The organism is Anaerococcus sp. Marseille-Q7828 (assembly GCF_949769285.1).
In the GTDB taxonomy this organism is placed as follows: Bacteria; Bacillota; Clostridia; order Tissierellales; family Peptoniphilaceae; genus Anaerococcus.
On sequence record NZ_OX458331.1, the window covers coordinates 1,672,473 to 1,903,158 of the forward strand.

The 230,686-nt window shown below is 34.3% G+C and carries 200 protein-coding genes, 15 tRNA genes, 3 rRNA genes, 1 other RNA gene and 1 other annotated feature (2 of these 220 only partly in view); of the genes, 34 read left to right on the forward strand and 185 right to left on the reverse strand.

Annotated elements, in window-relative coordinates; translation table 11 throughout:
• Positions 1 to 289: the 3' portion of a thiol peroxidase gene (gene tpx, locus QNH69_RS08025; RefSeq protein ID WP_282929963.1), read on the forward strand. The gene continues 212 nt to the left of window position 1, outside the view; the window shows 289 of its 501 coding nt (coding positions 213-501); the start codon falls outside the window, past its left edge; it ends in the stop codon at positions 287 to 289.
• 80 nt (positions 290 to 369) lie between these two features.
• Here the strand turns inward: tpx and QNH69_RS08030 are convergent, their stop codons facing one another.
• The 8 genes from QNH69_RS08030 to dnaG all read right to left on the reverse strand — a co-directional run bounded on the left by QNH69_RS08030 (position 370) and on the right by dnaG (position 9,411).
• Complete coding sequence (locus tag QNH69_RS08030; protein ID WP_282929964.1) at positions 370 to 1,359, reverse strand: peptidoglycan bridge formation glycyltransferase FemA/FemB family protein; 990 nt, start codon at positions 1,357 to 1,359, stop codon at positions 370 to 372.
• Positions 1,360 to 1,367: 8 nt separating this feature from the next.
• A complete protein-coding gene (locus QNH69_RS08035) occupies positions 1,368 to 2,153 on the reverse strand; it encodes a bifunctional 5,10-methylenetetrahydrofolate dehydrogenase/5,10-methenyltetrahydrofolate cyclohydrolase (protein ID WP_282929965.1) in 786 nt (261 codons plus the stop codon).
• A gap of 50 nt (positions 2,154 to 2,203) precedes the next feature.
• Complete coding sequence (locus QNH69_RS08040) at positions 2,204 to 3,892, reverse strand: NlpC/P60 family protein (protein WP_282929966.1); 1,689 nt, start codon at positions 3,890 to 3,892, stop codon at positions 2,204 to 2,206.
• Positions 3,893 to 4,123: 231 nt separating this feature from the next.
• Positions 4,124 to 4,459, reverse strand: an RNA gene (gene rnpB, locus QNH69_RS08045) — RNase P RNA component class A.
• Between the two features lie 42 nt (positions 4,460 to 4,501).
• Positions 4,502 to 5,272 (reverse strand): Nif3-like dinuclear metal center hexameric protein, encoded by a 771-nt coding sequence (locus QNH69_RS08050; protein WP_282929967.1) that lies wholly within the window; start codon positions 5,270 to 5,272, stop codon positions 4,502 to 4,504.
• On the reverse strand, positions 5,254 to 5,946 hold the full coding sequence (locus tag QNH69_RS08055) for a class I SAM-dependent methyltransferase (RefSeq protein WP_282929968.1): 693 nt from the start codon (positions 5,944 to 5,946) through the stop codon (positions 5,254 to 5,256). Before QNH69_RS08055 ends, QNH69_RS08050 begins: the two co-directional genes overlap by 19 nt.
• Positions 5,946 to 7,763 carry an RNA polymerase sigma factor RpoD gene (gene rpoD, locus QNH69_RS08060; RefSeq protein WP_282929969.1) on the reverse strand — a complete coding sequence of 606 codons (1,818 nt, stop codon included), beginning with the start codon at positions 7,761 to 7,763 and terminating at the stop codon, positions 5,946 to 5,948. The genes QNH69_RS08055 and rpoD overlap by 1 nt, the downstream gene beginning before the upstream one ends.
• Entirely contained in the window at positions 7,756 to 9,411 is a 1,656-nt protein-coding gene (gene dnaG, locus QNH69_RS08065; RefSeq protein WP_282929970.1) for a DNA primase, read from the reverse strand. Before dnaG ends, rpoD begins: the two co-directional genes overlap by 8 nt.
• 236 nt (positions 9,412 to 9,647) lie before the next feature.
• Between dnaG and QNH69_RS08070 the strand changes: the two genes are divergently transcribed.
• A complete protein-coding gene (locus QNH69_RS08070) occupies positions 9,648 to 10,499 on the forward strand; it encodes an AraC family transcriptional regulator (protein ID WP_282929971.1) in 852 nt (283 codons plus the stop codon).
• Between the two features lie 53 nt (positions 10,500 to 10,552).
• On the opposite strand, the gene QNH69_RS08075 is transcribed toward QNH69_RS08070, so the two are convergent.
• The 3 genes from QNH69_RS08075 to tuf form a co-directional block, all read right to left on the reverse strand.
• Complete coding sequence (locus QNH69_RS08075) at positions 10,553 to 11,890, reverse strand: DUF438 domain-containing protein (RefSeq protein WP_282929972.1); 1,338 nt, start codon at positions 11,888 to 11,890, stop codon at positions 10,553 to 10,555.
• 107 nt (positions 11,891 to 11,997) lie between these two features.
• Positions 11,998 to 13,329 carry a putative glycoside hydrolase gene (locus tag QNH69_RS08080; RefSeq protein ID WP_282929973.1) on the reverse strand — a complete coding sequence of 444 codons (1,332 nt, stop codon included), beginning with the start codon at positions 13,327 to 13,329 and terminating at the stop codon, positions 11,998 to 12,000.
• Positions 13,330 to 13,720: 391 nt separating this feature from the next.
• Entirely contained in the window at positions 13,721 to 14,917 is a 1,197-nt protein-coding gene (tuf, locus tag QNH69_RS08085; RefSeq protein WP_282929974.1) for an elongation factor Tu, read from the reverse strand.
• 121 nt (positions 14,918 to 15,038) lie between these two features.
• Here tuf and QNH69_RS08090 point away from each other — a divergent pair.
• Positions 15,039 to 15,114: transfer RNA gene (locus tag QNH69_RS08090), tRNA-Thr, on the forward strand.
• Between the two features lie 166 nt (positions 15,115 to 15,280).
• On the opposite strand, the gene QNH69_RS08095 is transcribed toward QNH69_RS08090, so the two are convergent.
• The gene (locus QNH69_RS08095; RefSeq protein ID WP_282929975.1) at positions 15,281 to 17,695 is read right to left on the reverse strand and encodes a glycoside hydrolase family 3 protein; all 2,415 of its coding nucleotides are present in this window, start codon (positions 17,693 to 17,695) and stop codon (positions 15,281 to 15,283) included.
• Between the two features lie 158 nt (positions 17,696 to 17,853).
• Between QNH69_RS08095 and QNH69_RS08100 the strand changes: the two genes are divergently transcribed.
• Positions 17,854 to 18,768, forward strand: coding sequence for a neutral zinc metallopeptidase (locus QNH69_RS08100; RefSeq protein ID WP_282929976.1), 915 nt, complete (start codon positions 17,854 to 17,856; stop codon positions 18,766 to 18,768).
• A 302-nt stretch (positions 18,769 to 19,070) separates the two neighbouring features.
• Here QNH69_RS08100 and QNH69_RS08105 read toward each other — a convergent pair whose 3' ends face one another.
• A complete protein-coding gene (locus QNH69_RS08105) occupies positions 19,071 to 19,595 on the reverse strand; it encodes a thermonuclease family protein (RefSeq protein ID WP_282929977.1) in 525 nt (174 codons plus the stop codon).
• 120 nt (positions 19,596 to 19,715) lie between these two features.
• Between QNH69_RS08105 and selD the strand changes: the two genes are divergently transcribed.
• The 4 genes from selD to QNH69_RS08125 are packed head-to-tail and all read left to right on the forward strand — an operon-like array spanning position 19,716 to position 22,726.
• Positions 19,716 to 20,729, forward strand: coding sequence for a selenide, water dikinase SelD (selD, locus tag QNH69_RS08110; protein ID WP_282929978.1), 1,014 nt, complete (start codon positions 19,716 to 19,718; stop codon positions 20,727 to 20,729).
• 11 nt (positions 20,730 to 20,740) lie between these two features.
• Positions 20,741 to 21,343, forward strand: coding sequence for a sulfurtransferase-like selenium metabolism protein YedF (gene yedF, locus QNH69_RS08115; protein WP_282929979.1), 603 nt, complete (start codon positions 20,741 to 20,743; stop codon positions 21,341 to 21,343).
• Positions 21,337 to 21,600, forward strand: coding sequence for a DUF3343 domain-containing protein (locus tag QNH69_RS08120; RefSeq protein ID WP_282929980.1), 264 nt, complete (start codon positions 21,337 to 21,339; stop codon positions 21,598 to 21,600). Before yedF ends, QNH69_RS08120 begins: the two co-directional genes overlap by 7 nt.
• Positions 21,590 to 22,726 carry an aminotransferase class V-fold PLP-dependent enzyme gene (locus QNH69_RS08125; protein ID WP_282929981.1) on the forward strand — a complete coding sequence of 379 codons (1,137 nt, stop codon included), beginning with the start codon at positions 21,590 to 21,592 and terminating at the stop codon, positions 22,724 to 22,726. The genes QNH69_RS08120 and QNH69_RS08125 overlap by 11 nt, the downstream gene beginning before the upstream one ends.
• A 38-nt stretch (positions 22,727 to 22,764) precedes the next feature.
• On the opposite strand, the gene QNH69_RS08130 is transcribed toward QNH69_RS08125, so the two are convergent.
• From QNH69_RS08130 to dpaL, 16 genes are all read right to left on the reverse strand, one after another.
• Positions 22,765 to 23,562: an XdhC/CoxI family protein gene (locus QNH69_RS08130; protein WP_282929982.1), complete on the reverse strand. Its 798-nt coding sequence runs from the start codon at positions 23,560 to 23,562 to the stop codon at positions 22,765 to 22,767.
• A complete protein-coding gene (yqeB, locus tag QNH69_RS08135) occupies positions 23,559 to 24,362 on the reverse strand; it encodes a selenium-dependent molybdenum cofactor biosynthesis protein YqeB (protein WP_282929983.1) in 804 nt (267 codons plus the stop codon). Before yqeB ends, QNH69_RS08130 begins: the two co-directional genes overlap by 4 nt.
• Positions 24,355 to 24,924, reverse strand: a complete 570-nt coding sequence (locus QNH69_RS08140; RefSeq protein ID WP_282929984.1) for a nucleotidyltransferase family protein — start codon at positions 24,922 to 24,924, stop codon at positions 24,355 to 24,357. Before QNH69_RS08140 ends, yqeB begins: the two co-directional genes overlap by 8 nt.
• Positions 24,914 to 25,612 carry a selenium cofactor biosynthesis protein YqeC gene (gene yqeC / locus QNH69_RS08145; RefSeq protein ID WP_282929985.1) on the reverse strand — a complete coding sequence of 233 codons (699 nt, stop codon included), beginning with the start codon at positions 25,610 to 25,612 and terminating at the stop codon, positions 24,914 to 24,916. Before yqeC ends, QNH69_RS08140 begins: the two co-directional genes overlap by 11 nt.
• Positions 25,596 to 28,235: a selenium-dependent xanthine dehydrogenase gene (xdh, locus tag QNH69_RS08150; protein WP_282929986.1), complete on the reverse strand. Its 2,640-nt coding sequence runs from the start codon at positions 28,233 to 28,235 to the stop codon at positions 25,596 to 25,598. The genes yqeC and xdh overlap by 17 nt, the downstream gene beginning before the upstream one ends.
• Before the next feature lie 8 nt (positions 28,236 to 28,243).
• Entirely contained in the window at positions 28,244 to 29,611 is a 1,368-nt protein-coding gene (gene hydA / locus QNH69_RS08155; RefSeq protein WP_282929987.1) for a dihydropyrimidinase, read from the reverse strand.
• Between the two features lie 67 nt (positions 29,612 to 29,678).
• On the reverse strand, positions 29,679 to 30,290 hold the full coding sequence (xdhC, locus tag QNH69_RS08160) for a xanthine dehydrogenase subunit XdhC (RefSeq protein ID WP_282929988.1): 612 nt from the start codon (positions 30,288 to 30,290) through the stop codon (positions 29,679 to 29,681).
• On the reverse strand, positions 30,283 to 31,167 hold the full coding sequence (gene xdhB / locus QNH69_RS08165) for a xanthine dehydrogenase subunit XdhB (RefSeq protein WP_282929989.1): 885 nt from the start codon (positions 31,165 to 31,167) through the stop codon (positions 30,283 to 30,285). Before xdhB ends, xdhC begins: the two co-directional genes overlap by 8 nt.
• An 11-nt stretch (positions 31,168 to 31,178) precedes the next feature.
• The gene (xdhA, locus tag QNH69_RS08170) at positions 31,179 to 33,473 is read right to left on the reverse strand and encodes a xanthine dehydrogenase subunit XdhA (RefSeq protein WP_282929990.1); all 2,295 of its coding nucleotides are present in this window, start codon (positions 33,471 to 33,473) and stop codon (positions 31,179 to 31,181) included.
• A 63-nt stretch (positions 33,474 to 33,536) separates the two neighbouring features.
• Positions 33,537 to 34,910, reverse strand: coding sequence for a solute carrier family 23 protein (locus tag QNH69_RS08175; RefSeq protein ID WP_282929991.1), 1,374 nt, complete (start codon positions 34,908 to 34,910; stop codon positions 33,537 to 33,539).
• 62 nt (positions 34,911 to 34,972) lie between these two features.
• Complete coding sequence (locus tag QNH69_RS08180; RefSeq protein ID WP_282929992.1) at positions 34,973 to 36,352, reverse strand: solute carrier family 23 protein; 1,380 nt, start codon at positions 36,350 to 36,352, stop codon at positions 34,973 to 34,975.
• Between the two features lie 99 nt (positions 36,353 to 36,451).
• Positions 36,452 to 37,771 (reverse strand): putative aminohydrolase SsnA, encoded by a 1,320-nt coding sequence (gene ssnA, locus QNH69_RS08185; protein WP_282929993.1) that lies wholly within the window; start codon positions 37,769 to 37,771, stop codon positions 36,452 to 36,454.
• Positions 37,772 to 37,780: 9 nt separating this feature from the next.
• Positions 37,781 to 40,354 (reverse strand): FAD-dependent oxidoreductase, encoded by a 2,574-nt coding sequence (locus tag QNH69_RS08190; protein WP_282929994.1) that lies wholly within the window; start codon positions 40,352 to 40,354, stop codon positions 37,781 to 37,783.
• A 387-nt stretch (positions 40,355 to 40,741) separates the two neighbouring features.
• Positions 40,742 to 42,082 (reverse strand): YgeY family selenium metabolism-linked hydrolase, encoded by a 1,341-nt coding sequence (locus QNH69_RS08195; RefSeq protein ID WP_282929995.1) that lies wholly within the window; start codon positions 42,080 to 42,082, stop codon positions 40,742 to 40,744.
• Between the two features lie 9 nt (positions 42,083 to 42,091).
• The gene (gene ygeW, locus QNH69_RS08200) at positions 42,092 to 43,288 is read right to left on the reverse strand and encodes a knotted carbamoyltransferase YgeW (protein ID WP_282929996.1); all 1,197 of its coding nucleotides are present in this window, start codon (positions 43,286 to 43,288) and stop codon (positions 42,092 to 42,094) included.
• Between the two features lie 13 nt (positions 43,289 to 43,301).
• Entirely contained in the window at positions 43,302 to 44,543 is a 1,242-nt protein-coding gene (dpaL, locus tag QNH69_RS08205; protein ID WP_282929997.1) for a diaminopropionate ammonia-lyase, read from the reverse strand.
• Positions 44,544 to 44,742: 199 nt separating this feature from the next.
• Between dpaL and QNH69_RS08210 the strand changes: the two genes are divergently transcribed.
• Positions 44,743 to 45,435 (forward strand): GntR family transcriptional regulator, encoded by a 693-nt coding sequence (locus QNH69_RS08210; RefSeq protein ID WP_282929998.1) that lies wholly within the window; start codon positions 44,743 to 44,745, stop codon positions 45,433 to 45,435.
• Here the strand turns inward: QNH69_RS08210 and QNH69_RS08215 are convergent.
• From QNH69_RS08215 to nth, 19 genes are all read right to left on the reverse strand, one after another.
• Entirely contained in the window at positions 45,432 to 45,911 is a 480-nt protein-coding gene (locus QNH69_RS08215) for a MogA/MoaB family molybdenum cofactor biosynthesis protein (protein WP_282929999.1), read from the reverse strand. The two genes, QNH69_RS08210 and QNH69_RS08215, sit on opposite strands and share 4 nt — an antisense overlap.
• Positions 45,908 to 46,885, reverse strand: a complete 978-nt coding sequence (locus QNH69_RS08220) for a molybdopterin-binding protein (RefSeq protein ID WP_282930000.1) — start codon at positions 46,883 to 46,885, stop codon at positions 45,908 to 45,910. The genes QNH69_RS08215 and QNH69_RS08220 overlap by 4 nt, the downstream gene beginning before the upstream one ends.
• Positions 46,878 to 47,312 (reverse strand): MOSC domain-containing protein, encoded by a 435-nt coding sequence (locus QNH69_RS08225; RefSeq protein ID WP_282930001.1) that lies wholly within the window; start codon positions 47,310 to 47,312, stop codon positions 46,878 to 46,880. The genes QNH69_RS08220 and QNH69_RS08225 overlap by 8 nt, the downstream gene beginning before the upstream one ends.
• Positions 47,293 to 47,781, reverse strand: coding sequence for a cyclic pyranopterin monophosphate synthase MoaC (gene moaC, locus QNH69_RS08230; protein WP_282930002.1), 489 nt, complete (start codon positions 47,779 to 47,781; stop codon positions 47,293 to 47,295). Before moaC ends, QNH69_RS08225 begins: the two co-directional genes overlap by 20 nt.
• Entirely contained in the window at positions 47,782 to 48,720 is a 939-nt protein-coding gene (moaA, locus tag QNH69_RS08235) for a GTP 3',8-cyclase MoaA (RefSeq protein WP_282930003.1), read from the reverse strand.
• Between the two features lie 4 nt (positions 48,721 to 48,724).
• Complete coding sequence (locus QNH69_RS08240; protein WP_282930004.1) at positions 48,725 to 49,759, reverse strand: ATP-binding cassette domain-containing protein; 1,035 nt, start codon at positions 49,757 to 49,759, stop codon at positions 48,725 to 48,727.
• Positions 49,756 to 50,406: a molybdate ABC transporter permease subunit gene (gene modB, locus QNH69_RS08245; RefSeq protein WP_282930005.1), complete on the reverse strand. Its 651-nt coding sequence runs from the start codon at positions 50,404 to 50,406 to the stop codon at positions 49,756 to 49,758. Before modB ends, QNH69_RS08240 begins: the two co-directional genes overlap by 4 nt.
• Positions 50,407 to 50,413: 7 nt before the next feature.
• Positions 50,414 to 51,244, reverse strand: a complete 831-nt coding sequence (gene modA / locus QNH69_RS08250) for a molybdate ABC transporter substrate-binding protein (RefSeq protein WP_282930006.1) — start codon at positions 51,242 to 51,244, stop codon at positions 50,414 to 50,416.
• Positions 51,245 to 51,361: 117 nt separating this feature from the next.
• Positions 51,362 to 51,805 (reverse strand): SsrA-binding protein SmpB, encoded by a 444-nt coding sequence (gene smpB, locus QNH69_RS08255; protein WP_282930007.1) that lies wholly within the window; start codon positions 51,803 to 51,805, stop codon positions 51,362 to 51,364.
• Complete coding sequence (rnr, locus tag QNH69_RS08260) at positions 51,783 to 53,909, reverse strand: ribonuclease R (protein WP_282930008.1); 2,127 nt, start codon at positions 53,907 to 53,909, stop codon at positions 51,783 to 51,785. Before rnr ends, smpB begins: the two co-directional genes overlap by 23 nt.
• Before the next feature lie 64 nt (positions 53,910 to 53,973).
• Positions 53,974 to 54,201, reverse strand: coding sequence for a preprotein translocase subunit SecG (secG, locus tag QNH69_RS08265; RefSeq protein ID WP_044566061.1), 228 nt, complete (start codon positions 54,199 to 54,201; stop codon positions 53,974 to 53,976).
• A gap of 143 nt (positions 54,202 to 54,344) precedes the next feature.
• A complete protein-coding gene (gene eno, locus QNH69_RS08270; protein WP_282930009.1) occupies positions 54,345 to 55,652 on the reverse strand; it encodes a phosphopyruvate hydratase in 1,308 nt (435 codons plus the stop codon).
• 25 nt (positions 55,653 to 55,677) lie between these two features.
• Positions 55,678 to 56,430, reverse strand: a complete 753-nt coding sequence (tpiA, locus tag QNH69_RS08275; RefSeq protein WP_282930010.1) for a triose-phosphate isomerase — start codon at positions 56,428 to 56,430, stop codon at positions 55,678 to 55,680.
• Between the two features lie 9 nt (positions 56,431 to 56,439).
• Positions 56,440 to 57,636: a phosphoglycerate kinase gene (locus tag QNH69_RS08280; RefSeq protein WP_282930011.1), complete on the reverse strand. Its 1,197-nt coding sequence runs from the start codon at positions 57,634 to 57,636 to the stop codon at positions 56,440 to 56,442.
• A gap of 57 nt (positions 57,637 to 57,693) precedes the next feature.
• On the reverse strand, positions 57,694 to 58,698 hold the full coding sequence (gene gap, locus QNH69_RS08285; protein WP_282930012.1) for a type I glyceraldehyde-3-phosphate dehydrogenase: 1,005 nt from the start codon (positions 58,696 to 58,698) through the stop codon (positions 57,694 to 57,696).
• 101 nt (positions 58,699 to 58,799) lie between these two features.
• A complete protein-coding gene (trxB, locus tag QNH69_RS08290; protein WP_282930013.1) occupies positions 58,800 to 59,729 on the reverse strand; it encodes a thioredoxin-disulfide reductase in 930 nt (309 codons plus the stop codon).
• Between the two features lie 11 nt (positions 59,730 to 59,740).
• Positions 59,741 to 60,199, reverse strand: coding sequence for a tRNA (cytidine(34)-2'-O)-methyltransferase (locus QNH69_RS08295; RefSeq protein WP_282930014.1), 459 nt, complete (start codon positions 60,197 to 60,199; stop codon positions 59,741 to 59,743).
• Positions 60,192 to 61,043 carry an HAD family hydrolase gene (locus tag QNH69_RS08300; RefSeq protein WP_282930015.1) on the reverse strand — a complete coding sequence of 284 codons (852 nt, stop codon included), beginning with the start codon at positions 61,041 to 61,043 and terminating at the stop codon, positions 60,192 to 60,194. The genes QNH69_RS08295 and QNH69_RS08300 overlap by 8 nt, the downstream gene beginning before the upstream one ends.
• On the reverse strand, positions 61,036 to 61,659 hold the full coding sequence (gene nth, locus QNH69_RS08305; protein WP_282930198.1) for an endonuclease III: 624 nt from the start codon (positions 61,657 to 61,659) through the stop codon (positions 61,036 to 61,038). The genes QNH69_RS08300 and nth overlap by 8 nt, the downstream gene beginning before the upstream one ends.
• 125 nt (positions 61,660 to 61,784) lie before the next feature.
• Here nth and rodA point away from each other — a divergent pair, with 125 nt between their 5' ends.
• Complete coding sequence (rodA, locus tag QNH69_RS08310) at positions 61,785 to 62,966, forward strand: rod shape-determining protein RodA (RefSeq protein ID WP_282930016.1); 1,182 nt, start codon at positions 61,785 to 61,787, stop codon at positions 62,964 to 62,966.
• A gap of 5 nt (positions 62,967 to 62,971) precedes the next feature.
• On the opposite strand, the gene QNH69_RS08315 is transcribed toward rodA, so the two are convergent.
• The 26 genes from QNH69_RS08315 to efp form a co-directional block, all read right to left on the reverse strand.
• Complete coding sequence (locus QNH69_RS08315; RefSeq protein ID WP_282930017.1) at positions 62,972 to 63,607, reverse strand: V-type ATP synthase subunit D; 636 nt, start codon at positions 63,605 to 63,607, stop codon at positions 62,972 to 62,974.
• Between the two features lies 1 nt (position 63,608).
• Positions 63,609 to 64,973 (reverse strand): V-type ATP synthase subunit B, encoded by a 1,365-nt coding sequence (locus tag QNH69_RS08320; protein ID WP_282930018.1) that lies wholly within the window; start codon positions 64,971 to 64,973, stop codon positions 63,609 to 63,611.
• On the reverse strand, positions 64,966 to 66,720 hold the full coding sequence (locus QNH69_RS08325; protein WP_282930019.1) for a V-type ATP synthase subunit A: 1,755 nt from the start codon (positions 66,718 to 66,720) through the stop codon (positions 64,966 to 64,968). Before QNH69_RS08325 ends, QNH69_RS08320 begins: the two co-directional genes overlap by 8 nt.
• A complete protein-coding gene (locus QNH69_RS08330) occupies positions 66,704 to 67,309 on the reverse strand; it encodes an ATPase (protein ID WP_282930020.1) in 606 nt (201 codons plus the stop codon). Before QNH69_RS08330 ends, QNH69_RS08325 begins: the two co-directional genes overlap by 17 nt.
• Before the next feature lie 11 nt (positions 67,310 to 67,320).
• Positions 67,321 to 67,560: a V-type ATP synthase subunit F gene (locus tag QNH69_RS08335; RefSeq protein WP_282930021.1), complete on the reverse strand. Its 240-nt coding sequence runs from the start codon at positions 67,558 to 67,560 to the stop codon at positions 67,321 to 67,323.
• 1 nt (position 67,561) lies between these two features.
• On the reverse strand, positions 67,562 to 67,996 hold the full coding sequence (locus QNH69_RS08340) for an ATP synthase subunit C (protein ID WP_282930022.1): 435 nt from the start codon (positions 67,994 to 67,996) through the stop codon (positions 67,562 to 67,564).
• A gap of 23 nt (positions 67,997 to 68,019) precedes the next feature.
• Positions 68,020 to 69,846: a V-type ATPase 116kDa subunit family protein gene (locus tag QNH69_RS08345; RefSeq protein WP_282930023.1), complete on the reverse strand. Its 1,827-nt coding sequence runs from the start codon at positions 69,844 to 69,846 to the stop codon at positions 68,020 to 68,022.
• A 5-nt stretch (positions 69,847 to 69,851) separates the two neighbouring features.
• The gene (locus tag QNH69_RS08350) at positions 69,852 to 70,736 is read right to left on the reverse strand and encodes a hypothetical protein (protein ID WP_282930024.1); all 885 of its coding nucleotides are present in this window, start codon (positions 70,734 to 70,736) and stop codon (positions 69,852 to 69,854) included.
• A 2-nt stretch (positions 70,737 to 70,738) separates the two neighbouring features.
• Positions 70,739 to 71,713: a V-type ATPase subunit gene (locus QNH69_RS08355; RefSeq protein WP_282930025.1), complete on the reverse strand. Its 975-nt coding sequence runs from the start codon at positions 71,711 to 71,713 to the stop codon at positions 70,739 to 70,741.
• A gap of 95 nt (positions 71,714 to 71,808) precedes the next feature.
• Positions 71,809 to 73,158 (reverse strand): tRNA (N6-isopentenyl adenosine(37)-C2)-methylthiotransferase MiaB, encoded by a 1,350-nt coding sequence (gene miaB, locus QNH69_RS08360; RefSeq protein ID WP_282930026.1) that lies wholly within the window; start codon positions 73,156 to 73,158, stop codon positions 71,809 to 71,811.
• A gap of 67 nt (positions 73,159 to 73,225) precedes the next feature.
• Positions 73,226 to 75,439 (reverse strand): bifunctional 4-hydroxy-3-methylbut-2-enyl diphosphate reductase/30S ribosomal protein S1, encoded by a 2,214-nt coding sequence (locus tag QNH69_RS08365; protein ID WP_282930027.1) that lies wholly within the window; start codon positions 75,437 to 75,439, stop codon positions 73,226 to 73,228.
• Positions 75,420 to 76,031: a lysophospholipid acyltransferase family protein gene (locus QNH69_RS08370; RefSeq protein ID WP_282930028.1), complete on the reverse strand. Its 612-nt coding sequence runs from the start codon at positions 76,029 to 76,031 to the stop codon at positions 75,420 to 75,422. Before QNH69_RS08370 ends, QNH69_RS08365 begins: the two co-directional genes overlap by 20 nt.
• Complete coding sequence (cmk, locus tag QNH69_RS08375; protein WP_282930029.1) at positions 76,021 to 76,674, reverse strand: (d)CMP kinase; 654 nt, start codon at positions 76,672 to 76,674, stop codon at positions 76,021 to 76,023. The genes QNH69_RS08370 and cmk overlap by 11 nt, the downstream gene beginning before the upstream one ends.
• Complete coding sequence (locus QNH69_RS08380) at positions 76,671 to 77,885, reverse strand: NAD(P)/FAD-dependent oxidoreductase (protein ID WP_282930030.1); 1,215 nt, start codon at positions 77,883 to 77,885, stop codon at positions 76,671 to 76,673. Before QNH69_RS08380 ends, cmk begins: the two co-directional genes overlap by 4 nt.
• Before the next feature lie 40 nt (positions 77,886 to 77,925).
• Complete coding sequence (locus QNH69_RS08385) at positions 77,926 to 78,621, reverse strand: pseudouridine synthase (protein WP_282930031.1); 696 nt, start codon at positions 78,619 to 78,621, stop codon at positions 77,926 to 77,928.
• Complete coding sequence (gene scpB / locus QNH69_RS08390; RefSeq protein ID WP_282930032.1) at positions 78,608 to 79,144, reverse strand: SMC-Scp complex subunit ScpB; 537 nt, start codon at positions 79,142 to 79,144, stop codon at positions 78,608 to 78,610. The genes QNH69_RS08385 and scpB overlap by 14 nt, the downstream gene beginning before the upstream one ends.
• A gap of 5 nt (positions 79,145 to 79,149) precedes the next feature.
• Complete coding sequence (locus tag QNH69_RS08395; RefSeq protein WP_282930033.1) at positions 79,150 to 79,842, reverse strand: segregation/condensation protein A; 693 nt, start codon at positions 79,840 to 79,842, stop codon at positions 79,150 to 79,152.
• The gene (locus QNH69_RS08400) at positions 79,839 to 80,384 is read right to left on the reverse strand and encodes an NUDIX hydrolase (protein ID WP_282930034.1); all 546 of its coding nucleotides are present in this window, start codon (positions 80,382 to 80,384) and stop codon (positions 79,839 to 79,841) included. The genes QNH69_RS08395 and QNH69_RS08400 overlap by 4 nt, the downstream gene beginning before the upstream one ends.
• Positions 80,371 to 82,071: a DNA repair protein RecN gene (gene recN / locus QNH69_RS08405; protein WP_282930035.1), complete on the reverse strand. Its 1,701-nt coding sequence runs from the start codon at positions 82,069 to 82,071 to the stop codon at positions 80,371 to 80,373. Before recN ends, QNH69_RS08400 begins: the two co-directional genes overlap by 14 nt.
• Positions 82,071 to 82,523, reverse strand: a complete 453-nt coding sequence (gene argR, locus QNH69_RS08410; protein ID WP_044566032.1) for an arginine repressor — start codon at positions 82,521 to 82,523, stop codon at positions 82,071 to 82,073. Before argR ends, recN begins: the two co-directional genes overlap by 1 nt.
• A 9-nt stretch (positions 82,524 to 82,532) precedes the next feature.
• Positions 82,533 to 83,375 carry a polyprenyl synthetase family protein gene (locus QNH69_RS08415; RefSeq protein ID WP_282930036.1) on the reverse strand — a complete coding sequence of 281 codons (843 nt, stop codon included), beginning with the start codon at positions 83,373 to 83,375 and terminating at the stop codon, positions 82,533 to 82,535.
• Positions 83,368 to 83,553, reverse strand: a complete 186-nt coding sequence (xseB, locus tag QNH69_RS08420) for an exodeoxyribonuclease VII small subunit (protein WP_282930037.1) — start codon at positions 83,551 to 83,553, stop codon at positions 83,368 to 83,370. The genes QNH69_RS08415 and xseB overlap by 8 nt, the downstream gene beginning before the upstream one ends.
• Positions 83,546 to 84,733 carry an exodeoxyribonuclease VII large subunit gene (xseA, locus tag QNH69_RS08425; RefSeq protein ID WP_282930038.1) on the reverse strand — a complete coding sequence of 396 codons (1,188 nt, stop codon included), beginning with the start codon at positions 84,731 to 84,733 and terminating at the stop codon, positions 83,546 to 83,548. Before xseA ends, xseB begins: the two co-directional genes overlap by 8 nt.
• Complete coding sequence (gene nusB / locus QNH69_RS08430) at positions 84,726 to 85,106, reverse strand: transcription antitermination factor NusB (RefSeq protein ID WP_282930039.1); 381 nt, start codon at positions 85,104 to 85,106, stop codon at positions 84,726 to 84,728. Before nusB ends, xseA begins: the two co-directional genes overlap by 8 nt.
• On the reverse strand, positions 85,106 to 85,432 hold the full coding sequence (locus QNH69_RS08435; RefSeq protein ID WP_282930040.1) for an Asp23/Gls24 family envelope stress response protein: 327 nt from the start codon (positions 85,430 to 85,432) through the stop codon (positions 85,106 to 85,108). The genes nusB and QNH69_RS08435 overlap by 1 nt, the downstream gene beginning before the upstream one ends.
• A 10-nt stretch (positions 85,433 to 85,442) precedes the next feature.
• Entirely contained in the window at positions 85,443 to 86,000 is a 558-nt protein-coding gene (efp, locus tag QNH69_RS08440) for an elongation factor P (RefSeq protein WP_044566026.1), read from the reverse strand.
• Positions 86,001 to 86,129: 129 nt separating this feature from the next.
• On the opposite strand from efp, the gene QNH69_RS08445 reads away from it, so the two are divergent.
• Positions 86,130 to 87,287 (forward strand): nucleotidyltransferase family protein, encoded by a 1,158-nt coding sequence (locus tag QNH69_RS08445; protein ID WP_282930041.1) that lies wholly within the window; start codon positions 86,130 to 86,132, stop codon positions 87,285 to 87,287.
• 25 nt (positions 87,288 to 87,312) lie between these two features.
• Here QNH69_RS08445 and QNH69_RS08450 read toward each other — a convergent pair whose 3' ends face one another.
• From QNH69_RS08450 to QNH69_RS08500, 11 genes are all read right to left on the reverse strand, one after another.
• Positions 87,313 to 87,798, reverse strand: coding sequence for an ATPase (locus tag QNH69_RS08450; protein WP_044566024.1), 486 nt, complete (start codon positions 87,796 to 87,798; stop codon positions 87,313 to 87,315).
• A gap of 12 nt (positions 87,799 to 87,810) precedes the next feature.
• Positions 87,811 to 88,293, reverse strand: a complete 483-nt coding sequence (coaD, locus tag QNH69_RS08455) for a pantetheine-phosphate adenylyltransferase (RefSeq protein WP_282930042.1) — start codon at positions 88,291 to 88,293, stop codon at positions 87,811 to 87,813.
• Entirely contained in the window at positions 88,290 to 88,832 is a 543-nt protein-coding gene (rsmD, locus tag QNH69_RS08460; protein ID WP_282930043.1) for a 16S rRNA (guanine(966)-N(2))-methyltransferase RsmD, read from the reverse strand. Before rsmD ends, coaD begins: the two co-directional genes overlap by 4 nt.
• On the reverse strand, positions 88,832 to 90,820 hold the full coding sequence (locus QNH69_RS08465) for an ATP-dependent DNA helicase RecG (RefSeq protein WP_282930044.1): 1,989 nt from the start codon (positions 90,818 to 90,820) through the stop codon (positions 88,832 to 88,834). The genes rsmD and QNH69_RS08465 overlap by 1 nt, the downstream gene beginning before the upstream one ends.
• The gene (locus tag QNH69_RS08470) at positions 90,820 to 92,391 is read right to left on the reverse strand and encodes a DAK2 domain-containing protein (RefSeq protein ID WP_282930045.1); all 1,572 of its coding nucleotides are present in this window, start codon (positions 92,389 to 92,391) and stop codon (positions 90,820 to 90,822) included. The genes QNH69_RS08465 and QNH69_RS08470 overlap by 1 nt, the downstream gene beginning before the upstream one ends.
• Before the next feature lie 5 nt (positions 92,392 to 92,396).
• A complete protein-coding gene (locus QNH69_RS08475) occupies positions 92,397 to 92,750 on the reverse strand; it encodes an Asp23/Gls24 family envelope stress response protein (protein ID WP_044566019.1) in 354 nt (117 codons plus the stop codon).
• Between the two features lie 204 nt (positions 92,751 to 92,954).
• On the reverse strand, positions 92,955 to 93,428 hold the full coding sequence (gene tnpA / locus QNH69_RS08480; protein ID WP_282930046.1) for an IS200/IS605 family transposase: 474 nt from the start codon (positions 93,426 to 93,428) through the stop codon (positions 92,955 to 92,957).
• Between the two features lie 206 nt (positions 93,429 to 93,634).
• Complete coding sequence (nifJ, locus tag QNH69_RS08485) at positions 93,635 to 97,171, reverse strand: pyruvate:ferredoxin (flavodoxin) oxidoreductase (protein WP_282930047.1); 3,537 nt, start codon at positions 97,169 to 97,171, stop codon at positions 93,635 to 93,637.
• 136 nt (positions 97,172 to 97,307) lie between these two features.
• Positions 97,308 to 98,261, reverse strand: coding sequence for an HPr(Ser) kinase/phosphatase (gene hprK, locus QNH69_RS08490; RefSeq protein ID WP_282930199.1), 954 nt, complete (start codon positions 98,259 to 98,261; stop codon positions 97,308 to 97,310).
• 107 nt (positions 98,262 to 98,368) lie between these two features.
• Entirely contained in the window at positions 98,369 to 100,219 is a 1,851-nt protein-coding gene (gene uvrC, locus QNH69_RS08495) for an excinuclease ABC subunit UvrC (RefSeq protein WP_282930048.1), read from the reverse strand.
• Positions 100,216 to 101,985 carry an aminopeptidase P family protein gene (locus QNH69_RS08500; RefSeq protein ID WP_282930049.1) on the reverse strand — a complete coding sequence of 590 codons (1,770 nt, stop codon included), beginning with the start codon at positions 101,983 to 101,985 and terminating at the stop codon, positions 100,216 to 100,218. Before QNH69_RS08500 ends, uvrC begins: the two co-directional genes overlap by 4 nt.
• A 176-nt stretch (positions 101,986 to 102,161) precedes the next feature.
• Between QNH69_RS08500 and ychF the strand changes: the two genes are divergently transcribed.
• Both ychF and QNH69_RS08510 read left to right on the forward strand, forming a co-directional pair.
• Positions 102,162 to 103,259: a redox-regulated ATPase YchF gene (gene ychF / locus QNH69_RS08505; RefSeq protein WP_282930050.1), complete on the forward strand. Its 1,098-nt coding sequence runs from the start codon at positions 102,162 to 102,164 to the stop codon at positions 103,257 to 103,259.
• 8 nt (positions 103,260 to 103,267) lie between these two features.
• Positions 103,268 to 103,879 carry a thymidine kinase gene (locus QNH69_RS08510; protein WP_044566014.1) on the forward strand — a complete coding sequence of 204 codons (612 nt, stop codon included), beginning with the start codon at positions 103,268 to 103,270 and terminating at the stop codon, positions 103,877 to 103,879.
• 119 nt (positions 103,880 to 103,998) lie between these two features.
• Here QNH69_RS08510 and QNH69_RS08515 read toward each other — a convergent pair whose 3' ends face one another.
• The 3 genes from QNH69_RS08515 to QNH69_RS08525 are packed head-to-tail and all read right to left on the reverse strand — an operon-like array spanning position 103,999 to position 106,194.
• Positions 103,999 to 104,535, reverse strand: a complete 537-nt coding sequence (locus QNH69_RS08515) for a GNAT family N-acetyltransferase (protein ID WP_282930051.1) — start codon at positions 104,533 to 104,535, stop codon at positions 103,999 to 104,001.
• A gap of 12 nt (positions 104,536 to 104,547) precedes the next feature.
• Entirely contained in the window at positions 104,548 to 105,354 is an 807-nt protein-coding gene (gene map, locus QNH69_RS08520; RefSeq protein WP_282930052.1) for a type I methionyl aminopeptidase, read from the reverse strand.
• A 42-nt stretch (positions 105,355 to 105,396) separates the two neighbouring features.
• Positions 105,397 to 106,194, reverse strand: a complete 798-nt coding sequence (locus QNH69_RS08525; RefSeq protein ID WP_282930053.1) for a nitroreductase family protein — start codon at positions 106,192 to 106,194, stop codon at positions 105,397 to 105,399.
• A 72-nt stretch (positions 106,195 to 106,266) separates the two neighbouring features.
• Between QNH69_RS08525 and QNH69_RS08530 the strand changes: the two genes are divergently transcribed.
• The 3 genes from QNH69_RS08530 to QNH69_RS08540 all read left to right on the forward strand — a co-directional run bounded on the left by QNH69_RS08530 (position 106,267) and on the right by QNH69_RS08540 (position 109,475).
• Positions 106,267 to 108,072 carry an ATP-dependent helicase gene (locus QNH69_RS08530; protein ID WP_282930054.1) on the forward strand — a complete coding sequence of 602 codons (1,806 nt, stop codon included), beginning with the start codon at positions 106,267 to 106,269 and terminating at the stop codon, positions 108,070 to 108,072.
• A 48-nt stretch (positions 108,073 to 108,120) separates the two neighbouring features.
• Positions 108,121 to 108,630, forward strand: coding sequence for a type 1 glutamine amidotransferase domain-containing protein (locus tag QNH69_RS08535; RefSeq protein WP_282930055.1), 510 nt, complete (start codon positions 108,121 to 108,123; stop codon positions 108,628 to 108,630).
• A 137-nt stretch (positions 108,631 to 108,767) separates the two neighbouring features.
• Positions 108,768 to 109,475, forward strand: coding sequence for a heparan-alpha-glucosaminide N-acetyltransferase domain-containing protein (locus tag QNH69_RS08540; protein WP_282930056.1), 708 nt, complete (start codon positions 108,768 to 108,770; stop codon positions 109,473 to 109,475).
• 22 nt (positions 109,476 to 109,497) lie between these two features.
• On the opposite strand, the gene QNH69_RS08545 is transcribed toward QNH69_RS08540, so the two are convergent.
• The 5 genes from QNH69_RS08545 to QNH69_RS08565 form a co-directional block, all read right to left on the reverse strand.
• A complete protein-coding gene (locus QNH69_RS08545; RefSeq protein ID WP_282930057.1) occupies positions 109,498 to 110,112 on the reverse strand; it encodes a DUF4230 domain-containing protein in 615 nt (204 codons plus the stop codon).
• A gap of 71 nt (positions 110,113 to 110,183) precedes the next feature.
• Positions 110,184 to 110,813, reverse strand: coding sequence for a tRNA (guanosine(46)-N7)-methyltransferase TrmB (trmB, locus tag QNH69_RS08550; protein WP_282930058.1), 630 nt, complete (start codon positions 110,811 to 110,813; stop codon positions 110,184 to 110,186).
• Between the two features lie 28 nt (positions 110,814 to 110,841).
• On the reverse strand, positions 110,842 to 112,200 hold the full coding sequence (brnQ, locus tag QNH69_RS08555; protein ID WP_282930059.1) for a branched-chain amino acid transport system II carrier protein: 1,359 nt from the start codon (positions 112,198 to 112,200) through the stop codon (positions 110,842 to 110,844).
• Positions 112,201 to 112,261: 61 nt separating this feature from the next.
• Entirely contained in the window at positions 112,262 to 112,747 is a 486-nt protein-coding gene (locus QNH69_RS08560) for a GAF domain-containing protein (protein ID WP_282930060.1), read from the reverse strand.
• Positions 112,748 to 112,755: 8 nt separating this feature from the next.
• Positions 112,756 to 113,106 carry a Spx/MgsR family RNA polymerase-binding regulatory protein gene (locus QNH69_RS08565; protein ID WP_282930061.1) on the reverse strand — a complete coding sequence of 117 codons (351 nt, stop codon included), beginning with the start codon at positions 113,104 to 113,106 and terminating at the stop codon, positions 112,756 to 112,758.
• A gap of 107 nt (positions 113,107 to 113,213) precedes the next feature.
• On the opposite strand from QNH69_RS08565, the gene QNH69_RS08570 reads away from it, so the two are divergent.
• Entirely contained in the window at positions 113,214 to 114,587 is a 1,374-nt protein-coding gene (locus tag QNH69_RS08570; protein ID WP_282930062.1) for a leucyl aminopeptidase, read from the forward strand.
• A 131-nt stretch (positions 114,588 to 114,718) separates the two neighbouring features.
• Here QNH69_RS08570 and QNH69_RS08575 read toward each other — a convergent pair whose 3' ends face one another.
• From QNH69_RS08575 to raiA, 9 genes are all read right to left on the reverse strand, one after another.
• Positions 114,719 to 122,233: a G5 domain-containing protein gene (locus QNH69_RS08575; RefSeq protein WP_282930063.1), complete on the reverse strand. Its 7,515-nt coding sequence runs from the start codon at positions 122,231 to 122,233 to the stop codon at positions 114,719 to 114,721.
• A gap of 183 nt (positions 122,234 to 122,416) precedes the next feature.
• Positions 122,417 to 123,118 carry a YjjG family noncanonical pyrimidine nucleotidase gene (locus QNH69_RS08580; protein WP_282930064.1) on the reverse strand — a complete coding sequence of 234 codons (702 nt, stop codon included), beginning with the start codon at positions 123,116 to 123,118 and terminating at the stop codon, positions 122,417 to 122,419.
• 13 nt (positions 123,119 to 123,131) lie between these two features.
• On the reverse strand, positions 123,132 to 124,433 hold the full coding sequence (locus tag QNH69_RS08585) for a sodium-dependent transporter (protein WP_282930065.1): 1,302 nt from the start codon (positions 124,431 to 124,433) through the stop codon (positions 123,132 to 123,134).
• Positions 124,434 to 124,497: 64 nt separating this feature from the next.
• A complete protein-coding gene (locus QNH69_RS08590) occupies positions 124,498 to 125,805 on the reverse strand; it encodes a sodium-dependent transporter (RefSeq protein ID WP_282930066.1) in 1,308 nt (435 codons plus the stop codon).
• A 95-nt stretch (positions 125,806 to 125,900) separates the two neighbouring features.
• Complete coding sequence (locus tag QNH69_RS08595) at positions 125,901 to 126,839, reverse strand: L-lactate dehydrogenase (RefSeq protein WP_282930067.1); 939 nt, start codon at positions 126,837 to 126,839, stop codon at positions 125,901 to 125,903.
• Between the two features lie 149 nt (positions 126,840 to 126,988).
• Positions 126,989 to 128,080, reverse strand: coding sequence for a tryptophan--tRNA ligase (trpS, locus tag QNH69_RS08600; protein ID WP_044565982.1), 1,092 nt, complete (start codon positions 128,078 to 128,080; stop codon positions 126,989 to 126,991).
• 37 nt (positions 128,081 to 128,117) lie between these two features.
• A protein-coding gene (gene prfB, locus QNH69_RS08605) for a peptide chain release factor 2 (RefSeq protein ID WP_282930068.1) occupies positions 128,118 to 129,237 on the reverse strand; the annotation gives its coding sequence in 2 pieces (ribosomal slippage) (positions 128,118 to 129,161 and positions 129,163 to 129,237; 1,119 coding nt in all).
• A gap of 2 nt (positions 129,238 to 129,239) precedes the next feature.
• A complete protein-coding gene (secA, locus tag QNH69_RS08610; RefSeq protein WP_282930069.1) occupies positions 129,240 to 132,002 on the reverse strand; it encodes a preprotein translocase subunit SecA in 2,763 nt (920 codons plus the stop codon).
• A 294-nt stretch (positions 132,003 to 132,296) separates the two neighbouring features.
• Positions 132,297 to 132,854 (reverse strand): ribosome-associated translation inhibitor RaiA, encoded by a 558-nt coding sequence (gene raiA, locus QNH69_RS08615; RefSeq protein ID WP_282930070.1) that lies wholly within the window; start codon positions 132,852 to 132,854, stop codon positions 132,297 to 132,299.
• A gap of 113 nt (positions 132,855 to 132,967) precedes the next feature.
• Here raiA and QNH69_RS08620 point away from each other — a divergent pair, with 113 nt between their 5' ends.
• The 3 genes from QNH69_RS08620 to QNH69_RS08630 are packed head-to-tail and all read left to right on the forward strand — an operon-like array spanning position 132,968 to position 137,306.
• A complete protein-coding gene (locus QNH69_RS08620) occupies positions 132,968 to 134,881 on the forward strand; it encodes a S9 family peptidase (RefSeq protein WP_282930071.1) in 1,914 nt (637 codons plus the stop codon).
• Positions 134,881 to 136,425, forward strand: coding sequence for a 5-formyltetrahydrofolate cyclo-ligase (locus QNH69_RS08625; protein WP_282930072.1), 1,545 nt, complete (start codon positions 134,881 to 134,883; stop codon positions 136,423 to 136,425). Before QNH69_RS08620 ends, QNH69_RS08625 begins: the two co-directional genes overlap by 1 nt.
• A gap of 14 nt (positions 136,426 to 136,439) precedes the next feature.
• On the forward strand, positions 136,440 to 137,306 hold the full coding sequence (locus QNH69_RS08630) for a DUF4300 family protein (RefSeq protein ID WP_282930073.1): 867 nt from the start codon (positions 136,440 to 136,442) through the stop codon (positions 137,304 to 137,306).
• Positions 137,307 to 137,333: 27 nt separating this feature from the next.
• On the opposite strand, the gene QNH69_RS08635 is transcribed toward QNH69_RS08630, so the two are convergent.
• Positions 137,334 to 138,527 carry an ATP-grasp domain-containing protein gene (locus QNH69_RS08635; RefSeq protein ID WP_282930074.1) on the reverse strand — a complete coding sequence of 398 codons (1,194 nt, stop codon included), beginning with the start codon at positions 138,525 to 138,527 and terminating at the stop codon, positions 137,334 to 137,336.
• 185 nt (positions 138,528 to 138,712) lie between these two features.
• Here QNH69_RS08635 and QNH69_RS08640 point away from each other — a divergent pair, with 185 nt between their 5' ends.
• Both QNH69_RS08640 and QNH69_RS08645 read left to right on the forward strand, forming a co-directional pair.
• Positions 138,713 to 140,575 carry an acyltransferase family protein gene (locus QNH69_RS08640; RefSeq protein WP_282930075.1) on the forward strand — a complete coding sequence of 621 codons (1,863 nt, stop codon included), beginning with the start codon at positions 138,713 to 138,715 and terminating at the stop codon, positions 140,573 to 140,575.
• Positions 140,576 to 140,593: 18 nt separating this feature from the next.
• A complete protein-coding gene (locus QNH69_RS08645) occupies positions 140,594 to 140,824 on the forward strand; it encodes a hypothetical protein (protein ID WP_282930076.1) in 231 nt (76 codons plus the stop codon).
• A 60-nt stretch (positions 140,825 to 140,884) separates the two neighbouring features.
• Here the strand turns inward: QNH69_RS08645 and serS are convergent, their stop codons facing one another.
• From serS to QNH69_RS08715, 14 genes are all read right to left on the reverse strand, one after another.
• A complete protein-coding gene (gene serS / locus QNH69_RS08650) occupies positions 140,885 to 142,174 on the reverse strand; it encodes a serine--tRNA ligase (protein WP_282930077.1) in 1,290 nt (429 codons plus the stop codon).
• A 234-nt stretch (positions 142,175 to 142,408) separates the two neighbouring features.
• Positions 142,409 to 143,365, reverse strand: a complete 957-nt coding sequence (locus QNH69_RS08655) for a DUF4349 domain-containing protein (protein WP_282930078.1) — start codon at positions 143,363 to 143,365, stop codon at positions 142,409 to 142,411.
• Between the two features lie 134 nt (positions 143,366 to 143,499).
• Positions 143,500 to 144,165, reverse strand: coding sequence for an NAD(P)H-hydrate epimerase (locus tag QNH69_RS08660; RefSeq protein WP_282930079.1), 666 nt, complete (start codon positions 144,163 to 144,165; stop codon positions 143,500 to 143,502).
• A gap of 9 nt (positions 144,166 to 144,174) precedes the next feature.
• On the reverse strand, positions 144,175 to 145,137 hold the full coding sequence (locus tag QNH69_RS08665) for an ATP-binding protein (protein WP_282930080.1): 963 nt from the start codon (positions 145,135 to 145,137) through the stop codon (positions 144,175 to 144,177).
• Positions 145,124 to 145,873: a DnaD domain protein gene (locus QNH69_RS08670; RefSeq protein ID WP_282930081.1), complete on the reverse strand. Its 750-nt coding sequence runs from the start codon at positions 145,871 to 145,873 to the stop codon at positions 145,124 to 145,126. The genes QNH69_RS08665 and QNH69_RS08670 overlap by 14 nt, the downstream gene beginning before the upstream one ends.
• Positions 145,857 to 146,435 carry a GNAT family N-acetyltransferase gene (locus QNH69_RS08675; protein WP_282930082.1) on the reverse strand — a complete coding sequence of 193 codons (579 nt, stop codon included), beginning with the start codon at positions 146,433 to 146,435 and terminating at the stop codon, positions 145,857 to 145,859. Before QNH69_RS08675 ends, QNH69_RS08670 begins: the two co-directional genes overlap by 17 nt.
• Positions 146,425 to 147,759, reverse strand: a complete 1,335-nt coding sequence (dnaB, locus tag QNH69_RS08680) for a replicative DNA helicase (protein WP_282930083.1) — start codon at positions 147,757 to 147,759, stop codon at positions 146,425 to 146,427. The genes QNH69_RS08675 and dnaB overlap by 11 nt, the downstream gene beginning before the upstream one ends.
• Positions 147,759 to 148,208, reverse strand: coding sequence for a 50S ribosomal protein L9 (gene rplI, locus QNH69_RS08685; RefSeq protein WP_044565964.1), 450 nt, complete (start codon positions 148,206 to 148,208; stop codon positions 147,759 to 147,761). The genes dnaB and rplI overlap by 1 nt, the downstream gene beginning before the upstream one ends.
• A complete protein-coding gene (locus QNH69_RS08690) occupies positions 148,186 to 150,192 on the reverse strand; it encodes a DHH family phosphoesterase (protein WP_282930084.1) in 2,007 nt (668 codons plus the stop codon). Before QNH69_RS08690 ends, rplI begins: the two co-directional genes overlap by 23 nt.
• Positions 150,179 to 151,084, reverse strand: coding sequence for a DUF2232 domain-containing protein (locus QNH69_RS08695; RefSeq protein WP_282930085.1), 906 nt, complete (start codon positions 151,082 to 151,084; stop codon positions 150,179 to 150,181). The genes QNH69_RS08690 and QNH69_RS08695 overlap by 14 nt, the downstream gene beginning before the upstream one ends.
• 158 nt (positions 151,085 to 151,242) lie before the next feature.
• The gene (locus QNH69_RS08700) at positions 151,243 to 151,989 is read right to left on the reverse strand and encodes an ABC transporter ATP-binding protein (protein WP_282930086.1); all 747 of its coding nucleotides are present in this window, start codon (positions 151,987 to 151,989) and stop codon (positions 151,243 to 151,245) included.
• Positions 151,986 to 153,038: an ABC transporter permease subunit gene (locus QNH69_RS08705; protein ID WP_282930087.1), complete on the reverse strand. Its 1,053-nt coding sequence runs from the start codon at positions 153,036 to 153,038 to the stop codon at positions 151,986 to 151,988. The genes QNH69_RS08700 and QNH69_RS08705 overlap by 4 nt, the downstream gene beginning before the upstream one ends.
• Positions 153,039 to 153,047: 9 nt before the next feature.
• The gene (locus tag QNH69_RS08710; protein ID WP_282930088.1) at positions 153,048 to 154,112 is read right to left on the reverse strand and encodes an ABC transporter substrate-binding protein; all 1,065 of its coding nucleotides are present in this window, start codon (positions 154,110 to 154,112) and stop codon (positions 153,048 to 153,050) included.
• A 17-nt stretch (positions 154,113 to 154,129) separates the two neighbouring features.
• Positions 154,130 to 154,333: a hypothetical protein gene (locus tag QNH69_RS08715; RefSeq protein ID WP_044565960.1), complete on the reverse strand. Its 204-nt coding sequence runs from the start codon at positions 154,331 to 154,333 to the stop codon at positions 154,130 to 154,132.
• Positions 154,334 to 154,382: 49 nt separating this feature from the next.
• Positions 154,383 to 154,597: a binding site (T-box leader), on the reverse strand.
• Positions 154,598 to 154,760: 163 nt separating this feature from the next.
• Between QNH69_RS08715 and QNH69_RS08720 the strand changes: the two genes are divergently transcribed.
• Complete coding sequence (locus QNH69_RS08720; RefSeq protein WP_282930089.1) at positions 154,761 to 156,881, forward strand: metallophosphoesterase; 2,121 nt, start codon at positions 154,761 to 154,763, stop codon at positions 156,879 to 156,881.
• A gap of 38 nt (positions 156,882 to 156,919) precedes the next feature.
• Here QNH69_RS08720 and QNH69_RS08725 read toward each other — a convergent pair whose 3' ends face one another.
• The 13 genes from QNH69_RS08725 to QNH69_RS08785 form a co-directional block, all read right to left on the reverse strand.
• On the reverse strand, positions 156,920 to 158,395 hold the full coding sequence (locus QNH69_RS08725) for a DUF1846 domain-containing protein (RefSeq protein WP_282930090.1): 1,476 nt from the start codon (positions 158,393 to 158,395) through the stop codon (positions 156,920 to 156,922).
• 72 nt (positions 158,396 to 158,467) lie between these two features.
• A complete protein-coding gene (locus tag QNH69_RS08730; RefSeq protein WP_282930091.1) occupies positions 158,468 to 159,580 on the reverse strand; it encodes an FAD:protein FMN transferase in 1,113 nt (370 codons plus the stop codon).
• Positions 159,577 to 160,035 (reverse strand): hypothetical protein, encoded by a 459-nt coding sequence (locus QNH69_RS08735; protein WP_044565958.1) that lies wholly within the window; start codon positions 160,033 to 160,035, stop codon positions 159,577 to 159,579. Before QNH69_RS08735 ends, QNH69_RS08730 begins: the two co-directional genes overlap by 4 nt.
• Positions 160,019 to 161,833, reverse strand: a complete 1,815-nt coding sequence (gene glgB / locus QNH69_RS08740) for a 1,4-alpha-glucan branching protein GlgB (protein ID WP_282930092.1) — start codon at positions 161,831 to 161,833, stop codon at positions 160,019 to 160,021. Before glgB ends, QNH69_RS08735 begins: the two co-directional genes overlap by 17 nt.
• Before the next feature lie 2 nt (positions 161,834 to 161,835).
• Positions 161,836 to 162,453: a uridine kinase gene (gene udk, locus QNH69_RS08745; protein WP_044565956.1), complete on the reverse strand. Its 618-nt coding sequence runs from the start codon at positions 162,451 to 162,453 to the stop codon at positions 161,836 to 161,838.
• On the reverse strand, positions 162,450 to 163,400 hold the full coding sequence (locus QNH69_RS08750) for an NAD(P)-dependent oxidoreductase (protein ID WP_282930093.1): 951 nt from the start codon (positions 163,398 to 163,400) through the stop codon (positions 162,450 to 162,452). Before QNH69_RS08750 ends, udk begins: the two co-directional genes overlap by 4 nt.
• A 77-nt stretch (positions 163,401 to 163,477) precedes the next feature.
• Positions 163,478 to 163,984: a nucleoside deaminase gene (locus QNH69_RS08755; RefSeq protein ID WP_282930094.1), complete on the reverse strand. Its 507-nt coding sequence runs from the start codon at positions 163,982 to 163,984 to the stop codon at positions 163,478 to 163,480.
• 269 nt (positions 163,985 to 164,253) lie between these two features.
• Positions 164,254 to 164,520 (reverse strand): type II toxin-antitoxin system RelE/ParE family toxin, encoded by a 267-nt coding sequence (locus QNH69_RS08760; protein ID WP_282930095.1) that lies wholly within the window; start codon positions 164,518 to 164,520, stop codon positions 164,254 to 164,256.
• Positions 164,510 to 164,737, reverse strand: coding sequence for a type II toxin-antitoxin system RelB family antitoxin (locus tag QNH69_RS08765; RefSeq protein WP_282930096.1), 228 nt, complete (start codon positions 164,735 to 164,737; stop codon positions 164,510 to 164,512). The genes QNH69_RS08760 and QNH69_RS08765 overlap by 11 nt, the downstream gene beginning before the upstream one ends.
• Before the next feature lie 173 nt (positions 164,738 to 164,910).
• Positions 164,911 to 164,987, reverse strand: a tRNA-Arg gene (locus QNH69_RS08770).
• A gap of 404 nt (positions 164,988 to 165,391) precedes the next feature.
• The gene (locus QNH69_RS08775; protein WP_282930097.1) at positions 165,392 to 166,600 is read right to left on the reverse strand and encodes a D-alanyl-D-alanine carboxypeptidase family protein; all 1,209 of its coding nucleotides are present in this window, start codon (positions 166,598 to 166,600) and stop codon (positions 165,392 to 165,394) included.
• 9 nt (positions 166,601 to 166,609) lie between these two features.
• On the reverse strand, positions 166,610 to 167,440 hold the full coding sequence (locus tag QNH69_RS08780; RefSeq protein ID WP_282930098.1) for an aminoglycoside 6-adenylyltransferase: 831 nt from the start codon (positions 167,438 to 167,440) through the stop codon (positions 166,610 to 166,612).
• Complete coding sequence (locus tag QNH69_RS08785) at positions 167,433 to 168,020, reverse strand: CoA pyrophosphatase (protein WP_282930099.1); 588 nt, start codon at positions 168,018 to 168,020, stop codon at positions 167,433 to 167,435. The genes QNH69_RS08780 and QNH69_RS08785 overlap by 8 nt, the downstream gene beginning before the upstream one ends.
• A gap of 102 nt (positions 168,021 to 168,122) precedes the next feature.
• Here QNH69_RS08785 and mscL point away from each other — a divergent pair, with 102 nt between their 5' ends.
• From mscL to QNH69_RS08805, 4 genes are all read left to right on the forward strand, one after another.
• The gene (gene mscL / locus QNH69_RS08790) at positions 168,123 to 168,536 is read left to right on the forward strand and encodes a large conductance mechanosensitive channel protein MscL (protein WP_282930100.1); all 414 of its coding nucleotides are present in this window, start codon (positions 168,123 to 168,125) and stop codon (positions 168,534 to 168,536) included.
• Positions 168,537 to 168,660: 124 nt separating this feature from the next.
• Positions 168,661 to 169,032 (forward strand): GntR family transcriptional regulator, encoded by a 372-nt coding sequence (locus QNH69_RS08795; protein WP_282930101.1) that lies wholly within the window; start codon positions 168,661 to 168,663, stop codon positions 169,030 to 169,032.
• Positions 169,025 to 169,885, forward strand: coding sequence for an ABC transporter ATP-binding protein (locus QNH69_RS08800; protein WP_282930102.1), 861 nt, complete (start codon positions 169,025 to 169,027; stop codon positions 169,883 to 169,885). Before QNH69_RS08795 ends, QNH69_RS08800 begins: the two co-directional genes overlap by 8 nt.
• The gene (locus QNH69_RS08805) at positions 169,886 to 170,554 is read left to right on the forward strand and encodes a hypothetical protein (RefSeq protein ID WP_282930103.1); all 669 of its coding nucleotides are present in this window, start codon (positions 169,886 to 169,888) and stop codon (positions 170,552 to 170,554) included. It abuts the gene before it with no gap.
• A gap of 22 nt (positions 170,555 to 170,576) precedes the next feature.
• On the opposite strand, the gene topA is transcribed toward QNH69_RS08805, so the two are convergent.
• The 13 genes from topA to QNH69_RS08870 all read right to left on the reverse strand — a co-directional run bounded on the left by topA (position 170,577) and on the right by QNH69_RS08870 (position 180,780).
• Positions 170,577 to 172,631, reverse strand: a complete 2,055-nt coding sequence (topA, locus tag QNH69_RS08810; RefSeq protein ID WP_282930104.1) for a type I DNA topoisomerase — start codon at positions 172,629 to 172,631, stop codon at positions 170,577 to 170,579.
• Positions 172,632 to 172,635: 4 nt separating this feature from the next.
• A complete protein-coding gene (gene dprA, locus QNH69_RS08815) occupies positions 172,636 to 173,727 on the reverse strand; it encodes a DNA-processing protein DprA (protein ID WP_282930105.1) in 1,092 nt (363 codons plus the stop codon).
• A complete protein-coding gene (locus tag QNH69_RS08820; protein ID WP_282930106.1) occupies positions 173,717 to 174,064 on the reverse strand; it encodes a YraN family protein in 348 nt (115 codons plus the stop codon). The genes dprA and QNH69_RS08820 overlap by 11 nt, the downstream gene beginning before the upstream one ends.
• Complete coding sequence (locus QNH69_RS08825) at positions 174,061 to 174,684, reverse strand: ribonuclease HII (RefSeq protein ID WP_282930107.1); 624 nt, start codon at positions 174,682 to 174,684, stop codon at positions 174,061 to 174,063. The genes QNH69_RS08820 and QNH69_RS08825 overlap by 4 nt, the downstream gene beginning before the upstream one ends.
• Positions 174,681 to 175,517 (reverse strand): ribosome biogenesis GTPase YlqF, encoded by an 837-nt coding sequence (gene ylqF, locus QNH69_RS08830; protein ID WP_282930200.1) that lies wholly within the window; start codon positions 175,515 to 175,517, stop codon positions 174,681 to 174,683. The genes QNH69_RS08825 and ylqF overlap by 4 nt, the downstream gene beginning before the upstream one ends.
• A gap of 87 nt (positions 175,518 to 175,604) precedes the next feature.
• Entirely contained in the window at positions 175,605 to 175,952 is a 348-nt protein-coding gene (rplS, locus tag QNH69_RS08835) for a 50S ribosomal protein L19 (protein WP_282930108.1), read from the reverse strand.
• Positions 175,939 to 176,646 (reverse strand): tRNA (guanosine(37)-N1)-methyltransferase TrmD, encoded by a 708-nt coding sequence (trmD, locus tag QNH69_RS08840; protein ID WP_282930109.1) that lies wholly within the window; start codon positions 176,644 to 176,646, stop codon positions 175,939 to 175,941. The genes rplS and trmD overlap by 14 nt, the downstream gene beginning before the upstream one ends.
• The gene (gene rimM / locus QNH69_RS08845; protein WP_282930110.1) at positions 176,639 to 177,124 is read right to left on the reverse strand and encodes a ribosome maturation factor RimM; all 486 of its coding nucleotides are present in this window, start codon (positions 177,122 to 177,124) and stop codon (positions 176,639 to 176,641) included. The genes trmD and rimM overlap by 8 nt, the downstream gene beginning before the upstream one ends.
• Complete coding sequence (locus QNH69_RS08850) at positions 177,121 to 177,345, reverse strand: KH domain-containing protein (RefSeq protein WP_282930111.1); 225 nt, start codon at positions 177,343 to 177,345, stop codon at positions 177,121 to 177,123. The genes rimM and QNH69_RS08850 overlap by 4 nt, the downstream gene beginning before the upstream one ends.
• A gap of 4 nt (positions 177,346 to 177,349) precedes the next feature.
• Positions 177,350 to 177,595 (reverse strand): 30S ribosomal protein S16, encoded by a 246-nt coding sequence (gene rpsP, locus QNH69_RS08855; protein ID WP_044565934.1) that lies wholly within the window; start codon positions 177,593 to 177,595, stop codon positions 177,350 to 177,352.
• Positions 177,596 to 177,644: 49 nt separating this feature from the next.
• Entirely contained in the window at positions 177,645 to 178,991 is a 1,347-nt protein-coding gene (gene ffh / locus QNH69_RS08860; RefSeq protein ID WP_044565933.1) for a signal recognition particle protein, read from the reverse strand.
• Positions 178,992 to 179,002: 11 nt separating this feature from the next.
• On the reverse strand, positions 179,003 to 179,326 hold the full coding sequence (gene ylxM / locus QNH69_RS08865) for a YlxM family DNA-binding protein (protein WP_044565932.1): 324 nt from the start codon (positions 179,324 to 179,326) through the stop codon (positions 179,003 to 179,005).
• 209 nt (positions 179,327 to 179,535) lie between these two features.
• The gene (locus QNH69_RS08870; RefSeq protein ID WP_282930112.1) at positions 179,536 to 180,780 is read right to left on the reverse strand and encodes a trypsin-like peptidase domain-containing protein; all 1,245 of its coding nucleotides are present in this window, start codon (positions 180,778 to 180,780) and stop codon (positions 179,536 to 179,538) included.
• Positions 180,781 to 180,937: 157 nt separating this feature from the next.
• On the opposite strand from QNH69_RS08870, the gene QNH69_RS08875 reads away from it, so the two are divergent.
• A complete protein-coding gene (locus QNH69_RS08875; RefSeq protein WP_282930113.1) occupies positions 180,938 to 181,645 on the forward strand; it encodes a B3/4 domain-containing protein in 708 nt (235 codons plus the stop codon).
• Between the two features lie 55 nt (positions 181,646 to 181,700).
• Here the strand turns inward: QNH69_RS08875 and QNH69_RS08880 are convergent, their stop codons facing one another.
• From QNH69_RS08880 to arcA, 6 genes are all read right to left on the reverse strand, one after another.
• A complete protein-coding gene (locus QNH69_RS08880; protein WP_282930114.1) occupies positions 181,701 to 182,666 on the reverse strand; it encodes an amidohydrolase in 966 nt (321 codons plus the stop codon).
• Positions 182,648 to 182,896: a hypothetical protein gene (locus QNH69_RS08885; RefSeq protein ID WP_282930115.1), complete on the reverse strand. Its 249-nt coding sequence runs from the start codon at positions 182,894 to 182,896 to the stop codon at positions 182,648 to 182,650. Before QNH69_RS08885 ends, QNH69_RS08880 begins: the two co-directional genes overlap by 19 nt.
• Before the next feature lie 134 nt (positions 182,897 to 183,030).
• A complete protein-coding gene (locus tag QNH69_RS08890; protein WP_282930116.1) occupies positions 183,031 to 184,548 on the reverse strand; it encodes a YfcC family protein in 1,518 nt (505 codons plus the stop codon).
• A 29-nt stretch (positions 184,549 to 184,577) separates the two neighbouring features.
• Positions 184,578 to 185,513 (reverse strand): carbamate kinase, encoded by a 936-nt coding sequence (gene arcC, locus QNH69_RS08895; RefSeq protein ID WP_282930117.1) that lies wholly within the window; start codon positions 185,511 to 185,513, stop codon positions 184,578 to 184,580.
• Between the two features lie 9 nt (positions 185,514 to 185,522).
• The gene (gene argF / locus QNH69_RS08900; RefSeq protein ID WP_282930118.1) at positions 185,523 to 186,527 is read right to left on the reverse strand and encodes an ornithine carbamoyltransferase; all 1,005 of its coding nucleotides are present in this window, start codon (positions 186,525 to 186,527) and stop codon (positions 185,523 to 185,525) included.
• Positions 186,528 to 186,596: 69 nt separating this feature from the next.
• Positions 186,597 to 187,823, reverse strand: a complete 1,227-nt coding sequence (gene arcA, locus QNH69_RS08905; RefSeq protein WP_044565926.1) for an arginine deiminase — start codon at positions 187,821 to 187,823, stop codon at positions 186,597 to 186,599.
• A gap of 175 nt (positions 187,824 to 187,998) precedes the next feature.
• Here arcA and QNH69_RS08910 point away from each other — a divergent pair, with 175 nt between their 5' ends.
• Positions 187,999 to 189,255 carry an AraC family transcriptional regulator gene (locus tag QNH69_RS08910; RefSeq protein ID WP_282930119.1) on the forward strand — a complete coding sequence of 419 codons (1,257 nt, stop codon included), beginning with the start codon at positions 187,999 to 188,001 and terminating at the stop codon, positions 189,253 to 189,255.
• Between the two features lie 396 nt (positions 189,256 to 189,651).
• On the opposite strand, the gene QNH69_RS08915 is transcribed toward QNH69_RS08910, so the two are convergent.
• The 20 genes from QNH69_RS08915 to QNH69_RS09010 all read right to left on the reverse strand — a co-directional run bounded on the left by QNH69_RS08915 (position 189,652) and on the right by QNH69_RS09010 (position 202,200).
• Positions 189,652 to 189,728: transfer RNA gene (locus tag QNH69_RS08915), tRNA-Arg, on the reverse strand.
• A 26-nt stretch (positions 189,729 to 189,754) separates the two neighbouring features.
• Positions 189,755 to 189,831, reverse strand: a tRNA-Arg gene (locus tag QNH69_RS08920).
• Between the two features lie 78 nt (positions 189,832 to 189,909).
• Positions 189,910 to 189,984 (reverse strand) — tRNA-Gly (locus QNH69_RS08925).
• Positions 189,985 to 190,095: 111 nt separating this feature from the next.
• Positions 190,096 to 190,171 (reverse strand) — tRNA-Thr (locus QNH69_RS08930).
• Between the two features lie 506 nt (positions 190,172 to 190,677).
• Positions 190,678 to 190,754, reverse strand: a tRNA-Asp gene (locus tag QNH69_RS08935).
• Positions 190,755 to 190,933: 179 nt separating this feature from the next.
• Positions 190,934 to 191,009 (reverse strand) — tRNA-Val (locus QNH69_RS08940).
• A 137-nt stretch (positions 191,010 to 191,146) separates the two neighbouring features.
• A tRNA-Glu gene (locus tag QNH69_RS08945) sits at positions 191,147 to 191,221 on the reverse strand.
• Between the two features lie 121 nt (positions 191,222 to 191,342).
• Positions 191,343 to 191,417, reverse strand: a tRNA-Glu gene (locus tag QNH69_RS08950).
• 221 nt (positions 191,418 to 191,638) lie between these two features.
• Positions 191,639 to 191,715: transfer RNA gene (locus QNH69_RS08955), tRNA-Met, on the reverse strand.
• 59 nt (positions 191,716 to 191,774) lie between these two features.
• Positions 191,775 to 191,851, reverse strand: a tRNA-Met gene (locus tag QNH69_RS08960).
• A gap of 69 nt (positions 191,852 to 191,920) precedes the next feature.
• Positions 191,921 to 191,995 (reverse strand) — tRNA-Asn (locus QNH69_RS08965).
• Between the two features lie 66 nt (positions 191,996 to 192,061).
• Positions 192,062 to 192,178, reverse strand: a 5S ribosomal RNA gene (gene rrf / locus QNH69_RS08970).
• A 199-nt stretch (positions 192,179 to 192,377) separates the two neighbouring features.
• A 23S ribosomal RNA gene (locus tag QNH69_RS08975) occupies positions 192,378 to 195,509 on the reverse strand.
• 303 nt (positions 195,510 to 195,812) lie between these two features.
• Positions 195,813 to 195,889 (reverse strand) — tRNA-Ile (locus QNH69_RS08980).
• A 100-nt stretch (positions 195,890 to 195,989) separates the two neighbouring features.
• Positions 195,990 to 197,519, reverse strand: a 16S ribosomal RNA gene (locus tag QNH69_RS08985).
• Together the 16S, 23S and 5S rRNA genes with 8 tRNA genes alongside form the textbook arrangement of a ribosomal RNA operon.
• A gap of 323 nt (positions 197,520 to 197,842) precedes the next feature.
• Complete coding sequence (gene msrA / locus QNH69_RS08990; RefSeq protein WP_282930120.1) at positions 197,843 to 198,331, reverse strand: peptide-methionine (S)-S-oxide reductase MsrA; 489 nt, start codon at positions 198,329 to 198,331, stop codon at positions 197,843 to 197,845.
• Entirely contained in the window at positions 198,331 to 198,798 is a 468-nt protein-coding gene (locus QNH69_RS08995; RefSeq protein WP_282930121.1) for a threonine/serine exporter family protein, read from the reverse strand. Before QNH69_RS08995 ends, msrA begins: the two co-directional genes overlap by 1 nt.
• Positions 198,799 to 199,581 carry a threonine/serine exporter family protein gene (locus QNH69_RS09000; protein WP_282930122.1) on the reverse strand — a complete coding sequence of 261 codons (783 nt, stop codon included), beginning with the start codon at positions 199,579 to 199,581 and terminating at the stop codon, positions 198,799 to 198,801. It abuts the gene before it with no gap.
• Positions 199,582 to 199,591: 10 nt separating this feature from the next.
• On the reverse strand, positions 199,592 to 200,362 hold the full coding sequence (locus tag QNH69_RS09005; RefSeq protein WP_282930123.1) for a DnaJ domain-containing protein: 771 nt from the start codon (positions 200,360 to 200,362) through the stop codon (positions 199,592 to 199,594).
• Between the two features lie 68 nt (positions 200,363 to 200,430).
• Entirely contained in the window at positions 200,431 to 202,200 is a 1,770-nt protein-coding gene (locus QNH69_RS09010; RefSeq protein WP_282930124.1) for an ABC transporter ATP-binding protein, read from the reverse strand.
• 111 nt (positions 202,201 to 202,311) lie between these two features.
• On the opposite strand from QNH69_RS09010, the gene QNH69_RS09015 reads away from it, so the two are divergent.
• From QNH69_RS09015 to QNH69_RS09025, 3 genes are all read left to right on the forward strand, one after another.
• Positions 202,312 to 203,148, forward strand: a complete 837-nt coding sequence (locus QNH69_RS09015) for a sulfide/dihydroorotate dehydrogenase-like FAD/NAD-binding protein (RefSeq protein ID WP_282930125.1) — start codon at positions 202,312 to 202,314, stop codon at positions 203,146 to 203,148.
• A complete protein-coding gene (gene gltA / locus QNH69_RS09020) occupies positions 203,141 to 204,547 on the forward strand; it encodes an NADPH-dependent glutamate synthase (protein ID WP_282930126.1) in 1,407 nt (468 codons plus the stop codon). Before QNH69_RS09015 ends, gltA begins: the two co-directional genes overlap by 8 nt.
• A 162-nt stretch (positions 204,548 to 204,709) precedes the next feature.
• Positions 204,710 to 206,926, forward strand: a complete 2,217-nt coding sequence (locus QNH69_RS09025) for a metallophosphoesterase (protein ID WP_282930127.1) — start codon at positions 204,710 to 204,712, stop codon at positions 206,924 to 206,926.
• A 188-nt stretch (positions 206,927 to 207,114) separates the two neighbouring features.
• On the opposite strand, the gene QNH69_RS09030 is transcribed toward QNH69_RS09025, so the two are convergent.
• Together QNH69_RS09030 and QNH69_RS09035 are read right to left on the reverse strand one after the other, a co-directional pair.
• Positions 207,115 to 208,413, reverse strand: coding sequence for an albumin-binding GA domain-containing protein (locus tag QNH69_RS09030; RefSeq protein ID WP_282930128.1), 1,299 nt, complete (start codon positions 208,411 to 208,413; stop codon positions 207,115 to 207,117).
• 313 nt (positions 208,414 to 208,726) lie between these two features.
• Positions 208,727 to 209,563, reverse strand: a complete 837-nt coding sequence (locus QNH69_RS09035) for an aldo/keto reductase (RefSeq protein ID WP_282930129.1) — start codon at positions 209,561 to 209,563, stop codon at positions 208,727 to 208,729.
• Between the two features lie 45 nt (positions 209,564 to 209,608).
• Between QNH69_RS09035 and fabG the strand changes: the two genes are divergently transcribed.
• Complete coding sequence (gene fabG / locus QNH69_RS09040) at positions 209,609 to 210,337, forward strand: 3-oxoacyl-ACP reductase FabG (protein WP_282930130.1); 729 nt, start codon at positions 209,609 to 209,611, stop codon at positions 210,335 to 210,337.
• A gap of 109 nt (positions 210,338 to 210,446) precedes the next feature.
• Here the strand turns inward: fabG and addA are convergent, their stop codons facing one another.
• The 8 genes from addA to QNH69_RS09080 form a co-directional block, all read right to left on the reverse strand.
• Positions 210,447 to 213,815, reverse strand: a complete 3,369-nt coding sequence (addA, locus tag QNH69_RS09045) for a helicase-exonuclease AddAB subunit AddA (RefSeq protein WP_282930131.1) — start codon at positions 213,813 to 213,815, stop codon at positions 210,447 to 210,449.
• Positions 213,815 to 217,165 (reverse strand): PD-(D/E)XK nuclease family protein, encoded by a 3,351-nt coding sequence (locus tag QNH69_RS09050; protein ID WP_282930132.1) that lies wholly within the window; start codon positions 217,163 to 217,165, stop codon positions 213,815 to 213,817. Before QNH69_RS09050 ends, addA begins: the two co-directional genes overlap by 1 nt.
• Positions 217,162 to 220,218, reverse strand: a complete 3,057-nt coding sequence (locus QNH69_RS09055) for an AAA family ATPase (RefSeq protein WP_282930133.1) — start codon at positions 220,216 to 220,218, stop codon at positions 217,162 to 217,164. The genes QNH69_RS09050 and QNH69_RS09055 overlap by 4 nt, the downstream gene beginning before the upstream one ends.
• Positions 220,215 to 221,315 (reverse strand): exonuclease SbcCD subunit D, encoded by a 1,101-nt coding sequence (locus tag QNH69_RS09060; protein ID WP_282930134.1) that lies wholly within the window; start codon positions 221,313 to 221,315, stop codon positions 220,215 to 220,217. The genes QNH69_RS09055 and QNH69_RS09060 overlap by 4 nt, the downstream gene beginning before the upstream one ends.
• On the reverse strand, positions 221,312 to 222,034 hold the full coding sequence (locus tag QNH69_RS09065; RefSeq protein ID WP_282930135.1) for a YaaA family protein: 723 nt from the start codon (positions 222,032 to 222,034) through the stop codon (positions 221,312 to 221,314). Before QNH69_RS09065 ends, QNH69_RS09060 begins: the two co-directional genes overlap by 4 nt.
• A gap of 72 nt (positions 222,035 to 222,106) precedes the next feature.
• Entirely contained in the window at positions 222,107 to 222,898 is a 792-nt protein-coding gene (locus QNH69_RS09070) for a metal ABC transporter permease (RefSeq protein WP_282930136.1), read from the reverse strand.
• Positions 222,891 to 223,556 (reverse strand): metal ABC transporter ATP-binding protein, encoded by a 666-nt coding sequence (locus QNH69_RS09075; protein WP_282930137.1) that lies wholly within the window; start codon positions 223,554 to 223,556, stop codon positions 222,891 to 222,893. Before QNH69_RS09075 ends, QNH69_RS09070 begins: the two co-directional genes overlap by 8 nt.
• Before the next feature lie 3 nt (positions 223,557 to 223,559).
• Positions 223,560 to 224,867 carry a zinc ABC transporter substrate-binding protein gene (locus QNH69_RS09080; protein WP_282930138.1) on the reverse strand — a complete coding sequence of 436 codons (1,308 nt, stop codon included), beginning with the start codon at positions 224,865 to 224,867 and terminating at the stop codon, positions 223,560 to 223,562.
• A gap of 99 nt (positions 224,868 to 224,966) precedes the next feature.
• Here QNH69_RS09080 and QNH69_RS09085 point away from each other — a divergent pair, with 99 nt between their 5' ends.
• Positions 224,967 to 225,377 (forward strand): Fur family transcriptional regulator, encoded by a 411-nt coding sequence (locus QNH69_RS09085; protein WP_282930139.1) that lies wholly within the window; start codon positions 224,967 to 224,969, stop codon positions 225,375 to 225,377.
• Between the two features lie 37 nt (positions 225,378 to 225,414).
• Here the strand turns inward: QNH69_RS09085 and QNH69_RS09090 are convergent, their stop codons facing one another.
• The 6 genes from QNH69_RS09090 to nadE form a co-directional block, all read right to left on the reverse strand.
• Positions 225,415 to 226,674 carry a dicarboxylate/amino acid:cation symporter gene (locus QNH69_RS09090; protein ID WP_282930140.1) on the reverse strand — a complete coding sequence of 420 codons (1,260 nt, stop codon included), beginning with the start codon at positions 226,672 to 226,674 and terminating at the stop codon, positions 225,415 to 225,417.
• Positions 226,661 to 227,521, reverse strand: a complete 861-nt coding sequence (locus QNH69_RS09095) for an NAD(P)-dependent oxidoreductase (protein ID WP_282930141.1) — start codon at positions 227,519 to 227,521, stop codon at positions 226,661 to 226,663. The genes QNH69_RS09090 and QNH69_RS09095 overlap by 14 nt, the downstream gene beginning before the upstream one ends.
• A gap of 244 nt (positions 227,522 to 227,765) precedes the next feature.
• The gene (locus QNH69_RS09100) at positions 227,766 to 228,224 is read right to left on the reverse strand and encodes a hypothetical protein (protein WP_282930142.1); all 459 of its coding nucleotides are present in this window, start codon (positions 228,222 to 228,224) and stop codon (positions 227,766 to 227,768) included.
• Positions 228,225 to 228,556: 332 nt separating this feature from the next.
• Positions 228,557 to 228,630 (reverse strand) — tRNA-Arg (locus QNH69_RS09105).
• The gene (locus tag QNH69_RS09110) at positions 228,616 to 229,416 is read right to left on the reverse strand and encodes a metallophosphoesterase (protein WP_282930143.1); all 801 of its coding nucleotides are present in this window, start codon (positions 229,414 to 229,416) and stop codon (positions 228,616 to 228,618) included. The genes QNH69_RS09105 and QNH69_RS09110 overlap by 15 nt, the downstream gene beginning before the upstream one ends.
• Positions 229,400 to 230,686 carry the 3' portion of an NAD(+) synthase gene (gene nadE, locus QNH69_RS09115; protein ID WP_282930144.1) on the reverse strand. It continues 534 nt past the right edge of the window, so the window shows 1,287 of its 1,821 coding nt (coding positions 535-1,821); its start codon lies beyond the right edge, outside the window; the stop codon is at positions 229,400 to 229,402. Before nadE ends, QNH69_RS09110 begins: the two co-directional genes overlap by 17 nt.

Sequence of the window (230,686 nt, forward strand, 5' to 3'; positions counted from 1 at the left end):
AGCTAGCCAAGAAGATATGTTCAATATTATATCAATTTCTAACGATTTACCCTTTGCTGAGCAAAGATTTGTTAGAGAAAAGGGCTCAGAAAATATAGTATTTTTGTCTGACTATTTATATAATGATTTTGCAAAATCATATGGAGTTTTGATAGAAGAATATAATTTATTAAATAGAGCTATATTTGTCATTGATGAAAACAAAATAATTCGCCATCTAGAATACCTAGATCAAAATACAAACTTGCCTGACATAACAAAGGCAGTAGAAGTCGCAAAAAGTCTATAAAAAATCCTAAGGATTAGATTGCATCCTAAAGTCGGATTTATAAATCCAACCTTAGGGAATATGCTCTCTAAGCCTTAGGATTATTTTTTTATAAACTCATTGTACTTATCTCTATCATAAACTACATCTAGTTCGCCTATAAAGGCAGTATACTTATCTGGATAGCAGAAGCCTTCTTTAAATCTATAGAGTCCATCTTTGCTATCGACAGAAAATACTCCGCCAAAGTCAAAGTATTTGTATCCATTTTCCTTTGACCATTTTATTTCTTCCCAAATCATATTGAAATTTGGCATTTTATTTCTATGATCATTAGAACTAGCTGCATAAAGATAATAAACTTTATCGTTATAAGCAACTAATAGTGAAGATGAAAGTGGCTCTCCCTTGTAGTAAGATGTGAAGATTTCACCACCCATATAATCACACAGTCTCTGGAAGTAATCTTTTGGTCTGTGTCCTATTCCTTGCCTATCTGCCATAATTTTTGTAAGTTCATAGAAGGTATCAATTGTCTTTTCATTAGTTTCTCTGATAGTTTCAATCTCATTTCTGTATGATTTTCTTATATTCCTTCTTGTTGCTGAAGAAAAGTTTTCAAAAAGAGTATCCTCGTCATTGCTTGCAATCTCTAAAATCATATTGTATCTAGGTTGAGTAAAGGCATGGTTGTCTAGACCATAGGTCCTAAAGTCATAGCCTCTTTTTTCATATTCATAAATTATTTTCTCATTAAAATCTACTTCTGGATCCATTCTCAAAAGAAAGGCATCGTATTTATCAACTAATACTTCCGCTTCCTTAATCAACTCTTCGACAAGATCATAATCTTTGAAATCACAAACTGGACCTCTTGGTGCATATAAGAAATGCTTACCATTGTCATTTTTTATGCCTATAACACTCATTGCTCCTGCAATGTGACCATTCTTTTCAACATATACATAATCATTTGTCCAATTAGCCTTAATCTTAGCCCAATTTGGATCTTGCATTGCTTTTCCATATTGAGAATTTCTGACAAAGTCTTTGTATGCTTCCATCTGTTTATCTGTTTCAACTAGTGGCATTATATCTCCTAATCTATCAAGCCTTCAATAAGGGTTAGGGTAGTCAAAGCTCCTATGCCCTTTTTGCTTGTTAACACTTTTATATCTAAATCTTTTAAATCTTGGTAATCAATATCACCTACTATCATACCATTAACATAAGATGTTCCAACATCTATGAGGATTTGTCCATCTCTGAAATAAGTATTGTCATAATGATTAGCCCTACCAATTGCTGAAATGAAAATATCAGAACTATGGATAAGTTCTTTTTGATTCTTGGTAATACTATTTATAAGGCTTATGGTAGCCCTAGATTTCGACAAATAAGTTGCTAGGGGCAAGCCTATTAAGTTATTACTATTAGCTATAGTAATGTTTTTTCCTTTTATATCAGTAATAGATTGCAAGTACTTGGCTATAGCCTTGGGTGTGGCTGGCAGATAGTCAAGTTGCCCATTCAAAGCTTTGCCTTGAGAAGTGTAGGTAAAGCCGTCCAAGTCTTTTATTTTGATTTCTGTACGTACTCTATCTAAATATTGGTAATTATCAAAAGGTAACAATAATATAAATCCATCCTCTTTGTCAAAACCATTGGCAAAATTGATTATATCATCCGGGTCAGCATTAGAATCAAATTTTTTGTCAACAAAATCAATACCAAATTGTTGGCATTTTTTTATGATAAACTTCTTATATGATATTTCCTCACTGTTAGGATTCATTGACAGTATAAGTAGTTTATTATTAGTTTGTGACTTTTCTAAATGATCAATTATCTGCTTTTTTAATTTGTCAGTGTTTAATATTTCCATAATATCTCCATTAAAAAAACGCCCACACGGACGTTTTAAATGTTGTTTTCTTAGAAAATTCTTCTAGCACCTCTGAATGTATTTTGATAATAACTATTATAAACATTATCGTATCTTACACCAGATCTTGGTGTTGAAGCATGAATAAATGTACCATCTGAGCTTGTTATAATACCAACGTGGTCAATTCCACCGCCCTTGATGGCAAAGAATATTAAGTCTCCTGGTTGTAAGCTATTGTAGTCTACAGCATATCCAGTATTAAACTGTGCTGCTGAAGAGTGTGGTAGGCTTACTCCAAGTTGCCTATAAGTATTAACTACTAGACCTGAACAGTCAAAACCAACAGATGGATTAGATGATCCCCAAACATATGGATATCCAACAAATTGTCCAGCAATATTTGCAGCTGAAACACCATTGTTATTTACTGCAGGTTTTTGTGCTTGTTCTACAGCAACTTCTTGTTGATCTTTTACTTCTTCTACAGGTGCTTTTGCTTCTTCCTTTACTTCTTCAGTTGTTAGATAGCTTGAAGAAACATATGAAGTTTTGCCATTAAAATCAAATTTAACCCAGCCGTCTGCTATTTCACCAGTAACTTTTGTACCCTTATTTAGTGTACCTACTATATTTCCGCTAACAGCTTTGTCACGTACGTTAAGTACGTTTGTATTGTAAACCCAACCAGTGAATGCTTGGCCTTTTACTTCTGGAATCACTTCTTCTTGCACTTGTTCACTAGCCTCGTTAGTTTCTACTACTTCTTCTACTTGAGCTTCTGTATTAGCTGCCTTTTCTTCTACAACTTCTTCAGTTTGAATTTCTGTATTTGCTTCTTGAACTTCAGGAGCCTCTTCTTGTTTATTTTTATTATTTAATGAATCTATTAGATCTTGTGGGTATGAATCACTTAAATAAGCTAGTTTAACATAACCATCATTGGTCTTAAACCATTCACCGTCAACTGTTCCACTGATTTTCTCACCAGCTGCCAATGTTTTTACTATATTTGAAGAATCTTCAAAAGATTTGCTGCTTCTAACATTTAAAGCTTGAGTATTGATGTATTTTACAAGCTCATTAATAATTTCTGCTGGAGTCTCTTCGATAACTTCTGCATTACTCTCATCAGCTTGATTTTCACTTTCGTTAATTACAGGATCATTGCTCTCAGCTTCAGTGCTTACAGCCTCGTTGCTATCTAGATATTCTACTTGTGAGTCGATATCACTTTGTTCATTTTCAACCAAGTCTTCTTCATTGATATTTTCGATAGCACTATCAAGATTTACGTCTTCATAAACTACTAGTTGATTATCATCAACTTCGTCATTTACTGCGACTTCTTCTTCAGAAACTTCTTCTTCTGCAGATACTATGTCTTCATCTTCTACATCTGCAGTTTCTTCATCTTCATATGTAGTTTCTTCAATTGAAATAAGTTTCTCTGCAACAATTTTATTAGCCGCTTCTTCTATTTTAGCAATTTTTTCTTCATCATCTTTTGTAGTCTTATGAATTCTTTTTTCTTTTGCTATTGCTGTATTTTTAAGATCTTTTGTATAATCAGCTTGTATAAAGCTCACGTAATCGTTATTTTCTGTGTAAGATGGACTAATCATAGAATTAGTATTTTTATCAGAACCTAAATTATTTACTGTAGAAGCATATGCTGTTGCTCCTGCAGTTACAGCTGCTATAAGAGATAAAGCAGCTCCTATATTTTTTTTATTCATTAGTGTAAAATCCTCTCCTTAAATAGTTTGGTATTCCTTTATGAATTAAAATCTTACTATATTCTATACTAAATTAACAAAATAGTCAACAATTAGTTACAAAAAAATTACACTTATAGAAAAAACCTACAATTTCAACCTTTATTCCTTAGTTTAATTTGTAAATTATTTGCCAAAAGTGTAAATAAAAAATACTTTGAATTTTTTTTGGTTACATTTTGTAACTATTATGTAGAGAGCAAATCTATAAGCCGTGTTCTGTATTAGACAATCATCTATCTAGACTTACTGTTGCCAATAAGCTCAAGCGAACAACCATTCTGGATCAAAGCCGAGCAAGCTTTGTTTGTCATCCCTTCGTTCTTGCACCGGATGGGGTTTACATAGCCTATATGTCACCATATAGCTGGTGAGCTCTTACCTCGCCATTCCAACCTTACCAAAAATTTGGCGGTATACTTTCTGTTGCACTTGCCTGAAGATCACTCCTACTTGACGTTATCAAGCATCCTGCTCTGTGGTGCACGGACTTTCCTCGTACTATGCCGCGATTGTCTGATTTACTCCAAACTTTATTTTACTCTTTATAATATATTTGTAAAATTTATATTAAATAAAAGTCCTAAAATCATCCTCTTTAGAATAAATATAAACCTTATTATAAGTCATTTCACTTAATATATTTTCTAGCTTATAAATAACATGGTTTTCGCTTGCAAAATGACCAGGATCGATTATTACAAGACCTCTATTTGCATAGTCCATACCCATATGGTAGGAAACATCTCCTGTAATCATCAGATCACAACCTTGGTTAATAGCATCATCAAAAAGTGAAGAACCAGCCCCTCCACAAACAGCTACTATGCTAATTTCTTTGTCCATATCGCCATAGCAAACTAATTCATTAGCCTTAAGTATTTCTTTTACTTTTTTAGCAAAATCTTTTGCCTCTGTCTTTTCTATATCTCCAAATCTACCTAAGCCAGGATCCTTATCTAGTTCTAAAACTTGCGGCTTTTGGATCTCTAGTATTTGACAAAGATTGTCATTAAGACCATCGGCTGCGATATCTAGGTTTGTATGCATAGCAAATACACTTATATCGTTTTTTATAACTTTTTCTAGACGATTGTAAAAAGTATCAGTAAAATCAATAGACTTTGTGCCATTAAATAAATATGGATGGTGGGTAATAATTAGGTTACAGTCATTTTCTATAGCCTTATCTATACCCTCTTCTTCCAGATCCAGACTAATTAGTACATTTTTTAGTTCCTTGTCCAAATTTCCAATCTGTAGTCCAGAGTTATCCCAGTCTTCCTGCAAATCTAGTGGATATTTTTCGCATAATTTGTCTATTAGTTCTCTAATTTCCATCTTTCATAAACCTCATCTATAGCTTCTAATCTTTCATTAATCTTATCTAATCCATCATAATTTTTAGAATTTTTAATGATATTTTCTCTAAATATCTGATTTTTCTTACGATCTATAAGTAATTTTTCTTCTAGTAACTGATTTTTATTTTCTATATTCTCAAATCCATAATATATATCAGAAATTTTCATCTCCTTCTTATTACCATATTTTACCTTTAAAATGTCATAATATTTACCATTTTCAAAGGATAAAAAATCTCTCATAATCTCAAAATTATTATTGTAAAGAAATAATCTTAATTTCTCCGTTGCTATATTTGATTCTAAAATCATATATTCAAGATTTTGAGCAAACTCCATACTAGCATCTATAATATCAACAATAGTATTACCACCCATACCTGCAATGATGGCGATTTGATTATCTTCTTTTTCTATACCCTTAAAACCATCTGCCACCTTAGTTTTAATTATTTTTGATAAATCATCATCAAGTTGGTCTTCAAGCTTTTTTAAGGATGGTGCGGATATATCAGTAGCCAAAATATTTGAGCTGATATTATTTTTTGCCAAATATAAAGGAACCAATCCATGATCGGTTCCTACATCTATGACATTTTTGCCATAATCTATCAAATTTATGATATCCATTAATCTTTTCTTATCATTCATCATAAAAAGTCTTTCAATGATTCGCTCTTATTTGGGCTTTTAAGCTTTCTAAGAGCTTTTGCTTCGATTTGACGTATCCTTTCACGGGTTACATCAAATTCCTTGCCAACTTCTTCAAGTGTTCTCGGGGTTCCGTCTATAAGTCCAAATCTTAGTTGTAATACTCGTTTTTCACGAGCACCAAGGCAGGATAAAACTTCGTTTAAGTTTTCCCTAAGCATAGTGTAGTTTGCAGCTTCATCTGGATTTACAGCTGATTCATCTTCTATGAAATCTCCCAAGTGTGAATCTTCTTCTTCACCTATTGGTGTTTCAAGTGATACTGGTTCTTGGGCAATTTTTCTAATTTCTTGAACTTTTGAAACTTCTATGCCCATTTGTTCAGCTATTTCTTCGTTAGATGGATCTCTGCCTAGTTCTTGGACCAATTGTCTTTGAGTTCTTACTAATTTATTTATAGTTTCAACCATGTGAACTGGAATTCTTATAGTTCTGGCTTGGTCAGCTATAGCACGGGTTATAGCTTGGCGTATCCACCATGTTGCATAGGTAGAGAATTTGAATCCACGATTGTAATCGTACTTATCTACTGCCTTCATTAGGCCCATATTTCCTTCTTGAATAAGATCCAAGAAGCTCATACCACGGCCTACATATTTTTTAGCAATAGATACAACAAGCCTTAAGTTTGTTTCAGCCAATTTTTGCTTTGCCCTTTTTGATAATAGAACAGCTTTTTTTAGTTTTAATATATCATCTTGGCTAAGATCGTCATTATCAAAAATTATATGGGCTACATTGCTCATTTCTACCAATTCATTTAAATCTTTAATCTCATCTGCACTTAAACCATTATCTTTAGATAATTCTTTGGACCTATTTGCAGCTTCAATTAATGAATCAATGGTCATCTTATCAAAAGTTTTAAGATATTCTTCATTCAAAGCCTTTGACAATAGATTTGTAAATGATTCATATACAAAAGTAAGTACATTTTCATTTACATTGACATTTAGAATGTGGTCAAAGGAATCAAACAAATCACATAAAGAATTTGCATCATTTTCGCTAAGCTCTTTGTCATTTACAGATTTTTGGGCTATATTGCAAATTAATACCTTGTTTTTTAGCTCCTCTATCTTTTCTAAGTCAGGTTCTTCAACCATAATCTCTTCGAAAAGTTTGCCCATTGCAATGATTCCATTTAGATTGTATCCAGATTCTTCACTTAATTTTCCATCATTCTGGTATTCGTCATTAGCAATCAATATGGCTTTTGCCAAATTCCCAAAAAATATGGTATTGGATAATTCAATTTTATTTTGCTTATTTAAATTTATACCTTCTAATTTTTTGTAGGCTATCTCACCCATTTCCATTTTTCTAGATAGGTCAATTTCTTCCTTAGCGGTTAATAATGAAACTTTTCCTATTTCCTTAAGATACATCTTTACAGGGTCATCAAGCTTAATGCCAGAAATATTTTCGACATCATCATCTATTTCTTCATCTATATCTTCTTCGTTAATATCTTCATCATCTAGTGGCTCATCGTCATCTAAATCATCATCCAAATCACTATCATCCAAATCTTCGTCCAATTGTGCTTCAGATTTTTCTACAATTTCTATTCCACTACTTAAAATTTGAGATATGACGTACTTTTTGCTATCTTCTTCTATTTCTTTAAATGATTCAAAAGTATAGATTTGAGTATAAGTTATAAGTCCATCTTGATTTTCACTAATGGACTGAAATTCTTCTATTATCTCTTTTAAAACATCTTCATCAAGCAACTTATCGCTCTCGCTACTCATTCGTACTCCTCTTGGCTTTTTTTCTATGGGCTTTTAGCTCAAATAACTTCTGTCTTTTTTCAAAAAGCCTTATTTTATCAATCAATTCACTTATTTGTATTGGATTGGTATCATCACTTATATAGTCAAAAATGTAATTATAATCATCATCATTTTGGTCAAACTTACTTACATCTTTATTTAAAATAAAATCTTTAACGTTTAATACTTTTTCATCTTTTAGATATTGATCAAAAAACTCTTTCTTAGATAAATAATCATCTTTTTGATTAAAAATTAATCTAAGTATTTCTAATTCGATAGTATTAAAGGATTTTTTCTTTTCTGGAATAATAATTTTATTCTTTTTATTTGAATAATTAACTTTATTCCCAGTATCAGTACTATACTTGTTTATGGCCTCATTTAAAGTACTTTTGTCAATGTTAAATAGAGTAGATACGTTGTTTATAAATATTTCTCTAGTTAGGTCTTTGTCTATACTTGCAAGAAATTCTATAAACAAATCCAACTTCTCAAACTTTTCATTTTCATTTGCCTTGCTATATAAATCCAAGATTTTATTATATTTGTAATTATAGACATCCAAAGATTGGTTCTTTTTTCCTAAGAACTTTTCTTGTCCGTATTTTTTAATAAAATCATCTGGGTCAAGCCCTTCTTCTAGAACAATTACCTTTGCTACTACTCCATTATTTAGGAAAATATCACAAGCTTTGTCAGTAGCCTTCATTCCTGCCCCATCTCTGTCGTAGCAAATATAGATGTTGTCTGCATATCTTTTAATAAGTTTGGCTTGATCATCTGTTAAGGCAGTACCAAGGCTTGCAACAGCATAATCTATACCATGATTATTTAAAGCTATGACATCCATATAGCCTTCCACAAGGATGATATCTTTCTTTTTTTGTCTCTTATAGACATTTAAGCCATAGAGATTGTATCTTTTCTTAAATATACTAGATTCAGGAGAGTTAAGATATTTTGGCATTTGATCATCTATACTTCTACCACCAAAACCTATAACATTACCATAGTGGTTTATTATTGGGAAAATTATCCTATTTCTGTACTTATCATAATATTTGCCCTTAGAAGACTTTTTGATAAGTCCTATATCTTCCAAATCGTTTTTATCATAGCCCTTGTATTCACAGTAATTTAGCAAGTCATCCCAGGAATTTTTAGCAAATCCTAGCATAAATTTATTAACAATTGAAGATGATAGGCCTCTTTTTTTTAGATAGTTTATTGCATCCTTATTTGTTAGCAAATTCTTGTAATAAAACATCATCACATCTTTGTTTATTTCATAAAGCTCCTTGTTCTTGGGATTTTGTGACGAGCTATCATTATAAGTAATAGTAACTCCTGTTTTATTAGCCAAATATTCTAGGCTTTCCTTGTATGACAGGCCCTCTTTTTGCATAATAAAAGAAACAACATCTCCACCTGCTCCACAACCGAAGCAGTGAAATAATTGTTTCCTATCATCAACAGTAAATGATGGTGTTTTTTCATTATGAAATGGACATAAACCCTTAAAAGAAGATCCAGACCTCTTTAAATCAGTATATTCGCTGATAATATCAACTATATTGGCCCTTGACCTTATTAGCTCTATTGTCGTATCTGAAATCATAGCCATAATATCACCCCTATTAATCAAACTATACTAAGGCAAAAAAACTTTTCAATTTTTCGTTTTTTAGTGAATTGTGAAGAAATTTTATAGTTAAAATGATATAATAATTATAATAAGTAGAATACGATATTAAAATTATATTATAGTTATTACTTTAAATTAATTCTAAAATGTATTATAATATAATATATTATCTTATATATTATCGTAATAGCGGATAGAAGTTCAGGAGAAAAATTATGGATACATTCAATACAAATGATATTGATCGAGAAAATGACATATCAGATCTTGGAATAAAAGTATTAGATAGCCAAAAATTTATTTTTAATAAGAATTATTCTTCAAGAATTCAATTCCATCCATTTACTTATTTTTATTTTCTAATAAATGACGAGGGCAAACTTTCTATTGAAAACGAATCAATAGATGTCAGGCAAAATGACCTAATTATTATTAACTCAAATATTGGTCATACTATGTATATAGATGGAAATTTTGAAAATTGTGAAGTTATTGGTTTTGGTGTGGAATCTATTTCAATCTCTAGTGTGGATAAGAAAAAAAATAGCGTCAATCCAACTAACTTTTTTCATGCAAGTTTAGCTGATGAAGAAAAAGCTTTGTCAACTTTTGAAAGTATATTTGATGAATATAACAGCAAGGATCTATATTCTAGATCTATGGCAAATTCTTTGGCATCTATTTTCATTATCAATATCTTAAGGGCTAACGAGGATAAACTTGCAATCCAACACGATAGGAAAATCAACCATCAAATTGATTATGTGAAGTCATACATAGACAATAACTATGCTGAAGATATTAAGTTAGAACAATTATCTACCATGGCTTACATGAATAAGTTTCATTTGATATCAGAATTTAAACAAGCTTATAGGGTAACCCCTATCGAGTACCTAATACTTAAGAGAATTGAAATATCAAAGAACTTATTGATTTCTACAAATCATTCCATGGAAGAAATATCAACCATAGTTGGTTTTAATTCTCAATCATATTTTAACCAAGTTTTCAAGAAAAAAACTATGCAAACACCTTCACAATTTAGAAAAAAACATAGGCTATAAGCAAAAATCGTTTCATTTAACTTCAACAAAGATTAAATGAAACGATTTTTTATTTACAGTTTATTCCATTTTTTTAGATAATTCTTGTAGAAATCCATATTCTGAACAGTTTCTAGAATCCCCTTGTAATTACCTTCTTTATCCCAAACTCCATAATAGCTTACTGTATAATCACTTCCACCTATGTCTCTAATTACAACAACTTTATCCCTAGCACCAGATTTTAAGTCTCCAATAATCTTTTTAACTTTGGGTAGTGCTTGAGGTGGATGGCAAGAATATACTTCCCTTCCTAGGGAAGATTGTGGTCTTTTAAAGATTTTGTTTTCTCTAGGATTATTGTAATAAGAGTTAATATCTTTTTCGTCTACATAAGTTATCTCAATTTCTAATGTATCAAGCATTGCTTCAAGTTGATCAACTCTCATTTTCCCTTTTGAAAAGTATATATACTTATCATCTTTATCGGCAGTTTCTTTGACAAATTCATCATCACTGTTTTTGCTATCTTGATCATATTCTTTCAAATCGCTATATATATTTGAGTAATCTTCATCAGATAAATTCTCTTCTAGCAGAGGATATAGTATATTTTCTTCCTTATATGTCATTTCTTCTGCCCTTATTATAGTTTCCTCTAATAAACCTTTGTCATTTCTTTTGAGGGCCTTTTTTATATTTCTTAAAATCTCATAATCAACACCCCACATCACTTCTGATGGACCAGATTTATTATATTTTGACTCTAATAGAGGATATATTAAATCGCCTTTTTTCCTATAGTGACTATTTAGAAGCTTTTGCAATTCTTCCAAGGGATTTTCACAAATTTCTCCATCAAAATATGCTTTTGTTTTTAAAATTAAATCTTTAATCTCATTATTTTCATCTTGGAAAAGATTAAGTACTGGGTTGTCATACACTATTTTTTTCTCTTCTGCAATAGTCATGCCATGAAATAAAGCAGAGTGGACGTCACATAATTTTCTTACCTCTTCCTTATCCATTCCTTCATCTAATAGTGATTCTTCTGCATCCATTATTTCTGAGGAAGATACACCATCAAAGTTATCTTTAAAATCTTTCCTTACTGATTCAAGTTCTTCACCAGCTGACAATCTTTTAATATAAGATTTAATTTTTCCTTTTCTATCTATTATTTCTTTATCAAAAGATGAATCTTCAAGTTCATAACCAAGTGCTTGTAATTTTGATTCTATCTCCTTTATTCCTAATAACTTAGCGCCTCTTTTAATGGACATTTTAGATGCCATTTTTTTTATCATCAAAGGATTATCTAGACCAACAAAACCAAGTTCCAATAATTCGTCTTTTAACTTAGGATTTTTATTTATTAAACTTTCCAAATTTTCATTAATATCTAATTTCATATTATCACCTTCCACAATAAATATACCATAAATGATTATCATTATCAGTAACATATGTTACAAATACAAAAAACTGTAGCAAAACATAAGTTTCACTACAGTTTATATTAGTAATCTACTCCATCGGAATACTCACTAGAAGCATTCCAAATGAGATATTCATTTTGTCCTTTGTCATATATAGCATCGATTTGAGCTTGAACTGCTTCTCCATCGTATTCCATCCAATTACCTTCACCAATCCAGCTGGCTGTGAAGTCTTGGATCCATGGACGAGATACAGGTGGGTGCTCAAGCGCTCCCAAAACCTCTTGTTCTTCTTCTAGATATCTATAAACAAGATTATATGGCTCTAGGTCAGGCTTTTCTATGTCAAATGACCATTTACCCCAGTGTGATGGATAAATCATTGATGAGATAGCATCTGTTTGATTTGCCATCTGATCAAAATCTTGGCCTATACCCTCAGCTCTTCTTACTTGTAGAGCATAGCCAAATACATCTATTGACATCGGTGTGCCATAAGATTGTAGTTCTTCACGAGCTCTTTGTACAAATCCTGTTATAGCTGCAACTCTTTTCTCGCCTTCTTCCATGTCATCCGTATCTTCATATTCACCTCTGGAATAAGAAAGAGTGTCTCCAAAGGTTTCAAATCCTTCGGCAAACCTCACGTAGTCAAACTGAATTTCATCAAATCCAGCTTCTGCAGCAAGCTTTGCAATTTTGATATCATAATCTTGAACTTCCTTTAAGAAAGGATTCATAAAAGCTTCCCCATGACCATTCTTCCAAAGACTTCCATCATCTAAGGTGAATCCCCAGTCTGGGTGTCTTTCTGTTATGATACTATCTTTAAAAGTGGTAACTCTGCCTATTACATATATGCCTCTAGAATGCATTTCTTCTAAGAAGGTCTTAGGATCAATTATATCAATCTTTGAGTACTTCATATCCTCATCATCTGTATCAAAATTCATGGTGACATTGCCCCAGTCATCCTTGATGTCAACAACAACTGAATTTAATTTTGTACTTTCAAGTTTTTCTATAATCTTATTATATACTTCTGGATTGTTTACACTGTAAGAGTTCAAGTATAAGCCCTTAACTCCATCTTCTGGATAATATTTTGATTTCTTGGCTTTTAGATCGTGCAAGCGTGAAGTATCATAGTCCATATTGTAATCATCTGGTGTGACACCCACTTCATAAGGTTTACCTACTTCTCTTTCTATGGCTTCATTGATTAATCCATCAGATTTAGTAGTTTCTTCATCACTTTTTGCTTGATCTGTCTTACTTTCGCCAGTCTTTTCTAGACTATCACTAATCTCTTTATTCTCAGTAATATTTTCTTTATCACTACTATTGGTACAAGATGATAGACCTAGGATAATGGCAAAAACAAGGGATAAAATCCACTTATTTTTTTTCATAAGCACTCCTTAATAAATAAAGAGCGAGCGAAATGCCCACTCTTTGCTATTTCTTTGATATGAGGAAATTATCCTCTCGATACACCCATTGGGTGATTCACGAAAATCGCAACTATAGTTGCTTTCCGTGCTTTCGCACTACTTTTCGGCATAAATGACCAAATTCAATGGTTATTTATGTGCTTAGTTCTGCGGATTTGCTTGCTACTTCGTAGCTAAAGCTTATCTCGCAGATGTAAAATCCTTTGGATTTTCCACCCAAGATGATGAATCCTCTCGATGACCACTACGTGGACATCTCGCTTAGTTCTCTGGGCTTACTTGAAGCTTCGCTTCTGCGTTCGCCTCAGAGATGTAAAATCCTTCGGATTTTCCACCCAAGATGATGGGACTATTTAATTACCTTTGTTACTACGCCTGATGCTACTGTTCTTCCGCCTTCACGTACTGCGAATCTTAGTCCTTCTTCTAGGGCTATTGGTTTTTGTAGGCTGATTTTGAATGTTGCGTTGTCTCCTGGCATTACCATTTCTACGCCTTCTTCTAGTTGGATGTCGCCTGTTACGTCTGTTGTTCTGAAGAAGAATTGTGGTCTGTATCCACTGAAGAATGGTGTGTGACGTCCACCTTCATCTTTGGTTAGTACGTATACTTGACCTTCGAATTCTGTGTGTGGGTGTACGCTGTCTGGTTTTGCTAGTACTTGTCCTCTTGAGATTTCGTCTCTTTGTACGCCTCTTAGTAGGATTCCTACGTTGTCACCTGATTCTGCTTGTTCTAGTGATTTGTGGAACATTTCTACGCCTGTTACTACTGCGCTTGATGTTTTTTCTGTTAGGCCTACGATTTCTACTGTGTCGCCTACTTTTAATGTTCCTCTTTCTACTCTTCCTGTTGCTACTGTTCCACGGCCTGAGATTGTCATTACGTCTTCTACTGGCATTAGGAATGGTTGGTCGTTGTCTCTTTCTGGGATGTCAAAGTAGTTGTCTACTTCGTCCATTAGTTGTAGGATTTTGTCTGACCATTCGCCTTCTCCACCTTCTTGTAGGGATTTTAGGGCTGATCCTACTACTACTGGGCAGTTGTCGCCGTCGAATTCGTATTCGTTTAGTAGGTCTCTTACTTCCATTTCTACTAGTTCGATTAGTTCGTCATCGTCTACTTGGTCTTGTTTGTTTAGGAATACTGCGATTTTTGGTACGCCTACTTGTCTTGCTAGTAGGATGTGTTCTCTTGTTTGTGGCATTGGACCGTCTGCTGCAGATACTACGATGATTGCACCGTCCATTTGTGCTGCTCCTGTGATCATGTTTTTAACGTAGTCAGCGTGGCCTGGTGCGTCGATGTGTGCGTAGTGTCTGTTTTCTGTTTCGTATTCTACTACTGATGTGTTGATTGTGATTCCACGTTCTCTTTCTTCTGGAGCTTTGTCGATGTGTTCGTAGTCTACGTATTCACCTGTACCGTATTTTTTGTTTAGGGCTTGAGTGATTGCTGCTGTTGTTGTTGTTTTACCGTGGTCTACGTGACCGATTGTTCCGATATTAATATGTGGTTTGCTTCTTTCAAATTGTTGTTTAGACATTTTATCCTCCTAATGAATCATATATCAGTATTCTACCATACATTGACAAAAAATACTAGATATTATTTATGATAGCTATCCTTGCTTAAAGTCAAAAGATATGGTACACTAATTAAGTAATGCCACTTTAGCTCAGTAGGTAGAGCGCATCCATGGTAAGGATGAGGTCCTCGGTTCGATCCCGGGAAGTGGCTCCATTTTTTTGCCCAAATTGCTTAATTACAAGGTTTTTAATTCTTTTATGCCACCTTACTGATTGACATTTTAGTCTCAGTTACTAGCAATTTTCTAATACATTTAAATAGGTAAATGAGCGAAAAAAATCAAAGTCACCAAAAAATCGATGACTTTGATTTATTTTACTTAACTATTCTTTTTCTTACTTAAAACAAGACTTGATGCTGACGCAAATAAAGTTAATATAACTTCATTTAATCCACTTATACCTGTTTTTGGGTTTGAATGCTCGTTTGATTTTCTAGGTGCTTTGATTTTATTGCCTTGTTTTTCTTTGATAATTGGTTTTTCAATTGGATTCTTTTCTCCTATGTTATTTGGATCAGTCTTATCATCATCTCTTAACTTTGTTTCTAATCCATAACCTATTTCGTAGGCAATTTTATCTGTATATTCGAAATTTTTATCAAGTTCTGGAACGTCTACTGGTAATTTACCTTTTGAACTTACTTTTCCGAAAACAACGTCTAGAGAATATGGTATATTTGGTCCAAATGTCTTCACTGGACCTTTACCTTTTTCTGTTGGATCCATTCCTTTTGAACCATAGGCTAGAATATGAGCATCAGAATTTTTGTATCTATCCAAATCATATGGTTTGCCTATGCTGATAATTGCAGATTTTTTATTATTTTCTTTAGCAAAAGTAGTTAACATATCTGGTATTTCTGCTAGCCAGTCATTTTTGCTAAGTTGATTTGCTCTACCAATTTCACTTACTGCAATTATATAATCGTATTCTTTAGCATAATTTTTCAATATTTCTTCTGCTTCCTTAGACTTATCTTTATAATTTTGGAAGGTAAATACGTCAAGTTTTGCGTCCTTATCGATTACTCCTTCTTCTTGTAGTTTTTCAAAACCATAATTAAATCCAGGAACTTCATTTTCATATGGTGTATAAATTAGTACTTTCTCACCTTTTTTTGGATACATTGGCAATGCATTGTTGATATTTTTTGTTACTGTTATTGCCTTATCGGTAATTTCTCTTTGTTTTTCAAAATGTTCTTTATTTCCAACAACTTTTAATGCATTTTCTATTTTTTCTTCAATAGGCTTATTATACTGATCTAAATCTAAAATTCCTCTCCTATATTTTAAATCTAGAATCCTATACACAGAATTATTTAATTGGTTTTCGCTTATATTTCCTAATTCTATCTCACTTTTTATTCTATTTATTATGCTGTCTAATTTTAATAAGTCTTCATTTTTTTGCAATAGTGCTGGCATTAGTGGAATATCCACACCTGCTCTAATAGCCATTATAACAGCCTCTTCTTCTCCAAAGTGGTCTGCTATTGCTTGCATTTTCATAGCATCTGTTATAACAATGCCGTCATAGTTCATTTTCTTTCTAATTATTCCTGTTATTATGTCATCAGAAAGAGTTGCTGGTATTCCTATCACTGAACCATCTTTTTGGGAAATCACAGTATCTTTCTCAAGTTGAGGATAGGATATATGGGCTGTCATAATCATATCGACGCCTTCTTTTGCAGCTTTATCAAAAGGTATTAACTCTAAGTTTTTAACTTCTTCATAAGACTTATCTACTACAGGCAATCCTAGGTGACTATCTGTAGCTGTATCTCCATGACCAGGGAAGTGTTTTATAGCAGCAGATACTCCGTTATCTTGTAAGCCTTTGACAACTTCAGAGCCTAGTTCTCCTACTAATTTTGGGTCAGATGAGATAGATCTCAAGCCAATAACAGGGTTATTTGGATTGTTGTTTGTATCCATAACTGGAGCAAGATTGACATTGATTCCTAAAGCTTTTATCTCTTCTGCTATAATTTTTCCGTACTCATAGGCTAATTTCTTATCTCTACTTGCACCCAATGCCATATTTCCTGGTAAAGAAGTTCCAGTACCAAGTCTAACAACTATACCACCTTCTTGATCTATGGAAATTAAAAGTGGATCAAGTCCGCTTTCTATAGCAGCTTTTTGAATATTATGAGTAAGTTTGGTAGTTTGTTCAGTATCTCTTACATTTTCTGCAAAGAGTATGACTCCGCCAATCTTATACTTACTTATAGCATTTTTGATATCATCATTTAATTCTGTTACTTCTTTTAGCTCACCATTTTCATCTTCCCAATTTCTGAATTCTAGCATTAGCATTTGACCTATTTTTTCATCTAGGGTCATATTAGATATTTTCTCTTCTATCTTTTTATTTCTAGGTTTATTAGGATTTTCATTATTCTCTTCAACATTATAATTTGAATCATTTTCCGATTCATCTTTTTGTTCAAGATCTTCTTCCGAACTCTCGCTATTATCAATCTGTTCGTTTTCTACAATTAAATCATCACCTTCATCCAAATATTTATCGTTTTCGATGGCAAAATTGCTAACCTTGAGATCTTCATTGCTATCATCATCTAATAGAAGTTGATCTAAATTAGGTGATTCATAAGTAACAAGTTCATTTCCTTCTGTAGCTTCTGCCTTAGAAACATTAAAGGGTATTACGCTAATTGACAAAGCTAACATTAGCGAAATTCCAAACTTGAAATTTTTGTTCATTTTATCCTCCTTTTATATTATTATAATTAATATAAAATAATTTCACGGATAATTCAAGAAAACACTTACATTTATATATTATGAATCATTATTAAATTATTCATTAATTTTACTAGTAATTGGGTAATAATTTAATATTAAGAATTATGGAGGAATGTATGAAATGGGAAGATAGAGAGCGTAGCTCCAATGTTAGGAGAGGCCCTAGCGCAAATAGAGGCGGTGGTTTTGGGGGTAACCGAGGCTACAGAGGACCGATTTTTATACCACGTGGTGGTAAAGGAGGACTTGGTGGCATAATATTTTTCCTTATACTGATGTTTATATTTAGAGGTATAAGTGGAATGGGAACAGGTTCTAACAATACTAATCAAAATCAACCACAACAAAAAGGACAATACCAAACAGAGATGAGCAGCGAGAGTACCGGTCGCGCGAGGCTAGAAGATTTCCTTGCAGTTGTTCTAAAAGATACTGAAGATGTATGGCACCAAATATTTAACGAAATGGATGCAGAATATGTTGAACCAACAATGGTTCCTTATGAGGGATCAACAAGGTCAGCCTGTGGCATAGCTCAATCAAATATGGGGCCATTTTATTGTCCACTTGATGAAAGTATATATATAGACGTAGACTTTTACAATCAACTTCAAAATCAGTTTGGAACTGGTGGAGACTTTGCTCTAGCTTATGTATTGGCTCATGAAGTCGGTCACCACGTACAAAAACAGCTAGGAATATTAGACCAAACAAATAAATTGAGAAAAACTCTGTCAAAAAAAGAATACAACAAGTATTCAGTAGCCCAAGAGCTACAGGCAGATTATTTTGGCGGACTATTTGCCTACTATGTAGAAGAACGTGGATACCTTGACCCAGGCGATATAGAAGAAGCAATGGATGCAGCAGCAGCCATTGGAGACGATAGAATCCAAGAAATGTCAGGAAGAAATGTTAATGTAGACACATTCACCCACGGTTCATCAGCTCAAAGAAAAGAAGCCTTTGACTTAGGCTATCAATACCACGACATAAAACACTCTATGACATTTTTTGACAATATACAGTAATAGAATTAATAAATGAATGCTAGTTAAGTTTATGCTAGCATTCTTTTTTATCGAAAATAATCCGATTATATAAGCAGAAATTTATTCAAAACTTCAACATATTTTCTTAAATAACTCAAAATTATTTAGAACCTCAATTTAATGAGACCATAGTGTTTTGGAACCCATTATAAAAAATTTGGGTAAGATTGCCCCAGCGATTGTGTGAGAAACTATCTATAATATAAGATGAATATATAAATACAACCAATCAAATAATCCATTATCATCCTGTTTTTTTGCCCAAAAGTTCTTGTTAATTGTCATTTCCACATTCCCTTATTATTTTCTTTGGCATAATTTTCAAATTCATCAAATACTTCTTTGTATTTAACATCTGGTTTATAGTTTCCAGCAAAGGCATAGCCTTCTTTTACCAATTTGCCATTTAGATTTATTTTTCCTAGTTCTTCTTTTGTGGGATTTGTAGGATCTCCTGGTTTTTCTAGCCATATATATCTTAGGAGTCTGCCGTGTTTGTCAGTATTTGATATGTCCTTTTCTAGGTAAACCGTTTTGTTTTTAATCATATCTTTTGTGTAGTGGAAGGCTTCTTTTCCGTAGTGTTCTCTGATTCCCTTTTGGGGATTATATTCAGGAGTATTTATTCCTGTAAAACGTACTTTTTGTTTTTCTCCATCGATTATAATATGAGCTGTATCCCCATCAACTATCCATTCCACTTCCCCTGTTTGATAATATGAGTCTTCGTTTTGATCTTCTATTTGACAGGCTGATAGTATAAATAGCATGATAATTATCATCAATTTACTTATATATTTTCTCATTTCGCACTCCTTTGCTCTTTTTATTTATTATATCAAAGTTATAGAGAGTTTATCGATATACTTTGATTAAAACTCTTAAATAATTAAACTTTTAACGTATAATGTTTATAAGGAGGCTTTATGAATTCTTTGGAAGTTTGTGGAGGTTGTAATGCAAAAATCGCTGCAGGAAATCTCGATAAATTGTTAAATGATATAAAACCTTATAAGCGCGACGATATCCTGGTCGGTTTTGATAAAAAAGATGATGCAGCTGTCATTGATATAGACGGAGAAAATTGTGTAATTCAAACTCTTGATTTCTTCCCAACTATGGTCGAAGACCCATATACTTTCGGTCAGATTGCTGCTGCTAATGCCCTAAGTGACGTTTATGCTATGGGTGGTGAAGTTATTTCTGCCCTAAACATAGTAACTTTTCCCTTAGAGGGAGATTATGATGTCCTAAAACAAATACTAAAAGGCGGCAACGACAAGGTTTCTGAGGCTAAGGCTTCTCTTACTGGTGGGCATTCTATCCACGACAAAACTATCAAATATGGCCTTTCGGTGACTGGCAAAGTTAAGAAAAAATACATTTGGAAAAATAATACTCCAAAAGATCAAGATGTGATTTTGCTTAGCAAAAAAATTGGAACTTCTCTTGTAACATCAAATTATGCACAAGGATTGGTGAGTAAGGCTGATTTTGATAAGTGTATAGAGCAAATGACAACTTTAAATAAGTATGCCAGAGATATATTTGTTAAATACGATATACATGCAGCTACTGATATTACTGGATTTGGTCTTTTAGGACATTTATCTGAGATGGCTGGAGATGATTTTTCTATAATAATCGATTCTAAGAGTCTACCTATACTAGAACCCGCGCTAAAGCTAGCTGGTGAATTTTTGTATTCTGCTGGTGGGCAAAATAATAGAAATTATCTAGATGGCAAAGTTGAATTTATAAATGACAATTTTGCCATGGAAGAAGTATTGTTCGATCCTCAAACATCAGGTGGTCTATGTGTAGCAGTAAGTAGTGATGAAGCTAAAAAAATAATAGATGAATTTAAGGAAAATGGTCTTGATATTTGGCAAATAGGCCAAGTAAAGAAGAAAAGATCTTATTCTATAATTGTAAAATAAAGGAGAAATTGATGAAAAATTTAGATTGTATCGGTAAAGTTTGTCCAATTCCTGTAATTGAAACAAAAAAAATGATGGCTGAAAATCCAGATGAAAAAGACTTTGAAATCTTAGTAGATAATGAAGTGGCAACACAAAATATTTCAAAGATGGCCAAGGAATTAAAAATCGAATCAAGTGTAGAAAAAGTAAGTGATGGATTTTACAAAGTAAGTTTACACAAAACTAAGGAAAGCTTAGAACAAGTTAGTTCAGAAAACCAATCTATTGAAACTAATAGCTCATATGTTGTGGCAATATCTGATGATAAGATGGGAAATGGAGACGAAGAATTTTCAAAAAGTCTGCTTGAAGGCTTCATCTACGCTCTAACAGAACAAGATCAACTACCAAGCAAGGTAATTTTCTACAACAAAGGAGTGTACTTAACTACACTTAACGAAAAAACTGTTGAAGATTTAAAAACTTTAAAAGAAAGAGGAGTTGAAATTCTATCATGCGGTCTTTGCCTGGGAAACTATGAAGTCAAAGAAAAACTTCAGGTTGGTGAGATAACAAATATGTACAAGATTGTTGAAATAATGAGATCTAACCACCTAGTAAATCCATGCTAGAAGAAACTTTTGTCCTATTTTCTTTTGAAAATTTCAATGACCCAGCAAAGGCCTTGGACAAGGTAAAAGACTTTGAAAAAGCAAGACTAATTCCCCTCCCACCTGAGATTGATGCAGGCTGTGGCTATGCACTTAGGATAAGAGAAGATGATTTAAAAAAAGCATTAGATATCTTAGTTGAAGGTGATTTCGATAAGATTTTTAGTCTAAAAAAAGATTCCAATAAGAAAAGGATTATAGAAGAATATGTATTTTGACAATGCAGCTACAACAATTCATAAACCAAAAGAAGTAGGTGAGAAATTATCTTGCGCAATAACTAGCGGTAAATATGGCAATCCTTCTAGGTCGGGCCATGCTTTGTCTCAAAATACAATGTTGGCAATATTTGAAAGTAAAAAAGAACTAGCAAAATTGGTCCATATAAACAATCCATCTGATATAGTATTTACAGAAAATGCAAGCTTTGCCCTAAATTTTATTATCAAATCTCTAATAAAGGAAAATGATCATTTAATAACGACAACTACTGAGCATAATTCTGTTCTTAGGCCCCTTTACCAAACTGGAGCAGACCTTTCCTTTTTAGACTTTGATGATAACTTTGACTTGGAATATGAAAAGCTCCCATCTTTACTAAAAGAAAACACTAGCTTTATAGTCACTAATTCTGCTTCAAATCTCTTGGCCAATGTAAACGATTTGGATAGACTCCACAGTTTTGCCAAAGCAAATAATCTTATCATGATAGTTGATCTAGCCCAATCTCTTGGTCTTATCGATATAGATATTTCTAGATACGATAATGCACTCTTTGCCTTTACTGGCCATAAGTCTCTCTATGGACCTAGTGGGACTGGCGGAATTATTAAAAATGGAGATTTTGAATTTGAAAATGTATTTTCCGGTGGTTCTGGGATAAAATCATTTGCAAAAGACCATCCTAGTGATTTCCCAACAGTATTTGAAGTAGGAACAGCAAATTTTATAAGCCAAATTGCCTTAAAAGATGGAATACAGTTTGTAAATGAAATAGGCGTTTACAATATCTATAAGCATTTGGAAAATCTAACAAGGAGATTTTATAAGGGTGTTGAAGAAATACCAGAAATTAAATTATATTCCAAGAAGCCTGATGGAAGGTTAATAAGTCCAATAGTATCTCTAAATTTGCCTAATTTCTCCTCAGATGAGCTTGCCTTGGTACTTGATGAAGAATATGACATACAGACAAGGCCAGCTTCTCATTGCGCACCTCTGATTCACAAACATTTTGGAACTGAAAAATGTGGTATAGTAAGATTTTCATTTTCATATTTTAATACAATTGATGAAATTGATCAGTCTATAAAGATATTATGGGGAATTGCAGAAAAATATTAAAATAGCAAGGCTCTAAAAATTTAAAAGAGCCTTGCTTTTTACTTTAGTTTTTGGATTTTTCCATCCTTATTATTTTTTACCATAAGAATTTCAGCCATGATTGATATAGCAATCTCTTCTACAGATCCATTATCAATGTCTAGACCTATAGGAGTATAGATTCTATTTAAAAATTTTTCATCAATTCCCTCAGCTTTTAGCTGGTCAAATAAGCCAATAACTTTTGCTTTTGAACCAATCATACCTAGATAAGCAAAGTCCTTATCAACTAGACATTCCAAAGTTTCCTTATCATAGGAATGACCCCTGTTGCATAGGACTATATAGGTTTTCTTATCATCAAAATCTATTTTATCAGTTGCTGATTTTAAATCTTCTGCAATATATTCTTTTATATCAGCAAAATCTGGAGAATTTTTGAATTCTGATCTATCATCAACAACACTTACATCAAATCCTGTTTTGCTTGCAATCCTGGCAAGTTTTTGAGAAACGTGACCTGCACCAAATATTAAAAGTCTATTACTTGACTTAAAATATTTAACATAACCTCTGGAATTACCACCACAAGACATTTTAAGTTCACCATTTTTGGAAAGATTGTAATCAAATTCAAAGGAATTTCCCTCTTTCATGCCTTCCATTGTTCTTCTTATAAGATCTTTTTCTATAGCTCCACCACCGACTGTTCCAAGAATTGATCCATCAGAAAATACTGCCATTACTGAATTATCTTCACCTGGAGTAGAGCCCTTATTTTCAATCAAAAAGCATAGGGCAGCATCTCTTCCCAATTGATTTTCTTTATAAATTGCTTGTAAAATCTCTGCCTTCATAGATTCTTCCTTTTTTTCATGATGAGAATTACTTCAAGAGAACCCCCACCAATAAGTCTTGCCTTATCGGATATAGTATTGGCATTTCTTGGTATAACCCTAGGATCCACATCTCCTATTTTCATTCCCTTAAAAACTTCAGTTCCTTCATTAATCATGCCACGAACCATGCCATCAAGACCAGAAAGTATTTCATTTCCATTGACACTAGCTACAGCTTGTCCCTTTTTTACAACGGATCCTAGGTCTTTAATAATATGAAGTTTACCATCGTCTGATGCTCTGAGGATTCTTTCTCTTGTGTATCCATTGATATTACCTGGATTTCCTGTATTTGCTTGAGCAAAGCCTTCAAAAATCAATCTACCGAGATCATGTCCCCTATTAGTTTCTATAACAACATCAACATCGATGCCTGCTTCAAAACCTGGCCCTAGGCCTATTGTAATTGGAGCCATATCCTTACTTGTACCTAGATTTTTCTTTGCTAGTATCCCATCTACTACAGCTAGGGGTTGAAGTTCTTTGATATACTTCCCTTCTGGGTCGACTGTTACTGCAACATTTGAGTTTTCAAAGGCTGTTTCTATATCATCTATATTGTCACATCTTACTGCCTTGATATCTTCAATTTGAATTTCGCCATCATAAATAGCTTGCCCTACAGCAACATTTCTTCTAATACAAGTTGGTTTATCTATCTCTAAAACTAAAACATCAAATCCAACTCTATTTAGCTTTTGGATAGTTCCTGTTGCAACATCTCCTCCACCTCTTACAATTATTAGATTTTTATTCATACTTTTCCTTCATATCTTCGTAAGCCTTAACAGTGTCAATATCAAGAAGCTCGCTTTCGTCTCTTATCTCAACCTTATTTACTTCTTGCTTGTAAGCTAAAATCATACCTCCCTGGTCTCCTTCAAGATTATATAGTCCATCTTTGTAGGAATTTGGGAAAATTACTGGTGCCCCACGCCTATCATTTACAACAGGATAGGTGATAAGTTCTTTTTCTTTATAGGCATCTATTAGTTTGTTGCAAGTTTCAATAGTCAATAGAGGTTGGTCAGCTACAAAAAACATCATGGCTTCATCATCACATTCTCTCACACCAAGTTTTATAGAAGATGATTTGCCAACTTCATTATCTTCATTAAGTATGGAAACAAATCCCATTTCTTCTGCTTCTTTTAGGATTTTATCATAACTTGATACTACTATTACCTTGTTTAAATCAAGCTCTTTTAATAAGTCCAAGGTATGTTGGTATATTTTTTTGTCTTTAAAGTCTAAAAATAACTTATTTTCACCCATCCTTGTAGAGAGACCAGATGCCATAAGTATTGCATTAATTTTCATAAAATTTCTCCTTTTTTACTGATCCATATACTATTTTAATACCCGACTTATCGTGCTTTATGATAGTACGTGCTTGATTTATTTCAGCTTTACTTTCCACTTGGTTAATAAAAACAAACTTATCTTTAGTAAACCCTTTAAATAAGCCTTTTTCATATGATATGAGATTGTTAAATGTTTTGTAATCTATGACATCATTTCCAATATATTTTACATAGTTTTCATAGTTATAAATAAAGTCAGAGCTTGGAATTTTATCGTAAACTTTGATCGAAAAAACTCCTATTACTTTGGTGGAAAAATCGTAAATTACTGGCTCATAATCGTGCCAAAATTTAAGTGGAAGATTGCGAGAACCATCTGCTTCTATAAGTACATAGGCAAAGTCCTTTATTATATTTTTAAGATTATCATAGCCCACTGATTTAAGCTTGTTTTTCTCACTTATAAAGTCTCCTAGAACGATTATTTCATTACTATCTGGCTTTTTATAGTCTTCAAATGATTTATAAAGCTTATCAAAACCATTATCAGGAACTCTTATCTTGGTTGACGTTGTTAAAAGTACTGGTCCATTTTTCGATAAAGCTTGGGCAAGACTAAACATCAAAGTAGTCTTACCCCCTGTGCCTGTAATAGAAATTACATCATTTTCTTTTATTTGAAAAATGTCACTTAGTTTTTCCATTGAATTCCTTTTTTGGCTTGCTGTAGAAAGTATCTCTCATTGGGAAATCACGTCTTAAATCACCATCAAGTACATAATAGGCTCCTTGGGTGGCCGCTGCTATTGGTATTGTTGCTATCTCGCCAACACCTTTGGCACCAAATGCCCTATCAAGTAGTTCATCGTCTGGCTTGCTTACTAAGATTGGATTGATTTCTGGAACCATAGGTGCTCTCCATAGGCCAAGAGTACCGTATTTAGCCTTTACTACTGACCTATCAAGTTTGAAATCTTCGGTAAGGGCATAACCAAGTCCCATCACAACTCCACCTTCGATTTGTCCTTCGATAGCAAGTGGGTTAATTACCTTACCAGCATCAAAGGCTGCATCAATTGATCTGATGGATCCATCATCATTTAATATTACCAGGTTTGTTGAAAAACCATAGGCAATATGGGATTTTGGATTTTCTTTGTCAGAATTTAATGGGTCTGTTGGATCAAAATATTCGTGGAAATATTCATTGCCATCTAGGTTTTCAAGGCCGTCTTTATCCATATCAGCCTTTAATTTTTCTGAAACTTTTTTAATAGCTTCTCCAGATATCAGGGTTTGACGAGATCCTGAAGATGTACCAGAATCTGGTGAGTTTTCAGAATTAGGTTGCATTATATCAATCTTATTTAATGGCAAATCTAGCACATCTGCTACCATTTGTGCAAATACTGTTTGTGCACCTTGGCCAAGGTCACTTGCAGCACAGTAAAGTTCTACTCTATCTCCATTTACAACAAGTTTTGCCCTGCCTTTATCAGGAAGACCTACACCAACACCAGCATTTTTCATAGCACAAGCTATACCAGCACGATCCTTGTTAGCATAATATTTATCTTTTATTGCATCAAGAGTTTCAATTAGGGCTGTCGATGAATCTGCTATTTGACCATTTGGTAAGACTTCACCAGGTCTGATGGCGTTCTTATATCTAATCTCAAATGGGTCAAGACCTGCTTTTTCAGCTAATAGGTTAATGTTACTTTCTAACGCAAAGTTTGATTGGCAAACACCAAATCCTCTAAAGGCTCCTGCAGGTGGGTTGTTTGTGTAGTATCCATATCCATCAATTTTTGTATTTTCATAGTGATATGGTCCTACAGAGTGAGTACAAGCACGTTCTAATACCGGTCCACAAAGTGATGCATAGGCTCCTGTGTCCATTTTGATTGTTGCTTGCATGGCAAGGAAATTTCCTTCTTCGTCACACCCAAGTTTAAATTTAGCCTTCATAGCATGACGTTTTGGATGGAATTTAAGAGAATCATCCCTTGATAATTTAATCTTAATTTTTCTTTGATATTTGTAGGCTGCAAGAGCTGCAAGGTGTTGGACAGATACGTCTTCTTTACCTCCAAAACCACCGCCAATAAGTTTGTTTTCTACAACAACTCTATCAGGTTCATCTTGCCAGCCAAACATTATTAGTGTTTCTTTCCTAGTATCGTAGACTGATTGGTCAGTTGTATATAGTTTTACACCATTTTTGTATGGTTCGCCTATAGCACATTCTGGCTCTAAAAATGCATGTTCAGTAAATGGTGTGGAGTATTCTTCTTCTACTACATAAGCACATTTTTCAAAGGCAGCATCCGCATCACCGCGAGATACGTGTCTTTCTTGACATAAGTTTCCTGTTGAGTGGATAAGTGGTGCATCTGGAGCTTCTGCTTCTTCTATTGAAGAAACTGTAGGTAGCTCTTCGTATTCGATTTCAACAAGTTTCTTTCCTTCAGCTAAAGCTTTTTCGTTTTCTGCAACTACTAAGCAAATTGCATCACCTTGGCTTCTTGTAATATCACCCTCAGCTATGAAAACATCCCAGTCTTGTTGGATATGTCCAACCTTGTTGTTTGGAACATCTTCTGCTGTTAAAACACCTATAACTCCTGGAACTTCAAGTGCTTTTGTGTAATCGATTTTTAGTATTTTAGCACGAGGATACTTACTTCTAATAGCAGATGCATAGTTTAGGTCATCAACTTGCATATCGTCTACGTATTCACCGATACCTAGGACTTTATCGTGAGCATCGATCCTAATCATCTTATCTCCGACTTTATATAAATCCTTATCTTCCTTTTCAATTGAGATTTTGCCACTTAATATTTCAGAAGCAAGCTTTATGCCTTCGATGATCTTTACATAACCTGTACACCTACAAATATTTGATTTGATTCCATTTGCAATTTCTTCACGACTAGGATTTGGATTGTTTTTGATAATAGCCATCCCACTCATAACCATACCTGGTGTACAGAAACCACATTGGACAGCTCCAACTTTGCCAAAGGCATAGACAAAGGCATTTTTTTCTTTATCACTTAAACCCTCTATGGTTAAAACTTCTTTATCCTTAAGTTTGGATAGTTTTTGTGTACAAGCTGGATATCTTTTATCATCAACTATAACAGTGCAAGTACCACAAGCTCCCTGGGAACAACCATCTTTGACACTTGTTATATGTAAATCGTCCCTAAGAAATCTTAAGAGAGTCTTGTCTTCATAGGTTTCGTATGTCTTGTTATTTATATTTACAATAAATGGTGATTGATTTTCTATTTTTTTTCCAATTAAAATATTCGCCATCATTTCTCCTAAACAAATTTTCTTTCAATAAATTCTCCCATACCTTCTTTGCAATAGTATCCATCCGGATCTAAAAGGACATCTCCTTTAAAGATTAGGGTGTTTAATTTATAAGCAGTCTCAAATCCTTCATAAGTTGTATAATCACAAGCTGAGTGTCTATTTTCTTGGCTAATTGTATATGATTTTTTATCAAATATAGCTATATCTGCATCTTTTCCAATTTCAATTGATCCTTTTTTGTAAGCAAGGCCAAATATTCTAGCAGGATTTTTACAAAGTAGATCAATGAGTCTATCTAGGCCAATGCCCCTTTTGAGACCTTGGGTCAATACCACTTCCATCCTCTCCTCAACACCTGGAATTCCACCAGGAGCATCAAAGAAATTATCCTTATATGGCAGTTTCTCCGATTCGTAGAAAAATGGGCAATGGTCAGTTGCTATTACATCTACTATCCCATCTTCTATAGCTTCCCATAGACCTTCCACGTCTTCTTTTTTCCTAAGTGGTGGAGCGCATATGTATTTGACTCCTTCTGCATTGCCCCCTTCTAGATACTTTTCTTCACTGTAGGTCAAGTATTGGGTACAGGTCTCGCAATATAAGTTTTCAACTCCCCTTGATCTGGCCCTTCTAATCTCATCTACTCCAAGCTTTGTTGAAGTATGAACAATATAAAGTTTTGGATATCCTGCAACTTCACTAAGGTAAATCAGACGGTTTATTGCTTCTGCTTCTGACTCAGCAGGTCTTGTCTTTGCATGATAGATTGGATCAAGATTTCCTTTTATCTTTTCTTCATCGCGAAGTTCTTTTATCATCCCATCATTTTCACAATGAACACAAACAACCGTTCCTGTTTCTTTGGCCTTTTTTAGGATTTTTAATATACTATCGTCATCCAGCTTACCGCCATAGGTTGTATAGATTTTGGTTGATACAATACCTTTTTTGTAAAGCTCATACATTTCTTCTAAAATCTTTTCACTTGCATTTTGGATGGCACCGTGAAAAGAGTAGTCAATTACAGCATGTCCATGAGCCATCTTGTGATATTTATCAATCATATCAGATACCAAGGAATCCTTTTCCCCAAAGGCAATGTGATCAACTATTGAAGTTGTTCCCCCAAAGCTTGCTGCCCTAGTTCCTGTATAAAAATCGTCAATTGATATAAACTTACCTAAGTCAAGAGAAAAGTGAGTATGAACATCAACTCCTCCTGGTGTTATGACCTTATCTTTTGCATCTATTATCTTATCAGCTTCACAAGATAAATTTTTACCAATTTGACTAATCTTGCCATCTTTTATAAAAATATCTGATAAATTTTCATTTGAATTAAGTTTTGCGTTTTTAATCAGTAGTGACATAATTCCTCCTGATATGTAATATATTACCCATTTTCAAGATTAAGCACTCAACTAAGAGTGCTAATTATTAATCTTTAATTTGTGGATCGTGGTATCTGTTGTCTTCTTCAATAGCCTTATCGGTTTCAAGGTCTAGGTTTCTGCTTGCTATTTCAACTTCAATAGCATCTTCAACAGCCCTAAAAATATTTTCATAGCCTGTACAACGACACATATTTCCAGCAAGTAATACCTTTAGTTCATCTCTCGAGTATCTTTTGCCTCTTTGAACTATTTCTGTTGCTGTAATAATAAAGCCTGGTGTACAAAATCCACATTGTACTGCTGCATGGTCTATAAAAGCTTGTTGGATTATAGAAATCGATCCATCACTTGCCATAAGACCCTCAGTTGTCCATAGGTCTTTGCCATCAGCCCATATTGCTAAGTATAAGCAAGAATCAACGCTTTTACCATCTATAAGGACTGAGCAAGCTCCACACTCTCCAACTTCACACCCTTTTTTTACAGATGTAAGACCCATATCTTTTCTCAAAAAGTCTGTAAGAGACGCTCTTTTGTCTACCATTTTTTCTACTGGTATGCCATTGATGGTGCAAGATATTTTTTTAAACTCTGGTTTTTGATAAGTTAATTCAACTTCTTTAGGTGCAAATGGACCATATTCTCTACTATGCATTGATTAGTCCTTTCTTTTTTTCTAAGCACTCTTTTAAACTTCTGACACAAATTTCATATAAGACTTGGATTCTCATCTCTTTTGAGGCCCTCCAAGAATCTCTTGGACATAGCTCTTCTAGGGCCAGTTTTGCAAAACCTTTTATGTTTTCGTCGTTTAATTCCTTGCCTTTATATGCTTTTTCTGCTCCATATACTCTTACTGGAGTAGATGCTGCTACACCATAGCAAGCCTTTATTTCTTCAATTGTTAAATCATCATTTAGCTTAACATTTACTGCACATGAGCTTGTTGCAATGTCCATAGCATTTCTCATGGCATATTTGTAGTAGTAACCAAGGTATGAGTCATAATTTTCTTTAGTTATTCTAAATCCTGTTACAAATTCACCCTCTTTTAGGTCAACTTGGCCAAAAGATATATAGAATTCTGTTATAGGCACTTCTCTTTGCCCCTCTGGACCTGCTATCATAACTATTGCATCAAGGGTGAATAAGCAAGGAGCGCTATCAGCTGATGGTGCTGCATTACATACATTTCCACCAATGGTTGCTGCATTTCTAAGCTGTGGTCCACCTGCAGTAAGAACTGCCTTTGCTAATTGTGGGACTCTTTCTTTTATGATTGGATCTTCAGCAATTTTTGTAAATGTATTTAAGGCTCCAATCTTGATAGATTCATCTTCTAAAAGTTCAATTTTTCTTAGCTCATCAATGTAGTGAATGGATAAGAGTTTGCTATCGGACATCTTTCCATCTCTTATCTTTACTAAAACATCGGTTCCACCTGCAATAATCCTAAGCTCAGGGTCTTCTTTTAGTTTATCTATGGCTTCTTTTACTGTATAAGCTTCATCTATACTTTTTATATCATACATAAATGTCCCTCCTATAAGTCGTTATCTATCAATCCCTCTTCTTTGAAAGTTGGAATTAATAAATGAGGAGTTAATGGTAATTTGTTAAAAGAAATTCCAGTCGCATTTAAGACTGCATTTCTTATAGCTGGAGCTGGTGAACAAGTTGGTGGCTCTCCCAAAGATTTAGTTTGGAAAGGACTTGCTGGTTCATGATTTTCTATGAAATATACTTCCATATCAGGTGTATCAGTTGTTGTAGAAAGTTTATAATCTAATAGGTTATCATTTAGGGTTGCTCCGCCTTCAGAGTATTTTAATTCTTCTGTCAAAGCATAACCTAAAGCCATAGACATACCACCATGGGCTTGAGCTTCAGCTAGTTGTGGGTTTATAATTCTACCAGCATCATGGATATTAATAAGTTTTATGACTTTCACTTTGCCAAGAGGAATGTCAACTTCAACTTCAGCAAAGCTAGCACCAAAAGAATATGCATTGGTTCTAACTGTATGAGTTGTCTCAGCTGTAAGGTGTTGGGCATTTTCCTTAAGAGTATATAAAGATTCTGTGGCAAGCTCTTCCATTGTGAGGAGGACTCTACCATCTGTTGTTCTAATAATCTTACTATCTACAAGATCTAAGTTTGCTGGGGTAATCCTTGTTTGTAGGTAGGCTTGGTTTAGTATTTTTTCTTTTAATTCATGGGCAGTTTTTGTGATAGCAAAACTTGCCATATATGTTTGACGAGATGCGTATGCACCTTGCCCAAATGGAGCAACATCAGTATCCTGAGTACTTATGATATGGATATCTTTTATATTCATTCCTAGGGCATCTGCAGCCATTTGAGTAAATACTGTATCAGCACCTTGGCCAATTTCTGTTTCTGCTAATTGAAGACTTACAGAACCATCTTCAGCAACTATCATCCTACAAGAAGATGTCTCAAGGGATATAGGATAAACTCCCGTGTTATACCAGTAGACTGCACATCCTACTCCACGTCTTACATCTCCACTTTGGTCCTTGTATGCTTCCTTCTTCTTCCAATAATCCATTTTTTCAGCACCTAAGTCTAGGCATTGTCTGAATGAATCGTAATAGTTTTCGTTGTGTGAGAAAGGATCCACATAACCTTGTGGCATAACATTATTATATTTTAATTCTAGTGGGTCTACTCCAAGAGCCTTTGCTATATCGTCATGGTGGGCCTCGTAGGCAAACATAGCTTGAGGTATACCATAACCTCGCATAGCTCCTGCAGCTGGTAGGTTTGTATAAACAGTATAAGCTTCAGCTTTTATATTATCACAAGGATATAATTGGTGGAAGCAATTTAGACCTTTGGATGCTATAGAGTGTCCATGTGAAGCGTATCCACCATTATTTGAGTACATTTGCATCTCTCTTGCTGCAAATGTTCCATCTTTCCTTACATAGGAAACTATATGAAATTTGATAGAGTGTCTAGTTCTTGTTGATACGAAAGTTTCTTCACGACTTGGGAGTATTTTTACCGGATGACCCCCTACTTGTGTTGTCAAAAATGCACAAAGTGGTTCGTAAAGTGCGTCTTGTTTGTTGCCAAAACCTCCGCCTATGTATGGTTTAACTAGTTTTATCTTTCCCCAACCTATACCAAGGGCTTGACCAATTACTCTCCTTACAATATGAGGTAACTGAGTAGATGCTACTACCACGATTTTTCCTGCCTCTTCGTATGCATAGACATCTGGATTTTCTAGGTGGGCGTGTTGAACTACAGGAGTATCATACCAGCCCTCTACTTTGATAAGACCCTCTTCTTTGATAGCCTCATCAAAATCACCTCTTATATTTGTAGTATGTTTTAATATATTATTCGGGTTCTCATCATGGATAAGGACTTTGGAATTTTCCATTGAGTCAAAGACATCAAAGTGAGCATCATACTCTTCATAGCTTACTTTGATACGCTTACTAGCTTCTAAGCAAGCTACTTCATCAAGGCCTATAACAACAGCAATTTCATCGCCAATATATCTTACGTGTTCATTTAAAAGTTTCCTATCCGCTATATCTTGGTGTTCTTTTTCAGTTGACCACGGGTGGCCAGCTGTTGGAAATGTATGTTTTGGCACATCAAAACAAGTGACAATTTTCACTACACCAGGAACTTTCATAGCCTCACTTGTATCTATCTCTTTAACTCTACCGTGAGCAATTTTCGAATGGATAATTTTGCTTGCATATGCTTCTTTTGGGATAAGATCTTCGGTAAATTTTGCCCTACCTGTTACCTTATCAAAAGCATCAACTCTTTTAACGCTTTCTCCTACGTACATCAGTTTTCCTTTCCTAAAATCCTTTGTAAGCGATTTATGTATTTTTATTATAACATAAAATCTTTATCCAATTAAGCTTTCACCAGTTTGTTTATCTTCTTCTTTTTCTGGGATTATTATGTTCATAAGTACTGCAGAAATAGCAGCTAGAACTACTGGAGAAGCACCTATTGCAACTTCGAGGCTATTTGGCATAAATGATACGCCTGCTGCATTAGCAGCTGTAACTACGGTTGTAAAACCAAAGCCTATAGCTACAGATACTCCAACTATAGAAGTGTTTCTAAGTGTAAGTGGTTGGTTAGCAATCATGCGGATACCATTCATAGTAATTGCAGCAAAAATAGAAAGGGTTGCTCCGCCAATTACCGGCGCTGGTATTGATGTTAAAAACGCTGAAAGTTTTGGGAAGAGTCCTGCTACTAGAATTATTATAGCAGCCTGTGTAAATACTTTTTTATTTATCACTTTGTTAATTGAAACAATGCCTGCGTTTTGAGAAAATGTAGCTGTTGGTAGTGTTCCAATTAGTGTTCCTATTATGTTTGCAACACCAAAACCTATGATGCCACCTCGAAGTTCTTTCTCAGTTGGAACCCTATCCATGCCACCAATGGTTGTAGAGCTCATATCTCCTATGCCTTCTATGGCTGTTACTATAAAGATAATTACAAATGAAGCTATTGCTGATCCATTAAACTTTATACCAAAGTGCATTGGCTTAATTAGTGAAAACATTGGTGCTGTGCTTACTGATGATAAATCAACCATCTTAAAGAAAAATGAAACTATGTAACCTACAATCATTGCAAGCAAGACTGAGGCTAGTTTGGAAAATCCTTTACCAAAATGTGTAAAACCAATATTTGCTATGAGTGTAATAACTGCTACTAACCAATATTGCCAAGATCCCCAGCCTGCCATGGTTAGGTCTCCTCCGCCACCCATATTTTGGATAGCAACAGGATATAAGGATAGACCTATGCACAAAACTACTGTCCCTGATACTAGTGGTGGGAAATATGGAAGTATGTATTTTAGTCCATAACCAAATACTATAGAAGCGATAGCCCCTATTAATTGGGACCCTAGTATTATAGCTATAATGTTTTTAGGACCTAAATCTTGGTATTGGCCGCCTAAGGCTAGCATTGTTGGAATATAAGCAAAACTAACACCATAAATCATAGGGAGACGAGAGCCTATTTTACCTATTGGATATAGCATCAAGAGTGTTGTTAAAGCAGAGCTTATTAGTGCCATTTGCACCAATATAGTAGAATCTTCAGCTGATAGGCCTATGGCAGTGGCAAGAATTATTGGAGGTGCTATACAACCTGCAATCATTGCTATTACGTGTTGTAGGGCCAATGGAAAAGATTCCTTATTAGAAACTGCGGCTTCGTATTTAAATAAGTTATTATATGTATCTGACATCTCTGACTCCCTTTTATTAAAGATAATGTGGCCACCTTAAATCAGGTGGCCTATGTTAAGTTTTATTTATCCATTTCTCGTCTTTCTTGTTCTTCTTCAGCTATTGTTTTCTTTGGCAATATTATATTTAGTAAAAATACAATAAGCGTAGCAAGTACTACTGGTGAAGAAGTAAAGACCATTCTAAACCATTCTGGGAATTTTTCTAAAGCTGTTGGATTTAATTGAGTAATACCCATACCAAGAGCTATAGCAAGTCCTGTAATTGTAACGTTTCTAGAGCTCATTTCATCAGAAGTGATAAGTCTCATACCACTCATGGTTATTTGAGCAAATACTGTAACTGTAGCTCCACCTATTACAGCTTGTGGAACTGAGAGCATCAATGCTCCAAATTTTGGTATAAATCCAGCTATAAGGATCATTATAGCAGTTATTTTTAAAACTGCTCTTGAAACAACTTTTGTCAAACTAACAATACCAACATTTTGGCTGTAAGAAGCTGTTGGAAGACCACCTATAAAGGAAGAAATCATATTTACTAGACCATAAGCCTTAATACCGCCCTCAAGCTCTTCTTCTGTTGGTTGTCTGTTCATACCACCTGCTGTTGTAGAAGAGAAGTCACCAACTGCTTGGATGGAGTTTACTGTGAACATCACAGCCATTGTAAGACAAGCATCCCAATGGAATTCTAATGAGAATGGCATTATTTGTGGTACTGTGAACCATGCTGCGTTTGCTAGAGGTTCAAAATTTACAATATCAAAAAATAATGAAGCTATATAACCACCAATAATACCTATTAAAATTGCAGATAATTTTATAATTCCCTTACCAAACATATTACAAATCAAAACTATAGCAAGAGTGATTACAGCTACAATCCAGTATTCCATATTTCCTTGATTAGGGTTACCATTTCCCCCTGCCATGTAGTTTAGTGCTACCGAATATAAGGATAGACCAATAGTCAAAACTACTGTACCCGATACCATAGGCGGAAAATACTTATAGAGTCGTTTGATATTCATTCCGACTAAAAACGCAACAATACCACCAATAATTTGTGCTGCAAAAACTGCACCGATACCGTATTTAACGGCAACAGATACAATTACAGGTATGTAAGCAAAGGATGTTCCCATTATCATTGGAAGTCTTGAACCAAGTCCAAGCTTAACAATTGGATATAATTGCAAGAAAGTTGCCAGGGCTGCCACAAACATACCTGCTTGGATAAGATATATCGATTGTTCAGGTGTTAGGGCGTAAGGTGTGTCCTTTAATGTGTTAGTCAGTACTATTGATGGAAGTGTGTTTCCAACTATCATTGCAAGCAAATGTTGCAAGGCTATTGGAAAAGCTTTTTTAAACTCTGGCTTGCCATCAACATCAAACAGCGATGTGTTAACTGACACTTGTTTGTTATCATTTTCCATAATTCTTCCTTTCTATTTTTTAATTATAAACTATATTGAAAACTTTTTCTATAGTATTATTTATTTATTGGAATAGAGGGCGAATACTGACGCCCCTATTTATAAATTTTTCCAAATTTCTTTTGCTCTTTCTCTTGACTTAGCGTGGATTAAAGCTCTATCTACTCCCAAGATTTCTCTATCTTTCATTACGAACTTCCCGTTGATTACGGTGTCAGATACGCACTTACCACTTAGACCAAATAGTACATGGCCTCCCCAGTTGTTGGCATTTAGTGGAGTTACAGGGTCATAGTCAAGTAAGATAATATCTGCATATGCACCGATTTCTATGCGACCAACTGGTCTTTTGAGGTACCTTTCCATAATTAGTGGGTTGTTTTTAAATTGTAAGTGTAGGGTTTCTGAAAAACCTTTAGTTGGATCAGCACTTTCATGGCTCATTAGTATGTTTGAAACTTTCATAGATTCAAACATATCATTAGTATAAGCATCTGTTCCTATACCAACTAAGAGTCCCTTGTCTAAGAAGTCCAAAACTGGAGGAGCACCAACAGCATTGTTCATGTTACTTTCTGGGTTGAAGATTGCCATGGTGTCATGATGTTTTAAAATACTTATCTCAATTGGATTGATATGAACGTTGTGAACAGCAAGAGTATTTCTAGAAAAGATACCAAATCCTTCCAAGCGTTCCACAACTCTTTTTCCATATTTTTCTAAAGTAATCCATTGATCATCAAGGCCCTCAGCAATATGAACGTGATAACCGTCATATAGTCCCTCCATAGCTTGGCTAGATTTTTCTAGAGTTTCATCTGAAACTGTAAATGATGCATGTATACCAAATAGTCCACTTGCCATATCATCTCGTCTTTGTGCTTCTTTGATCCAATTGATATTTTCTGCTATGCCTAGATCTCTTTTTTCAAGTCCGTCCCTATCTGATACTTCATAGCAAAGGGAAGTTCTTATTCCAACATCTTTTGCTGCATCTGCAAGGGTAAATAGAGAACCTTCGATGGCATTTGGCCCTGCATGGTGGTCGATTAGAGTGGTCACACCGTTTGAGACCGATTCCATATAGGTCACAAGTCCATTTAGTCTCACATCTTCTAAAGTCAAACTCTTATCCAATGCCCACCATTGATTTTCTAAAACGTGGATGAAGTTATCAGTTGGTTTTGATACACTCATTCCCCTAGCATAGGTTGAGTAAATATGAGAGTGAGCACATATCAAACCTGGCATGATAAGTTTGCCCTTAGCATCAACTACTTCTTTATCCGGATATTTTTTTATAATATCATCATATGGACCAACTTCTTTAATAACATTATCTTCAATAACAACAGCTCCATTTTCGTAGAAATTGTTATCTTTATCATTGGTTATTAGTTTACCACCTGCTATTATCATTACTTACTCCTATTTTAGGTAAAATTTATAGTTATTTTCAATTGTTTCTATAAATTTTCTTGTAGTGTCATCAATTTTTTCATCGTCAAGGCTAGCTTCTATTATGTTTTTATTAGCAAGTCTTATCCTATACTTGCCATCATCTAGCTTCAAGAATCCTGTATTTGTAGACTCTTCAAAGTCAAAGTCAGTCCAAAATACTGTAAATTTGTCTTTATAAGGTTTTCCTATATGTGGACAGAAGGAATCACAGTTGCCGCATTCGTTGCACATTCCGTCTAAGTGGATTATTTGATTACCAAGATCAGCTACAGATATAGCTACGTTTGCTCTGTTTGGGCAAACTTCGGTACAAATCTCACAAATCATATCACATGATAGGCATCTTGAACTTTCTTCTTTGCTATCTCTGAAATAGTTTACTAAGTTTCCTCTTTTTGAAATCACATCTTTTCTGTCTACTTGGTAGTCAACTTCTATGAAATCGTGATCAATTTTTTCTTTTCTTAGTATATCTTTTGTAATTGTCTTGGCTGATCCAATAGCGTGAACAATAGATTTTTTGCCCTTTAGGATATCTCCAGCAAAATATACATTTTCTTTGCTTGATTCTAAGCTATCAAGAAGAGCAACTTTGTTCTTTTCATCTATATTTATGCCTTGATTTTTGTATACTTCAAAGTTTGTTTCTTTACCAGATGCTATTATTACATATTTGTATTTACTATAATCATCAAAATTTCCAGTAAATTCAGTATTAAATTCGATTTCAATTCCATAGGCATTTAAAAGATCAAGGTCTTTTTGAATTATATCTTCACTAACTAAATTATTTGCATAACCATAAGCCTTATCAGATTTTTCAATGACCTTTACATCAATGCCATTTCTCTTTAAAAATATAGCCGACGCTAGACCTGCAGGACCTGCACCTACTATTAGAACTTTATTGTCAGTTTTAGCTTCACAAATCTTTATATTTTTTACATAATCTTCTTGAGCCTTGCTAGTAACTAATTTTTTAATTTCTCTTATCTCTAGACCCTCTTCATAGTCGACTCTAGTACAAGATTTTTTACAGAACTGATAGCAAGTTTCAGATAAGATAGCTGGAGCCGTGTTATCTATAGCTATTACTTCCATAGCTTTTTTATAGTCACCGTTCTTAGCGTAGTGGATGTAAGCTGCTACTTGTTGGTTAATAGGACAACCGTCAGTCTGGCAAGGAGCTTGGAAACAATCTATAAGTGGTAAGTCTGTTAGCCATTTTCTATCCCTTACTTTTTTCTTAGGATTTTTCTTGTAAGTATCAGAGTTTGTTAGTTTTCCGTAGAAATCATCAAGTTTTTCCTTGTCTACTCCCTCATATTTGCGACCTAATAGGGGCTCAGTAATTTCAGCTAGTTGTTTGATTCTATAGTACCCACCTGGCTTTAGTAGAGTTGTTGATACTGTGATAGGTTGGTTAAATATTTCAAATAATTCGTATACATTAGAAGCGTCCGCTCCCCCACAGTAACTCATAGGAAGTTTATCTCCAAACTCATCTACTAGCTTTTTAGCAACTGTAATAGTTAGTGGAAGTAAGCTTCTGCCAGACATATACATTTCTTCTGATGGGAGTTCATTTTTCTTTTGTAATACTGGCATAGTGTTTGATAATTTAACACCGAATGTTAGATTTTCTTTTTGGCCAATTTCTAATAGATTGTTTAAAATTTTAATTGCATCTTCAAATTGTAGGTCATTTTTGAAATGGTGGTCACTAAAGTTTACATAAGCAAAACCAAGTTCATCCATTATATTTCTGGCATAATCATAACCTACAAGGGTTGGATTACATTTGACATATGTATGTAAGTGTTTTTCTTCTAGCAGATATTTTGCTATGGATTCTATTTCATCTGCAGGACATCCGTGCATAGTTGAAAGTGTGATTGAGTTACAAACCATAGGTTCTATTTTATCAATATCTTCAGTTGTCACATTATTAAACAAATTGATATTTTCTTTTAAAAATCTGATAGAATCTTTATATACATCTAGATTTGATGCATCTTTTAATCCTTCTAAGAAGTCATCAATTTTTTTGTTCTTTATTCCCTCTAGATTGTAACCAGCAGACATATTTAAGCTAAAATCTTTTTTGTCAGCCAAGGCAAATTCTTTGGCCAATACTTGGATTGCTATGTGACTTTTTACATATTCTTCTAGGGCTCTCTTTACTGTAAGTTCAGTTGACCATTCGCAATTATAGGCTTCATCTTCGCTTATAATACATGGCTTTGGTATGGCTGCCATGATTTCTTCTCCATCCATAACTTGGACAGTTTTAAGTTCTATATATCTAGATCCTGTTAGGTATAATGCTATTATATTTTGTGCTAGCTGGCTGTGTGGGCCTGCCGCTGGTCCTACAGGAGATGTAACCTCTTCGTTAAAAACAGTCTTTAGAACTTTGCCAGAATTATTCTTGTAAAATTTTTCCTTTGCAATGGAAAAACATGTTCCATAAGTATTGTATTCGTCTATAGCCCATTTGATGAGCTTATCAAATTCTATGGGTCTCATATAATCACTCATAGTAACCTCCCTTTGTCATCTACATTTTATTATGAATGTCCGTCCTTAATAATATGTAGTAAAAAAACACTCTTATTCTTAATCAGAATTAAAAGTGTTTGTTTTTTTAATTAACCCTAATTAAATCTATTATTTAATTATAGTCTGCCTCACGATTTTATGAAGTTAGTATAGCCTATTTTGCTTATCTAGTATCTATGAAGCTTAATGCAATTCAATATTTTCTATCTTTCAAAAATAGAAATTCTAGCAAAATCATTTAAATAAAACGTTTACATTTCTTGTAGCAATTATTTGATAAATCTTATCATTATGTTAGTCAGTTTATTGATTAATATACTGGTAGATTGCCAGGGCCTTTAAGCCCTAGGCTACCAGTTTTTCTTCTTAATTATCTTTATTTTGTGTGTAAACAAGTGGTAGAGCAGCATATACTGCAGCGCATGTTACAAGGTCTTGTTTAAATGTAACTTCGTTTGGTGCGTGAGCTTGGTCTTCTGCTCCTGGTCCAAATCCTATGGTTGGGATATTGTGACGACCCATTATTGCAACACCATTTGTTGAGAATGTCCATTTGTCTGTTAGTGGACGAGCAGCTCTCTTTTCTTCTTCTTTAGCGATTGGTGGAGCGATTCTCTTATCTCCGTATAGGTTCTTATATGCATCTTCAAGAGCTTTTGTAACTACGTGGTCTTCTGGGATTACCCATGTTGGGAAGTAAGCTTCTTGTTCATATTCAAGTCCTGTCCAGCTAGCTCTTTTGTAGTCATACATAGATACTTTTGCACCATGTTTTTTAACTGATGGCAAGTCTTCTATTTCTTTTATACAAGATTCCCAAGTTTCACCAGCTGTCATTCTTCTATCTAGTGATATAGAACATGAGTCAGCTACTGCACATCTTGATGGAGATGTGAAGAAGATTTGGCTTGTTGTAACTGTTCCACGACCCAAAAAGTTTGCTTCTTTGTATTCTGGGTTATATTTTTCATCAAGCATTTTTACAAGACCCTTGATTTCAACAGTATCATCAGCTGGGTTCTCGTTTAAAGCTTCGATTTCTTTTAGGATGTCGGCCATCTTATAGATAGCGTTATCTCCTCTTTCTGGAGCTGAACCGTGGCATGAAATACCTTGTACGTCAACTCTCATTTCCATTCTTCCTCTTTGTCCTCTGTAGATACCACCATCTGTTGGCTCTGTTGATACTACAAATTCTGGTTTTATACCTTCTTGTTCTATCATGTATAACCAGCAGTTTCCATCACAGTCTTCTTCTTGAACTGTTCCTGTAACAAGAACTCTGTAATCATCGTTTAGATATCCAAGGTCTTTAAGGATTTTTGCACCGTATACTGCAGAAACTGGGCCACCAAGTTGGTCTGATCCACCACGTCCACCGATTAAGTTTTCGTCTTCAAATCCTTCGTATGGGTCAAATTCCCAGTTCTCGATATTTCCTATACCAACTGTATCAATGTGACCATCAAAAGCGATTTGTGTTTTACCTGTTCCCATTTCTCCAAGAACATTGCCTTGGCCGTCAATCCAAGCTTTGTCAAAGCCTAGTTTTTCCATTTCTTCTTTGATTCTTTTTGCTTTGTCGCCTTCCTCGCAAGATTCTCCCTTAAGTTTGATTAAATCTCTTAGGAAAGCCACCATATCTTCCTTGTATTCTCCTGCTTTTGCCTTTATAGCATCAAAGTCAATATTTTGAAATTCTGTCATTTTAACTCCTTATTTATCTAATCTTTTGTTTGCTTTTTCTAGTAATTCTGCTAGTTTTTCTTCTGGATTTTCAATCTTTTGTAAGAAAATCATAGCTGCAATAATGTATGGTTTGAAGCTTGCTTCTTTGTATAGTGGAACTCTGTATCTATCAAATACTGATTCAGCTACTTCACCATGTTCTGCAGATACGCCTGTGATGTCTGCTGGAAGACAGTGCATGTATAGAGCCTTACCATCTTTTGTTAGCTCCATCATTTCTTCTGTACATTCCCAATCCATGTGGTCTTTGTTTTGTTCAAGTAGTCTTTGTTCTAGTTCGTCGATACCAGCTTGGTCACCCTCACCATAAAGCTTTGTTCTTTCTTCCATTGCTGCAAATGGTGCCCATGATTTTGGATAAACAATATCAGCATCTTCGAAAGCTTCTTTCATATCGTTAGTAACTGTGAAAGATCCACCATATTCTTCAGCATTCTTACGAGCTATCTCTTCTACTTCTGGCATTATTTCGTATCCTTCTGGGTGAGCTAGGACTACATCCATGCCTAGTCTTGTAAATAATCCTGAGATTCCTTGTGGAACAGAAAGTGGTTTACCATATGATGGTGAGTAAGCCCATGTCATAGCAACTTTTTTGCCTTTAAGATTTTCCATACCGCCAAACTCGTGGATAACATGAAGCATATCTGCCATAGCTTGTGTTGGGTGGTCAATGTCACATTGTAAGTTTACAAGTGTTGGTCTTTGTTCAAGAACTCCATCATTGTGGCCTTCTTGTACATATTCTGAGAAGTCTTTCATGTATTGGTAGCCTTTACCGATGTACATATCATCACGGATACCTACAACGTCAGCCATGAAAGAAATCATATTTGCTGTTTCTTTTACTGTTTCCCCGTGAGCAACTTGACTTTTGCCTTCTTCGAAATCTTGAACTTCTAGGCCTAGTAAGTTACAAGCTGATGCAAATGAAAATCTTGTTCTTGTTGAGTTATCTCTAAATAGTGAAATGCCTAGTCCTGAGTCAAATATTTTTGGTGATATGTTTTTTTCTCTCATAGCTCTTAATATGTCAGCTACTTTCCAAATGGCTTGTAGTTCTTCTTGTGATTTATCCCATGTGTGGAAGAAGTCATCACCGTATAAGTTTTTGTGGTCTAGTTCTTTTAGTTCGTCAATTAGTTTTTTGATATCTTGGCTCATTTATTTCTCCTTTTTATCTTTGAATTTCGTATTTGTATTCTTCTTCGTTTGGATATATACCATCCCAAACAACGCGTCTGTAGTGTTCATAGTCTGTATCACCCTCTGTTGATACAAGAAGAATCACTGAGTTTTCGTCAAGTTGTAATTGTTCTTTGATCTCTTTCAAATCTTCTCTTTGTAAGATTTCAGAAAGAGGTCCCATTGTTGCTGCTCCACTTTCTCCTGAAATAATTTTCTTATCATCTTTTAGTGGATTTCCAAGTATTCTCATTCCCCTTGCAGCTGCTTTATCAGGTACTGATAAAAAGGCATTTGCATAAGAATGAAGAACTGGCCAACCTATAGTTACTGGTTCTCCACAAGCAAGTCCTGCCATGATTGTGTCCATCTTTCCAGTAACATTGTGAATCTTACCGTCATCTGCTTTTGCAGTAATGAAATTACAATTTGCCTTTTCTGGTTCAACAATTGTAATAAATGGCTTTTCATCACCCTCATAAACTGATGAGAAGTAACCTGTCAAGCCTGTTGCAAAAGAACCTACACCAGCTTGAGCAAAGATATGGCTTGGCTTGATACCAAGTTCTTGTAATTGATCATTTGCTTCTTTTGCTAGTGTTGCATAACCTTGGATTATCCATGTTGGGATTTCTTCATATCCATCCCATGCTGTGTCTTGGACCATAATCCAACCTTTTTTTTCGGCATTCTTATTAGCAAGGGCAACACATGCATCGTAGTTTAAGCCTTCCATGATTTCACATTCAGCACCAAGAGCTCTAATATTATCACGTCTTTCAAGTGCAGATCCATCTGGCATCAATACTACACATTTTTGTTTAAGCTGATTTGCTGTCCAAGCCACACCTCTACCGTGGTTACCATCTGTAGCTGTAACAAAAGTAACATCATCTAGTTGATCTCTAATCTCTTGTGAAATCATTTTCTCAAAAGGTAAATCTTCTATGTCTATTCCAAGCTTATTAGCTATGTACTTACCTATCGCAAAAGATCCTCCCAATACTTTGAAGGCGTTTAGGCCAAATCTATAGGATTCGTCTTTAACGAATATATCCTTAACACCAAATTGCTTAGCTAAATTACTAAGTCTGACTAAAGGCGTCACTTCATAGTCAGGAAAACTTTCATGAAATTTTTGTGCTGTATTTACAACTTCTTCGTTTATAAAATCTAACGAAGCCTTATCTCTTTTAGAGATATCATTTAATACTATGTTATATGTCTCTACCAAAATTACATCCTTTCTAACTACTATTGATATATCCATCAAAACTTATATTATAAATTGAAATCTATAGATTTTAAGTCATAATGAATAGGTAGTATGTGATATATCACTTATATTATAATTGCAATAAACTAGATTGTCAAATATAAAATTTAAACGCTTTCATAATTGTGAAAATTAAGTAGAAAGGTATACTAGCCCTATGGAAAATAAAGTAAACAACAAGATAAAAAGAACATTTGTAAAAGACCAGGCATATAATATCTTACATGAGCAAATAATAAATGGGACACTAAAACCCTACACTCAGCTAAAGATTTCTGATTTATCAAAAGAGTTGGGTATTTCTAGGACTCCTGTAAGAGAAGCAATACTAAGGTTGGAAAATGAGGGATTGGTTGTAACAAAGGCCAACCAATGGACTATGGTTGCTCCTATAAGAGTCGATAGATTGAAAGATATTTACGAGCTTGTAGCAGGCTTAGAAAAATATGCTTTAAAGAATAACTTTGATAAAATTGATGATGCTTTTATAAATGATCTGACTAAAATCAATGAAAAAATAAAAACTGAACACATGAATGGTAATATACTAAAAGTAATTGACCTCGACAATGAATTTCACGATAAAATCATAGGACTATCAGATAATAAAGAGATAAAACCAATAGTCGATAAGCTAAAAAATAGGCTTAAAAGATTTGAAATATGTTTCTATATGGCAAAGGATAGCCACAAAGAACCATCAACATACAATGAACACTTGGTGATGATAGAAGCTATAAAAGAAAGGAATCTAGAAAAATCTCTCGAAGCCTTACAACAAAATTGGACGACTACCATCACCGAAGAATCTATAGAAAAGATAAATAAACTAATAAACCAAGAAAACTAATGATTGCTTATGCCATTAATAGTTTCAAGAGCGTGGATTAAAAATGGTCTTATTATTTCAAAGTTTTCCTCACAAGCTTTACTAGATCCAGGAAAATTTATAATAAGACTATTTTTTCTTATGCCAGAAACTGATCTTGATAAATAAGCAAAGGGAGTTATTTTGCTGCCCTCTACCCTCATAGCTTCGCTAAAACCAGGTACTTGTTTTTCGATTACCGCAAGAGTAGCATCAACTGTAACATCTCTTTTTGCAAGTCCTGTACCTCCTGTGGTTAGGATAAGATTTATATTATGATCGGAGTATTCTAGCAATTTTTCTTTAATCAAATCAAAACCATCTGCTATGACTTCATAAATTTTAACTTCAAAATCCATTTCTTCTAGAAGTTTTATAAGGACTTTGCCACTCTTATCTTCATATATACCAGCACTTGCCCTATCTGATGTAGTTAATACTCCTGCTGTAAACTTCATAAAAGTCCCCCCTCAGCCATTTCTATGAAGTTTTCTTTTTTAAGGTCTAGACCAGCAAAGACCCTTGGCAAGAAGTAATCAAAGCTTGTAACCTTGCTGTGGATGCTAGCTCCTGGTACACCCATAAGATAAGTATTATCATCTCTTGCAACCATTAACATATTGCCCGGTTGCATTGGTATGCCTTGGACTATAATTTCTGCTCCAGTTTTTCTAATTGCTCTTGGTGTTATATCATCAGGATCGACGCTCATACCGCCAGTGAAAATTACAAGATCTGCACCAGCATTTTTAAATTTCTTGTAAGTTTCTACTAACTTATCTTCATCGTCAGGAAGAAATACAAAATCAATTACTTGGCTTTCAAAATGTCCAAGTTTTTCTCTAAGAACCGGCTTAAAAGCATCCTTGATTCTACCATAGTAGACTTCATCTCCCGTGATAATACATCCTACTTTTAAATTTTTAAATTCCTTTACTTCAAATATCGGCCCTTCATTTTCTAATATTGCTTTAGCTTGATCTAGCTGAATTTTTTCGGTCCAAAGTGGCACTATACGCACACCTGCAAGCTTATCACCTGCATTAACTTTAATGTATGATTTCTTGCAGGCTATGGTATAGTCACCGATTGTATTGATCTTTCTAAGCAATTCGCGATTAATTACAAAAAGTCCATCAACCTTACTAGTTAGGTTAATTTTACCCTCACTTACATCTGAGACATCAATATTTTCATTAGCTAGAAGATTTTTAATTTCAAGGACCGCATCTTCTTCGTGGACCTGGTCTGCTTCAAGCTCACCAACATAAATATGGTCCTTGCCTATATTTTTTAATGCCTCTATGTCAGAATCTTCAATTATATGACCACGTTTAAATTTGACACCCTTAAAACCATCTTCCATTATGGCTGTTATATCGTGTAGTAGTGGTTGACCAATAGCATCTTCTACTTTAATTTTCTTAATCATTGTTTGCCACCTCAATTTCATCTCCAGGATGGATAAAGCCTTCTTTTTTGACAATGGCAAAAATCCCCTCTGTTGGCATTATGCACTCTCCTGTAATATTTCTAATCTCACAGCCCTTATGGCATTCTTTTCCAATTTGAGTTACTTCAAGCTCACATTCTCCTATTTTTAAAATTGTTCCTATGGGAAGATGGTGAAGGTTAATGCCCTCTGTCATAATATTTTCCGCAAAATCTCCTGGCTTTAGGCTAGGTATTTTAGCCTGCATTTTTTCTAAAGACTCTTCTGCCAAAAGAGAAACCTGCCTATGCCAGTTTCCAGCGTGAGCATCACCAACTATGCCATGGTTAATCTTTAGCTCTATTCTTTCTACTGGCGTCTTGATAGTACCCTTCTCCTCACTTATATTAACTGAAATAACTCTCATATGTGTATGCTCCACTCTTCCCGCCTGTTTTCCTAAGTAATCTTATGTCTGTAATAGTAATATCTTTCTGGACAGCCTTGCACATATCATAAATTGTTAATGCTGCGACAGATACTGCATGGAGAGCTTCCATTTCAACTCCTGTTTTGGCATTTAATTTACAAGTTGCAAATATTTCTATGTCACAATTTTCATCATCCATATTAAATTCTATATCTATTGACGTAAGGTTTATGGGATGGCACATTGGGATAGTATTTGCTGTATTTTTTGCCGCCATAATTCCTGCAACCTTTGCAACTGTTAGTACATCTCCCTTTTCTATCTCAGAGTTTTTTACCATATCATAGGTCTTTTTATTCAATAACACTTTGCCATAGGCAGTGGCCAGTCTATCTGTAGGTCTCTTCTCTGAGACATCTACCATCTTTACTTTGCCCTTATCATCTAAATGTGAAAATTTGTCCATTTATCCTCCAATAGAATTCATAGATCTCTTTGAATCTGAACCAGTTTCATTGAGCTTGTGGCTCTTTGGTTTATTATATATTGAATCTATAATAGTCTTTCTTTTTTCTTCAATTGATAGGCCTTTGAGTTTAATTTCCTCTGCAGAGTGCAGGCAGGCCTTGAGTTTGCCATCTGAAGTAAGTCTAATTTTATTGCAATCAGCACAAAATTCCCTGCTCAAAGCTGAGATAAGTCCAACTTTACCCTTATGACCCTCTATTTTATAAATCCTTGCAACACCAGAGTATCCCAGATCTTCATATGAATATCCTTCTAAAATATCAAGATTGTCTTTAAAGTTGACCCTATCAAATTGACTAGCCTTGCCTATTGGCATAAGTTCTATAAATCTAACTTCAATGTCATTATTTTTAGTCAAATTTATAAAATCATCTATCTCATCATCATTAAATCCCTTTATCAAGACTGTATTAATTTTTATATTAAATCCTAAATCTATAGCCTTTTTTATGGATTTAATAGTTTGATCAAACTCATCACGTCTGGTAATTTCTCTAAATTTATCATGATTTAGAGTATCTAGACTTATATTTAGTCTATTTACCCCTATTTCTTTTAGCCTATCTAGTTTATCATAAATAAGAGAAGCATTCGTTGTAATTCCAATATCTTCTATGGCATCAATTCTAGCTATTTTTTCTATCAAATTCATGACACCACGCCTTGCAAAAGGCTCTCCACCTGTGATTCTAACCTTTTTTATGCCAAGGTCAGTCATTATATCAACGATTTCTAGGATTTCTTCAAATGACAATATATCTTCATGAGATAAAAGATCTATACCATCTTCACCCATGCAATACTTGCAGCGAAAATTGCACCTATCTGTCACAGATATTCTCAGATATGAAATTTCTCTGTTGAATTGATCTTTCATAATATCACCTATCTTCTACAAATATTAAATCTTTTTGATCAATATTTGCATAGATTTTATTCTTATCTAATTTATAATAATCATCTTTTGCTAGTTTAATTCTTAAATCAGTAAACTTTTCTCTATCTTTATTAAAAACTATAGTCAAAGAATCGATATTTTCTAAAATACTGTAATTATCCAAAATAAATGAATTACTATCTGTAGGGTAATTTGAAATAGTAAATGCATTATCTGAAATAGCTAGAATCTTCTTATCAAAATCTCCTCTTTTATTGAAGTCTATGCCCCAATTTGTAGCATGAAAATTTCCATTAGTCGTAGGCTCAATACTAGAGAAATTTCTTATACCAATTAGTTTAGCTTCGGTAAGAGTTTTTGGATTCTTAAAAAAGTCATTCTTTTCTTTTTTAATATAAGTTTTGCCATTAGCTATGCTAATAATACTATCGCACATCCTGTAAACTTCATCCTTGTTGTGGCTAACTAGGATTGTCCTTAATTTGCTTTTGTCAATAATTCTCATTACCTCTTCTTCTACAGAATGTTTTATATAGGCATCCAGAGCTGAAAAAGGCTCATCTAATAACAAAATATCTGGTTTGTTGAGAAGAATCCTACAAAGGGCTGTCCTTTGTTTTTCTCCACCAGATATTTCGTTTGGATACTTATTTTTTATATGGTAAATGTGCATTTCTTTTAGTCTGTCAGATACATCTAGATTTTTATCAAACCTAAGTCCCAATCTAACATTTTCTTCCACGGTAAAATTTGGAAATAGAGCGTAATCCTGGAAAAGATATCCAATTTTCCTATCCTGTGGTCTTATATTTATATTCTTACTCGAATCAAATAGAATTTTATCATCCAATATAATTTGTCCCGAATCCGGATTTATAAGACCTGCAATACACTTTAGTGTCACTGATTTACCAGAACCAGAAGGACCCAAGAATCCAAGATGATTTTCATCCATTGAAAAATCCACATCTAAACTAAAATTTTTAAATTCTTTTTTTATCTTACAGATTAACATCATTTGACCCTATTCTTTTCAAACATATTAAGTGCAAACAGAACAATAAATGAAATTATGATATTAATTATTGCCCATCTATAAGCTAAGCTATCATTGCCTATTCTCCAAAATTGGTAAATCGTCGTAGAAATAGTTGCTGTTTTGTTGGGTATGTAGCCTGCTATCATGCTTGTTGCTCCATATTCGCCCAAGGATCTGGAAAAGGATAAAATTAGTCCTGCTAAAATTTCGTTTTTTGAATTTGGAATAATTAGCCTCCAAAAAATCCATGTATTTGACTTTCCGAGAGTTTTCCCAGCAAAGATAATATTTTCATCAAAGTTTTCAAAAGCTGCACGGCTAGTCCTATACATTAGCGGAAAAGATACAATAACACATGCAAATATAGCCGAATACCATCTCATTACCAAGGGAACGCTTTCAAATATTTGGCCAATAAAGCTATTTGGTCCCAGAACTTTTAATAGAAAAAATCCTATAACTGTCGGTGGCAAAACAAGGGGTAAAGTCAGTATGACATCCAAGACCCCTTTTGCTTCATTTGGTAGTTTCTTAATCTGATAAGCTAAGAAAATCCCTATAAAAAATATTAGAATTGTCGAAATTATTGCAATTCTTATCGAATTGTATAAGGGAAATAAATCCACATCATACCTACATTACTTTCTTAAATCCATATTTCTCAAAAACTTTTTGAGCCTGATCACTTTTTAAAAATTCTAGGAATTTTTCTCCAACTTCTTTATTCTTGCTATTTATTGTAAGGGCTGCTGGATATATAATCCTATTTTCAAATTTTGAAGAATCAGCTTTATCTACTATCTTTAGCCCTGCTGTGTTTGCATCAGTAGAATAAATTATTCCACAATCAACAGCACCTTCGCTTACCCATGTAGTGACTTCTTTTACATTTGATCCAAAAGTTACCTTATCTTGTATAGCTTCCCATATACCTAGGTTATTTAGCAATTCTTCAGAATATTGGCCAACAGGTACATCAGAGTTTCCAAGGGCAATGCTTGTTACTTTGTCGGTGTTCAAGTCTTCAAAAGATGAAATATCTTTATCTGAGTCTTCTTTAACTGCAAGGGTCACTTCATTTTCTAAAAGATCAAACCTCGATTCGCTATCAATTAGTGATTCTTTTCCCTCATCAAGGCCTTCAAGTTCATCCATTTGTTTTTTGGCAGCTGAAATAAATACATCACAATCTGCACCTTCTTCTATCTGAGTCTTTAAAGTTCCTGATGAATCAAAGTTATAGGAAAGCTTAATATCTGGATTATCTTTTTCAAATTCATCCTTAAGTTCGTTTAGAGATTCTGTCATTGATGCCGCAGCAAAAACTATCAAATCACTTTCACTTTGCTCAGCTTTAGTCTGTTCTTTAACTTCTTTTTCTTCACTTTCATTGGAATTTGCACAAGATGCAAATAATAAAACTCCACAAAGGCATATTGCTAATGCTAAAATATTTTTTTTCATAACATCCTCCTGTTAATATTTTTGCACAGTCACTAATTTTGTCAACTATTAGTGTGCAAAAGCATTATAGATATTAGAAATTTTCATTAATAATTAGTTATATTTCAGCCATACTATTTAATAGTTTTTCAAAGCCCTTTCAATTCTTCTTTTATCGTCTTTTTTCTTTAAACTTTCACGTTTGTCATATAATTTTTTACCCTTGGCTAGGGCGATTTCTATTTTTACAAGGCCATTATTCTCATAGATTGATAGTGGAACTATGGTAAAACCAGCCTGACTTTTCTTACCAATCAGGGTGCTTATTTCTTTTCTATGAAGCAAAAGTTTTCTAGTCCTAGTTGGATCTATTTTCTTATCATAGGCCTCGGTAAATGGGGTTACGTGCATGCCGTAGATATAAATCTCCCCGTTTTTATCTCCAATAAAGCTTTCCTTGATACTAACCTTTCCTTGTTTGATGCTTTTTACTTCATCACCCTTAAGTTCAATACCTGCTTCATACTTTTTTTCAATAAAATAATCGTGAAAGGCCTTTTTATTGTTCGCTAACTGTTTCATCTTCCTCCAATATATCAAAGTCGATATTTTTTTGATAAATATCTACATCTCTTACTTCTATCTTAACTCTATCCCCTATGGAATAGAATTTCTTATTTGCTGTATTAAATGCTTTTAAACTATCTTCAATGTATTCAAAGTGGTCATCCGAGAACTTATACATAAACAAGCCCTCTACCGTATTATCAAGCTCTACAAAAATCCCAAAATCGGTGATTGAACTAATATTACCCTCAAACTCATCACCTATAAATCTTCTCATATACTTGCACTTCATCAAATCTTCCACCTCACGCTCGGCGTCTTCGCTTCTGCGTTCAGTCATAGATAAATGCTCGCTAGAGTTATTTAGGCTATTTTCTAAGCTTGCTTGGTTGAATTTGTTTAATTTATTTTTTATATAAGTTTTTAAAAGTCTATGGACAATCAGATCTGGGTATCTACGGATTGGGCTTGTGAAGTGAGTATAAAACTCAGTAGATAGACCAAAGTGTATATCTCTTTTCTTGCTGTATTTGGCCTTTTGCATGGTCCTTAGCATCAATAGGTTTATAATGCTCTCCTCATCTTCACCCTTAACATCTTCTAGTATTTTTTGAAAATCTTTTGGGTGAAGTTCGCTTCCTCTGATATTGTAGCCCATAGTGTTTAAGGCACGTTTGAAATCATCAAGTTTTTCCTGGGATGGCTTTTCGTGAACCCTATATATAAATGGAAAATCCATATAACCAAATAGAGTAGCAACTGTTTCGTTGGCAACTAGCATGAATTCTTCTATCATTTTGTTGCCAGTGCCACGCTCATGGACAGAGATATTTAAAACTTTACCATCATCTGTTGTATCGATTTGACTTTCCCTAAAGTTAAAGTCTATTGCTCCCCTATCTTCTCTTTTTTGCCTTAAAATTTTATGAAGTTCATCGAATAGAGATAACTTTTCCTTAATATAATCATCATTGTAAACTCCATCATCTCCATCATCCAAAAATGCATTGACGTCATCATAAACTAGCCTGTAATCAGAATTTATTACAGACTCGTAAAAGTCATTTGCAATTACATTTCCCTTACGATCTATAGTCATCTTAAGACTTATGCTAAGCCTATCTACATTTGGATTTAGTGAACATATACCATTTGATAGTTCAAGAGGAAGCATTGGTATTACAACATTATATAGGTAAGTAGAGTTACCCCTATCATAGGCATCTTTATCTATGGCGTTTCCCCTTTTTACATAGTGAGCTACATCAGCTATATGAACATATAGGTCGTAATTTTCTCCATTTTTATCTATGGAAATCGCATCATCGAAGTCTTTAGAATCTCTACCATCTATGGTAACTGTAAAAAGATCTCTAAAGTCTTGTCTAGCTCTAGTATCTTCATCCTTAACTTCTGTATCTAAGTATAAAACTTCCTTCTTCGTATCTTTAGAAAATTGATATGGGATTCCATGTTGGGCAACTATGGAATAAATATCGACATTTTTGTCATTTTTGTGGCCTATGATATCGACAATTCTTCCTTCAGGATTGCCTTTTTTGGGGAAATTTATAATTTCAGCTATAACCTTATCTTTATTTTTGGCCTTTTTAGTATATTTCTTTTCTACATATATATCTTTGCCTATAGCTTTGTTATCAGCTACTACAAAGCCAAATCCCTTGGATTCCTGAAATGTACCAACAATCTTAGTTTTGCCTCGTTCTATAATTTCAATAACTCGTCCCTCGGCATTTTTACCCTTCGATGCTTCTTTTGTTATCTCAATTTTGACTTTATCACCATCAAAGGCATCTCCTAAATTGTCTTTTGATATAAACACATCATTCATATCTTTATTTTCTGATATGAAAAATCCATAGCCTCCTTGAGCAAGGGAAATTGTTCCTATCAATGATAGTTCTTCATCACTTATAGGCATTATTCTCTTTTTGTGGCTGATATGAATTTTATTGTCTTTTTCAAGTTTTTTCACTTCATCATAAATCACGTCTTTGGTGTACTTGTCAGCCTTCATATAAGCAGCTAATTCTTTTCTTGTAATTGGATTGTAATCTTCATCATAAACTATGTTTAAAATAAGGTCTCTTAAATTCATTATTAACTCGTTTCTTTTTATAACTATAAAAAAAGAGGCTAGATAGCTTTCCTATCCTTAGCCCCTACATTACTATTAGAAATATTATACTTGCTAGGAAAAGTAAAACTCCGCCAGCAACAACTACTTTATCTAACATTTCGTTTTTTGTTTTGTGAGCACTTCTACCAAATACGTTAGTTTCTTGGCCAGCTAGTGTTCCCAAACCATCAGTTTTTGGATCTTGCATTGTTACAGCTACTATAACTATTAGCGATGCAATCATCAAAACAACTGCTAAAAAGTTTTCCATTAAGACACCTCCGATTTCATCTTTTCATAGTATACCACTATTAGGCATCTCACGCAATTTATATGGACTAAGTTATTAATATAATACCCGAAATATATTATTATAAATAAAAAACGGGGTCGCCCCCGCTCTAAAAATTTTAATTAGTCATTGAATCTATCTTTTAGATTATAGAATGCTTTTAGACCTTTAAATTCTGCATTTGTCCAAAGTTCATCTTCAATTCTTAATAGTTGATTGTATTTTGCAACACGATCTGTTCTTGAAGGTGCACCTGTTTTAATTTGTCCAGCATTTACAGCTACTACAAGATCAGAAATTGTAACGTCTTCAGTTTCACCAGATCTGTGAGAAACTACTGCAGTGTATCCAGCTTGTTTTGCCATTTCGATAGCATTTAGTGTTTCTGTTAGAGATCCGATTTGGTTAACTTTGATTAGAATTGAGTTTGCAACATTTTCTTTGATACCTTTTTCAAGTTTTTCAGTATTTGTTACAAATAGGTCATCACCTACTAGTTGAACTTTGTTGCCAAGTCTTTCTGTAAGTTTTGCCCAACCTTCCCAGTCATTTTCATCTAGACCGTCTTCGATAGATACGATTGGATATTTTTCTACTAGACTTTCTAGCCAGTCAATCATTTCATCTTCTGAGTAAACTGTTCCTTCACCTTCTAGGTGGTATTTACCATCTTCTTTGTTGTAGAATTCACTTGAAGCGCAGTCCATAGCTATAAATACATCTTTACCTGGAACATAGCCTGCTGTTTCTATAGCTTCTACGATAATTTGTAGAGCTTCTTCGTTTGATTTAAGGTTTGGAGCAAATCCACCCTCATCACCAACTGCTGTATTATATCCCTTATCTTTTAGTACTTTTTTAAGGTTGTGGAATACTTCTGCACCCATTTGTAGAGCATGTGAGAATGTATCAGCTCCTAGTGGGAAAATCATAAATTCTTGGATATCTACTGAGTTATCAGCGTGTTCCCCACCATTTAGGATGTTCATCATTGGTGTTGGAAGAAGTTTTGCATTTGGTCCACCAAGGTATGCATATAGTGGAAGACCAGATTCATCTGCTGCTGCTTTTGCTACTGCAAGAGATACACCAAGGATAGCATTTGCCCCAAGATTTCCCTTGTTTTTTGTTCCATCTAGTTCAATCATAGCTTGGTCAATACCAACTTGATCTGTTACGTCATAAACAAATACTAGTTCATCAGCAATTTTTTCATTTACATTTTCTACAGCTTGTTGAACAGATTTGCCTAGATAGTAGCTATCATCTCCATCACGAAGTTCTACAGCTTCCCATTCACCTGTTGATGCACCACTTGGTACTGCAGCACGGCCAAAACCGCCAAGTTCTGTTTCTACTTCAACTTCTACTGTTGGATTTCCTCTTGAGTCTAAGATTTGTCTTGCATATACACTTGTAATTAAGCTCATTTATATATCTCCTTTTATTAATAAATTATTTTCTATGATTTACTAGAGCAGCAAAATCTTCTGCTTTAAGGCTTGCTCCACCTACTAGAGCACCGTCAATATTTTCTTTTGCCATTAGTTCCTTAACATTTGCTGGTTTTACAGATCCACCGTATTGGATACGTACTGCTTCTGCTGCTTCTTTAGAATATAAATCAGCAACTAAGTTTCTAATGTAAGCACACATTGCTTCTGCATCTTCAGCTGAAGCTGTTTTTCCAGTTCCTATTGCCCAAATTGGTTCATAAGCTATGATTAATTTCTTAACATCATCTTCGCTTACATCTTTAAGGTCAGCTTCAATTTGTGATTTAACTTTTTCTTCTTGCTTGTTAGCTTCTCTTTCTTCTAGAGATTCACCACAGCAAAGAATTGGTGTAAGGCCATGTTCAAATGCAGATAAAACTTTTTTATTGATTAGTTCATCGCATTCACCAAAGATGTCACGACGTTCAGAATGGCCCAATATTACATAGTCAGCCTTAATATCATTTAGCATTAGTGGAGAAATCTCTCCTGTAAATGCTCCTGACTCTTCAAAGTACATATTTTGGCCACCGAATTTAATGTCAGTTCCTTCTAAAACCTTGGATGCTGCACATAAATCTATTGCTGGTACACAAACTCCTGCTTCTACTTCGCTATCAAGCTCTGTATTTTTAATAGCCTCTAGTAGGTCTTTAGCTTCTGTAACAGTTTTGTTCATCTTCCAATTTCCAACGATTACTGGTTTACGCATTATATCTCCTTATTTATCTTCTATTGCAGAAATACCTGGTAGGTCTTTTCCTTCTAGGAATTCTAAGCTTGCTCCACCACCTGTAGAAACGTGGGTAATTTTATCCTTTAGGCCTGCCATTTCAATAGCAAGAGCAGAGTCTCCACCACCAACTATTGTTGTAGCATCAGCTTCAGCTAGTGCCTTAGCAACTTCATTGGTACCATTTGAGAATTCTTTGATTTCAAATACTCCCATTGGTCCATTCCAAACAACTGTTTTTGCTGCTTTGATTTTTTCAGCAAATAATTCTGCAGTCTTTGGTCCGATGTCTAAAGCTTCTTTGTCAGCAGGAATACTATCTATGTCAACTATTTGAGTATCTACTCCAGGAGCGATCTCATCTGCAATTACTACGTCAACTGGAAGTAGGATTTCTACTCCATTTTCCTTAGCTCTTTCTAGTAGTTCAAGAGAAAGATCCATCTTGTCTTCTTCTAGAAGAGATTTGCCGATTTCCTTGCCTTGTGCTTTTAGGAAAGTATAAGCCATACCACCACCGATTAGGATAGTATCAACTTTTGTAAGTAGGTTTTCAATTACACCAATCTTATCAGATACCTTTGCACCACCAAGGATTGATACAAATGGTTTTTCTGGATCTTCCAAAGCCTTGCCCATAACATCAATTTCTTTTTCAATCAAGAATCCTACTGCTGATGGGAGAATACTTGCAACTCCTACATTTGATGAGTGTGCTCTATGGCTAGTACCAAAGGCATCATTTACATAAAGATCAGCAAGAGAAGCTAATTTCTTTGAGAACTCTTCATCATTCTTTGTTTCTCCACCTACATATCTGGTATTTTCTAGTAGGGCAAGTTCACCTTCTTTAAGATTTGCAACTTCTTCTTTAACCTTATCATCCACTACTTCAGGGCTTGGTAAAAAGTGGAATTTGTCACCGTAGTGGTTTTCTAACCATTCAGCAACTGGCTTTAGGGCAAATTCAGGGTTTGCTTCTCCCTTTGGTCTACCTAAGTGGCTCATCAAGATAACCTTAGCATCATTTTCTATTAGGTAGTCTATAGTAGGAAGAGCCGCCTTAATTCTTGTATCATCAGCAATTTCGCCCTTGTTTTCTTTTGAAAGAGGAACGTTAAAATCAACTCTAACTAGTACTTTTTTTCCTTTAACATCTAAATCTTTTACAGTCTTTTTGTTCATAATTCACCTCATAAATAAAGGGGCAAGAGATAAATATCTCCGCCCCTAGACTATCTCTTAAAGTTTAGCTAAATAATCAAGTGTTCTTACAAGGTTAGATACGTAACCTGCTTCGTTATCATACCAAGCTACTGTTTTAACGATTTGTGTATCGCCATTTTCAACAACTTTTGTAAGTTGTGAATCGAAAACAGATCCTGCTGGGTATCCGATTATATCGCTAGATACAACATCTTCAGTTTCATAAGCAAATGCATCAGATGAGTATTTTTTCATAGCTTCATTAACTTCTTCTACAGTAACTTTTTTCTCAAGAATTGAGTAAAGTTCTGTAACAGATCCTGTAATTGTTGGAACTCTTAGAGCTGTACCATCAATTTTACCTTCAACTTCTGGTAATACTTTACCTACTGCTTTTGCAGCACCTGTTGAAGCTGGGATTGTGTTTTGTGCAGCTGCACGTCCACCTCTAAGGTCTTTTTTAGAAGCTGGAGTATCTTGGATAGCTTGTGTTGCTGTGTATGCGTGGATTGTTGACATTTGTCCTGTAACAAATCCAAATTCTTTTACTAGTACATTTACCATTGGTGCAAGACAGTTTGTTGTACAGCTTGCTGCTGAAACAACTGTTTCTGAACCATCAAGTATTTCGTGATTTACACCATAAACGATAGTTTTCATGTCACCTTTACCAGGAGCTGAGATAAGAACTTTTTTAGCACCAGCTTTGATGTGAGCTTCTGCTTTTTCTTTTTCTGTAAAGAATCCTGTACATTCAAGAACAACGTCTACTCCTAGTTCACCCCATGGTAGATCTTCTGGGTTTCTTTCAGCAAAGATTTTGATTTCTTTACCATTTACTTTGAAACCATCTTCTGTTTCTTCAAAATCACCGTCAAATCTTCCTTGTGCTGTATCGTATTTGAAAGCATAAGCAAGACCATGTTTATCAATAAGGTCGTTGATAGCTACTACTTCGATATCATCTTCTACTTTTGCTATTCTTCTTAGTGTTAAACGTCCGATTCTACCAAATCCATTAATTGCTACTTTAGTTGTCATTATTCCTCCTATAAGTTTTCTGTTTCTATAATAATACTTAACTATGTGTTAGGATTTTGTCAAGGTCATATAACTAGGTAATAGTTTTCCTAAATAAACTATTACCAAACTTGACCTTCCAAATACCTATTTGCCACTACTGCCGCTATACATCCATCACCTGCTGCTGTAACCATCTGGCGTACACTCTTTACTCTTGTATCACCGATTGCAAAAACACCTTCGATTTCTGTTTTCATATCGTCATCAGTTTTTATATAGCCATGATCCAAATCAATAATACCTTCGAATATATCTGTTTGTGGAATGTACCCTACAAATATAAATACCCCAATTGGACCATTATCCTCACTTTTTAATTCAGAAGTTTCATGAGTTTTAACATTTTCAACAATAATAGATGTGGCATCCTTTTCACCCTTAATTTCATTTACAACAGAGTCTAGGACAAGTTTAATTTTATCATTTGCTTTTACCTTATCTACTACTACTTGACTTGCTCTAAATTCGTCACGTCTATGGATAATGCTTACAGATTTGGCAAATTTGGTTAAGTATAAAGCTTCTTCTAGGGCGCTATCTCCACCACCTACTACAAATATATCAAGTCCTGTAAAAAATGGTCCGTCGCAAGTCGCACAATAAGATACACCCCTATTAGCAAATTCATCTTCTCCCTTGGCTCCAAGTTTCCTATGGCTTGCACCAGTAGAAATTATTACAACCTTTGCTTCTATAACTTCCCCATCTTCTGTGTAGATTTTTTTAACCTTGCCTTCAAGCTCTACTTTTGTGACATTTGCAGTTTTAAATTCACAAAATTCCTTTGCTTGCTCATACATCCTATCAGAAAGACCCATTCCTGAAGCTTCTTCTATAGAACCAGGATAGTTTTCTACAAAGGCTGTGGTAGCAATTTGTCCACCTGGTATTGCTTTTTCTATTATCAAAGTATTAAGCTTAGATCTACCAGCATAAAGTCCTGCAGTAAGCCCTGCTGGACCTGCTCCCAATATTATTACATCATACATATTATCATCTCCTAAAAATTAAATTTATTTTGTCTTAGCGCCTCATATAGGACAATTGAGACCGAATTTGCTAGATTAAGTGACCTATCTATTTCTTTGGTCATAGGTATTGTGATTATCCTTTCGTAATATCTATCTAAAATATCTTTGTCAATTCCTTCTCTTTCTCTACCAAATATTAGATAATCGTCGTCTTTAAATTTTACATCAGAATAAACTTTATCAGTTCCTGTTTCCACTAGGTAGAAATCTTTATCCTTTATAAATTCCAAAAATTCTTCTATAGAATCGTGTATGGTCAAATCTACTTTGTCCCAGTAGTCGATCCCAGCTTTTTTAAGGGACTTATCAGATAGGTCAAATTTGAAGGGTCTTACCAAATGTAACCTTGATTTAGTAAGGACACAAGTTCTACCAATGTTTCCGACATTTCCAGGGTATTCTGGAGCTAAAAGTACTATATTAAACACTTGGATTTTCCTTATTATATGCTAAGATTCTATCAACCGCATCAGCAATTCCTGAACTATTATTGTCAGATACAGTATATTTAGCTAAATCTTTCAAGGCTTGGTTAGCATTTCCCATAGCAAATGAAAGTTCTGCACCTTGAATCATTGGAATATCATTGTGGGAATCACCGATTGCAGCAATTTCTTCCTTACTTATACCCAAAAAGTCTGCCAACTCTAAGATCCCGGTCCATTTATTTACACCCATTTCCATAATCTCTATACTACTCATTCCAGATGATGTAATATAAAGATCATTGCCAAATCTATCATTAAAGATATCTACAATCTTATCTTCTCCATAAGGATGGTCTTTGAGGTTGCCGACAAGGATTTTATAGGCATTTTTATTTCTCTCCTTTAGCCTTTGGTATGGGGCCTCAGAAATGTTCAAATAGCATTGGACATTCATACCATAATCATTATCTATTAATAGGTGATTAATACCCTTTTGGTTTAAGCGATTTGAATAAAATGTGTCCTCATCATAGAAATGATAGATGCACTTATGTTCTGAACAAAAATCAATCAGATCCTTTAAATGTTGGTCTTCTAGTGGGTGGGATAACAAAACCTTATCTTTATTTATCTTTATTATGGCTCCATTGTTAGCTATAACTGGGTTGTCAAGTTCAAGTAGCCCATTAAAATACTCGATTGATGTTGCTACCCTACCCGAACAAAGCACTGACTTTACTCCGCTCTCATTTAGCTTTTGTAGGGCATCTTTTGTAGCTGAGCTAAGCTTGCCATCACTATTTAAGAGCGTACCATCCATATCTATAGCAAATAATTTAATCATTCAAACTCCTATAATATAAGCAAAGTTTATTAAGATCACAAGTTTGGCAAAGAGGTTTCCTAGCCTTACACACTTTTCTCCCATGTAAAATTAACTTTTTGTGGGTTATATTCCACTTTTCTCTTGGAACATTTCTTTCTAGATCTTTCTCTGTTTTCTCTACATTATTGGCATCAGCCATTCCTATCCTATTTGAAAGTCTAAAAACATGAGTATCTACAGGAAAAGCTGGTATATCAAAGGCATTGGCCAAAACTACATTGGCAGTCTTGTTACCTACGCCTGGTAATTTTATAAGTTCATTTTTTTTATTTGGAACTTGGCTATTGTAATCTTTTACCAATATTTCACTTGTTTTTTTAATATTTTTTGCCTTATTTTTATATATTCCAACAGTTTTAATCCAATCTTCAATCTCTTTTATATCCATTTTACAAAAATCTTCTGGCCTATTTGCAACTTTAAAAAGTTCACTTGTTACACTATTTACTCTGATATCAGTAGTTTGTGCTGAAAGCATTGTAGCAATGAGAGCTTCGAAGGGTGTTGTAAAGTTCAAAAATTGATTAGAAGTATCTGGATAAAGCCTATCTAGAATATCTAAAACTTCTTTTATTTCTTTTTTCTCTAAAATAATATCACCTTAACCTTTATATTGATTATACTTTTCTTTAATTATCTGGCATATTTCTAAAAACCTATAAGCGTGGTATAATGTTTACTTAGATATGGAGTGATTTAATGTTTAATTTGAAAAAGAAGAATCTAAAAGATTTAGATATATTATTATTACTGGCAACCTTAGCTCTTTGTGTCTATGGCTTGGTTGTCTTATATTCTGCTTATGGTGGTGACCTTTCAGCTATAAAGACACAAATAGGATCGACTGTAATTGGTTTTTTGGCCATAGCCTTAATATGTACCATGGATTTAGATGTTATTAAAAAATCCTTGTGGGCGGTCTATGGACTTTCCATCTTTTTGCTAATTATTACTTTAATATTTGGTAGAGGACTTGATGAATGGGGTGCTAAATCTTGGGTCTATATCGGCTCATTTTCTATCCAACCATCTGAGATAGTAAAAATACTCTTGATATTTTCCTTTGCAGCCTATCTTGATAAATATAAACTTACTATCAACGAAGTAAAAAGATTAGTAATAACCTTAGCTTTTGTAGGACTACCTATTACTTTGATACTCTTACAGCCAGACTTTGGTACAGCTATGGTTTATATATTCTTCATTGCAGCTATGCTGTTTGTAGCAGGTATTTCTTGGAAATGGATACTGATTTTTGCCGCTATTGGCCTTACAACGGGTTTCATAGTTTTGACAAATCTTTCTGGTTACAGGGCTGATAGGATAGAAAACTTCCTAAACCCCTCTAGAGATACATCAGGTTCAAACTGGCAACAACAACAAGGAATGATAGCCATAGGATCTGGTATGTTCAATGGAAGAGGCTACATGAAGGGAACTCAGTCCCAGTATGGTTATATACCAGAAAAAGAAACAGACTTTATATTTTCAGTACTTGCTGAAGAAATGGGTTTTCTAGGTGCAATTATACTGATTATTCTCTTTGCTATTGTAATCTTAAGACTAGTAGCTATAGCTAAAAATTCTCAAAATACTTTCATAAGTATTTTAGTAACTGGAATAGCAGCCATGTTATTTATCCACATTTTTGAAAATATAGGAATGACTATAGGTTTGATGCCAGTTACAGGTATTCCCCTACCTTTCTTATCATCTGGCGGTACCTTCCAATTGATTTGCTTGGCAGAAATTGGCCTTGCCCTATCTGCGTCTATGCAAAAAACAATGAAAGATCCAGATGCCCTAGATGAAGAAGTTATTTCGATAATCGATCCAGCAAAAATTGCAATTTCTAAAAAAAGACAAATTAAAACACCGTAAGTTTTCTAAACTTCGGTGTTTTCTTTTAATTTCCTATCTTTAACCATCTTTGTCTTAGAGAATTCTTCTCTTTCCTTTTCTTCGATTAATGATGAAATTTCCTTTATTCTATCCTCTAGTTTTGGTATTTGAACTTTCTCTAGAGAATTTACTTTTTTACTTGTTTTTTTAATCTGCCTATCAAGGTTATTTATTGTCGTATCAAGTTCTGCTAATTTTAAAATTTTGCTTTTAAGCTCATTAAACGATAGCACAGCTTGGTCAAATGTCTCGTTTGTTTCATAAAATGAATATGATAAACTTAATTTTTGCGGAGTGAAATCTATGTCATAGACCTTTGTCTGCATAAATTCACTTTCCTTAAGGCTTATACTATTATCAACTGGAAGAAGGCTTGCTATGTCATTTAGCTTTGCCTCTCCCATGGTAACCATAGCTTTTTTAAAGTTTTTGCTTACTCTAGCTATAGTTTCATTTACCTGATCATTTAGCTCATCTCTTTGTTTAATCTTTGAATCATGGGCTCCGATTAGAGCTTTTCTAGACTTATCTAGGATATCAAGACCTGTGTTTAGTAAGGATAATTGGTCTTTGGCTGCAATCAAATTGGCCTTGGTAGGGGCTGTTGATTTTATTTCCATATTAATTACCTATAAACTTATCCAAGTTTTCAGGACTTACCCTGTGAAGCTCTGTTCTTGGTAATATTTTTAGGATTTCCCAACCTAAATCTAAACTTTGGTCAAGCTCTCTATTTTCAGTTGGATCTTGGGATAGGAATCTTTTTTCAAACTCATCGCCAAATTCCAAGTACTTCTTGTCTATATCTGATAGGTCATCTTCACCAACGATTTGGGCTATATTTCTAACCTCACCGACATGGGAATATGATTCATAAATTTGGTTCATCAAGTCTTCATGGTCTGCTCTCGTATAACCCTCACCAATACCATCTTTCATAAGACGGGATAGAGATGGGAGAACATTGATTGGTGGATAGATACCCTTATTAAATAGACCTCTATCAATTACAATCTGTCCTTCTGTAATATAACCTGTAAGGTCAGGTACTGGGTGGGTAATGTCATCATTTGGCATGGTTAGTATTGGAATAAGTGTTACTGATCCCTTTGTACCACGAATCATACCAGCTCTTTCGTATAGGGTTGCAAGGTCAGAATAAAGATAACCTGGGTAACCCTTACGAGATGGAACCTCTTGTCTGATTGATGAAACCTCACGCAAGGCTTCTGAATATGAAGTCATATCTGTAATTATTACCAAAACATGGTAGCCTTTTTCATAGGCTAAATATTCTGCTGCAGTTAGGGCACACTTAGGAGCTATAAGACGTTCCATTATTGGGCTATCTGCAAGGTTTTGGTACATTACTACCTTATCACGGACACCTGCCTTATTGAAGGCATCTTCAAAAAACATAGCTTCATCTTTTTTAATTCCCATTGCAGCAAATACAAAGGCAAAGTCTTCGTCAGTTTTTAGCTTTGCTTGTCTAACAATTTGTGCTGCTATTTGGTTGTGGGAAAGACCATAACCTGAAAATATAGGAAGTTTTTGTCCACGGATTAGAGTTGTCAGAGTATCTATAGCTGATATACCTGTTTGAATAAAATCTCTTGGATACTCACGAGCAACTGGGTTTAGTGGTTCGCCTTCAACTGGATAAGTTTTTTCTGCATAAACTTCCCCACCATTATCAATAGGACGTGCTAGTCCATCAAAGGTTCTTCCCAAAATATTTTCATTTAGTGGAATTGCTAATGGTTTTTCCTCAAATTTGATTACTATATCATCTAGGGAGAAGTCTTGGGTATTACCAAAAACCTCTATAGATATAGTATCATCGTCTATTTTTACGACTTGACCTACAAAATCCATACCAAGGGCATGAACTGATACTACAGCATTGTAGGCAACGTTAGCAACTTTTTCTATTTCTATGATGGAGGATTCAATTCTTTTTACTTTTGTGTATTCCTTACGCATTAATTCCTCCTTTTAAATTTAAAAAATGAGATTCAATCTCATTATTAAGATCTACAAATTTGTCTAAATCATCATTTTTGATTGTATATTTCATCTGTGTAATATCATTGATCAAATCTGCACTGAACATATTCTTGTATTGGATACCAGCTTTGATGGCATTTTGTGAGTAATTGTAATAATTTCTTATTACTTCAAGCATTTTTATTTGCTTTTCTAATGGTACATACTTATCTGTATCATTGTAGGCATTTTGTTGCAAGAATCCTACTCTTACAAGTTCTGCAACATCAAGGATGTTTTTTTGGCTATCAGATAGGGCATCTTGACCTACAAGCATAAGGATTGACCTTACTTCATCTTCTTGCAAAAGAACATTCATTAGTTCATTTCTTATAGCAATGATGTCAGTGCCCGTATTTTCTTGATAGTAGGCTCTCATTGTATCTAGGTAGTTTGAGTATGAAGTCATCCAGTTAATAGCTGGGTAGTGACGTGAATAAGCAAGTTTTCTATCTAGTCCTAGAAATACATTTACTGATCTACGTGTGTTTTCTGTTACTGGTTCAGAGAAGTCACCACCAGATGGAGAAACAGCACCTATTAGGGTAACTGAACCTTCGGATCCATTTAGATTTGTAAAATAACCAGCTCTTTCATAAAACTGAGAAAGGCGGCTTCCTAGATATGCTGGATATCCTTCTTCGGCAGGTATTTCTTCCAAACGTCCAGATATTTCACGAAGGGCTTCAGCCCATCTAGATGTAGAATCGGCCATAAGAGCAACGTGGTAGCCCATATCTCTAAAGTATTCTGCTATAGTAATACCTGTATAGATAGAAGCTTCACGAGCTGCTACTGGCATATTTGACGTGTTTGCAATAAGAATTGTTCTCTCCATTAGACCATAACCTGTATTTGGGTCTATTAGCTCAGGGAATTCTTCAAGTACTTGGGTCATCTCGTTACCACGTTCACCACAACCGATGTAGATAATTATATCAGCATCTGCATATTGGGCAAATTGGTGTTGGAGCATAGTTTTACCTGTACCAAATCCTCCAGGAATAGCTACAGTACCACCCTTGGCAACTGGAAAGAATACATCAAGTACTCTTTGGCCTGTATTTAAAAGTAATTCTAGTGGACGAACTTTTTTGACTGGTCTAGGATTTCTTACTGGCCAATATTGGTAAAGTTTTAATTCCTTTTCGCCATCATTAGTATCTAGGACTACTATAGTATCTTCAATCTTATATGTTCCTGATGGCTTTACTTCTTTGACTGTTCCATCAAAACTACTCATTAGCCTGTGTTCAATAGTTTTTGTTTCCATTATTGTAGCGTAGATATCACCAACATGAACTTGGTCTCCTACAGCTACTTTCATTTCAACTTCCCATTCTTTGTCTTCATCAAGGTTTTCAAAACCAATACCTGAAGGTATAAAGGCCCCATTTTTATCTTGTATTTTTTCTAGAGGTCTTTCTATACCGTCAAACATATTTTTCAAAAGACCAGGTCCAAGTCTTACAGATAGGGGTCTACCTGTTGAAATTACTTCTTCTCCTGCTTTTAGCCCTGAAGTATCTTCATAAACTTCTATAGTTGCAAAGTCACCTTCAACTGATATTACCTCACCAATAAGTTTTAGATTTCCAACTGATACCATCTCACGAATCTTAAGGCTGCTGGCATCTTTAGCTACAACTACTGGTCCATTTATTGTTTTAATTTTTGGATTCATTAAAACTCTCTCTTTCAAACAGCTTATACAAGGTTCTTCCTATTTCATACTTATTGTCTTCTATTCTAGCCAAATAAGTCCTATTATATTGGTAAGAACCATCATTAGCCTTTAGGATAAAGCCACCGATGTACTTATCATCCATGCTTCCAAGATTTGGATAAGACAATAAATCTTTGTCAGCTTCTTTTACAAGTATTGTAAAGTCACTTGGATCTTCATCAAGATCATCTAGTTCTTTATCAATATTTTCTTTTAGGCTTTTTTTGTAATCTTCTGTTTTTGTATATTCTTTAAGCTTATTTTTAATCTCACTTACCATATCATTTAAAAGGTATTCTTTGTGGGAATAAAAATTAGTTTTTTGCTCTTCTTCTAATTTTGAAATTTTTTCATTGCCACGAATTTGTGCAAAAGATCTTCTAGATTCTAAAGTTTTTTTCAAATCTTTCTCTAGATTTTCTTTTTTTTCATCAATTTGTGAACTATTTACATGTGTAGAATTATATAATTCTTTTTCACTTTTTGCTTTTTCCTCATCCCAAACCATTTTTCTAAATGTTGAGAGTTTAGCATTTAAATCGAGCATATTACCTCCAATTAACCATCTATTACAACAATTAAAGGAATACTTTCACTTTCTTTGTGCTCTTTTACTTCTTTTATCAGCCAGCCTTCGACAGTTTTTGTAAGAATCAAGACTGCAAGGTCATCTTCTTTTATTGACTCATAAAACTTATCTTTTGCTTCGTCATAGTTAGAAGTTTGTATTCCTTCAATAGACCCAAGCCTAAACATTACTATAAGACTTGGATCGTCAGTTAATATTCTAGCTTTCATTTTAAGCGTTAAGAATCATAATTGAGATGATAACACCAAAGATAGCGATACCTTCTGCTAGACCTACGAAGATAATTGTACGACCTAAGATAGATTGGTCTTCAGAAATTGCTCCAAGTGCTGCAGAACCTACATTACCTACTGCAAAGCCTGTACCAATAGTAGCAAGACCTGTTGATAATGCTGCACCAATGTATTTTAGTCCATCAGCACTACTTGCTGCAGTACCTGCTGCTTCAGCTGCTGCTGATGAGTTAGCTGGCAATAGTAATACTACTATCATTGCCATGATTGGAACAAAAGTGAATAAATTAATTTTGAGTGCTTTTTTTATTTTATCTTTTGAAGTATCTTCGTTATTTTTTAATAAATATAAACCTGAGTAAATTGTAATTACTACAACAGCTAGTGCTAAAAATCCAATATTTTTAATCATAATTTTTCCTTATCTTTCCTTTTCTACTTGTTAAAATTTCTTTGATTAATTGGTCTAAATAAATGACCATTTCCTTCGTAATACTTGCTAAACATTTCGTAAAATTCTAGTCTTAGTCCTTGGATACCTACAATCATACCCTCTAGGCCGATTATAAAAATATTTCCAATGACTAATATTATAAAGCCTTTGATACCACCACCAGCAAGTTTTGCCATAACTTCAAAAGCCATATACAAACCAACGTGGTTTATAGCAAAGGCTCCAACTCTTGTAAATGATACAAGATTTGAAAATACTGAAAGCAAAGCTTCTATCACTGAAAATGAACCTTCAAGATAGTAATCTCCCTTTGCTTGGTCGTATAGTTTCTTATTTCCTTCTAACTTTCTTGCTATAGGTTGCTTAAATACCATCATCACTATTGAAATTATAAGCAAAATCACACCAATATTTTTTGGAACTGGACCTACATTTACAATTGCAAGAACTATTATGATAAATGAAGCCATCATCATAAGTCCGGCAAAACCTTCTTTACCAAAGATTCCTTCTTCAATATTTTTTTGAAGATGGACTTTGTTATAAATACCAATTATATATGAAATCACCATTAAACTTACACCAAATACAACTGATGCAATTAGAACTGTCATGATGTTATCAAATGGTTTTATGAGCAAGGCAGGAATCAAATCTTCTCTACCAAAGAAAGATCCATACATAAGTCCAAAGATGGACGCTGATATTCCAATTCTTTTGAGTATTGCTCCAAAAGTCTCATTTTTCTTTGATAACCAGAATCCAAGTCCTAAGAAAACTAAACCTTGACCAAGGTCACCAAACATTAGTCCGTATAGTAACATATATGTTATTGCAAAAAATGGTGTCGGGTCAATCTCATCATAGTTTGGAGCGCCATACATATTGACCATATATTCAAATGGTCTTACAAACTTGTTGTTTTTAAGCTTAGTAGGAGGCTGCTCATTTACACTATCAACATCTTTGGTTGTGATAATAGTATTTTTGTACTTATCTTCCAAGCTTTCGAATTTATTTAGTTCGCTTTCTGGTACCCATCCGGATAAGTAAAAATACTCATCACCATGGGCCATATTGTTCTTCAATTCGTCAGACTTTTTCTCATATTCAATAGAGTAAGAAATATTGCCAAGTATATCTTGGTAGTCTCTATTGATTTCTTCTATTTGACTATTTATTTCATTTAGTCTTTTTTTGGTCTGACTTTGTTTTTCATCTATATCTTTAATCAGCAAATCTTTAGGCAGGTCTTTATCGACAAAACCCAAAGTATTTACAGATCTAGATACATCCTTTTTTACCTTATTAGGATAAATTAATAGATAATCTTCTTCATTTGAAAGTTTTTTATTATCCTTATTAGGGTTGACTTTAAAATCAGAATTATCATCATTACTTATCCTAGTATCAGGATATTTGTCTGCCATATCTTCTAATTCCTTTAACTTTTTTTCAGGAACCTGGGCTGAGAAGTAGAAATATTTTTCACCGTAGGCCATAGACTCTTCAAAGTGCTCGGCCTTTTTTTGATAATTAATATTATAAGGAATATTGTCAACTATATCTTTATAAGAATCTTTCAAATCATCAATTTTGTGATCAATATTTTCTAGGTCCCTTCTTGTAACATCTAATTCATTTGCTATATCATAGTCAGATTTTTCATTAGATAGGTCCTTATCTACAAAACCCAATGAATTTATAGATCTGGAAATATCTTCCAATACTTTCTTTGGATAAAGTAATAAATAATCATCCTCCAATGCCTGACTATTGACTTTCGGCGTATTTAATCTATTTGCCATATAGCTTACATCTCAAAATCTTTATCTTCTATGAGGAAGTCGACAATTTTATCAATAACCTCACCCTTATATTCTTTGTAGATACTATCCATAAAGTTTATTTTGGATTGGTAGTCAGCATTAATACTATTAATTTTATTATTAGCATCATCCATTATTTCATTATAAATCTTATCTGACTCTTCTTTTGTCTTCTTGTTATATTCTTGATCAAGAGAAAGAGATACATTTCTAGTATTTATTCTCTCATTAGCAAGAACTTTTTCAGTTTGATCGTTAAGATTATATGTTGCTTCATCTAGAGCATATATTTCTTCTATAGCTTTTAGGCTGGCCCTATCTACGTCATTATCCAAGTGGATTATTAGAGATGGGATATTTTCATAGTTGTTTTTTAATATGAAACGACCATCTTCAGAAACTGAACCATACCTATAATCAAAGAATTTGAGATTTTGGATTTTCTCTATATCAATATTATAATCTCTTAATTTGTCTACATTTTCTTTGTAAATGTTTAGTTGCCTAGATTTTTCTTCTAACTCTTCTTTTTCTTTTATTAATGACTTTAACCTATCATAGAACTCGTTAACTCTTTGGGGATCGACAAGATTCCCATTTTGACTATCGGCTAGATTTAGCGAATTTTTAAGTTCCACTAATTTTTCATTGTAGCCATCATCTTCTTTTTGAAAACCTGATAGTTTATTGATATCTTCAGTAATATCAACATTTTCAGCGCTTGCGCGTATATTAAACGTCCTATTAGTAACTTGGTTAAAGGCATCAACTGGTTCTATTTCACCAATCTTAATAACATCTTCTAGGAAGTTATCCAAATTATCCAAGTTAGATATCATATTTACCAGATACATTTTTTCAACTGCCATTGTTACCTCACTATTAAATATTCTAAACGTTCATCTTTATTGAAACTATCATCTAATTCCATGAGGGCTTCTATATTTTCTCCACTAATAAAAATAATATTCATCGCAGAAATCACATATAATATGTCTGATTCTTCCTTAGTTATTTCACTTTTATAAAGTTTCAGCTCATATTTTCTAATCTCTTTGTGAATATTATCAGTATTTGCAAAGACTTTCTTATACTTGCCCAATCTCATCTTTTCTAAAAACTCATCTTTTGATAATAGGGAAAGTTCTTTTAATCTTTCTCCATTAAAACTATTACCACCTTCAATCAGATAATTGAAAATATCACCATCGTTGAGGTCATAATAGTTCTTGAGCCTATAAAGCATTTCAAAATTTAGTAGATTTATCTCTTCACCCAAAAATTTTCTAATAAGTTTATGCTCTTTTAGTTTCTTAGACAATTTTAACAAGGATCTATAATAGAACTTCATTAGAGCATTACTTGTTAGAAATATTAAGTTCTCAGCCTGCATATTTTTATTTAAAAATGGTAGCAGGGTTCTATAATATCTACTATTTTGATTTGCTTTTATAAAAGATTCCAAATCCATCTTGCTATCTAGAATAAAGTTTTCAGATAGAGGATTTGATTTGAAAGTCAGATAATTTCTAGAAAAATTGTCGTTTACAAGAGATTCAATTATCTCCTGCAAAAACAAAATCTCATATTTAGAAAAATATAGGTTAAAGAAGTCACTTTCAAGACCTGTTAGAAAATAATCTATACTTTTGATTTCTGCAAACATCCTCTTAAAGTTGTTAGCTTCAAGATTAACTTTCTCCCTACTATAATCAATATCGGGATAAGCTTTTGAAAGTATGTCAACTTTTTTATCAAAATCGCCATAGCTTGCAAGATTTAAGTAAAGATCATCATCGGGAATTCTTCCCATTTTAGCTTTTGCTTTTACTACTACATCTCTCATTTAAGTCATCTCCTTTAACGGATAAATAATAACACTTTTATAATAGTTATAAAAGCATAATAAATATTTGATATCATTTATAATTTAATTGATTATTAGTTAACCAATTCACCACTTATGGTAAATGAAGTATTATCTGTAATCTTGACTTTGACGATTTGACCAATCAAATCCTTTGGAGCCTTTACATGAACTAATTTGAAAGTATCGGTTCTACCTGTTAGAATTTCAGGATTATTCTTTGATTCTCCCTCTATGAGAACTTCTACAGTACGGCCAATATATTCCTTGTTCTTTTGATTGAATATTGGATATAGCTCATCTAGAAGCCTTTGGAACCTATCTTGAACTATATCTTCATCTATTGTAGGCATCTTAGCTGCCACTGTCTTTGGCCTAGGGCTATACTTAAAAGTAAAGGCTGAATCAAATTCTATTTCCTTACAAGCATCTATTGTGGCCTGGAAATCTTCTTCTGTTTCTGTAGGAAAACCTACTATAATATCAGTAGAAAGTGCTATACCTGGTATTTCTTCTTTTAATTTATTTGCTCTTTCAATATATTTTTCTATTGTGTAGTGACGGTTCATTTTTTTAAGTACTTCATTTGATCCTGATTGCATAGGAAGGTGGAAGTAATTGCAAATGTTGTCATTATCGCGCATTACATAGATTAACTCATCTGATAAGTCTTTTGGGTGGCTTGATGTAAATCTTAATCTTTCTACACCAGGTATTTTTGCAACCCTATTTAACAGTTCTGGGAAAGTAAAGCCATCATTAGTCTTGTTGCCGTATGAGTTTACATTTTGTCCTAATAATGTGAATTCTTTGAAACCTTTACTGGCTAAATATTCAACTTCTTCTATGATTGAGTAAGGCCTTCTGGATTCTTCTCTACCCCTTGATTCTGGAACTATGCAATATGAACAGAAATTATCACAGCCACGCATTATATTTACATAGGCTTGGAAGTTGTTGGTAGAGTTGTATTTTTCAAAATCATCTTTTGCATTATCAGTTGATACGTCAACTACTCTTTCCCCAGTTTCAAGATACCTATATATCAAATCAGCAAGTGAATTGATGTTTTTTGTACCAAATACTATATCAACTTCTTTATGTTTTGTTACTATCACCTCTCTTGCTGTTGACGTTTGCATCATACAACCAGATACTGCTATAATTTTTTCTGGATGAGCTTTCTTAAGTTTTTTAAGTGATGATACCTGACCATATAGTTTTAGTTCTGCATTCTCACGAACCAAACATGTGTTAAATAGGATAAAGTCAGCTTCTTCTCTAATTTCTGTATAAGTATATCCTAAATCTTCTAATATATAGGATATTCTCTCAGAATCATGCTCATTCATTTGGCAACCAAAAGTTGTTATATTGTATTTCTTACCTTTAAAATAATCTTTATATTTTTCTTTAATTTCCATTTACTCCTCATTGAAAAAAGAAGATGACTTTAATCACCTTCTTTTATTGTTAATTTTATAGATTTTCTTATTCTATTTCTTCGTCAGCTTCACTTGCTTCTTCTTCAGCTATTGATTCAGCAGCTTCTTCAGTGTTGATTTCTGTTTCGCTAACTTCTTCATGTTCTTCAACATTTTCGCTAGCTTCGATATCATCTATAACTCCATCAACTTCGCTTTCTTCGCCGATAAGATCTGTTTCACCAGCACCAAGTAGAGCTTGTTCTAGAAGATTACCTAGGTTGTTGTTTAGGTCAGCATCTGAAGAGAAGTTTTGGCTTTGACTTCTTTCTGCTTTTCTTCTTGGTCTATTTTGGTTATTGTTAGCTCTGTTTTCTCTTCTAGGTTTTCTTTCTGGTCTTTCTGGAGCTTCTTCTAGTTGTTTGATTGATAAACCAACTTTTTCTTCTTCTTTGTCAATTGAGATAATCTTAACTTCGATTTCATCACCAACATTAAGTTCATCAGATGGTTTTTCAACGTGATCCCAAGAAATTTCTGAAACGTGAACTAAACCTTCAACTCCGTCAGCTACTTCTACAAATGCGCCAAAGTCAAGTAGGTTAACAACTTTACCTTTTACTACATCTCCAACTTCGTGGCTGTTTACAAAGGAATCAAATGGTTTGTCAAGTAATTGTTTGCGTCCAAGAGAAATTCTGTTCTTTTCTTTATTTAGTTTTAAGATTTTAACTTCGATTTTATCTCCAACATTAAGTACATCAGATGGAACTTCAACTCTACTCCAAGCAATGTCAGAAACGTGAAGTAATCCGTCAAGTCCATTTACTTCAACAAAAGCACCGAAGTCTGTAAGTCTAGCTACTTCACCTTCTACAACTTGACCTTCCTCAAGTTCTTCCCATCTTTCTTCAAGTTCTCCTTCAAGAACGTCTTTACGAGATAAAACTAATCTATTTTTTCTTTCGTCAATAGAAACAATCTTTAAATCCCATGTTTCACCAACGAATTTTTTGAAGTTTTTAACAAAATATGTTGCAACTTGGCTTGCAGGAATGAATCCTTGGATTCCGTTAACTTCAGCAGTTAGACCGCCTTTGTTAAATCCTGTTACATGGCCTTCAACTATTTCGTCGTTTTCATATTTTTCTAATAGTTCTTTCCAGCTCTTCATTCCTAGAACTCTTCTTGTTGATAATGATACGTTTCCTTCACCATCATCAAGTTTAATAACATAAACATCAAGTACTGATCCTACTTCAAAATGTTCTTTAGGATTTTCTCTTTCTTCTTCTGTCATTTCATCAAGTTTTATGATACCATCTGCACGGTATTGAATGTCAACAAAAACCTCATCTTCTTTAACATCGATAACTGTTCCTGTTACAATATCTTTTGGATAGATTTTTTTCATACTATCTTCAAGACTATTCATAAAATCTTCTTTTGTAAATTCATCCATTTTACTTACTACCTCCTCAATAATCTCATCAGGTGTGGACGCACCCGCGATTATTCCAATTTTTTTAAATTCTGAGAGCTTTTGCAAAGGTAGATCTTTAACAGTTTCAATCCTAAAAACATTATTATTATACAAACTTGCCACGTCATATAGCTTGTTTGTATTAGAACTATTAAAACCACCAACTACAATCATACAATCTACATCCTTAGCAAGGTCTTTTGCAGAATCTTGCCTTAGTTTTGTAGCATTACAAATTGTGTTATCTATTACTACACTATCATTATTATCTTTTAAGATGTTCGCAACATTGTAGTAAAAATCCGATCTGTTTGTAGTTTGACTTACTACATAGATTGGCTTCTTACATCTAATATTTTTTGCTTCAGTCTCATTCGTAATTATTATACCATCTTTTAAATAAGAGTCCATAGCTTTTATCTCAGGATGATTCCTATCTCCGATGATAATTACTTGGTATCCTTCTTCTTCTTTTTCCATTATTTTTTTATATATATTTGTAAGAACTGGACAGGTTGCATCTAAAATTTCGTTACCATTTTCAATTAGAGCTTTTTTGAAATCTGCACTTTCTCCATGGGCTCTAATAAGTATCAAAGAATCCTTGATATTTAGGGCTTCTTCTTTTGTAATTACCTTAAGTCCTTCTTCTTCCAGTTTCCCTACAAGTTGTGGATTATGGATTAATGGTCCTACTGTATACTTTTCTTTTGTGCTATCTAGGGCTTGGTTGGCCAAGTCTACCGATCTTTTTACACCAAAGCAAAATCCAGAATTATCAGCTATAATTATTTGCATTTCTACCTTCTATTTCTCCCAATTTACTAGTATAAATCTTTGTAAATACTTCATCTGTCATCTCTTCCATAGCAACTTTTGTTTTCATATCCAGATACTTATCAAGTCTTACAGGCTCGTGAATATTTACAAAAGTTTTTCTAAATGGCTTAAATGTTGATATAATTTCAACAGGAATGATATCTACCTTTGCTTTTAAAGCCATAAAGCTTACCCCATCTTTCATATTGGCCCTATCAATATTCTTAGTCCTTGTTCCCTCTGGCATAATCCCTATAGTCTTGTCTTCTTTAAGCAATTTAATACAATGTTTAAGACTTGCCAGGTCTCTACCATCTCTTTCCACTGGGATTACTCCAAGTTTTTTTACAAGCCAACCTACAATTGGCCAAGTAGTGATTTCTTTTTTGGCCACAAAATATATTTGATTTGGAATAGAAATGGCCAAAAATATTGGATCCCAATTGGACTTATGATTGGCACATAGGATATAGTCATTATTTTCCGGCAAATTTTCAAGTCCATCCACATGGACTCTCATAATAGGCTTGATAAAAAATATCAAGATAGCCCTTAAAACTTTATAAAACATCTTCTTTATCCATATGGCTTAAAATAGCATCTATTGTTTGGTCTATGCTTTGCATAGAACTATCAATTTCTATTGCATCGTCTGCCTTTCTAAGAGGCGAATTTTCCCTTGATGAGTCATATAGGTCCCTATCTATTATAGATTTTTCTATTTCTTCTATAGTTAACTCTGACTCATTTTGCAAAAATCTCCTCCTAGCCCTTTCTTTGCTTGAGGCTGTCAGATAGAATTTATATTTTGCATCAGGAAATACAACTGTACCAATATCCCTACCGTCAAGGACAAAGGATTTTTCATTGGCTATTTCTCTTTGCATTGATACTAGCTTTTCTCTTACTAGGGCATTTGCTGAAACCCAAGATACATTTTTGGTAACTTGGTCAGTCCTTATTTCTTTTTCAATATTTTTGCCATTTAAATAAATCTCGTTGTCTATAAAATTTATTTTTATCTTACCAAGCATTGAAAGTATTTGCTCATCACTTGCATCTTCATTTATACTATTTTCTAAGAAAAAATGAGTAACAGCCCTATACATTGCCCCTGTATTTAAGTATTGTATCTTTAAAATCTCTGCCAATTCATTTGATATTGTTGATTTGCCTGAACCACTTGGTCCATCTATTGCAATAATATATGTCATAGTTTCTCCTTTATAGCATTAGCTGCTGCATAGGCACTAGTGAAAGCTAGCTGTAGGTTGTATCCACCTGTTAATCCATCTATATCAAGAACTTCTCCTATAAAATATAGGTCAGGAACTTTTTTTGATTCCATGGTTTTGGGGTTTATTTCATCTACATTAACCCCACCTTTTGTTATTACAGCAGTATTAAATCCACCAAATCTATCAAAGGTCAATTTAAAATTAATAATATTTTCTATTATATTATGGCGGTCATTTCTTGTAAGCTCTGATGCTTTCCTAGACAAATCCACATTTGACCTGCTTAGGATAATAGGACAAAGTGCTTCAGCCATATATTCTTTAAGAATATTTACCACATCTTTCTTTGGATTTTTATTTAATAGTTCTATAAAATCCCTATCAAGCTCATCGAAATCTTTGCCCGTAAAGTTAAGTCTTATTTCCGTTATATTTTCATTGATAGCCATAGATGATATTTTCAAAACACAAGGACCTGTTATAAAGTTTTTTGTTATTAGAACTGGTCCATAATCTTCTTTAGATCCCCTATCACTTATAAGCCTTATCCCTATACTATCAAAGGATAAAGCTTTTATGGTTTTCAAATCCTTATCCTTAAAAAATATGGGAACTAAGGACGGCCTTAATTTTGTTATACTATGGCCAAAGTCTCTGGCAAAATTGTAGCCATCACCAGACGAGCCTGTATTGGGATATGAAAGTCCGCCTGTCGCAATGATCAAATAGTCAAATTGATAATCTTTTTTTGCTGTTGTTACAAGAAAATTGTCATTCTTTTTGATTTTTAGGACCTCAGCATTTGTAACAAGCTTGATGTTTTTCTCTACTATCAACTTTTCAAAAAAGCTAATAACATCTTTTGCTTTTTGTGACTTAGGGAAAATCCTGTCATCGTCTTCTCTCACAAGTTCTAGGCCATTATTTTCAAAAAATTCAATACTAGCATAATTATCGTGAAGATTAAAGGCAGAGTATATAAACTTTTTGTTGGTAACAATATTTTCTAAAAATTCATCATAGTATTTGCCATTAGTAATATTGCACCTACCATTGCCTGTCATAAGAATCTTCTTGCCTATTTCAGAATTTTTCTCTAATATGGTAACTTCGTTATTTTCATTTTTTAAGTTTACGGCAGCATAGAGTCCACTTGCCCCAGCTCCGATAATTCCGATTTTTTTCATATACTATAAAAATTTTACCATAAAAAAAAGAAATAGATAACTATTCCTTAATCAATCTTACAAAATCCATTTCTTTTTGGTTAAATCTTTGATAGCACCCTTCTTTCAAATCATCAAGGTAAATGCCACCAATTCTTTCTCTCTTTAGGTCGACCACCCTAGACCCTAGGACATCAAACATTCTCCTGATTTGGCGGTTATAACCTTGTCTTATTAGGACCCTATAAGTATTTGCTCCTATATATTTTATCTTCGCATCTGAAGTAAACTCATTGTTGCCTATATCAAGGCCAGTTTCAAACTCTCTTATTTGGTCTTGATCTAAAAGTCTATTAACTTTTACCACGTATTCTTTGCTAATTCCAGAGGATGGATGAGTTAGGGAACTAGTAAAATCACCATCGTTGGTAATTATTAAAAGTCCGTGGCTATCCTTATCAAGCCTACCTGCAGCAAAAAACCTTTGGTCAATATCTATCAAATTATTCAAATCTTTGTCATTGTGGGGATCAAAGTTGCTGGTAATGTAGCCAACTGGTTTGTTTAGCTTATAGTATACATATTCTTCTACTTTTAATATTTCTCCACCAATAGAAACCACATCAGAAGAACTTACTTGGTAACCAAGCTCAGTTAAGACTTTGCCATTAACCTTAACTTTGCCTGCTTTAATCAATTCATCTGCTTTCCTACGTGAACTATAGCCAGACTTGGCTATAAATTTATTTATCCTCATATATATCCTCACTTATATCCTTTATCTCTGGCAATTCTGACAAATCTTTTATATCAAAATATTGCAAAAATAAGTTTGTAGTAACATATATAATTGGTTTGCCAATTTTATCAAGTCTACCATTTTCTCTAATAAGCCCCCTATCAAGCAGATTGTCTATAGTTGTTTGTGAACTTACGCCCCTAATCTTATCTACTTCTGCCCTTGTGATGGGCTGTTTGTAGGCAACAATTGATAGGGTTTCAAGGGCTGATGAAGTAAGCTTTTTGGGACTTTGCTTTACTAGGGATTCAAAATATTTGTCATGTTTTGCTCTTGTTACAAATTGGTAAGAAGAATCAAACTCTTTTATTATAAGTCCACTATCCATAGAATTCCTCTCATCAATCATTTCCCCTAAGGCTATTTTTATTTGATTTTTATCACTATTTTTAATAATCTTGCTTAAATCATCTATATCAATGGGCTGGCCCCATACATATAAGATTTCTTCTATTAAGCCTTTTAGATAATCATTTTCCATATTTCCTACATTCTTTTTTTGATGTGAAATTTGTTCCCATCTTTTTGAAACAAATATATTTCCTTTAGTTTAAAAAGTTCTAATAGAGCCAAAAAACTTGCTATGCATTCTGCCTTGGAGTGGATATTATTAATTATAAGATCAAGTCTTAAGTCTCCTCTTATTTCCAAAGCTTTCCTATAGTTGCCTATATAATCATTGATATCTGGCAAGCTTACTATTTCAACTTTCTTATTATTCTCTGGCTCTTCATTTAGCCTATTTAACAACTTTTCAAATTGTTTGGCAAGTATTCTTACATCCTTTGCTATTATTTGATCAGAAGTTTCAAACTGTGATAAGTCTTCTTGGTATTTGGAATGAATTTTGGAAGCTTCCTCTTCCAAGTATTTCAAATCATCCTGGACAGATTTGATTTTCTTGTATTCTATAAGATAGGATATAAAATCTTCTTCCAGGTCATCTTCGTCATCTTTTGGCAAAAGTTTGTTTGACTTTATGCTAAGAAGTACTGAAGCAATGTAAATAAATGAACTTATGTCATCAATTTCTCTATCAAGCTTTTCTATCCCAAGAAGATACTTATTTGTAATATCACCTAAGTTTATATCATATATATCTATCTTTTCTTTTTCTATTAATTTTAATAGCAAATCAAAAGGGCCTTCAAAGCCCTCAAATTCAACATTTAAATTCATTTGTTTCTGTGATTTACTGCATGTAGTACTGCAATAATTGTCTTGGCATCAGTGATTTCACCATTTAAAACCATCTCATATAAGTCATCTATTGGAAAAGATTCTGCATGCAAAAATTCATCTTCATCCAAGTCCAATTTTGACTCTACAAGTTCATGAGCTTCGAAAAATGACAGTTTATCATTGGTAAATCCTGGAGATGCGTACATGGTAAATAAGAAGTCAATCTTTTCTGGGTAATAGCCTATTTCTTCTTGAAGTTCCCTTTTTGCTGTCTCTATTGGTGCTTCATTGCTTTCTACTAGACCTGCAGGTATTTCTAGCATTACCTTATCGACTGCTATCCTATATTGACTAACCATCCAAAGTCTATCATCTCCATCATAAGCTATGATTCCAACACCTTTTTGGTGGTCAACTATCTCTCTTTTGGAATATTTTTTGTTTTGAAGTTCTACAGTATCAACTCTAAGCTTTAATATTTTACCATCATATATGGTATCTGATTTGATTGATTTCTCGTAAAATTTATCTTCGGTCATTTCTTAACTCCTCTGCCATTGTTAGCATTTCCCTTGCCGAATGTAAGGTAATATCAGTAATATTTACTCCACCTATTAATCTTGAGATTTCTTCTACTCTCTTTTCGTCTTCAATTTTTTCCGTTTTTGATATTGTAAAATCACCTTCATCATTTTTTGTAATCAAAATGTGATTTTGTGCCAAAGCCGCTATTTGAGGCAAGTGGCTGATAGATATTACCTGTCTTTTCTTTGATAGATCTAGGATTTTCTCTCCTACCACTTGAGCCGTCCTACCAGAAATCCCAGTATCTATCTCATCAAATATCATTGTATCAACATTATCAAAGTCTGCAAATATTTCCTTAAAAGCAAGCATAATCCTTGATATTTCACCACCAGAAGCTGTGGCAGAAAGTGATTTTAGCTTCTCTCCCTTGTTTGTTCTGATTAGGAAATCTACATCATCATAACCTGTCATATCAATATGGTCTTTTTTTGAAAATTCTATCTTAAAAAGTCCATTTTTGATATTTAATTCTCTAATAGAAGTATTAATTGCTTTTTCTAAGATCTTGCTTTTTTTAAGACGAATTTCATGTAGTTTACTTGCATATATGTCAAGCTTCTGGTCTATTTCTTTTATTTTTTGGTCTTTACTTAAGCGTAGGCTTTCTATCTCATCTAGTTCTTTTAATCTACTTGAGATTTCATCATAATACTTTATTATCTCTTCTATACTTTGCCCATATTTACGCTTTAGATTAAACAATACTTGCATCAGCTCTTCAAGTTCTTTTTCTCTTTCTGGATCACCTATTAGGCTTTCTTCGTAGAGATCCATATCAGAATATAGGTCATTGATTTCATCATTTATAGCAGAAAGTCTATCATAAAAATCACTAATTTTCTTATCAATATTAGTGAAATTTGATATCTCAGAAAGAGAAGCTCCTAGCATACTTGTAAGTGACTGTTGGTCATAATCAGTAGAATCAAGTATAGATTTAGCCGCTCCAATGGCAGTTCTTAAATCGTTTATGTTGTTTAGTTTCTTATACTCTTCATCGATTTCTTCTTCATTTATAGAAAAAAGATCAATGGCCTCAATTTCTTCAATTTGATACTTAATCAAATCTCGCTCTCTTTGGATTTCCTCGTCAGTTAGATTGAGATTTGCAAATTTTACTAAATAATCATTTTTTTGATTATTTAAAGCCTTTATCATTTTTCTTAAATCGGAAGTTTCTTTGTCATTAGAGTAGTTATCTATGAGGTAAATATAATTTGCCTTGTTCATAAAGGCATTTGAATCACCCTGGTTATATATATCGATTAATATAGGTGAGATTTCTCTTAGAATGGTTAAATTCGCCACTCTACCGTTAATCCTAAGAGTGGACGATTTTGGAGTAATGGTCCTATTTACTATAAGTTTGTTGTCATTTTCATCAAATAAAACAGTATTATTTTCTAGTATTTTCTTAGTTTCTTCATCAACTATAAAAATACCTTCAATAGTTGTTGAGTCAGCAAAACGACCAACAATATCCTTGTTAGCCTTTTTTCCCAATAACAAATTGATGGCTTCAAGTATGAGGGATTTACCAGATCCGGTCTCTCCAGTTAGTACATTAAAGCCATCTTCAAAAAATATGTGATTTCTTTTTATAATTACAAAATTATCTATAAAAAGCTCAGCTAACATTATCTAACCATGTCCCTCAAATCTTCTATTAATTCATCTAAGCGATCGAAATCTTTTGGCGTTATAAATATAGTATCAATTCCTGTAACCATACCCGCTACATTTTCAAGCTTAGAATTTGTAATATACTGGCCGCATACTGTAGCACAATATGATATAGTTTTTATGACACATAATTGAGCTGATTTTTCAACTGAAAGTACTGATTCCTTGAAAATTTTTTCCATTCTCTCATTTAAGGTATCGTATACGGTGTCGACAACTGTATATTTGTACTCATAATCGTCAGTTTGAACTTTGGATATCCTGAGTTCCTTTATATCTCTTGAAATTGTAGCCTGAGTGGCATCAACTCCATGGTCTTTTAGCATATCCGATAATTGTGATTGTGTTTTGACCTCATTATTTTGTATAATATCAAGAATAAGTCTTTGTCTAGTGTATTTTTTCATATGTAATCCTTAATTGTTACGATTTGTAAGGTAATCAACAAGGTATAAGAGAAATTCATTATCATCAAAGTGACTAATATTCTCCTTGGCCTTTTTATTAATATCATAAAGCAAATCTAAAGCTTCATTTCTACTAATAAGATTTAAAATATTTAATTCATCTTGGTAATTTTCTTCTAGTAAATCATCTTGAATTTGGAAAGCTAAACCTAAATTACTTGCATATTGATCCAGATTTCTAAAGTCTTTTGCCCTATTTTCTTTGAAATTATTGTCGCTTGCCAAGGCTGCACCGATGATTGCTGCCCTAAATAAATCGCTAGTCTTTTTTTCATAGACAAGGAGCAAATAATCCAAATCTACAATCTCATGGCTTCTTATGTCTAATACTTGGCCATAAATCATATTTTTGTAGCCAGCCATCTCCATAAGTAAGGATGCAGGATATATGTAAGTAGAATCCTCCTTGCAAATTTCAAATAAAGTGTGGCTTGCCTCTGTGATTAGAGCATCTCCTGTCAAAATAGCTATGTCTTCACCAAATTTTTTATGGCAAGAGTATTCTCCTCTTCTGTAATCATCATTATCCATAGCTGGTAAATCATCGTGGACTAGGGAATAAGAATGAATCATCTCTAGGCATAGGGCAAATTTTATGTCCTTATCGTTAATATCCTTGCCAAGCATCTTAAGCGTTTCAAAGAAAAGGTTTGGTCTAATCCTTTTGCCAGATCTAACAGCGTAGGTTAAAGGCTCAGATAGATTATATGAATCATCAAAAAAGTCCTTAAACTTTTCATCTATAATTTTTTTGTTGGATAAAAGTGTACTTTCAAAACCTTTCTTATTCATCACTAGCTATAACCTCTATTTTCGCCTTGTAGTCCTTAAGTTGTTCTTGCATTTCCTTGTACAAGCTGTTAGCCTTTTCATAAATTTTGATAGACTCGTCCAGATTATCCTTGTTTTCTTCAAGACTAGTTAAGTATTCTTCCATTTTTTTGAAATTTTTATCTAAAGATTTATCCATCTATCACTACCGCCTTTATAGATCCATCAGAAAATCTAACATCAATCTTATCACCTTCATTTAATGAGTATTTTGAATAAATAGGCACATTATTATCATCGAAAATTCCTATATTTTTCTTTCTGATATGTAATATTCTATCAGCTGATTTTAGTCTGCTTTCGACCATACTTAGCCTCTGCTCATTATAAGTTAAGTTATTTATAATAGCTTTATCTAAAGATTTTTTGATATTAGTAATCTCTTTTTCTTTAACTTTGATATCATTTTGTGGATTGAAAGATTTAAGTTTACTTTCTAGAGCCATCAACTTTAGCGACCTTATCTCTACTATCCTATCTACCATATCTTTCATCTGAGTCAAAAGACTTTTACTGTCCTTAGCTATATTCGCATAATTTGCAATAATATATGACCCAGCTTCTGTTGGGGTTTGCAAAGATAAGTCTGCGACTAAATCCAAAAGAGTGCTATCAATCTTATGCCCTATGGCAGATATAATTGGAGTTTTGGCTTTGAAAACTTCCTCTATGATATCCTTGTCGTTAAAAACTGATAAATCCAAAGAAGAACCACCGCCACGGGTGATTACAATCACATCTAAATCCATCATATCAAGTTTTACTATAGCATTTACTATGGCTTGGTATGAGCTTTGTCCTTGGACTTTTACTGGAGCAAGCTTGATATCTATATCATTTGCCTTTTGGTTTATTACTGACAGAAAGTCTACAACAGCAGCCCCATCAGCCGATGTTATTAAACCAACGTTTTTTGGATACTTTGCTATTTCTTTCTTTTTATCTAAATCAAAAAAACCCCTTTTCTTGAAGTCTTCTTTCATTTTTAAAAACTTTAGATATTCTTCAGAAAGGCCTTTTTCCTCTATGGTGCTGACAGCAATATTGATTCTCGATGAATAGTTATTTAAGTTGAGATTACCCTTAACCAAAACGTCTATACCATCAGTAAAAGTAAAATCTATGTCCTTATCTTCATAGTAAAATATAACACAGTCAATGACATCATATCCTTCCTTTAGGGAAAAATATATGTGGTTGCCGTTATATTTTATATTTGATAGGGTCCCTGTGATATAGACTTTGGTGAAAAATGGATCGTGCTTTATGCTTGTTTTAAAATACTCATTAAATTGTCTAACTGTAAGGGCTTTAAGCATCAGTTCTTACAATCTTTCCTAAAATAGAATTTATCATTTGATAATCCATCTGGTTGCTATAGGTCTTTGCTAGTTCTACTGCCTCATTTATAGAAACTTGATGAGGAATATCCATAAAATAAATTTCATTTACAGATAAAAAAAGAATAGCTTTTTCCACCTTGGACAAACGATTGTAGCGTTTCTTACTAGCATTTTTAATAATTTCTTCAATTTTTTCATAATTTTCATTATAAGATTTCAAAGAATTGATGATGAATTCTTCCCCATCCAAGTCGTGGTTATTTAGGGATTGTTCAACATCTTCTATTTTATTAATGCTATCTTCAAAAATTAGCTTAAAAACCCAATCTCTTTGCTCTGTTCTATTCATTAGATTTCTAGTTTCGCTATATTAACATTGACACGTCCAACAGATATTCCAGTCATAGTTTCAATAATTCTAATCACATTTTCTTGGATATCTTTTACAGTTTTTCTCACATTTACATTCTTATTAAGAAAAACTGTAAGGTCAATATTAAGCTTATCTTCAATAAATCCTATACTTGCCTTAGGATCTTGGTTTTGAAGGTTAATCTTATTGGTAGAGTCATCGCTGTTATGTACTCCATTGATTTCTTTACAAGCTCTAATAGCCAATTGATCTAATATTTCATTGGCAATTTTAACTTGTCCATGTCTAAATGTATTAGCCATTATTTTCTCCTTAAACTCTGGATAAATAATCTCCAGTTCTTGTGTCTATTTTGATTGTGTCGCCTTCATTTACAAACACTGGTACGTTAACAACTGCTCCTGTTTCAACTGTTGCTGGTTTTGTAACGTTCGTTGCAGTATCACCCTTGATACCTGGTTCAGTTTCAATTACTGCTAGCTCAACAAAGTTTGGTGCAACAACATCAAATGGTTTACCTTGGTAAATTCTCATAGTAACTGTATCATTTTCACGAACGTATTTAATAGCTTCTTCAACTGTTTCATAGTCTAGACCAATTTGTTCAAAGCTTTCTGGGTCCATGAAATAATATAATTGACCGTCATTGTATAAATATTGCATTTCTTTTGTTGTAATAACAGCATTTTCAAATTTTTCATTTGGGTTAAATGTTACATCCTTAGCGCCGCCGTTCATTACTGATCTAATCTTTGCACGAACAAAAGCTGCTCCCTTGCCTGGTTTTACGTGTTGGAAATCAACCACTTGGTAAACATCATTATCATAAACAAAGGTTACACCTTTTCTTAAATCATTTGCAGAAATCATAAATCCTCCTAATATTTTCTTACATTATTATACCATATGACCTATGGCTTTGAAAACTTTGTTAACTTAATTTACCCAATTTTATATAAATCATTGAAAATATATACATTATTAGGGTATATATCAAGTATGAAAACACTAGCAATTATTTCTGAATTCAATCCATTTCATAACGGACACGAATATCTATTAAAAAAATCAAAAGAGCTAACAAAAGCAGACTTAGCCATAAGCCTAATGAGTGGAGATTTCGTCCAGAGAGGAGAGCCTGCTATCGTTGATAAATTCTCCAGGGCTGATATGGCTATGATGGCTGGCTTTGATATGGTCGTTGAGATGCCTATCCACATATCTTTACAGTCAGCCGAATATTTTGCTCTTGGATCTGTTAAAATCCTCGATAAATTAAATGTAGACTACCTCTGCTTTGGTATAGAAAATATGGAGCCTAATGATTTTTTAGAAAAAGCTAACCTGCTATTGGAAAAAGAACATCTCTTAGAAGAGCTTACAAAAAAACATTTAGAAAATTCTTCCTTTACAAAGGCAAGATATGACGCAACTGTTGAGGTTTTAGGAGATGATGGCTTTATAACTTCTAATAATATCCTCGCCTTAGAATATATGAGAGCTATAAGAAAGATTGCTTCTTCTATGACTCCTATGCCTATCAAGAGAATCTCATCAGCTAATTCTGATACTGATTTACTTGATAGCAAAATTTCTTCATCAACTGCTATCCGCAATAACATACTTACCAATTACAAAGACCATGTCCCAACCTATGTCTATGAACTAATAGAAGAAAGCAAAAAATCTTTTGGCCTTCCAAATATGGATATCATTTATGACATATTTAGATTTTTGCTATTATTAGAAAGACGTCCAATGGAAGGGGTATTGGCATATGAAGAGGGATTAGAAAACTATCTGACTAAAGTTTGTGAAAATAACCATAGTTTTTCTAGCTTTATTATAGATGCTACAAACAAAAGATACACCTCATCTAGGATAAAAAGGTTGTTGATAAATTATATTTTGGAGAATCGATCTACATTTAATGCCTATGACATCAATTTCTACAAGGTCCTATCCTTTAATAAAAACGCAGAGCTTATCTTTAAGAATTCATCAAGCAAGCCTGTAATAAGAAAAAAAGATTATGATAATCTTTCCATCACAGACCAAATGATTTTATCACAAATGGTTGACGGATCAAATCTATACAGCTTATGTCAAAAAAGAGATTTTAACTTAGATTACAAGACAAAAATAAGACGCTATTAGGAATTTCCTAAATGCGTCTTTGTTTTTATCTAGATTCTAAAATACTTCTTCTGTTTTTCTCTAATTGTTGAGCTAGAGTGCTGAAGTTTTCAGCTGATGAAGAGAATAGTTTGTCGATGTATTCGTATGATTGTTGACGAAGTTTGTTTGCTTCTGTAGCTGCTTCTTGTAAGATTCTATCAGCTTCAGCCCTTGCTTGTTGAGTGATTTCGTGGTCAGAAATCATCTTTTGATATTGATTTTTAGCTTGATCTTTGAATTGAGAAATTTCTTTGTCAGTTTGTTCAAGTCTTCTCTTTGCTTCTGCTTCTGCTTCACCGATTATTCTATCTTTTTCTTGATAGGTCCACTCAGCTTGTTTGATTTCTTGTGGTAAGGAATCTTTCATCTCAGCAAGAATTTCGTAAATTTCATCTGGATCTACTGATACTTTTCTAGAAAAAGGTACAGCAGATGCCTCATCCATTACATCTTCCATTTCGTTGATCAATTGTGTTAAAGTACTAGCCATTTTGCCCCCCTCTTAGTAATTATATTTTTCTTTCAATCTTTTTTCTACATTTTTTGTTACAAATGGTGATATATTGCCTTTAAAACTTGCTACTTCCTTGACTCCGCTTGAACTAATGAATGAGTAATTTGTATTAGCAAGCAAGAATATAGTTTCTAGGCCCTCATACAAGGATGAATTTATCCTAGCTATATTTTTCTCATATTCGTAGTCAGCAACAAGTCTTAGACCCCTAGCAATAATTTTGCAATTTTCTTCTTTTGCAAAGTTTACCAAAAGTCCATCAAAGGATTTGATAGTCACATTTGTAATATCGTTGGCTATTAATTCTTCTTTAATCATTTCTTCTCTTTCACTAAGAGTAAAAAGTGATTTTTTATCTTCATTTATTAGAATTGCAACAATCACTTCATCAAACATATTGTCTAGTCTTTTTATGACATCTATATGTCCAAGTGTAAGTGGATCGAAGCTTCCTGGGTATATTACTTTCATTTTGTGTAAAAGTTTACTATCTTCCTTCCGTATTTTTTCTCTTTTAAAAGGTTAATATCATATTTATCATCAAGCTTTAATTCTTTATCTGATTCTGTTATTATTATACCATCCTCGCTTAACAATTCATAACTAATGATAAGATTTATGGCCTCATCATAAAATTCTGTATAGTAAGGAGGGTCCAAGTATATATAGTCAAAATATAAACCCTTGGATTTGTAAGCTTCCAAGGCTTTTTTAAAATCTAGTTTTGTAAGTTCAAATTTATCTGTCTTAAGTTTCCCCAGGTTTTCTTCTATGATTTTATAAGAATTGCGATCTTTCTCATTAAAATAAACCTTACTTAGGCCCCTTGATATGAATTCTATACCCATTTGTCCACTTCCTGCAAACAAATCTAGAGCAAGACCATCTGTTTTCATTGGAAAAAGCATATCAAAAATAGCTTCTTTTACCTTACTCTCTGTTGGTCTTGTGGTATTTGATTTTGGTGCCTTTAGGTTAAAACCCTTGTATATACCTGAAACAACTCTCATTAATTTAATATTATCCTTTTATCTTCTTTAAAAAACTTTTCAATGTAAGAAAAATTTACATCTTTATAATCATTAGCTTTTATATATTCTAAAATTTCAAAACTCTTATCAACTTCAGCCTGATTCATTGATAGATATTCAATCTGGTTGAGATTTCTACCGTGTTGGATGGCGGATAAAATTTTACCACCTCCACGCAAATCGTAGTCTTTTTTAGCTATATCAAACCCATTTTCATTGCCTACTAAGATATTGAGCTTAGAATTATTATCCACATTCTTGCTTATTAGATAACAATAAGAATCATATGGTCCACGACCTACCCTACCCCTTAGCTGGTGGAGGGATGATAGACCAAAATGATTTGCATTGTATATGACCATAGTGTTGGCATTTGCTACATCTATCCCTACTTCTATAACCGTTGTTGATATTAGTATATCAATTTTACCATCAGCAAAATCTTTTAAAGTCTTGTCCTTATCACTTGCCTTCATATCTCCATGAAGTTTCTTGATGATTTTAGATTTAAAAACTTTTTTATATCTCTTATATAAATTTTCGACGCTATTTTTATCATCAGAATCGATATTATTTGATACTACATATACTTGTCTACCTTGGGATAGGTTAGCATCTATCTCTTCAAACAAAATCTTTTCCATAGACTGGGCTATTACTTTGGTTGTGATTGGTTTTCTTCCTTTAGGAAGTTCAGTAATCATTGATAAATCCAAGATTTTGGCAAGCCTAAGGCTTATGGTCCTTGGTATTGGTGTCGCTGTCATAGAAAGGTAGTTGACACCATCTGCTTTTAGGCCAAGTTCTTGCCTTTGATTGACCCCAAATCTATGTTGCTCATCATTTATTACAAGTTTTAGATTTTTAAAAATAACATCATCTTGGATAAGGGCATGGGTACCTATAATTATATCAACCTTTCCATCTGCCAAATCCTTTTTGATCTTCTCTTTATTTCTGCTAGATCCCGTCAAAACTTGGGCTTTTAGTCCTAAACTTTCAATCAAGCCCAAATTTTTTTCAAATTGTTGGATGGCTAAGACCTCAGTTGGAACCATCATTGCTGATTGGTAGCCATTTAGACCAAAGACTATCATGGCAATAATTGCAATTATAGTTTTGCCTGATCCTACATCGCCAATCAAAAGCCTATTCATAACTAAATTGCTTGAACAATCGAATAGAATTTCTTTTAGGGCTATCAATTGAGACCTAGTTAAATCAAATCCTATATGACTTAATATATCATCTAAATTATATGAAAGTCCCAAATCTTGGCTTTTCTCAAATCTCTTGCTAATGTAGTCTATATAGACAAGGTCTTTGGCAAAATCCAATACCTTTAGCTCTGATTTTGCTTTCATAAGCTTATCTATATCGCTAGGCTTGTGGATTTCTAATAAGTTATTATATTTAGAAGAAAATTTAAAATTATCCAGTATGGTTTTTCCAAAAATCTCTTCATCTTCCTCATAATTTTTTAGGGATTCGCCTATAAAACTCGAAATGTTTTTTTGGCTTAAACCCTTTGTAAGAGGATAAATTGGAATTATTGCCCCAATATTATCATCATTAAGATCACAAGTTATTGGATTGATAGCTTCAAAAGTGCCATTTTCAAATTTTATTTTGGTAAAAAACTTATAAGTCTCGCCATTTTTAAATTTAGTCGGTGTAAATCTATCATTAAAATAAATGATCTTTATCTTATCATTTGTATCTGGCTCAATGGCATAAATATATGATATAAAGCCGTTTTTTGTCCTGTTTTGATATAGCCTACTTGCTATTTGCCAGATGAAATAATACTTAACATCTTCCCTAACATTTGGAATAACGCCCCTATTTCTCCTATCTTCAAAAGAAGTTGGATAGTAATTATATAAGTCACTGATATTATGAATATCAATTTTAGCTAATAAGTCTTTTTTCTTTGGACCAATTCCCTTTAAATCAGTAAGTTCCATTATTCAATTGTGATTGTGTAATAATAGACTGGTTGACCACCGTAAACTAATTCTATATCAACTTCTTTAAACTTTTTGCCTAGTTTCTTGCACAAGTCTTTTGCGTTTCTTTTTTCTATTTCTTCACCATAATATATTGTCACAAGTGAAGAGTCTTGATAATCTTCTAAGGCTTTTTGTAAAGTTTTTTCTACTGATTTTTCCAAGTCTTTTTCACTTGCCAAAATTTTGCCGTCTAGAATTCCTAGATAATCGTCTTTTTTGATTTCAACTCCTGATACAGAAGTATCTCTAATTGATATAGAAAATTCTGCCACATGAACATCTTCAATGGCTTCTTGCATATTAAGAGCATTTTCTTCTATGCTACTATCTTCGTCAAATTCAAGCATAGCAGTAAAGGTCTCAGGTATTGACCTAGTTTCTATAACAATTGCATTTTTATCTGTTATGTCGCAAGCTTGTTTAGCGCTCATTATTATGTTCTTGTTATTTGGGAAGATAATAATATTTTCAGCATTAATCCTATCCAAAGAATTATATATATCCTCTGTGGAAGGATTCATAGTTTGGCCACCAGAAATGATTTCATCTATCCCCATGCTTTCTAAAATCGCATCGTATCCCTCACCACGGCTAACTGCTATGAAACCATATTTCTTTTGAGGAGCTGATTTTAATTTTTCTTTTCTTTCTTGGTCAGCTTTAAGGTTAAGAAGCTCAGCTTTTATCACTACACCATCAACTGTAAGCATTTGTAATAAGCCAAAAACATTATCAGTTGTAAGTTTTATTTTTAATATATCATCTTCATAAGAAGAATCGCTAACATTTGCCAAAGATTCTACAGATTCCATACAATGTTGGTAAGAATTTTCGTCTATCGCTATTTCAATATTTAATTGATATTGTAAATCTTCTTTATCAGCTTTGCTATCCTTAATTTCGTTAATATCAATATCGCTATTTAGGGCAGAAAATGCACCCTTAAGAAGTATTATTAATCCTTGACCACCAGAATCCACTACTCCAGCTTCTTTTAGTACTGGAAGTTGATTTGGTGTATTATCTAGGGCCTTTTGTCCTTCTGCTATAATCTCATATAGGTATTGGTCAAAGGATATGTCATCGCTATAAATTTCAGCTGCCTTATCAGTCATTTTTTGGCTAACTGTCAATATAGTACCTTCAGTAGGTTTCATTACTGCCTTGTATGCAGTTTGATTAGCTATATCAAAGATTTCCTTGATATCTGCTGTTGTAATCTTATCCTTACCTTTAGTTGCTTTTGATAGACCGCGAACCAATTGGGATAAAATTACTCCTGAGTTGCCACGAGCTCCCATAAGAGTTCCTTGAGATAGAGCCTTTGTAATATCTCCTACACTTGCATTTGATAGGCCGTTTACCTTATCAACACCTGATCTCATTGTCATGGTCATATTTGTTCCTGTGTCCCCATCTGGTACTGGGAATACATTCAGGTCATTTACTAATTGTTTATTCTCATCTAACAATTCATAAGCTCCAATTATCATCTGTTGGAGTTTATTTGCATCAATTTCTCTCATATTTACTACTCACCAATTCCTTGAACTAATATATTCACTTCCTTAACTCTAACATTAAGTGATTTTTCCACCTTGTATTTTACATTATCAATTATGTTTTGGCTAACTACTGCTATTCTAACTCCATATAAGATAAATATGGATATATAAATACTTATAGTTCCATCATCATTTTTTTGTATTTGAACACCCTTGCTCATATTATCTAATCTCAAAAGTTCATAGATATCATCTTTAGCTGAACGGCGTGCAAGGCCAACTACTCCATAAGATTCCATAACTGTTGCTGCAACTATATTTGCAAGCACAGAATCATCTATTGTAACCTTACCATAATTATTGACATATTTGATAGCCATGCTACCTCCTTATTTGAACTTATACATTTATTTAATATTATACCATAATTTTATTTATAAATTTTAAAGCTAATATGAATCAGAACTACCAGCTTAGCTGGTAGTTTCCACAGCGCCTATAAGGCGCGAATACCGGCACGCCCCTACTGGGGCTCCGAGTATTATCTCCACATGCACCACTTTCGCAGCTTCTGCTTAAGCAGTTTATTTATTGCTTCTTTTTACTGACTCTCCCGTAAACGGGTCATAGTATTCCTTGATACTTATTTGATCCGCATAATAGTCTTCTTTTAGTTGATTTTGTATATATTCTTTTATCATTTTTTCATTGCGACCTACTGTATCAACATAGTAACCTCTACACCAGAAATGTCTATTACCATATTTATATTTTAAATTTGCATGGCGATCAAATATTATTAGCGAACTTTTTCCTTTTAGATAGCCCATTATTTCTGATATGCTATATTTGGGTGGTACTTCTATCAGCATATGTACATGGTCTATGCATAGTTCTGCTTCTATTATATTTATGCCTTTTCTTTGACACAGTTCTCGTAATATTTGCCCTATGTCTTTTTTTAGTTTCCCGTATATTTCTTGTCTTCTAAATTTCGGTGCAAATACTATGTGATATTTACATCTCCATTTTGTATGTGATAAACTATTCTTGTCCATTAAATTCTCCTTGTTTTTATTGTGCATGTGGTTATCACAATTATATATCAAGCGAGAATTTTTTGGCTTGAAGCTAAAGCTAAATTCCTCCACCTGCAGAGCAGGTGGTTTTTTGTTTCGCTCACATTCGTTCGCTCAACTCACTTAAGTGAACAACAACAAAAAAAATCGCCAAATGAATGGCGACTTTTTCTTAATATTTATTCTTATTTTCCAGCAAGTCTTTTGTATGTCTCGTATCTTTCTTTAGCAGCTTTTTCTGCTTCAGCATACAATTCATCAGCGCTTTCTGGGAATGATCTCTTAAGTGATGAGTATCTTACTTCACCTTGAATAAATTCTTGGAAGGACTCAGATGGTTCTTTAGAATCTAATTGGAATGGATTCTTACCTTCGTCAGCTAGACGTGGGTCGAATCTCCATAAGTGCCAGTAACCAGCTTCTACAGCTTGTTTTTCTCTGTATTGTGATTTGCCCATACCCATTCTGATACCGTGGTTGATACATGGAGCATAGCAAATGATTAGAGATGGTCCATCATAGCTTTCAGCTTCTTTGATAGCCTTTAATGTTTGGTTTTGGTTAGCACCCATAGCAACTTGAGCTACATAGATATAACCATAAGTTGTCATCATTAGACCAAGGTCTTTTTTACGTACTTTCTTACCAGAAGCGGCAAATTGTGCTACTGCTGATAATGGTGTTGATTTAGATGATTGTCCACCTGTATTTGAGTAAACTTCTGTATCAAATACTAGGATGTTGATGTTTTCACCACTTGCTAATACGTGGTCAACTCCACCAAATCCGATATCGTAGCTCCATCCGTCACCACCAAAGATCCACATAGATTTTTTAATCATGTAGTCTTTTAGGTTTAGAATCTTATTAACTAGGTCAGATGCTTCTTCACCTTCAACTTTTTCATCTTGAAGTGTTAATATCTTAGCTGTTGCTTCTTTAGATTTTGCAACATCATCTTTTCCTTCAACCCACATCTTGAATGCTTCGTTAAATGGAGATTCAATACCTAGGTCTAGGAATTTGTTCATGTAGCTTTCTAGTAGGTGAGCATTTGATTCTGCTGCAAGTTTCATACCATAACCGTATTCAGCTGCATCTTCAAATAGTGAGTTACCCCAAGCTGGACCCTTACCTGTTTCAAGGTTTTTGGTGTAAGACATAGCTGGTGCACTTGCTCCCCAGATTGATGAACATCCTGTAGCATTTGCAATGTACATTCTATCACCAAATAGTTGAGTAACTAGTTTAGCATATGGTGTTTCACCACAACCTGCACATGCGCCAGAGAATTCTAGTAATGGTTGTTTGAATTGGCTACCTTTAAGTGTCATATCATCCATTACATCTTCTTTATATCCAACTTCTTCGTGAGCGTATGTCCAGTTGTCTTTTTGGTTTTCTACTTGTTCTTCGAATGGTTTCATTAGAAGAGCTTTTTGTGGAGCTGGACAGATATCAGCACAGTTACCACAACCTGTACAGTCTAGTGGAGATACTTGAATTCTAAATTCATATTCATCCATGCCCTTACCAATAGCTTTCTTTGTTTCAAAGCCTTCTGGTGCATTTGCTTTTTCGTCAGCTGTTACTAAGAATGGTCTGATTACAGCGTGTGGACAAACAAATGAACATTGGTTACATTGGATACAGTTATCTATTTGCCATTCTGGTACATTTAGAGCTATACCACGTTTTTCGTGTGCTGTTGTACCTGATGGGAATTCACCATTTTCAAGGTCTAGGTCTGTAAATGCAGAAACTGGGATTTGATCTTCTTTTTGTTCAATCATTGGTCTTAAAATGTTTTTAACAAATTCAGACATTTCTACTTCTTCTTTTTCAGGATCTACTGCATTTGCCCAGCTTTCTGGAACTTCTACTTTGTGAGCTGCATTTAGTCCTGCATCAACAGCTGCATAGTTCATGTTAACTATGTCATCACCCTTGTGACCATAAGATTTAACTATAGAGTCTTTTAGGTATCCAACTGCTTCTTCAATTGGAAGAACTTTTGATAGGTTGAAGAATGCTGATTGCATGATCATGTTTGTTCTTGAACCTAGTCCAATTTCTTGAGCAATGTGGCTTGCGTCGATGATGTAGAAATCAATGTTGTGTTCTACAATATATTTTTTGATTGATGCTGGTAAGTGTTGGTCAAGTTCTTCTTCACTCCATACGCAGTTAAGTAGGAATGTACCACCATCTTTAAGTCCAGCTAAAAGATCATATTGGTGAACATATGCTTGTTTTGAACAAGAAATGAAATCAGCTTCATCAAGTAGGTATGTTGATCTGATTGGATCTTTACCAAATCTTAAGTGAGATACTGTTAGACCACCTGATTTTTTAGAGTCATAGTCAAAGTATCCTTGTGCATACATTGGTGTGTTATCGCCGATGATTTTGATAGCTTGTTTGTTAGCACCAACAGTACCGTCTGAACCGAATCCCCAGAATTTACATCTTGTTGTTCCTTCTTGACGTACTTTGAAATCATCTCTTTCTAGAGATGTGTTTGTAACATCATCTGTGATTGCCAATGTGAAATGATCTTTAGTATTTTCGCTTCTTAGGTTATCAAATACTGCTTTAACATCAGCAGGAATTGTATCTTTACCAGCAAGACCATAAACACCACCATAAACTTCTGGAGCGTCTTCCACACCGTAGAATACTGATTTAACATCTAGGTATAGTGGTTGGCCTTCTGCACCTTTTTCTTTTGTTCTATCAAGAACAGCGATTTTCTTAACTGTATTTGGAATAGCTTTTAGTAAGTGTTCTTTTGAGAATGGTCTGTATAGGTGAACTTCTACTAAACCTACTTTGTATCCGTCTTCTAGTAATACATCGATTGTTTCTCTAGCTGCTTGGTTGAATGAACCCATTGCTACGATTACTTGTTCTGCATCATCAGCACCATAGTAGTTGAATAGTCCATAGTTTGTTCCAAGTAAGTCGTTTACTTGATTCATGTATTCTTCTACAATGCCAATAATTTCTTCGTATGCATGGTTAGAAGCAACTGTTCTTTGGAAGAATGTATTCTTTTCAGCTGTACCCATGTGTTTTGGTCTTTCTGGGTTAAGTGAATTGTTTTTGAATGCATCAACAGCATCAAAGTCTACAAATTCTTTTAATGTATCGTAGTCCCAAACTTCGATTTTTGATACTTCATGGCTTGTTCTAAATCCATCAAAGAAGTTAATAAATGGTAATCTACCTTTGATAGCAGCTGCATGAGCTACTGGAGATAAGTCCATTACTTCTTGAACAGAGTTTGAGCAAAGCATTGCACAGCCTGTTTGTCTAGCTGCCATAACGTCAGAGTGGTCACCATATATAGAAAGAGCGTGTGTTGCTATAGTTCTAGCTGCAACGTGGAATACACCTGGTAATCTTTCTCCAGCAATTTTGTACATATTTGGGATCATTAGTAATAATCCTTGGCTGGCTGTATATGTAGTAGTTAGTGCTCCAGCTGCAAGTGAACCGTGTACTGCTGCAGCAGCGCCTGCTTCAGATTGCATCTCTTTTACGATTACTTCTCTATCGAAAACATTCTTACGGCCATTAGCAGACCATACGTCTACTGATTCTGGCATTGGTGAAGATGGAGTGATTGGGTAAATTGTTGCAACATCAGTAAATGCATATGATACGTGAGCTGCAGCGGTGTTACCATCCATAGTCTTCATCGCTCTATTAATTGTCATTAAGACCTCCTAAAAATAATATAAGCTATTATCGTTAACACTACTTTAAGTATAATGATATTTATCTCAAATGTCAACAGTTTATCAAAAACAAGAATTTACATTTCTTAGAAATAAGCTTCAAAAAAGCGACAATTTAGACCAAATCGTCGCTCTCATCAACTAATTCTTTGTGAAATATATTATTTGTCATAGCCCTTGCTGCATTGTATCCAAAATTTTTCTCTCTTTGGTTCATACAAGCAACCTCTACAATCATGGCAAGGTTCCTACCTGCTCTAACAGGAACAACTAGGTGTGGAATTTTGACATCTAACATTTTTATATAATTTTCGTCAAGACCCAACCTATCATACTCATAGTCTTCTTTCCACTGTTCTAGTTCTATGACTAGTTCAATTTGGGTAACTTTTTTTACAGAACCTGTACCATACAAGCGCCTCACATTTACAATGCCAAGTCCACGAATTTCCATATAATGGCGGATATTATCAGGTGCTGAACCCATAAGCTTATTATCTGTCGCTACTATATCAACCATATCATCAGCAACAAGCCTGTGGCCCCTATTTATCAAATCAAGGGCTGTTTCTGACTTACCAACTGACGATTTGCCCATTATAAGTACTCCAATACCAAATACTTCCAGAAGCTCCCCATGGACATTGCTTCTTGGAGATAATTGGTACTCTAGCTCATCTGACAAATCAGAAATCAATTTGGTAGTTTTAGCTGGAGATCTTAAGACTGTCTTGTCATAATAATCAGCCAAATCCAAGATGTCTGGATGAATGTCTGCATTATAGGAAAAAATGCAAGCAGGTATTTTATAAGATAAAATCCCCCTAAATCTCTCATATTGGAGCTTGCTATCAAGACTGGTTAGGTAGGTATATTCTACAGAACCAATTATTTGAAGCCTCTTATATGGAAACTCTACAAGATATCCTGTTAATTGCAGACCAGGTCTATTTACATCAGCACTTGATAGGGATATATCATAGTAATCAGAAGACTGGTGGACAATTTCAAGGCCCAAGCTTTCTACAATGCTGTGAAGTTTGACACTTCGCTCTTCGTTGGCATTTATAAGTTCTTTTACTATGACTTTGCTATCATCGAACTCTTCTGCCACTTTGTCAAAACTACTGTTGGTGTATTCATTTAAATTATTATCTGTCAAAACATCTCCTATTACTAACCTTTTAGCCTAAAATATTTGTAAATTTCCAAGGCTTGAGTCTTTCCAACTAAAGGAACTTCCATAAGTTCTTCTACACTAGCTTTTTTGATATTGGATATGGATTTGAAGTGCTTATATAAATTTGCTCGAGTCTTTTCTCCAACACCTTTTATATTATCAAGCTCGCTTTTTTTCATAGTGTTTTGCATAAGTTTCCTATGGTAGTTTATAGCAAAACGGTGAGCTTCTTCTTGGATTTCATAAATCAACTTATAAACAGGATCACACCTATTTATATAAATCTCCTTACCCTCATAGATTATAGCACGAGTTGTATGCTTGTCGTCTTTTACAAGACCTGCAATGTTAATACTAAGTCCATACTTTTCTAATATTTCCTTTGCAGCAGAAACTTGACCCTTGCCCCCATCCATCAAAATCAGATCTGGCATCTTTCCAAATCCTGTGTTGGTGTTGTCATTTTCAATTTCTTTTAGGCCGTTTTTGAGGCGTCTATCAATTACTTCCCTAAGTGAACCATAGTCATCTGGGCCTTCTATAGTTTTTATCTTAAACTTCCTGTATTCTTTCGGATTGGCTATGCCATCTTCAAAAACAACCATAGATCCTACAGATTGGACTCCAGAAGTATTTGATATATCATAAGCTTCTATCCTATAGATATCATCTATAGCAAGGATTTCTTTAAGCTGCTTTAGGCCAGCAGATTTCTTTCTTTCCTTTTTTTCTATGCGCTTTTCATATTTGATACGCATATCGTTAGCATTATTCAAAGCCATATTTAGCAAATCTTTTTTCTTACCAAGTTTTGGCTTGTGTATATATACTTTTCTTCCCTTTTTTTGATTCAAAAATTCATTGATAGTTGGCAAATCATTTGGTTCTACTTCTATAAGGATTTCTTTTGGTACATACATTATATCAAGGTAAAATTGTTTCAAAAATGATGAATAAATTTCATCATCATTTTCCTTGTAATCATTTTTGATTATAAAGTGTTGCCTATCGACAATTTTTCCCTTTCTCATCAAGAACACTTGCATTACTATGGCTGCAGTACCCTTGCTCATAGCAATTATATCCATATCTTCGGCTGACTGGTCTGTTACATTTTGCCTTTCAGATATTACAGATAAGGCTCTGTAATAGTCCCTGTACATACTTGCCATTTCAAAATTTAGCTTTGAACTTTCTTCATTCATCCTAGCTAAAACCCAATCAGCAATCTTAGATGATTTATTTTCCAAAAATGACCTAACATCAGTAATTGCATCCATGTATCTAGTTTCATCTTCATTTTTGATACAGGGAGCATTACACTTTTTGATAAAGTAATTTAAGCATGGTCTTGGCAAGGTCTGACCCTTATCAAAGTCTAGGTTGCATGTCCTAAATGGGTAATACAAGTGAAATAAGTCTATGGCATCATTTACTGCATAGGCGTCTGGATATGGTCCGAAATATAGGGCCTTGTCATTGTATATCTGCCTTACCTTTTGTATCCTCGGGAATTTCTCATTGGTAATTTTGATATATGGATATTGCTTATCATCCCTAAGGACAATGTTGTATTTTGGCCTATTTTTCTTTATTAAGTTTGACTCTAAAACAAGAGCCTCCACTTCATTTTCCACTATGATATATTCAAAATGGTCAATATGGGAGACCATGGCAAGGACCTTGGCCCCCTTGTTTTTATTATTATCAAAGTATTGGCGAACTCTTTTTTTAAGCGATATGGCTTTACCTACATAGATGATTTCATCATCCTTATCCCTCATTATATAGACGCCAGGTAGGTCTGGAAGTTCTTTTAACTTGTCCTTAACTTGTTTGTTTGTCAAATTTCTTTGCAACTTTCTTTCAAGTATTCTAGGTCAGATCCTTCTAGGTGTGGGCTTAAAACTTCTTGGCATTTCTTGTTGTAGTCATTGATCCAATCAATTTCTTCATTTGTTAACATTTCTGTTTTGATTGGTCTGGTATCTATAGGTACATAGGTTAGGTTTTCAAATTCTAAGAATTTGCCAAATTCATTTTCGAATGCTTTTTTAACTACTGCTTGGTTTTCGATTCTGATACCGTGGCTGTTTGCAATATATAGGCCTGGTTCAACAGAAGTGAACATATTTTCTTTAAACTCAATGTCAGAGCCTTGGGCAATTCTTTGTGGTCCCTCATGTACAGTTAGTAGGTATCCTACACCGTGTCCAGTTCCGTGGAAGAAGTCCTTGCCAGCCTTCCAAAGAGGATATTTTGCAATAGCATCAAGCCTTTGACCAGTGGTTTTATTTTTAAATTTAGTTAAAAATACTGCTATATGAGATTTTAATACCAAGGTATAGTCAATTTTTTCATCTTCTTTTAAGTTACCTAAGGCTATAGTTCTTGTAATATCAGTAGTTCCCTCAAGATAATGAGCACCTGAGTCTATTAATATTAGTCCTTCTTTTGTGATTGTCTTTGACCCAATATTTGATGGTTCATAGTGGACAATTGCAGCATTATCCTTAAATCCAACTATAGCTTCAAAAGAATCCTCGATGAAAGTTTCATTTTCACTTCTTAATTCATGAAGTTTCTTGCTAGCCACATATTCATTTAATGTGCCAGTGCTTGCTCCAACTTCTAACCAGTTAAAGAATTTAACCAAAGTAACTCCATCGATAATGTAAGCTTCTTTTGTATTTTTTATCTCTGTTTCGTTTTTAATGGCCTTCATATTTTCAGTAATATTTGTGCCAGTAGAAATCTTTACATTAGAATTAATAGCATCGTATATAGCTACATTACATCTTTCCGGATCTAGGAAAATTCTATTTTTACCTGGAATATTTTTTAGTAATGTGAAAATATAATCGTATGAATGGATTTTTATATTATTTTCATCAAGATAAGCCTTAACTTCATCATCAAGCTTGTTTTCATCTATGCATAGGTAAACCCTGTCTTTGCTAATCAAACAATATGATAAAACAACAGGATTGTAGTCTATATCATTGCCCCTGATGTTTAATAGCCAGCAAATATCCTCAACGGCACCAATAAAGTAGTAGTCATAGCCATTTGCATCCATGACATCACGAATTCTAGATATCTTTGACTCTGCACTTTCACCAGCGTACTTTTCATCTAGTAACCAAACTTTATCTTCTGGCAAAGCAGGCCTATCATTCCATAGTTTTGATATGTAGTCCACATCAGAAACCAAGGTCCTAGAGCCCATTGATTCGCTTAGCTTTTTGTATTCTTTGACAGAAAACACATTTCCATTAAAGGCTATTTTGCCAAATTCACTAACTACTTCGTCCAAATATTCTTCAATAGTTGGATAGTTGTCATCAGCAATTTTCATAAGTTCAAATTCACTATTGGCTAATTCTTTGTCAGCTTGCAAGAAATATCTAGAGTCTGTCCAAAGTTTTGCCTCATCGGTTGTAACTACTGCAGTTCCAGCAGATCCGGTAAATCCGGATATAAATTCCCTATCCTTGTATGAATCGCCCAAATATTCTGATTGGTGAGGGTCAGAAGTTGGTATAATGTAAGCTTCTATTTTTCTATCATTCATCAATTTTCTTAAAGATTCTATGCGTTGGTTGATATCCATAAATACTCCTTTAAACTCCTTATCTTAAAGTTTATATATCTCTCATATAAACTTGTTTATAGGATAACTATACTTAATATGACCACCATTTCCTAGCTTACAAGTGATTGATTTTTGCCACAAATCAATTATAATATTAACATCGTGTAAATAAGAAAATTGAGGTGATTTAGTATATGAAACTTGGAATCGTAGGTTTGCCAAACGTTGGAAAATCAACTTTATTTAATGCTATTACCAAGGCGGGAGCTTTGGTTGCAAACTATCCTTTTGCAACTATAGATCCAAATGTTGGCCTTGTAAATGTCCCAGACCCAAGACTTGAAGTTTTGTCCGATATGAGCAATTCAAAAAAAATCGTGCCAGCTGTCATAGAATTTTATGATATAGCAGGACTTGTAAGAGGTGCTAGCAAGGGAGAAGGACTTGGCAATCAATTCTTGTCAAATATCAGAGAAACAGATGCTATTGTAGAAGTATTAAGATGTTTTGATGATCCAAATGTGACCCACGTTGATGGATCTGTTGACCCAATCCGTGATATAGAAACCATAAATCTAGAGCTTATCTATGCTGACTTTGAAATGGTAGATAAGGTCCTAGAAAAACGTAGAAAAGTAGCCAGAAATGACAAAGAAGTTGCTAGAGAAGTTGAAGTCTTAGAAAAAGTTCATAGGGTCCTAGAAGAAGGAAAGTCAGCTAGAACATTGAGCTTAACTGATGATGAGAAAAAACTTCTCAAGGCCTACCAACTTTTGTCAAATAAGCCAATAATATATGTTTGCAATGTCAACGAAGAAGACGCTGCAGATGACGGCAAGTCCAACCCTTATGTAGAGAAGGTTCGCGACCTTGCCAAGGGAGAAAATGCAGAAGTAACCATAGTATCTGCCAAAATCGAGTATGAAATTTCTGAGCTAGAATCAGAAGAAGAAAAAAAAGACTTCCTAGAAATGATTGGTCTTGAAGAATCTGGTCTTGATAAGGTAATACGTGATTCTTATAGAACTCTAAACCTTATATCATTTTTGACAACAGGTGAAATGGAAACTAGGGCTTGGACTATAAAAAATGGTACAAAGGCAGTTGATGCAGCAGGTAAAATCCACTCGGATATTTCTAGAGGTTTTATTAAAGCAGAAATCGTATCATATGATGAATTAGTAGACTCTGGTTCCCTGCTAAACGCCAAGGAAAAAGGTCTATTGAGGATGGAAGGCAAGGATTACATCATGAAAGACGGCGATGTAGTAAACTTCCGATTTAATGTTTAGGATATGAAATGAAGAAACAAGGAAAACTAATAGTTCATACCGGTTCAATGTTCTCAGGCAAAACCACTTCACTATGGCGCGAGCTTTATAGGATGAAGATTGCAAATTACAAAATAGCTGCCTTTAAACCAGCAGTTGATGACAGGGATGATGAAAGAAAGATAGTTAGTCATGATAATCTAGAACTAGATGCAATAAAAGTCGAAGACTTAAATGATATTTTAGACTATGCAACCAACCATGAACTTGATGCAATTGGCATAGATGAAGTTCAATTTTTTCCAAATGATCCAACAGAAGTCATAGATATTTTTAATAAGCTAATGGAGAAAAATATAACCATAGTTGTATCAGGACTTGATATGGACTTTAAGACTAGGCCATTTGAAATCATAAAAGAAATCATGCCTATAGCAGATGAGCTAACCAAACACCACGCCATCTGTGCATCATGCGGTGAAGATGCCTGGGCTTCTTATAGGAAATCTGCTGATGAATCTAGGATTCAAATAGGATCTAAAGATAAGTATGAACCTCTTTGCAGAGAATGTTACAACCAAAAAATGAGCGAAAGAGAAAAAACCAAAAACCAAATTTCACTAGAAGAATTGGACAATTAAGTTCATTCTTCTTTTTTTGTGTATAATAAGTCTATCTTATATTATTATATAAGTATGAGGTAAATATCCTTTTAAAAAGACAAAGAAAAAAAGCCTTAAAGTTTTTAACTTTAGGGCTTTTACATATTCAAAAGTTTTATATTGTCATTGACAAAATCATCATCAAAGATATTTAAATAAGTTTCCATATACTCGTCTATACCAGCATCTTTTGTAGTAGCCATAAGTTCCATCTCTATGCCAAAATAGTCTACTTCAGCATCAAGAATTTTGAAGCCATTTCTGATATAAAAGGCCTTTCTCCTATTTCTCAAACTATAGTCATCTGCATCCTTAAACTTAGTTGACTCGATTTCAATCATCAAATCATCATATTTTTCCTTTAGTAACTTTAAGGACTTACTTCCATAGCCCATACCTCTTAATCTAGGGTCAATGGCAAAGTACGAAAGCAAGTGAATATTTTCATTTAGGTAAATTACTGCAAAACCAATATTTTTATCATTATGATTGATAAGGTCTATTTCTATCAAACCCTTATTATATAGGTCATAGAGATCAGAAGTATCAATGCGTTCATCTCCTGGGAAAGCAGAAAAATATAAATTTTCAAAAAATTCTTTATTCTTCTGACTGGGTGTATTTATTAAGTCCATAGACCACACCTATTAAAATTTATAAGATTTTATAAAGTCTTTATCTTCTTCAGTCAATGAATATTTGCTCTGGTCGGTGATTACCTCAGGACCATCTTCGTGAATTATTAGTTGGTGTTCAAATTGGCAAACATTTGATCCATCACGAGTCTTGGCAACCCATCCATTGTCTTCTAGTTCCATTGGCCAATTGCCGCTAGCTATCATAGGTTCTATAGTAAAGACCATGCCAGTTTGTATACGTGGACCCCTATGAGCTTTGCCATAATGAGGCACTTGTGGGTCTTCGTGCATTTCTTTGCCTATACCGTGGCCTATAAAATCACGTATAACTGAAAAATCATTTTCTACTTCGCAGTATTCTTGGATAGCATGGCCAATATCACCAATCCTATTGCCAACAACTGCTGCCTTTACCCCACGATTTAGGGCTTCTAGTGTCACATCCATTAGCTTTTGATCCCTGTCAGCCAATTCACCAACTTTGTAAGACCAGCAAGAATCAGCTAGTCCCCCATCAAGGTCAATTACGTTGTCAATTGAAACTATATCCCCCTCTTTGAGAACATAATCGCTTGGAAAACCGTGACATATCTCATCATTTACTGATATGCAAAGTGTATATGGAAAACCACTATAACCAAGTTGAGCTGGTACTGCTTTTTTGTGATCAACTATAAATTTGTGGGCAAAGTCATCTAAGGACTTTGTAGTCATTCCTGGCCTTATAACTTCTCTAAGTGCTAGATGAGTTTGGCATAATATTTCTGCTGCCTTTCTCATCTTTTCAAAATCTTTTTCTGTATATAATCTTATCATTCTAACCTCTCAATAAAATAAAGCGACCGAGGCCGCTTAATCTTACATTTTCTTTGTTGCAATATAAGTGTATTTCTCGGATTCAATCTTTGGATTTATATCCCAGCCACTTGTCATTGCTAAAGATTTACCAAGTTCATCAATATAATACATTATTATACCTGCATCTATTAAATTTACATCTCCTTGGTAGTCTTCTATATATAGATTTATCTCATCATCTACTATTACAAATCTCCACTCTTGCTTGTTTTGAGCTGATGGAGCAAATTTGGCATAGTCAAATATATCATTTAGGCCTCTTTGTTCTAAGTCTTCATCTGTAGCTGGTGTGTCAAAATCACCTAAGAAAACTAAATCTTCTGTAGCAATTCTGTCATCGTATTTGTGAGTACGAACTTCATCGCTAAGTGGATAACCGATAGCTAGTAATATGTTAATCTTTCCTTCTGAATAATTGAAGGCTGATTGTTTTACTGTATCTTCTACTCCATCAAGTGTTATCCAGCAATTTCCTAGGCCAATTTCATTTAGTTTAGTAATTATTTCTTCAAGTCCATAAGCACCCTTAACAAGTGTTGATGGATCATTGTTTTTTGCATCAAGAGCTATATAAGCAGGTGCTTTGATCATTACTCCGCTATAACCTGCCACTCCATTAAGAGCATTGTAAACTGAATCACCATCAGTATTTAGTAAGAAGCTTAGACTTTCTTTGCCTAGTTTTTCTGCTTCTTCATCTACTATGGCATATACTTTCTTTAATGTTCCTTCATCTAATTTTGTATCTTTATAATCTCTAGTTGAAGTTCTAGATTTTAGAAAATTTGTTGTTAGCATTTTATCCCCCATATATGTATTTAATATTATTTTACCATATTTCTATAAATTTTTATATGGTATGATAATTCTATGAAACTAACAGACAAACAAATACTAGCAAAAAATCATAAAATTGGCCCTTGTATGGTCCTAGCAGTACCTGGAGCAGGAAAGACAACCATGCTATTAGAGCGAATTGATGAGCTTTCAAAGGAAATTAATCCTGAAAAAATCCTATCTCTAACTTTTTCGAGGACTCAGGCTATGGATATGAAAAAAAGATTTGAAAGAAAAGAAGCCATAGACTACAAAACGAATTTTATGACAATCCATGCTTTTTGCTACCTAGTGATTAGAAATTATTACAAAAGGCAAAATCGCAAGCTTAAAATCTTGGAAAGTGATGATTCCTACAACAAGTACAATCTCATACAAAAAATATATTTTGACATAAATAATCGCACTATGAGCAATGAAGACCTAAAAAACTTTTTTTCCTACGTGGGTTACATGAGAAATTCCCTATCTGACATATCCTATCTTAAAAAATCTGATATCAAAAATATAGAAAAGATTTATAGGATATATGAAAACTTCAAAAAAGAAAATTTTTATATTGACTTTGACGATATGCAGACTTTAGCTTACAAGCTCCTATCCGAAGATTCACACTTATTAAAATCTGTTAAGAACAAATACAAGTACATACAACTAGACGAGGGGCAAGATACTTCTCTATTGCAATTTAAAATCCTTGAAAAAATAGTCTACCCAGAAAATAATCTCATGGTAGTAGCTGATGATGACCAGTCCATTTACGGTTTTAGGGCTGCCAATCCAGAGTACCTATTAAACTTTACAAATGTTTTTAAAGATGCAAAGATTATTACAATGAATGAAAATCACAGGTCCTCTACTCAAATTGTCAATGTGAGCGATAGCTTTATAAAGCAAAATAAAAATAGGTACGAAAAAGAAATATTTACCAATAATCCTCCAAGAAACAAGGTAAATCTAGTCTGCAGAAAAGATTCATATGATGCCTACAAATACATAATAAATCACATAGAAGATGGTAAAACAAATGCGATTTTATATAGGAACAACATCTCCTCCCTAAATCTAGTGAGTTTTCTCATGGAAGATAAGATCAAATTTGCTATAAATAGTGGATCCTATGATTTCTTTGACTCTATAGTCATCAAAGATATGGAAAAAATAATTTATTTCTCAGAAAATCCAGACGATGTAGAAGTTTTTTCTGATATTTATTACAAGATAAAAACTTACCTAAGTAAAGAAGAGGTCGCACAACTCGAATATAAACCAATTAACTCCAGCATATTTGACTATCTCTATGAAACTATAGATGATGAGAAAGCCTACAATCTCATGGATAAGGAAAAACAGATAAAGCACATAAAAAAGTTTACTATAGATCGCAAGATCTCCTATATTTATTCCTATATGGGTTACAAAGACTACATCAAAATGTTCTCATCAAAATACAATGAAGTAATTTTCAACAAGGACTTATACCTTGAAAGTATTATTAATTTTACTAAGGGGCTAAAAACTATAGATGAATTTTACGAAAGAATTGAGACCTACAAGAATTATGTCAACAGAAATAAAAATTCTAATCTAATCCTTTCAACCATCCACAAGTCCAAGGGGCTGGAGTACGACAATGTTTTTGTCGTAGACCTAGTCAAAAATGAGTTTCCAATGATAGTTGACCAAGATGATAAGGAAAACGAACTAGAAGAAGAACGTAGAGTTTTTTATGTAGCTATGACCAGGGCTAGGGAAAATCTCCACCTAATAAGCCTCAAAAAACGCTTTGGAATCAAGGTCGAGCCGTCTCCTTTCTACCTAGATATTAAAAATCAATAATTAGGGTAAATATATAAGGACTCGATGTAAGATACAAAGGAGATATTAATGAAAAAAATAGCAGTGCTAATTGAAAATAATTTTGAAGAAAGTGAATTACTTTATCCTTACCATAGATTTAGAGAAGATTTTGAAGTGGACCTAGTAGGTACAGAAAAAGATACGGAATATGTCGGCAAATCTGGTGGATTAAAAGTAAAATCTGACCTAGCTAGTAAAGATGTAAAAGCAAGCGACTACGACGGTGTATATATTCCAGGTGGATATTCTCCAGATGCTATGAGAAAATGTGAAGCTACAGTTAAATTTGTAAAAGAAATGCATGAAGCTGGTAAAGTTGTTGGAGCTGTATGCCACGGTCCATGGGTCCTAGTAGAAGCAGACATCCTAGAAGGTGTAAAGGCAACATCAGTAAAAACTATCAGCACTGATGTGAAAAATGCTGGTGCAAACTGGGTTGACGAAGAAACTGTAGTTGATCAAAAAATTATAACAGCAAGAACACCAAAAGACTTGCCAGTTCAAATCAAAACTTTTGTAGAAGAACTTTCAAAATAAAGCTAAGACCTGCTCAAACGCAGGTCTCTTTTTGTCTTAATTGAACCTAAAATAACTTAAAAAATAAGCTACATATACTCCTTTTTTAATTAAGATTTTAAACTAAACTATTAATAAAACAGTGTTATAATATAAGTATGAAGAGAAATTATTTTATAGACAAATTCCGTGGATTTACCATAATTTCTATGGTATTATTCCACCTTATGTATAACATCGACTACTACTGGCAAGTTTCTTGGTATGACGGGACACTTTTAAATAAGATTTGGCAGCTATCAATAGCCACATCTTTTTTTACTATTTCTGGCCTAACATCCAATTTTTTAAATGCCAGTAAAAATATCAAAAGGGGTATTATCACATCACTCATCGGCCTTGCCATAAGTCTTGTAACCTACCTATTTGCTCCCGAACAGTCAATAATTTGGGGAGTTTTAAATGGACTTGGAGCTGCCATGATAATAACAGGACTTTTGCAAAAATATCTTAAGATAAATGATAAGTTATTTTTTGTATTTTTCTTATTATTTATCATAACTTACAATGTACCGAGAGGGTCCTTGTATGGTATATTCAAAAATTTATATGACAAAAACTTATTTATCCTAGGTTTTCCTGGAGAATCTTTTGCTTCTAGTGATTATTTTCCTATAATCCCTTGGCTTTTTATATTTATAGGAGGATACTTACTAGGAAAATTTGTAAATATCAAAGACAAATCTTCAAAAACTAATGACTCATTCTTAGCAAAAATCGGCCGTCATTCTATGGAAATTTACCTAGCCCATCAGATAATTTTGTATCCCCTTGTCACACTTATCTATAATTTGACACAAAAATAAGGCTTAAGAAAATGCTTAAGCCCTATTTTACATTTATTGTATAATGTTCTGCTATTTCTGGGTTGATTTTTAAAATATCTTCTACAGCTTTTTTGCTTTGTTCATCAGCTTCGGTCAATAAACCTTTGTCTACCGCTTCTTTTTCTACCTTTGCTTCTTCTTCTTTTCTAAAATTAGAATAATCTTCAAGCTCTAAGGGATTAAAAATCGAATTCTTCTCATCGTAGAACATTACAGACTTCTCGTCAATATCGTGACTTAAAATCTTGGATTTTGGTAAAGTGACGCTAACTGTTTTATCTTCGTTATTAACATCCACCTTTGCCTTATCTAGGTCCACGCCAGCGTGAATGACGCCCGCGTAAGTATACAAAAATCTTTTTGTAGTAAATGGTAATTTGAAACCTTGAAATTCTTGGCTATTTTCAAAAGACGCTATATTTTTGTAGTGGTATTTGAGAGTGGTTAGCTCCTTAGCTTCTTTGAGCGAAGATTCAACTGTTTCGGAACTAATAAGGGTTTCTTCCTTGGGAACAAAGTTATTTTTGACATAGATGCTGCCGCCTATCAAAATAATGGTAATTATCAAACTAGATATCAGACCTTGTTTGAGTCCTCTTTTTTCTTTTTTATTCATTTATCATCATTCCTTTTTTCATATTTCAAATATAATATACTATATTTTTCAAGAAATCAAATTTTATTTTATTAATTCTTAAATTTTGCCTTTGCATAATTAATTGGAATACCTCTTTCCCTCCACTTTCTTTCGTATTCTGTCACGATAGAATCTTCTTCGGCAAGATCATGGTTATAATCCAATATTTCCATATCAAAATCTTCAAAATATTTTAGTGAATCGTCAAAAAAAGGTCTATCATCAGTTTTTTGTTCAACTATGCCACAAGGAACCATAATTTTTTTATATATCTCCAAAAACCTAGGATGGCTTAGTCTTCTCTTGTGGTGCCTAGTCTTTGGCCAAGGTGTCGAAAAGTTAATGTAAATACGGTCAATTTCACCCTCATCAAAAGCTTCTTCCAAGTCTTCTGCATAGTCGACTAAGCCTATCACATTTGTTAGACCTTCTTCTTCAATTTTCCTGCTGGCAATTACAAAGGCATTTGTATTCATCTCAAGGGCAATAAAATTGATATCTGGATATCTTTTTGCCATTTCTATGATAAAATCTCCTTTCCCAGCTCCAATTTCTAGATAGATAGGGTTATCGTTGGCAAAAACACTTGCCCATTTTCCCCTCATATCTTTGGGATAAAAATATATCTTGTCATTTTCCTTCATCTCAGGAATTGCATTTGGTTTAAATCTCAATCTCATAAAATTCTCCTTAAAAAAACTGGCAATTTTACTCGCCAGTAGTCTTACTTATCTTACTATTTTTCTTTGATTTATCAATGATTATTCCTATTGCAAATCCTATAGCTGCTGGTATTATCCATGCAAATCCTAGGTCAAAGCCAGGAAGAAAATTTTCTGGAAACTTTAGGATATTTACAACCAAATCGGATTTTGCAAATGGGCTTGCCTTTAGCAAGTCAAAAATTGCCGCAAAGGCTGTAAATCCTATTGTCCATTTGTAAATCGTCTCATTTTTGCCTATTTTTACTGATAGCATTGATAAAATTATCAAAACTATGGATAGTGGGTACAAAAATAGCAAGACAGGTAGTGATAAGCTTATTATCGTTTCAAGTCCAAGGTTTGCAATAGCAAATGAGATAATTGCAAATATATAGCAGTACTTTTCATAAGATATCTCAAAGCTAAGCATTTCGCTAAACATTTCTGAACAAGCTGATATTAACCCTATTGATGTCTTAAGGCAAGCAACGATAACAATCGAGGAAAGTAGGATATGGCCTATATCTCCTAGATAGTACTTGCTTATCTCAGCAAGGATTATAGCTCCGTTTGCTGCAGGCTCCATTATATTTGTTGAACTAGCGCCGAGCAAAGCCAATGATACATAAACAAGGCCCATGGCTAATAGGCATACAAGTCCTGCCTTTAGTGTTTGCTTGGCTATATTTTGTGGATCTTTTAGTCCAAAAGACTTGATAGCTCCTATAATTATAACAGCAAAAGCAAGAGATGCTGGAGCATCTAAGGTATTGTAACCATCAATTACTCCCTTTAAAAATGGAGAACTTAGATAATTGTTAGTAGGCTCAATTGCCCCAACTGGCCCCATAGGTTTAAATATCCCTAGTAACACTATTACACCTAACAATACGAGAAAAATAGGTGTCAAATATTTTCCTATAGTATCGATAAGTTTTCCCTTATTTAGAGCAAAGCCTAAGGCTAGGGCAAAAAATATCAATGAAAAGATAAATAACCCCAAGCTTTGGTTTATGGAAAATGATCCAAATGATACCTCATAGGAAACTGTGGATGTACGTGGAATAGCAAATCCTGGTCCAATGGTTAAGTATAGTAAAATTGTAAAAAAGTATGCGAATTTCTTACCTGCAGGCACTGCTATGTCAAAAAGTGACTGGCTATCAGACATGGCTGCAGCAACAACACCCAATATAGGAAGTCCTACCCCAGATAACAAAAATCCTAAAGTAACAGGGCCTATATTAGATCCGGCATCTTGGCCCATTTTAAGTGGGAATATCAAGTTTCCTGCTCCAAAAAATAGTCCAAATAAAAGCGATCCTATAAGTAGGATCTGTTTAAAGTTTAATGTCTTTTTCATAGTATCCTTCTTTCATAATGAATAATTATATCATAAAATGAATTAAAATACCATAAAAAGACTATAAATATTTTTCTATTAACCTAGCTAGCTTATCAAAAGTTTCTATTTCTAGTTCAGTGAAGCGATTTTTGCTTGGGCTATCTAAATCTAGGACTCCATAAACTTTACCATCTCTAAATAAGGGTATGACAAGCTCACTTTCTGATGCACTATCACAAGCTATGTGGTCGGCAAATTCGTGGACATCATCTACTTTTGTGATTTTCTTATCATTAAAGGCCTTGGCACATACTCCCTTATCTAGGCTTAACCTGGTGCAAGCAGGCAATCCTTGAAAGGGTCCTAAGACCAATTCCCCATCTTTTAGCAAATAAAATCCTGCCCAGTTGAGATCCCTAGTACAAGACATTATAAAGGCAGAAATATTGCTCATAAGTGCTAGTGGATCTTTTTCATCTTCAACTTGTATTTTGACAAAATTTAAAAGCTCGACCATGCGAGCTTTATCATCCATTTTATCCATACCTCTAAGAGTATAAGTCATCTCATCTCCTACAAGGCTTCGATGTATTTTTTTACATCAGGGCCTACATAAATTTCCCCATCATCTGTAAATAAAATAGGTCTTTTCACAAGCATGCCGTCTTTAGAAAGAAGTTCGTAAGCCTGGTCATTTGTAAGGTTTGGCAATTTATCTTTTATATTTTCTTCCCTGTAGATTTTGCCAGAAGTATTGAAAAATCTCTTGATTGGAAGTCCAGTCTTTTCGTGCCATTCTTTTAGCTCAGCTGCTGTTGGATTATCTTCCTTGATATCTCTATAGTCATAGGAAATATTTTTTTCTTCTAGCATTTTTTCAACACCCTTACAGGTTGTACATCTTTTATAACAAATTAATTTCATAGTATTACCTCCATCTTATAATATATGATACCCTATCTATTTTTATTCTATTGATTATAAATGCAAAACTTCCTCACATGTACTATAATAATATAAAAGGAGTGTATATGAAATTTATTTTTAATGATAGTAAAAACAATTTAGTAAAATTTGTCTTTGAGAATGAATCCAACAATCCATTTTTTGATGGATCAAAAGGTTCAGTTTTACCTATTGTTGGAGAAGAAACAATTCTCTTAGGTCTTGGTGATAAAGACAAATTTTGCAAAGAAAAATTCAAAGAAGCAGTTTATAAACTAGGAAGATTTTTGGCTGATAAGGATATCAATAAGATTTCTTTTGAAAAATCTGACCTAAACCTAGAGGAAAAATATTATGTCCTTGGACTTGTAGAAGCTTTGCAAGTTTCAACATATAATTTTGACCATTATAAGAGCCAAAAGTGCGAAAATAATCTTGAAAGCATAAATTTACCAGTTGGTTTAAAATCTTACGAAAATGATGTCAACGAACTTTTAGATACTTTATGTGGTCAATTCTTAGCTCGTGATCTCATTAACCTACGTTCAAATGACATCTATCCAGAAACACTAGCAAAATATGCCAATGATGAACTTAGTGACCTTGGTGTTGATGTAAAAATTTATGAAGAAGATCAAATCCGTGATATGGGTCTTACAGCTTATCTTGAAGTTGCCAAGGGATCAGCTAACAAACCTCGTTTCATAGTAATGGAATACTTACACGGCGATAATGAACCACTAGTATATGTAGGAAAGGGCCTTACCTACGACTCAGGTGGATACTCTATCAAAACTAGCGAGGGAATGAAAACTATGAACTCTGATATGGGTGGATCTGCTACTGTTATCGGTGCTATGAAGGCTATAGCGAAAAATAAACTAAAGGTAAATGTAGTTGCCCTAGTTGCAGCCTGTGAAAATAGCATTTCTGGAGGGGCTTACAAACCTGGTGATGTTATAAAGGCAAGAAATGGCATGACAATAGAAGTAGACAATACCGATGCAGAGGGTCGCATCACCCTTGCTGATGCAGTAAATTATGGCATAACAGAATACAAACCAGAACTTATTGTAGACCTTGCAACCCTCACTGGGGCAGTTCTAGTAGCCCTTGGAGAAACCTACACCGGTGCTGTTACCAACAACCAAGAAGCTTTTGAAAAAGTTATGGCTGCTGCAAAAGAATCTGACGAAAAAATCTGGCAATTGCCAAATGATGACTTCCTAAGAACTTACAACGATTCTGAAGTAGCAGATATCAAAAACTCTGGTGGAAGATATGGAGGATCAATTACAGCTGGTCAATTCGTAGGAGCCTTTGTAGAAGACTATCCATGGGTTCACCTAGACATAGCAGGAACAGCCTACCTATCAAAGTCTCAAGGACTAAACGAAAAAGGTGGTACTGGAGTCCATGTAAAAACTCTTTACAAGCTAGCAAAATCATATAGTAAATAAGCAAAGAAGCTACCAATTATTACGGTAGCTCTTTTTAATCTTATAAATATCATAAGATATACTAAAACTTATCAGTCATAAAAATGGGCAAAGAAAAAGTGGAGAGAGTCTCCACTTTTTAAAATGAACCATTATTCATCTTCTTTTTTCTTTTTACTAGCAAATAATCCAGCACTTGCTGCTGCTAATATTGATGCTACACTGAATGCACCACTTACACCTGTTTTCACGTTCGTGTTAGACGTTTTGTTGCCATCTTTTGAACTTGAATCCTTTTGAGTTTTTTGATTATTCAAAGTTTTTGTTTCTACTTTTATATTATTATCAGATTTATTACCCGGATTATTAACTATATTGTTGCCACCATTATAGTTTGGTTTCTCTGGATCTTTTGGATTCTCTGTTTCTGGTGTATTTGGCTTACCTGGTTTATTTGGTTTTTCTTCACCTGGCTTGCTTGGTTCTTCCGGTTTTTCCTCGCCTGGCTTACCTGGTTCGTTTGGTTTTTCTTCACCTGGTTTACCTGGTTCATTTGGCTTTTCTTCGCCTGGTTTACCTGGTTCATTTGGTTTTTCTTCGCCTGGTTTACCTGGTTCATTTGGTTTTTCTTCGCCTGGTTTACCTGGTTCATTTGGTTTGTCTTCACCTGGTTTACCTGGTTCGTTTGGTTTGTCTTCACCTGGCTTGCTTGGTTCTTCTGGTTTTTCTTCACCTGGTTTTCCTGGCTTTTCAGGATCTTTGTCACCTGGTTTACCTGGTTCTTCTGGATCCTTATCGCCTGGTTTGTCTGGGTTTTCTGAATCCTTGTCTCCTGGTTTGTCTGGGTTTTCTGGATCCTTATCGCCTGGTTTATCTGGGTTTTCTGGATCCTTATCGCCTGGTTTATCTGGGTTTTCTGGATCCTTATCGCCTGGTTTGTCTGGATTTTCTGGATCTACTGGTGGGATTTCACAGACATTTTTAGTTCCGATTTCTATAATCTTATCTTGTTTTTCTGTGATTGTTTTAGTAGTCCTATCAACTTCTTTGCTGTTTTCAATCTTAACAGTAGTTTCAGTTTTTCCTACAATACCTTCTTGGATAACATTAGTCTTTCCAGCTTCAAGGTTTGGATTTTCTCTGATGATGATATCAAAAGCTTGTTCGCTTTCATATGTGAATTCGCCTTCAGTCTTAGAACCATACTCTACAACCTTATTCTTTGGTTCAGTTCTTTCTTCTTTGACTTCAAGTTTACCTGTTTCCTTGTTGAAAGTAGTTGTATATTTTACAGAACCCTTAGAACCTTCTTCGATAACTTTTGTTTCGCCTTCTTTAAGTTCTGGATTGTGTCTATACTCAGTGTCGTGACCTAATTCAACAGTCTTCTCAACAGGTTTAACACCAATTCTTACTACCCTATCTTCTTTTTCGGTTATAGTTTTAGTAGTTTCTGTTGGGTCTCCTACTGGCTTAGAGTCCTTAATCTTTTGAGTAATTGTAACTTTTTCCTTACCTGGCTTACCTTCTTTTTCAATTACTTGGCTACCAGCATCAAGATTTTCATCATAGATTACCTTTGTTTCATAAGGGATTTCTCTTTCGATAGTCTTTGTAGTTTCACCTTCAGTAGAGTCAGTAGGTTTTGTACCTACACGAACTATGTGTTTCTTAGGCTCTAGAGTTACTTCTTCGCTAATTTTCTTAGCTTCACCATCTGGCTTGCCATTTTTAATGTTTTGTTCATATTTTGTAGTCTTAGAACCTGGTATTCCTTTTTGTTCTACTTCACTTTTACCTTTTTCTAAGGTGTCATCCTCGATAATTTCTACTTCAAATGGAATTGGGCAAGTCTTGCTGTATTCGTATTTACCTGTGAAGTCTTTTGTACCTACAATAACTTTTTGCTTAGCCTTCGTTACCACTTGTTCTGTAGTTTGTTCTATCTTACCTGTTTCTGGGTTGTATTTATCAACTACCTTAGTTTCTACTTTACCTGGTGTTAACTCGCCAGTTTCTACTACTCCTTTGTCTTTTGTATCATCGTATACATATTCGATTTCAACTTCCACATCTTTAGAATAGTTGTTTTCTGGAGTTTCTACCTTTGTTCCTACTTCGATAATGTGCTTCTTAGCTTCTACCCTATTGGATTCAACTTTGAGCAAGTCACCATCTGGTGCACCATTTTTAATCTTTTGGTTAAATTCTATATCATAGGAACCTTGGACACCTTTTTGAATTTCTTTGCTAGTTCCAGCTGGAAGTTCACTGTTATATCTAACTTCAACTTCAAATGGAATTTCAAAGTGTTCAGTGTGTTTTACTTCACCTGTAAAGTCCTCGTCACCTACAAGGATAACTGCCTTTTTAGGCTCTTTAACTGTTTTGTATTCTGATGTTTCTGTTATTTGAGAATTTTCAATAGTTAGAGTTCTTTCTCTTAGGCCGCTTTCTCCAGTTTGTGGCACTCCACCAACTTCGTTGTACTTCCATTCACCCTTTTTAAGTGATGGGTCTTTTCTAACTTCAACTTCAAATGGAATTGTTTCTGTTTCCTTGTATTGGCCATTAGTTTTAGAGCCTATTCTTAACTTTCTAGTAACTGGATCTTTTGTTACTTTAGTTTCTCCACGGTTTTCTTCGCCTGCTTCACCATTTGTAATTGTTCTTGTAATCTTAGTTTCTTGTTCACCAAGCTCACCCTTTTGGTCTTCTACGATTTGGTTTGGAGCTAGGCTTGGATCAACTATGATTTCAGTTTCAAATGGAACTGGGTCTTTGTCCACATATTCAACTGTGCCAGTAAAGTCTTTATCACCTACTTCGATAATTTCTTTAACTGGTGTTTTTATTATTGATGGTTCAGAAGTATTTGTCACCTTAGAGTCTACTATAGTAAGTGTATATTTTTCTTCTCCAGCAACACCTTCTTGAACAACTTTATACTCACCCTTTTTAAGGTTTGGATTTACTCTAACTTCTACATCATATGGAATTTTGTTGGTATATTCATGTGTTCCATTAGATTTTGCAGCACCTACTTTTACAATTCTCTTAGATGGAGCCTTAGTTTGTACTGGGTCTCCTTCTTTTGAGTCTGTAACTTCTCCATTTTTAATTGTGTGAGTTACTGTTGTTTCTTCCTCTCCAAGTTCACCTTTTTGGATAACTTCTGTTGTACCTGGTTCTAAAGAATTATCTACAATATATTCTATTTCAAATTCAATAGGGCTTGTCTTCTTAGTTTCGAAAGTTCCTGTAAAGTCTTTTTTACCAACTTTAATTACTGCGTTTACTGGTTTTGTTTCTACAACTTTTGGTTCTCCAACGACTTTAGAGTTTACAATTGTCCAAGTTGTAATTCTTTCTCCTACTTTACCTGGAGTTACTTCTCTATATTCTCCTGCTTTTAATTCAGGATCATATTCAACGGTGTACTCAAAAGGAATTTCTTCCTTATGTTGATGAGTTCCGTCGGTCATAGAGCCCACTCTAACCACCCTATCTTCCGCTGGTGTTTCAGATATAAGTTTTTCTTCAGTTGATTTCTGTTCACCATTTTCAAAGTGTTGAATAAATTCCTTTGTACGCTCTCCTACCTTACCTGGTTTATCTACCTTCATAGTGCCAGCTGGGAGAGTATCATCAAATATCACTTCAGTTTTAAAAGGAATTACTTCCTTAATTTCGTTCTTGAATTCACCAGTGTATTTGTTGGTACCGACTATGATTTCTTGAACAGGAGGTGTAACGACTGTTTCTTCAACAGATTCTATCTTTCCAGTTTCAGGGTTGTATTTGTTAGTTACAACTGTCTTGACTTTACCTGGAGTGAACTCACCTGTTCTAGCTTCTGTAACATCTAAGTTAGGATCAAAGGTATATTTAATAGTAACATTTACATCACTTTCTACTCCAACAGAGTTTTGGGCAGGTTTAGTACCTACTTTGATTACATGTTCAACAGGTTCAGTCTTTGAAGTTTCTTCTGATTTTAGTTCGCCATCAGCTTCGCCATTTTTAATAGCTTGAGTATATTTAGTTGTTTTTGAGCCTGGTACACCTTGAGTTACTAATTCACTCTTACCAGCTTCTAGAGTTTCATCTTCAATAACTCTTACAGTAAATGGAATTTTTTCTGTTACTTCGTGTGAAAATTCGCCTGTAAAGTCTTTTCGTCCCACTCTAATCACAGCATCAACTGGATTAGTTGTTTCTACACTTGGCTCTCCAACTATTTCAGAGTTTTTGATAGTCCAAGTAGTTTTCTTTGTTCCTTCTTTTCCTTCTACATCTATTACATATTCACCAGATTTTAGTTCTGGATCATAAGAGATGTTGTATTTGAATGGAATCTTTTCTTCGTAGGTGTGGGTACCTTCAGTATTTCTACCTACTTTGATGATTCTATTTACAGGTGCTTTTGTTTGAGTATATTCGCCTTCTTCAGTTTTAGTTACTTGGCCATCTTCTATAGTAAGGGTATTTGTTCTAGTTTTTTCGCCAAGTTGTCCTTCTTGAGTTACTTTTTGTTCACCTGGTTTTAGGCTGTCATCAAATTCTATAATAGTTTCAAATGGTACTTCAACTTTTTCTGTTACTTCGTGAGTACCGCTATTTGTTCCCTTACCAACATTGATTATTGCATCTTCTGCTGGGACTTCTGTTACAGTAGGTTCGCCATCAACTTTAGAGTTTACAATCTTCCATGTTGTAGTTTTAGTTCCAACCTTACCTTGTTTTACAATTTCGTATTCACCTTTTTTAAGGGTGTCGACTTCTCTGACTGTATATCCAAATGGTAATTCTTCAACGTGTTTAAACTCATCTACAAAGTCTTTGCTACCAACTTCGATAACAGCATCTTCTGGATCAATTGTATCTTCTTTGGTATCTACAATCTTTGAGTCCCTTATAGTATAGGTGGTTTTTTTGCTTCCAGCCTTACCTTTAAGCTCAACACCGTTAACTTTTTTGTATCTCCACTCGCCCTTTGCTAGGTCCTCTACAACTTCGACTTTTGTTTCAAATGGAATTTCTTGCTCATGAACAATGGTATTTTTTGTACCTGAAGCTATAAATTGTACTTCTGTTACCCTTGTGCCTTTTTCTGTAGCTCCATCATAATAATGAGCAGTTACAGGTACGTTTAATAAAGCTCCGTCAATATTTTCCCCATCTGGAACAGTTGCTGTCACTTTACCTGTGTTTTCATCTATTGAAACTTGCCAAATATTGCCTTTATCATCTGTGTAGGCATTGGTATTAAGGGTAAATTTAGTTGGTCTTCTGTTAAAAGTATCTTCATCGTTTAGAATAACATCAGAAGAAAGCACATCTCCTGCCTTACCTGCTTTTGCATTGTAGCGAGGAGTCATATTGGCTCTTTCTTTAATGATAAATTCAGCAAATGTTTCGTCGGTGATGTCCTCATCTGGTTGTTTTGGATCATTATAATGGGCAACTACTGGGACAAAAAGCTTTTCTCCACCATTAAAGTTACCGTCTTCTTTTGGCTTGGCAGTTACTTGGCCAGTTTTTTCATCAATAGAAACAGTCCATTCATTGCCGTGGTCGTCCTTATAATCAAAACCATCTTTTATAGAGTAACTTGAAGGGCTTAGCTTCTTTTCATCTTCAGAAATCACTGGTAGTGAGGTCTGTTCTTCTGATGGGAAATTTACTTTAGCCTCATACTCTGGTTTGTTTAATGTTGATTCCTGAACAACAAAGTGGAACCAGCGTGTATCTGTTGAGCCATTTGTATAGGTATATTCAACAGGTAGGGCTATGGTATCTCCAGCTTTGGCATTTTTTGGCGCAGTTATGTCAAAATATGATATATTGTCAGACTTACCATCAATAACCCATCTCTTGTCCTTGTTTTCTTCCTTCATCAATTCATCGTAAGATATTCCTAATTCTCTTGCGATTTTTTTATTTGCTGCTATAAGGTATTCTTCCTTAAGTTTTCCTGTGGCTTCTCCTGCTTTATATGCAGCATCCATTTCTGCACCAGTTTTTTGAGTTCCACCAGGTGTACTTGGATCTAAAATTTTTATAGTAGCTTTTTTCCCAGGACCTACACTTGTAGAATCGTTTGGATCAATTTTATTTCCTTTTTCATCTTTGAATTCTTGATCATAGTATCTAGTGTCGTCAAGGTTTAGGCTAAAGTCACCAATAAGATTGTAATGGTCGTAGCGGTCGATGCCTTGCTTGTCTATTGTAACATTAGTTCCCTTATGGTTGATGGTAGCAGATCCTGCACCTGTTTCTGTGTAAGTTCCTGTTTCACCAAAATCATCTGGTGTGTTGGCTATATTGATAAATTCTTCTGCTGTTCTTGGGCGGGCAAAAAATTTGACATCTAGGTGTGTTAATCCCTTATAATCTGGATCTTTAGCAAAGATAGAATCTTCATTTACTACATACTTGCCACCCTCTAATTTTAGAGCGCCTGCTGGCATCTTTACATGTACCTTGCCCTTATCGTCAATATAGGCACTAGCCTTTGGCACAACTTTGCCAGTTACTGGATGGTAAACTTGGCCAACTAATCTTTCTTTAGCGCTTTCATCTATATTTTCTACCTTAATACCAGTGTCAATATCTTGACCTTTGACGAAGACTTTTTCATTGTATTCGCCATTGAGTTTCATTAGCTTAAGTCTGTCATTTTCATTTGGCCATGGATTTACCTTGTAAGCTAAAGCGAAGTTATTTCCAAAAAACTTAACACCTGGGTTTTCTTTAGTGTAGTTATCCTTCATACCAAAGGAAGTATAAAGATTGTCCTTATTATTAATATGCTTAAGGGTATCTTCGCTAGCTACATAGTTTAAATTTATTTGTCGTCCACTAGCAGTTACTTCTCCATTTTCACCCGGTTTAAATGTTACCTTAGGGGATTCAGAAGTTAATCCTTCTCCCACACCCATCATAGGCTTTTCACCTATTTGTGCTGGTATAAGACCAGAATCTGTAACAGAAATACTAGTATAGGTCCTTTGACCAGTCTTCTTGTCTATGGTAATTTGGTAACCATATTGGGTTAAACTAGGCGATTGTGAACCTGGGTTATTAAGTTGGAATTTAAAACCGTCTTTTTCTACCTTCGCATCAGTTTTAACGAAATTTTGGTTTGTATCTCCAGGTTGAAGATCTGTTGTCCTATAACGTTCACTGCCGTTATAGTCTTTGATTTTCTTTTCATCATTGCTATAGTTTGTCTCAGTTGAAGCTGATGCCTGCTGCCTAGATGGAGCATTAGCCTCAGACATTTCAAGGGCCGGACTCACTTCTTCGGTCGTATTTGTGCTGTAAGTTTGAGCTCTTACTGGTTGTTCTTTGCTTTTTCTTTTTGTACTTTGAGCATTTGTGGTGCTTTCACTTACATTGGTCGTTTCTACATCATTAACACTAGCTTCAGAAGATCTAGTATTGTTAGTTTCAGTATTGCTTGCACTATCATTGCTTATAACGATAGTTTCATCGTATACACCGTCTAGTTCGTCTGCAATATATGACGGAACACTATCAGCATATACTTCATTAGTATTCCCCATAAGGCCAAATCCACCAGCAATAATAGTAGCACCCAAAAGTGCCTTTTTGATGGTTTCATTGGACAAAGGAATTATAGATTTTTTATTATTAATCACTTTAAACTCCTAATCTCTTGTATATATTATAGCTACATATTTGTTACATATTATACTGTTTTGCTTATATTTGACAATAGAAATATAATGGTTTTAATAAAAAACTTATTGGTATTATTACTTCAACATTCCATTTCTTATGCCAACATTTTAAATATCAAAAAAGCCCCACATTTGGGACTTCTATCTTAGATCGTCTAGTATATCTACAACCTTATTTAATTGGTGGATGGTATAATCAATCCTTATGCCTATATCATTGTCTAAATCTTTTGGATTGTACCAAATGTTTCTAATACCTGCATTGTTCGATCCAAGCATATCTGATGTGAGAGAATCACCTATTAGGATGTATTCATCTCTATTTTTTGATCCAATATTTTCAAATACTAAGTCAAAGTATTCTAGGCTCGGCTTATCATAGCCCAAGTCTTCTGATATAAAGACCCCATCAAAGATTTTATCTAGACCAGAGTTTTTGAGCTTACCTGATTGGGCGACTTTGGATCCATTGGTTACAGCGTATTGCTTGTAGTCTTTGCCTAATTTTTGGAGAACTTCTTCGGCATAGTCGTTGAAAAATACTTGTTTGCCTAGTTCTTCTTGGTAAAAGAGATTAAAATCATTTACCAATCTATCATCATAGGCTATGTCATAGAGGTCAAAGAATTCCTCAAACCTCTCCGTCAAGATTTCTTCACGAGTCTTCTCTCCTTTTTCCAGCATCTTCCAATATTTATCGTTTATATTTTTGTAAACATCTAGGGCCTTTTCATCGTCTATATCTAGGCCAAATTTATCAAAACCCTTGGTCATAGATGCCCTTTCTGCCAAGTCGAAGCTTAAAAGTGTATTGTCAATATCCCAAAGTAAATATTTTATCAATTGCTTATCCTTTCTAGAATGAAATTTTGAATACTAAGGCCAATATAGTTATGGTAATAGCTATCGGCACATATACATACTTACCTATTTTATACCACTTTTGTCCATAATTTCTTTTGGCAGATAAATTTATCTCCGCGAGGAGCTTATCTTTTTGCAAGACATAGAACCAAGTGATAGCTCCAATTGATGCTCCTATAGGTATGATGTAGATAGAAACTATATCCATATATGGACCAAAGGAATCTATGGTTTCAAGATTGATACCAAGTAGAAATACTAGAAGACCTAGGCTAATAAAAACTGTTTTTCTAGTAAGTTTTTCAAACCTATGGGTCATTGATTCAGCTATTACTTCAAACATATTTTGCAAAGATGATATGCCTGCAAATACTACAGCTAGATAGAGTATGATTGCAAATATTCTCCCAAATCTTATGTTATTTAAAATAGTAGGCAGGCTTACAAATAGCAAGGCTGGGCCAGCCAGCTTATCCATAGCAAATACACTTACTGCAGGAATCATAACACATGATGATATCAGACCAGCCATAGTATCTAAAAATCCAGTTTGAACTGACGATTCTACTATGTCTTCATCCTTGTCTATATATGCACCAACTACAATCATGCCAGATCCTGTTATAGATAGGGAGAAAAACGCTTGGCCCATGGCATTTACAATAGTTCTTATGTTCAAATTGTCTGGATTGTAGGCGAACATATTTTTATATCCGTCTAGGGCATGTGGTAAAGTCGCTACCTTTATTGCTAGTACTAAAAATAATATAAAGAATGTTGGCATCATTATCTTGTTTGTTTTTTCTATGGAAGAAGCTCCACCAAAACAAGTTAAAAGTGTGATTATAATTATTAGAATGTGATAGATTACTACAGAATGTTCTCTGTTAGCAAAACTTTCAAACCAAATATCTGAAGATTTGAGGAAAATTTCACCCGTTAGGGAGTCAATAAATCCTTTCAATACATATGCAACTATTATGCTATAGCCTACAGCTATTAAAAATGTCCCTATGAGAGGAATATAGCCTATAAATCTTCCAATATTTTTATTTTTAGATTTAAAAGCATGGTCATAGGCGCCTAAGGTACCTGTCTTTGCCATCCTACCGACTGCGAACTCAGATGATAGGCCTACATAGGAAAATATTCCAGCAAATAATATATAAAATAATAAAAATACTAGGCCTCCCTCTTGGAATTTATATGGGAAACCCCATATATTTGCCATTCCTACAGCAGAACCTACTGCTGATAAGATGAGACCTAGTCTTGATGAAAATTTCTTGTTCATAATTTATTCCTTTAAAGCAACAGTGTTTATAAAGGAATTATATCACAAATATTAATTTATTCAATTAAAAAGATATTTTAAATATCAAAGCTATCAAAGTCAAAACTACCGCTATTGGCACATATACATACTTGCCTATCTTGTACCATCTATCACCATAAGTTTTCTTAGATGATTTGTTTATTTCTGCTAATAGCTTGTCCTTTTTTAGTATATAAAACCAAGTTATAGAACCAATAGAAGCTCCAATTGACATTATATAAATAGACACTATATCCATGTAATGGCCCACCTTGTCTATAGTTTCCATATTTAAACTTATGGCTATTGTGACAAGTCCTATAATTAACAAGGCAAGATTTCGGCTAAGTTTGTCAAATCTGCCGGTTAAAGAAGCTACAACTGGTTCAAACATATTTTGCAAGGATGATATACCTGCAAATATTACTGCCAAATATAAAATGATGGAAAATATGCGTCCAAAGAATATGTTTTGTAGTATTGTTGGTAAGGATATAAATAATAATCCCGGTCCACCCACTTGTTGCATATTAAACACGGATAAGGCTGGTATCATGACACAAGAGGCTATCAAAGCTGCCAATGAATCATAGATGCCAGTTTGCTTGGATGAATTCATAAGATCTACACTATCGTCTGTATATGAGCCTACAGTCACCATAGCAGCTCCTGTTAAGGATAGGGAGAAAAATGCCTGACCCATGGCTGCTATGATGGTGTCTAGATTTAATTTACTAGGATCAAATCTAAACATATATTTGTAGCCTTCTATGGAGCCATCTAAGAATAGTATCCTGATTACTAATATCAAAAACAAAACAAAAAAAGTCGGCATCATTATTTTGTTGGATTTTTCTATGGTTTTTGCCCCACCTATGCAGGTTAGGATAGTGAGTATGATTATTACTATGTGGTAGGCGACTACCCCATAATTCTCACTAGAAAAGCTATTAAACCAATCTTCTGCTGGCATAGTAAAAAGCTGGCCACTTAAAGAATCAATGAATGCTTTTGATACATAGGCTACTATAACTGAATAGCCAATAGCTATGAGAAATAGTGCAAATAGTGGTATGTAGCCAAAAATTCGTGCAATTTTTTTGCCTTTGCCAGCCGATTCAAAGGCAATCTCATATGAACCAAGAGATCCCTTTGGACTCATCCTACCTGCAGCAAATTCACTGGATAGGCCCACGTAGGAAAAAAGTATTACAAAGGCTAGGTAAAATAGCAAGAAGACTAGGCCTCCTTCTTGAAACTTGTAAGGAAAGCCCCAAATATTCGCCATTCCTACGGCTGAACCTACTGCTGTTAATATAAATCCTATTTTTGAAGAAAATTTCTTTTCCATTGTTTACCTCTTATTGAAAAATTTTAATAAAGTATATCACACTTTAAAGCGAAATAAAAGACATAAAAAAAAGGATGCACAGTGCATCCAAATTTTTATATCTGACTTTTGTCAATAATATCTTTCAATGTTTTGGCAGATTTGTCCATGTTTTCCTTTTCTATGTCGGTTAATGGGACTTCTATTACCCATTTTGCTCCATCTTTGCCAATGATAGTTGGAACTCCTAGGTAGATATCATCTAGGCCATATTCGCCTTTTAGGTATGATGATGTCGAATAAACAGAATTTTCATCGTCTATTATGGCTCTTACTAGGGCTGTCAGTGCCATGCCTATACCATAGAAAGTTGCTCCCTTTTTCTTTATAATCTCATAGGCTGCATTCTTTGACTTTTCGAAGGTATCTAGTAGGGCTTTTTCGTCAAGTTCGCTTTGGTTTCTGACCCATTCGTATATTGGCAATCCACCTATGTTAGTATGTGACCATACTGGAAATTCTGTATCTCCATGCTCACCCATGATGAATGCTTCCACACTTCTTGGATCTATACCGATAAGCCCCGCTATTTCCTTTTTGAACCTAGATGAATCTAGGGTTGTACCAGTTCCTATGACCTTGGATGCAGGAAATCCTGAATATTTCCATGTAGCATAAGTTAGTATGTCAACTGGGTTACTTGCTATTAAAAATATGCCATCAAAGCCACTGTCAACGACTTTTCCTATCATATCTTTGAAGATGGCAAGGTTTTTGTCTACTAGATCAAGTCTTGTTTCGCCTTCTTTTTGGGCGGCTCCTGCAGTAATTACAACAACTTCTGCATCCTTGCAGTCGCTATAGTCAGCCTTGTATATATTTTTAGGTTTAGTGAAGCTTATGGCATCTGTTAAATCCATTACTTCGCCTTCTACCTTATCTTCGTTTATATCAATGATGCCAAGCTCTCTGCCAACTCCAAGTAGTGTAGAAGCATAGGCAAAGGAAGAACCTACAGCACCAGTTCCTATTAGGATTATTTTGCTATCTTTCATATTAACTCCTTATCTTTTCTAAAAAGTTCTACAATATATATTTAACCATATCTGACCTTAGATAACAATTATCACTATCATTTATAGGATTTATAAATTAAAAAAGAGCTTTTGCAAATAAATCTAGCAATTTGCAAAAACTCATTTTTTTATTTATTGTATTTTTTCTTCATTTCTTCTATATAGGCACCATCTGCAAAATAGTCTATGCCCATGGCTTTTTTGACAGCATCAATCTTTGCTCTTCCTACTTTCCTAGCATCTGCTGTGCCTTTTTCAAGAATAGCCACTACATCATCTATATGGTTTTCATAGTAGGCTCTTTTTTCTCTGATTGGTTCTAATTCTTCTTCCAAAACTTTGATGAGGAATTTTTTGACCTTGACATCTCCAAGTCCTCCTCTTCTGTAGTGGTCCTTGAGTTCGTCTAGGTTCTTATAATCTGGCAAATATTTTTCAAAATGACTGTCATTTGAAAAGACATCTAGGTAGGTAAAGACTATATTGCCCTCTACCTTGCCTGGATCATCGATATTGATATGGTTAGGGTCTGTGTACATGGCCATAACCTTTTTCTTGATGGTCTTCTTATCATCAGCTAGGTAGATAGCATTGCCCAAAGACTTGCTCATCTTAGCATTGCCATCTATGCCTGGCATACGGCGTGCATTTTCATTTTCCGGCAAAACAGCTTCTGGCTCTACAAAAAGATTGCCATAGATGTTGTTAAATGACCTAGAAATCTCTCTGGCTTGCTCTAGCATTGGTTCTTGGTCCACACCAACTGGTACTATATTTGCATCAAAAAGCAAGATATCTGCAGCTTGGCTTACAGGATAAATCAAGAAACCAGCAGGTAGACTTGTTTCGAAATTTCTTAGTTTAATTTCACTTTTAACAGTAGGGTTACGCTCTAGTCTTGATAGGGTGACTAGATTTAGGAAATAAAATGTAAGCTCTGTTAGTTCTTCTACTTGTGATTGAACAAAGATGGTTACTTTTTCTGGGTCAATGCCTACAGAAAGATAGTCCAAGGCAACTTCGATGAGGTTTTCTCTTATCTTTCCAGGGTTATCAAAGTTGTCTGTGAGAGCTTGGCTATCGGCAATCATTACATACATCTTGTCAAAATTGCCCTCGTTTTGCATTTTAACCCTGTTTTTTAAGCTGCCTACATAGTGTCCTAGGTGAAGACGACCTGTTGGTCTATCTCCTGTCAAAATTATATTTTTTTCGTCCAAAATATTCTCCTTTTAAAAAAGAGAGGATTAATCCCCTCTATTTATTATCCTTATGGCTTTCTGCTAAATATGCATCTATAAATCCTTGGATATCCCCATCCATAACACTTTCCACATTACCCACTTCGTAGTTGGTTCTGTGGTCTTTTACAAGGGTGTATGGTTGGAATACATAGGATCTAATTTGGCTGCCCCAGGCAATTTGTGTGTATTTGCCTTGGATGTCCTCTATTTTTTCCCTTTGTTCTTCTTCTGCAATTTGAACTAGCTTTGCATAAAGCTGTTTCATTGCTGTTTCCTTGTTTTGGGTTTGGGAACGTTCGGCTTGAGAACTAGCCACAACTCCTGTTGGTATGTGGGTAATCCTTACTGCTGAGTCAGTCTTGTTGACGTGTTGGCCACCAGCCCCACTTGCCCTATAGGTATCTATCCTTAGATCATTGGGGTCGATTTCTACTTCAGTTGTATCATCAAGTTCTGGGAATATATCCACTGATGAAAATGAAGTGTGACGTCTGGCACCGGAATCAAATGGAGAAATACGAACAAGCCTGTGGACTCCCTTTTCTCCTTTGAGATATCCGTAAGCATAGGAACCCTTGATAGCTATGGTAGCTGATTTGATGCCCCCTGCTTCTTCGTTGTTTAGGTCAGTTATTTCGTATTTGAAACCATTTTGGTCAAAATATCTGGTGTACATTCGAAGTAACATAGAAGCCCAGTCGGTTGCCTCTAGCCCACCTGCACCAGCGTTGATGGACATATAAGCATTGTTTTTGTCATATTCACCATCAAGTTGGGTTCTTAGTTTCATAGCAGAAACTTTTTTAGATAGCTCTTTAAGGTCAGCTGCTATTTGATCAAGGGTATTTGTCTCTGCTTCCTCGCTCATCTCAACTAAGTCGATTAAGTCAGTATTATCTGAGATAGCTTCCATTATAGAATTGTAGGAAGAAAGCTCATCTTTTTTGTTTGACAAGTCCGCCATAATTTGTTGAGCTTTTTCACTATCGTCCCAAAAGTCAGCTTGAAATGTTTGTTTTTCTAGAGAATCTACTTCTTTTTTTAGACTTTCTGGGTCAAAGAGAGTCTCCGATTAACTTCATGGTAGCCGATAAGTCTTCAATTGTTTCTCTAAGTTGGTATATTTCTGCCATTATTATTTCTTAACCTTAGATTTTTTAGCTATACGCTCTAGTTTTCTACGTTCAGCTCTGTTAAGGTTTGATAATTGGTCATCTTCACCAGAAAGCTCGTCAGCTGATAGAACTTCTACATCGTTTGAGCCATCATCTGATGGTTGGACTTCCTTGTCTGGAACTAGAACTTGTTTTCTTTGGATATTTTGTCTGATTTCAACATTCATCATGTATCTTACAGTTTCTTCTTGGATTGATCTTGTCATCTCTTCGTACATATCGAAACCTTCGTTAGTGTATGCACGAACTGGGTCTTCGTTACCCATTGCACGAACACCGATTTCTTTTCTCATTTGATCCATTGCATCGATGTGGTCCATCCATTTTTGGTCGATAACACGAAGCATGATTACTCTTTCTACTTCTCTCATGTTTGAAGATCCAAATTGTGATTCTTTGTCTTCGTATTTTGCTAGGGTTGCTTCTGTAATATAGTCAATCAAATCTTGTTGGCTGTAGTTGTTGATGTTTTCAAAATGTAGTTGGGTTACTGGTATACCAAGGCTGTTTAGGTAGTTAAGTAGGGCTACCATTTCCCAGTTTTCTGGTTTTACTTCCGGGTTTGTAAATGTATAAACAGAATCTGCTATAACATTTTTAATCATAGCTATGATAGTTTCTTTCATATCATGACCATAAAGTACATCTTTACGTTCGTTGTAGATTATGGTTCTTTGTTTGTTCATAACATCGTCGTATTGGAGTACTCTCTTACGTGTTGCAAAGTTGTTTGCTTCTACTCTTGTTTGAGCCTTTTCTATAGACCTTGTAACCATTTTTGAAACTATTGGTTCGTCTTCATCAAAGTTTGCACTTTCGATGAATTTGGCAACTTGCTCACCACCGTTTAGTCTGATTAGGTCATCTTCAAGAGATATGAAGAATCTTGATTGTCCTGGGTCTCCTTGACGACCAGAACGACCACGAAGCTGGTTATCTATACGGCGTGATTCGTGACGTTCAGATCCTATGATGTATAGACCACCTACTTCTTTTACTCTTTCAGCTTCTTCTTTTACTTTCGGTCTTATGATATCTTTTTCGTGTCTATATTTTTTGCGAGCTTCTAGGATTTCTTGGTCATTAGTTTCTGCAAAGCTATCTACTTGTTCAAGTAGTTCTTCGCTCATACCATCTCTTTTTAGTTTTTGTTTAGCCATATCATCGACATTACCACCAAGCATAATATCTGTACCACGACCAGCCATGTTTGTTGCTATAGTTACTGCACCAAAACGACCAGCTTCTGCTACTATTGCAGCTTCTCTTTCGTGGTTTTTAGCATTAAGTACTGTGTGTTTGATACCTGCTCTCTTTAGAGCTTCTGATAATCTCTCACTTGCTTCAATTGATATTGTACCTATAAGGATAGGTTGTCCTGTTGGGTGGACTCTGTTGATTTCTTCGATGATTGCTCTGTATTTTCCATTTTCGTTGATATAAACATAGTCAACGTCATCTTTTCTTGCTATTGGTTTGTTGGTTGGGATTTCTACAACGTCAAGGTTATAGATTTCGTCAAACTCTTCTTCCTCAGTCTTTGCAGTACCAGTCATGCCTGATAACTTATCGTACATTCTAAAGTAGTTTTGGAAAGTGATTGTAGCAAGAGTCTTACTTTCTGCTTTTACTTCTACACCTTCTTTAGCTTCTATAGCTTGGTGAAGACCATCTGAGAAACGACGACCTTGCATGATACGACCTGTAAATTCATCTACGATCTCAACTTCGCCATGGTTTACTACATAGTCTATATCTCTATGCATGGTTGTATTTGCCTTAAGAGCATTGTTGATGTAGTGAGATAGCTCTAGGTTTTCACTGTCAGATAAGTTTTCTATACCAAAGAATTTTTCTGCCTTAGCTGTACCTTTTTCTGTAAGGTTAGAAGATTTTCTCTTTTCATCAACTATAAAGTCAACGTCTTCTACTTTGAACTCTCTGTCGAATGGGTCGATTTCTGCATCTTCATTTGGATCTAGGATTCTACCTTCAAGAGTTAGAATAAATTCGTTAGCTTTTTGGTAGGTATCAGTTGATTCATCACCTTGGCCAGAAATAATAAGTGGTGTACGAGCCTCATCTATAAGTATAGAGTCAACCTCATCGACTATAGCATAGTTTAGGCCACGTTGTACCATGTCTTCCTTGTAGATAACCATGTTATCTCTTAGGTAGTCGAAACCAAATTGGTTATTGGTACCATAGGTAATGTCAGCAGCGTAGTTTTCTTGTCTTTCAGAATTGGTTAGACTATAGATGATACATCCAACAGTCATACCAAGGAAAGTATAGATCTTGCCCATCCACTCTTGGTCACGCTTTGCAAGATAGTCGTTAACAGTAACTATGTGGACTCCCTTTCCTGTAAGGGCATTTAGGTAGGCAGGACAAGTCTCAACAAGGGTCTTACCTTCACCTGTCTTCATCTCTGCTATCTGACCATTGTGCAAAACAATACCACCAAGTAATTGAACTGGGTAATGCTTCATATTAAGTACTCTGTCACTTGCTTCACGTACTACAGCAAAAGCTTCTGGAAGCAAATCATCTAGAGTTTCTCCATCTTTTAATCTTTGTCTAAATTCTACTGTTTTGTTTCTTAATTCTTCGTCACTAAGACTTTGCATTTTTTCATCTAGGGCAAGAATTTTGTCAACAACCTTCATATTGTTGTCTATTTCTTTTTGACTAAATGACTTAAATAGGTTAAATATTGCCAAATTTTTCACTCTCCAATTTTCTAATCATCTTAGGCTCATGGCTTTAGCTATTAACCATGAGGGTAAAAATAATCAAATTATTTCACTAATATATTAAATGAAAACTTTTATTTTGTAAAGTTATTAGATAATATACTAGCTTATGTTCTTATTCATATAAAAAACGCAGTGAAACTTAAGCCACTTAAGAGACTGCGTAATCTATAATTATATAAGTAATTACTGTTTACTATCATACCTATTAATAAGTTTTTTTCAATTAAAAAAGAGCGGATATACCGCCCCTTTGTGAATTTATCTTTGAGTTGGAATTATTACTCCATAGCCACCATTTTTCCTACGATATACTATGCGTAGATTCATATCTTGATCATCTTGGTAAACATAGAAATCGTGGTTAAGTAGTTCCATTTGCATTGCTGCTTCCTGGTCGCTCATAGGCTTCATCTTTACTTCCTTTTCACGAACAATCTTGATTTCATCATCGTCATAGGAATCATCGATATTGTATTCACTGTCAAAAGATTCGTTGAAGCTTTCAAATTTGATTGACCCTGAAGTTCTGTGCTTTAATAATCTTGTCTTGTGTTTCCTAATCTGGCGAACAAGAGCATCCATGGTTCTATCGATAGCATTTTGATAGGTCTCTTCCATACTTTCTGCTCTAAGGATAGTACCTCCATCAAGGATAATGGTGGATTCTGCCTTGTAATCATTGCCCTCTTGGGAAATCTTGACATCCATAGCTTGTTGGTCGTCAAAATATTTGTTAAGTCGATCGAATTTCTTTTCTACTTCATCTTTGATATCTTGGGTGATGTTTATGTTTTTTCCCACTAAGTTTATTTTCATATTCTCTCTCCTTATGCTTTTTATATTATTACCCCAAAATGTTAAAAACAAAACTATATCATTCCAAAGATTTAGAAAATACTGTATAATTAAAATAATATGATGGAGGTATTATGAGTAAAACTAAGATTAAGGATATACTAGGATACGATTTTTTGCGTGGCCTAGAAATATCAAATGACAAAAGTAAGCTAGCTTACACCAAGACAAAGGCAAATTATGACGAAAACAAATATGAAAATGACATCTGGATTTATGACACAAAAGAAAATGTAACTTACCCTGTGACAAATACAAAAGAAAGTTCCATTTTTACTTTTGACCAAGCATCAAATCTAATCTACAAGGCAAAAAGTACAGATGATGAGGATGTTTTCCACAAGGTTGGCACTCATGGAGTTGGAGAGAAATATTTTGCAATAGAAAAAAATGTATCTCGAATAGACTGGCTAAAAGATGACCTATATCTAATCAAGGCAAGTGATAAAAAATCTAAAGAAGAAAAAGAAAAGGATAAAGAAAATAATTATTTCAAGGAAGTAATCGATTTGCCATTCTGGCTAAACGGTGCTGGTTATCTTAAACATGAGAAAAGCTCCTATTATTTCTATGATGCCAAAGATGAGAAGCTATCAAAAATCATAGATTCTGATTTTGACCATGAAATAAACTTTTTAAATATAAATGAAGATCACACAAAGCTTGTATATGCCAAGGCAAATTATGACAAGGCAAGGGTTATGGACATGCGTGAATCCTTGTATCTTTATGATATAGAAAAGAAAAAATCCAAACTCTTGATAGATGCGAATTTTTCTTTCTACTATGCTAACTTTATAGAAGATAAGATTATATTCGTAGCAACTGATATGAAAAAAGGCGGAATAAATGAAGATGCCTTTATCTATATCAGTGATTTTGACGGTTCCTATGAAAAAATCACAGACGATACATTTGATATGGCCTTTGGCAACAGTATAGGTACTGATGCAAGATATGATGGAGCAAAGACCTTTGCAATTGCTAATAATAGACTATATTTTGTAGTAACAGAAAAAGAGGACAGCAAACTTTATTCTATAGATAAATCGGGCGAGATTAAGCTAGAAATCGGATCTAGAGTGGAAGACTTTGCTATCAAGGATGATACTTTATACTACTTTGCCATGGGTAGGGATAGCCTATACGAACTTTACAAAAAAGATTCTGATGCGGCTCTAATTGAAAACAAAATCACTACAAAGCTAGGAAATATAGAAACATTTGAATTTGAATCAAATGGAGATACATTAACAGGCTATGTCCTACTTCCTACAAAATTTGATAAGAATAAGAAGTATCCGACTATCCTATCCATCCATGGTGGACCAAAGACAGAATTTTCCGACATCTTCCACCACGAACACCAGGTTTTTGCCAATGATGGATATATTGTAATATACACAAACCCACATGGATCATCTGGTAATGGAGTTGCCTTTAGCGATATTAGGGGTCTCTATGGGGCTAAGGACTATGAGGACCTAATGAGATTTACTGATCTAGCTATAGAAAAGTACCCACAAATAGATGAGAAACGTATGGGAGTCTATGGTGGTTCTTATGGTGGATTTATGACAAATTGGATCATAGGTCATACTGATAGATTTGCTGCAGCTTGTGCCCAAAGATCTATATCAAACTGGATTAGTTTCTATGGTGTATCTGACATAGGCTACTATTTTGCCAATGACCAAACAGGTGCCAAGGATCCATGGGAAGATCTAGATAAGATGTGGGACCAATCTCCACTAAAATATGCTGATAAGGTAGTAACTCCTACCCTATTCATCCACTCTGATGAGGATTATCGCTGCCCACTAGAGCAAGGTCTACAAATGTATACAAAGATTAAACTAAATGGTGTAGATACAAAAATGTATATATTCCATGGTGAAAATCATGAGCTATCAAGGTCTGGTAAACCAAAGCCAAGGCTAAAGAGACTTAAAGAAATTAAAAAATGGTTTGATGGATATTTGAAATAATGAAGATTGAGACAAAGGTAAAATTTAAAAAGACCATAAGCGATATGATTTATAGGTTTAAGCATCACGAAGTAACCAATAACTCAGCTGCTTTATCCTTCTATTTCTTACAAGCATCTATCCCACTATCAATGGTACTTGTAACAGTAGCTTCTAAGATTTTAGAAAATAATGTTGATGCTATATATTCACTATTAGAATTTTTGCCATCAACTTCAAAGGATATGGTTAAATGGGTCATTGACACTATGTTTGTCAATACTAGTTCAACATCGGTTACTGTTATCACCGTGCTTTTTGCCCTTTGGTCTGCCACCAAGGGAATGAATAACCTAATAACATCTATAAATAAGGCCTATGGTCTTGAGGGTGAAAATAAGTATATCAAACAGAGACTTTTTTCACTTCTCTATACAATAATGTTTGTAGTTTTTATACTGTTTATTTTGGTTTCACAGATTTATGGACCAAGTATTTTGACTTTTATAAATAACAACATACTAACCCGTATATCTGACAAGGCCTTCGGAGGCTTATTTGATAGTATCTTGCAAGCTCTATCATCTCCCCTATTTAGGTTGACTTTGACATTAGTTCCAATACTAATCATAGCTCTAGCATTTGGAGTATTTTATAGGTTTGCACCAAATAACAAGAATGATAGGGTTCCATTTAAAAACGCTTTTTATGGAGGATTATTTGCAATCATAACAATTTATATTGCAACCTTCTTGTACTCTTTCTTCTTGAATAATTTCTCCAAGCAATCTGTGGTGTATGGAGCCTTAGCCGGCATATTGGCCCTGTTTATCTGGCTTAACTTAGTATCTACCATACTTATACTTGGAGCTGAGCTAATTGATTCTACTAAGGAAAATTATGCCATAACTTCTGCTAAGGAGATTAGAGAATTTAAAGAAAACAACAAGTCTTTCAAAGAAAGCCTACAAACAACTATCGAGGAATCTATGATAAAAAAAGAAGACAAAAACGAAATAATTGACAAGAGAACTTTAAGGAAACACTTTAGAGATCTAAGATACCATATGGATCCAACTAGGAAAAATATGGTAGACTATGCAATTTTTACCAAATTTTTAAATTCAGATTTGTTTGATGAAGCGAAAAGTATATTTATCTATGTATCAGTGGCTGATGAGGTTGATACATTTGAGATTATCAGACGCTCCCTAGAAATGGGAAAGGCTGTATACGTGCCATATATCACCGATAGAGATGAGGGTCTTATGATCCCTGTAAGAATCTATGATTTGGACAATCTCATCCCAGGAGAGTTTGATATACCAACATCATACACTATGGAAACTATAGAAAATCCAGATTTAACTGTCGTTCCTGGCCTAGGTTTTGACAAAAAGAAAAACCGCATGGGCTATGGTGGTGGTTACTACGACAGGTATCTTAACAAGGTAAAAACAAAATCTGTAGGATTATTTGCAAGTGAATTTGAGGTGGAAGAAATTCCAACAGATGAATTTGACCACAAACTTGATTATATCATTACAGAAAAAGAAATATTTTAAATATAATGTTCACTATGAAAAAAATAATATTTTTAATACTTACTTTAATTTGTTTGAGTTCTTGTGATGTTGATTATGAAATACCTAAAAACGATGGTTCCAAACTTGTTTACAGCAATCTACTAACAAAAAAAACTAAAAATGATCTAAAAAATATTTTTAAAACTTCTGGCCTAGATCATAAGAAGATTGATAGATTTTTTAAGCAAGTAGAATTCTTTAACTCAAGTGTGAATAATGATTTATTGGTCAAAGATGATTATGTAAGAGCTGACAAGATTAAAGATTATGATTTTTATGCAATACAAGATGAATTGTATAAATTAAATCCAGGCTTTACAGGTATTAATTGTAGGATTACTACTTTTGGATTAGTTTCTGACAAAATCGAAGTTAAGAATACATCAAATCCTAATATATCTGTTGTAGAAATTGATAATACAAGTTTTACCAATCCACCTGTTCCTACTCTAGATAAAGAAGAGATTGAAAAGTTTAATAAGTTTTATTCTGCTATCCCTACAGAAAATAAAGATGATTTAGACTATCAAGCAAATAAAATTAAAGATTTTTGGGAGAATAGTGGTATTAAATTTCACAAAAATAGTAACTATGAAGTTATATCGGTTTTTGAATTTTCAAATATAGATGAAAATAAAAATGAGCTTTTTGTTGGCCACACTGGGCTATTATTTTCTCTAGAAGATGGTAGATCAATGCTAGTTGAAAAACTAGCATTCACAGCTCCCTACCAAGTAGTAATCTTTGAAAATGACAATGATCTCTATGACTACTTTATGGATCTTTATGATTATTCCAATGATGAATATCCAATCAAGCCTATTATATTTAGAGATGACAATTTGTTTGTAAAAAAATAACTCCTCAGCTGGGGAGTTATTTTTGTATTATTGTATCTCTGTATAGGCAAAAGTTTCTTTGCCTAATCTATTTAAGTATTTTTCTATTTTTTTACGTCTTTTCCAATTCCAATCCTTATCGTAGACTAGAGGGTTGATGCAATTGTCAAATCTTACTGGACTTGTAAATTCTTCTTTCAAATCATCTGCCATATTTTCTAGAGTCTGATCAAGGTCTAGGTTGTAGTAGGCAAATGGCTTATCCCCTATTACTTCCATTCGATTATCAAATATTAAATCTTCTAATGCTATCTTTGATAAATTTACCCCATTTTGAGTCGCATAGTAGTGGCAGCGACCTTGGCGAAGATTTATTTCAAAGGCATAAATCTTTCCAGTATCTATATCTTTCTTAAAGTCAATATTGAAAAGTCCATAAACTCCGAGACTTTCTACTATTTTTCTTGCGTAATCGTATAAAATATCTTGGTCAGTATCAATTTTTGCTACAAAGTTACCAACCCAGTCTGGTCTTTTGTCAAGCATAACATTCTTGCAAGCTGACATAGAAAAACCAGCTTTTGACCTATAGCCATCGATACTAAATTCGCTTCCGTCTCCTCCGGCTACAAATTCTTGGACCATCATATTCCTATCATAGCCATTAGCAAAAATATTTTCCAAGATTTTTATGGTCTGTTTTTTTGATTTGGAATGGTAGCCTTTTTGCCAGCCTTCAAAGTCAAGTTTTTTATAAAACACATCATCATCTGCCTTTATAAAGACATTATCTGGAAAATCTAGGTCTTTATAATTTCCCTCATTTGCCAAAATAGTTTGTGGGACTAGGCCAAGATGGGCTATTTTTTGGTTAAATTCATCTTTGGTCTTTATAGAATTTATAGTGTCTATGTCTGCATATGGAAGTTTTGGCTTAAAGTCTAATAAATCTAAGTTAGTAATTAGGAAATTTCTCATATAATCATCTGGAGCAAATATGATAAAATCATCAGATGAATCTTTGTAATCATGGTAAATTTTATTTAACAGACTAGAAAAAACTTCTGTATCTTTTGAGAAATTCTTCTTCTTATAAAATTTGATAATTTCAGAATCTATGCAAGGTAAAAATATGGCAGATGTTGCAACAACTGACTTTATGCCATAGGCTTCGTGAATTTCCCTTGCTATAGAATATGTATTTAGGTCTGATCCTAGTATTATTGGTAAAAATTTTTTCATTCTTTTCTCCTTTATAAGAGTCTATAGACAATATTATATTATAGATTCTGGTAAAGTAAAAGATGAGCCTAATCTATCTTTCATAAATGTTACAAGTCATAAAAAACCAAATGATAATTGTAACTTTTTCTTTATTTGAATTTTAGGTCATTTTTGATATAATATCAAAGATTACGAGGTAAACTATGCAAAAAAGAGTAAAAACAAAAAAAGAATATCATTTATTAACAGCTCTACGCGCCCTTGGTTTTGTTGGAGTGAGCCTATTTCATAGGTTTAGCCATATATTTCCCGGGGGTTATCTAGCTGTAATAATTTTCCTTCTCCTATCAGGATTTTTGACTATGATGGGAGCAGATAATAAAAAAAATATAGATTTTAAAAAATCTTTGTCCATTTTTCTTAATAAATACATAAAGATTTTAGGTCCAGTATTATTTATTATGGCAATAGTTATGGGATTTTCTTTGGCTTTTGCCAGGGAAGTTTTTGATGATTCCATCAAGTCTGTAATACCTGTTGCCTTAAACTTTGAGAATATACAAAAAATTCTAATAAACGAAGATTACTTCAACCAACTAGGTAATTTTAACATCTTTAACCACTTGTGGTATGTATCTATGTACATGCAATTTATTGCAATATTTATGGTAATAGATGGATTTACCAAAAAGCTAAATGATAATATTAAGCTTATAGTTCATTTGATGATTACAATTGTAAGTTTTATCCTTATGATAAATTTAGGCAAAAGCAATAGTGATATTACAAGAATCTACAATGGTATAGATACAAGGATATCAGCATTTGCTCTAGGAGTATCCTTATATCTACTAAACAAAAATTATTTGTCAAAGCTTAAATTTAGCGAGTCTTTCTTAAAAATTTGTGGAATAAGTCTAGGATTATTATGTGTGATTCCATTTTTTCTAGTTAATGGCAAGGATATCAAATCTTATAAATTTATTTTTATGACTTATACCATAATTACAGGTCTTTTGACTTTGACATTATTTAACTATGAGAAAAACTACTATAGTGTTAGGAAGAATAGATTACAATTAATCTCCTACATTGGTGACAGGTCATATTACCTATACTTGTGGCAATATGTGGTACAAATATTTTCTGTGTATTTCTTGCATGGGATAAATAATTTTCTTGTAGCCATTATAGAAATTTTTGCCATATTTATATTATCTGAGCTAACATATATTATATTTAAGAATAAGAAAATAAATCTAAGCTTGATTATGATATCAATACTTGCTCTTATTGGACTTAGAATTACTTCAGCAAGCATTGGTAACGCCAAGGAAAAGGAAATAGCAGAGCTTAGAAAAGAGATCACTGCTAATGAAGAATTAATCAAAAAGAGAAATGAAGAAGCAAAGAAAAAGAGCCAGAAAAAATCAAGTGATAAAAAAGATGATAAAGGTCTTAAAGAATCTATAAATAATGTCGATACAAAGACATTAGATTCTCTAAATAAAAAAGATAATCCAAACTTCGAAGAAAAAGCCTATGACGATTTTGAATTTACAGAAAATGAGCTAGATTATTTGTCCAAAGTCTCTATTACCTCTGTAGGTGATTCTGTTATCATCAATGCCGACTCATATATTAGAAAATATATACCAAACTTCTACCTAGATGGCAAAGTAGGGCGAGATATGGTTAGTGGTCCAGAAATCTTATCATCAATCAAGGAAAATATTGGCCTTGCTGATATAATAGTAATATCTCTTGGGTCAAATGGTTCTGCCAACCATGCTGATATGGATAGAATCATGGAAATTGCTGATGGCCGTGATGTTTATTTTGTAAATACTTCCCATACCCAATCCTATATGGATTATGTAAATAATTCTATCAAAGACTACTGCGATAGCCACGATAAGGCCCATATAGTTGATTGGAGAAACTATATCCAGGATAAGCCAGATTATCTAGCAGCAGATAGGACCCATCCAAATATCCCAGGATCAGATGCCTTTGCCAAACTTATTATGAGAAAAATTTTAAATGTCAACAAGGTGCAATCTTAAAATTTTTAGGAGGCAGAAATGAAGATAAGTGAAAAATGTCCAAAGTGTGGATCAAAGAAGATAATAATTGTCCCAGGCAAAAGAATCCCAGCTGAAGCAGGTAGGGCTATCATGATAGGATCATCTACCCTATCATCTGCACTATTTGATAGGTATGTCTGTAGCGAATGCGGATATTCTGAGGAATATTTTGATAAAGATAACATAGATAAGTTGATTAATAAGTTTGGAATAGATAATAATATATAAAAATCAAACTGGCCCCGTTAGTTTTATACTAGCGGGGTCAGTTTATTTGCAAAGGTTGATCTATTTTGCTTTAGGTTCAATTTTTTCCTTGCCACCCATGTACATTCTAAGTGGTTCAGGTATTTTCACGCTGCCATCTGCTTGTAGTAAGTTTTCAAGGAAGGCTATAAGCATTCTTGGTGGTGCTACTACTGTGTTATTTAATGTGTGGGCAAAGTAAGTTCCGTTTTCTCCTCTTAGTCTGATACCAAGTCTTCTTGCTTGGGCATCGCCAAGGTTAGAGCAAGATCCTACTTCAAAGTATTTTTGTTGGCGTGGGCTCCATGCCTCTACGTCACAAGATTTAACTTTTAGGTCTGCTAGATCGCCTGAGCAGCATTCGAGGGTTCTTACTGGTATTTCTAGACTTCTGAAGAAATCTACTGTGTTTCTCCATAGTTCGTTGTAAAATTCTTTTGAATCCTCAGGTTTACAGATGATTACCATCTCTTGCTTTTCAAATTGGTGGATACGATATACACCACGTTCTTCTATACCGTGAGCTCCAACTTCTTTTCTAAAGCATGGTGAGTAAGATGTCATTTTTAGTGGCATAGCATCTTCTTCATTGATTGTATTGATGAATTTACCAATCATAGAGTGTTCACTTGTTCCTATTAGGTATAGGTCCTCACCCTCGATTTTGTACATCATATTTTCCATTTCTTCAAAGCTCATAACTCCAGTTACAACTTCTGAACGAATCATAAATGGTGGGATGTAGTAAGTATATCCACGGTCAATCATGAAATCACGAGCATAAGAAAGTATTGCAGAGTGTAGTCTTGCTATATCACCTTTTAGGTAATAGAAACCTGCTCCAGAAGTTTCGCGAGATGCATCTAGGTCTATACCATCAAAAGATTCCATAATATCTACGTGGTAAGGAACTTCGTAGTCTGGAACTACAGGATCTCCGTATCTGTCGTTTTCCACATTTTCGCTGTCATCTTTGCCTATTGGAACACTTTCATCGATGATTTGTGGGATTTTTTGCATACGAACTTTGACTTCTTCAGCCAAGTTTCTAGTTTCCTCTTCTATATGTGTTAGTCTATCGTTGATTTCTCCAACATGAGCTTTTGCTTCTTCTGCTTCGTCTTTTTTGCCTTGACCCATTAGAGCACCAATTTGTTTAGAAACCTTGTTTCTTTCAGCTCTGAGATTATCTCCCTCGGTCTTTGCAGCTCTAGCTTTTTCGTCTAGTTCTAGAACTTCATCAACTAAAACTAATTTTTCTTCTTGAAATTTCTTTTTGATATTTTCTTTTACCATTTCTGGATTTTCTCTTAATAGTTTGATATCTATCATTTTTACTCCTTTTTTGGCAAATAAAAAAGACCTCATCCTACATGGGACGAAGGTCTCGTGGTGCCACCCAATTTAAAACTTAATTAATAAACAGCATAAAGGTAGATTCACTAGCTTCCGCTAAAGATTTGCACCAACCATCTTCTCTCTACAAGCTTTCCCTAGTTACTATGTCTTATCGTAGCCATATTTAGTTAAGTATAGTATACATTGAAATCAACAATTTATCAATACCTAGTCTAATTTTTCATCACTAATCTCTTTTAAATCCTTGCTAAAAGTCTTTGTTTCATTGATTCTGGTAGCTTTTTTCTTTTTCCTATATTTTACAAATATAATAATCAGTACTGCTATTAATAATAGTGGCCAAAGGGTGATTAGAGCTATTATTAAATCTTGAAAGAAATTTATAAAAATGTGAATTGAATCTCCAAAAGCTTGGGAAATTCTTCCAGCAAAATCTGGAGACCTATTGGCTACATTGTTGTAATCATAAACTTCCCTTAGGTAGAGATTGTAGGTGTCATAGTATACCCTGCTATCCATATCTGAAATTGCAGCCTTTATCTGGTCAATTTCTGCTTGGACATCCAAAATTCTCGCTTGTAGTGCCATGACATCTTCAAGATTTTCTGCTTTTTCTAGAAGTTCATTTAGTTTATCAAGCTCGGTCTCTTTGGATTTGAGCCTAATACTAGTATCGGTATAGGATTTAGTAAAATCGTTGATGTGATTACTTGATGATAGTATCTTACCATGGCTTTCAAGTTCTTTCCTAAAGTCATCTGATTTGTCATTTGGAATTTTTATTGTAGAATTTAGGACTCTTATATTATCATTAGATTCATTTGGAAATTCACGGTCAATAGTGGATGATTCAAAAAAGCCTTCATACTTACTGATTAACTTTTCTATTGCTTCGTAGTCTTTGTCAAAATCAGTAGTTTCAATAGTATAATCATAAAATCTTTCAATCTTACGGTCAGCCTTTGCCAAATCCAAACTTTCGCTATCGTCGATGCTTTCTTCTTCAGCAACATCTTCAGTCTTCATACCATTACTTGCCATATCGGAAGTATTGTAGGCTTTATTTTCATTACTTGTACTAACATCTTTAAAGTTGCCAGCCCCACAGGCTACTAGCATGAAGCTTAATATTATACATATTATAATATTTCTTTTCTTTTTCATAAGCTTTTCCTCCTATGATTATTCTTCAAGTTGTTTTTCAATATTACTCATTATCTTTATCATATCCCATATTCAATCACCCTCATAAATCGTAATTTTATTACTTATTATTTACCCCAAAAAAATAGAGAGCCTCAGCTCTCTTTTAAAACATAGTCTATTGCTTTTTTTGGTATGCCTATATCTTCGACTACGCACTTATTTCTATATCTACTGCGTTCATATATGCCTTTTTTCATTAGTTGCATAGAAACTATCAAATCACTATCTACGACCTCTCCCCAAGAATCTCCAGATGTAGAATCTAATCCACTTGGTATATCTATGGAGATAATATATTTCATGGAACGATTTATCATAGCTATTACAAAGGCATAGGTTCCAGAAATAGTACGATCTAGTCCTGTGCCAAATATTCCCTCTATGATAGTAGAAACATTTTTGATATTTTCTTCCATATTTTCCATATCTTCTATTGTGTCTACAAAAAACATTCGATCTGTAAGCTTTGAGCAAGCATCATAATTTGCTCTAAACTCATCACTTGCCTTATCCAAGCTCCCTATAATATAAATATCTACCTGATAGTCTCTTGCCATGAGGTTTCTAGCACAGGCAAGACCATCTGCTCCGTTGTTGCCAATGCCGACAATGACAGCAAAAGTTCGCCTTTGAATTAAGTTGATATTTTTGATAATAGCAAGGCCAGCACGCTCAACCAAGGCTAAGGCTGGTATTTTTAGTTCATTGATTGCATAAGTATCTATGGCCTGCATAGTTTCTTTGTCTACTACAAGCATATTAATCTCCTACATATCTCTAAGTCTTAGGTCTTTACCAAATATCTCGTGTACTTCACTATTACCCACAAACCTAGAAAATATTCTAGGTCCATATGTCTCAGATAGCATACTTTCATCGTAGTTGGTGGAAAATAGTATTGGTTTTTGCGATATCATCCTAGTATTGACAATATCAAAAAGATTAGAAGTGTTGTTTTTTGATGGGTATTCGCTACCCAAATCGTCTATTATGAGCAAATCACAATCCAAGATAAAATCATATTTTTCTTGGTGCTTATATCTTTGCTCTTCAAAGGCCCAATTGTAATCGTTTAAAAACTTGAAAAGAGATGATGATGTCATATATAATACCGAGAAATTTCTATCCAATAATTCTTTGGCTACAGAATTTAATAGGAACGTCTTGCCACGGCCAACATCACCAAATATATAAATATTTTTTGATTCCTTGGAAAAGTTATTTATATATTTCATCAAGTTAGTCTTCACAATCCTGATATTTTCCCTTGGAGTAAGTGGGTAGTTGCCATAAGGATTGTCATCAAAAAGCGTATCGTCAAAGTTTGCGAAATTTTCTTTTTCTATAAGATTTTTAATATTTGATAGATTATAATTTTCATCTATTATAATCTGCTTCCTACACGAACACATATCATTTCCAACAAAACCCGTATCTTTGCACAAGTCGTGGTGGTATTTTAAGTCCATATAATCCTTGGAAAATCCATTTTCTATCAAGAGTTTTTCTTTTAAATCTCTTAGCTTTTTTAGCTTTACTTCTAAGTTTTCAGTATCTCCACCGGATAAGGTTTGATTTATAATGGTAAAGCCCAATTCCTTTATATTTTTTTCAAGGGATGCCATGGTTGGGATTTTTTCATAGACTTCATCTATTCGCTTATTTCTATTTATTTCATTTTCTTGCCTGCGTTTTGCCAGTATTTCACTAGCCTTATTAGATGTTTTCATTAGATTTTCCCTGTTCTAGCATTTTTTCAAAGCGCTTTTTCCTTGCTTCCTCAGCATAGGACTTGTAATCGTCTCCACTTGAAATATTATTTTTCTTATACTGCCTTGGAGATTTTTTTCTTACAAGTTTTTGACGTTCTTGGTGGATTTTTAGGTCATTGAGAGATAATATATTTTGATCTCTCCATGTCTTTATAAAGCCCATAACATATTTCACATCGACATTGTTTAGCTCTTTTGCTTGGCGAAAAGCTTCTGTGATAAGTTCTGGTTCGCTATTGTAGTCTTCAATAGTTTCTTGAATCCTTGTAATATCAGCTGGGGTTAAGGCCCTACCAATAATATTTTCTACATTGTTAAACATTATTTGCTTGCGGCTAGATTTGTCAAAGCTAGCTTCATTGACCTCATCATATGTTTTCTTATTGTCACCATAGATCATTTGCCTAAAAGAAACAATTTCTATGTATTCACTGCCATTTAGATCCAATTTCTTACGAAAGGCCCCCATATTTATCCAATAATCTATAGCGTTTTTGATATCCTCATCAGAATATTTTAAAATTTTCTTAATCTTATCAATGTCTACAGAACCTTCGTTATATATGTCCTTATATACCAAGAGATAAAACTTGAGATTCTCACCATCCACCATACCTAGATAGGTATTTAAAAACATATTTTCAAGAGGTGTGGTTCCCAAATCAACTTTCAAATTTTCAACTGTGAAGTTCATAATAATCATCCTTTGTAAGTTTCATCTTCAGTATCTTAGAATATATCAAATTGCCATGCATTTCAAAATATCTATCGTCAAATTCTATGTCTTGGTTTTCAAAAAGTTCACTATCATAGCCTGTTTCCTTAAAACCTAGCTTTTGGTAAAGGTTTAAGGCTCTTTGATTAAATAGATTAACTTCAAGAAGCATGACTTTGAATTTTAAATCATTAAAATAATAGTCAAGTAAAACGAGCATTGCATCATAACCATAGCCAAGGGATACAAAATGTGCATCAAATACTATGCCCAAAAGTGCCTTTTTTGTAAGAGGATTGTAGTTCTTTAGCCCTACAAAGCCAATAAACCTATCATCTTCATATCTTTTTACAGCAAAATACTTTTTCCTTGGTGTACAGATGGAATTATACCAAAAGTTTATTTCAAAATCTGAAAGATTACCATAGTTATAGCCAGAAAGCCTAGGATCCTCATAGTTAGTCCAGTTATTAAGTTCATAGGCCGTAGGCCTTGTCATCCTCTCAAGGTAGACTCTTTTTTGCTTGCAATTAGTAGGCATTTTCTTCTCTGTATGATAGGTCTCTAAAAGTGGTACATGGCTTGTTAAAGAATAGGTCTATGGTTCCAGTAGAGCCATTCCTATGCTTTGCAACAATTACCTTGGCTATATTTGGATTATCTTCTTCATCGTAGTAGTCTTCCCTATATAGGAGCATTACTACATCCGCATCTTGCTCTATAGCTCCAGATTCCCTCAAATCTGATAAGATTGGCTTGTGATCAGCTCTCTTGTCAGCTTCACGGGATAGTTGGGCTAGAGATAGGATAGGACAATTTAGCTCTTTTGATAATGATTTTAGTCCTCTGGATATAGACGCTATTTCGTTTTGCCTATTTTCCTTGTTAGAATCTGCGCTCATCAATTGTAGATAATCTATTACTACAAGATCTAGGCCATTTTCTGCCTTAAGTCTTTTTAGTTTTGACCTCATCTCAGAAAGGGAAATGGCTGGAGTTTCATCTACATATAAGTCCTTGTCTACAATCTCTCTAACTGACCTAAAGAGCAATTCCCATTCGTCATCCTTTATCCTGCCATTCATAACTTGCTCTAAATCTATCATAGAAACCATTGATATGAGCCTGTAGTTTAATTGAAGGGTAGACATTTCTAGGGAAAAGAAGGCCACAGACTTGCCCTCTTTGGCAGCATTCCATGCCATTGTAAGTCCAAGGGCTGTCTTACCCATAGCAGGGCGCGCGGCAAGTAGGATAAGTTGAGATGGTTGAAGACCTGATAGTTTCATATCTATGGAAGAAAGTCCTGTCGGTACGCCTGTTATATCTCCATCATTTAGGGATAATTCGTTGATTATTTGTATAGTTTCATCTAGGGTATCTCCAACTTTGGTTAGACCATCATTTAGTTTATCTTGGGATATGTCAAATATTTTACTTTCAGCTACTTCTAGTATTGTTGAAACATCGTCACTTTGCCTGTAGCTAAGCTCCATTATATCGTTACTTGCCCCTATTAGACTCCTTAGCAATGCCTTTTCTTTGACTGTCTTTGCGTATGTATCAATATTTGGAGTATAAAATGAGGAGAGGGTAATCTCAGCGATAAACTCCTCCCCTCCAACTTCTTGTAATATATTTTCATTCCTCAACTGGGATAATAAGCTCACTTCATCTACCTTGATGTCTTTTTCAAACATGGTGACTATGGACTTATATATCCTTTGGGTCCTGGAATCATAAAAGTCTACAGGTTTTATTATTTGATTTGCTCTATCGAAAGTTTCGTTTTTCTTTAGAATACTTCCGATAATAGCCTTCTCTGCTAAGAAGTCATATGGAAGAGGCCTACTTGCCTCAGTCATTAAGCTTCCTCAGCTACTACTTCTACTTTAAGATCAGCGTTAACTTCTGGGTATAGTCTTACATTTAGAGTAAATTCGCCAGTTCCTTCGATTTTTTCAAGGCCTTCGATTCTCTTTCTGTCAACTTCGATACCATTTTCAGCTAGTGACTCTGCTAGATCTTTGTTTGTGATAGAACCAAATAGTTTACCATCTTCACCAACGTTTACTTTTTGTGTAAGTGTTAGAGCTTCGATTTTTTCTTTTAGTTCTTCTGCTTCTTTTCTGTTTTGTGCTTCTTCTTCTTTTAATTTTGCTTGCATTTCTTCAAGTTCAGCCATATTCTTTTTGTTAGCTTCAACTGCAAGTCCTTGTGGGTTAAGGTAGTTTCTAAAATAACCTGGTTTTACATCTACAAGGTCTCCCTTAACGCCTACTCTTACGATATTATCTGTTAGTATTACTTTCATCTTCTTCTTCCTCTCTTAAATATTCAATTATTGCTTTTCTTAGCAATTCTTCAGCATTTTCCATGCTCATGTCAAGCTGGGTTGCAGCCGCTGTTAGATGGCCTCCCCCTCCGATGCGCTCTAATATTAATTGTACACTTATATCGCCCAAGCTTCTACCAGAGATGTGAATTTTATTGTGAGATCTGGTTAGTACAAAGCTTGCTTTTACACCCTTTATAGTCAAAAGGTCATCGGCCGCTTGACTTGCTATAAGTGTTGATCCATCAATATCTCTATTGAAATGACCAATAGCAATCATATCATTTACTATACTCGAATCAGCTATAACTTCCGACTTATATTTAACAATTTCAAAATCATCTTTAAACATTCTCTTGATATAAACTGAATCTGCACCCCAACGTTTTAGTATGCTTGCCGCCTCAAAGGTACGAACTCCTGTTTGATAAACAAAGTTTTTTGTATCTACTGTGATGCCTGCTAAAAGCGACTCAGCTATTTGGGTTCTTGCTTTAAAATTCTCATCCAAGTAATTTAGGATTTCTGTAACAAGTTCTGATGCACTTGATGCATAAGGCTCTATATATGATATTGTAGATTTCTTGATGTAGTCATTGCCACGTCTGTGGTGGTCTATTATAACAATCTGATCGGCTTTATCTATAATGCTTGGTGCTTCTGTAGAGTTTTTTCTGTGATTGTCAACAACTACCACAAGTGATGATGGTCTTAAGATATTAAGTGCTTCTTCTTCTGTCAAAATATTATCCCTAAGCTCTTCTAGATTTGAAGTTGTAGATGAGTACATATTTTCAATTTGTCTAGGAACTTCGTTTAAGATAATATATGGTTTTTTCTTTAGAAATCTTACGCCCTCGTATACACCAAGAGCCGCCCCAAAAGAGTCCATGTCTGGGTTATTATGTCCCATAATAAATACTTCTGATGACGCAAGGATCATTCTCTTCAAAGCACCAGAAATAACTCTAGACTTAACTTTTGAAGTTTTTTCTGTTGCCTTACTCTTACCACCAAAGTACTCGTAGTTATCTTTTACTTTTACTACTGCCTGGTCCCCACCACGAGATAGGGCTATGTCAATTGCAACTCTAGAATCGTCGTAAATTTCATTTGGTGATGATCCAGATATTCCAGCCCCTATTGATAGAGTTGGATTAATAGTATTGCCCAAAGATATTTCCCTAATATCATCTAGGATAGAGAACTTAGAATCATAGATATCTTGATAATCTTGGTACTCCATGACAACCATAAATCTATCATTTTCATATTTTCTAACCACACCATGATGAGAATTGAAATACTCAGTAATAGTTCTATCTATAGTACCCAATACCTGTGGTCTATTGATGGCATCTGTAGAGTTTCTCAAATCTTCGTAATTATCTAAAAACACTGTGAAAAAGACAAGTCTCTTATCCTTAAAGAGCTGTTTTATAGACTCATCATAGGTATTATCGATACCATATAAAAAAGTCTCTCTAGTATCAAGCTCGTCGTTTTTGACACTTGAAATATGAAATTGTATAACCCTGCCATCAATTTCAGTTGTAACTGGAACAGTTAATTCTCTTTCTTCAAAATCTATATCAGCCAAACTAGGCAAAACATCATCTATAGGATTTCCTATCAGCTCTTCTTCTGGAAATAAATTCCTAAAATCTGTGTTGTGCCATTTTATGTTATCATCAGCATCTAGGACTACAATCGGAAATGGCATTTCAAAAACCAAGTTTTTTGTTATGCTATCAAAACTTGATTCGACCTCGTCAACATAACGTTGCAAAAGCCTTTCATTGGAATCACTTAAGTTGCTCAGATAAAAATACAAGGCCAAACATAGTATAAAGGCTATGAGCGATAAAATCTTACTATAGAAAAATAAGACTATAGATAGGGCCACTGGCAAAGCCAAGGCATAAAATATTTTTTCTTTTTCATTTGGTCTAAATTTGTCCATAAGACCTCCTAGCTTTGTTTCTTATATCCATAAAGATGTCTGCAAAGCCTATTATTACAAAAAATACGGCAAATATATAGAAGAATACGATGACAAAAAACCACTGCAATCCTCTAGATAGAAGAAATTTCCTCCTACTTAGCATATAATCATAGACTCCCATACCATTAAACATTAAAATACTAAGGCAAATCCATATGAGATTTGTTCTTATGTATATGTCCTTTACTCCCAAAAATCTTGCAATGAAATAAAGAATGATGGAAGCAATTATTATAGTAGAAAAATCTTTCTTATCCAGTCTTATATCTCTTAATGAGACCATATCCTTGCCCATTTTTTTATAGGCCAGATAATTTCTAATTATCCTAAGACTAATTGCACTGTATATTAAAGATAGGCTTGCAATCATTGCCGGATATAGGGCAAAAACTGATTCTATGTACTCTAATTTTAAATCATAGCTGGTATTTAATTTAAGCTCTTCATATAAGTCATTTGCCAATTTTGTTATATCCAAGCCAGCTTCTACCATGGCAAGCTTATAGGCTATTATAAGGATTAAACTTATAACAAGAAAGCCAATCAAAATCTGATACTTGTCACTGATAGTAGATCTAGTCATTACTATAAAAAGTAGACTTATCAAAAAAATCGGAACAAGGTCAGAGGCTATTACATCAGGGCTAATAAACAAAAAAGCAAATACAATTGCCATTATCAAAGATATGCCAAATTCCTTAAAACCCCTTGTAAGGTAAACTAGGGCTAAAAGTATAGGACAAGTTGCAAATAGCATTACACTTCCATCAGTCACCAATAATAAAACTGCAATGATTGCTCCAATGGAAAGATAATCAACAATTTTATTTATATTTTTACTAATTTCCATAAAATTCCTTTCACTTAATTCTAGCATAAAGCGCCATTATAAACAATCCAAGAAAATTATGCTTTGTATATCTTACTATTTCTTTACCCACATTCAATTGATTAATAAATAAAACATAAAATTAAAAAGTGCCAAGAATAAATCTCAGCACTTATACTTTATATATCTAAAATATTTAATAGTTCATTTCTATAATCAGTAAATTCCTTGCTTGTCCTATTTCTAGGATAGTCAAGTTCTATTGGAACTATCTCTTTGATTCTTCCTGGCCTTGGCTCCATGACTATAACTCTTGTTGACATATAAACAGCCTCATCTACATCGTGGGTTACCATTATAGTCATATTCTTCTCTTCATCCCATAGTTTTAGTATCTCATCTTGCATGTTCATTCTAGTAAATGCATCTAAGGCACCAAGAGGCTCATCAAGAAGTAGGACTTCTGGTTTATTTACCATAGTTCTGATTAAGGAAATTCTTTGGGCCATTCCACCTGATAGATTTGATGGGTAGGAGTTTTTGAAATCTAAAAGTCCTACTTTTTTTAGCATTTGATCGATTGTCTCATCATCGATTTGTTCTTCACTTTTTAACTTCCCAGAAAAACCCACATTATCTTTTACACTAAGCCATGGAAATAAGGTAGATTTTTGAAATACCATTCCTCTCCTACTTGAAGGACCTGTAATTTCTTCTCCATCTAGGTAAATATTTCCTGTAGTGGGAACTATAAGGCCTGCTATAAGTCTAAGTATGGTAGACTTTCCACATCCAGACGGACCAACTATACTTACAAACTCATTTTCTCTTATGGAAAAATTAATGTCCTCAAGAGCTGTAGTTATAAATTCACTATCAGATCTTACAAATGATTTTGACACATCTTTAAATTCTAATTTACTCATCTAATAGTTCCTCCATTTCTCCATCTTAAAGCCCTTTTACTAATTTGTTTTATAACCATATTTACCAAAATAAAGGTAAGTGCAAGTAGAATTATCGCTCCGTACATTGAGGAATAATCAGCCCACGAGCTCTTCCATGTTATATACCAACCAAGTCCACTTTCTACCCCAAGCATTTCTGCAACGATTAGGGCATTACAAGCTGCAGACATACCAGCTATAAGTCCTTGAAAAATATTTGGTGTAGCTGATGGAATTGCAACCTTTTTTACTAGCTCTGTATAGGTTGCTCCTAGGGTTTGTGCAGCTTCATAATAGGCAGGATCGACACTTCTCATACCTGTTATGGTAGCTAGAGTTGTAGAAAACCAAACACCTAGTCCTATTATAAATACTGCTCCTTGGAAAAGATTTATAGCAATTACCATTACAACAGGTAACCAAGTTGTAGTTGGGATTGGCCCAAGGATTTTTAAAAATGGATCTACCCAGTAGTTTACCTTATCAAAGTAACCAGCAAGTATACCAGTAATTATCCCTAGAACCCCACCTATGATATATCCTGTGAATAAAAGTTTTAGTGAACTTACAACAGATTCAGCTAAAAATGCATTATCAGCCTTCATAGAATTAAAAATCATATCTATCCATGGAAAATATGGTAAGGCAAGTTTTGATGTTTTTAGGGTCAAAATATCATAAAGCATTAGTAAAATATATATAAAAGTATACCTTGGAGCCTTATAAAGCAATTGGTCTCTTAAATTTTCCTTATTTGTCGAAATTAGAAGAGCAATTACATAAATACTTGTAAGTATGGCCAGAAATCCTGGATATAAATTAGTTTTTGCTAATCCAGGATTTTGTTCTGGTAAAAAGTAATATTCAACAAAGGCTAGGATCCCTGCAATTATTGGTAGGGCTAACTTAATTCTTTCCTTAGTTTTATTTCTTGGTTTTGATTCAAGTTTAATTAACTCATCTTTTGTTAATTTTCTCTTTTTTTCTTTATTCGGTTTTTTTGGATTTAAATTTATATCTTTATCCATATACCTTCCTTAATTCTTTTTAACTACTTCAACTTCCCCGTTTCCAAGTGGTCTCCATAATTCTTTAACTAGATCATCTGTTGATCTATTTTTATCAATAAGATTTAATTCTTTGTAGTCATCAAAATAGCTACGAATAGTTTCTTCACCGTCAGCATTTGTAAGTGTATAGTCATATGCTTTTAGTAGTTTGGTTGCTACTTCAGGATCTCCAGCTGCAAGATTTTTATCTTGAAGTATTTTTACTGATTCTGCTGGATTTTCTGCTGCATATTGGTTTCCTTTTTCAATAGCTTCTGCAACAAGTTCTGCAAGCATTGGGTTTTGTTCAACAAATTCTTTGTTAAAGGCAGTTACACAGCAAACTTCAGAACCAAAGTCTTCATCTGTTGTTAGAGATCTAACTGGTCTAATTTTTCCACTTTCCAAGAATTCTTGAGCAAATTGGTCATCTAGAACTGCTCCTTGGATTTCCCCACTTTCAAGTGATTGGATTACAGCAGCTGAATCAACTGGTTTTACTGTAACATCATCTGGATTTATATCATCATGAATTAAAAATCTTAAAAGTGTATTGTGTCCGCTATTTCCTATACCATTTGTTACAGCAACTGATTGGCCAACCATATCTGCTGTTGATTGGTATTTGCTTTCATCTAGGACATATAGTGATTTACATCCTGAGTGAGATGCAGTTGAGAATACGTATTGTAGCCCCTTAGTAGCTGGAACTATTAGTGAACCAAATTCACCAGTCATAGCATCAAGTTGCCCACTGGAAAGTGCATCTTTTCCAGTTTTTGTGTTTACAAATTCTACGTCTACACCATTTTCTTCAAAATATCCATTGATTTCTGCAAGGTTTTGACCAGCTATACATAAGTCTCCATCAAAACCAATTTTTACCTTTGTACCATATCTTGGCTCTTCTTCTAGTGTAGCTGCCTTGGTAACATTTTGATCTTGGCTAATATTTGTATCTGATTTTTGGTCATTGCTTGCATTTTGATTTCCGCAAGCTGAAAGAGTCAATCCTCCAAGTAAGATTAACGCTAAAAGTTTATTGTTTTTCATTATTATTCTCTCCTTATTTATTCATCACAACAGCTATGTTGTTCAATTTTGCTCATGTCAAAGTTCTCATCCATAAAATCAACCACTTCAAGGTCATCTGCCATGTGGTCATTATGGTTTGTATGTTTATTAGCTTGAATATGGTTATTGGCATTGCTGCATCCTGTAAGCCCAAGACTTACAATTAAAGCTAGCAAGTAAAACTTCTTTATATATTTCACATCCTTCCTTTGTAGATAAATTTACATAAACAAATAAAAAACCCGTCCAAAAAAGGACGAGCTAATCGTGGTTCCACCTTAATTTATTTTAAGAAAAATTCTTAAAACCTCAATGTGCTTAACGGGCACTAGCGTTATAGCCTACTATAATTTCGGTATAAAACTCAAAGATGCACTTCCACAGACTTTCTATGATTTTTCTCAGCTAATAAATCTCTCTGTAATAGAAAATTTCTGTGTACTCTCTCTTTTCGACGTTTTTATTTATGTACTAGGAAATATACACCATCAAAAATATAAAGCCAAGTCTTTTTATAAATATATTTTGTTCTTAAAATAATTTGATATTTTTCTGTTGTAATGTTTCTCTTTAGTTCAAAAAAATACCTAGTATACTATAATTAGGTGAAATTTACAGAGGTGAATCATGGATTTACAAAATTATGATATTTCAATCATTAGTGACCCACATGTTTTAAGCGGGGATTTGATATCAAATAGTGAAGAATTTATTAAAGAAATAAAAGTAGAAAGAAAACTAACAGTAGAAAGTGAGGCCTTGTTCAAAGAAGCCCTAGCAATGGTCGATAAGGCCAATAGCCAGTTTTTATTTTTGCCAGGAGATTTGGTAAAAGAAGGAGAATACAAGTCTCATGAATTTGTAAGAGAAAACTTGCTAGCATGGAAAAGTAAAAATGAAGATAGAGAAATTTTTCTAATTCCAGGCAATCACGATTTGAATAACCATAGGTCCTACGATTTCAAAGATAATAGAAAAGCAAAAAATACCAATCCTAAGGAATTCTATGACCTATATATGTTTGTTTACGAAAACAAATATGTCCTAGAAATGTACAAGGATTCGACAATATTTCATAATTATTTGGATAGAATCAACAAAGAATACGAAAGAGAGGAAAAATATTCATACTACGCCCATGGGTATTTTTCCTATATAGCAAGAATCCCTAGCAGAAGAAATGATAGCACAGGCCTAAGCCTCATATGTGTTGATACGTCAATATATTCTGCAGATACAGAACAAAATCACAGGGATAACAGAGAAAATGTACCAGGATCTATTATTATTGAGCAAATGAAGTGGATTGTAGATAAAATTGATGAGGCAAAAAGTAGAAATGATCTTATTTTCGTCATGGCCCACCATGCTCTTATGCCAAATTTTAGAAATCAAGAGCTGGTATTCTCCCCTTTTATCATAAAAGAATGGAGAAGTAAGTATGAGTGTGATGACCCTAGGATTAATGGTAAGACTCCTATAGAAGTCCTTGCTGACAATGGTGTCAAATTTGTATTTACTGGCCACCTCCACGAAAATGGTACAGCTAAATATATTTCAGAGATGGGAAATGTTATATATGACATACAAACAGGTTCTACTGTAACCTATCCTCTCCCAATCAGACACATAAAAGTCATAAACCAAGTTGCAGAAAAAAATGGCTATGAAGTTTATATAAAAACTGAACTAATCAAAGAATTCACCTATATGAACTTAAATGGCGAATACGAAATTATCAAAGATGCCATCAACTATACTATAGGCAAGCAGCTAAGCCTAGAAGATGTTGTACATAACTATATTAGAATCCAGGCCAATAATCCTAGGTATAATCATATAGATATACAAAGTGAAGCCTCAAGGTTACTTTCAAATCGTTTAAATATGGATATTCCAGAAAAAGGCTATGTCAATGATTTTATATTCCCAATGATTAAAGACTATTTCCCTCTTGGCAATAAACGAGCTAGAGTTTTTGTTAAAAAAGTAAACGACGAGTATCAATTTCTCATTAGAGCAGCAGCTAATAATATTTATATTAAGGCATCAAATTTGGAAGAATCAATTAATATAATCCTTGACCAAATAGAGAAAAAGATCCTCATTCCTTATAAAATAGTCCAAAATATGGAAACTATAATTCATAAGGCTTGGTCTATGCCTATCGATGACGATGGTCATACTTTTTATGACTTTGTCAATTACATCTACCAATACAGGCCAATTGGAGAGGACGAACGACCAGCTTATATTAGCAAAATGATTGATAACCTCAATAATCCTGATTACGATATTATAGATATAGTTTTGGATTATGCAAGTGTAGAAATTAATCAGGTTTTTGATAGCTTTACTAGCTCTATCAAACTTGAAAAAGATGGTAGCAAGGAAGAGTTCTTCGATAATTTGATTCAAACTGAGGGCTGGGCATCAAAACTTACCTACAAGTATTTAAGACATAAGGTTAACAATTTAAGAGACCTATTGGATTTCTTTTCAAAGTTTTTGACCGGCAAGAAGAATATAAAAGGTGTGGATCTGGCCAAGAGAATTGTCAAACTTAGAGCTGTAAGAAGGGCAAAGGAGAATTTCTCCAACCAAATGTTTGGCCAAACAAGTCTAAGACAATTTGTTATAGGATTAGTAAATTCAATGAGTGATGAAATGGTTGAAATTTATCAAAATGAAGAATTAAATGAACTAGAAAAATACTTTAACTACGTAGTATATGATGATACAAAATAAGGGGCTGTTGCTAAAGCAATAGTCCCTTTTAAAGTATTTTAATACCCACTATCTTCCCCAAAAACTGGATCTTGGGTAAAGTTTATTCCTAATTTTCTAAGCATTCTTTTTTCACTGTCATTTAAAATGACTGTGCTGTGCGCATCTAAAGTTTTTAAATTTTTGATCTCTTCCATGGCCATATGGGTCAAAGGATTAGTAGTAGCCGAAATAGCTAGGGCTATGAGCATTTCATTTATTGATAATGATGGTTCAGTTTCTCCCAAAGACTTGGTCTTTAGGTTTGAAACAGGCTCAATTATATGTGGGCTTAAAAGTAGGATTTCATCGTCAAGATTTCCTAGCTTTTTGAGGGCGTTTAGTATACAAGCTGCAGGAGCCGTAAATAGTTTTGATTTTTTGCCCCTCATTATCCTTCCATCAGCTAACTCTATAGCAAAGGATTCTTTGCCTGTTATTTCTTCTTTCTCACGAGCAGCCAGGGCAACTTTTCTATCTTCTGGGCTAATATCAAGGTTTGACATTAAGGTTTGTATTTTTTCTACACAAGAATAAGATTCTTTTGCAAATCTAACATCAACTAGGGAGTTATAGTATCTCCTTACTATCTCATCCTTGGATGCTTCTATGGCAGCCTCACTGTCAGTGATACAAAATCCTACCATGTTGACACCCATATCTGTTGGTGACTTGTATGGAGCTTGGCCCATAATTTTCTCTAGCATTCTCTTTAAAACTGGGAAGGCCTCTACATCTCTATTGTAAGAAACTGCAAGCTTTCCATATGCCTCTAGGTGGTAAGGATCTATCATATTTACATCGTTTAGGTTAGCAGTTGCTGCCTCATAGGCAATATTTACAGGATGCATAAGTCCAAGATTCCATATTGGGAAAGTCTCAAACTTTGCATAAGATGATCTTTTGCCTCTCTCATAGTCCAAATACATTAGAGAAAGTGCTGTAGCCATCTTTCCTGAGCCAGGTCCTGGACCTGTTATGACTACAAGAGGTCTATCGGTCTCCACATAGTCATTTTTGCCAAAACCATCTTTTGACAAAATATGATCTATATCATTTGGATAGCCCTTGATATCGTAAGACCTATGGTGAGTTATTGAAAGGTTATCCAAATACTTTTCAAATCTTAGTACTTTTTCTCCATTGTTAAATTGGGTAATAACTATAGAATTGACCAAAAAGCCCTTTTGTTCAAAGGCTTGCTTTAGCCTAATAGTTTCAGTGTCGTAAGATATCTCATTATCCCCTCTGATTTTGTTGCTTTCTATATCATTGGCATTAATAGTTATAATAATTTCGGTCTGATCTTTGATGTTATCTAGCATTCTTAGCTTAGAATCTGGCAAAAAACCTGGCAAAACTCTTGATGCATGTCCATCGTCAAATAATTTGCCACCAAATTCTAGATATAATTTATCAAAGTGACTTATTCGTTCTAATATTTTTTCTGATTGAAGTTTTATGTATTTATCATTATCAAAGGCAATCTTTTTCATTCCTTCCTCCTAGCTTTCCTGTTATATTATACCAAAATTTCTATCAAAATAAAAAACCGGACCTAAGTCCGATTAATCTTCTAATTTTTCATAGCCGGGAGTCTTAAAGAGATTGCCATCTTTGTCAATCCACAAAACTTCAGCATCAAATTCTTTGGCAACTTCCATTCCCCTTTCTAGGTCAACTGTAAATAAGTATGTGCTTAGGGCATCTGCCAAAGCTATATCATTTTGAATTACAGTAACTGATCTAAAATAATCTGATGGGAAAAGTGTATCAGAATCAATGATGTGGTGGTATCTCTTGCCATCGACTTCGTAAAATCTTTGATAGTCACCACTTGTCACTACTGCTGTATTGTTCACAGCTACTACACTTGAATATGGATTTTCAGCTTGTAAGTCTGGGTTTTGGATAGCTATCCTCCACTTACCATTTTCCTTATTTGGATTTTCTCCTATTATTGCATCATCCCCGCCTACAGATAATATAGCTGTAGACACATGATTTTTTCTTAGGGCTTCTTCAACTTTTTTGGTTGCAAATCCCTTGCCGATAGCGCCTACATCTATAGACATTTCTGGGTCCAAGATTTCTACAGTTGAATTTTCCTTATCAATTTTGATTTGACTTACATCACTGTGGCTTGCCGCTTCTTCTAGTTGTTCTTTTGTAGGAACCCAAGCCTTTGACTCATCGTCAAGTGACTCTTCCCTAGCGTCATGCCACATTTTTATGACATTACCAAGGCCAATATTGATTTTGCCATCAGTCTTCTTATCAAAATCCAATGAGTATTCTATAAGCTCAATTATGGCAGGATCAACTTCTACAGGTCCTTTGCCAGCATTGTCATTGATGGTCTTTATATTGTTTACTCCATCAAAATCGTAGTATGAGTTGAACAATTCGTGGTATTTTTCAAGCTCTGCTTCTAGGATGTCGGTATATTCTTTGAATTGTTCTTCACTTTCTGCATAGGCAGTAAATGATGTAACAGTATCAAAGTAGTTATAATAAACCTTGTCAAACTTCTCTACATTTTCTTTACCAGCTTCTTTGTTGCTAGTAGGATTTCCTGATTCAACAACAGGTTCTTTCACATTATCACTTGAATCTTTATTCTGGCAGGAGCTAAGTCCTGCTATTAAAAATAGGGATAAAAATATTCTTCTTAACTTCATAACTTGTCTATATTTATTGTCTCCATGTCTTTTGTTATGGCGATTTTTTCATCGTCTGCCCATAGCAACAAAATATAGGCCGCTATTTTTGACTTAAAATCATTGTATTCGCCTTCAAGTCCTAGATTATAGATTATATCAAGAAATTCTTCCGCTGGGGCAAAACCCTCATACTCATCTATAACTTGATCTCTTTCGTGTCTATCCAATTTTTCTATAAATACAGATCTTGCCTTATCTTCATCAAAAGCATCAGCTCCAGGCATAAGAACATAATGGTCTATGTCACTATCTATATCTATATAATTTTTTATAATGTCATCTTCTGTTTCTCCTTGGTTAATGCGGATAATATCAAGACTTTCGGTATTAAGCCACATACTTTTTAAGTAGGAGTCCTCATCCATTATAGTCCATTTTTCCACTAACCAAGATAAATTAATTGGTTTGTTCATTTTCTCTTATCTCAAATATAGCAGCTTCATATTCCCAAAGTTCCAATTTGAGATTACTTCCTTTCTTAACTTCTATCTTTCTTAAATTATCTCTTGCTCCTCCATATTTTTGGTCAAAAGAATTAAGTCTCTCTATAAATACTAAGTCCTCGTCATATGGGAATTCATAGCCACCATGATAGAGATTGGCCATATTAAGTACAACTAAAAATCTCTTATCATCTGCTATCCTTTCAAAAGCAAAGACAGATGTATTCGCATCATCTACTATTATCCACCTAAATCCAGCCTCTTCATAATCATATTTGAAAAATGCATCATTTTCTTTATATAGGTAATTTAAATCTTTCAAATATCTATTAAAATCATCATGTTTTGGATAGGATAGAATGTCCCAATTTATGCTAGCATTTTCATTCCATTCGTCAAATGTAGCAATTTCATTGCCCATAAAGTTTAAAATCTTGCCAGGATGAGCCATTTGATAAGTGTATAAGACCTTAAGCTCTTTAAACTTATCTTCATATGATCCACTCATCTTATTTACCATAGCGCCCTTAAGGTGAACTACTTCGTCATGGCTAAGAGGCAGCATAAATCTCTCATTGTAAAAATAAAACATTGAAAATGTTATTTTTGAGTGGTGGTGACTTCTATTGTAGGAATCTACCTTAAAATACTTAGTGGTATCATTCATCCAACCCAAGTCCCATTTGTAGTCAAATCCAAGACCGTCTTCATCAACAGGACTTGTAACTTTAGGATATGCCGATGAGTCCTCGGCTATTAGCATAACATCAGGAAAAGAATTTTGTAAATCCTTATTTGCATCCTTGATGAAATTTATATTGTCAAAATGGACACCACGGTTTTCATTGCCGTTGTAATAGATCATATAGGAAACTGCATCTACTCTTATGCCATCAATGTGGAAATTTTCTATCCAATAAGCAAAGGATGATTTCATAAATGACCTTACATGGCCTTTGGAATAGTCAAAATTGACTGAACCCCACTCAGAGTAAGTTAGCCCATCATAGGGTGATTCATAAAGATGAGTCCCATCAAAGGTCTTTAATCCATAATAATCATTGGCAAAGTGAACTGCCACTAAATCTAATATAACTCCTATGCCATTTTGGTGAAGTAAGTCGACAAATTTCTTAAAATCTACAGGCCTACCATATCTAGCACTTGTAGCAAAAAAACCTGTGGATTGGTAGCCCCAAGATGGATAAAAAGGATATTCAGTAACTGGCATTATCTCAACATGAGTATAATTCATCTTTTTGACGTGATCGATTAGCTTATCAACTATATCAAGAAAGTTTACATTGCCCCCATATCTCAACCAAGAACCTATATGAAGTTCGTATATGTTTAAGGCCTTATCAAAATTCTTATCTCTTTTTTCAATAAAATCTGAATCATTAAATTCGTAGGAATCATCAGTGATAAGTGTTGCAAAGTCACCTTCATAATCCATGGCCTTGCCAAAAGGATCAGCATGGTAGACCCAGTTTCCATCCTTAACTACTGCATATTTATAATAATCTCCTACTTTCGCAGGAAGTTTTATGAAAAAATATCCCAAATTGACGTTTTTTGTCATCTGGATATTTTCCCAATTTGTAAAATCTCCTTGGACATAAACTGCGTCTGCATTAGGCGCATAGACTCTAAATATATATCCGTCATCGCTAGCTAAGGCTCCCCATATTTCATGGCCCTTGTGAGAATTACCAGCTATATATGATTTAATTGCTTCATAATCAGTATTAATTAAATTTACTTGCATATCTAGCCCTCAATCATATCGGCAATATGCTTAATTAATATCTCGATTCCTTTGGAGTTTTTTGCTCCTCTTGGGATTATTATATCAGCATATTTTTTGGTTGGTTCTACATATTTTTCATGCATTGGTTTAACTTGTTTTATATATTGTTCCAATACAGATTCTAAGCTTCTGCCACGTTCTTTGGTATCGCGTAGGATTCTTCTTTGTAATCTTACGTCGCTATCAGCATCTATAAAAACTTTTGTATCTGTGATATCTCTGATTTTTTTATCTTCCAAAACTAAGATACCCTCGATTAGTATGATCTTACTAGGGCTTATCCTTGTAGTTTCCTTGCTCCTAGTATGAATAGTGTAATCATATCTTGGCATATCAATAGATTGACCTTGTTGAAGTTTTAATAAATCCTCATAAAAAAGTTCATTGTCAAAGGCACCAGGATAGTCGTAATTTAGTTTACTTCTCTGGTCAAAGGACATATCATCGTGGGCCTTATAGTAATTGTCATGGCCGATAACAATAAGGTCATCCTCAAATGTTTCATCAATTTGCTTGACAATAGAGGATTTGCCTGAGGCTGATCCACCAGCTACTGCTATGATTTTGATATCTGTCATAATTTAATCTCGTTTATAATATTTCCGTCTAAATATTCATATATATTGTTAAATACAATTTCAGCCCTATTTTCCATAGCTTCTTTGGTGTAAAATGCCACGTGATTGGTCAAAATACAATTTTTGGCATTTCTAAGTGGATAGTCCGCTGGAAGAGGTGGTTCCATATCAAAAACATCTATACCAGCACGGACTTTGTCGTCATTTAGTAGTTTTGCCAAATAATCATTGTCCACTACTGGTCCCCTAGCACAGTTGATTAAAATTGCATTTTCTTTCATTTTGTCAAGCTTATCTTTGTCTAAGAAATTTTTAGTTTCTTTATTATTTGGAATGTGGAGTGATACTATGTCAGACTCTTCTAATAATGTATCCAAATCAGTGTATTTGACACCCATGTCCTTAACTTCTTCTTTTTCAGTTCTAGAATAAGCTAGGATTTCGCAGCCAAAAACTTGTAAGAGTTCTATTAATTTGATGCCAATATTACCTGTACCAATTACACCAAATTTTTTGCCCTTTAGGGTTTGACCAAGTAGTTTATGGCTGGCATTGTCAAAAATGTTTTCACGATTTTCGTTAAATTTTCTCAAAACTCCTATAGCAAGGCCTATTACAAGTTCTGCTACAGAATCATCAGAATATCCACTAGCATTTAATAAAGTGATGCCATTTTTCTTTATTGCATCCAAATCCACGTGATCAACACCAGTAAATGCAACATCTACCAATTCCAAATTAGGACAAGCATCTATTACTTTTGCACTTAGTGGTTTGTTTGTAATTATTGCAATATCAGAATCTTTAAGTCTTTCGATTATTTCATCATCATCTTTTGCAAGATCATCATAAAAAACAAATTCGTGACCCATTTCTTCAAGTTTTTCTTTATTATTTAAAATAGTTTCTTCACTAACTTCTAAGGGATTTAACAATGTAATTTTCATTTCTTCCTCCTAAGTTTCCTAATCTAACTATACTCGAAATCCATATATAAATTAAGATAAAATTCAAAAAATAAAGTTTAATCAACTTTACCCATTTTTTTCTTTTCCTTAGATCTTTTTCTAAGCATTTTAAAGAAAGTTTGAAGTTCATATAGGCATTCTTCTTCCATCAATCCAAACTCAGCATCCAAGAAGTGTAGTTGGCTCCTATCTCCTGTGATATTGGTATTAGAACCACAAGCACCTCTTTTGTAATCTGGTATGCCTATAACAAGTCTTCCTATCCTAGAATTGATTATAGCCCCAGCACACATTGAACAAGGTTCCATAGTGACATACATGGTAGTTTCTTCCAATCTAAAATCATCAAAATACTCATTGGCTTCTTTGATTGCAATAAGCTCAGCATGGTATAGGGCAGACTTACCCTTGTAAGTGAAATTGTGACCACGACCAATAATTTTGCCATCATAGACAATCACACAACCCACAGGCACTTCCTCAACAAAACGAGCAAGACGTGCCTCATATAAGGCTTCATTCATATAAAATTTATCTAAATCAGAAAAAGAAATATTATCCATAAAAACTCCAAAAAAGCATAATAAACACTAGCAAAACTTTAGAAATTTGCTGTAAAAAAATAATCGTTCCAAAATCATAAGAGCAATCTCCCAGAAAGGTCTAAGTTAACAAGTTATAAAAACCATAGTTTTCTGAGAGCTAACTCGATTTATAGAACGATATACATCTATTAATTTGCAATAATCCCTTAAAATTCACTTTTAGTCTGCAGAAATGAAATACTAAAGTTAGACTTGTGATGCAATTTAAATAAATACAACTTAAATATCTATTTATATATATTTTTTCTATGACCCACTTCTAAGGCCAAGATAATTAATTTATCATCTCTGATATCACAAATTACCCTGTATTGACCAAATCTATATCTCCATAGACCCTTATAGTCCCCAGTTAATGCTTTGCCAAAACTTCTAGGATTTTCCATTCCATCAAGCTTATTTTTCATATCTTTGGAAATCATAAGAGCAACTTGCCTATCCATTTTCTTTAGGGTTTTTCTAACATTCTTAGATAAAACTAAGCTATAAGTCACTTTCAAGCTCTCCAATCATCTGGTCTATAGTGATTGTTTCAGGATTTTTATTAAATTCGTCCAGAGCATTAATTCCGATTTCATAATCTAGTTGATCTTCAATTTTCTCTGCCAATGCAGACTTAAAAAGCTCAGATAAACTCTTGCCAGTGTATTTTGAATAAGATCTAAAAAGTTGATCTTCTTCTTCATTTAATCTTAAAGAAACATTAGCCATATAAACCTCCTTATCATTGTAATACATTGTATTACAATTTTAGAAAAAAGCAAGGTCTATACAGTTAATTTACTCCTAATAAAACATAGTATATAAATCAAAAACTTACTAAACATTAGAGATTATTAAATAATAAACAAATAAAAAAGCGCTGGAAAATTCCAACGCTAATCTGGTGTTCCAGAGAGGATTCGAACCTCCGACACCCGCCTTAGGAGGGCGGTGCTCTATCCAGCTGAGCTACTGAAACAAGCAAGCCTGGCCGACTTCCTGTGAGGCCTCGTGCTACAGGCACGAAATACCGCAGCGAAGCGAGGACCTATAAAAACGCCGTAGGCACATTTTAAACTAGGCCGTCCGCCTCATGGAGGACCCTCCATGGAATGGTCGCAGGGCGTAAGCCCGAGAACTCTGGCCGGCTTCCTGTGAGGCCTCGTGCAGTTATCTGGATTCGCTTTTGCTCGTCTCAGATATGAAAACACATATGTGTTTTAACCCATGGTGCTAGGACTAAGCACGGAATACCGCAGAGCCATAGGCTCTAGGACCTTCAATAAAAGCCTAAGACTAATTTTTAATTTGGTCAGCTTCATTTGAGGTCCTAGACTATCGAGGACCTCTTGTAAACTAACTTAAATTATATCACAAGTATTTTTATCTTGCAATCAAAACTTTAAGCAAGAAATCTGCTGAATCTTGAAGAGATCTGACTATTCTTGCAAAAAGTGATGCTTGGTCTAAGTTCGACTTTGATATTAGGGATACATCATATTCCTTATCTTCATAACTTACATTTGCATTTCCAAGCACTTGGCCAGATTTGATTGGTGCTTTTATATTTTCTTGTAGCTTAGTCTTTACAGCTGGATTTTCTCCCGTTTTTACAATCATTTCTACATTTTGATTTGGGTATAGTTCAACGTAACCTTGTTTGGCTGTGTTTACTTTAAGTGAATCATAAGCAACATTGGTATCAAGAACTTTGACCTTATCGTAATATCTTGATACATAATAAATCAAGTCACTCATAGCCTTATCTCTAGTATCTTTTTGGTCTGCACCAAGCAAAACAGCAATCGTCCTAAAATCATCTTTGCTGTCAATCTCTTTCATATCAACTGTAGAAACTAAACAATATCCTGCTTCTTCTGTACTACCTGTCTTTAGGCCATCCACTCCTGGAATTTCTCCAATCAAAGGGATAGTGCTATTTACATCTATTTCACGTCTCTTATCTTCTATTTTTCTAACTTTGCTATATTCCAAAACTTCAGGATATTTTTCTATTATATACTTACTTAATACATACAAATCTTTCGCTGAAGATGAGTTTTGGTTGCCAGATTCTGTCTGAACTCCGCTTGCATTGTAATAAACCTGGCTATCCAAGCCTAGTTCTCCCGCTTTCATATTCATCAGCCTTGCAAATTCGCTTTCAGAATCAGATACAGTTACTGCTAGCTGGTAGGCACAGTCATTGCCACTTACTACCATGAGACCTTGAAGAAGTTCTTCTATTGTATATACTTCCCCTTCGTCTAATCCTAGGTAAGAGTATTCCCAGCTGTGGAACTTGGCTGCTTCTTCATCAACAGTTACTTCTTGGTCTAGGGATAGCTTGCCTTCATCTATCTTTTCTTTTACTATTAAATATGTCATTAGTTTGCTTAATGATGCTATTGGATATGGAGTAGTTGAATCTTTTTCGTAATAAATATCTCCATTTTCCTCATTACCGATGATATAGGCTTTGACGTTTTGATCTAGTCCTACAACTTGGCTTTGGTTGGCTGCAAGAGCATTTATAGGAAATAGTAAGATTAAGAGCACTACAATTAATGTTGATATTTTATTTTTTCTCATAGTTTTCTCCTAATTCATGAACGATTCTAGCTTTTTGTAATTTTTTCTAAGCACTTTTAATGTTTCCACATCAATTTCTTTTGGATATGCGTATCCTAAGTCCTTGCATACTTCCATGGCAAGTTTTCTAAATAGGACACAAGCTTTAAACAATGAAAAATATACATCCATCAAATCATCGTGGCTAAAGGTCAAAAGATAATTTTCTTTTATATCATATTCCAAGGTGTTTACCAAATTTTGCCCATCATCTCCCATGGAAAGCTTGTATGCATATTTGTTTTTGACATAAAAATCCACCATATTTGTTAGATGTTTTCTAACTTCTTCCAGTTTTAAGCTCGCTGCAATAGGATCTTTTTTATCTACAAATAATGATGTTTCGTATGCTTTTGCAAAGAAATTTTTTATAGTAGACATAACTTCGTATTCCTTTGGCATTTGATAGCTAAAGTCATTACTAGTTTCAAGCTTATAAAAGCCTGGTTTGCTATACAAAACTTTTATCTGACCAGGAACACTTTTTATGAACGCATCTAGAAAATCTTCTGAAATTATCGATTCTGTTAGCTTTAAATTATTATCTGTGTAAATATTTAAGCTAGTATAATTAAAAGTATCTTTTTCAAAAGAAAACTCGTCCTTTTGCCTATTAAGCAATATAACATCGTCAAAAATCTGGACCAATTCTTCTTCCATTTTTCCAACTATGACTTCATTTACAATAGTATAAATGTGTATGAATGAATCATAGGAGTTATCCTCTAAGTAGTAAATAGCTTCTATAGATTCATTATTTTTAGCATAGTTAATGATTTTATTACTTATCTCTTTATTCATCTTTATCTAAGCCTTCTATAAAGTTTTTGAGAAGTTTTGCAGTAAGGCCCCAAATCACTGGAGTTGTATCATAAAAATACATATCGTGATATAAGGAGGTAAAGTTATAATCTTTACCATTTGGAATTTTATCAAAAGGAAAATCACTAGGAAATTCCATTTTGTAAGGAGCTCTATACATTATAGGCTCATTATTCTTTAGAAAATCAACATCTACTGCAAAAACAGATTCTACTTCTTCATTATACTTTATTTCTTCAATTTTTTTATTAATCCTCCCATAAAAAGCTTTGACATGCCTATATGAAGAAGTTAATATCATTGAAGAATATCCATCAAGGATTATATCCTCTCTATCAAGAAGCAATTCTTCCATAGTTTCTCTTATGGCAGCATCCTCGAAAGTCTCTCCCATTTCTACCCTACCACCTGGGAAAGAAACCTCTCCTGGCTGGGTAATATGCTTACTGCGCACTTCCAAGAGTATGTGATCTTTGCCTTCTATCTTTATAATAGGTATAAAAACAGCATAATTTTTTATTTTTTCATAAAACTCGTCATCGACTAATAATGATTTCATATCTACCTCTTAGTTAAATAATATTAAAATATTGTTTAATAGTCAAATTTTGAGGTATAATATAAAAAGTAATTATGATAAAAATTTTTAAAGGAGTTTTATATGCTAAAAGAATTTAAACAATTTATTCAAAAAGGCAATGTACTTGACATGGCAGTTGGTATCATCATGGGTACTGCTTTTACTGCAATTGTTAACTCACTAGTAGAAGATTTGCTAATGCCAATCATTACAGGACTTACTGCAGGAGTTGATTTTGAGGACTTAGTTGTTAATGTTGGTGGAGCTACATTAAAATTCGGTAATTTAATCAACGCCATTATAACATTCTTAATTGTAGCATTTGTTCTATTTGCTATTTTAAAATCGATGCACAAAATTGAACCAGTTAACGATGAACCAACTACAAAAGAATGTCCATTCTGTAAATCAGAAATTGCAATCGATGCAACAAGATGCCCACACTGTACAAGTGAACTTGAAGGTTACCACAACGAACACGCTCACGTAATGTAATTTAGAACCACAAATGTGGTTCTTTTTTTTTGGCTATTTTTCTTGACAATAATCACTTATCTGTTATAATTTAAGTATAGATACCTAGTTACTCAAGTAACTAAGTGACAAGGAGGGCATATGGATGGATTCTAACAAACTAATATTTGAACAAGTAGCAGAAATTGTTGAAAACCAAATCCTAGATGGTTACTTAAAAGCAGATGACCAGTCCCCTTCCACAACTGAGTTTGCAAATGTTTATTCTATAAACCCAGCAACAGCAAGAAAGGGACTCAATATTTTGGTTGATGAAGGAATACTGTACAAAAAGCGAGGCATGGGAATGTTTGTAACTCAAGATGCAAAAAAAATTATTATTAATAAAAGGAAAGATGAATATATAAGTAATATCTTGCCAGATCTAATAAAAAATATGACCATGCTTGGCATTACAAGAGAAGAATTGATAAAAGAAATTGACAAGCTTTATAAAAAAGAGGGAAATGATGATTAAATTAGAAAAAGTAAGTAAGTCTTATGGCAATAATATTGTTCTCGATAATATTGACTTATGTCTAGAAAATAATAGAATTTATGGACTTATAGGCAGAAATGGTGTTGGAAAAACTACATTAATGAAAATCCTTTCTGATCAGATAGTAAACTACCAGGGACAAATATACTATGAAGGTTCTAACATTAAAAACAACAACCTCTTAAAAGAAAATATAGTTTATATAGGCGAGGATTTCTTAACTTATAACTTAGAGGCACATAAGCTAATAAAGATTGTAGAATATATAAAATATTTATATCCACATTTTAACCAAGATAGATTTGACGAATTGACTAAACTTTTTAGAATAGATTTATTTGATAAATACAGAAAACTTTCCTTAGGAAACCAAAGCTTATTTAGAAATATTATAGCTTTATCATTGCAAGCTAAGTTTTTATTATTAGACGAACCTTCGGTTGGGCTGGACGAAATAAATAGGGATATGTTTTATCAAAAATTACTTGATTACCAAGAAATAGACGGCTCTACTATTGTAATCTCATCCCACATTTTATCAGATATAGAAAAAATAGTAACGGATATAGTTATATTAAATAGAGGAAAGATTATCGTAAATGATTCTATCAATGACATCTTGGAAAAATCAATAATTATAACAACTAATGAAGATTATATAAAATATTTTGAAAATAAAAATATTATCAAAAAAACTTATTTAGGAAAACAGGTCATTTTATATGCCTACGATAGGTTCACAGATAATGAAATTAGTACTATGAGAGAAATTTCTGATATTTCAAGATTGAATTTAAAAGAATTATTTTTAGCTTTAAGTAAGGAGGACTAAATGAATCGTTGTAAAAAAATTCTATCATTAGAGATTAAAGAATTTACAAGAAGCTACTTGAAGTTTTTAATAATAACATTGATTTTGGCATTGATTTTCTTTTCCTATAAAGCAAGTCCTGAAGTTAATGATTATTTAATGTCAATTAAAATCATAATTGCAAGTTTTATAATGTTTTTTGTGCTTCTTCATTTAGTTTTATCCACAGGAAAATCCATGCAAGATACTTTCATTATGGCCAACAAATTAGGCTATAAAAGGAAAAATATATCAGAGGCTTTGATTATCAAGGATTTGTTACTAATTTCAGTATCTACATTATTAATTTATTATCTAAGCAATTTTATAATTGAAAATGCAAAGCTAGTATCTTTTATAGAATTTAAAGATATAGAAAAAATAATTAGTAATTTGGGAAGTTTTGATAATGTATTAAGAATTTGCATAATATATATCAGTGTTTCTAATATATTTGCAAATATTGCATACCTTGTAAACTCAAATCCTCTTTCTGGATCAATTTTTGGAATGTTTATTTTATCCTTTTTCAAGGGAATATTTACAGGCCCAAATGCTTTAATTACTTCTACCATTTTCACATCAGTATTATTTATATTGGCTCAAATATTAAGATACTATGTTATAAATAAAGTAGACATAAAATCGTAAATTTTAAAAGAGATGACGACAATCATCTCTTTTTTTCTTTGATATATCCGCAATTTTCACAGCGAATTTCATCTACATTTCTATTTTTCTTGTGAACTAAAAGCTCTCCACATTCTGGGCATTTGTCTCCTGTTGGTGGATCCCATATAGCATAGTCGCAATCTGGATAGTTGTTGCAGGCATAGAATCTTTTGCCCTTTTTGCTGACTTTTTCTATAATCTCACCTGTATTACACTTTGGACAAGCTACTCCAGTTGTTTTTACAATTGATTTTGTAAAGTCACATTTTGGGAAATTGGTACAGCCTATAAATTTGCCGTTTCTACCGTGTTTTATGGCAAGATTACTTCCACATTTTGGACATTTCTCATCAAGAATTTTATCTTTGACCTTGTAGTCTGTATCATCTTTTTTGACATTCTTCATGTCCTTTTCAAATCCGGTATAGAAATTTGATAGAACATCTTTCCAATAAATCTCATGTTCGGCAATCTTATCCAGTTGGTCTTCCATTTCTGCAGTAAATTCGACGTTTATTACATCATCAAAGTTTTCTTGCAAGAAATCATTTACTGTAAATCCAAGTTCTGTTGGATATATTGACCTTCCTTCAAACTCTACATAGTTTCTATTAACTATTTGGTTGATAGTTGCAGAATATGTGGATGGACGGCCTATGCCAAATTCCTCCAATACTTTTACAAGGCTAGCCTCAGTGTACCTTGCTGGAGGATTTGTAAAGTGTTGGGCTTTTTCGATTTTTTTGGCAGATATTACATCTCCTTCTTTAAGCTCTGGCAATATATTTTGATCTTCAAAGCCTGGATTAATCTTGTTAAAACCTTCAAAAGTTGTAATCCTACCATTGGATTTAAAAATCAAGCCATTGTTATCAAAGGATACACTGGTTGATAGATACTCGTAATCTGTCATTTGTGATTGGACTATCCTAGTCCATATTAGCTTATATAGCTTGTATTGTGGATCTGATAGGTACTGTTTTACAGAAATAGGGTCCCTATAAATAGATGTAGGACGGATTGCCTCGTGGCCATCTTGGCTCCCTTTTTTCTTACCAGCGTGGGTGTTGCCCCTGCCTGCATATTCCTTGCCATATTTTTCGTTGATATATTTTAAAGACTCATTTACAATCTCTTGGCTGATTCTTGTAGCATCAGTTCTCATATATGAGATCAAACCAACAGAACCTTCACCTACGTCGATACCTTCAAATAGTTGTTGAGCAAGCTGCATGGTGTATTTGGTTGAGTAACCAAGTTTATTAGATGCATCTTGTTGGAGGGTTGATGTGGTATATGGTTTTGGTGGTTTTCTAGTTTTCTTTGTCTTTTTAACTTCAACAACCTTAAAGGAATCCTTATCAATTTTATCAAGAACCTTATTGGCGCCTGATTCGTTTGATATTTTCATCTTTTTACTAGGCTTGCCATAAAAGTCTGAAGTAAAATCAATCTTATCTACATTATGATTTGCTGTTATTGTCCAATACTCTTCTGGCACAAAAGCGTCAATTTCTCTTTGCTTATCTACAATAAGTTTAAGTGCAACAGATTGGACACGTCCTGCAGAAAGTCCTGATTTTACTCTCTTCCATAGGATTGGACTTATCTCATAGCCCACAATCCTATCCATGACACGTCTAGCTTGTTGGGCATCAACCAAGTTTTGGTCGATTTGCCTTGGATTTTTCATAGCATTTTTAACATTTTCTTTGGTAATCTCGTGAAACTCTACACGATTTTTCTCCTTTGGATCAAGACCCAAAAGATATTCCAAATGCCAGCTTATGGCCTCACCTTCCCTATCCGGGTCAGTTGCCAGATAAACTTTGTCTGCCTTTTGCGCTTCTTTTATAAGTTCATTTATAGTTTTTGCTCGTCCCCTAACCTTGATATATTCTGGTTCAAAGTTATTTTCTATATCAACACCAAATTTTGACTTTGGTAAATCTCTCAAGTGTCCTATGGTAGCCTTTACCTTGTAATTGCTACCAAGCATCTTGCCTATAGATTTTGCTTTGGTTGGGGATTCGACTATTACTAAGTTCTTTGCCAAAATCTCACCTCTTTACTGTGAATTCATTATTTCCTATATTTTCAATAAAATCTCTCAACTCAAGTGATGTTAAAAGATAATTTATTTCATCAATCTTAATCTTAAGTTCAGCTGATAATATATCTGCTGAGGAATTTGGATTTTCCTCGATATACTTTACTATATCTAGTTCATCTTTTTCAAGGCTAGAGTAATCTATTTCATTTTTACTGTTAGAATATTCCAATAGATAGTCCAATTCTTCTAAGATATCATCAGCACAAGTAATAAGCTTGGACCCTTCTTGAATCAATTTATTGGTACCCCTAGAGTATATAGAATTAATATTTCCAGGAACTGCAAATACTTCCTTTCCTTGGTCAAGAGCACACCTTGTAGTAATCATAGTACCTGATTTTTCTTTAGCTTCTATGACAACGGTAGCAAGAGATATGCCAGAGATTATCCTATTCCTTCTTGGGAAATTGTAGGATCTTGGTTCAGTTTCTAGGGGGAATTCTGATAAAATCAGTCCATCTTCTTCTAAGGCCTGGTACAATTTCCTATTCTGTTTGGGGTAAATTTTATCAATACCACAACCTATCACTCCTATAGACCTACCGGCTACTTCTAAAGTCGACTTGTGACACATAGCGTCTATGCCATAGGCAAGACCAGAAACAGTTGTAATTCCAGCCCTGCTTATGTCTTGACTAAGATTTTTGCAGGCCCATTTGCCATATTCTGTGCATTTTCTGGCACCTACAAAGGCAATGGAATTCTTGTCTTTTTCCCTATCGAGCCTTCCCTTATAAAAAAGCAAGGTCGGCCTATCATCTATGTATCTTAAGTTGAATGGATAGTCATCATCAAGAAAAGTCACATACGTATAGCCATACCTTTGAACTTTTTCATTATAAGACTTGAAACTTTCCAAATTTTTATTAGATACAATTTTCTCATAGGAAATGTCAGGAATAAAATCTAAGTCAATTCTTGATCTTTCAAATAAATCCTTAAAGCCTACTCTTTCATAGATTATATGAATAACCCTGTTGTCCAAGTATATGTAATTTAGATATAAAATAATTTCTCTATCGGTATATTCAGAATGCATTTTCTATATAGTTTATCTTTCTACTTTCAGTTAAAACTTCCACAACATCAAATCTCATCAAGTAATTATTGATATTATTCTCCATCATATACATCTGGCTAGCCTTGATAATCCTTTGCTGTTTGTGGTAGTTGACAGCTTCTCTAGGGTAGGAAAATTGGTATGACTTACGAGTTTTGACTTCGACAAAACAAATTATATCATCATTTAGGGCAATTATATCAATCTCACCATAGGGTTTTAGGTAATTACGGCATAGAATTTCGTAACCATTACTAGTCATATAGCTTACAGCCAAGTCTTCTCCAAAATCGCCAATTTTTCTTTTCTCATTCATAGAAAACTTTCCTGTCTTTGGTAGAATTTCCTCAAAAAGCTTTTCCTATGAATGGGTGTTGGACCATATTTTTCAAGACCCTCATAATGCTTTTTTGTTCCATAACCTACATTAGTTTGGAAAGAATAATGTGGGTAGATTTTTGAGAAGTTGATCATAATATCATCTCTTCTGATTTTGGCAAGTATTGATGCACAAGAGATGGCGTATTCATTGAGGTCTCCCTTTACAATATTTAGCTGGGGAATTTCTGTATCTATTCTTTCTGCATCTATAAGCAGTATATCTGGTTTGTTTTCCAAAGCTTCTACTGCATTTTTCATTGCAAGAAGAGTTGCTTGCCTGATATTTATCTCATCAATCAATCTGTTATTGGCATAGCCATAGGATACTTCTATAGCATCTTCCAAAATCTCATCTCTAAGACTTAGCATCTTTTTTCTACTAAGTTTTTTGGAATCTGTAACGCCTTCAATATGAGAATCCTTTTTCATAATAACAGCACAAGTTACAACAGGTCCTGCTAGAGGACCTCTGCCCACTTCATCAATGCCTGCAATCAAATTATAATGTTCATAGATTTCTTTTTTGATTTTCTCGTTGTAGTCTGAATATTTCATGGTCTTTCCAAACTAATTCTTCCAAGTTTTCCATTTCTAAAATCTGTAAGTATTATATTAGCTGTGCGAGTGTAATCAAAATCTCCACCCTTTGTAACAGCTCCCCTTTTTCTAGCAATATCTTCGTAGATGTCTAAGGCAGATTTTTTAGCATCTACCCCATAACGCTCTTGTAAATTTTCTGGATATTCTTCTTTCATTTTTTCCAAAAACTTAAGGGTAAGATCTTCTATATTTAGTATCTCATCTTTTATGGCGTGGGTGTATGATAGGTTTAAGCCTGTTTCTTCGTCAAATTTTGGCCACAAAACTCCCGGTGTATCCAATAATTCTATATTGGCATTTGTTTTGATCCATTGTTTGGTTTTTGTAACCCCTGGTCTATTACCTACATTGGCGCCCTTTCTTTTTGAAATATTATTTATAAAAGTTGACTTGCCAGCATTAGGAACCCCTACAATCATCATGCGAATTGTTTGATTTTCTATGTTTTTTTCTTTGTGCTTATCAAATTTCTCGCTCAAAGATTCTCTTGCTAAATCATAGATTTTTTTAGCATTTATATTTTCTTTGGAGTTCATTCTAATTGCAGATATTCCTCTGTTTTTGAATTCATCAATCCACTGACTAGTGATGCTCTTATCTGCAAGGTCAGCTTTGTTCATTATAATTATCCTAGGCTTATCACCAATGATTTCATCAAGCATGGGATTCCTGCTTGAAGAAGGTATTCTTGCATCTATTATTTCAAGGACAATATCTACAAGTTTTAGGTTGTTCTCTATATCCTCCTTGGTCTTTTTCATATGACCAGGATACCAATTTATATTCATTGCCATAATTTACCCCCTACATACTAGGTCTATTATATCAAAATTTCCTCAATAAAAAAGCTGTATGAATCATACAGCCAGAAATTTTTAATAATTTGTTTTTTCTTTAACTTTAGTAGCCTTACCTTGACGAGCTCTTAAGTAGTTTAGTTTAGCACGACGTACTTTACCATGTCTTGTTACTACTAATTTTTCAATTCTTGGTGAGTTGTATAGGAAGGTTCTTTCTACGCCTACACCGTAAGAAATTCTTCTTAGTGTGAATGCCTTGTTGATGCCACCTTCTTTGATTTTGATAACTGTTCCTTCAAAGTCTTGAAGTCTTGTTTTGTCACCTTCTTTGATTCTGTAAGATATTCTAACTGTATCACCTACGTTAAAGTCATATTGATCTTCACGTAAGTTTTCTTGTTCAATTTTTTTAATTAAATCCATTTTCATTCTCCTCTCTTAGGAATTTTTCATATAAGTCTGGTCTAACTTTTTTTGTTTTTGCTATTGCAGATTTTCTGTTCCATTGTTTGATTTTCTTATGGTCGCCACTTGTAAGCTCATTTGGAACTATGTATCCATTAAACTCTCGTGGCTTGGTGTATTCATCTTGCTGCAATAATATATTGTAGTGGGAATCTGTCTTTAGTGATTCCTCCTTGCCAACTACTCCATCAATAAATCTTGCCATTGAGTCTATTAGTACCATAGCAGGTATTTCTCCTCCTGTTAGGACATAGTCTCCTATGGATATTTCGTAGTCAACATAGTGATTGGTTATCCTTGCATCTATACCCTCATAGTGGCCACAAATGATTATAAGATCTTTAATCTCTGCAAAGTCGATTGCTAATTTCTGATTTAATACTCTCCCAGCAGCTGACATATAGGCTACTTTGGAGTTTGGTTTTTTTACAGACATTAATGCATCATATAATGGTTTTGGCTTCATTAGCATGCCCGCTGCTCCACCATAAACCGTATCATCAACGTGGTTGTGTTTATCGTTTGAAAAATCTCTTATATTTACAAGTTCTAATTCTAATAAACCTTTTGATATAGCTTTACCTATTACTCCATAAGTTTTCAAAAACTCAAAACTTTCTGGAAATAAAGTAAGGATTGTTATTTTATTCATAATCACTAAAATTTTCTATTTCTATAATATTCTTTTCAAAGTCAATATTTTTAGTTGTAGCATTTAAAGCTGGAAAATAAATTTCATCTTTATCTGTCTTTATAACATAAACATCATTGGGATATACACCTGTGATTACGTCTGTGATTTTGCCGACTTTTTGCCCATTGTCGTAAACATCAAGACCTATTAGTTTATAAACGTAGTACTCATCTTCTCCTAGTTCGCCTAGGTCAGCTTCATCTATGGTTATATCTTTGCCAACAAATTTGATGACATCATTAATGTCGTCATATTCTTCAAATTTTATAACCTTAAGTCCTTTTTGGTCAAAGGATGATTCAACTGTTAGTTCTTCATCATCGATAAGCAATTTTGCCCCAGTTTTAAACCTATTTTCATTATCACTAAGGCTTTTTATTTTAAGATTTCCTCTAATCCCATGAGTCGTTACAATCTCTGCTACACTTATCCTCATATTTTTATATTGACTTTAACATCTTCCTTTATAGCTGCTGATCTTGCTATGGTTCTGATAGAATTGATGATATTTCCTCTAACTCCTATAACACGACCCTTATCGCTATCTGCAACGTGGATTAGAATATTTACTTCTCCATCGTTACGATTTTCTTCGATTTCGACAGCTTCTTTATCTTCTACTAGCTCTTTTACGATTGTTTCTACTAATTCTTTCATAATCTTATGCTAATACATCATTGTCATTGAATAGCTTTTCAACAATTGATGTTGGTTTTGCACCATTTTTAATCCATTGTTTTGCTTTTTCATTGTCTACTTTGAATTCTTTTGGTTCGCTTACTGGATTGTAGTAACCAATTTCTTCGATAAATTTACCATCACGTGGACTTCTTGAATCTGCAACTACTACTCTGTAAAATGGTTTTTTCTTTTGTCCCATTCTTTTTAATCTAATTTTTACTGCCATTTTTCTTCCTTCCTTTTATAAAATTTGACCTATGATTACTTAGCTTCTACTAAAAAGGTAACTTAGGCATCCTAAATCCGCCTCTACCCTTTTTGCCTTTTGGATTCATATTAGAAACTTGTTTCATCATTTTCTTAAGTTCTTTAAATTGTTTTAACAGCTTGTTTAGCTCTCTGACATCTACACCGGATCCTTTTGATATACGCTCTTTTCGTCTTTTGCCTATGATTTCTGGCTTTTCACGCTCTTCTTTGGTCATAGAATTGATCAAAGCTTCGATTTTTACAAAGCCTGTGTCATCTACATTGACTTGTTTGAGCATTTTATTATTTACACCAGGAATCATTGCAAGTAAGTCTTCCAGAGGCCCCATATTTCTAATTTGATTTATCTGATCCATAAAATCATCTAGGGTAAATGTTTGATTTCTTAGCTTTTCTTCCAAAGCCTTGGCATTTTCCATATCGATTTGCGCTTCAGCTTTTTCGATTAAAGATAAGACATCACCCATGCCTAGGATTCTATTCGCCATCCTATCTGGATAGAAGGCTTCTAGGTCTTCTAGTTTTTCTCCAACTCCGACAAATTTGATTGGCTTGCCTACAACTTGTCTGATTGATAGGGCTGCACCACCTCTTGCATCACCGTCAAGCTTGGTGAGTATAACACCTGTGATATCAAGGTAGTCGTCGAAAGTTTTTGCCACATTAACTGCCTCTTGGCCAGTCATGGCATCTACTACTAGAAGGATCTCATCAGGCTTTGTTACTTCCTTGATTTTTTTAAGTTCATCCATAAGATCAGTATCTATTTGCAAACGACCAGCGGTATCAAGGATTACTGTGTCGTAATTGTTTGCCCTAGCATAATTTTTTGCTTCAAGGGCAATCTTTACTGGATCTTCTTTACCTTGTTCGAAAACAAAGGTATCTGCTTTTTTGCCGACAACTTTAAGTTGTTCTATTGCAGCGGGCCTATAAATATCTAGGGCTGCTAGCATTGGATTTCTATTTTCGCCTTTAAGCTTATAAACAAGCTTACCTGAGTGAGTTGTTTTACCTGAACCTTGGAGTCCCACCATCATCACAACGTGTGGGGTAGAACCTTTTAAATCTAATCTAGAATTTTCTTTACCCATCAAATTGGTAAGTTCTTCATTTACAATCTTAACCACCATTTGACCAGGAGTAAGGGATGTCATTACATCTTCGCCTAGGGATCTTTCTTTGACAGTCTTTACAAAGTCTTTTACCACCTTGTAGTTAACGTCTGCTTCTAGAAGTGAAAGTCTAATCTCCCTCATAGCGTTGTCGATGTCTTTTTCTGTTAATTTTCCTTTTCCGGTAAGTTTTCCAAGACTTTCTTGGAGCCTATCGGCTAGGCCTTCAAACACCATATTATCACTCCCTAAATTCTCTCAATTGTCTCTGTTATTTTCTCAATTGCTTCTTTGTTTTTTGAATTTTCCATCAGCTCTCTTATACTCGTAAGAGCATCTTTGAGCTCATCTTTTTTTTCTAGTAAAGAAAGCTCATCTTCAAACTCAAATAGCTTATCAACTGTCCTTGTCATCATGTCGGAAATTGCTTGTTTACTTTTATTGTTGTTTTCTGCAATCTCTTGTAAGGACAAGTCCTCGTTATAATAACAATTGATAACATCTCTTTGCTTTTCATTTAGTAGCGGTCCATATATGTCGTATAATTCAGCCACCTTAACAATTTTTTCCATAATCGGTCCTTACTTTTTATATTAAATTAAATTTAATATAATTAGCCTGTCAAGATAATTTCTTGACCTGTATATTATACACCCCTATAAATATCATGTCAAGGTTTTTTCTTGACTTATTTAAGCCTTGATTTTTTAATACTTTGCTTGAGTTTTTTTCACTAAAAAACTAGCAATATATTTACATAGTGCTAGTTTTAATTTTACCATTATGGTAGGTTTTTGAATGGATTTAGTGATCTACCATTTTCTCCATTACTTTCTATTTGATTTTCTGGTTTTGCTTGTTTGTACTCATCTACATTTGATGAGTCTATTGAGAATGTAAAGTCAAGATCCATTGATTTGCCATCTCTTAATACTGTAATAGTTGCCTTATCCCCTACCTTATAACTTAATAAGTTCTTTCTTAGTGAAAGCATATCAGTGACTTTGTTTCCATCTATGGCCGTAATCAAATCACCCTTTTTGAGAGTTTCACTATCATCAAATACGCTTGTTACAAATACACCTTCTTTGCCTTCTAGGTCGCCTAGATTTACTTGTGGGTATTGTAAGAAGTAGTCTAATGATTGTCCAGTTATGCCTAGGTATACTGAGTGGTATTCTCCACTTTCTTTGATTTGCTCAATAATTGGCTTTACTAGGTTTATTGGTATAGCAAATCCTATACCATCACTGTTACCGGCTTTTGCAGTATTGATTCCTATTTGCTCACCTTTTGAATTTAGTAGAGCTCCTCCAGAGTTTCCGGCATTTATAGCTGCATCTGTTTGCATCAAGCCGTCCATCTGAGCGCCTGTATTAAAGCTTACGCTCCTATTTAGACCTGATATTATACCAGATGTTACTGTTGATTGGAGTTGCAAGCCTAGTGGATTGCCTATGGCAACTACCCTATCGCCTACTCTCATTTTATCACTATCTCCTAGTTCCATTACTGGAAGGTCGTCTTTTTTTACTTTTACTATAGCTAGGTCTAGTGTTGCATCATTCCATACAAGGTCAGCTTCTGCTGTAGATCCATCGCTAAATAATACATTTATCTCACTTACATCTCCATCACTTACAACGTGAGAGTTTGTCACTATATAACCATCTGAACTTACTATTGATCCAGATCCTATACCTTCAGCATAGCCAGATTGTGGGCCCCAAAAAGTTTGTTCTACAACTTTTGATACTGTAGTAATTCCTACTACACTATCTATAGATTTTTTTACTACTACTGATTCCATAGATGGATCATCAGATATTTCTATTTTTTGTTTATTAGCTTTTGTATCAATATTTTCTTCTACTTTATTATTAGCTACATCCATATCTTGATTGTTGGATTTTACTGATATTGTCGTGGTTAATACATACACTAGTAAACCACCTACTATTGCTCCAAGCAAGGCACTTACAAATGATGGAAGGCCTTTCTTTCTCTTATCTTCTCTATTTGCCATAACTTTTCCTTTCTTTGTAGTTTACAATTCGTGTTTATGCTTATATATTACTTCTTTTATTGTTAAATTTACATAAAGAATAAAAGCAAATACATATCTTTATTTGACTTAATTGTAACTTATTAATATAATGAATGAAAAGATTAAGGAGGGTTTTATGACCAAATTTATCGCAGATTCATCCTTTTTCGAACTATTCCCAGATGCAAAAATTGGTGTAGTTATAGCAAAAGGTATTGAAAACAATGAATCTTCTAGTAGAGAAATAAAAGATATGCTTAATGAAGCAAACGAAAAAGCTTATGATTACTTAACTGAACCAGTTTTTTCTGAAAATAAAGTTATCAAAGTATGGAGAGATGCTTTCAAGAAATTCAAAACTAAAAAAGGTGCAAGATGCGCTATAGAAGCTCTACTTAAAAGAGTTGACAAGGGCAATCCAGTAGGTTCAATCAACCCATTAGTTGATATCTACAATGCTATTTCATTAACCTATGCTCTTCCAGTTGGATCAGAAGACTTTGATAATTTTGATGGCGATATGGTATTAAAAATCACCGAAGGAGGAGACAAATTCCAAGCTTTAGGTGATGATAGTGAATCTGAAACATATCCAGGAGAACTTGCATATGTGGATAATGCTGGAGCTATTTGCAGATGCTTTAACTGGAGAGATGGCGTTCGTACAATGATTACAGAAGATACAAAAAACGCTGTAGTTATCATGGAATCAGTAGATCCAGAAAGAGACGAAGACCATAAGGAAGCACTAAATGCTATGGCAGAAAGTTTAGAAAAATATCTAAACTGCCAAACAGAAATAAAAATTCTTACAAAAGATGATTCAGAAGTAACTTTGAAATAAAAATAATAAAGTGGATGCAAAACTTTTTATATAGTTGCGCATCCATTTTTTATACTCATTTGTCTAAGTCAGACTTTAGATATTCAATGGCATACTGGGCGTATAAAGCAGAGCTTAAGTTTAACTTATTGTCACATATATTAAACTTTTCACTATGGTTTGGATAGTTTTGCTCCTCATCTTCATGGCCTGTACCGATTAAAGCAAAAACTCCTGGTTTTTCTTGAATATAAAATGAGAAATCCTCTCCGCCCATATTTTTTGCCACTTCTATTATATTTTCTTTTCCATAAATCTTCTCTGCGGCAATTTTAGCAAGATTACTATGATCTTTAGAATTTATAGTCGGAAAACCAAAGTCTTCATAGAATATTTCCACGTCTGTACCATAGGCTCTGGCAGTATTTTCTACTATTTCTCTAAAGTCTTTTTGCAACTTTTCTTTAAATTCCGCTTTGAAGTACCTTATAGTACCAGTTAATTTGGCATGTTGTGGGATAATATTAAAGCTATCACCAGCATTGAATGTAGATACTGAACACACAACAGATTCATTTGCCCCATATCTCCTGGAAACTATAGTTTGTAAATTCATCACAATAGCCGAACCAATTACAACTGGATCAGTAGATTCCTCAGGATTGGCAGCATGGGATGATTTGCCATTGATTGTTATTTCAAATGAAGCATCTCCAGCCATAATTCCACCAGCTTGTACGGAAACTTTGCCATTTGGTATTGATGTAAATACATGAGCTCCAAATATATGGTCGATTTTTTCATACCAATCACCATTTCTCATCATATACTTCGCCCCATCATATTCTAGAGCAAGAACCTCTTCAGCAGGTTGAAATATCAAATAAATTGTTCCATAAAAATCATTTTTTATTTCATTTAAAATCTTTGCAGCCCCTAATAACATGGCTGTATGAGCATCGTGACCACAAGCGTGCATTACTCCATCATTTGTTGATGCAAATTCTAAATTAGTCTTCTCATTTACTGGTAGCGCATCCATATCAGCCGTAGGGCTATTGTCTTACCAGGATTCTTACCATGTATTACACCAATTACTCCAATATTCTTTTCACTGACAATTTCATTTTCAATACCCATCTTATCAAGTTCTTCTTTTACTAATTTGCTTGTGGCAAATTCTTGGTTTGATAATTCTGGATGTTGGTGTATATAACGTCTTTTTTCAATTACATAAGCTTTAATATCTTCTAAATAATCATTAACTTGCAAATTTCCCTCCAAAAATGTTCCTAGCAATCAGTAAGTCTATTGTTAAATTTATTCTTTATTTATCTTCTACCCTAATTTTTCCAATTAAAAAACCACCAATTCACAAAAGGAATTGATGGCTTATATTTTTCTACTTAGAATACCATCATACAAATTGATAGTATTACAATATTTAGAATCATTACTATAAAGAATGGTTTTTTAACCCATTTTAGGTATGTTGAGTATTCTACTCTAGCAGCTGCAAGTCCACCCATTACTACCCCTGATGTTGGAGTAACAAAGTTTATAAGACCGCAAGCTCCACAGAATATCATAATCATAATGCTTGGGTTAAATCCAAGTGCATTTGCAAGTGATCCCATTACTGGAATAGAAAGTGCTGCTAGTCCTGATGTAGATGGTACTAAGAAACTTAGTAGCATGTATACTAGGTATGCAAGTGGTACAAATACAAATGCTGGTACACCTCTTAGTAATCCACTAGCTTTATCTAGGATAAAGAAGTCAAGGTGAGTTTGATTCATTACAACTGTAATACCACGAGCTACAGCTATAATTAGAGCTACTGATAGTAGGTCTGCTGCACCTGCCATAAATGTATCAATAAATTCTTTTTCACTCATACGAGCAACTATAGCAATTACGATACTTGCAAGGATAAACCAAGCGCCTAATTCAGCAAAATACCAATAACCTAAAGGTTGTCCAGTTAAGAATTTTGACCAACCAAAGGCATTCATATAAGCATCTTCATCGCCTGCAAAGTTGATATCAACATATGAGATAAGAGATAGAATCATTACTACAAATGCAATTGCAAACACTATAAGTACGTGTTTGTGTTGTTTAGTAAATACAAGACCTTGGTCTTTTTCTTTACCGTAAACTTCGTCCATTTCAGCTAGTTCATCTGAGCTTAGAACTGTATTAGCTCTATTTTCTTGAACCTTTTTAGCATAAGAAATTACGAATTTTGCAACTACTGCTAGTGTTGTTAACCAAAGTATAACACCTACAATCATTATAGTTGTAGCATTTGGTTCAATACCTACAGATGAAAGTGCGCCCATAGCTGCACCTGTTGCAAATGGGTTGATTGTGGAACCTAATACACCAGCTCCAGCACCTAATAGTACAGTACCTGCAGCTACTGCTGTATCAAATCCTGCAGCAACCATTGCTGCTGTAATTAATGGATAGAAACCAATTGTTTCTTCTGCCATACCATAAGTTGTTCCACCGAGTGAGAATAAAAACATTAAAATGCCGATAAGTTTATTTTCTTTACCCTTCATTTTGCCAACTAGGTTATAAATTCCTGCTTCAAGAGCTCCTGTTGACATCATTGTTCCGATGAAACCACCTATACCAAAGATGAAGATGATAAGATCAGCTGCGTTCATGAAACCATTTGGTATAGCCATAACAAAATCTGATAGATGTGCACTTTGAACTGCAACAGTTCCACCACTGTTTACTGTATCTATCATTTCTCCGTATTTTTCTGGATCTAGAGATTCTATAATGCTAGAACTGATTGGAGATCCATTCAAAAACAATGAAAATAGACAAACAACAGCAAGAACTATCATCAGTATTGAGAAAGCGCTAAGAGAACGTTTTTTCTTTTTCCCCTTATTTTCTGTCATTTTGCCCCTCCTTATATTTTATTTTGTTATTATTTTTTTATGATTGTTCCTGTTTGTCCTTTTAAAGCTTCAGCTGCTTTTTCTAAAGAAGTAATAAGAGCAATGCCATTTTCAGTGTTTTCAACAAATTCCATACAAGCTTCTACTTTTGGTAGCATTGAGCCTTTTGCGAATTGTTCTTCACCGATATATTTTTTAGCTTCTTCTAGGGTCATTTCTTTGATAGCTTCTTCATTTTCTTTACCAAAGTTAATCATAACTTGGTCAACTGCTGTAAGGATTACAAGCATATCAGCTTTTAATTCTTCAGCAAGTAGGGCAGAAGATCTATCTTTGTCGATTACTGCTGGGATTCCTTCTAGTTTGTCTTCTTTATTGATTACTGGAATTCCACCACCACCAACTGTTATAACGATATTGTCATTTTCAATTAAGCTATTTACAACATCAAGTTCTACAATTTCCTTTGGAATAGGACTTGCAACAACTCTTCTGTATCCACGACCAGAATCTTCTACAAAGGTGTATCCTTTTTCTTTAGCTATTTCGTCAGCTTCTTCTTTAGTCATGAATGAACCGATTGGTTTTGTTGGATTTTTGAATGCTTCGTCTTTTTCATCAACTAGTACTTGAGTTAATACTGTAGCAACATTTTTGTTGATGCCACGTTTTTTAAGTTCGTTTCTTACTGATTGTTGAAGATGATATCCAATATATCCTTGGCTCATAGCTCCACATTCTGGGAAAGGCATAGCTGGTGTACCAGCTCCATTTAATGCTGCATATTCGAAAGCATTGTTAATCATGCCAACTTGTGGACCATTACCATGGCCTATTGCAAGATCATATTCTTCTGATAAATCTACAATTGATTCAGCTGTCTTTGTTACTAATTCTAATTGCTCTTCAGGGGTATTGCCTAAAGCATTACCCCCAAGAGCGATAACTAATCTTTTTTTGCTCATTTAGTTTCCTTATTTAAGTGTTGCATACATTACAGCTTTGATTGAGTGCATTCTGTTTTCAGCTTCATCAAATACTTTTGATTTGTTTGAAAGGAATACATCATCTGTAACTTCCATGCCGTTTAGTTCGTATTTGTCACCGAATTTTTCATAAACTTCTTCACCGATTGTTGTTTTTAAATCGTGGAATGATGGTAGGCAGTGCATAAAGATTGCATCTTCATCAGCCATATCCATTACTTTTTGGTTTACTTGGTATGGGTGAAGTTGTTCAATTCTTTGTTCCCAAACTTCATCTGGTTCTCCCATTGATACCCAAATATCTGTGTAAAGAACGTGTGCACCTTTTACGCCTTCTTCAACATCTTCTGTGAAGTTTACTGTTGATCCGTGAACAGCTGCATATTCTTTTGCTTCTGCTATTAATTCTTCTGTTGGCCATAATTCTTTTGGACCACAACCTGTATAGTTAACACCAAGTTTAGCACATGTGATTAATAGTGAGTTTGATACGTTGTTTCTGCAGTCACCCATGAATACAAAGTTTAGTCCTTTTAGGTATCCAAAGTTTTCTTTGATTGTCATCATATCAGCAATCATTTGTGTTGGGTGGAAGTCATCTGTTAGACCATTCCATACTGGAACACCTGAGTTATCTGCTAGAGCTTGAACTAATTCTTGATCAAATCCTCTGTATTCGATACCATCATAGAATCTTCCAAGTACTTTTGCTGTATCTTCAATAGATTCTTTTTTACCCATTTGGCTTGAACCTGGATCTAGATATGTTACACCCATTCCTAGATCATAACCAGCTACTTCAAATGAGCAACGTGTTCTTGTAGATGTTTTTTCAAATAATAGAACGATGTTTTTACCTTCTAGGTATCTGTGTGGTGTTCTTGTTAATTTAAGATTTTTAAATTGAGCAGATAGGTCTAATAGGTAGTTGATTTCTGCTTCTGTGTAATCACTTAATGTTAGGAAAGATCTTCCTTGTAAATTTACTGGCATATTTGTATCTCCTTATAGTTTTATTTATAGTTTTATTTTAATTTATTCTCTTTTATTTTGCAATATTAATTAGTCTAGGCTTCTTACAAATGGCATTGTCATACATCTTGGACCACCACGACCTACTGTTAGGTTTGATGCGTCTAGTTCATGTATTTTGATTCCTGCTTCTTTAAGTGCAGCATTTGTTACTGTATTTCTCTTATAAACAACTACTTCACCTGGAGCTATTGTTAGTGTGTTTGATCCGTCATTCCATTGTTCACGTTCAGCAGCGATTGGATCACCATTACCACATGGGATTAGTCTAACTTTTTCAACTCCTGCAATTTCAGCTAAGATTTCTTCAAATTCACCAGATTTTTCTTCGATGTTTAGATCGTTGTCACCTTTTGTGATTTTATAGATTTTTAGTGTTTGCATGATTCCTGGGTGGAATGTAAATGCATCATGGTCAATTCTTGTAAATACAGTATCTAAGTGCATGAATGCTCTATTTACAGGGATGTTTAACGCATAAATTTTTTCAATTTTGCTTTCTTCTTCACCAAAGAAGATATTTTTAGCTAGTTCTTGGATAGCTTCATATTGTGTTCTTTGAGAAATACCAATTAATAGTGTTGTATCAGATATGATTAGTTCGTCTCCACCTTCGATGTGGTATTCTTTTCCTCTACCATAGTAGTTTGGAACTTGACCTTTATAATCATTGTGATATCTCATTACATAATCACCATAGATTGTTTCTCTGTTACGTGTTTCAGCATACATTGTGTTGATTGAAACGCCGTTACCAATTGTTGCAAATGGGTCTCTTGTGAAGTATAGGTTTGGCATTGGATTGATTGCAAGGTAGTTTCCTTTTTCACCCATTGTTTTAAGTTCTTCTTCACTGAAGTGACCAATTTCTAGTAGTGTGATACCAGCCATAGTTTTTTCAACAAATTCTTTAGTATCAGAAATACCTTCTAGTAGTTCTCTAGATTTTTTAAGAATTTCTTCATCTGTAACACCTGTTTCTTCAAGGTATTGGTCTAAGAATTGTTCTCTTAATCCTTCGTTTTGGTCAAGTGCTTCAGCAACTAAATCTTCAAGATAAAGTACTTCAACGCCGTTATCTCTAAGAATGTCTGTGAATCTATCGTGTTCTTCTTGAGCAAGTTTTAAATCTGGAATATCATCAAATAATAATTCTTCCAATGTGTTTGGAGTTAGGTTTAATAATTCATCTCCTGGTCTGTGTACTAAAACTTTTTCAAGTTTATTAATTTCGCTTGTTACTTGTATAGCTGTCATTAAAATCCTCCTAAAAATTTTGGGAAACATTTTCCCTTACACATATATTATATGACATTCCAAAATTAAATGTAGGACATTTTCGAACTGATTAGTTGTAAAAAAAGATATATTATATAGAACCTTCACTAAAATATGTGGTAAAATTGTAGTATACTTATTGTAAGGAGATAGAATGAGTAATACACGTTTAGAAGGAAAATTTGAATCCCACTTAGATTTATCCAGTCTTCTGACATATGAATATGAATTTGAAAGCTCCAATACAAAGCCAATGATTCACCAACAAGCACGCTTTCTACTATGCACAAAAGGTTCCGGGAAAATAACCCTAAACTCAAAAGAGTACGAAGTAAGAAAGAGATCTATCATTCTAATAGTGCCATGGGACATAACAGAAATCACACAGGTTGATGAACAATTAGAATTTATTAAAATTGTATTTAATTACAGTGCTTTCACAGAATATTTATCAGACCTAGAGATATTTACAGAAAAAAACAGCTCTTTTTATTCAGAAATAGAAGATAATAGAATAAAATACTTAAATGATATAGAATTTAAGAGCATTCTAAGAACAATGAAAAAATTTAGGGCTGAAGTTGGAGATATTTCTATATATCATACACCTAATAAGGATAACTTTTCTAGAATTTATTTACTAGCATTATTAGTAGAATTGACTATTGAATTCCTTAGATCTATAAATGTAACTGAAGAAATTGATAGCAAAGAGAAATCAGTCAACATAAATGAAATATTAAGTTATATGTACGCACATTTGGCCGATAAACTAACACTAGAAAAAGTATCATCAGTGTTTTTTATGAGCAAATCATCTATGGCCAAATATTTGAAAGAAAGTATCAACTATACATTCAAAGAATTATTAGATGATATGAAATTTTCAAAATCAGTAGATTTGCTAGCCTATACCTCATTAACGCTTAGTGAGATTGCAAGCGAAGTTGGTTATAATGACGATTCCCACTTCATAAACTCTTTCCTACAAAGGGAGAAAGTTACACCAAGTGAATTTAGAGAAGATTATCTACACACAGAAAATAGACTAAAGCTATTTGAATCAGACACTAAAAAAGATCTCATTAGATATATAGAAAATAATTTTAGAGACGAAGAATTGTCCATATCACTAGTATCCAAGAAATTTAATATGACAACTTCATCTGTAAACAAAATCCTAAACTTCCAATTCGAGAAAAACTTTACAGAGTATTTAAATTATCTTAGAGTAACTGAAGCGGCAAATTTACTAAAAACGACCGATGAGCCAATTGAAGATATAGCAATAAAAGTGGGATTTAACAACAGCAGAACATTTAGAAGAGCATTTAATCAGATAATACAAATAACCCCATCAAATTTTAGAAAAAATATTAACCTTCAACAATATGATGGAACTATAATGTAATAGAAGTAAAAAGATTCATCTAAAAATGTGACACAAAAAAATATTGAAATATATAAAGTAAAACTCTTACAAGTAAAATAATTGTAAGAGTTTTTTATATTTAGCTCTTAATATACTATTAAAATAAATCAAGCTTTTGAACTGATTGTTTATTATAATAATCGTATATATTTAATAGTTGCAGAATTTCTTTTAATGATAAAGTAATATCAATAGAAAATATATAATATTTAAAATAGTCAATGGAAAATATCGTATAAAAAATCGAATTAAATGATAAATTGTAGAGAAATGAGATCGGAAATTTTTGCAAATTTCATGTCGTCGTAACAAATATCGTAACAAGAAAATAAAAAAGCCCTCGCAAACGTTGAAATTGCAAGGGTTGTAAAATTATGGCGTACCATTGAGGATTCGAACCCCAGGCCTTCTGGTCCGTAGCCAGACGCTCTATCCAGCTGAGCTAATGGTACATACAAAATATTCTATTTAAAATAAATGGCGCGCCTGGGAGGAATCGAACCCCCGACACACGGATTAGAAGTCCGTTGCTCTATCCAGCTGAGCTACAGGCGCATAACTTGATTTCTTTTATTATAACACCAATGTGAAATTAATGCAAGAGAAATTTCAAATAACTATAAAATGTTAAATTGGAGCGGATGACGAGATTCGAACTCGCGACCCTCGCCTTGGCAAGGCGATGCTCTACCACTGAGCCACATCCGCATATATCTTGTGAATTTTATTTTATAAATAATGCTCCTCTAGCTACACGGGCTTTTCTTGCTTCACAAGACCATTCCATGGAGGGTCCTCCCCTAGCCGGACGGGCTTATTTGGAGCTGATGATAGGACTTGAACCTACAACCTATTGATTACAAATCAATTGCTCTGCCAATTGAGCTACATCAGCGCTATATTTTCCATTACAAAAATTTAATGGAGACATATATGAGATTCGAACTTGTCCCTCGTAGGGTTTCAAACCAAAACGATTTGAAATCTTTGAGGTGAATCATTGCGATAGCTTTGATGAGCCCAAAGAACTCTCCGCCGTAACGGCGATTATAATCGAATTCTCCAGATAATTATTTTTTTAATGGCGACCTGGATGAGATTCGAACTTGTCCCTTGTAGGGTTTCAAATCAAAATGATTTGAAATCTTTGAGGTGAATCATTGCGATAGCTTTGATGAGCCCAAAGAACTCTCCGCCGTAACGGCGATTATAATCGAATTCTCCAGATAATTATTTTTTTAATGGCGACCTGGATGAGATTCGAACTTGTCCCTTGTAGGGTTTCAAATCAAAATGATTTGAAATCTTTGAGGTGAATCATTGCGATAGCTTTGATGAGCCCAAAGAACCCTCCGCCGTAACGGCGATTATAATCAATTTCTCCAGATAAATAGTTTTTTATGGCGACCTGGATGAGATTCGAACTCACGACCTCCGCCGTGACAGGGCGGCATTCTAACCAGCTGAACTACCAGGCCATAAATTAATAACATTTGTAAATATATCTTTTTTTTATTATTCTCTAGCCGGACGGGCTTTTCTCGGGCTTGCCCAGCGAGTGCTCCGCACGGGTCCTCTATCAGCCTGACGTGCTAGTTTCTTGCTTCGCAAGACCATTTCATGGAGAGTGCTCCTCTAGCCGCACGGGCTAGTTTTTTGGTGGAAGTAACAGGGCTCGAACCTGTGACCCCCTGCTTGTAAGGCAGATGCTCTCCCAACTGAGCTATACTTCCAGATCGTATGTATAAAGAATTTTTCTCATATTACATACTAACCCGTCGGCTTGTTGATAAATAATTAGTCCTCGGACTTTCGTCCTGCGGTATTTCGCACTGTAGTGCGACTCCTACATTAGCCGGAGGGGCTTGTTTGGTGACCCTACCGAGATTCGAACTCGGGATACCACCGTGAAAGGGTGGTGTCTTAACCGCTTGACCATAGGGCCTTATTACTTTTTTTAGCTGTATATAATTTTTCGAGATGATTCCGAAAAACTACACGCCGTGAACACGGTGGTTCTCCTTCAAACGAAGTCTGTCATACTTTTATTATATATAAGTAATATATGGTGACCCCATCGGGATTCGAACCCGAGAACCCGCCGTGAGAGGGCGATGTCTTAACCGCTTGACCATGGGGCCAAACAAAATTTCTTTTGAATATTGTTATGATATATTAAATTAATTTCAAAGCTTCGCTTTGATATGTCTTCGTCGGCTACAAAACGAAATCGTAGATTTCTGTTTCGCGACATTTGACCTACCAGCCAAAACAAAGTTTTGGGGTTAGGATCAAGAAACCGCTTGACCATGGGGGCCAAACAAAATCGTGAACAAAGCACGATTATTATTTAATAAAAAAATGGTAGCGAAGAAGAGACTTGAACTCTTGACACTCCGGGTATGAACCGAATGCTCTAGCCAACTGAGCTACTTCGCCATATATAATAGTGTTATGTTTTTTGATGGTATCATATTTTTTTCCATCAGAACTTTTTTTGGTTGCGGGAGCTGGATTTGAACCAACGACCTCCGGGTTATGAGCCCGACGAGCTACCAGACTGCTCTATCCCGCGTCATTTTAGTATTACAAGAACTATACTATTAATTTAAGTAAATTCACACTCTAATAAAAAAGCTTTTCTTGGCGCTCAGGGTGGGACTCGAACCCACAACCTACCGGTTAACAGCCGGGTGCTCCACCATTGAGCTACCTAAGCATATTTATACTTGATATTATTTCATCTATTACTAGTCTAGCCTATATTGGCTAGCTAGTAGTAAATGTTTGGCGATTTCCTACTCTACCGGGAGGTCGCCCTCCGAGTACCATCGGCGTTATGAGGCTTAACTTCTGTGTTCGGTATGGAAACAGGTGTATCCCTCATGCAATCATCACCATATTTAGTTTATGAACCATTAAATAGCGTTCAGTTAAACTTACCTTCATACAGATTGATTATCAATACGATTGGTTCGTAAGTTTCTACCAATCGCGCTTTGCGCTATTGGGAAACTCTGAACGAGGACCTACCATCAATTTGTCCTCAATAAGCCGGACGGGCTAACTACAAATTGGGTTAGGTCTCTCAAACAATATTTCCAGTCAAGATTTAAAGTTTAGTATCCTTTAGCTTAATACATTACTGTACTTACACCTTGGACCTATCTAAGGTATTTTCTTTACCTTCTTTTAGAAATCTTATCTTGAGGGTTGCTTCGTACTTAGATGCTTTCAGTACTTATCAATGCCATACTTAGCTACCCAGCTATGCTTCTGGCGAAACAACTGGTACACCAGTGGTATGTCCATCCCGGTCCTCTCGTACTAGGGACAGCTCCTCGCAAATTTCTTACGCCCACGCTGGATAGGGACCGAACTGTCTCACGACGTTCTGAACCCAGCTCGCGTGCCTCTTTAATGGGCGAACAGCCCAACCCTTGGGACCTACTTCAGCCCCAGGATGAGACGAGCCGACATCGAGGTGCCAAACCTCCCCGTCGATGTGGACTCTTGGGGGAGATAAGCCTGTTATCCCCGGGGTAGCTTTTATCCGTTGAGCGATGGCCCTTCCATGCGGTGCCACCGGATCACTAAGTCCGTATTTCTACTCTGCTTGAGCTGTGTCTCTCGCAGTTAAGCTCGCTTGTGCCTTTGTACTCTGCGAATGGTTTCCGTCCATTCTGAGCGAACCTTTGAACGCCTCCGTTACTTTTTGGGAGGCGACCGCCCCAGTCAAACTGCCAAACTGACAATGTCCATTGCCCAGGTTCATGGGTCAATGTTAGAATTTTGATATTAGAGGGTTGGTATCCCAAGGGTGACTCTGTGTATACTGGCGTACACACTTCTTTGTCTCCCAACTATCCTGTACGTCTAATCTCAAAATCCAATATCAGCCTACAGTAAAGCTCCACGGGGTCTTTCCGTCCTAGCGTGGGTAAGTCGCATCTTCACGACTACTACAATTTCACCGGATCCTTTGTTGAGACAGTGCCCAAATCGTTGCACCTTTCGTGCGGGTCGGAACTTACCCGACAAGGAATTTCGCTACCTTAGGACCGTTATAGTTACGGCCGCCGTTTACTGGGGCTTAAGTTCTAGCCTTCGATTGCTCTAAGCCTTCCCCTTAACCTTCCAGCACCGGGCAGGTGTCAGCTCCTATACGTCATCTTTCGATTTTGCAGAAACTTGTGTTTTTGGTAAACAGTCGCTTGGGCCTGGTTTCTGTGGCCTGATCGCTCAGGCTCCCCTTCTCGCTAACTTACGGGGACATTTTGCCGAGTTCCTTAACAAAGGTTCTTCCGCGCGTCTTGGTATTCTCTACCTCCCTACCTGTGTCGGTTTTGGTACGGGCGCTTTGGTCTTGATAGTGACTTTTCTTGGCAATTTGAAGTCGGCTATTTCTCTACTTATGTTTTCGATGCCTATTACACATTAGCTTTTATGATTAGCGGATTTGCCTACTAATCAGCCTTTGTGCTTAGACTGCCATCCATCGGGCAGCTAGCTTATCCTCTTGCGTCATCACGTCTCTTTAGCGACTTTAAGCGGTACAGGAATCTAAACCTGTTGTCCATCGGCTACGCCTTTCGGCCTGGCCTTAGGTCCCGACTTTCCCTGAGGGGACGAGCCTTGCTCAGGAGTCCTTAGGGTTTCGACGGGAGAGATTCTCACTCTCCTTCTCGCTACTCATGCCAGCATTCTCTCTTGTATTAAGTCCACGCTTGCTTTCGCTTAGGCTTCACCCCTAATACAATGCTCCTCTACCACTGATAGAGAGTTTAAATCTATACATAAGTAACCACTTTTTTGGTTTTTGAATACGCTTAACCAGGGTCATACTTTTTTTGTATGTCTGTTTTCGGTGATATCGTAGTTATCTTATCTTTTTTTCAAATCTTTTGATTTGTTTTTGTTCTGCCGATCTTACCTTTATCTTTGTGTTTGATATTTGCGTAAATTTTTGATAACTCGTTTTATCTTGATTGTGTGTTTTAATATTTCCTAGTTAAGTTTTTTCTTTTACCTTTTTTATGGTTTCCTTTTATGTGAATAGATTTAAATTCTCTATCAATCCGAAGCTTCGGTACTGGATTTTAGCCCCGTTTATTTTCGGCGCAAACCCACTTGACCAGTGAGCTATTACGCATTCTTTGAATGTATGGCTGCTTCTAAGCCAACGTCCTGGTTGTCTTGGTAGGTTCACATCCTTTTCCACTTAATCCAGATTTTGGGACCTTAGCTGTCGGTCTGGGCTGTTTCCCTTTCGACTTAGGAGCTTATCCCTCTAAGTCTGACTCCATGACCTGATTTTTTGGCATTCGGAGTTTGATAGGCTTTGGTACGGTATGCCGCCCTAGGCCATTCAGTGCTCTACCTCCTTAAATCTTTGGTCATAGGCTAGCCCTAAAGCTATTTCGAGGAGAACCAGCTATCTCCGGGTTCGTTTGGTTTTTCGCCCCTATCCACAGTTCATCCGATGCGTTTTAAACCGCACCCGGTTCGAGCCTCCAGTGAATTTTACTTCACCTTCACTCTGACCATGGATAGATCACCCGGTTTCGGGTCTATCATATCTAACTTTCGCCCTGTTAAGACTCGCTTTCGCTTTGACTTCGCATCTTAAATGCTTAATCTTGCTTTATATGATAACTCGCTGGCCCATTCTACAAAAGGTACGAGATCACACTATTGTGCTCTCTCTGCTTGTAGGCACTAGGTTTCAGGTTCTTTTTCACTCCCCTTGCGGGGTTCTTTTCACCTTTCCCTCACGGTACTTGTTCGCTATCGGTCACATGTTAGTATTTAGCCTTAGGGGATGGGCCCCCTGTCTTCACAGCAAATTCCTCGTGTTCACTGCTACTTGCTCCCAAAAATATTTTGGCTTTTGTCTACAAGACTTTCACTTTCTTTGGTTCATTTTCCCAAATGATTCGACTTGCCTTGATATTTCTTATTGGGTTGGGCTGTTTTCTTTTCGCTCGCCGCTACTTGGAAAATCGAGTTTTCTTTCTTTTCCTCCTGCTACTTAGATGTTTCAGTTCGCAGGGTCTTACTTCATTAAGTTATGTATTCGCTTAATGATGACTGTGTCTTCCACAGCCGGGTTTCCCCATTCGGAGTCCTAGGGGTCATGGCTTTTTGTGAGCTTGCCCTAGTTTTCGTTCACTTACGTCCTTCGTCGTCTTCATGTGCCAAGGCATCCACCTGGCGCCCTTTCTTTCTTGACTGGAAATATTGTTTGCTATTTAATTTTATGCCTAAGCTGAGGGGGTTCGAAATCTTTGATTTCGAATCTTTTTGATTTCTGATATCTTTAGATATCAGAGGCAAAAAGACGCTAGTACTTTGTTTGTACTTTCCTTTCCTCTGTTAGGTGGTTCATATTTTTAAATAGTAATTTATGTAGCTAACTAGACTTACTAGTAGCTACAAGATGCGTCGGCTTGCTGACAAAGTTGCAAGCAACTTTGAAACGCCGCGACGTCTGACCTTCCATCAATTTTGCTTTGCAAAATTGGGATAGGTCATTATGGTGGACCTGAGTAGACTCGAACTACCGACCTCACGCTTATCAGGCGTGCGCTCTAACCACCTGAGCTACAGGTCCAAGCAATTAATAGGCACCAATTAATTTGTTTCTAATAGTTAGGAAACAACGTATCGTTTCCTTTCCAATGGGAGCGTACCCCCATTGGAATTCTCTTTAGAAAGGAGGTGATCCAGCCGCACCTTCCGATACGGCTACCTTGTTACGACTTCACCCCAGTTACTGACCCTACCTTCGACTGCTGCGTCCTAAAAGGTTCGCTCACAGGCTTCGGGTATTGCCAACTTCCATGGTGTGACGGGCGGTGTGTACAAGACCCGGGAACGCATTCACCGCAGCATTCTGATCTGCGATTACTAGCAACTCCAACTTCATGCACTCGAGTTGCAGAGTGCAATCCGAACTGGGACAGGCTTTTTGAGGTTCGCTTGACGTCACCGTCTCGCCGCCCTCTGTACCTGCCATTGTAGCACGTGTGTAGCCCAAGTCATATAGGGCATGATGATTTGACGTCATCCCCACCTTCCTCCGGTTTGTCACCGGCAGTATTGCTAGAGTCCCCAACTTAATGATGGTAACTAGCCATAGGGGTTGCGCTCGTTATGGGACTTAACCCAACATCTCACGACACGAGCTGACGACAACCATGCACCACCTGTATTACAGTTATCCGAAGATATAGTGTCTTATCTCTAAAACACGCCGTAATATGTCAAGACTTGGTAAGGTTCTTCGCGTTGCTTCGAATTAAACCACATGCTCCGCTGCTTGTGCGGGTCCCCGTCAATTCCTTTGAGTTTCACACTTGCGTGCGTACTCCCCAGGCGGAGTGTTTATTGCGTTAGCTGCGGCACCCAGATTTACTCCAGACACCTAACACTCATCGTTTACGGCGTGGACTACCAGGGTATCTAATCCTGTTTGCTACCCACGCTTTCGTACCTCAGCGTCAGATAATGGCCAGAAAGTCGCCTTCGCCACCGGTATTCCTCCTAATATCTGCGCATTTCACCGCTACACTAGGAATTCCACTTTCCCTTCCATCTCTCAAGTTAAACAGTTTTAAAAGCTTACTATAGTTGAGCTATAGCCTTTCACTTCTAACTTTTCTAACCGCCTACGTACCCTTTACGCCCAATGATTCCGGACAACGCTCGGTCCTTACGTATTACCGCGGCTGCTGGCACGTAATTAGCCGGACCTTATTCGTATAGTACTGTCATTTTCTTCCTATACAAAAGATTTTTACAACCCGAAGGCCTTCTAAATCACGCGGCGTCGCTGCATCAGGGTTGCCCCCATTGTGCAAAATTCCCCACTGCTGCCTCCCGTAGGAGTCTGGGCCGTGTCTCAGTCCCAATGTGGCCGTACACTCTCTCAAGCCGGCTACTGATCGTTGCCTTGGTGGGCTGTTATCTCACCAACTAGCTAATCAGACGCAAGTCCATCTTACACCGCTAAAACACTTTGATTACTTCCTCATGCGAGATTGTAATGTCATAGGGTATTATTCTCCGTTTCCAGAGGCTATCCCCTTGTGTAAGGCAGGTTACTCACGCGTTACTCACCCGTTCGCCACTAATCCACTTAAGGTCATTCCGAAGAAATCTTTTAAGTTTCATCGTTCGACTTGCATGTGTTATGCACGCCGCCAGCGTTAATCCTGAGCCAGGATCAAACTCTCATGAAAAATATTTTTACTACTTATATTGTAGTTTTAATTCTTTATGAAAGCCATCTAATCATGACTCGTTTCATTTACACTGATTATTAATCAATGCGTGATTTAAATTTATCCATCTATTGATATATAGATTGAATCATTTTAGGTTACTCAAATTAATTGCTTAAAGTTTAATTACTATTTAAATGTAGATAGTTTATTTTGACTATCTGGTTCATTGTCGCTTGTTAACGACAAGATATATAATACCATGGTATTTTTATCTTGTCAACACTTTTTTTTAATATTTTTTATAAAAAAAGATGCACATATGTGCACCTTTATATTTTTTAGCTGAAATTTGGCTTATCATTAAGGTTTATATGACAATAGCCTCTTGGGTTTTTGTCTAAATAATCTTGGTGATAGTCTTCTGCTATTATAAAATTTTTGAGTTCTTCTACTTCAACTCTTATTTCTTTGTCAGCCTTCTCTTGTTTACTTTTTATAAACTCTCTAGTCTTTTCTAAGTCCTTTATATCTTTTGAATAAACCCCTGTTCTATATTGTCGACCTATATCATTTCCTTGTCTGTTTACTGAAAATGGATCTATTATATAGTAGAGATATTCCAAAAGTTTTTCTAAGCTTATAGTCTCATCATCATATTTGATATGAACTGTTTCTGCATGGTCGGTTAGGGCAACTTTTTGGTAGTTGGTTTCTTCGCTTCTGCCATTTGCATAGCCTACTTCTGTATCAACTACACCATCTACTTGTTTAAAATAGGCTTCTACTCCCCAAAAACATCCTCCTGCTAGATATATTTCTTTTATCATCATGTCTCCTTTAAATAATCTGTTCTTTTTGTTCCTCTTATCCTAAATTTTTTCATTGATGTTGATAGTGAACTTGCTAATAGTACTCCAAAGGCTAAAGCTCCCGCTATTGCTATAGATTTGTAAAAACTTGCTATAGCATTTTGGCTTTGATTATTTATAAAAAATCTCATGGTATTATATATTGCTTCCCCTGGACATAGATTAATTACTCCAGGGATTATAAATATTGATGCTGGAAATTTGAATTTCCTTGCTTGGATTTCAGATATACTGGCTATGACTAGGGCTGATAGAAAGCTTGCTACATAGATACTTGATGTTGTGTTTAATACAAGCTTATAGATTATCCATCCTATACCACCATTTATTCCAGAAACTAAAAGTGCTCTTTTTGGCATTGAAAACACTAGGCCAAAACCTATTGATGATAATATACTAACTATAAATTCAATTATATATCTCATTTATTTCACCAATCCTAATAGTCCTATTGGAACGGCTACTCCTAGGGCAAGGGCTGTTGATATTAATATTGCCATAACAGAGCCAGTCATTCCACTTGTAGCATCTCCACTCATAAGGTCTCTAACCGCATTTGTAATCATAATTCCAGGTACAAAGGCCATCATAGAACTTATTATAACAACATCTATACTTATAGGTAAAAATGAGTTTATGATTATACTAAGTAGCGAAACAAATATCCCATAGAAAAAATGTACAACAAAGTAATTTAGCTTATTTTTTTCTAGGATTAAGGACAATTCATATCCTAAGAATCCAACAATAAATGACGATATAATCTCTGCCATTCCTGCTCCAAGTAGGATTGAATATGCCCCTGCTGCTACAGTTGCTCCTAGGACCTTTAGCGAGACTTTGGTTCCTTCTGATTTTTTTATATTTTTTATTTCTAGCAAAGCCTCTTCCAAAGAGTACATTCCCTTAGAAAAATCCCTTGAAAAGGTATTGACTTTGTCTACATAATGCAAATTATTCGACCTTGTTTTAACTCTTCTCATATTGGAATGAATTTCTCCCTTATATGAAAAGGAAATAATTATTACATTAAAAGAAGAAAAAACATCCACATCTCTTATAGATTCTTGTGATCTTAATATGCGTTCAACTGTATCTTCAACTCTATAAATCTCTGCTCCATTGGCAAGCATGATAGCGCCTGCTTCTGCAGCCATCTCCGAAAGGATCACAGCATCATGCATTGAAGTTATATTTTCTGATGTCATAAGCCTTCCTTTACATATAATTTTGCTTGTATTTTTTAATATTATCTTCTGTTAAAAATTCGTAAGCATCGTTAACCTTGGTAAACTTCTCCGTTGCATCTGGGTTTTTATTGATATCTGGGTGATATTTTTTAGCTAATTTCCTATAATTTAACTTAACTTGGTAGATATCAGTGTCATAAGCAAGTCCCAGGGTATTGCAAGCTCTCTCATACTTTTCCTTAAATCCAATATCATTTACTCCATTAAAGCCACCATAACCTTGATTGTAGTTTTGATTTGTGTTTTGGTAATACGTTCTAGAATAACCGCCAAAATTTCTGGCAAATTCTTCAAATCTACGGTTCATCTCTTCCTGTTGACGGCGAGCTGCTTCTTCTTGGGCACGTCTTCTTGCTTGTTCTTGCTCATACTTATACTTGTTGGAATAGTCAGATATACTTTCATAACCAACTTTTTTACCAGTAATCATTGAATCCGCCCTATCATACATCCACTCTGTAAGTGTGTAGTTCAAATATCTTAGTAGAGATATAAACTTTGGTCCAAGAATAGGTATAAATATTACGGCAAATATAAAGTAAGTGACGTTTTTGGGAAGCATAAGGGGAATTATTGGAAATATAAATATAGTGGAACACCCAATAATAAAAATCCCAAATAGCAATTGCCTAATGCCTTCAAAAGTAACAACGATTACATTCATAATGTTGATCAAAACATTAAAAATAGTTCCAAGTCCTGTAGCTAAGCCATGTATAATTTTTCCTAGTACTTTCATAGTAAAATCTCCATTCAGTTTGATTATATCAAAGATTCTATGTTTTAGTAAATTATTATAAGTTAATTTTAGCCAAATAATTCTTCGTTGTTACTATTATATAGATTATAATAGATGCCTTTTTTATCAAGTAGGTCTTTGTGAGTGCCTCGTTCGACAATTCCATCGTAAGTTAAAACTAAAATTTCATCAGCATTTTTAATAGTAGAAAGTCTATGGGCAATAGTTATGGTAGTTCTGCCCTTAGATAGAAGTTCTAGTGATTTTTGAACTATAGCCTCGCTCTTATTGTCAAGGGCACTTGTTGCCTCGTCGAGTATAAGTATTGGTGGATTCTTAAGAAATACTCTAGCTATGGAAATTCTTTGCTTTTGACCATCAGAAAGCTTAACTCCTCGTTCACCTATGTGAGTGTCGTAACCATAAGGTAAGTCCTTGATAAATTCGGTAGCTCCGGCAAGTTCTGCCGCTCTTTCAATTTCCTCATCTGTGGCATCATCCTTACCATATCGGATATTTTCTTTGACAGTGCCACCAAAAAGATAAACATCTTGTTGGACAATACCTATATTATCTCTCAAAGATTCTAAGGTTAAATCTCTGATGTCCTTACCATCAAGGGTAATGGATCCTGATTCTATATCATAAAATCTAGGAATTAGTTTAGAAATAGTAGTTTTTCCTGCACCAGATGGGCCGACTAGGGCAATATTTTCTCCTACATCTACAGAAAAATTGATGTCTTCAAGTACATATGGTTCATTTTCTGTTGTCTCTGGATATTTGAAATAAACATTTTTAAATTCTATCTCCCCACGCACATCTTCTAATTCTTCTGCACTATCGTGGTCATATATATTGTTTTTCAAATCCATGACTTCTACAAATCTTTCTATGCCTGTAGAACCAGCTTGATAAACATCTGTAAAGTTTATAAGCCTTTCTATAGTTGCTATTAACATATTTAGATACATGGTAAAGGCAACGAGATCTCCTGGGCTTATATAATCATTTACTACAAACATTCCACCGACAAATATCAATATGGCGTACATAAAGCCAGCAAAGGCTTCATTGATCATGAAGAAACCTGCCATGTCAAAATATCTATCTTTTTTGATGTCTACAAATTTATCGTTATTAGTCTTAAACTTATCCTTTTCTATTTCTTCATTGGCAAAAGATTTGACAACTGATATTCCAAGCAAAGTATCCTCTACTCCTGAGTTTATCTCTCCTATTTGTCTTTTTACATTTAATGTAGCTTTCCTAAAGTCCCTACGTTTATTACCAGAAACTACAAACATAATTGGAATAATTACATAGATTATAAGGGCAAGTTTCCAATTAATAGTTAGTAAGATTATAAAAGATAGGATTAATTTGATTAGACCTACCAAAATTTCTTCTGGTACGTGGTGGGAAAACTCTGTTATGTCAAATAAGTCTGTGGTAAGCCTACTCATAAGTGAACCAATGCGTGCTTCATTGAAAAACTCTGTATCCATAGTCAATAGATGGTTAAATACATCCTTTCTCATGTCACGTTCAATCTTAGCTCCCATTATATGACCCAAGGACTGCATAAAATATCTTGCAGCAACCTCAACTATTTTAGTTATTACAAAAATAATTCCAACTTTAACCACCCTATGTGTATCAAGCAGACCAACTTGGGCCCAATCTGTTAAATAAGATAGTAAAAGTGGTAAAACCAGTCCTGAGACTGTTGTTAAAGCAGATGCAAAAAGATCTGCTGCTAATATTTTTTTGTAAGGTCTATAATAAGGTAAGAATCTTTTTATCAAATATTTATTAGAATATGATTTTTCCTTCATTTGGCCTCCTTTAATAAATTTTTCTAATATAAGTACCTTACCATTTTCATATGATATTTACTAAAGTTGAAAATCAAACAATGATTTGTTATTATTATAACAGGAGGCAATATGGCTAGAATAATTGAAAAAACAAACTTAAATGAAAATACAATTAAATTTGTAGTTAATGCTCCGAACATTGCCAAAAGGGCTTTGCCAGGACAATTTATAATGCTTAGACTTGATGAAAAAGGAGAAAGAGTTCCTTTTACCATTTCTTCTACAGATGGTGAAAATGTCACAATCATAGTTCAAGTAGTTGGTGGAACGACTATGAGAATGGATAGGCTTAAGGCTGGAGATGGTTTCCTTGACTTCGTAGGTCCACTAGGAGTCCCAACAGAACTTGATAGTCTAAAAGGCAAAAATGTATGTGTAGTCGGTGGTGGGCTTGGTACTGCTATTGCCTATCCACAAGCCAAATATCTCCACGATATCGGTGCTCATGTTGACGTAATAATTGGCTTTAGAAACAAAGATTTAATTTTGCTTGAAGATGAGCTAAAAGAATCTAGTGAAAACTTGTACATAGCAACTGATGATGGATCATATGGACATTCTGGTTTTGTAACAGAGATCTTAAAGGATAATATTGACTCTGGCAAAAATTACGACCATATTCTTGCCATAGGGCCAGTAATAATGATGAAAAATGTTGTAGAAGTGGCCAGACCTTATAATATACCAGTTACAGTTAGTATGAACTCAACTATGGTTGATGGCACTGGTATGTGTGGTTGCTGCAGGTTAACAGTTGATGGCCAGATGAAATTTGCCTGTGTTGATGGACCAGATTTTGATGGTTACAAGGTAGATTTCGCTGAGGCTATGAATAGATCAAGAAACTACATAAAAGAAGAAAGAGACCATGTTTGCAACTTAACAGGAGAGGTAAGAAATGGCTGATTACAAAATTAATATGGCAAAAGAAAAAGTAAAGATGCCAGAACAAGACCCAAATGTTAGAAATAGTAATTTTGAAGAAGTAACCCTAGGATACACTTTGGAAATGGCCCAAGAAGAAGCAACTAGATGTTTGCAATGCAAAAACGCCCCATGTATGTCTGGCTGTCCTGTATCTGTTCATATTCCAGAATTTATCAACCACCTTGTAAGCGGAGATTTAGAAAATGCCTATGATGCTATCGCAAAAACCAACAACCTACCAGCCATTTGTGGTAGAGTCTGCCCACAAGAAGTTCATTGTGAGGGTGTATGTACTAGAGGAATAAAAAGCGAACCAGTTGCTATAGGTCGACTTGAAAGATTTGTCGCTGATTGGCATATGAGTAATTCCTACAACAAACCAGTTGAAGTAACCAGCCAAAATACAAAAGTAGCCGTAATAGGTTCTGGCCCATCTGGTCTATCTGCTGCTGCAGATCTTGCAAAAATGGGCTATCAAGTTGTAATATTTGAAGCCTTCCACACAGCAGGTGGAGTTTTGATGTATGGTATACCGGAATTTAGGTTGGCAAAGGCACTTGTACAAAAGGAACTAAAAAACGTAATAGGACTAGGAGTAAGACTTCAAACCAATACTATAGTAGGTCGTACTATTTCCCTAGATGAACTCTTTGACCAAGGTTTTGAGGCTATATATATTTCAACGGGTGCTGGCCTTCCATCATTTTTGGGCATCCCTGGAGAAAACCTAAATGGCGTATATTCTGCAAATGAGTTTTTGACCAGAATGAATCTTATGAAAGCCTATAAGTTCCCAGAATTTGATACACCAGTTAAAGTCGGCAAAAAAGTTTGTGTTGTTGGTGGCGGCAACGTAGCAATGGATGCAGCTAGATCTGCAAAAAGACTTGGTGCTGATGTAACAGTTGTCTACAGAAGAAGCTTTGAAGAAATGCCTGCAAGGATTGAAGAAAGCCACCATGCTATGGAAGAAGGAGTGAAATTCCTCAATCTCCACAATCCAGTAGAAATTCTTGGCGAAGATGGTTGGGTCAAAGCTGTAAAGCTTGAAAAGATGGAACTTGGTGAGCCAGATAAGTCTGGTCGTCGCCGTCCTATTCCAACAGGTGAATACGAAAAAGTTGATTTTGACTCTGTAATAATTTCCATAGGCCAAAGTCCAAACCCACTTATCAAACAAACAAATTCTGATATAGAAACAGAATCTTGGGGTGGAATAATCATAAGTGAAGATACTACTATGACTACCAAAGACGGAGTGTTTGCAGGCGGTGATGCCGTAAGTGGAGCTGCAACTGTAATCCTTGCCATGGGTGCTGGCAAAAAAGCGGCTGAAAATATCGACAAATATATCAAGACTAAAAAATCTAAAGAATAATTATTACTTAGAAAATTTTTGACAATGCTAATAATATTATCTTGCAAATTAAGAACTCATTTTTGGGTTCTTTTTTTATTTTTACATGGATTTAACATAAATTTATAAATATTGAAATAAATCAGGCCTACAATAAATGTGATTATACATAGGAGGATATTTATGAAAAACAACAAAAAGATAATATTAGCCCTAGTTATAGCAACAGCTACAACAACCATCTTCCCTACTGCCCATGCAGCAGAAGAAATTAAAGAACCAGAAGCAGCAATCATCGAAACTAATGAAGAAGCAACAAGCGAAACTAACCATGAAGCAATTGATTACTCAGCTGATAATGTTTTTAACTTCCAAGATGACGAAGTTACATTCCCAAAAAATGAAGCAAATGTAAGAGAAGCTGATGGTACAAACAAATTTAACAGAGCTACTGAAACTGAAAGAGATAGTTTTGGCGAAGATCAAAACGTAGATAACATTGACCCAGAAGTAGCTAAAAAATTAGAAGAAACAAACGGTGAATATGGTAAAAAAGATGGTAAATACGCTAACCACAATCTTGAATCCATCACAACACCAATCAAAAACATCGTAGTAAACAACGGTAAAAATGAAAACGAAATTGCTATCACTTGGTTTGCAACAGGCGATGTGACAGAATCAAAACTTGTATTTGATGGAAAAGAATATGAACCTGTAAGAGCAAGAAAAACTGGTGACAAAAACGGATATAGCACCTACACAGCTATAGTAAATATCACTCCTGGCAAGACCTATACATACTATGTACAAACAGGATCTTACAAGTCAGAAACTTATACACTACAAACAAAGGCCCTTGGCAAAAACAATGAATTCTCCATAGCATATTTTGGCGACCCACAAATCGGATCTGGTGACAGCGTTTGGGATAAAAAAGGCCTAAACAAGAACACTCAAGCAAAAGTTGACCAAGACAAGGTAGACTTTGGCAAATCTATAGAAAAAGCTCGTAAACTTGATCCACATTTCTACCTATCTATGGGTGATAATGTTGAGATTGCAAACTTAGAAGGTGAATATGACTATTTCTTGGATAATGACTTGTACAAAGAAAGGGTATTTTCATCAGTAGTAGGTAACCACGAAACATATGTCAATGATAAGGATGGCCATAGCCAAAGAAATACAGTTTTTGCTGACCACTTCTATCTACCAAACGAATCAAAATTAGGATCAATATCAAAGGTTAACGAAGATGGAACTGCTTACTATATTCCTGGAGATTACTACTACTCATATGGTGATACATTATTTATCAACCTTAACTCAAATGTCATTGATTCCAAAGAACACGAAGCATTCATCAAAGATGCAATCGAAAAAGCAACAAAAGAACGTGGTAAAAACTTCTCATGGAAAGTAGTATCATTCCACCACGCACCATACTCAACAGCTACTCACACATCTGACAAAGATATACTTCAAAGAAGACACGAGCTCGTAAAAATATTTAACGAAAACGGTATAGACTTAGTCCTAAACGGCCATGACCACATCTACACCAGAACTGGTCAAATGATAGCTGGTGAACAAGCTATGAGCTTTGAAGAAGCATATGGTACAGATTCAAAAGATGAAAATGCCGGCATAAAAGAAGGCTATTCAGAAACCTACAACAACAGAATCTATAAAAATGGCAAAGTAATAGTAGATGGCATTAAACTTGATTATGACAAAAAAGAAGTCACAAATCCACGCGGAACACTTTTCCTAACTATGTCTACCTCAGCAGGTTCAAAATTCTACAATCCAATCGGAGAAGATCAATGGTTTGTAGTAAGAAGCTTGGACGACCGTAGCCAACTCTTCTCTAGACTAAGCTTTGCTCAAAACAAATTCAACCTAACAACAATGGATCCAGAAGGCAAGATTGTCGACACCTACACTATCAACAAAACAGATGATTTCATAGAAAATCCTACAATGAATGATAAAAAAGTCGACAAAACAAAGCTTGAAAACTACATTACTGAAGCTAAATCATTCAAAGTAGTTGAAGATGAAGAAAATGTAAAACTATACCAAGATGCCCTTGATAGAGCTAATGAAGTTCTAAATAGCGAGTATACTAGTCAAGAAGAAATTGACTCTGCTATAGAAGTCCTAGAAACAAGACTATCTGACATCAAATTTACTGAAAAAGGCGAAGAAGGTCCAAAGGCTCCTAAAGCTCCAAAAGAAAACAAAAATCTTAAAAAGACAAGCAAAAAAGTAGAAAGTGAAAAGAGTTCTAAAAAATCTTCAAACCCAAAAACAGGAGTAGCAAGTCTAGCAAGTGTATACGCAACCCTAGCCCTTGCAAGTGCAGGAGTTTTTGCATCAAAGAAAAATAAATAAGGAAAATTAGATGCTCCCTAAAAGGGGCATCTTTTTTGTGAACTGGCGAAAGCACATTATCTGTTATCGCCGATTGAATCTAAATCTTCCTATTTATTTATGAATATTAAGATACAAAAAACTCGAGATTTTACTCGAGTTTTTTTAGTCAGATAATTTGCGCAATATTATCTAATATAAGTTTTGAATTATTTTTTCTTTCTTGTTGCTACAATACCAGCCATTGAGATTGCTAGTGTTGATACTACAGATGTCATTGCACCTACGCCAGTTTTTGGGTTGCCAGATTTATTACCTGCTGGTTTTTTGTTTTCAGGTTTTTTATCTTCTTCAGGTTTCTTATCATTTTCTGGCTTTTTGTCATCTTCTGGTTTTTTGTCATCTGGATTTTCATCATCAGATGGTTTTTTATCATCGATATTCTTTTCGTTTTCTATTAATGTATCTTGAATATCTTTTGTTATTTTATTTAATTTGTCAGTTAAATCTTTTGCTTTTTGTTCATCATCATTATCAGTAACAACTGGTTTGTCTTCATCTGTTGGGAATTCAGGGATAGATGGTAAATCTATGTGGTCTTCGTCTGGAGTTTTCTCTGGTGCTGGGAATATTTCATCAGCAGGTACTAGTGGAGTAAGTGGTGTAGGTACTTCTACAACATCATCTACTTTTGGTACGAATCTGTAGAACCATCTTCCATATTCACCATCAGAATAACCTTGTCTTACTTCAATATCGTAGAATTTTTCAAGGCCTTTTGATTTTAGCTCATCTTCAGCTTGTTTTCTAGCTAATTCTTCTGTTTCCATTCCAACTTCTGTTAGATACTCATCGATTGTAACTTTTTTTCCAGGATCAACTTGTGATTTTTTGTGAGCTTCTATAATTTGGTCTCTAAGGGCATTTACACCTTCAACAGTTTTAGCTCTGTTGATTTGGTTAAAGTATAGATCTGATGTGATGCCTGCTGCTTTAAGTGCTTCTATAGCTTCTTCTTTTGCGTTTGCAAGATTCCATTCATCAATAGTTACTTTTTTACCAGGATCAACTTGCGATTTTTTGTGAGACTCTAAAGTTTCTGTTTTTAGCGCTTCTACACCTTCAATAGTCTTTGCTCTTCTGATTTGATTTAGTAAGAAGTCAGATGTAATCCCAGCTTCGTTAAGTTCTTTTATTGCTGCTTCTTTAGCTTCTTCAAGAGCTTTTTCTTTTTTCTCTTTAGCTAGTCTTTCATCTTGTTCTAAGGATGCATCTTCCCATGCTTTTCCGTACGGATCTTTATTTGGATCTTCCCACTCACCTCTTAGACCGTCAGCATAGTTTTCTTCTTCTGTTGGTTGACTTGCAGCTTCTGCTTCAAGTTCTGCAGCTACTTTTTCCCAATCTGAAAGATTTGGGTCTTCCCATTCTGCAGCAAAAGCAGTAGATGCTCCGCCAAGTACTAGACCTGCAGATAGTGCTATTGCTAATACATTTGATTTTTTCATAATTTCTCTCCTTGGTAAATGAAAATTATTTTTGTTGTAATACTTTATCAGTAATTATTGTATCATCATTGGTTACAAATTGCAACAATTATGTGTGGAATTTGTGTGGATTTCTTCATTATTTTTACACATTTGTAACATATTAGAAATATCCATAAATATACAGAGCTTTTATGATTATCGGGAAGCTTATCAAATATATCCTATATAAGTGTAAGGCAATCTTACAACTATAATATACGAGGTGGTTAGATAGTGTTTGGTTTGCCCTAGAGGGAGCGGACGGGTCCTCCCCTAGCCGGACGGGCTTGTTTTATATATTCCCAGCTTCTTCCAACCACTTTTCATCTTCTGGATCTGCAGAGTATCTTTGTTTTTTGTCAAGGCTTGCCATTGCTTTCATATCTTCATCTGTAAGTTCAAAGTTGAAGATATCAATATTTTCTCTTATTCTTTCTTTATGAGATGATTTGGCAAGGACCATGACTCCACGGCTTATATTCCATTTTAGTATGATTTGAGCAGGGCTTTTGCCATATTTTTTTGCTAAGTTTTTAACTACTACTTCTTGAAATATATTTGACTTGCCTTGAGTAAGTGGACTCCAAGCTTGGTGGAGGATGTTAGTTTCTTTTAGGAAGTTATGAGTATCCACATCTTGCAAATGTGGATGGCTTTCTAGTTGGTCTAGGACTGGAGCTGGGCCTCCTTTTAATAGCTCTGTCATTTGCTTAATAGAAAAATTACATACTCCAATTGATTTGATTAGTCCTTGGTTCTTGTAATCATTGAAAACTTCCCAAGTTTCCTTATAGCCCTCTCCATACCAGTGAATTAGAGCAACGTCTATATAGTCAACCTTTAGATCTTTTAGGGAATCGTCCAAGGATTTCTTGGTCGCATCATAACCAAAGGCGCTTGGCCAAACCTTGGTAGCTATTTGGTAGTCTGATCTTTTTTTGCCAGACTCTTTAAGGTATTTGCCTAAAATATCCTCGTTATGGTAATATTTTGCTGTATCAAAATAAGTATATCCTGCCTCAAGTGCTGATTCTATTGTATGGTCCATGTCTTTTTCTTCTGTTATTTTAAATGTTCCAAGTCCAATAGCTGGAACTTCTATCCCATCATTTAGTTTAAAATACTTCATTGTTGCCTCCTTTATTAAAACGCTTTATTTATGTATAATCATACTATGAAAACAGTATTAATAACAGGGTCTTCTAGGGGGATTGGTGCTGCAATTGCTAGAAGACTTAACGATAATTACAATATAATAATAAACTATAAAAACAGCAAGGATAAAGCTTTTGAGCTTTTGTACGAACTTAGAGAAACAAATACAAATGTGATTGCAATAAAGGCTGACGTATCAAATGAAGATGATGTCAATATGATGTTTGATGTAGGTGAAAAAAACTTTGGTCACGTTGATATACTGATTAATAATGCAGGTATCTCCCACTTTTCTCTGATTCAGGACATAGAGTTTGAGACATGGAAGGATGTAATAAATACAAACTTGAACTCAGTTTTCTTAAATAGCAAAAGAGCCATACCAAATATGATAAAAAACCAATACGGAGTAATCATTAATATGAGCTCTATATGGGGAGATTTTGGGGCGAGCATGGAGGCTCTATACTCCACCTCAAAGGGAGGAATCAATACATTCACAAAAGCTTTGGCAAAAGAACTAGCGCCATCAGGCATCAGAGTAAATGCCATAGCCCCAGGTATGGTAGAAACAGATATGATGAGAAATGACTTCACAGATGATGAGATTGAAGAATTAAAAAAAGAAGTCTCATCAAACAGATTTGCTAGGCCCGAAGAAATTGCAGGCTTGGTAAAGTATCTGATATCAGATGAGGCTTCCTATATAACTGGCGATATTATTCATATTAATGGAGGGTTTTACTAAAATCTACTAAAAAGTATACTGCATCTTAAAAGTTGAAGTTACTTTTGAGTACAATATAAAATGACCTAGGATTTTTCTACCCCTAGGTCATAAGAAGCTAGCAAATAAATTAGATAATTTTTTCTAATTCCCCCATATTATACCAATAAATTAATGACTCCTTAACCTCTATATTTAAAGCCTCTTCAATAGCTTTTTTGTAAACTCTAAGCTGATCATCATAAAATCCGCTTCTTTTGATAGCATCTGTTTTAAAGTCCAAAAGAGTGGCATAATCTTCAAATTCAAATATCAAATCTATCTGTCCATTGACATAATAGTCTTCATATTTCATCAAAAAAGATTCTTCTTTTCTTAGATTTTTAGCCGTTTGATAGAGATTTTTTATAGTTGGATGCTCGTAATAACTAAGTATTTTCTCCTTATCAACTACTTTTAATTCTTCAGATCTGATTTTCCTTTCTTTTATAAGCTTATCAAAAGTATTTTCCAAACTTTCTATGTCATAGTCCTTATATTCCAAAGCTTGGAAAACTTTGTGAATGATAGTTCCTATGTCAGTCGGTTTTAAGTCTCTGACTTCTGTAATAAAGTTAGGCTTTCTAAATTCACCATATTCCCTAAAACGATCATAGGACGGTAATTCGTAACCATCTTCTTCTGGATTGAAGTTTTTGGTAATTTCTGTTACAGATTTTTTGATAGATTCTTTAGTATCTGCTAGATTTTTGTAAGGAACTTGGTAGATATCTAGCATTTTTTGATAGAGTTTCTCATTTACTTTATGATCATCCAAAATATCTTTTATGCCATGTATCTGAAATTTTTTATATTCTCTTTCTTCTCTTATTAAATCAAGCTTTGCCAGTCCCTCAAGGGCATTGCTTTCATAATTTCCATTATTTATATCTGATGCAATTTTGTCTGTAGAGATTATTGAAATTATCCAGTCAATATATGAGGTCATATTTAGAAAATCTTTTCTACCAATATTTTTATCAAGCTTATCTATATCTTTCTCGCCCACAATAATTAATTTATTAATAGGTCTGGTAAGAGCAACGTAGAGAACTCTCATCTCTTCTTTTTTATTTTCAATGGTGGTTTTTTCGTTTATAAGATCTCTTTTTATCGATGAAAGTTTGACCTTGTTTTCATAATCTGCCACATTTATACCTATGCCAAGGTCATCATCAAAGGCAATATTTTCGCGAAGGTGGTTGATATTGAAGCGTTTTGCTGTGTCAGCAAGGATTACTACAGGAAATTCCAGGCCCTTGGACTTGTGAATGGTCATTATCCTCACCAAATTTTCATTTTCTGATAAGTCTCTTACCGCATTTAGGTTATCAGTTTGATAGAGTCTTAAGTTTTCTGCATAATCTAGGAAGCCAAATAGACCATCGTCATTATTTTCTTCGTATTCACTCATCAAGTCTATGAAAGCTTCTACATTGGCGATCCTATCATTTGCCCTATCGCTTGCCATTAAATAATTATAGTAGCCAGAATTTTCAAAAATAAAGTTGCCAAATTCGTATAAGTTCATGAGAGAAAGTCTATAATTATAGGTGGTCATTTCCGTCTTGAAATCTATGATTTTATTTAAAATATCTCCCTTTATATCATAATCGTCAAAGGCCTTGGCAAAACTTGTTGCATCTGTATTTAATCTAATTTGAGCCAAATCATCTTCGCTGAATTCATATATCTCACTTTGGAGGACAGACAAAAGTGCAAGGTCGTCCTTTGGATTAGCAATAAGATGTAAGATGTTTTTAAAAAATGTAACTTCAACCGCTCCAAAGGAAACTTTGGAAATATCGTTAAAAAACGGGATTTCTGCATCCTTAAAGGCATTTTCGTAGATGTAGGACTTAGCTCCTGACCTTAGGAGAATTGCTATATCCTTGTATTCATAGCCCTGATCTAGCAAATCTTTGATTACTTCAGCTATATGGTTAGCCTCATCTATCCCCTTATCTATAATATGGATTTCAGTTTTCGGCCTAGGCTTATCAAAGTTTTGTGTTGGGTTTAGCCTGTGGCCACCGTTTCTGTAATCTATGCCAGACGATTCTTTTGTCATAAGCCTTTCAAAAATAAAGTTGTCAAAATTTAGTATATCTGCATCTGTCCTAAAGTTTTCGTTAAGATTTATCCTCATAGATTTGTCTGAAGATTTCTCATATTGGTCAAGTTTATCTAAGAATAAATCTGGCCTTGCCCTACGGAAACCATAGATTGACTGCTTGACATCGCCTACAAAAAACAAATTGTCATCTGCCTTCAATTTTTCAATTATATAATTTTGGATTTCGTTAGAGTCTTGATACTCGTCAAAAAATATATATGAAAATCTATCCTTTATGGCAGAAAGCGCCTCATCATTTTCAAGTAATTTTATGAAATAAGCTTCCATATCATTAAAATCTAGATAAGATTTTTCTAGCTTTTTTGACTCATACTTTTCCATAAAAGATTTACATAATCTTGCTAGTTCTTTTAGAATATCTACTTCTTTTTTGGAAAATTCCTCTACTATTGAAGAATTTGTGTTTAAGACCAAGGATGAAATGGTCTTGATGTCATTTTTGTAGGCATCTCTATTTTTTTTCAAAATAGGCTGTATGTCTTTCTCATCTTTTCTAGCACGAACCATGGTTGGAAACTTTACTTTTGATATCTTATCAATAAAAAGATCCCAATCCTTAAAAGATGCAATGTTAAGATTTCTAATTATATCCAAGTCACTTGCAAAAAGATTAGCATAGTCTTCTCGAAGACCAGCATTTTCTGCTATTTGCTTGGTCTCTAATATTGATTTTTCTATGTCAGATAATTTCTTATCTACGATTTCTATGAAAATATTAAAATCAAATGGTTTTTCAGTCTTTGCCTCGAGCCATCCTATAGGATCGATTTGAGAGGTTGATTTTTCGTAAGTTTGAAGGATGACATTTTTTGCATTTCTGTCGTTTCTGGAAGTCGAAAAGTTGTGGATGAACCTATGAAAATCATCACTTTCCCTTTGGTATTCTTCGTCAAAAACTTCGTCAATAGCAGCTTCTTTTAGTAAAACATTAGTCGACTCACTCACCACTTTAAAACTTGGGGAAAGATTATCAAAATAATAAAAATATTCCCTAAGCATATCTGAAGCAAAGGAGTGCATGGTTTGGATATGGGCATGTTTGATAAGTTTGACTTGGTTTTTTATAAACTTGTTTGCTGGATTCTTTTCAAGAATTTCTTCTAAGGCAAGTCTTATCCTATCTTTCATCTCAACTGAAGCCTTGTTGGTAAAGGTTACAATAACCATTTTGTCTATGTCAACCTTATCATTTACCACCAAATCTATCACCCTGTCGACTAGAACCCTGGTCTTTCCAGATCCTGCTGCAGCTGATACTATTATATTTTTGTCACGCTCTTTTATAGCCATAAGTTGGCTATCAGTATATTTGATATCAGCCATCAGTCTTCCTCCTCACTCCTTAAATCTTCTAGTTTCTTAGTCTTGTCAAAATCTCTATACTTGTCACTATCAATTGACTCATCAAACTTGCAAATACCCTTATAGTCACAATATTGGCATTCGTTCATTGTGTCTGTATATCTGATTGGATTTAATTTTATATTTCCAATTTTTATCTCTTTGATGTATTTGCTTATGAGCTTTCTAACAAATTTATCCAAAAGTATTTTCTCATCTTTTTCCAAAATATCGGTGTTTTTCCTATCAATCACATCAATACTTTTTATATCACTATAGTTTTTGTCTATTAGCTTAAAAACTTCTTCATTTATTTTGATTAAAAGTCCATTCATTTTAAACTTATCTTGGTAGATCTTTGATAGGACTTCCTTGTCGTAGGCTTGGTCAAGTTTGACCAATTCGTCAGAAAGTGGCATATAAAAAGAACCAATTGGCTTTATATAGTCGTTTTTGATATCTGCACTCATCATATAAACTAAGAGTTGTAGGTCCAGACCGTTTAGGACATTTATAAGTTTAAATACCTTGTTGCCAGTCTTGTAGTCTATAATCCTTATAAAATCATCAGCCTGGTCAATCCTATCAATTCTTCCCCTCAGATAGTTTTCTTCGTCAACATAAACCGGTGGGAAATCCCCATCCTTACCATAGCCAAAATCAACTTCCACATCTGAAACTTTAAATTCTCCTGCTTTCAATTGGTTAATAATCTCCTTAGAATTGGCCTTGGTATTTTTTAATATGTTATTTACTATAAAGACATTTCTAGGGTCAGCTTTTCTCGCCTTATCCATGATATTATCTATAGAAGTTTCAAAATTTTCCCTTAGTTGATATTCAAATTCATCAAAATCTATAGAAGTAAGGTCGGCATCCATCAAAATTTTTGATATATCTTCAAGAGAATTGTGAACCAAGCTTCCTAGTTCTCTAGCATCGACATCATAATTTTCCTCATAAGCTGGCCTTAGACCAAAGTTTACAAAGTACCTATATGGGCACCTAGAATAAGTTTCAATTTCTGTGATGTTAAAATGATTCTTCCTATAGAGCTTTTGCGCGGTGTCTAAATGCAAAGATGGCTTATAATTAGTATGAAACAAGCCCTTTAGTAACAAATCATATGAACCATAGTTTTTGATATAGGACTTATATGTTTTTGTAAAATCTAGGCCATTAATGTTTTCTCCTCTTCTAATCTTCCACAAGTTATCCATAGTATATTTTTGACTAAGGTCCTTGGAATAAATAAGGTCTGCCTCTTTTAAACTAGTAAGGTCATTTATTCTTAACTTAGGAAAAATATTTAATATACCATTTAAAACTGGAGATTTGTTTATACCAGCTCCACTTCTATCACTTAAGGCAAAGGATAGGTAAATCTTGTCAGATTTTTCAAAGATCTTATAAAGGTTTAGCTTTTCTTTTTCTTCTAAGTCTTCTTCGTAGATTTTTAAATCCAAGTTTATAGCTTGGAGTTTTTCCTTTTCTTCCTTGCCCATTATAAAATCTCCTGTCGATTTGGATGGGAAAAATGTATCGTTAAGGCCTAAGGCAAAATTTATCCTAGTATCTGCTATTCTTGGTGATTTGAAACTTGATATGGTGACATGGTCCTTACTAGGCGGGATGATTCCAATTTCAATGTCTTCTGCAACCGACTTGATGATATTATAGATGCCCCTGATGTCATTATCCCTATGTCCCATCAAGGAATATAATTCTTCAAGTATGGCCATGAGCTTATCCCAAACCTGGGCATTTTCTTCATAATTATCCAAATCGTTCTCTTCTTTTAAGATAGTTTGGTAATTGTTAATACCTGCTATAAAATTTGGATGACTCATCATTTTATAAATTTCATCTACTAGGATACTTGTCTTTGCTTTTTTCTTAGATATTTTAAAAAGTGGCTCTAGAAGTGATATCAGCTCATCTCTAATTTGATTAACCATTTCAAATTCTAAGGATTTACTAGCAAGTTTTTCTTCTTTTCTAGGATCATCTTTATAAAATTTATCGTAAAATTCTCTATCCATTTCAAAAAATCTATCATCCCAAAACATTGAGCCTTTTATATTTCTATTCTTGATATAGTTTTGAAAAACAATCACTTTTTCTTCTGCATTTTCGCCAAAATCATATATATTTGACCTTAAGAAAAAATTTAAATCGTGTTCATTAAATCCAAAGGCAAGCAAGCGAAGGATTGATAGATATGTTTTCACTATATGGTTATCAGAGAGCTTGTTGGTCCTATTTAAGAATATAGGAATATCATAGCGGTTAAAAATCTTCTTAATCTCATTTTCGTATTCACTCTGATCGCTTATATAAAGTGATATATCCTTATATCTTAAGTCTTCTTCATGAATCAGCTTTTGGATTATAAGGGCAATATTTTCCACTTCGCTGTGGGTTGAAGTAGATTCCAAAACATGGATGTTTTGCGCTTCTTTCCCATAAGCTTTTCTATTATACTTCTCATAATTTATGCAAAGATGGTTGATGTCTTCGTTTTTATTGATTGGTGCATCTAGGATAATTTCTTTTGTTGAACTCATTTCATTTATCCTATGATAAAATTTGATGGCCATGTCATAAATTTCCATATCCTTTGCTATAGGATTTTTTATATAGGCCATATCTAGTGTAAGATTAATATTTACCTTGCAAGCTAGTTTTAAGAGACCCCTTATAAAGTCCATTTTTATATCCGAAACATAGTCAAATTTGTCAAAGTAGAAATTTGCTCCCCTTAAAAATTCAGCATCGCTAAGTTTTTCACCAACTTGGCATAACCTATCTTCGCTATCTATAAATTTGCCATCGATCTCCTTTTGATAAGCGTCATAAATTAGCTTTAGCTCTTTAAACTTTAATTTTAAGACTTCATCAGAAAGGCCAGTATCAATTGCCTTAAAAAATTCCTGGTTAAAATTATTGTCCTTTATAGTACTGATCAAACTTTCTATGTCTTCCACGAAATCTGCATTGAGATAGTTGTTTTTAAACAAAACAAGGTCATCATTTAAATCTCTTAGGATGTTAGTTAAGATCATAATCTTGCCCGATTTTGACAAAGACTCTTGGCCAAGGCCCCCAACTCTATCTAATATAAATCTGGAAAAGGATGAAAAAGATAGGACTTTTATATCCATGACAGTTGAAAAACTTATATTTTTCATCAAATTTATATCAGTTTGTAGTGTGTATTGTTCTGGAACTATCAGAAAACTTTTCTCACCATTTTTTATATCTTCTTCAATTTTTCTATAGATATATTGGGAATTTGCACTTGGTGATTTTGATATGATTAGATTTATCATGGCTTAACCTCTATAAAACTGCCCTCATCACTGGTGTATGTGACGATTATTTTTGCATCAATTGCATCTTTTAATTCTCCCACATGGGAAATAAGTCCTATAAACTTATTCTCATAGGATAATTTTTCAATCTGTTCTATAACCTTATTTAGATAATCTTCTGACAAAGTTCCAAAACCCTCATCAATAAAGAGAGTGTCGATCTCAATCCCCCCATTTTCAGCAGCAATCTCATCTGAAAGTCCTAGGGCCAAGGAAAGTGATGCCAAGAAAGATTCTCCGCCAGATAGGGTTGAGGCCGGTCTTTTCTTTCCAGTATTTGCATCTAAGATTTCTATATCTAGGCCTTGCTTCATCCTCAAATCATCTCCATAGGACTTTCTTATTAGTGAAAACTGTCCATTGCTCATTGCATAGAGCCTTTGGTTGGCATAAGCTAGGACCTTGTCAAAGTAATAGGTTAAAACAAAGGTCTCAAAGTCGATTTTTTCCCTGCCAGCTACTTTGGCAAAAGAACCATCAGCAATTTTGGAAAGATTTTGGAGTATTTGGGACTCGGAACTAATTTCCTTGTAGGATTTTTCTAGGTCAGATAAATTGTCATAAGTATTTTTTACATTTGTAATTTTAACTTGTAAATTAGATTTATCTTCTCTCAAACTTTTTAATCTTTGACTAAAAGCTAGGATCTCTTCTTCAATCTTTTCAATATCCACAGGATTTTCATCTTTGTATACCTTATAGTTTTCATATAGGGTATTGATTTTTTCTAATTCTTTGAAGTAATTTTCAATCTCAGTTTTTTTAGGATAAATAGCCTGGCAATCTTCCAATGCCTTAAAATACGAAGCTTTATCCTCAAAATTTTCTGCTACTTTCTTTTCAAATTCATCTAAAAATTCTTTTTCTTCTTTTTCGTATTGACCAATTAAATTTTGACTGTTGGAAATATTAGTAGTGATTTCAGTTTTCTTTGTAAGTAAATTATTATATGAACTAGTTGTATTTAAAATATCTTCATCTAAAACCTTTATTTCCTTTTTAATCTTCTCTATTTTTTCACCAAGGTCATCTACATTTATATCTTCAAACTTATCTTTTTCTGAAAGATATGCGGCCTTTACTAATTCTCCCTCGCTAATAGTCTTATCAATGGCCTCAATTTGATCTTTTAGTTCATTTGCTCTTGCATTTACCTTGGATAAATTCTCTCTTTCAAGTGATTTTTTACTTATAATTTCAGTAAGTTCCTCATTATCAGTAGAAATCTCATTTTCGATTCTTTTTATATTATCTTTAAGCTTTTCAAAATCAGATAGAATATTAACATCATCTTCTATTTCTACCAGTGACTTTTTATAGATATCATTTCGTGATTCCAAGCTTGCTATCTTTGAATTTATCTCATATAAATCTTTATTAATTTGTTCGATATCAATTTCTAATGTAGGATGCTTTTCAAACTTATCTTCATGTCTATGGGCACAAACCGGACAAATATTTGTATCATTTAACTCGTCAATGAACTTATTCAAATCAATTAGCCTTTGATTTTGATAGTATTCATTGACCTTATTATTTATATCGATTTTTTCTAACTTTAAATCTTCTAATATATTTTTATTTGCTAGTATCTTCTCATTAATTTCGATATTTTTATTTTTTAAAACTATCTTATCTTCTAGGATGGTCTTTTCCTGGTTAAGATCCATGAGACTTTCTTTAAGCCTATAAATGTCATCTCTCAATTTAGCTTCTTCATCGTTTATTCTGTTTATAGAATCATTTAATTTGTCAATTTCACTTGATACTTGATCTAAGTCTTTCTTTTTTTCCTTCAATATACTTTCATTTTCTTGGATCTTTTGGTAAGATTTCTTGTTTGCTACGAAATTTTGAAATCTATCTGATAAGCTCAGCATATCTTTTAATTCTATCTTTAAACTATTTACATTTTCTTGCTTGTCGGCAATATTGTCATAAGAGCTTTTTAGCCCGCTTAATTTTTGATCTATTTCTTCTAAAGATTCTGAATAATTCTTTAAATTTTCCTTGGCAGTTTTCCCATCTAAGCCTGCTTTTTTGTATCTATCCTCATAGATTTTTATACTTTTTGCAAATTCGGATTTTTCCAATTTACTTTTCTTTTCTTTATAGGAATTTTCAACTGCTAAAAGCTTTGTCCTCTGGTCATTTATATCATAATATTTTTGGATATTTGCATTTAAGGTCTTAGCTTTTTCTTTTTTACCTATGGCTTCTTTTTCCTTATCTTCCAAGCTAGTTTCTTTGTTATTTATGTCATTAAATTCCATAGTCATAGCTTTATGATACTTATCTATTGCAGCTAAAATATTTTCAAAATCATGAACTAGGATATGGTCTCTGTCAACTTTTTCTGCAATATATGGATATTGGTAGATAATTGTTTCAAGTCTTTCGTCTATTATCTCCATATCCTTTGATTTTAGCCTTGCTTGGTCTTTGATTTTATCTTGGATTTGCTTATATTCATAGGTTTTGAAAATATTGCCCAAAAGCTTAGTCCTATCGTCAGATTTTGCTTGTAGGAATTCTTGAAATTCACCCTGGGCTAGGAGCATTACTTTTGTAAATTGGTTCTTATCAAGGCCGATTATTTCTACTAATTTTTTGTCTGTTTGGGTCTTTTTCTCTGAAATTATTTTCTTTTCGCTAGTTATATCATAGAGGGTTACCGAAGTTTTGATATTTTGACCAGGTTTTGATTTTTTAGCTATTTGATTAGGTATTCTTTCTATCTGATAAAGCTTACCATCAACTTCAAAAACAAGGTCGACATAGGTGTAAGAATCACTTTCGTTAAGAAAATCACTTCTCAAACTTGTTTGATCTATATCCCTAGCTACTTCACCGTAGAGAGCGTAGGTTATGGCATCAAAAATACTGGTTTTGCCCGAACCAGTATCTCCCGCTATAAGAAAAATTTTCTTTTCATAAAGCCTTGTAAAATCAATTTCTATTTCATTTTTATAAGTTAAAAAACCTCTAACTTTTAGTTTTAGCGGTCTCATCCAATCACCTTTTTTAAAGCTTCTAGCTTGTCAGCAGTCATTTCTTCGTCCATCTTAAATTTATAAAATTCCTCAAACAATTCTATGGCAGTTTTACCACTAAGGTCTATGTCAAAGTCGCTATCCCCAGAAAATATCCCCCTGTTTTTGTAAGTAATTTGAACAATATGAGGGAATTTTTCCTTTAACTTTGCCATAGCATTTTCTATAGTAGAATCATCTTCAAGTATTACTTTTATGTAGTCATCGCTTGAATTTTCTTTGATTATATCAGCAAATTTACCGCTTATAGTTCTAAAATCCCTTAGGGATTTGATATCTATATCATAAGTTTTAACATGATCTTTTATGTCGACAAGGGTTACTGACTTTCTTTTATTCTCCTCATCAAAGGAATACTTCATAAAAGTTCCTGAATAGCGGATTTTGGGATTTATAACATAGTGCCTGTTGTGGAGATGGCCAAGGGCTACATAGTCAAAGTTTTCAAAAAGATGGGCATCCATAGCATCAGACCCACCAATAGTAAGGGGTTTTTGACCCTCAGTGTATAAATCATCATCCTCTATTGCAATATTATTGGCATAACAATGGCTAATTAAAACATTCCTATCCTCATATGATATATCCTTTAGAACTTCCTTATATACTTCTGTAAAATTGGTCATTTCCTTATCAAAGATTAGACTGGCCTGATTTAGGGAAATAAAAGGCACAAGATAGAAATTAATTTTCCCGTACTCATCTTCGAGTGTGACAACATCATTTTTATATTCACCAACAAGATGATAATTTTTGGCCTTGTAAAATTTGCTATTGACATCAAGTCTTTTGGCAGAATCGTGGTTGCCACTTATGGCAAGAACGATTTTTTCCTTGTTAAAAATAATTTCTTCTATGAAATCAGAATAAAGACCAAGTGCTTCAACACTTGAAATTTGAGTGTCAAATATGTCTCCTGCAATCATTACCACATCAACTTTTTCCCTATCAATTATATCTAATATTTGGTCTAAGGCGTATTTTTGATCTTCGATTAAAGAGTAATTGCCGATACTTTTTCCCAAATGCAGGTCTGCTAAGTGAAGTAATTTCATTGATTGTCCCTTACAAATACCCATCTGTCAGAAGTAGAATTGTATGGATCGTATTTGTAACCATCTATTTCAATTTCTTTTATTTTTTCTGGATCTTCAATTTTTTGACTAATGATCTCTTTGACCATTTTCCCACGCATTTGCTTCATCCAAGCCACAATTGACTTTAGTTTCCCATCTCTTACATCCTTAAAATCTATAGTAATAAATCTATCGCCATCTTTTAGGTAATCAGTAATTGTCTTTGCATATTCTACACTAGCAAGGTTAATGATTGTATCATTATCCTTATAAACTTCCTTGTAGATTAAGTCCTTCCAGAAGTCGTAGAGATCAATATCCTTGTTGTCAAAGTACAACCTATAATCAGCTATAGCTGTAAGTGGCTTTAAAGCTCCATATAGGGGTGAGATTATGTAAAGATGGTCGTTTAAGTAGTCTAAATCATCAAAATCTTCCCTTTTAAATTGCTTAAATACCAAACCATCATAGGCGAAAAGAGCAGGGTTTTTAAGATTATTCAAATCCATTTCTTGGTAATCATAATAGGCTTTTTCTGTAAGCTTATCATTTGTACCATGGAGATTGCCCATCTCGTTCATGGTATATTTTTTGAGTTTATTTACTAAATACTGAGTTTTATCTTTAAATAGTATGTCTTCTGTCGGTATATCTTTATTTTCTTTAAAACTTTTTGCTGGTGAAATAATTATTTTCATCAAAATCCTCCGTATATAAATATTATAACATAGAAAAAAGCAGGTCTAAGCCTGCTATTTCTAAATAAAATATTAATTTTTGAAGTAATTTGCTAAACTTATAAGCAAAAAAGAAATTACTGCAATTATAACAATGGCTCCTCCTGGTTTGATGCCCAAATAATAGGAAGCACAAATACCAGAAACCATAAATATAACTGATAAAAATATTGAAGCAATATACATTTTCTTGTATGACTTTGCAAAAACCATAGCAGCTGCAACTGGAATTGTCATAAGCGAAGTTACCATCAAGGCTCCTACAGTTTTTGCAGAAATTGCAACAGTAACTGCCGTTAGTAGGGTGAAAAATATATTGATTGCACTGGTGTTGACACCTGCAAGCCTTGCCAGTACTGGGTTAATGGATGTGTATAGTAGTCCGTAATATAGATATAGGGAGCTAATCGCAACAATTAAAAAAACAAATAATACTATATACACATCTTCACTAGATACAGTAGTAATTGATCCAAACATAAAGGATTCAAAACTTGTTCCACCTGGGGTAAAGTCAGAAAGAATTGAAGCAATGGCAATGCCTGTACTCATTACAATGGCTGTTGCCATATCTCCGTATTTGGGGAATTTCTTCCTTAAACTTTCTATGGCAAAACTTGCTATTATACATATGATAAGTGATGTCCAAAGTGGGTTTATACCAAATATAAGACCCAAACCAATACCTGCAAGAGATGAGTGACTTAGGGCGTCTCCTATCATAGATGTTTTTCTATTTATCATTATAATCCCAATCATAGGAATGATTATTGCTAGCATTATTCCAATAGCAAGGGATCTTCTCATAAATGCAAATTCAAGCATCTAATATCATACCTTCCTTTAAAACAACAACTTTGTTGACATAATTTTTTATAAATTCCATCTCGTGACTTATAATAATTATACTCAAAGAATGTTTTTTATTTAGATGCAAAAGTAAGTCTAGAAAATCTTCTTTGTTGGCTTGGTCAATACCCACAGTTGGCTCATCTAGGATCAAAACGTCTGGGTTATTTACCAAACATCTTGCAATCATAACCCTTTGTTGCTGACCACCGGATAATTTATTGAAGGGCTTGTCAATTAAATTTTCTATATTTAATATCCTAAATATATCCTCAACTGTCTTCATATTTTCTCTTGTAGGTCTCTTAAATTTGCCAAAGTTCTTGTACAAGTTTAAGATAACATACTCCCTACAAGTGAGAGGAAAAGCAATGTTTGAAGACTCGTTAAGTTGGGGAACATAACCTACTTTTTGGAAGTTGTCAAAATCGTTGATATCTTCACCAAAAATTTCCACAAAACCTCTTTTGATAGGAAGCTCTTTGGTAAGGATCTTGACAAGGGTGGTCTTGCCAGATCCATTTTCCCCACTTATAGCTAGGAAGTCTCCTGCTTCTAACTGTAAATTTATATTTTTTAAAATTTCTTTTTGATCATAAGCAAAGCTTAAATTATTAATACTTATTAAGGTCATTTATTATTTTTCTAATGATTTGTAAATTTCTTCTAGATTGTATCTGATTAACTCTTGATAAGTCTTATTATTGTCCAAATCTTCGTCTGTTGCAAGTTCTAGGGTATTAAGTGGTTTAATCTCTGCACCAATTTCATCAGCAAGGGTTTTTGCACTTTTATCAGATCCACCCATTTCATAGAAAACAGTATTAATATTCAACTCTTTGGCTTTTTCAGCTGCTTCTTTTAAAGTCTTTGCATCTGTATCATCAGTTGATGTAAGACTTGTAAGAGCTATTTGATTTAAGTTAAAATCACGAGCTATATATGAAAATGCCTTATGGTTTACAAGAAAGTTTTTGTTAGAAGCTTCTTCAAATTTTTTGCTATATTCATCAATCATAGCATTTAACTCATCTTCTATTTTCTTATAATTGTCCATATAGTAATCTTTGTTTGCTGGATCTACTTGGCTAAGTTTTTCAGCGATAACTTTAGCTTGGGCAAGGCCATTTATTGGACTTAACCATGTGTGTGGATCAAATTCTCCATGATTGTGTTCGTGATCGTGATTGTGTTCTTCGTGTTCATGATCGTCTTCTTCGTGTTCAAGGTCTGCATGCTCTTCTTCGTGTTCGTGGTCTGCATGCTCTTCTTCATGTTCGTGATCTGCATGCTCTTCTTCATGTTCGTGATCGTGATCATGCTCTTCATCTTCATGGTCTGCATGTTCTTCTTCGTGCTCGTGGTCCGCATTCTCTTCCTCATGTTCATGGTCTGCGTGGTCTTCTTCGTGCTCGTGATCCGCATTCTCCTCTTCATGTTCATGATCGTGATCATGCTCTTCATCTTCATGGGCATGAGCATGGTCGTGATCCTCGTGGTTTGCTTTTATCAAATCAAGTCCCTCACTAGTGTCAACAAGTTCTATATCAGTAGAACCTTCTAATGAATCTTCCCACTCTTCCATGCCTGCACCATTTATAAACATTAATTTCGAATTGGATAATTCTGCTATATCTTTTGCAGAAGGTTCCCATCCGTGACTTTCAGCCTTTAGATTTGTGAAAGATTTTACTTCCATCTTATCCCCTGCTATTTGTTTAGTTAAATTATAAATAGGATAGAAAGAAGTATATACTACGGTTTCTTCTGCTTGATCGTCAGAAGATGCGCTCTCATCTTTATTGTCTTCTTTTGTTGGCTCATCAAGACTTTCTTCTGTCTTTGGCTCATTTGCTGGAGTTTTATCTCCATTGTCTTCTTTTTGTCCACAAGCACTTAAAGTTAATCCAAGTGCAAGTACTAATGCTAGGTTTTTATATTTCATATTCTCCTCCATTCATAATGCAAATCATTTGCAACAAGTATTATATAACAATTTATTTATATGTCAAATAATTGTATAATAATATTAACGGAGGTAATTATGAATATTAATGAACTCTTAAAGGACAAGGATCTAAAGGTCACCAAATATAGAAAACTAATCTTAGAAAATTTAAAATCTTGTGATAATCCAATATCCGCAGAAGAACTTTTTGATAAACTCAAAAAAGATTACGACATGGACTTATCAACTATCTATAGAAACTTAAATATATTAGAAGAAAAAGGTGTCCTACTTAAGACTACAAATCTCGATGGCATAAGCTACTATCAATTAAACGACAGCCACCACAAACATTTTATAACTTGTAATATATGCCACAAAAAATTCACCATAGAAAATTGCCCTGTCCACGAACTGGAAGACGAGATAGAAAAAGAAACTGGCTTTGTAATCAACGGCCATAATTTTGAATTTACTGGAATATGTCCAGATTGTCAGAAAAAATAAAACTGGTAAGAGAAGAATCTTTTACCAGTTTTATTTTTTAACTATTAAATTTTGCTTTATCAAAGGCTCCAACTGAGTTTGCTACAATTATTGTACCTGTAGCATCACCAGATAAGTTTATTGTAGTTCTTGCCATATCTAGGATTCTATCAATACCCATGATAATTGCAATTCCTTCTACTGGAAGACCAACTGATTCTAGGACCATTGAAAGTGTTACTAATCCTACTGATGGTATACCAGCTGTACCAACTGAAGCAATTGTCGCTGTAAGTATTACTGTCAAAAAGTCTGTTGGACTTAGAGTAATTCCATAGGCATTGGCTATGAATATTACTGCTACTCCTTGCATAATAGCTGTACCATCCATATTTACAGTTGCCCCGAGAGGGATAGTAAATGATGAAATTTTCCTATCAACCCCCATATCTTCAAGGGTTTGTATATTGATTGGTACTGTAGCAGAAGATGATGCTGTTGAAAATCCAAAGGTCATAACAGGTGCATATTTTTTAATAAACTTAAATGGATTTACTCTTACAAATGCCACTAATAAGACCATATAGACTATAAATAATTGAACTACTAGAGATCCTAATACTGATCCCATATAGCTAAGCATTGACAAAATCGCATCAAATCCCAGATTAGAAAATGTTCTAGTGATTAGGAAAAACACTCCCACTGGTGCTAGTTTCATTACCCAGGCTGTCATTCCCATCATTAGATCATTCATCTCAGTAACAATATTACCCAAGGAAACCAACCTATCTTCCATAGATGCAATCAATAATCCTACAAGGACTGCAAATATTATAATTTGGATCATATTACCTTCAGCAAGGGCCCCTATTGGATTTGTTGGAATAAAGTCAAGAATGGTATCTTTAAGGGATATATCAGCTTTAGCAACTTCATAAGATTGCTGACCTATTTGCATATTCATACCCTTACCAGGGCCTATAATACTAGATAAACCAAGAGCAATCATAATTGCTAGGGCTGTTGTAAATAAATAGAATACTACGATTCTTATACCAACCTTACCCAAAGTTTCTGTGTCGCCTAGGTTTCTACATCCATCTGCTATTGAGAAAAATACCAGTGGTACAACTAGCATTTGCATCAATCTAATAAAAAGTTGTCCTATTGTATAAAATACGCCCTCTATCAGAATTTCGTTTTTGAAATGAGAGTCTGGAACAAAACTATGCATTACAATTCCAAAAATCAAACCAGCTATAAGGGCTATAAAAATTTTTTTTGATTGGGAAATATCTCTCCTATTTTTTTTCATTCAATCCCTCCCCATCTATATATTCATGCAGTGTATCCTTCCAATGAGGAATCTTGTATCCGTCAGTGATTTTTAATATATAATCTTCCAAGGCAAAGAATCCTGGTCTTGCTAGCATGCTTGGATTGTCTTCAGTTTCTATTATCTTAGCATCCTTGCCACAATAATCTAGGATTTCTTTAGCAAAGTCAGACATAGAAGTATAGGCTCCTGATGAAGCATGGTAGGTGCCAAACGAATTAGTTTCAATCAAAGGTATGAGAAAATTAGCTAGCTCAAAAGCAGGAGTTGGTGACATATATAAGTCTTTTGCAACCTCTACCTTACCACTATCAGCTTGTTTTAAAATATTTTCGACAAACTGATTTTCACGAGAATATAGCCTACTTACTCTTACTATAAAATGGTAATTAGAAAATTCTCTAACATAGTTTTCCCCCTCAAACTTACTCTTTCCATAAACACTCTTTGGATTGGCCTTGTCAAATTCGGTATAGGATTTGAAACTTGTTCCATCAAACACATCTGCTGTCGAAAGTTGAACTAATTTTGCCATAAAGGTATTTGAAGCAATGGCAACATTTCTAGCGCCTATGGCATTTAATAGAAATGCACCATCTGGGTCAGCTTCACACTTATCTCTATTTGACATACCTGAACAATTAATAATAACGCTAGGTCTAATACGGCTAACAAACTTCCTAACTTCATCTTGCTTTGTAATATCAACTTCATGCTTATCTGTAGCTATAATTTCTGAATCCAAAGGATCCAATAATCTTTGCATAGATGTACCAAGTCTACCTGAAGAGCCGGTTATCCAAATTTTTTCTCTTGCTATTCTCATACTAACTCCTTATTCTTAAAAATATTGTAACTTTTTCTAAAACTATGATTAAAATAATTTTACCTCTTTTTTGCTGTAAAAGAAATAAATTAGCAAATTAATATATTATTATGCTTTAGAAAAGTGATAAGGGTGGAATCAATTTTTGGCAATTTGGATAACTCATTTCTTTATATTTTACGTTATAATACATAATTAAAGAAGCGACTAAGATTAATTCTTAATCGCTCCTAAATATACTTGATTAAATTGTCAAAATTAAACAATATCCCTTATTTAACTCTTTACTGTATATATACAATTTTTGTGTCCCATCTACACTTATATACTTATAACTTTTATCATTTTCTCGCATGATTTTCTCAATAGCGGAATCTATTTTTCTTAACGTGCTATCATCGTCAGCTTTCGTAATAATCAGACTTTTAAAATTCGTTGTATATGTTTTTTCTATATATTCATTATAAGGCTTGAATTCTTTCTCAATATCATTTCCTTTTAAAGAAAATGAATAAATGTCAAATCTATCTTTTCCAAAACCTCTTTTGCTTCTATATTCTAATTGATATTCATTAACGATTGATAGAATCTCAGAAATATCATTCGACTTTTCATATTTCATTTTCATAATCATATATCCAGCACTAACAACCACGATACCTATCAAAATCATGACAATCATCTTATTGTATTTATTTTTCATTCTCTATTACACATCCAATGCTTTATCAACTAGTATTTTATTTAAAGCTCCTATTCCTTAGTTTAAGTAAGCCCAGTTATTTACAATACTAATGTTTTGGTCCTCGTCGCTTTGCTCCTGCGGTTGTTTCGCGCCTTTTGGCGCGACTCCTCTATTATCCGGAGGGGCTTGCTTTGGTCCTCGTCACTTCGTTCCTGCGGTTATTTCGCGCCTTTTGGGCGCGACTCCTCTATTAGCCGGAGAGGCTTGATTTGGTCCTCGTCACTTCGTTCCTGCGGTTGTTTCGCGCCTTTTGGGCGCGAGTGCTCCCAGGTAGCCGCACGGGCTAGTCTTGGCACGCCAGGAGAGGATCGAACTCCCATCTTAGGCTTCGGACACCTTTGTTTTACCACTAAACTACTGGCGCTAGTACTATATTACTATACTGTATTTGGTCCATGAAGCGTAGGGGTAGGAAGGTGTTTCCTAGTCCGCTGTCTATATATATTATTGAATCATTGAATTTAAAGGATCCTTTGTCATAATTTGGGAAAAATCCTTCTCCCGGGGCTACTAGTCCACCTACTATAGGTAGTCTGACTTGGCCTCCGTGAGTGTGCCCTGAGAATATGAAATCTTCATTTCCTTGGTAGTTATCTCTGACATTTTTTGAAAAATGACTTAGAATTATATTTACACTTTCATCATCCGCCTTATAATTTTCATATGAAAAATCAAACATACTTGTACCATAAAGATAAACTTTATTGCCATTTATATTTAATCTCTCTCCCTCATTTTTAAGGTATGTGATTCCAAGTCTTTCAATCTCACTTAAAAACTTATCCAAGTTTGGACCAGCTTCTTCGTGGTTACCTGTTATATAGTAGGTTTTTATATTTAAGGACCTTAGTTTTTCTAAAAAATACACAGATCTTTCTATTTTGTCCTCAGTGCCATAGTCTATGATGTCACCCGTCAATATTACTAGATTTGGGTTGAAGTTTTGTATATTTTCTAGGACCTCATCAAGGTTTTTGATAGCATTTGAATGAAAATCTGTTATCTGTGTAATTTTTATTGGCTTTTTTATTTTTTCAGATTTTAGTATAACTTTTTCTTCTTTTGCGACAAAACACTGATTGTCAACATATAAAGTTAAGCAAAGCCCTGCTAGTGCAAGGCCTGTTATAATTTTAGTCTTCTTTTTCATTTAATTCCTCAATATATGAAGCATAGGACATATCTGATGGTATTTTAAAGCCAGCTCTTGGACTAAAGGACCTGCCTGTGATATTTGGTCCATCAACAGTCGCTGATCTTTTAAATTGGCTAGATGTAAATCTCTTATAATATGATATTAGCCATTTTCTAATAGTTTCTTTGTCATAGCTGTCCTCAAAGGCGCTATAGGCATCTTCCAATATTTCTCTTGGCCTTGTATGTTTGGTCATATGATTGTATATGAAAAAATCAATTAGTTCATATGGGCCTATGATATCTTCTGTTTTTTGGCTAATTTTATTTGCACTTTCATTAACTAGTTCTGGTGAAATTGGTGTATCGAGTATATCATTTAATACACTCTTTAATTTTATATTGTCAGTTTTTTCTGCAATTGCCCCTACAATATAGCGGATTTCAGTTTTCATAAGGCTTGCATTTAGTGAGTAATTGCTCATCTGATCGCCATTGTAGGTTGCAAAGCCTTGCATATTTTCTGATAGGTCTCCAGTACCTATAACTATGCCATTGCCCATATTGGCAAGGTCAAAGAGAACTTGGGTGCGCTCTCTAGCTTGGGCATTTTCATAAGCTGTGTCTGATGTCTTGCCATCATGGCCGATATCTCTAAGATGTATACTTACAGCTTCTGAAATATTAATCTCTTCTAATTCTAAACCTAAAGCTTGACATAACTTATAGGCGTTTGACTTTGTTCTATCACTTGTTCCAAAGGCTGGCATAGTGTAGCAATGGATACCCGAATAATCCAAGCCTTCTTTTTTGTAAGCATGAACTATGGTTAAAAGAGCCATTGTTGAATCAAGGCCACCAGACACTCCCAAGAATACATCCTTTATTCCAATATGTTTCATACGACTTGTTAGACCTGTTGCTCCAATATCTAATACATCATTTACATATTCTTCGCCCCTTTCATAATCTGGCAAATAAGGAAATTTTTCGCATTTATTAGTTTCTTTTGTAAATGTAGTTGGAAATAGGCTGTCCTCGTCAACATTTATATAATATTTGCCAATGTAATCAATAGGAGCATTTGATGTATGGGCAATTATTTCTCCATCATTTGCTATAATATTTAGACCACCATAAACAAAATCTGTGCTAGATTCGCCCATGCCAGAAGATGTAAGAACATAGGTCACATCCTTGGATAAGAATTTTACTCTATTTATTATATCTTCTTCATTTAGAGCAAATTTAGGATTTGCACAAGGGTGTAGGATAATCTCATGTCT

Bases quoted from the DNA above. Each gene is read 5' to 3' on its own strand.
- glgB (WP_282930092.1), bottom strand. From the start codon at position 161,833: ATGCAAGTAAATTTAATTAATACTGATTATGAAGCAATTAAATCATAT.
- brnQ (WP_282930059.1), bottom strand. From the start codon at position 112,200: ATGAAAAAGACATTAAACTTTAAACAGATCCTACTTATAGGATCGCTT.
- moaC (WP_282930002.1), bottom strand. From the start codon at position 47,781: ATGGACAAATTTTCACATTTAGATGATAAGGGCAAAGTAAAGATGGTA.
- hydA (WP_282929987.1), bottom strand. From the start codon at position 29,611: ATGTCACTACTGATTAAAAACGCAAAACTTAATTCAAATGAAAATTTA.
- QNH69_RS08030 (WP_282929964.1), bottom strand. From the start codon at position 1,359: ATGCCACTAGTTGAAACAGATAAACAGATGGAAGCATACAAAGACTTT.
- QNH69_RS08565 (WP_282930061.1), bottom strand. From the start codon at position 113,106: ATGAAATTAATTTGTTATAAAAGATGTACAACCTGTAAGGGTGTTGAA.
- QNH69_RS08465 (WP_282930044.1), bottom strand. From the start codon at position 90,820: ATGGAACTTACTGATTTAAAGGGAATTGGTCCAAAGAAAAAAGACTTA.
- ffh (WP_044565933.1), bottom strand. From the start codon at position 178,991: ATGGTGTTTGAAGGCCTAGCCGATAGGCTCCAAGAAAGTCTTGGAAAA.
- QNH69_RS08210 (WP_282929998.1), top strand. From the start codon at position 44,743: ATGGAAAATAAAGTAAACAACAAGATAAAAAGAACATTTGTAAAAGAC.
- QNH69_RS08100 (WP_282929976.1), top strand. From the start codon at position 17,854: ATGAAATGGGAAGATAGAGAGCGTAGCTCCAATGTTAGGAGAGGCCCT.
- modA (WP_282930006.1), bottom strand. From the start codon at position 51,244: ATGAAAAAAAATATTTTAGCATTAGCAATATGCCTTTGTGGAGTTTTA.
- QNH69_RS08225 (WP_282930001.1), bottom strand. From the start codon at position 47,312: ATGAGAGTTATTTCAGTTAATATAAGTGAGGAGAAGGGTACTATCAAG.
- efp (WP_044566026.1), bottom strand. From the start codon at position 86,000: ATGATTTCTGCAAATGATTTAAGAAAAGGTGTAACCTTTGTTTATGAT.
- QNH69_RS08435 (WP_282930040.1), bottom strand. From the start codon at position 85,432: ATGGCTAATACATTTAGACATGGACAAGTTAAAATTGCCAATGAAATA.
- QNH69_RS08690 (WP_282930084.1), bottom strand. From the start codon at position 150,192: ATGGACAAATTTAGACCAAATGAAAAAGAAAAAATATTTTATGCCTTG.
- QNH69_RS08705 (WP_282930087.1), bottom strand. From the start codon at position 153,038: ATGGATAAAGATATAAATTTAAATCCAAAAAAACCGAATAAAGAAAAA.
- QNH69_RS08055 (WP_282929968.1), bottom strand. From the start codon at position 5,946: ATGAATGATAAGAAAAGATTAATGGATATCATAAATTTGATAGATTAT.
- eno (WP_282930009.1), bottom strand. From the start codon at position 55,652: ATGAGCTTAATTACAAGTGTATATGCAAGACAAATCTTAGACTCAAGA.
- QNH69_RS09070 (WP_282930136.1), bottom strand. From the start codon at position 222,898: ATGCTTGAATTTGCATTTATGAGAAGATCCCTTGCTATTGGAATAATG.
- QNH69_RS08180 (WP_282929992.1), bottom strand. From the start codon at position 36,352: ATGGAAAATGATAACAAACAAGTGTCAGTTAACACATCGCTGTTTGAT.
- nusB (WP_282930039.1), bottom strand. From the start codon at position 85,106: ATGAATAGAACAGAGCAAAGAGATTGGGTTTTTAAGCTAATTTTTGAA.
- QNH69_RS08445 (WP_282930041.1), top strand. From the start codon at position 86,130: ATGAAAACACTAGCAATTATTTCTGAATTCAATCCATTTCATAACGGA.
- QNH69_RS08700 (WP_282930086.1), bottom strand. From the start codon at position 151,989: ATGAGTAAATTAGAATTTAAAGATGTGTCAAAATCATTTGTAAGATCT.
- ygeW (WP_282929996.1), bottom strand. From the start codon at position 43,288: ATGAGCCAAGATATCAAAAAACTAATTGACGAACTAAAAGAACTAGAC.
- QNH69_RS08665 (WP_282930080.1), bottom strand. From the start codon at position 145,137: ATGAAAACATCTAATAAGGCTAGTGAAATACTGGCAAAACGCAGGCAA.
- QNH69_RS08800 (WP_282930102.1), top strand. From the start codon at position 169,025: ATGATTAAATTAGAAAAAGTAAGTAAGTCTTATGGCAATAATATTGTT.
- QNH69_RS08350 (WP_282930024.1), bottom strand. From the start codon at position 70,736: ATGGCAGTTGAAAAAATGTATCTGGTAAATATGATATCTAACTTGGAT.
- QNH69_RS08095 (WP_282929975.1), bottom strand. From the start codon at position 17,695: ATGAACAAAAATTTCAAGTTTGGAATTTCGCTAATGTTAGCTTTGTCA.
- QNH69_RS09035 (WP_282930129.1), bottom strand. From the start codon at position 209,563: ATGAAGTATTTTAAACTAAATGATGGGATAGAAGTTCCAGCTATTGGA.
- trxB (WP_282930013.1), bottom strand. From the start codon at position 59,729: ATGTATGATGTAATAATATTGGGAGCAGGTCCAGCAGGGCTTACTGCA.
- ychF (WP_282930050.1), top strand. From the start codon at position 102,162: ATGAAACTTGGAATCGTAGGTTTGCCAAACGTTGGAAAATCAACTTTA.
- QNH69_RS08785 (WP_282930099.1), bottom strand. From the start codon at position 168,020: ATGAAATCATTATTAGTCGATGACGAGTTTTATGAAAAAATAAAAAAT.
- QNH69_RS08750 (WP_282930093.1), bottom strand. From the start codon at position 163,400: ATGAAAATTACATTGTTAAATCCCTTAGAAGTTAGTGAAGAAACTATT.
- dnaG (WP_282929970.1), bottom strand. From the start codon at position 9,411: ATGGCTATGATTTCAGATACGACAATAGAGCTAATAAGGTCAAGGGCC.
- QNH69_RS08450 (WP_044566024.1), bottom strand. From the start codon at position 87,798: ATGGCTAGTACTTTAACACAATTGATCAACGAAATGGAAGATGTAATG.
- scpB (WP_282930032.1), bottom strand. From the start codon at position 79,144: ATGGAAAATGATTATCTAAAAGGCTTAATAGAAGAAATCTTATATGTA.
- QNH69_RS08670 (WP_282930081.1), bottom strand. From the start codon at position 145,873: ATGAACTTCACAGTTGAAAATTTGAAAGTTGATTTGGGAACCACACCT.
- QNH69_RS08720 (WP_282930089.1), top strand. From the start codon at position 154,761: ATGGATTTACAAAATTATGATATTTCAATCATTAGTGACCCACATGTT.
- QNH69_RS08050 (WP_282929967.1), bottom strand. From the start codon at position 5,272: ATGGAAATTAGAGAACTAATAGACAAATTATGCGAAAAATATCCACTA.
- miaB (WP_282930026.1), bottom strand. From the start codon at position 73,158: ATGGAAATTAAAGAAAAATATAAAGATTATTTTAAAGGTAAGAAATAC.
- QNH69_RS09000 (WP_282930122.1), bottom strand. From the start codon at position 199,581: ATGACATCAGAAAATATAACTTCAATGCATGATGCTGTGATCCTTTCG.
- QNH69_RS08510 (WP_044566014.1), top strand. From the start codon at position 103,268: ATGAAGAAACAAGGAAAACTAATAGTTCATACCGGTTCAATGTTCTCA.
- trmD (WP_282930109.1), bottom strand. From the start codon at position 176,646: ATGAATAAAATAACAATCCTTACTTTATTTCCAGAAAGTTTTGAGTTT.
- rplS (WP_282930108.1), bottom strand. From the start codon at position 175,952: ATGGATTTAATTAAAAAAATTGAACAAGAAAACTTACGTGAAGATCAA.
- QNH69_RS08775 (WP_282930097.1), bottom strand. From the start codon at position 166,600: ATGAGAAAAAATAAAATATCAACATTAATTGTAGTGCTCTTAATCTTA.
- QNH69_RS08695 (WP_282930085.1), bottom strand. From the start codon at position 151,084: ATGGAAATTAGTAAAAATATAAATAAAATTGTTGATTATCTTTCCATT.
- xseB (WP_282930037.1), bottom strand. From the start codon at position 83,553: ATGGATAAATCTTTAGATAAAAATTTCAAAAAAATGGAAGAATACTTA.
- yedF (WP_282929979.1), top strand. From the start codon at position 20,741: ATGAAAAATTTAGATTGTATCGGTAAAGTTTGTCCAATTCCTGTAATT.
- QNH69_RS08365 (WP_282930027.1), bottom strand. From the start codon at position 75,439: ATGCAAATAATTATAGCTGATAATTCTGGATTTTGCTTTGGTGTAAAA.
- QNH69_RS08890 (WP_282930116.1), bottom strand. From the start codon at position 184,548: ATGACAGAAAATAAGGGGAAAAAGAAAAAACGTTCTCTTAGCGCTTTC.
- QNH69_RS08195 (WP_282929995.1), bottom strand. From the start codon at position 42,082: ATGACAGAATTTCAAAATATTGACTTTGATGCTATAAAGGCAAAAGCA.
- addA (WP_282930131.1), bottom strand. From the start codon at position 213,815: ATGGCTGATATCAAATATACTGATAGCCAACTTATGGCTATAAAAGAG.
- QNH69_RS08645 (WP_282930076.1), top strand. From the start codon at position 140,594: ATGAAGATAAGTGAAAAATGTCCAAAGTGTGGATCAAAGAAGATAATA.
- msrA (WP_282930120.1), bottom strand. From the start codon at position 198,331: ATGATAAAAGAAATATATCTAGCAGGAGGATGTTTTTGGGGAGTAGAA.
- QNH69_RS08315 (WP_282930017.1), bottom strand. From the start codon at position 63,607: ATGGAAATAAAATCAACAGCCCCTACCAAGGCCAATTTGATTGCAGCC.
- QNH69_RS08560 (WP_282930060.1), bottom strand. From the start codon at position 112,747: ATGACTTATACTCTTAGAGGTATGGATAAAATGGATGATAAAGCTCGC.
- QNH69_RS08215 (WP_282929999.1), bottom strand. From the start codon at position 45,911: ATGAAGTTTACAGCAGGAGTATTAACTACATCAGATAGGGCAAGTGCT.
- QNH69_RS08335 (WP_282930021.1), bottom strand. From the start codon at position 67,560: ATGAAAGCTAGAATATTAACTGACGATCCAAGTCTTATAGTAATGTTT.
- yqeB (WP_282929983.1), bottom strand. From the start codon at position 24,362: ATGAATAAAAATCTAATAATTGTAAGAGGTGGAGGAGATGTTGCAACA.
- xseA (WP_282930038.1), bottom strand. From the start codon at position 84,733: ATGCTTAAAGCCCTTACAGTTAGACAATTTAATGAGTATTTTAAAACA.
- dprA (WP_282930105.1), bottom strand. From the start codon at position 173,727: ATGCATTCTGAATATACCGATAGAGAAATTATTTTATATCTAAATTAC.
- QNH69_RS08735 (WP_044565958.1), bottom strand. From the start codon at position 160,035: ATGAACAAACCAATTAATTTATCTTGGTTAGTGGAAAAATGGACTATA.
- QNH69_RS08875 (WP_282930113.1), top strand. From the start codon at position 180,938: ATGACCAAATTTATCGCAGATTCATCCTTTTTCGAACTATTCCCAGAT.
- QNH69_RS08370 (WP_282930028.1), bottom strand. From the start codon at position 76,031: ATGTTTTATAAAGTTTTAAGGGCTATCTTGATATTTTTTATCAAGCCT.
- QNH69_RS08850 (WP_282930111.1), bottom strand. From the start codon at position 177,345: ATGAAAGAATTAGTAGAAACAATCGTAAAAGAGCTAGTAGAAGATAAA.
- QNH69_RS08765 (WP_282930096.1), bottom strand. From the start codon at position 164,737: ATGGCTAATGTTTCTTTAAGATTAAATGAAGAAGAAGATCAACTTTTT.
- QNH69_RS08675 (WP_282930082.1), bottom strand. From the start codon at position 146,435: ATGCCTACTAATTGCAAGCAAAAAAGAGTCTACCTTGAGAGGATGACA.
- mscL (WP_282930100.1), top strand. From the start codon at position 168,123: ATGCTAAAAGAATTTAAACAATTTATTCAAAAAGGCAATGTACTTGAC.
- QNH69_RS08325 (WP_282930019.1), bottom strand. From the start codon at position 66,720: ATGAATCCAAAAATTAAAACAATAAATGGACCAGTAGTTGTAGCTAAA.
- xdhB (WP_282929989.1), bottom strand. From the start codon at position 31,167: ATGTATGATATAAAAAGTATAGATGAAGCTTATACAGTAAAAGAAGCC.
- QNH69_RS08240 (WP_282930004.1), bottom strand. From the start codon at position 49,759: ATGATGTTAATCTGTAAGATAAAAAAAGAATTTAAAAATTTTAGTTTA.
- arcA (WP_044565926.1), bottom strand. From the start codon at position 187,823: ATGACAGCTATACAAGTAACAAGCGAAATTAATAAACTTGAAAAAGTT.
- fabG (WP_282930130.1), top strand. From the start codon at position 209,609: ATGAAAACAGTATTAATAACAGGGTCTTCTAGGGGGATTGGTGCTGCA.
- QNH69_RS09060 (WP_282930134.1), bottom strand. From the start codon at position 221,315: ATGAAATTACTTCACTTAGCAGACCTGCATTTGGGAAAAAGTATCGGC.
- QNH69_RS08500 (WP_282930049.1), bottom strand. From the start codon at position 101,985: ATGGATATCAACCAACGCATAGAATCTTTAAGAAAATTGATGAATGAT.
- QNH69_RS08545 (WP_282930057.1), bottom strand. From the start codon at position 110,112: ATGAATAAAAAAGAAAAAAGAGGACTCAAACAAGGTCTGATATCTAGT.
- QNH69_RS08385 (WP_282930031.1), bottom strand. From the start codon at position 78,621: ATGAGGATAAATAAATTTATAGCCAAGTCTGGCTATAGTTCACGTAGG.
- QNH69_RS08220 (WP_282930000.1), bottom strand. From the start codon at position 46,885: ATGATTAAGAAAATTAAAGTAGAAGATGCTATTGGTCAACCACTACTA.
- QNH69_RS08515 (WP_282930051.1), bottom strand. From the start codon at position 104,535: ATGGACTTAATAAATACACCCAGTCAGAAGAATAAAGAATTTTTTGAA.
- QNH69_RS08825 (WP_282930107.1), bottom strand. From the start codon at position 174,684: ATGAAATATTCAGACTACAACGAGAAAATCAAAAAAGAAATCTATGAA.
- QNH69_RS08355 (WP_282930025.1), bottom strand. From the start codon at position 71,713: ATGAGAGATGTAGTAGTAAAAGCAAAAGCTAAAATGGGAAGAATTCCC.
- QNH69_RS08820 (WP_282930106.1), bottom strand. From the start codon at position 174,064: ATGAATGAGAAAAGAAAAATTGGCGATTTTGGAGAAGACTTGGCTGTA.
- QNH69_RS08635 (WP_282930074.1), bottom strand. From the start codon at position 138,527: ATGAAAAAATTTTTACCAATAATACTAGGATCAGACCTAAATACATAT.
- arcC (WP_282930117.1), bottom strand. From the start codon at position 185,513: ATGAGCAAAAAAAGATTAGTTATCGCTCTTGGGGGTAATGCTTTAGGC.
- QNH69_RS08660 (WP_282930079.1), bottom strand. From the start codon at position 144,165: ATGCTTGTAGTAGACAAAGAAACTATGCAGGCCATAGATACTTATGCA.
- QNH69_RS09010 (WP_282930124.1), bottom strand. From the start codon at position 202,200: ATGAAGGAAAAATCATATTCTAATAAATATTTGATAAAAAGATTCTTA.
- QNH69_RS08795 (WP_282930101.1), top strand. From the start codon at position 168,661: ATGGATTCTAACAAACTAATATTTGAACAAGTAGCAGAAATTGTTGAA.
- QNH69_RS08880 (WP_282930114.1), bottom strand. From the start codon at position 182,666: ATGGATGCGCTACCAGTAAATGAGAAGACTAATTTAGAATTTGCATCA.
- argR (WP_044566032.1), bottom strand. From the start codon at position 82,523: ATGAAAAAATACACTAGACAAAGACTTATTCTTGATATTATACAAAAT.
- dnaB (WP_282930083.1), bottom strand. From the start codon at position 147,759: ATGACTGAGGCAAGTAGGCCTCTTCCATATGACTTCTTAGCAGAGAAG.
- QNH69_RS08655 (WP_282930078.1), bottom strand. From the start codon at position 143,365: ATGAAAAAGAAAAGAAATATTATAATATGTATAATATTAAGCTTCATG.
- QNH69_RS08080 (WP_282929973.1), bottom strand. From the start codon at position 13,329: ATGAAAAAAAATAAGTGGATTTTATCCCTTGTTTTTGCCATTATCCTA.
- QNH69_RS08120 (WP_282929980.1), top strand. From the start codon at position 21,337: ATGCTAGAAGAAACTTTTGTCCTATTTTCTTTTGAAAATTTCAATGAC.
- QNH69_RS08995 (WP_282930121.1), bottom strand. From the start codon at position 198,798: ATGAGATATATAATTGAATTTATAGTTAGTATATTATCATCAATAGGT.
- QNH69_RS09030 (WP_282930128.1), bottom strand. From the start codon at position 208,413: ATGAAAAAATCAAATGTATTAGCAATAGCACTATCTGCAGGTCTAGTA.
- QNH69_RS08175 (WP_282929991.1), bottom strand. From the start codon at position 34,910: ATGTCAGATACATATAATAACTTATTTAAATACGAAGCCGCAGTTTCT.
- udk (WP_044565956.1), bottom strand. From the start codon at position 162,453: ATGACAGATATCAAAATCATAGCAGTAGCTGGTGGATCAGCCTCAGGC.
- QNH69_RS09015 (WP_282930125.1), top strand. From the start codon at position 202,312: ATGGCTAGAATAATTGAAAAAACAAACTTAAATGAAAATACAATTAAA.
- QNH69_RS08590 (WP_282930066.1), bottom strand. From the start codon at position 125,805: ATGGAAAAGAAATTTTCTTCAAAAATAGGATTTATATTAACAGCAGTA.
- QNH69_RS08910 (WP_282930119.1), top strand. From the start codon at position 187,999: ATGAGTAATACACGTTTAGAAGGAAAATTTGAATCCCACTTAGATTTA.
- xdhC (WP_282929988.1), bottom strand. From the start codon at position 30,290: ATGCATAGTAGAGAATATGGTCCATTTGCACCTAAAGAAGTTGAATTA.
- QNH69_RS08530 (WP_282930054.1), top strand. From the start codon at position 106,267: ATGAAACTAACAGACAAACAAATACTAGCAAAAAATCATAAAATTGGC.
- QNH69_RS08585 (WP_282930065.1), bottom strand. From the start codon at position 124,433: ATGAACAAGAAATTTTCATCAAGACTAGGTCTCATCTTATCAGCAGTA.
- QNH69_RS08805 (WP_282930103.1), top strand. From the start codon at position 169,886: ATGAATCGTTGTAAAAAAATTCTATCATTAGAGATTAAAGAATTTACA.
- QNH69_RS08570 (WP_282930062.1), top strand. From the start codon at position 113,214: ATGAAATTTATTTTTAATGATAGTAAAAACAATTTAGTAAAATTTGTC.
- rimM (WP_282930110.1), bottom strand. From the start codon at position 177,124: ATGAGGATAAGTGTAGCAGAGATTGTAACGACTCATGGGATTAGAGGA.
- QNH69_RS08535 (WP_282930055.1), top strand. From the start codon at position 108,121: ATGAAAAAAATAGCAGTGCTAATTGAAAATAATTTTGAAGAAAGTGAA.
- tnpA (WP_282930046.1), bottom strand. From the start codon at position 93,428: ATGGACAAGAATAGTTTATCACATACAAAATGGAGATGTAAATATCAC.
- yqeC (WP_282929985.1), bottom strand. From the start codon at position 25,612: ATGGAAAAACTAAGTGACATTTTTCAAATAAAAGAAAATGATGTAATT.
- QNH69_RS09055 (WP_282930133.1), bottom strand. From the start codon at position 220,218: ATGAGACCGCTAAAACTAAAAGTTAGAGGTTTTTTAACTTATAAAAAT.
- QNH69_RS08725 (WP_282930090.1), bottom strand. From the start codon at position 158,395: ATGAAAAAGATTGCCTTTGATAATGATAAATACATAAAACTTCAATCA.
- QNH69_RS08125 (WP_282929981.1), top strand. From the start codon at position 21,590: ATGTATTTTGACAATGCAGCTACAACAATTCATAAACCAAAAGAAGTA.
- ylqF (WP_282930200.1), bottom strand. From the start codon at position 175,517: ATGAATATAAATTGGTATCCTGGTCATATGAAAAAGACCAAGGAGGAT.
- QNH69_RS08470 (WP_282930045.1), bottom strand. From the start codon at position 92,391: ATGAGAGAAATTGATGCAAATAAACTCCAACAGATGATAATTGGAGCT.
- QNH69_RS08380 (WP_282930030.1), bottom strand. From the start codon at position 77,885: ATGAAAAAAATCGGAATTATCGGAGCTGGGGCAAGTGGACTCTATGCT.
- QNH69_RS08340 (WP_282930022.1), bottom strand. From the start codon at position 67,996: ATGATTAAAAATATTGGATTTTTAGCACTAGCTGTTGTAGTAATTACA.
- QNH69_RS09080 (WP_282930138.1), bottom strand. From the start codon at position 224,867: ATGAAATATAAAAACCTAGCATTAGTACTTGCACTTGGATTAACTTTA.
- rodA (WP_282930016.1), top strand. From the start codon at position 61,785: ATGTTTAATTTGAAAAAGAAGAATCTAAAAGATTTAGATATATTATTA.
- QNH69_RS08300 (WP_282930015.1), bottom strand. From the start codon at position 61,043: ATGATTAAATTATTTGCTATAGATATGGATGGTACGCTCTTAAATAGT.
- QNH69_RS08730 (WP_282930091.1), bottom strand. From the start codon at position 159,580: ATGAAGTTAAGAAGAATATTTTTATCCCTATTTTTAATAGCAGGACTT.
- QNH69_RS08620 (WP_282930071.1), top strand. From the start codon at position 132,968: ATGAGTAAAACTAAGATTAAGGATATACTAGGATACGATTTTTTGCGT.
- QNH69_RS08540 (WP_282930056.1), top strand. From the start codon at position 108,768: ATGAAGAGAAATTATTTTATAGACAAATTCCGTGGATTTACCATAATT.
- QNH69_RS08075 (WP_282929972.1), bottom strand. From the start codon at position 11,890: ATGAAATTAGATATTAATGAAAATTTGGAAAGTTTAATAAATAAAAAT.
- QNH69_RS08755 (WP_282930094.1), bottom strand. From the start codon at position 163,984: ATGGATAATATTTCTTTTTCTGATTTAGATAAATTTTATATGAATGAA.
- ssnA (WP_282929993.1), bottom strand. From the start codon at position 37,771: ATGATAATAGCAGGTGGTAAACTAATAACCAATGATAAAGATAACAAT.
- QNH69_RS08525 (WP_282930053.1), bottom strand. From the start codon at position 106,194: ATGCTAACAACAAATTTTCTAAAATCTAGAACTTCAACTAGAGATTAT.
- QNH69_RS09090 (WP_282930140.1), bottom strand. From the start codon at position 226,674: ATGAAAAAAAATAGGAGAGATATTTCCCAATCAAAAAAAATTTTTATA.
- raiA (WP_282930070.1), bottom strand. From the start codon at position 132,854: ATGAAAATAAACTTAGTGGGAAAAAACATAAACATCACCCAAGATATC.
- QNH69_RS08870 (WP_282930112.1), bottom strand. From the start codon at position 180,780: ATGGCAAATAGAGAAGATAAGAGAAAGAAAGGCCTTCCATCATTTGTA.
- moaA (WP_282930003.1), bottom strand. From the start codon at position 48,720: ATGAAAGATCAATTCAACAGAGAAATTTCATATCTGAGAATATCTGTG.
- gltA (WP_282930126.1), top strand. From the start codon at position 203,141: ATGGCTGATTACAAAATTAATATGGCAAAAGAAAAAGTAAAGATGCCA.
- QNH69_RS08595 (WP_282930067.1), bottom strand. From the start codon at position 126,839: ATGAAAGATAGCAAAATAATCCTAATAGGAACTGGTGCTGTAGGTTCT.
- QNH69_RS09085 (WP_282930139.1), top strand. From the start codon at position 224,967: ATGAATATTAATGAACTCTTAAAGGACAAGGATCTAAAGGTCACCAAA.
- trmB (WP_282930058.1), bottom strand. From the start codon at position 110,813: ATGAGATTGAGATTTAAACCAAATGCAATTCCTGAGATGAAGGAAAAT.
- QNH69_RS08140 (WP_282929984.1), bottom strand. From the start codon at position 24,924: ATGAAAATTAATGCAATACTTATGGCATCTGGTCTCTCTACAAGGATG.
- map (WP_282930052.1), bottom strand. From the start codon at position 105,354: ATGATAAGATTATATACAGAAAAAGATTTTGAAAAGATGAGAAAGGCA.
- QNH69_RS08130 (WP_282929982.1), bottom strand. From the start codon at position 23,562: ATGAAGGCAGAGATTTTACAAGCAATTTATAAAGAAAATCAATTGGGA.
- QNH69_RS08630 (WP_282930073.1), top strand. From the start codon at position 136,440: ATGAAAAAAATAATATTTTTAATACTTACTTTAATTTGTTTGAGTTCT.
- nifJ (WP_282930047.1), bottom strand. From the start codon at position 97,171: ATGACAATTAATAGAGCGATGAAGACTATGGATGGTAACACCGCTGCA.
- xdh (WP_282929986.1), bottom strand. From the start codon at position 28,235: ATGGCGAATATTTTAATTGGAAAAAAAATAGAAAATCAATCACCATTT.
- QNH69_RS08780 (WP_282930098.1), bottom strand. From the start codon at position 167,440: ATGAATAAAGAGATAAGTAATAAAATCATTAACTATGCTAAAAATAAT.
- QNH69_RS08105 (WP_282929977.1), bottom strand. From the start codon at position 19,595: ATGAGAAAATATATAAGTAAATTGATGATAATTATCATGCTATTTATA.
- rpsP (WP_044565934.1), bottom strand. From the start codon at position 177,595: ATGGCAGTAAAAATTAGATTAAAAAGAATGGGACAAAAGAAAAAACCA.
- gap (WP_282930012.1), bottom strand. From the start codon at position 58,698: ATGACAACTAAAGTAGCAATTAATGGATTTGGTAGAATCGGACGTTTA.
- rplI (WP_044565964.1), bottom strand. From the start codon at position 148,208: ATGAAAGTAATACTAACAGATAATATCGTAAGAGTAGGCGTTAAGGGA.
- rnr (WP_282930008.1), bottom strand. From the start codon at position 53,909: ATGAATTTAAGAGACCTTATTTTAAACATAGTTTATGATGAAGATTAC.
- smpB (WP_282930007.1), bottom strand. From the start codon at position 51,805: ATGAAACAGTTAGCGAACAATAAAAAGGCCTTTCACGATTATTTTATT.
- QNH69_RS08400 (WP_282930034.1), bottom strand. From the start codon at position 80,384: ATGACCGAAGATAAATTTTACGAGAAATCAATCAAATCAGATACCATA.
- cmk (WP_282930029.1), bottom strand. From the start codon at position 76,674: ATGACATATATTATTGCAATAGATGGACCAAGTGGTTCAGGCAAATCA.
- QNH69_RS08625 (WP_282930072.1), top strand. From the start codon at position 134,881: ATGAAGATTGAGACAAAGGTAAAATTTAAAAAGACCATAAGCGATATG.
- rsmD (WP_282930043.1), bottom strand. From the start codon at position 88,832: ATGAGAGTTGTTTCAGGTATATACAAGGGTTTTAACCTAAAGGCACCA.
- QNH69_RS08320 (WP_282930018.1), bottom strand. From the start codon at position 64,973: ATGCGTAAGGAATACACAAAAGTAAAAAGAATTGAATCCTCCATCATA.
- QNH69_RS08070 (WP_282929971.1), top strand. From the start codon at position 9,648: ATGGATACATTCAATACAAATGATATTGATCGAGAAAATGACATATCA.
- QNH69_RS09075 (WP_282930137.1), bottom strand. From the start codon at position 223,556: ATGACCTTAATAAGTATTAATAATTTAAGCTTTGCTTATGATCAAAAA.
- serS (WP_282930077.1), bottom strand. From the start codon at position 142,174: ATGATAGATATCAAACTATTAAGAGAAAATCCAGAAATGGTAAAAGAA.
- QNH69_RS09065 (WP_282930135.1), bottom strand. From the start codon at position 222,034: ATGAAAATAATTATTTCACCAGCAAAAAGTTTTAAAGAAAATAAAGAT.
- QNH69_RS09050 (WP_282930132.1), bottom strand. From the start codon at position 217,165: ATGATAAATCTAATCATATCAAAATCACCAAGTGCAAATTCCCAATAT.
- QNH69_RS08040 (WP_282929966.1), bottom strand. From the start codon at position 3,892: ATGAATAAAAAAAATATAGGAGCTGCTTTATCTCTTATAGCAGCTGTA.
- argF (WP_282930118.1), bottom strand. From the start codon at position 186,527: ATGCCAGTAAATTTACAAGGAAGATCTTTCCTAACATTAAGTGATTAC.
- QNH69_RS08640 (WP_282930075.1), top strand. From the start codon at position 138,713: ATGCAAAAAAGAGTAAAAACAAAAAAAGAATATCATTTATTAACAGCT.
- QNH69_RS08395 (WP_282930033.1), bottom strand. From the start codon at position 79,842: ATGAATTTAAATGTTGAATTTGAGGGCTTTGAAGGCCCTTTTGATTTG.
- QNH69_RS08035 (WP_282929965.1), bottom strand. From the start codon at position 2,153: ATGGAAATATTAAACACTGACAAATTAAAAAAGCAGATAATTGATCAT.
- rpoD (WP_282929969.1), bottom strand. From the start codon at position 7,763: ATGAGTAGCGAGAGCGATAAGTTGCTTGATGAAGATGTTTTAAAAGAG.
- secG (WP_044566061.1), bottom strand. From the start codon at position 54,201: ATGGAAAACTTTTTAGCAGTTGTTTTGATGATTGCATCGCTAATAGTT.
- xdhA (WP_282929990.1), bottom strand. From the start codon at position 33,473: ATGTACGTAGGAGAAAGCGTTAAAAGAGTTGATGCTTTTGATAAGGTA.
- ylxM (WP_044565932.1), bottom strand. From the start codon at position 179,326: ATGGAAAAAATTGTTAAGGTGGCTGAATTATACGACATATATGGACCG.
- QNH69_RS08345 (WP_282930023.1), bottom strand. From the start codon at position 69,846: ATGGCAAATAGATTAAATACGCCGAAAGTCAATAGTCAGGCATTGGAG.
- coaD (WP_282930042.1), bottom strand. From the start codon at position 88,293: ATGAAAGTAATATACCCAGGAAGCTTCGATCCACTTACACTTGGACAT.
- QNH69_RS08330 (WP_282930020.1), bottom strand. From the start codon at position 67,309: ATGCTCGATTTAAATGCTAAACTCTCAACATTTAGAAAAATGGTTTGG.
- QNH69_RS09025 (WP_282930127.1), top strand. From the start codon at position 204,710: ATGAAAAACAACAAAAAGATAATATTAGCCCTAGTTATAGCAACAGCT.
- QNH69_RS09005 (WP_282930123.1), bottom strand. From the start codon at position 200,362: ATGAAAGTACTAGGAAAAATTATACATGGCTTAGCTACAGGACTTGGA.
- QNH69_RS08710 (WP_282930088.1), bottom strand. From the start codon at position 154,112: ATGAAAAACAATAAACTTTTAGCGTTAATCTTACTTGGAGGATTGACT.
- selD (WP_282929978.1), top strand. From the start codon at position 19,716: ATGAATTCTTTGGAAGTTTGTGGAGGTTGTAATGCAAAAATCGCTGCA.
- QNH69_RS09100 (WP_282930142.1), bottom strand. From the start codon at position 228,224: ATGAAAAATAAATACAATAAGATGATTGTCATGATTTTGATAGGTATC.
- tpiA (WP_282930010.1), bottom strand. From the start codon at position 56,430: ATGCGTAAACCAGTAATCGTTGGAAATTGGAAGATGAACAAAACTGTT.
- QNH69_RS08475 (WP_044566019.1), bottom strand. From the start codon at position 92,750: ATGGCTATCAAATATGTCAATAATTATGGTAAGGTTACAATAGATGAT.
- tuf (WP_282929974.1), bottom strand. From the start codon at position 14,917: ATGTCTAAACAACAATTTGAAAGAAGCAAACCACATATTAATATCGGA.
- recN (WP_282930035.1), bottom strand. From the start codon at position 82,071: ATGTTAGCTGAGCTTTTTATAGATAATTTTGTAATTATAAAAAGAAAT.
- QNH69_RS09110 (WP_282930143.1), bottom strand. From the start codon at position 229,416: ATGAAAAAGAAGACTAAAATTATAACAGGCCTTGCACTAGCAGGGCTT.
- QNH69_RS08280 (WP_282930011.1), bottom strand. From the start codon at position 57,636: ATGAACAAAAAGACTGTAAAAGATTTAGATGTTAAAGGAAAAAAAGTA.
- QNH69_RS09095 (WP_282930141.1), bottom strand. From the start codon at position 227,521: ATGAGAATAGCAAGAGAAAAAATTTGGATAACCGGCTCTTCAGGTAGA.
- QNH69_RS08415 (WP_282930036.1), bottom strand. From the start codon at position 83,375: ATGAATAAGAAAGGTTTTGAAAGTACACTTTTATCCAACAAAAAAATT.
- QNH69_RS08190 (WP_282929994.1), bottom strand. From the start codon at position 40,354: ATGAGTGATTATATGAGACCCATAGAATTTGATAAGCTCATCAAATGG.